We start from the raw sequence: 230,686 nt of genomic DNA, 5'->3' as shown, positions 1-230,686 counted from the left end.
AACCAAGGCATCGAGGTGAATACTGATCTTTGTGAGCACTTCGCTTATACCCGTCAGGAACTGTTTCATCTGATCCGGGTAGGCGGTATCAAAACCTTTGATGAGTTGCTGGAAAAACACGGTAAAGGCTTAGGGTGTGAGATCTGCAAGCCGACTGCGGGCTCCATTCTGGCCTCGGTCTGGAACGAGCATGTTCTGGAATCCCCCCACGTCAGTCTGCAGGACACCAACGACGCCTTTATGGCCAATATGCAGAAAGACGGTACTTATTCTGTGGTCCCCCGTATCGCCGGTGGTGAGATCACACCGGACAAGCTGATTGTGATTGGTGAAGTTGCCCGAGACTTTAATCTATACACCAAGATTACCGGTGGTCAGCGGGTAGACCTGTTTGGTGCCCGTCTGGAACAGCTGCCCCCGATCTGGAAACGTTTGGTGGACGCGGGCTTTGAAACCGGTCATGCCTACGGAAAGTCTCTGCGCACCGTAAAATCCTGTGTCGGTAGTACCTGGTGCCGTTATGGCGTGCAGGATAGTGTCGGTATGGCGATTTTACTGGAAGAGCGCTACAAGGGGCTTCGCGCGCCCCATAAAATCAAGTTAGCGGTCTCCGGCTGTACACGGGAGTGCGCAGAGGCTCAGAGTAAAGATTTTGGTGTTATCGCCACGGAAAATGGCTGGAATCTTTATACCTGCGGTAACGGTGGGATGAAGCCCCGCCATGGAGACCTGTTCGCCACCGATCTGAGCGATGATGAGCTGATTCGTATTATTGATCGCCTGATGATGTTCTATGTACACACAGCTGACCGTCTGCAGCGCACGGCACGCTGGATGGAAAATATGGAGGGTGGTCTGGACTATCTGCAGAGCGTGGTTCTGAAGGACAGTCTGGGTATTGCAGAGACTCTGGAGGCGGATATGCAGCGCGTGGTGGATCGCTATCAGTGTGAATGGAAGAGCACACTGGAGAATCCGGAAAAACTGAAACGTTTCCGCCCGTTTGTAAACAGTGGTGTGGCGGACCCCCCATATTCAGTTTGTTGAGGAGCGTCAGCAGATACGCCCCGCCCGCCCGGAAGAAAAAGTAACCCGGTTAATTCCCGTTGAGGAGGTTGCATCATGATTGAAGTTCATAACAGTGCTCTATGGCAAACGCTTTGTAAGACCGGTGACCTGGTGGCCAACTCCGGGGTGGCTGCTTTGCTGCCATCACCCTGCGGTACCAATGCGATACAGGTCGCCCTGTTTTGGTTGCCGGCGATGAACCGGGTTTATGCGGTGGAAAACTATGACCCCCTGAGCGATACCTTTCTCAACGCCAGAGGGTTAATTGGAGACCGCCATGGAGAGCCTTTTTTGGCGACACCCCTTTATAAGCATCATTACCGGTTAAGCGACGGCGTTTGTCTGGAGGATAGTAAGATCAGCCTTAAAACCTGGGCTGCAAAGATTGAGCACGGAGAGGTCCGGCTTAAGGTTTAGATGCGATAACATCTGTGAGTAACACAATAACCCGCAATAATCCGCAAGAGCCGGTATCGATCAGAGATCCGGCTTTTCTGATCATCTGTAACAAGATCAACCCTGTTCCATTGAGAGAGGCCCATCATGATCAGTATTTTGGCTCAACAGGGTATTCGCGATCTGCCGTATCGTTTCCATAACTTCGGCGCTCTCTTGGGTGTTCTGACGACGCTGGTGCTGCTTTTTAGCTCGCCAGCCCATGCTGCTGAGGTTCGGGTTGCGGTTGCGTCGAATTTTCTCAGTACGCTTCAGCAGCTGGCAGCGGTTTATCACAATCAACAGAGTGACCGTCTGATGATTATCAGTGGTTCCAGTGGTGGCCTTTATGCCCAGATCCGTCATGGTGCCCCTTACGACCTGTTTCTGTCAGCGGATCAGAATCGCCCCGAACGTCTGGAGAAGGAGGGGGTTATTCTCCCCGGTTCCCGCCGTACCTATGCCAGAGGGCTACTGGCGCTCTGGTCCGATGATCCTTTACAGGTGGATCGGGAGGGTGCCGTGCTGCACTCGGGGACGTTTCAGCACCTGTCGCTACCCAATCCGGTTAATGCTCCTTATGGTCTGGCGGCCCAGCAGCTGCTGAGCAAGAAGGGGCTCTGGCGGACGCTGGAGGCTCAAAAGCGGCTTATTCGCACCGGTAACGTCCGTCAGACCCTGTTTCAGGTGGTCTCAGGGGCTGCGCCTATGGGCTTTATTGCTCTCTCCCAGGCGCACCATCCGGTTATTGCGGGTAAGGGTTCCCTTTGGGTCCCTGACCCTTCACTTTACCCGCCGATTATTCAGCAGGGGGTGGTGCTGGCGCGCAGTCAGCAGCCTCAAGCGGCCCTCCGTTTTATGCACTGGCTACAAAGCCAGCAGGCCCGTGCGCTAATCGCGGCTTCAGGCTATCAGGTTGGTCTGAGAGACCTGTTGCTGGCGGGCGGTTTCCCTAAGGCCGCATGGTAATGCTGCTTTTTGCTGAAAAGCGCGGTGCCGGGAGGCGGTGTTTGTTATGGTTCTGAGTGCTACGGTGTTGAGCCCCCAGGATCTGAATGCGTTGTGGCTAACCATTAAGCTGGCGGTGATCAGTACCGGGCTGTTATTGATGTTATCGGCGCCTTTGGCCTGGTGGCTGGCCCATAGCCGCTCTGGGCTTAAGGTACTGATCGAAGCCCTGGTCACGCTGCCGATGGTTTTACCTCCGACGGTGATGGGCTTTTATCTTCTGATGTTGTTAGGGCCGGAGGGCTGGTTGGGGCGGGCTCTGGAGCAATGGGGAATCGGGCACCTGGCATTCAGCTTTAGCGGTATGGTGCTGGCGTCGATGATCTTCTCGCTACCCTTTGTGGTACCGCCGATGCAGAATGCTTTTGCCAGCGCCGGAGGTCGTATGCTTGAGCTGGCGGCGACCCTGGGAGCCAGCCGGATGGATGCTTTCCTGCATGTAGTGCTGCCTCTGTCGCGCCGCGGGGTTCTCAGCGCTGGCGTGCTCTCCTTTGCCCATACGCTGGGTGAGTTTGGCATGATTCTGATGATTGGCGGCAATATACCCGGCAGTACACAGGTTGCCTCTATTGCCATCTATGATCATGTGGAATCGATGAATTATGCCGCCGCCCACAGTCTGTCACTGGTGCTGATTCTGCTGTCGTTACTGTTGCTGGTGTTGGTGTTTGCACTGAATCGCCGTTTTACTCCTCAGATGGCAGGATAAAACTCTATGACGATATCCTGTCGGATCAACCTGCAACGAGCCGCATTCTGTCTGCAGGCAGACTTTGAACTGCCCGTGAATAGCGGTGTTACGGTTTTGTTTGGCCGTTCCGGCTGCGGTAAAACCAGCCTGCTCAGAGCCATAGCCGGACTTGAACCGGAGACGGTCGGAGAGATTCGTGTTAACGGACAGTCCTGGCTGAATGGCGGGCAGACGATGCCTGTGCAGCATCGCTCCCTGGGCTATGTGTTTCAGGAAGCGAGTCTTTTCCCCCATCTGAATGTGCGCAGAAACCTCCTGTTTGGTTTTCAACGGATACCAGATCAGAGGCGTCGGATTTCACCGGATGAGCTGATTGCGCTGTTGCAGCTTGAGTCTCTGCTTGATCGTTATCCGGCAGAGCTTTCCGGCGGTCAGCGCCAACGGATTGCCATTGCTGCTGCGCTGCTGACCAATCCTGACCTGCTGTTAATGGATGAACCCTTGGCGGCGTTGGATAACACCAGTAAAGGTGAGATCTTGCCCTATCTGAACCGACTGTGTAGTCGTTTTAGTCTGCCCATTATCTACGTGACTCACTCTCTTGAAGAAGCCGTTGTACTGGGAGACCAGATGTTGCTGATGGAGGCTGGGCAGATCATAGCGAGAGGGGCTATCTCAGAGCTTTTGCACCGCACTGAACTGCCGGGTATGCAGGGAGAGACGATACCCAATCTGTTAGATGCCGTTGTTGAACCGGCGGCAGAATCTGCACTACAACCTGATTCACAACAGGATCTGGAGGCTGGTTCGATGCCTCATGTCACGATGAGGCTGAAAGGCACTTCTCAGTTGCTCTGCGTTACCCCGGACAGGGATTGGCCGCTAGAAGAGGGTGAGATCAGGGAGGAAGTCCGGTTGCGGATCGAAGCCCGGGATCTGATTCTGTCGCACCATCGTCTTGAAGGCACCAGTTGTGAGAATCAGCTGGCGGTACGGATCGATAAAATAGCCGTTGAATCACCGCAGGATGATATGTTATTGCAGCAGGCGGGGGCTTGTTACCGCGTTACTCTGAGTCTTGCGTTCTCAGCTTCTGACTCTCTGCCTGATTCTGTAGGCTCTGTCACGGATGCTTTCGTGTACCCAGCCCAGAAACTGTTGCTGCGCTTAACGCAACAACAGATTCACAGGATGCAGCTCAGAGAGGGGCAGGACGCCTGGGTGCTGGTTAATAAAATCAGCCTGCTCTGATTTCAATGTCAGGCGGCGTCGGTTGTCTGCTCTGTTGATGTCGCCTTCTGCTCATTCACTAGCGCCTTAAGCTCGGGAATACAGGAACCGCAGTTGGTGCCGCATTTAAGCTGTTTGCCCAGTGATTCAGCACTGTCGCAGCCTTCCGTAATTGCCTGGCGGATCGCATTTTCGCCCACCTGAAAACAAGCACATACGGTTTTACCCTGAGCGTTACCTTCACTCTGGCGGCCTGAGAGCAGGGCCAGTCGTTCCTCCGGGTTAACCGGTTGCCCGATCAGGCTATTGATCCACTCCCGATCCGGCAGGTGGTTCATTTCACCGGCGCAGATCAGCACCTGTTGCAGAATATCGCCCTTAAAGCAGGCGGCACGGTAGATATCCTGAGCCGGGTCTTCGTAGTGCAGCCAGTCGCCCTCCGTCTGCAGGTGCTGCTGCCAGAGCGGGGTATTCTGTAACTCGGATGAGTGGGCTACTTCAAAGCAATCACCCTGATTCAGTGGGATTCTGCTCCAGTAATCCAGCTCATGGGGAAACTCGCCGGTCTTTAGCGATGGCGTAGCTGTACTCATACCTGTACCGGTCGCTGCAGTTTGATGCTGCAGAACCATAAAGCCAAAACTACGCATGCGGGTTGTCTCAACCTGAACCGGAGCATGTTTCGACTCAGGCTGGCCGGAAACCGGATCGGTTAAGGCGTTAACCAGACTGTCGATCTTGCCCGCCTTGGTATAGCGGTTATTCCAGTGGATCGGTGCAAACAGTGAACCCTGTTTCAGTTGATGGCTGATCTTTACCCGTCCCAGAAACTCTCCCTGACGCCCCTGCAGGCGGATCAGCTGGTTCTGCTCCAGCCCCAGGCGATGGGCGTCTCCCGTTTCAACTTCGACAAAGGGCTCGCTGATATGGGCCATCAATCGCGGGCTACGGGCGGTTCGGGTCATGGTATGCCACTGATCCCGCACCCGGCCGGTATTGAGAATAAAGGGGTAGTCTTTGTCGGGTGCTAAGGCCGGTTTTTGAGGGGTGATACGGATAAAGCGCGCTTTGCCCGAGGGGGTAAAAAACGCTGGTCGGTAAACAGCCGTGGTGTACCCAGCGGATGTGCGCTGTTTATCGGCCACTGCACCGGCTTCAACGCCCTGTATGCGTCATCATCAAGGGATGCCAGCAGGCTGATATCAAAATCCCGTGCCCCCGGTTGTCCGTGAAGATTCTCAAAACCGGATAAGGCGGCATGTTCCCGGAAAATATCCGCAGGGGAGGCATAGTTAAATGCATCTTGATATCCCATACGTTGAGCAACCTGAGAGATCAGCCACCAGTCCGGCTGAATATCCCCTTCAGGTTTTGTAAAAGCCCGCTGGCGGGAGATGCACCGTTCTGAATTGGTTACGGTGCCGTCTTTTTCACTCCAGCCTGCAGCGGGAAGTACGACATCGGCATAATCCAGCGTCTCGGCATCTTCAAAACACTCCGATACCACCACCAGTGGGCAGGCTTTTAGCGCCCGTTCAATCTGCTCGGTATCCGGCAGACTCACAACAGGGTTGGTGGCCATAATCCAGATCGCTTTAATCTGGCCGGATTCCACCGCTTTAAACAGGTCAACGGCTTTCATACCCGGTTGGGTTGCCATCCGACGACTGTTCCAGAAACGTCCCACCCGGTCGATGCTTTCCGGGGTGAAATCCATATGGGCTGCCAGCTGATTGGATAAACCACCAACCTCACGGCCACCCATGGCATTGGGCTGGCCGGTCATAGAGAAAGGCCCCATACCCGGTGCGCCGATACGCCCTGTTGCCAGATGGCAGTTGATTATACTGTTGCACTTATCCACGCCGGTGGTGGACTGATTGACCCCTTGAGAATAGAGGGTTACGGTGCGCTGATGCTGGGCGTACAGCTCAAAGAAACGGGCAATGTTCGCTTCGGCAACGCCGGTTGTCCGGGCGGTATCCTTAATAGGGTCGGGAAACTCAAGGCAGACCTGTGCCAATGTTTGTTCTGCGTTTTCGGTATGGTGACGGATAAAATCCTTGTCCAGACCGTTGTTTTGGGCAAGATAAGCCAGTAAGCCGTTAAACAGAAAGGCATCGGTTCCGGGGTCGATATCCAGATAAAGATCTGCTTCATCACAGGTGGCGGTCTGCCGCGGATCGATAACAACGGTCAAGAGGCCAGAACGCTGCTGTTTGGCGTGGCTCAGTCGCTGATAGGCAACGGGATGTGTCCAGGCGGCGTTGGAGCCGACCAGAATCACCAGGTCCGCCAGCTCAATATCTTCATAACTGCAGGGCACACTGTCACTGCCAAAGGCGCGTTTATAGGCTGCAACCGCAGAGGACATGCAGAGCCGGGAGTTGGTGTCGATATTGCCACTGCCGATAAAGCCCTTCATCAGCTTGTTGGCCACATAGTAGTCTTCGGTCAGTAACTGGCCGGAGACATAAAAGGCCACGGCGTCCGGGCCATGCTCATCTATCGTTTGTCTGAAGCCATCGGCAACCCGATCCAGTGCCTGACCCAGTGCCACGGGCTGCTGATCGATCAGCGCCCTTTGCAGACGACCCTCCATACCCAATGTTTCATGCAGGGCTGAGCCTTTAACACAGAGACGGCCCTGGTTGGCGGGATGGTCCTGTGTCCCCTTAACAGGGTTGATGCTTTCGTCTGTACCGGACAGGTCAACACCACAACCGACACCGCAGTATGGGCAGGTGGTACTGGTTTGCCACGGGCCGGCTCCGGTTTCCGCTATCGCTGAAGGGGTAATATCCACGGATGGGATCGATTTACGCATAGCCGTTCTCCATGTTTTTCCCGGATATCGTCAGGGTTCCGGTCATCAATAAGGTGAGCAATAAAAAGCCGGACAGACCCGTGATTACGGGGTGGCGGCCTGGTCTGTCAGGTGTAAAGGGTTTCCGTTCAAGCCGCCACCGAGGACGGCGGTAAGTGGTGATCCAGGGTGCCAAACAGGAGTTGCTGACGAATATCCGAGGTGTCGGTGTGGTTCTGCATCAGGTCGAACAGAGTGTTGCCCTCACGGATATCACCGTAAAGTAAAATCCCTGTGATGCGGTTGTCGCGCATGATCAGGCGGCGATAGTGTTGTTGAGCCGGGTCGTTCCAGCAGAGTACCTCCGCGCCTTTTGGCGGGGTGACGTCACCGGCAGAGAAAAGGTCAATACCGGATATTTTCAGGCGGGTGGCACTCCGGGTACCGGAATAAATGGATTTAGGCGTATCCGGACGATGATGCTGGTTCGCCAGATTCTGCCCCAGAATCTCAGCCTGCTCCCAAACCGGAGCAACCAGCCCGTAGCATTCGCCTCTGTGCTGACAACACTCTCCCAAAGCAAAAATATGCCGGTCTGTGGTTTGTAGCTGATCATTGACCAGAATGCCTCGTTCATAATCCAGACCTGCTGTTTTAGCCAGAGTGATCTCCGGCGTGATACCGGCTGCGGTGATCAGAAGATCGCAGGGTAGAAGGCTGCCATCATCCAGCAGCAACTGATGCACTCGCCCCTCTGACCCATAAACGTCTTTTATCTGACAGTTGAGGCGAAAGTGGATCTCCCGTTTTTCCAGCTCCCGCTGCAGATAACCGGCGGATACCTTGTCCAGCTGGCGATTGAGTATCCAGCCACTCCGGTGCAGCAAGGTGGTTTGCATCCCTTTTTTAGCCAGTCCCGCCGCAGCCTCAAGGCCCAGCAGGCCACCACCGACAATCACGGCATGATGGTAGGTTTTAGCGGTGTCTTGCATCCGGTGGACATCATCCAGCGTCCGAAAGCCCATAATGCCGTCAAGGCTCTCGTTGGGCAGACGTAATGATGCCGGTTTGGAGCCGGTGGCCAGAATCAGTTGATCGTATTCAACGTGCTGGCCGGAATAGCAGATCACCCTTTTTTGCTCCCGGTCGATGGCGATTGCCGGATCGGACAGATGCAGGTCTATGTTGTGCTCCCGGTACCACTTGAGGGGGTTAAGTACGATATCTTTGAAATGGGTTTCGTCCGCCAGCAAAGGTGACAGCATGATGCGGTTGTAGTTGGGATGGGCTTCTTCACCGATCACCGTGATATCAAAAAAGGCATCCCCCTGATGGGCCATCAGAGACTCCAGTGCTTTGATCCCTGCCATACCGTTGCCGACGACCACCAGTTTCTGCTTCATCTGTGCCACCCTTTCTTACCCTTCGGGTTTTTCTTCAGGCATAAAAAAAGGCGCTCATTAACCGGTTTTAAACCCGTAAATGAACGCCATTGCTCAAAATAATTTTTTGTAGATCGTGACCGTTAGGGATCACTTTTTGTTAATCATGTTTTGCATATGTTATGCCAGTTATAAAAAGTCTATTAATAACAGTGTGTTATTTTATTATGGCAGCACCTTACCTTAATGTTGACCTCCCGATGCTGACACTGGAGTTCCTTGCTGGTGCGTCCTGTACTGGCGTTGATTCAAAAAAGGGCAGTCTTGTCTACCGGCACAACGGATGCAGTAACAAGGCGGATGCGTAAAGACTAAGCGACTTCGACACCTTTCCGGCTGGATTTTTCGGTGTCGTTACTCTGTTTTTTCTGACCCATGGGCTCTATCTTGCGCTGTTTCTCATACAGGAAACTCAGTACCTGACTGCGGTAGTGGTTGTATTGCGCATCGTCTGCCAGCGTCAGGCGGTCACGGGGCCGTTCAAGCTCTACCTTAAGGATCTCACCGACGGTGGCGGCGGGGCCGTTGGTCATCATCACAATCCGGTCAGAGAGTAATACGGCTTCATCCACATCGTGGGTGATCATCATCACGGTATTGTTAAGGTCACTTTGAATCTCCATCAGGGAGTCCTGCAGATGGGCCCGGGTGAGGGCATCCAATGCGCCAAAGGGCTCATCCATCAGCAAAACCGTGGGCTCCATTGCCAGGGCTCGGGCGATGCCGACACGCTGTTTCATGCCCCCTGATATCTCATCCGGGCGCTTGTGCATGGCGTGGGTCATATGCACCAGCTCAAGGTTATGTTCGATCCAGGCTTTCATTTCTGCTTTGCTTTTCCGGCCTTTAAATACTTGCTTAACCGCCAGCTCAACATTCTGATAAGCGCTCAGCCAGGGTAGTAGCGAGTGGTTCTGGAACACCACAGCTCGCTCCGGCCCCGGTTCGTTCACTTCACGGCCATTGAGCAGTACGCCCCCTTCGGTGGCCTGATGCAGACCCGCGACAATATTCAGTACAGTGGACTTACCGCAGCCGGAATGCCCGATCAAAGAGACAAATTCACCCCGTTCTATTTTTAAATTAACCCCCTGCAGAGCTCTGAAACTACCTTTAGGGGTTGGAAACTCTATACCTACGCCGGTCAACTCAAGATGTGTGCGGTTCATAATGGTATTCTCCGTATTCTTACCTGTTTCTTATCGGTCGGTTCGGGTGGATCAGCGCATGACGGCTGTTTTGTCCCAGCTGGCCCAGCGTTGAATCAGCAGCATGGTGCGGTCCAGCAGGTAACCGATCAGGCCGATCACAATAACGGCCACCATAATGCGCCCCAATGAACTTGAGCTGCCGTTCTGGAACTCATCCCAGACGAATTTACCCAACCCCGGATTCTGAGCCAGCATTTCTGCCGCGATCAGCACCATCCAGGCGATGCCCAGAGATAGGCGAAGGCCGGTAAATACCATAGGGATGGAAGAGGGCAGTACGATTTTAATCACATGGGTCAGCCAGCTAAGACGCAGGACATGGCTGACATTTTTCAGGTCCTGCGGAATAGCGGCAACGCCAACGGCTGTGTTGATCAGTGTTGGCCAGAGACTGCACAGGGTCACGGTGATCATGGAGGTGAGGAAGGATTTGGAAACCAGAGGGTCATCACTGACATAAACTGCGCTTACCACCATGGTCACCAGAGGTAGCCATGCCAATGGCGATACGGGTTTAAAGAGCTGGATTAACGGATTGGCCGCTGTATATAACGGGCTGCTGAGGCCGATAATAATGCCCACCGGAACCGCGATTAATGTGGCAACGGCAAACCCCGCCAGAACCGTGATCAGACTGGTGATAATCTGATCGAAAAAAGTGGGCTTTCCTGTATAACTGCGGATTTTAGGCTCGTAAGTCGGGTCTTTCGCAACGCGATCAGCATTACGTTTCTCCTGACGTTCATAGAAGGCATCTTCTTTAATACGGGACGTCTGATGCTCTTCAACCAACCCCTCAAATTGGCTCCAGACCTGTGCGGGGCCGGGAAATTCTCCCAGTGATGTGATGACCCGGGGGGCTGATATCGACCAGATCATCAGAAAGACCAGCATACCAATGGTGGGCAGGATAATATCTTTGGCGCTCTGTCTGAGCAGGTCAGCCATTGAGCGATCCTGAGTGACTTTTCTAAGCCATCCGGTTGGTTTGTTGTGGTTTATCGATAGGGCCATCTTACTATCCTCCTGTCCGGGGGGAGGAAGCGCCCCCGGAAGCTATACTCGCTTTTAAGTGCTGAAACGGTTTATCGATTCTGTTACAGCTTGTCCTGACCTTTCAGGCCGATGCTGAATTTTTCCAGATAGGCGTTCGGTTGCTGGCCGTCATAGACGATATTGTCGATAAAGTGTTTCTGTGGTGCGCGGAAGCCGCTTTCCTGGCTCAGGTCCGGGAAGTCGGAGGCTTTCATCTGACCTTCGTCGATCAGGGCGGCTACCGCCTGCTTGTAGATATCCGGACGATAGACTTTTTTAGCGATATCTTTGTACCAGCTGTCCGGCTTGGCATCGGAAATCTGGCCCCAGCGACGCATCTGGGTCAGGTACCAGATCGCATCGGAGTAGTAGGGATAGGTGGCGTTGTAGCGGAAGAAAACGTTGAAATCCGGTACCTCCCGTTTATCACCCTTTTCATACTCAAAGGTGCCTGTCATGGAGTTGGCAATAACCTCATAGTCGGCACCGACGTAGGATGATTTTGCCAGGATTTTCACGGCTTCCTGTCGGTTGGCATTATTGTTGGTATCCAGCCAGTGCGCTGCCCGGATCATCGCTTTCACCACGCGGATATGAGTGTTCGGGTTCTCTTCTGCCCACTGACGGGAAACACCAAAGACTTTTTCCGGGTTGTTTTTCCAGATCTCGTAGTCGGTGACCACCGGGACACCAATTCCCTTGAATACAGCCTGCTGATTCCAGGGCTCGCCCACACAGTAGCCATAAATTGTTCCCGCTTCCATGGTGGCCGGCATTTGAGGCGGAGGGGTTACCGATAGGAGCGCTTCTGCATTCAGCTGGCCGGAAGTATCCCCTTTGTGGGGGGCGTAGTAGCCAGGGTGTATGCCACCGGCTGCCAGCCAGTAACGCAATTCATAGTTGTGGGTAGAGACCGGAAAGACCATACCCATATTAAATGCCTTACCCTCGTCGCGATATTGCTCAATAACAGGCTTGAGGGCATCGGCTTTTATGGGATGTACGGGCTTACCGTTTTCATGGGGAATATTCTTTTTCATATCGGCCCAGACATCGTTGGAAACCGTAATCGCATTGCCATTAAGATCCATACTGAAGGCGGTTATGATATCGGCTTTGGTGCCATAGCCAATGGTGGCCCCCAGAGGCTGACCAGCCAGCATATGAGCACCATCAAGCTGACCATCAATAACCCGGTCAAGTAGCACTTTCCAGTTAGCCTGAGCCTCCAGAGTGACGTACAGACCCTCATCTTCGAAGTAGCCTTTTTCATAGGCGATTGCCAAAGGAGCCATATCCGTTAGCTTGATAAAACCGAACTTCAGCTCTTCCTTTTCAGGGTAATCCAGAGTGCCGGCCTGGCTGGCGCTCAGACTCAGCAGGGAGCCAAGAACCGCGACAGCGGTTCGTACCCAGGGTTTCCTGTTAACGCTGGGGTGTTTCCTGACCGTACCGGATGAGCGCTCAGCGGTAGATAAAGGCTTATTCTTTCGGATCATCATCTGTTCTCCAATCGCTAAAATAAAAAAAGGCGCTTGTACACTCCGGCCTTTAAAAAAGGGGAGGTACAAGCGCCTTTGCTTGTCTCAATCGCACGCAAATAACCTGTATTTGCCTGAGCCAATATATCGTTACTTAAATATAAATAAGCACCAGCCATGCCACTATTGATAAATTCTTATAAATCATAGCGTTATAAGTGGTCTGTTTGCTTTGCTGCTGATGAGTAAGCTAATGACTGAGCTGCTATGGTGCAGTATTAGGCCTGGCTGACGGTCTTTGGTGCGAATTCTGGTGCGAAAGCGGATCGCCATAGGGAAGGAGCCGTATTTTGCCTATCCGGCGCGATGCAACACTCGGCGGGGGCTTGGCCGGTATAAGCCAGTGGAAAAGAGTGATGGCTATAGCCTTGGTCTGCTTCTTGCTGTCTACCTCTTACTGTTGGAAGACAACTCAGCAGAGCACTATAGCCATAAAAGAAAGCCGTTGTACTTCATTTGGTTATTTATGTTAATGGCTTCAGACCGGACTTCCCTATGACAACTGACACCCTGGCGATCGATTACTTTCTTGCGGCCCACCAAAGCGAACTTAAGCAGCTCAATGAGTTGAGTGAGAGCTGTCACCTGGTATCCGTTCTGACGGAGCTTATCCACCAGCTGCAGAAAGAGCGGGGGCTAAGCAATATCTATCTGGTGACAGAAGGGCAGCGTTTTGCACAGGAAAGAGCGCAGCAGCTTCGTGAGTCGGTTCAGGCTGAAGGGACGTTAAGACGTTTACTGAAGAACTTCTCCTTTGGCTTACATCATAAAGCTTCTTTTTACAGCCGGGTGGCATTTGCTTTGAATGGTCTTGACCAATTGCGATTGATCCGACCCGTTGTGACCCAGTATCGGATTAATGCTCCGGAGGCGTCCGGTCACTTTAGCCAGGTGATCTCTAAGTTGCTGCAAGTGGTTTTTGAGATTGCAGACCGCTCCACCTGTCCGGAGACGGCCCGGGCGTTAATCGCACTGTTTAATCTGCTGCAGGGGAAAGAGTATGCAGGACAGGAGCGTGCCTGCGGTGCCATAGGTTTTGCCGCAGGTGAATTTGACCCTGAGCGGTTGGAGCAACTGGATCTTTTAAGGGATGCCCAGGCAAGTTGCTTTGAGCTTTTTCTCAGTCACAGTGACCGCTCCCAGGTTGCCCGGTGGCGCGAGATTGAGGCTTTGGATTGCAGCCATGAGTTATTGAAACTGCGTCAGATCACCCAGACCGCAGGGAAGGCGAATATTCCTGGAGCTTTAACTGAAATTTGGTTTGACGTGGCCACGGCCCGTATCAACAAAATGCAGGAGCTGGAGCACGTGCTGTTATCGGATCTTATGGGTTTAACCCAGCAGCAGGTGCAGAAAGCTGAAGAGGAGTTTGCAGCTAATCATGGCAATCTTGAAGCGCTGATCCACTGTAAAGCTGAGCGCGAGCCTGAAGGTGGCCTGGCTTCAGATACGGAAACACGGGCTCTGAATGACCCCGGAGCCCTGGGAGGCTTGTTCGAGTTGATTCAGCAGCAGGCCAGCCGTTTACAGCAATTGAACAGTGAACTGAACGAGGTGCGCCAGTCGCTGAGTGACCGGAAAGTGATTGAACAGGCAAAAGGCCTGTTAATGCAGAAACATGGTGTGTCAGAGGATAAGGCTTATCAGAGCTTGAGACGGGTGGCGATGAATAAAAATACCAGCCTGATACAGATCGCTGAGCAAACCGTCGCATCGCTCTCTGATTGAGAGCGTGGCTTAAGGCTCTGTTAACCCTTATACGGAGAACAGGCTTTCCGAGATCAACTTCACACCGGTCACAAATAGCAAGCCATAGCACGCCATGTAGAACCAGAAATCATTGACCCTTTTGTGCAGGTACATACCAAAATAAACACCTATCGGTGCAAATATCAGCAGGGCCAGTGACGTCATCAGATTGGTACTGTCAAACAGCCCCAGCCAGAGATAAGGGATCAGTTTGGTGAAATTCACCACTGCAAAAAAGATAATGGTGGTGCCGACAAACAGGGTTTTATCCAGTTTTTGTGGCAGCATATAGATATTCATCGGCGGCCCGCCGGCGTGAACACTGAAGCTGGTAAACCCCGCCAAGGTTCCCCAGAAAGAGCCTTTAACGGTATCGGCCTGAGTGATCTTTTCGGGTTTGCGGTGTAGTTTCTGCCAGGCATAGTTCAGGGTAAACAGGGTGGCGATCAGGCCGATCATCAGCTTGATATGCTGTTCCGTCAGATAGCTGAAGCTCAGTGCCCCCAGCAGGATGCCCAGTACCGCAGCGGGCAGCAGAATTCTGAGGTTGTTCCTGTCGTACTGGCCCCGAAAGCCCCAAAGCCCGATCAGATCCATCACACAGAGAATCGGCAGCATGATCGCTGCTGCCTGAAAGGGAGGGATCGCCAGGGACATAATGGGTACAGCCACCATCCCAAGACCGCCTCCCATACCCCCTTTTGAGATGCCCACGATCAGCACCGCAGGAATAGCAACCAGATAAAACAGAGGGTCAACGATCATCAGCTTCCTCTCCGGGGAGATCTGCTTCTACTTTCAGTTCAGTATCGGTACGGAGCAGCTGCGCCTGATCTGCTGGAACATCCCAGCTGATCTCTGACCATTCCAGGTGCTCTTCCGGGATCATAAAGCTCCAGGCCAGAATGCGGCTGATCTTATTGCCGTGGGCCATCTCCAGTACCTTGGATTGGGCCACACCTGCATCGGCTAACATCTGTTGCAGCTCCGGCAGATTCTCTTTGCGGGATACCAGACTGGTAAACCAGAGGCACTGCCCGGCAAAATCTTTGCTCTCTTCGATCATGGTCTTCAGGAAGCCCACTTCGCCGCCGTTGCACCACAACTCCGGCTGCTGGCCACCAAAGTTCAGCGGGGCTTTACCGATTTCATTCAGCTCTGCATCATCCTTGGCCAGATTGTCGACTTTACGTTGGCTGGCGGCCTGAGCTTCTTCGGCAGAGGCGTGAAAAGGAGGGTTGCAGATGGTGAGGTCAAATACCTCTTTCTTTTTGATCACACCGTGAAAGATATGTGATTCATCCTGCTGTTTGCGGCAGCGCACACGGCCGGACAGATTGCGGTTCATTTTCACCAGTTGTTTCGAGGTGTTAAAGGCGATATCGCTGCTGTCGGATGCCACAAATGACCAGCCATAGGCCTGACTTCCGATGATCGGGTAGATACAGTTGGCTCCGGTACCAATATCCAGCACCGTAATTTTTTTACCTTTGGGCGGTTCATTGCGCTGGCCGGAGGCCATCAGAAGGTCGGCGACGTTGTGTATATAGTCGGCCCGGCCCGGTACGGCAGGACAGAGGTAGCCGGGGGGAATATCCCAGAACTGAATACCGTAAAACTGGTAGAGCAAACCCGCGTTAAGCATTTTGACCGCGTCGGGATCACTGAAATCGATAGACGTATCGCCACGGGGCGTTGTGGTCAGCTTTTCTTTCAGTCCCGGCATCAGCTGGCAGAGTTTATCAAAGTCATATTTGTCGCTTTTACCTTCTGTACCCCGGTGCGGGTTACGGGGGTGCAGACCATTAGCTTTGGCTTGGTGTTTTTTGATGGCTTTTTCTTTAGCGGCTTTAGCCTGCTGCCAGGGGTTTGCTTTTGATGGTGAGGTGTTCTTTTTGGATGCAGGCATAAGGTGTTCCGTTACAGCACTGAAAATGGATGGTGATTCTGTTGAAAGGTATTTTACCCCAGATGCTGTAAAGAAACTGCAGTTGTGTCCACGACCCGTTTCATTACAAAGCTTGAATGAACACCGGTTACACCAGGAATCTGGGTGATGGTGTTCAGAAGAAATGCCTGAAAGTACTCCATATCAGGTACAACGACTTTAACGGTGTAGTCGGCACTCTGACCGGTAACCAGGTAACACTCCACCACTTCTGGGCAGCGGCTGACCACTTTATCAAAGGCTTCAAAGCGATCTGGCGTGTGGCGATCCAGTGCGATCTGAATATAAGCGGTCAGCTTAAGATCCAGTTTTGATCGGTTCAGTCGAGCCACGTAACGATCAATAAAACCGGCTTCTTCCAGCTGTTTCACCCGCCGGGAGCAGGGAGACGGCGACAGGCCGACTTTTTCTGCCAGATCCTGATTACTGATCCGGCTGTCCTGCTGCAGGGCTTCCAGAATACGTCGGTCAGTACGGTCGAGTTTGATCATTCGGGTGTTCCCTCTTAAATGTTGCTACTTAAATGTCGTGTTACTAAATTGCCGGATTGCATCTAATATTAATGCTCAGGTTTGTTATAAAGTATTACATAAAAATAAAATTGCTCAAATTTATTGTTGGTTGGAATAATATTGCTAAATCTGGTTTTTTTAACGTATTTTAGCAATCCTGATGCAGTGCAAATTTTATATACTGGTTTCCGTTGGCAGCACTGGGCCTCGTTCTGTTATCGTTATGCATTTATTGCTCGGCGTATCAGGAACTTACCCCAAAAGGGAAGCCGTTTTGTGCAATGCAGCGCTTCACAAGAGCCAGCTGATTAAGGGCAGCGTATTGCACCTGCCAACGCTTTCTTTACCCGGAATAGCGATAAAAAAAGTGATTACAAATAAACAGCGTGATAACTGAATAAGACTGGCCTGACGCCTCAACCCATAAGCGTTCAGGGCAAACACATGTAAGGAGCTCACCGTGAGCGGTTTTGACCATAAGAAATATCGTCCTTTTCCAACCATCAATCTGCCTGATCGCCAGTGGCCAAATCAGGTGCTCGACAAAGCGCCGACCTGGTGCAGTGTTGATCTGCGTGATGGTAACCAGGCATTGATCGACCCGATGACCGTTGCCCAGAAAAAACGACTGTTTCAGCTACTGGTTAAACTCGGCTTTAAAGAGATCGAAGTAGGTTTTCCGGCAGCTTCTCAGCCAGACTTTGATTTTGTACGGGCTTTGATTGAAGAAAATATGATTCCCGATGACGTGACGGTTCAGGTTCTGACTCAAGCACGGGAAGCACTGATTGATCGCACCATTGAAGCACTGAAAGGCGCAAAGAAAGCGATTGTACATGTCTATAACTCTACCTCGACTGTACAACGCGAGCAGGTTTTCTGCCTGGAGCGTAACCAGATTATTGATATCGCTGTAAATGGCGTGCGTATGGTAAAAGAGCGTGTTGAGAAACACACCGATACCGAGTGGCGCTTAGAGTACTCACCTGAAAGCTTCACCGGCACCGAACTGGATTTCGCGGTAGAGATCTGTGATGCCGTTGTTGAAGAGTGGGGGCCGAATCCGGAGCAGAAGATCATTCTGAACCTGCCGGCAACGGTAGAGATGTCTACCCCCAATGTCTTTGCAGATCAGATCGAGTGGTTCTGCCGCAACATCAAACACCGCGAGTGTCTGGAAATCAGTATGCACACTCACAATGACCGGGGTTGTGCTGTTGCTGCCGCAGAGTTGGGCGTGATGGCGGGTGCAGACCGTGTTGAGGGCACTCTGATGGGGAATGGTGAACGTACCGGTAATATGGACGTGATCACTATGGCCATGAACCTGTACAGTCAGGGTGTTGATCCTGAGCTGGATCTGGCGGATGTAACCGAAATTATTCAGGTTTATGAAGCCTGTACCAATCTGGAAGTGCACCCGCGTCACCCATACATTGGTGAACTGGTTTATACCGCGTTTTCTGGTAGTCATCAGGATGCGATTAAGAAATGTCTGAGTAAGTATGATGCTTCCAAGCCATGGGAAGTGGCCTATCTGCCGATTGACCCTAAAGATCTGGGGCGTAGTTATGAAGCGGTCATCCGTATCAACAGTCAGTCCGGTAAAGGCGGTGTTGCCTATATTCTGGAGGCTGAACTGGGTCTTAAATTACCCCGCTGGTTGCAGATTGAGTTTGCCGGAAAAGTACAGAGGTACACCGAAGAGCAGGCACGCGAATTGAAACAACAGGAAATTATTGATCTGTTTCAGCAGCACTATCTGAATACCGAGCAGCAGTTTGAGCTGGTGACCTACAAACTGGAGCGCAGTGATAATGACTTTTTGAACGCGACCATTCGCTGTGGTGATCAGATTATTGAACTGAGCGGTGATGGCAACGGTGCGATTCACGCTCTGACCGAAGCGCTGTCTGCTTATATTGAGCAGCCCGTGCAGATTGCAGAATACTCTGAACATGCTCTGTCTGCCGGAAGTGATGCGAAAGCGGTAACCTATGTGCAGGTCAAGCTGGGGGATGCGGTCAATACCGGTGTTGCCATCAGTGAAGATACGGTAGCGGCGAACCTGAATGCAGTACTGGCTGCGGCAAGTGCCCTGATTCAGGAAAAGGATCTGATCGCAGCTTAGTCACGAACCTTCCCGTGGCCTGAAAAGCAAATACTTCAAAGCCCATTGCAGAAATCTGCGATGGGCTTTTTTGTATTATTGCCGACAGGAAAGGGTATTAATAAAAATAGCTTTGCTTTGTATGTTTTAATAAAATATCAGTATGGTTAAGCTGTACCTTATTCATAAGGGAGTCATATCTTGCTGAAGCATTTGCGTTGTCGTGTTTATGGGACTGTTTTATGCCTTGTGTGCCTGATATTGAGTGCCTTACCGGTAGCTGCAAATGAATCTCTGGCTTACGTGCAAAATCACGATCGCTTAACCCCAACCGCGAAAGACAGCCCTGTTATTCGCTTTGCTCCCTTGCCCATGGCAAGCCTTGAGCAGGTTACCCTGGAATATCTGCCTTTTATTGATTTTCTGGAAAAAGAAACCGGTTACGCTTTTGAGCTGGCCTGGCATGAGAATTATGAAGCCCTGATTGAATCCATCGCTTCGGGTCAGGTGGATATGGCTTATCTTGGGCCTTTGCCCTATGTTGCTGTTACTCAGAAAAGTCAGCATATTATCCCTGTTGTACAGCTGCTGGACAGTAAAGGTCAGTCAGACTATACCTGTGCTATTGTGCACTTTGCTGACAGCGGTGCTCCTCTTGATTCTAATCAGCATTATGATGTGGCGCTGACTCAGCCACTATCAACCTGTGGTTATCTGGCAACAGAAGATTACCTGCAACGGCAGGGAATGAGTCTGGAAGATAATACTTTCAGCTATGATTACACCGGAAGTCATGAGCGTGTCGCACTTGATGTGATTCTGGGTAAATATCAGTTTGGTGGTATGAAAACCCAGATTGCCAGACGCTACCATCACCTGGGGTTACGTATTATCGATGAAACCCAGCCCGTCCCGGGTTTTGTGCTGGTTGCCAATAGCGATACATTAGCACCAGAGTTAATTGAGCAGATTCGTGATGCCATGCTGAGTCTTGCACCGCAGGATAATAAAGCGCATCAGAAGATGATGCAGACCTGGAGCCGCAACCTGCGATATGGCGCAAAGCCCGTTGCCGACTCTGCATACGATGTGATTCGTCGGCAGTGGTATCAACTTAAGATCAATCTGATAGGGACGGCAAAGTGATTCAGAGTGTCTTTATAAGGGCTCTTTCAGGCTTTATTCTTCTGTCATTGGCTGGTGTACTGGGTCTGCAGTTCATTATCAGGTATGAAGCGGATGGTCAGATTCAGGCCCGTCTTATGCAGGAGCAGGTTGCCTACCGGTCTGTCGTTAATGGGCTATCTGAAGTTGCTCAGACACTGTTTGATGAAACGATCAACACCTCGGAAATTACCGCTCTGGTTTATGAAATCGGCGTAACAGAGGGTGATGCCCAGGACTTTGCAAGGGGCATGTTACTACGCAAACTATACCCCTCATATTTGCGCCTGAAAGAACGAGGCGTGCGTCAGTTACATTTTCATCATGCCAACGGGTTAAGCCTGCTGCGCTTTCACCGCCCCCTGAAATATGGCGACCCACTGTTTGATATCCGCCCTTCTGTCTATCGGGTCAATACAGAGCAGAAAGCTGTTAAAGGGTTTGAAACCGGGCGTTTATTCCATGGGTTTCGCTTTGTATTTCCTCTGTTTCATGATGGTCAGCATATTGGTAGTGTTGAGAGTAGCGTTTCTTTCGATACTGTTGAGCAGCAGTTAAAGACCTTGGTTCCCAATGAGCTTTTTGGTTTTGTTCTTAATAAAGAGCAGGTGTTTTCGCTGCTTTATCCCAGTGAGCGCTCTATCTATAAAGACTATGCCCTTAACGATAACTTTCTGGTCGAAGATGTGGGGGCCAAATTTGGCTCTCCCCGTGAAGTACCATCGCTGCAGAAAAGTATTGAATCGGTGATGCAGGAAGATAAGGTCCACATCCGAAAGATGATGAACGCCGGGAGTGCTTTTGGTCTCAGTCATAAGTTAGAGGGACAGCGTTATGCTGCGCTTTTTACTCCAGTCAATAATCTGGATGGTAAAACCGGGGCTTATATTATTAGCTTTACCCGGGCTGATGAACTGGAAGGAATTTACCGAACCGGTCTTATTATTCAGCTGATTTATCTGGCGTTCATTGCAAGTCTTGCTGCAGGCTATTATCGCCACAAAACAGCGAATATAGCCGTGGCTAAAGAGCGGGAAACCCTGAAAGCAATTACAGAGCGTATGGCGGAGGGGCTTTTTGTTCAGGATAAAGACGGCTATGTGACCTTTATCAATGAGGCCGCCGAGCGAATTTTGGGCATACGTTCTGAAGAGGCATTGGGGCAGCGGGCCCACGATCTTTTTCATGTCCATTACGATAGTGGTGGCAAACCAGTTGATATTGATCATTGCCCTATCCGGCTTGTGACGGCGACAGGAACAATTTATGAAAGCGAGGATGAGTTTTTTCGTCGTTTCTCCGATAACACCCTTGTGCCTGTACAGGTGACCAGCGCTCAGTTTCAGACCCAGGATGAGGTTTCAGGTTCAATTACCATTTTCCGGGATATTACCCAGCGCAAGAAACATGACCATGAACTGGAGTGCGCCCGTCAGGATGCACTGAAAAGTGCGCAGGCGAAATCTGAATTCCTTGCCAATATGAGCCATGAAATCCGTACCCCAATGAATGGTATTTTGGGAATGCTGGATCTGTTAGCTCAGACACGGGTCGATGATGAACAAAGAAATTTCCTTAGCATTGCGCAAAACTCCAGTAAAACATTGCTATCCCTACTGAACAGTATTCTTGATCTGGCGAAATACGAAGCGGGCAAAGTCGATTTGGAACAAATTGATTTTGACCTTCGGGAGAGTCTTGAAGATACCGCCAAACTGTTTGCACCTCAGGCGCAAAGCAAGGGACTGGAGATCTCAGCTATGATCAGTGATCAGCTGCCGGCTTCTGTTCAGGGTGATCCTACCCGGCTTCGGCAGGTGCTGGCTAATTTGCTGGGAAATGCGATTAAATTTACTGAACAGGGGGAAATTACCCTGCGTGCAGACCTTGAGGCTTTAGACGATGATGGGACGATAAAGCTGCATGTTACTGTAAAAGATACAGGGATTGGTGTTTCCGCTGCTGCTCAGGATAAATTTTTTGATAGCTTTAGTCAGGCAGATGGCTCCACGACACGTAACTATGGTGGAACCGGATTGGGTTTAACACTGAGCCGTGAAATTATTGCCAGTATGGGAGGGGAGATCTGGCTGCAGTCTGAACAGGGGGAGGGTAGTTGTTTTCATTTTACCATTCCGCTTAAACCTTCCTCTGTGGCGCTGGAAAGATTTACCGCCAACGAAGATCTTAGGGGCTTAAGAGCTCTCATTGTTGATGATAATGCCACAAACAGATTGATTCTGGAGCAGTACTGCGCCAGTTGGGGGATTTTTCACCTGAGTGCAGATGAGGGACAGGGCGCTCTGGATATTCTTCTGCAGCATGCAGATAAAGGGCGTCCTTTTGATATCGTGCTGACCGATATGATGATGCCCGGTATGGATGGAGTGCAGATGGCCAGGGCGATACGACGCCATCCGGTTCTGCGTGATACCCGGATGATTTTGCTGACCTCTTATACCGGGAGAGCCCTGAGTCAGCAGGCTGAAGATGTTGAGTTTGTTAGCCTGATTCCCAAGCCTTTCAGTCGCAATGAGCTGCACCGGGCCTTAGAAAAAGCTCTGCTGAAACCCGAATCTCCCTCTTTGGTTAAGGCGGTTCAGCCAGATAAAAAGCAACCACTGGATCTGTCGGATAAACATATCCTTCTGGTGGATGATAATGAGGTGAATCGTATTGTTGCAGTGGCGAATCTGGACCAGTTTAATTGTCAGTTGACCATAGCGACTAATGGGCAGGAAGCCCTGGAGCTGCTCAAAAAAGAGAACAACTTTGACCTCGTTTTTATGGACTGCCAGATGCCGGTAATGGATGGCCTGGCTGCAACTCAGCTTTTCCGTGCCCACGAGAAAAAAGGCGAGCTGGACCGCCTGCCGATTATTGCCATGACCGCCTACGTTACCAGGCCGGAAATAGATCGCTGCCTTGAGGCGGGAATGGATGCTCATCTGCCTAAACCATTTGAACCCGGACAGCTTGGCGCATTGTTGCGCAGGTACTTTGAACCGCTGACGGTGTCTTCAGGCGATGGAACGGCACAGGAACAGCAGAAGGCGCAGGGGATATCCGGTCAGCCTGGCCCTCTATTGCCGGAAATTGACTTCTCAGACTTTCCGGTGATTAACTCCGAGACTCTGGCTGCACTTAACGAATTGTTTGATGGTGATATTTCACCGATATCTGATCACTTATTTGAGCGAATTCCGAAGCTGATTAGCGAACTTCTTCAGGCGGTGCGCTCCGAGCAGTGGCAGGAACTGGCGATGGCGGTTCATGCATTAAAAGGCATTGTAGGTAACTTTGGTGCTGACCGCTTGGTTGCTTATGCCGGATGTATGGAACAGCATCTTGAGGCAGGCCAATATGATATGGCGAAGTCACTGGCCATTCCGTTGGCCCAGGAAAGTGAACGTATGGTTTCCGCTTTGAAAGAAATCCTTGCTAAATAGCTGGCATTAACACTGGCTGCGCTTCTCAGGCAGATTGCTTTTTTCAGGTTTCGGGGCGGTATGGTTCATCTGGTGGTAGCGGCGCAACACAGAGCTCATGACGACAAAACAAAGCAGAGAGTAACCGAACTGCTCCAGGGTAATTGTGACTGCGGCAACCAGTAACAGTGTGATATCAAACCACATCAGAGACTTTCCGGTATGTATCTGAAATTTATCTTCCAGCCAGAGTGAGAGAATATTAATTCCTCCCAGAGAGCTCTCTTCCCGAAAGACAACCAGCAGCCCTACACCTACAAGCCCGCCCGCAGCAAGAGCAGCGATTACCTTAGGAAGCGTTTCCAGCTGTATATGCAAAATCATCAGATCGGTGAGTGTTGATACCATCAGCATCGCAAGCAGGGTTCTGAAAGCAAATGTAAGAGGCTTGGTTTTAAGTGCCAGAGCAAAGAAAGGCAGGTTGATGATAAAGAACAGCGTGCCAAAGCTGAGTTCCGGTATCCAGCGCATGAGCAATAGGGATAACCCTGCGGTTCCGCTGACCAGAAGTCCTGCGGATTTCAGAAACCAAATACCGAGAGCGACCAGAAAGCAGCCCTCGAACAAACTGTAATAACGTTTTGCAACAGACAGAGTGTCTGTCCGTCGAATAGGGCGGATTAAAGCAGATAACATGATGACCTCACTTAGCAGGGATTACCCGCCTCGTAAAAAGCCCCACCACCGGGATCGCCGGGGTGGGTAATAAGGAGCAACGATAGTCACGTTGTGAGTAGTAAAATGCAAGAGTTATGCCTGTTTTTTTAGGGTTTTATGCTGAGTATATTGTTTTTTGTGGTCTATTTTGGTGTTTGCGGGGTTTTTTATGCGTTGTTTTGGTGCGATGTTGGCTGATGGCCGTGATGTCGGGACAGCGTAGAAACCGTGTGCAGGTTGCTGTGAAAAAAAAGCAGGACTTCTGCTATGGTGAGCCAAGACATTGTCGGTAACGTGATATTGACGGGTAGATTGATAAGAGGAGTTTAGGCATGCATTTAAGACTCGGCCAGTCTGTTTTTTCACTGTTGCTGCTGTTTTCGGTGAACAGCACTTTTGCAAATGAGATAACAGGCAGCAGTCGTAATGAGGTATATCAAACGACGTTAGTTCAGCAGGGGCTAAAGCTTCCCTGGGCATTTGAATTTATTGATCCAGAGACGATGATCTTTACTGAAAGGGCGGGGCGGATCGGGCTTTATTCCCGAAGCCGGAGTGATGTTCGTTATCTGACCGGTGTGCCTAAGGTATATTTTGACGGGCAAGGAGGCTTACTGGATATTAAACCCAGTCCGGAATTTAAACAGGAGCCCTGGGTTTATGTGACTTACAGTGCGCTTCCGTTACAGACAGTACAGCAAAATGATAACCAGCCAGTCACTGTATTAGCACGCTTTAAGCTAGCGGGTAACTCTTATGATCACTATCGTATTGAAGATTGGCAGGTACTGATTGAAACCCGGTCAGCAACCTCCAGGGATTACCACTTTGGCAGCAGGATCGCCTTTGATCCGGGTCGTTATGTGTACTTCTCTGTCGGAGATCGTGGTGAGCGGCCAAATGGCCAGAATCGCAAAACCCATGCCGGTAGCATTCTCAGGGTGACCTTTACCGGCAAACCTTCCCGTCATAACCCATTTTTTAATGCGGGTAATGATGCTTTGCCGGAGATTTGGAGTTTTGGCTACCGAAACCCTCAGGGTTTGGCCTACGACCCGGGCCGTAAGCGTCTTTGGGCGATTGAACATGGCCCCAGGGGCGGGGATGAGCTGAACGTGATTGAGCCGGGTAACAACTATGGCTGGCCGGAAGTATCCCAGGGTAAAGAGTACTGGGGGTCAATCCGCGTTGGTGAGGAGCATAAGGCAGGTATGGTTGATCCCGTGCGTGTCTATATCCCCTCTATTGCCCCTTCAAGTTTGCTGCTTTACAGCGGAGAGGCCTTTCCCCAGTGGCAGGGGGACCTGTTTGCCGGTGCTCTGGTAAAGCAGCATCTTAATCATATTCACCTGAATGAGAAGGGAGTGATTGTGGGAGAAACCCGAATGCTGGACTCTTTGAACGAGCGCATCCGGGATGTCAGCCAAAGTCCTGAAGGGCTGCTGTATCTGGCAACAGACAGTGGTAAATTGTACCGGATCTCTCCACTGCCGGGTTCATCTGACGAAGAGCCATAAGCTGCTCAGATAACGGTCAGAATCTCCTTCAGCGGGCGGCGGGCTTTTTGAGCCCAGTTGCCTTTCGCCGCCTTGCCGATGGTAATCAGCATGACGGGCAGATCGTCCTCATTAAGTGGGAAGTGCTGTTTTAGCTGCTCGCCATCAAATCCTCCCATTGCCCCTGTGGCCAGTCCCATCTCTTCGGCGGCGAGCATCAGGGTCATTGCAGCCAGTGACGCAGAGCGAATAGCTTCATCCCGCTGCAGCTGATCATTGCCCTCATGGCTCTGGCTGGCAGCACCAACCCAGCTGTCCGCAATGGATTGCGGGATAACTCCGGTATTTACAGACTTGCTGAGGCGCTGCTCCAATGCTTTATGAGCTGCCAGCTGACCGCAAACAATAAAAGTTGCTGAAGCAGCCTCAACTTGCGGCTGGCCGTAGGCAGCCACTCTTAACTGTGCTTTCGCCTCCGGTGTGGTTACGGCGATAAAGCGCCAGTTCTGCAGGTTATAGGCTGAGGGTGAATATCCCGCCAGACTAACCAGTTGCGCCAATGTCTCCTGATCTATCACATAATCCGGCTGGTACTTGCTGGTGGAGCGGCGTTGAAAAATTACATTCTGTACGGATGTCATGGTTGTTACCTTTTTGTGCTGAATAAATGTCATCAGATGTGGGTTTATTTGTTGTGCTTGGGGCCAGGCCCTAAGCGTTTGCAGGCTTCAGGTATCCAGGGAGCAAACTGAACCGCCAGAATACTGGCGATGACTAAAGTCAGTCCCGCCATCGCCCAACCTTCAAGCGCCTGATCCAGGAATATCCAACCCAGTGCTACGGCAGTAAGTGGGCTTAACAATCCTAGTGTGGAAATCATTACCGCAGGCAGCTTGCGGATGCCCTGAAACCAGAGCAAATAAGCGATCAGAGTGCCAAATAGTGACAGATAGCCATAACCCAGAAGGTTCTGCGTGGTCAGTGTTGGCAGGGCCGGTTCCAGAACCAGAGCCAGTGGCAGCAGCATCAGGCCACCTAAGGTCAGCTGCCAGCCGGTAAGGGTGATCAGCGGAAGTTCTGCACTTTTATTCCGGGCTGGCTTATCTTGCCCCGGCCCTGTTTTGTCCATCCGACCATAGCGGGATAGATAAACCCCCAGTGCCATACTTAAGGCCCCCAGGGTGGCGGCCCCGATACCGATCAGGTCCCAGCTGATTTTTTCACCACTTACTGCACCCTTTACCGGAGACAGAATCAGTAGCCCCATACCGATGATCGCCGTAATACAGGCGGTAAAAGCAGTTCTACCCGGTGGTTGTTTCTGTAGTGCCCAAACCATCAGTAGCAGAATCAGAGGCTGTACTGCGCCGATAACGGCTGCTAAACCACCTGGCAGACGGTAAGCCGCAACAAATAGCATCGCCTGAAAACAGCCGATATTCAGCGCAGATAGCAGCAGTAGTCCTGGCCATTGCTGCCTGGTTGGTAACGCCCTGTCTGAGAAGGACGACTTGCTGAGCATATGACTTAACACAATCAGCAAAACCCCTGCCGGTAAACAGCGGATTACAGCGGCGGTAAAGGGCATCCCCTCCGGCAGAAACTCGGATGTCACCAAATAGGTACTGCCCCAGCTGATAGGACCGAGAGCGCTGAGTAAGAGCTGTATGAATGGATTCATGGAATACCTCAATGTAAATCCCAGTATTTACCTGGTAAGTGTCGACATCCACGGAAAAACAATTTACCTTGATGTCGAGATATATTTAGATTGAACCTGATTTATCTTGAGGTCAAGATAAATTTAAAGCCAGTGAGCTGATCAATGAGTGAAAAAGTGAAAAACGAAACAGATGCGGTCGATGCCATCATGGCCCAGTGGCAGCGGGAAAAGCCTGAGTTTGATCTGACTGCGATGGAGGTTTTGGGACGACTTAAACGGGCTTCCGCTATGCTTTCACCCAAAATAGAGAAGGTATTTCTGGAGTTCGGTTTAAATCAGCCGGAGTTTGATGTACTGGCAACGTTGCGACGTTCCGGTGCGCCTTATTGCCTGGCACCAACGGAGCTTTTTTCTACCCTGATGGTGACATCCGGCACCATGACGAACCGCATGGCGCAGCTGGAAAAGAAAGGCCTTATTGAGCGGGTGCCCAATCCCGATGATGCCCGCAGTAAGCTGGTGAAACTGAGTGATAAAGGCTTTGAGCTGATCGAGGCGATTTTGCCCCATCATGTGCAGAACGGTCTGAGCCTGATTGCCGGAGTGGATGGGGGTTCTCTTTCTGATCTGAATCAGAGTCTGAAAGATCTGTTAACAGCCCTTGGGACATCGGAAGCTGAATAAACCTGCAAGCTGTGGAAAATAGGGTTTCTGACAGCTCAGCAGGATTAAGAGGCGGTGGCCTGAGAGATTTCCCTGCGTAAATACGGTATAAATATCAGACCCTTAGATAATTAAAATCAAACCAAATTGACCTGAATGCAGGTCAAAGACAGAGGCGGTGTACATATGCCCTCAATGCCCTTGGCAGAACTGAACAATATCACGGCCTTTCGTGGGGAGCGCAAAGTTCTCGAAAACTTTAATCTCACCCTGCATGATGGGGAGAGTGTTGCTATTCTGGGGCCTAATGGCTGCGGTAAGTCGACGCTGCTCAAGTTACTTACCCGTGAGATCTACCATGTCCAGAGACCCGACAGCAGCCTTCTGATAAAAGGTCAGGAGCATATTAACCTGATGCAACTGCGTGAGTGGCTGGGCGTTGTTTCTCAGGATCTGCAGGAACTCTATACGCCTTACACCCTGGGGCGTGATGTAGTGGCTTCCGGTCTTTTAGGGGCCATTGGTGTGCATACGCATCTGCAATTGACCGATGCTCAGCAGGAGCGGGTAGATGAGGTTATTGATAAGTTAGGGCTGGCTTACCTGAATGATACTATGTTTCAACGGCTTTCCACCGGCCAGCAGCGCCGCTTGTTGTTAGCCCGTGCTCTGATTCATAATCCTTCTACCGTGATTTTTGATGAACCCACGAACAGCCTGGATCTTCAGGCATCGTTTGAGCTGATCGCGACAATGCGTGAACTGGTTCAGGCCGGGACGAATCTGCTGATTGCCACCCACCATGTGCAGGAAGTTGTGCCTGAAATTGAACGTATTATCTTTATGAAGTCAGGTCAGATTGTTGCCGATGGTGATAAAGCGTCACTGTTAACTGCAAATAACCTGAGTGACCTGTACGGTGTAAACTTAAAGCTGATGGTTCAGGACGGTTTTTATCATGCTTATCCGGCGTGATAGCTCCCATGCTGCTTAGGGAAACACCATGAAAGCGTTAGAGTTAAAAATCCCACCGCCGATAGTTGCTCTGCTACTGGCGGCGGCTATCTATTACGCAGCGCCTGTTTTTCCGGCGTTACCGCTGAATGATGACTGGCGGCTGATTCTGGCCGGGCTCTTTGCGGGTATCGGGTTCAGTTGTGATCTGGCGGGGCTATATGGTTTTCATAAAGCTCATACCACTATCAACCCGTTAGCACCTAAAAAATCATCGGTACTGGTGACCCGGGGTATCTACCGGTTTACCCGCAATCCTATGTATCTTGGGTTGGCATTTTTGCTGCTGGCCTGGAGCTGTTATTGGGCGTCTTCTGCCGTACTGATCGATCTGCCTCTGTTTATCGTCTATATCACCTTGTTTCAGATTAAGCCCGAAGAGCGGGTTTTACTTGAGAAGTTTCCGGATCAGTTTCCGGCCTATTGTCAGCAGGTACGCCGTTGGTTCTGATTTGTGCTTTAGGCAGGCGGTGTTGTTATCAGGAAAAGAGTTTCTATCGAGAAAAGTGAAGGGTTTAAAGAATGAAATGGCTGGAACTGAAAATCCCACCGGTTGTTGTCACCTTTTTGTTTGGTTTTCTGATGTGGGCGGTCACTTATCCGGTAAAGGGTACGCTGCTTATTCTGCCCATCTCACCTAAGGCGGCGATGGCTCTGACTGGAGCCTGTTTGTTGCTGGGCGCTGCTTTTGCGCTGTCTGGTGTGGTGAGTTTTCGGTTAGCAAAGACCAGCTCAAACCCGTTGGACCCGCAAAAAGTCTCGTCACTGGTGCAAAGTGGCGTTTACCGTATTAGCCGTAACCCTATGTATTTGGGCTTTGCACTTTTGTTGCTGGCGTGGGCATTTTTCCTGCAGTCGGTTTTGGCTATTTTTCTGATGCCGGTTTTTGTGGCTTATCTGACGATGTTCCAGATTAAGCCTGAAGAGCTGGCGCTGTATGCACTTTTTCCTGAAATCTTTCCAGCCTACAGCCAGAAAGTTCGTCGCTGGATCTGATGCTAAATCTCTAACCAGGGAGGTTCCTTGGACGTTCTTATAATTACAGCGCCGATCTTTTTATTGATCGGGCTTGGTTTTTTCGCTGTCAGAAAAGGCTTTACGCCTCCTGAGGCCATCCCTGGTATGGCCTCCTTTGTACTTTATTTTGCTATTCCTGCGGTGATCTTCAGCAATGTTATCAGAATGGATTTTACAACTCTGTTTGATCCCCGCTTTATTGGTGTTTATGCCTCTGCCACTTTGGGAAGCCTTTTTCTGGGGTTTGGGCTGGCACATTGGGGAATGAAACGTAAAAGCTTACACAGCGCTGTGTTAGCGGTCGGTATTGCTACGCCCAACAGTTTGTTTATCGGTTTGCCGGTTTTGGTGCAGGTTTTTGGTGAGGTCCCTACGGTATTCACGATGGCGGTGATGGTAGAAAATCTGTTGGTGGTTCCAACCGCTTTAATTCTGATGGAGCGGGCTGCCAACGATGGAACGTCAGGCGTCAACTGGCGGGCTGTAGGGGGCCGGGTGCTTAAAAGTCCACTTATACTGTCAATTCTGGCCGGTGTTGTGGTTGCCTTATCAGGTGTGACGGTTCCGGTTATTTTAGACAAGATGCTTACCATGCTGGCACAAGCTGCAGGGGCATTGGCGCTGTTTGTTATCGGCGGGGCACTGGTGGGCATGACGGTAAGAGAGGTGGGCACTGATACACTGCTGGTTTCTGGAGGCAAACTTATTTTGCAACCAGCACTGGCCTTTCTTGTTCTCATGTGTGTACCGGGACTGGATGAGGTATCCCGTATTACGATTCTGTTGCTCTGTGCCGTACCTATGTTCAGTATCTATCCGATTATTGGTGGTAACTATGGTTTTCGCCGTCAGTGTGCCGCGACTCTGCTGATTACGACGCTAACTTCTTTCTTTACATTAACCCTCTTGTTGAGTTTTCTCCGGTGAAAGAGGGGTTCATCTAGCATAGCAGGCTAAAGATGCCTCCTTATGGCAATAAAAATGCCCAGTCTATAAACGTTATAGGCTGGGCATTTTTTGTATCACTCATTTTTCAGTCAGTGATTTTTAAATCAACCGCATCGAATGAGCCGGTTTGACTGGGTATTGATTAGCGCGCTACTTCGATGGTGCCGTTGTAGGTTTTGCTTACAAAGTCCTGGATCGCTTGTGACTGGAAAATCTCGACAACTTTTTTATAGGTTTCATTGTCTTTGTCTTCCGCGCGAGCCGCAATTTGCATAACGGCGAACTCAGCATCTTCTGACTCCAGGTAGATGCCCTGTTCAGCAGGGTTTAAGCCGGAAGACATCACGTAATTCATGGTGATAACCGATGCGTCAACGTCATCTAAAGTACGCGGTAGCTGTGCCGCTTCAACTTCTAGAAACTCAAACTGCTTTGGATTTTCAGCGATATCATAAGGTGTCGCTTTAGCCGCAGTATTTTCGTTGAGGGTAATCAACCCTGCATCAGCGAGTAGAATTAATGCTCGGCTACCATTGGTTGGATCATTCGGAATAGAGATACGAGCCTGATCAGGTAGGTCTGCAATAGACGAGTATTTAGATGAATAAATACCCATGCGCATTAGGATAGACTGACCCACTGATACCAGCTTCTGCTCGCTATTGGTATTGAAGTTATCGAGGAACGGCTGGTGCTGATAGCTGTTCATATCCAGACTGCCATCGGCTAATGCCGCATTGGGTGTGATGTAGTCAGAAAAGATAACAACTTCAACATTCAATCCCTGCTTTTCTGCTTCTACCGCAACAGCTTCCACTACTTCAGCATGGGGGCCAACGGTGGCACCAATTTTTATCGTTTTAGCTTCATCATTATTACATGCGGCTAACCCTAATAATAAGGGAAGTGCACATAATAGTTTTACAATTTTTTTACTTAGCATACCTGTTTCCTGGTCAATAGTGGCGCTATATGAATAAGGGCGATGTTGTCTGAATAAAACTATGTTTATTAGCCGGTCTGTTTATTACCAGCCTTTAACAACACCATCTTTGAACTCGTCCATCGCCACTTGGTACACTTCTTCAGACTGATATGCCTGAACGAATTTTTGTACATTTTCTGCATTAACATTGTCTTTGCGAGCGACAATCAAGTTCACATAAGGTGAATTTTTATCCTCTACAAAGACACCGTCTTTCTCTGGTGAAAGATTGATATTACTTGCATATGTTGTATTAATAATCGCAAGTGTCACATCATCTAAAGAGCGAACCAGCTGAGGTGCTTCAAGCTCAACAATTTCTAAGTTTTTAGGACTGCTGACAATATCCAATACTGTTGCTGTTAGACCAGCACCTTCCTTTAGCTGAATCAGACCTTGCTGCTCAAGTAACAATAGAGAGCGAGCTAGGTTTGTCGGGTCGTTAGGGACAGCGATCTGGTCACCGTCACTAAGCTCATCGATAGATGTCACCTTATTGGAATAACCTGCAATAGGGTAAACAAAGGAGTTTCCTGCGATGGCAAACTGATAGCCCCGGTCTTTTATTTGCTGGTCAAGATAAGGCTTATGCTGGAAGGCGTTAGCATCAATAGAACCTTCTTCCAATGCGGCATTGGGTGTTACGTAATCAGAAAAGATGATCAGTTCAACATCTAAATTGTATTTTTCCTTGGCAACTTTAGCCGCAGCTTCTGCTACTTGGGCTTCAGAGCCTGCTATTACGCCAACCTTAACCTTGCTCATGTCCACGTCAGTATCTTTGTCATTACAACCGGCAAGCAGTACAGTTAAGGTTAGACCCGTGACGGTAAGAAGACTTTTAATTTTACTCAGCATATTTACTCCTATATCAAAAATATCTACCAAACATCTGTTCAAAATATAGTTGCTGGCAGATACTCTCTGATTATTTAATTGTATTTAATGTTAGCGGTGATCAACACGTTTCACTAAATAATCACCTAATGATTGAATAGCTTGTACCAGTACAACCAAAATGACGATGGTGATCATCATAACGACAGCATCAAAACGCTGGTAGCCATAGCGAATCCCCACATCACCTAAACCGCCGCCGCCAACAGTACCTGCCATAGCGGAATAACCCACCAGGGTGACAAGTGTAATGGTTGCTGAGTTTATAATGCCGGGTAACGCTTCTGGCAGAAGCACTTTTAATATGATCTGTTTGGGTTTAGCACCCATCGCTTGGGCGGCCTCAACTAATCCTGCAGGAACTTCTAATAAAGCACCTTCAACAAGCCGGGCAATAAAAGGGATCGCTGCGATGGTCAGCGGCACAATAGCGGCTGCAGTCCCGATAGAGCTGCCTACAATGATGCGTGTAAAAGGGATTATAGCGACCAGTAAAATAATAAATGGGATCGAACGGCCAATATTAATGAAGGTCCCTAAAACTTTGTTGGTCGCTTTATTCGCTAATAACCCCGTTTCTTTTGTCAGATGGAGCAAGACACCTAAAGGGATACCAAAGATAAAGCCGATTAAACCTGCGATAGCAACCATCGCAAGCGTTTGTCCCAGTGCGGTTATCAGCAGGTCGATGAGACGGTCGTTGTTAACCCACCATTCAAGCATCATATCAAGCGACATAGCCGAGCACCTCTACTTCAATTTTGTTCTCTTTCAGAAAGCTGATCGCTTGCTCTGTGGACTCCGGCGTGCCAAAAAACTCTGCCAGCATTAGGCCAAACTTAATACCACCGACATAATCCATGTTGGAGCTAAGAATGCTGATATCGAGATTAAACTCTCTGGCAACCTGACTGATAATAGGAGCATCGACCGACGCACCCGTAAATTCCAAGCGTACCAGAGGGTAGCTGTTTTCAGTCTTGGTGTCTGACAAGCGGGCCGAATAATCTGCAGGAATCGAAAGGTCTAATGTGGAGCGAATAAACTGACGGGCAAGCTCTGTCTTAGGGTGGGCAAAAATATCGCCCACGGCACCTTGCTCAACCAGTTTGCCATCGCCAATGATCGCCACATGGGAGCAGATGCTTTTAACAACGGCCATCTCATGGGTGATAAGCAAAATTGTCAGATTGAACTCTTTATTGATCTTGCGTAACAACTCAAGAATAGATTGGGTCGTGGCTGGATCCAGGGCGCTTGTTGCTTCATCACACAGCAGAACTTTAGGGTCTGAGGCCAGGGCACGGGCAATCGCGACACGCTGCTTTTGCCCGCCACTTAAATTGGCAGGGTAGCTCTCTTTTTTATCGCTTAAACCGACGAGTTCCAGCAGGCTGTCCACTTTGGTTTTAATGGCTTGCTTATTGACACCGGCTAACTCTAGCGGCAAGCCGATGTTATCAAAGACATTGCGCGAGGCCAGCAGGTTAAAGTGCTGAAAGATCATGCCTATTTTGCGACGTGTTAAGGTCAGTTGGTTACTGGGAAGCGTGTTAAGATCAACGCCGTCAACCACAACGCTGCCTTCTGTAGGACGCTCCAATAGATTGACGCAACGAATAAGCGTACTTTTTCCTGCCCCCGAAGACCCAATGACACCGTAAATCGCCCCTTCAGAGACGCTAAGGTTGATATCATCAAGGGCTTTTATAGCGCGCTTTCCCTGATGAAATACCTTATTTAAACTTCTAATTTCAATCATTGAGATTCCTGAAAATAATATACTCTTAAGTGGCCTAGATTTGCTGAGATTGGCGAAAAAATGCACTGCTTTTCTTCGCAACAGAGGGATAAATATCTATGAATCAGGCTTGTTAAACTTGTTTGTCTCTGGCCCGCTACAAAAAAGAGCGTACATTAAGTTGTCTTGCCTGCTGAGTCAATACGGATAGGCGTTGGGAATGGTTCGCTAAATGGCAATATGCTCATGACAGGTGCGCATTCCCACGTGAAGAGACTGTGAAAGTATTCATGCTAAGCTTCTTCAACTGGCTATCGTGCCCTGTGTTAGTGGTTGAATCCCGCACAAACTCAGGAAAAAATCTGGTTCCCACGCTCTGCGTGGTAATCTAATGGACTCTCATTCGCCCCGAAAAGGATTTCACTATGGGTAGAAGCCGTTATCAGTTTTTATCTCCTGCTGAACCACATTTTCTTACCCTGACCGTTCTGCACTGGATTCCGGTTTTTACCCGGCCTGACACCGTTGAAATTCTCTTAGATGCTTTTCGGTTTCTTCAGCAAGAAGGCTTAAAAATCTACGCCTATGTGATTCTTGAGAATCACCTTCATCTTGTCGCTCAAAGTCCGCAGCTGGATAAAGATATTGCGCGTTTTAAATCATATACCGCTCGTCAGCTTATTAACTATTTGCAGGAGAGGCGGGTTAAAACGATTCTGGATCAGTTGGCGTTTTATAAGAAGGCCCATAAAGCAGACCGGGATTTTCAGTTCTGGCAGGAAGGAGTGCATCCTGAGCTGATTCAGGGTGAGGCGATGATGGTGCAGAAGATTCAGTATGTGCATCAGAATCCTGTTGAGCGCGGTTTTGTGGATTGTGCGGAACATTGGCGTTACTCCAGTGCGCGTGATTATCAGGGGGTGAACGGATTGTTGGACATTGAACGGCATTGGTAGGCCGGTATGCATTACCACGCAGAGCGTGGGAACGAGTAGAGTGGTAGCAATAAGCATGTAGAGTGAGCTTACTGCGATAAGCATGCATAAAAAAGCGAGCCATATCAGCTCGCTTTTTTCTAGATCCCACGCTCTGCGTGGTAGCTTGGCGTAGGTACGCATTCCCACGCGGAGCGTGGGGACGAGTCCCCTAAACCTCGCTCAGATGTTTAGTCTTCGTAGTTTTCAATACCCGGGCATGAGCAGATAAAGTTACGGTCACCGTAAACGTTATCGACGCGGTTTACCGCTGGCCAGAACTTGCTGGCACGGGTGTGTGCGCTTGGGAATACCGCTTCTTCACGGCTGTACGGGCGATCCCACTCTTCAATCAGGTCAACCTGAGAGTGAGGCGCGTTCACCAGTGGGTTGTTCTCCAGAGGCCATTCGCCGCTCTGTACCTTAGCCACTTCCGCTTTGATCTTAACCATCGCTTCGATAAAGCGATCCAGCTCAACCTGAGACTCAGATTCCGTCGGCTCGATCATCAGGGTACCGGCTACCGGGAAGGACATGGTCGGTGCGTGGAAACCGTAGTCCATCAGACGCTTGGCGATATCTTCTTCAGAGATACCGGACTCTGCTTTCAGGGGGCGGATATCGATAATGCACTCGTGGGCTACTTTGTCGTTGCGACCACGGAACAGAACCGGATAGTGCGCAGACAGCTTCTCTGCCACGTAGTTCGCATTCAGAATCGCGACTTCGGTGGAGCGTTTCAGGCCACCTTTACCCAGCATACGGTTGTACATCCAGGTGATCGGCAGAATCGCTGCAGAACCGTAAGGTGCCGCGGAAACCGCACCAATGCCTTTACCTTCGATGCCTTCAACACTACTTACGCTATGGTTGGACAGGAAAGGGGCCAGGTGCGCTTTAACACCGATAGGGCCCATACCCGGACCGCCACCACCGTGTGGAATAGCGAAGGTTTTATGCAGATTCAGGTGTGATACGTCAGAGCCGATATGGCCCGGCTTGGCGATACCAACCTGGGCGTTCATATTCGCGCCATCCATATAAACCTGACCGCCAAACTTATGGATAATGTCGCAGATCTCTACGATATCTTCCTCGTAAACACCATGTGTTGACGGATAGGTTACCATCAGGGCAGACAAGCGATCGGCGTGCTCTTCTGCTTTCGCTGCCAGATCTGCGATATCAACGTTACCGTTGTCATCACATTTGGTCACGATGATTTTCATACCCATCATCGCTGCTGTTGCCGGGTTAGTACCGTGGGCAGAAGAAGGGATCAGACAGATATCACGATGGCCTTCACCGATAGACTCCTGGTATTTGCGGATCGCAAGGATACCCGCATATTCACCGGATGCACCTGAGTTTGGCTGCATGGAGATTTTATCGTAGCCGGTGATCTCTTCCAGCTGCTCTTCCAGCTGACGGATCATTTCGAAGTAACCCGTTACCTGGTCCTTCGGCGCAAACGGGTGGATGTCAGCAAACTCCGGCCAGGTGATGGGAATCATCTCGGCGGTGGCGTTCAGTTTCATGGTGCAGGAGCCCAGTGGGATCATGCCATGAACCAGTGAGTAGTCTTTGTTTTCCAGAGACTTCATGTAACGCAGCATCTCAGTTTCTGAGTGGTGCGTGTTGAATACCGGGTGAGACAGGATCGCATCATCACGGCGCATCTCAGCGGTGATGCCGGTGGCGGCACCTTTGACAATGGCGGCATCCAGCTCAGCTACATCCAGACCGTGACCTTCACCCAGAATGATGTCGAATAGTTGAGCAACATCAGCAGGCGTCGTGGTTTCATCGAGACTGACACCCAGCTTGTCACCTTCGTCGCTCTGGATCAGGCGCAGGTTGCAGCCGCTATCCAGTGCACGCTGGTAAACCGTTTTACCTGCGTCAAAAGACGGGCTGTTGAAGGTCAGTGTGTCAAAGTAGGTGCTGTTGGTTTCAACGCCTTTCGCATTCAGGCCGTTGGCCAGAATTGCGGTCAGACGGTGGGTGCGCTCAGCAATGCGCTTCAGGCCTTCAGGGCCGTGATATACCGCGTAGAACGCCGCCATGTTAGCCAGCAGTGCCTGTGCGGTACAGATGTTAGAGGTCGCTTTCTCACGACGGATGTGCTGCTCACGGGTTTGCATCGCCATACGCAGGGCCTGATTGCCCTTAACGTCCACCGATACACCGATGATACGGCCCGGTACCGAGCGCTTCAGTTTTTCACTGGCGGCAAAGTAGGCGGCGTGTGGGCCACCAAAACCCATAGGGACACCAAAACGCTGGGTAGAACCCAGAACAACATCAGCACCCAGCTCGCCAGGGGATTTCAGAACCACCAGAGACAGCAGGTCAGCAGCAACCGCTACCATCGCTTGCTGTGCTTTAGCAGCATCAATCACTGCTTTGATATCCGTGATGTCGCCGTAGGTGCCCGGATACTGGATCAGAGCGCCAAATACATCGTAGTTGCTTAAATTTTCGGCGTCATCCACGACAACGTCAAAGCCGAAGTATTCCGCGCGGGTGTTGATCACATCCAGAGTCTGCGGGTGTACATCGGAAGCAACAAAGAACTGATCGCTCTTCTTGCGGTTAGAACGCTTGCACAGAGTCATCGCTTCTGCCGCAGCAGTGGCTTCATCCAGCAGAGAGGCGTTCGCCAGATCCATACCGGTCAGATCCATGACCATCTGCTGGTAGTTCAGCAGGGATTCCAGGCGACCCTGGGATATTTCAGGTTGATAAGGCGTATAGGCAGTGTACCAGCCCGGATTCTGCAGCACATTGCGCAGGATGACATTGGGTACGTGGGTTCCGTGGTAACCCATGCCAATATAAGACTTGTTGACTTGGTTCTGGTCGGCCAGTGTTTTCAGCTCAGCTAAAGCGGCTACTTCGCTGATGCCGGTATCCATTGCCAGCGCGTCTTTCTGCAGGATAGTACCCGGAACAGTATCTGTGATCAGGTTATCCAGGGAAGAGGAACCCAGCGCAGACAGCATAGCATTTTGCTCTGCTGCGTCAGGACCTACGTGACGATGAGTGAACTCATTATGTTGTTGAAGTTCGCTCAATGTGCGCGTATCAACTGCCATTTTTATCAACCTATAGTCAAAATAGTGAATCGGCTCAGAAGCGAGGCGATCAAAGGGACTCCGGTCAGCAGACCAGCGATATTCAAGGCCAATAAAACCGGCAAAGGCCGGCTTTATTGATCAGACGTAGAGTTAGTCGTCTTCTGCTACGCGCTCTGCGTATGCTTCTGCGTCTAACAGGCCTTCAAGATCAGAAACATCTGCCAGTTTGATTTTTGCGATCCAGCCATCTTCAAATGCGTGCTCGTTGATGGTTTCAGGAGCGCTTTCAAGCTCTTCATTCGCTTCAATAACTTCACCGCTTACCGGTGCATAGATATCCGATGCTGCTTTTACAGACTCAACCAGTGAGAACTCTTCACCGGCATCCACTGCGCGGCCAACTTCTGGCAGCTCAACAAATACCACATCACCCAGTTGGTCCTGTGCGTGATCGGTAATACCAACAGTAACCGTACCGTCACCATTATCCAGAACCCACTCGTGAGAGGCGGTGTACTTCAGGTTGCCCGGAATATTGCTCATGTTCGATTCCTCAGTCTTTATCTAATAGATCTAGTGAATAGGTAAATGGCAGCAGCCGGAATGGTCATCCGGTGCTGGCCGTGATTATCTTTAAATGCGCACGGGAAACAAAGCCCAGGAGGGATATTTCCCGTTTATTTTGTTCGTTTTCAGGATTCTTACGCTCTAAAGAAGGGTTAGCAGTTGACCACATTAACTGCAAGGCCGCCCCTTGAGGTTTCTTTGTACTTGTCCTGCATATCCAATCCGGTCTGGCGCATGGTTTCAATGACGCTATCCAGTGAAACCTGATGATAGCCATCACCTCGTATTGCCAGGCGTGCTGCGTTAATCGCTTTGACTGCCCCCATGGTATTGCGCTCGATGCAGGGCACCTGAACTAAGCCGCCAATGGGGTCGCAGGTTAAGCCTAAATTGTGCTCCATGCCGATCTCAGCGGCATTCTCAATCTGTTCGTTACTGCCGCCCATCACCGTGCATAGCGCACCGGCAGCCATGGAGCAGGCGACGCCGATCTCTCCCTGGCAGCCGACCTCGGCCGCAGAGATCGATGCATTCTCTTTATAGAGCATGCCGATGGCGCTGGCGGTGGCTAAAAACTCGATAATGCCCGCTTCATTCGCATTGGGCAGAAAGCGTACGTAATAGCTCAGAACTGCCGGTATAACGCCGGCCGCTCCATTGGTTGGAGCGGTAACGACACGGCCACCGGCAGCGTTCTCTTCATTAACAGCCATGGCAAACAGGTTCACCCAGTCCATCACGGTCAGTTGATCTTTCAGGGCATTTTCGGGTTTTGCCGTCAGCTCTTTATAAAGCTCTGGTGCCCGGCGCTTAATGTTAAGCCCCCCCGGCAACTCACCGGTTTCTTGACAGCCTTTGCGGACACAGTTATCCATTACTTGCCAGATATTCATCAGCTGCTGTCGTATCGCGGTTTCGCATTGGCGTTCATCGGCAGCTGCTGGTGCCCTCAGGGCGATCTCGTTGTCCAGCATCATCCGGGCGATGGTCTTGCCGGAGGCCTTACCTCTGGCCAATAACTCTTTACCACTTTTGAACGGGTAGGGGCGTAGTTCGGTCGTATCCTGTTGTACTTCTTTAGGCAGTTGCGATGCAGCGCTGAGTTCCGGTCTGGCTCTGATCTCGTCTTCGCTGAGAACAAATCCACCACCTATGGAGTAATAAATACCCTGGCAACAGATCATGCCCGCCTGATCGAAAGCACTGAAGCGCATGCCGTTGGGGTGCTCAGGGAGTGAATCCTGAAAATGGAACACCAGGTCCTGCGCTTCGTTAAACTCAATCCTGTGTTCGCCGCCCAGTAAAATCTGATGCCCATGGCGAATGGAGCTGATCATCTGATCGACGCGGGAGGTGTTTACTGTATCTGGCCGTTCACCCAATAACCCCAACAACACGGCCGTATCCGTCGCATGCCCTTTGCCGGTGAGTGCCAGAGAGCCAAAAAGCTCAGTTTTTACCCGACTGATTCGGTCCAGGCTGTTGTTATCTTTCATCTGGCTCTTCAGCTGATCGATAAAGCGGTTTGCGGCAATCATAGGGCCGACAGTATGAGAGCTTGAAGGACCTATACCTATTTTAAAAAGATCAAAGATGCTCAGTGACATAGCCTTCTCCTCGTCTTCCATCCAAATCAGGTCAATGTTTTGTATCTGAGCTGCTTAACCTGTGTGATATAAAAACAGCTTAGCCTGTTTGGTGGTCTTTTTTGTTGTTCTTGTTTTTGTTCAGAAGTCTGGTGCAGAAAATGACGTTCTGCACTCTTAGGTTAACCTTGGCCCGGCCTTATATGCCTTAAGTTAAGCCAACCTAGCCTAGCGGGCGTCAGATTATCAAATTGGCTTGAGGCAGTGCAATAAAAATTTCCAATTGGAAACAAGGGTTTCTTCAGGCGGGAATTGCCCCCTGCTTGCTTTAAAAGCGCAAAGCCCTTGTGTAACATGCGTTGTCTGTTGTGCTGTTATGGGTGGGGCTGTTGCTGCCGTTTGTGACTGCAGAAAAACCATATAGGGAATTACAATGCCAGAAGAACCGCATTTTCTGATCGAAGAAAAACAGCGTGAAGAAAAGATCCGTGTTACCCGCGCTGAAGTCAATGCGGAGTCTTATGTCGAGCCTTTAGAGCTGGGTAAGCGGGTGCGTGAGATTCGGTTGAGTCAGAGCCTGACCCTTGAGGAGGCCAGTAAACTGACCGGGTTGGCTCGTTCCACGTTATCAAAGATAGAAAATGACCAGATCTCGCCGACTTTTTCTGTGGTGACGAAGCTTGCCAAGGGGCTGGGGATCGATATGCCGCAGCTTTTTACCCGGCCTAAAGAGGCTGTGGCTGCGACAGGGCGTCGGGATATTACCCGTCTGGGTGAAGGTAAACCCCACCCAACACCGACCTATGAACATGAACTGCTCAGTACTCAGTTGACCAATAAGAAGATGATTCCGTACCGCACTGTGGTGCGCGCCAGATCCTTTGATGAGTACCCTGAATGGGTGCGTCATGAAGGTGAGGAACTGCTTTATGTGCTGTCCGGTTCCGTGCTGCTTTATACAGAGTTTTACGAGCCGATTGAGTTGATGGCAGGGGATTCTGCCTACTATGATTGTGCTATGGGGCACTCTTTGGTTTCCACCAGCGCTGATGATGCGGTTGTGCTTTGGGTGACAGCCTGATCGCCGTTTTGACGGGGCGGTGGCGTAATCTTTTCTTGCATCAGGTTTTCTATTTCGTTAGCTTTGTTTCCAATAGGAAACAATGACTAGGTTGGTTGCTACAACCGCCTGCCCACAACTTCCCTTTGAACTGCAGCTAGAAAATAGCTTGATCTGTTCAGAGGTTTTGTCTTTGAAACGAGGTTTACGATGACAGACGCGCAGGGTGCTCTGAAAAAAACGCCTTTATTTGCTCTTCATAATGAATTAGGTGCTCGTATGGTGCCTTTTGCAGGCTTCGAGATGCCGGTTCAGTATCCATTGGGTGTTAAGAAAGAGCATATTCATACCCGTGAGAAGGCGGGTCTTTTTGATGTGTCTCATATGGGTCAGGTGAAGCTTTTTGGTGCCAATGCAGCTAAGGCGCTGGAGGATCTGGTTCCTGTGGATATTATCGATCTGCCCGTGGGTAAGCAGCGTTATGCGTTGTTTACCAACGAGCAGGGCGGTGTTATGGATGACCTTATGGTGACCAATTATGGCGATTATATCTACGTTGTGGTTAATGCTGCTTGTAAAGAGCAGGATATTGCCCACCTGCGCGCCAACCTGAGTGCTGATGTTGAATTGGAAGTGATGGATGATGCGGCGCTGGTTGCCCTGCAAGGTCCTGAAGCGGCTGCTGTGATGGCCCGTTTCGCACCTGAAACAACGGACATGGTGTTTATGGATGCCCGTGCCGTTAAAGTCGATGGCGTTGAGTGCCTGGTGTCCCGCTCCGGTTACACCGGTGAGGATGGCTTCGAAATTTCCATTCCGTCTGCTGATGCTGAACGTATCTGCCGCCTGCTGCTGAATGAACCGGAAGTGGAGGCGATTGGCCTGGGTGCCCGCGATTCTCTGCGCCTGGAGGCAGGTCTCTGCTTGTACGGTCACGATATCGACACCACGACCACGCCTCTGGAGGCCAGCCTGATCTGGGCGATCTCTAAAGTTCGTCGGGCAGATGGTGAGCGTGCCGGTGGTTTCCCCGGTGCTGATGTTATTTTGGGTCAGATTGCGAACAAAGATTGGACCCGTAAGCGTGTGGGGCTGGTTGCTGAGGGGCGTGCGCCGATCCGTGAAGGTGCAGAGCTGTTTGATGCCGATGACAACAAGATAGGCGTTGTGACCAGTGGCACCTTTGGCCCGACCGCTGAGAAACCGGTGGCAATGGGATATGTGGCGACTGAATTCTCTGCACTGGAAACTCAGGTTTTTGCCAGTGTGCGTGGTAAAAAACTGCCCATGACGGTTGTGAAAATGCCATTGGTCGAACAGCGTTATTATAGAGGTTAGGGGTTAAGCGCCCAGATGAGAATCCGGGCGGTCTATAAAAAGTAAGGGAGCAAGTTCATCCTGGTTGATCATCATGTCGGCAAGGGTGAACTGCTTCATGCTGGCGATAAAGGCTTGCATGGCGTCTTTTAAGGCGTGGCGCAACTTGCAGCAAGGGGTTAGCTGGCAGGCTGGAGAGGCGCAGTCAACACCGTCTAAATGGTTCTCTAGCTGCTCTATCACGTCTCCAATATTGATCTCTTCCGGTGGCTTTGCCAGATGAATGCCGCCATTTTTCCCGCGTAATGCATGGATGTAGCCGAGCTTTCGTAGTTGGCCGACAACTTTTACCAAATGATTTTGTGATACATTATAAACCTTAGAGACTTCCTGCACGTTCGTTAGCGTCTCCGGCGGTAAACTGGCCAGGTAGATCAGTGTGCGTAAGCCGAAGTCGGTGAAGGTGGTAATGCGCATTAAGGATATCCTACGTCTCTATGTCGGGTCTTTGTACTTTATACGTTTCTTTATACTGTATAAGGTTGGCTATTTGTGAGCGTTCCAGTGCGTTCCAGTGCGTTTTATAAGTGCTTCAGTGCTTGGGTATGATGCTGTTCTAGCCATGGAAAAAGTGTTCGCTCTTCAAATCTTACATGCTGAATAAGCCGATCCGCAAAAGCAGTAATCCGCTGTGTGACTTCTTGCGCTGAGCCAGCGTCGATATTGATAAGTTGCGCGTCGGATTGCAAACAATGCAGAAGAAAAGCATGGTCTGACTCAAATTCTTGTTTTAGCTCGCCTTCAAGCAAAGTGCCAAAGCGCGCTTCCTCTTCCATAAAGTGCGGCAGCAGCTCCTGTAGAAAAATAAGTCGATTATTTTGCCAAAGAGTGAGAGCCGATTGATTGCTGGCTTGGGCGGCTGTTTTTAGCTTTTTACCGATCACTAAAGCGCTGTGATGTTCTTGGCTTAAGTTAATTAAAGCTGGGTGGCGTTTCATCGCATCGGCTCCGCTTGATATTTATAATTTGCATTTGATTTACCTATTATATGTGCTTTAATTTGCATATCAAATGCAAATTAAGACAGAGGTGTATCATGATTGTCTGGAGCCCGGGTGAAATAGCGGTGTTTTCTGTAGTGGGCTTAATGATCGTGTTAAAACTATGGACGGTATGGCATGTGTCGATTAAGGCTAAAGCAAACCGAGAGGGAAAAATGATTTTTCTGGGTTTAATCAGTGGGCTGGCGTTATTCGGTATCGGCGCTAAGGTTTATATCGGCAGTATGATGGCGCTTTAATGGTCTGTTTTTCAGGGAATGAAGGGCTATTTGCCGGTATTTGCTATTTTTTTGATAATAAACTTCGGTAACGGTTGAATTGTAGGTCGAAATTGAATCCAATAGCTCTCCTTGATCGGAGGCCTTAGCGTTAAAACATGCACAATATAGAAACAAAGTGGCTGGAAGACTTTCTGGCGTTGGCGAAAACCCAGAGTTTTTCCCAGGCTGCCCGTTTGCGCCATGTTACCCAGCCTGCCTTCAGTCGTCGTATTAAGACCTTGGAGCAATCTGTTGGGGCGCAGCTTTTCGAGCGAGATGTTCAGCCGGTTCGACTGAGTGATGCAGGGCAACAGTTCCTGCCTACGGCACGTAAAGTTCTGGCTCAGTTGCAGGCTGCTGTGCGCCAGTTATCCCCTTCCGGCGGTTATCTTCCCCGAATTAATTTCTGTGCGGCCCATGCGCTCACTTTTACTCTGATGCCGGAGCTGGTGCGATGGATTCGTCAGCAGGAAAGTGGCTTCATGGTGCGTACAGAAGCGGCCAATGTCGATGTCGGCCTGAATGCCCTGCGTAAAGGCGAGTGTGATTTTTTATTGGCTTTTCATGACCCTCAGTCCTGGATTCGGCTTGATGAAACACTTTTTCCTCATTGCCAGCTGGGATGGACGCGTTTAATGCCGGTATGTAAGGCGACGCGACATGGCCAGGCGATCTATCGGCTGGGTGTGGATCAGGATGTGCCTTATCTGGCTTATACTTCGGAAGCGATGCTGGGTCAGGCTGTCCGGGAGCGTCTGCGTTCTCAATTGGGCGACCTGAGTCTGAAAAAGGTATACGAAACGGCAATGGCTCAGGGGTTGAAACAGATGGTCCTGGCCGGAGAGGGGGTTGCCTGGCTACCGGAGGTGACCATACAGCAGGAGCTTGAGTCCGGTGCCATTGTGCCCTGTGGGGCTGAACAATGGGTCGTGCCTCTGGCGATCTGCCTGTACCGTTCTGTCAGTGATGAAAAACCCATGGTTGACCGTTTATGGCAGTTGATTGGTGAGCGTTACGGTGCCGTCTGATCCGCGTTAGGGGATGGTGCTCTGAGTGCAAGCCTCTGCTGATATTGTGCCCATGAATCAGCTATATTTCTGTTTTCACATACTTTTTCCTGTCAATTTAGCTTAATTGTTTCTGATGGGCGGTGGAGTTGGCGCGGGGTCGGGTATATAATACTTCGCCTTATATGGCCGACAGAAATTTATACTGGGCTGATAAAGAATTAAGTTAGCGCTGGCAGCATATATACGTGTTGCGGGCGCATTCGGCGTTCTGCCGCTAATGAATCATGGTTGCTGACTCGGCTTTTGCTCTGAGTTCGCAGCTATAAAAGAGTACAACCGGAAAACAGGACATAATTATGCGCAGCCATTATTGCGGCGAACTGAATGAATCCCATATCGGCGAAACAGTCACACTTTGTGGTTGGGTTCACCGTCGTCGTGACCACGGTGGGGTTATTTTCTTAGATCTGCGTGATCGTGATGGTTTGACTCAGGTGGTTGTTGACCCTGATACAGTAGATGCTTTTGCTGCTGCGGATAAAAGCCGCAGTGAGTATGTACTGAAAATTGAAGGTCTGGTGCGTGCACGTCCTGAAGGCACGACCAATGCGAATATGCCAACCGGTATGATCGAAGTACTGGGTAAAGATGTTGAAGTGCTTAACGCATCTGAAACCCCTCCATTCCCTCTGGATGAGCACGTTAAAGTGGGTGAGGACGTACGTCTGAAATACCGCTATGTTGACCTGCGTCGCCCGGAGATGCTGGAAAAACTGCGTTTCCGTTCCCGTATGACGCACACCATCCGTAACTACCTGGATGAGAAGGGCTTCCTGGATATCGAAACACCTATCCTGACCCGCGCTACCCCAGAAGGTGCCCGGGACTATCTGGTGCCAAGCCGTACTCATGCCGGTAGCTTCTTTGCACTACCTCAGTCACCTCAGCTGTTCAAGCAACTGCTGATGGTATCCGGCATGGATCGTTACTATCAGATCGCTAAATGTTTCCGTGATGAAGATCTGCGTGCTGACCGTCAGCCTGAATTTACTCAGATTGATATTGAAGCCTCTTTCGTAACCGATGAAGAGATCATGGGTCTGGCCGAAGGCATGACTCAGAAACTGTTCAAAGAAGTACTGGATGTTGAACTGGGTGAGTTCCCGCGTATGCCGTTTGCTGAAGCGATGCACCGCTTTGGTAGCGACAAGCCGGATCTGCGTATTCCACTGGAAATGGTGGATATGGGTGATCTGATGGCTCAGGTTGACTTCAAAGTCTTCTCTGGTCCTGCGACCGATCCTAAAGGCCGCGTGGCTGCTCTGCGTGTTCCCGGCGGTGCTTCTCTGTCCCGTAAGCAGATTGATGAATACACTAAGTTCGTGGGTATTTACGGTGCCCGTGGTCTGGCATGGATCAAAGTCAATGATCGTAAAGCAGGCCTGGAAGGTCTGCAGTCGCCGATTGTTAAGTTTATGGAAAATGTTATTGATGATGTGCTGGATCGTGTTGATGCACAGGATGGCGATATCATCTTCTTCGGCGCTGATACCGCTAAGGTAGTAAACGAGGCGATCGGCGCACTGCGTTGCAAGCTGGGTGAAGACCTTGACCTGTATACTTGCGAGTGGGCTCCGCTTTGGGTTGTCGACTTCCCGATGTTTGAAGAGAACAGTGATGGCTCTTTGTCTGCTCTGCACCACCCGTTTACCTCTCCGGCATGCTCCGCAGAAGAACTGGCAGCAAACCCGGCTGATGCCCTGTCTGTAGCCTATGATATGGTTCTGAACGGTACGGAGCTGGGTGGTGGTTCGATCCGTATCCATGATCAGAAAATGCAGGAAGCGGTATTTGATGTTCTGGGTATCAGTGAAGAAGAGCAGCAGGAGAAGTTTGGCTTCCTGCTGGATGCACTGAAATTTGGTGCGCCACCACATGGTGGTCTGGCCTTTGGTCTGGATCGCCTGGTGATGCTGATGACAGGAACTCAGTCGATCCGTGAAGTGATCGCCTTCCCTAAAACCCAAAGTGCGGGTTGTGTTATGACCGCGGCACCGGGTGAAGTGAGTGCTGAGCAACTGAAAGAACTGAACATCCGCCTGCGTCAGAAAATTGTACCTACGGAAGAGTAATATCTATCGTTTGCAGTAATTTTGAGTATCTGCACATTTAGTACAGAATTGCTCAATTTTGATGGGCATCAGATTTTCTCTGATGCCCATTTTAGTTTTAGTGTCTTTATTAAAGCGCGCTGCAACAGACGCTTAAATAAAGAAAGGGCTTTGAAATAACTCAGATACAAACGGGAGTTTGGAATGGCTGGCCACAGTAAATGGGCAAACATTAAACACCGGAAAGCTGCACAGGATGCGAAGCGCGGCAAAATTTTCACTAAATTGATCAGAGAGCTGACCGTTGCTGCTCGTCAGGGCGGCCCTCTGCCGGAAGATAATCCGCGCTTGCGCGCCGCAATGGATAAGGCATTGGGTGCCAATATGACCCGTGACACCATTGATCGTGCCGTTGCACGGGGTGCTGGTGATGCTGATAGTGATAATGTAGAAGAGATGACCTACGAAGGCTATGGTCCGGGTGGTGTTGCTCTTTTGGTTGAATGTATGTCCGATAATAAAAACCGGACGGTAGCTGAGGTGCGTCACGCATTTTCCAAGCGCGGCGGTAATCTGGGTACAGATGGTTCTGTCGCTTATTTGTTTGAGAAAAAAGGACAGATCTATTTTGAAGCTGATGCTGATGAGGACGCCATTATGGAAGCGGCTCTCGAAGCTGGGGCTGAAGATGTGGTAACCCATGAGGATGGTTCGATTGAGGTGACGACAGACTGGACCGAATTCAACGCCGTTAAAGAGGCGCTGGCTGAGGCTGGTCTTGAGGCTGCTGGTGGCGAAGTGACGATGGTACCTTCAACCACCGCTCCAATGGACAAGGACGGGGCTGAGAAAATTCTGGCGCTGATCGAGCATCTGGAAGATCTTGATGATGTTCAGAACGTTTACAGTAATGCAGATATTCCCGCTGATGTCATGGAACAGCTAAGCTAAGACCTATCGCCTGTTTTTGTTAGTGGTGTTTCCCCCGTCTGGATCTCATTCAGGCGGGTTTATTTTTAAGGACAGTTATGGCCATCATCCTGGGTATTGATCCCGGTAGTCGCAAGACCGGTTATGGGGTTATCCGTATGCAGGGGCATCGTATGCACTATATCGGCAGTGGTTTTATCAGAATTACAGGCGATACGCTGGCGGATAAACTTCAGCAGGTGTATGCCGGTGTATCAGAGGTTATTGCTCAGTATCAACCAACCCAGTTTGCCATTGAACAGGTGTTTATGGCAAAAAATGCTGACTCAGCACTCAAGTTGGGACAGGCACGTGGTGTTGCTATTGTCGCCGCTGCTAACGTTGGTCTGCCGGTGAGCGAATATGCGGCCCGTCTGGTGAAGCAGGCAGTGGCCGGAACCGGAGCGGCAACCAAAGAGCAGGTGCAACAGATGGTTGCGGCAATACTGAAACTTTCCGATCTTCCTCAATCCGATGCCGCTGACGCACTGGCTATCGCGATCTGTCACGCCAATTCAAATCTCGGTTTGGTTGCGGGTGCCGGAAAGCGCGGTGGTCGCCGTAGCAGTAGCTGGCGTCAGTTTCACGCGGAGTAATGCAGCATGATGCTGTTTAATATCCCTTTTATTTTTTATCTCGATATATTTGGCACGATTGTGTTTGCTATCACAGGTGTGCTGGCTGCCAGTGAAAAACGACTGGATCTTTTTGGTGTTGTTGTTGTGGGTATGGTTACAGCCATTGGTGGTGGGACTATCCGGGACCTGGTTCTTGGGCGTACTCCTGTATTCTGGGTGATTGAGACGCTTTATATTTGGATCATTGTAGGCACAACGGTTGCTACTTTTATCGCGGCGAGATTCCATCCTTTTCCCCATCGAACACTGCAGGTCTCGGATGCTATCGGTCTCGGTGTGTTCACGGTTATCGGAGCCCAGGTGGCGTTGAATATTGGCCATCCACCTGTTATCGCTGTGATGATGGGAGTGATGACCGGGGTTTTTGGTGGCGTTATCCGGGATGTGCTAACCGATGAAATCCCTATGATTTTTCAGAAAGAGATCTATGCTACTGCTGCTATGGTCGGGGCTGTTGTGTTTGTCAATATGCGCTGGTATCTGCCTTCGGGTATGGAATCGATCAGTGCGTTGATTGCAATGGCAATTGTTATTGGCCTGCGCCTTGCTGCAATTTACTGGAATCTGCAATTACCTGTATTTCTGCTGTCTTATAAAACTGCAGCTGAGAAGCGGCGGCAACGAGAGCAGCGTAAATCAAGAGCCTCCGGTGGGCATTAAGCTAATTTTTCAGGACTGAGTGATGATCGGACGATTAAAAGGGCTTCTGGCCGAAAAAAGACCGCCGCAGCTGTTGATCGATGTGAATGGTGTTGGCTATGAAGTGGAAGCACCTATGAGCACCTTCTATCGGCTGCCTGCTATAGGTGAATCCGTTACGTTGTTTACCCATTTTGTTGTCCGGGAGGATGCTCAGCTGCTCTATGGCTTTTCTGATCGCAATGAACGGCGCTTATTCCGGGATCTGATCAAAGTGAATGGCGTAGGGCCGAAACTTGCACTGACGATTCTATCCGGAATTGAAGCGTCTCAGTTTGTACGTTGCGTTAATGAGGGTGATACCAATGCACTGGTGAAGTTACCGGGTGTTGGTAAGAAAACCGCTGAACGTTTGCTGATTGAGATGAAAGACCGTCTTAAGGATTGGGCCGTTGATCCCGATGTGTTTGAGCTGACCGCCCCGGATTCCGGTGAATCATCAGCACAGCCTGAGGTGGTGGATGGTCGTGAGGAGGCAGAGCAAGCCTTGATTGCATTGGGCTATAAACCCGCCCAGGCCAGCAAGGCGATTAATGGTGTTTTTACACCAGGAATGGGTACTGAAGAGCTGATTCGGGCTGCTTTAAAAGGTATGATTTAATATACAGTACCTGATTATTTTTATTGAGCAGCAATAGGCGTCCTGATGATAGAAGCAGACCGGTTAGTTTCCGCCATAAACCGAGAACCTGAAGAGTACCATGATCGGGCTATGCGGCCGCAGTATCTGCAGGATTATGTTGGGCAGCCTGCTGTTCGGGAGCAGATGGAGATCTTTATCTCCGCTGCCCGAAACCGTGAAGATGCTCTGGATCACACTCTGGTCTTTGGCCCACCGGGTTTAGGCAAGACGACGCTGGCTAATATTATTGCCAGTGAGATGGGGGTGGCGATCAAGAGTACTTCCGGGCCGGTTTTAGAAAAGGCGGGTGATATTGCCGCATTACTGACCAACCTGGAAGAGGGTGATGTTCTCTTTATTGATGAGATCCACCGGCTCAGCCCTGCCGTAGAAGAAGTACTTTATCCGGCAATGGAAGACTATCAGCTGGATATTATGATTGGTGAGGGCCCCGCAGCCCGGTCCATTAAAATTGACCTGCCAGCGTTTACTCTGGTGGGGGCAACGACAAGAGCAGGGTTGTTAACTTCGCCTCTGCGGGATCGTTTTGGTATCGTTCAGCGGCTTGAGTTTTATAGTGTTGAGGATCTCAGCTCCATCGTCACACGCTCTGCGGAGTTGATGCAGATCGATATTGAGCCCCATGGTGCTTTGGAGGTTGCCAAAAGGTCGAGAGGTACGCCCCGTATCGCTAACCGTTTATTACGACGGGTTCGTGATTTTGCTCAGGTGAAGGCTGACGGTGTGATCAGCGGTGATATAGCGGATCAGGCCTTGAATATGCTGAATGTTGATACTCATGGTTTCGATCATATGGATCGCCGTTTGCTGTTGACTATGATTGAGAAGTTCGGAGGTGGGCCGGTAGGGGTGGATAATCTGTCAGCTGCCATTGGTGAGGAGCGAGACACAATTGAGGATGTTCTTGAGCCTTTTCTGATACAGCAGGGCTTTATGATGCGTACACCAAGAGGTCGCATGGTAACGCCGCAGGCATATCTTCACTTTGGCATCTCACGTCCTGAGAATTAATGTCGTAATGATTAGGTGTTAGGGTTACTTTAATGTCAGAAACACACCAAAGGAATGATTTTCCGTTCAATTGGCCAATCCGTATTTATTATGAAGATACTGATACGGGAGGTGTTGTCTATTATGCCAACTACCTGAAGTTTTATGAACGGGCACGAACAGAAGCTCTACGTTCTATCGGGTTCCAGCAGGAAACATTGAAAAATGATGAGAACCTGCTGTTTGTCGTTGCTGGTGTTCAGGTAGATTATAAGCGTCCGGCTGTGCTTGATGATGAGCTGACGGTACTGGTCAGAATTGACAAAATAGCCCGTAGCTATTTGGTTTTTGAACAAAAAATTGTTAAAAAGATGGATGAAAATGAAATTGTACTGAATACTGCAACCGTAAAAGTTGCTTGTGTTCAGGGGGATAGCTACCGGCCAAAAGCTTTACCTGAAGCCGTTCTGAGTCGTTTAGGATCTTTGACTGACTATAGATCTCAAGAATAAAGCAGGACGCTGTGAATGCTGATTGGAAATGACAGCTTTTCAGACAGGAACTTTTTCTGTCACACTTGTCTGAACAGATTGAAAAAAAAGCATTTTTTCATTTATAACAATATCTTGGCCATTTAGTATCCGATTCTTGATTTTATATTAAAAGGGGCGCATGTGGACGATAAGCTTTCTCTGCTGGGGTTAATCATTAATGCCAGTGTGGTTGTTCAGTTAGTAATGGCCAGTCTGGTTTTGGCTTCTGTTCTTTCCTGGATGTTTATCCTGCAGCGTGCGGCCGTCATAGGAAATGCTAAGAAAAGCATGGAGGAGTTCGAGGATCGTTTTTGGTCTGGTATGGATCTTTCCCAGCTGTATCTTGAAATCTCGCAGGAGTCAAATGGCTCTGGGGCTGAGAATATCTTTCGGGCTGGTTTTAAAGAGTTTTCCCGGCTAAGCCAGAAAGGGCCTGTTGACTCAGATGCGTTACTTGAAGGTGTCCAGCGCGCGATGCGTGTTGCTCTGGCCCGTGAAGAGGAGCGCCTTAATGAGAACTTACCCTTTCTTGCAACGGTAGGTTCAACCAGTCCTTATATCGGTCTGTTCGGAACTGTATGGGGGATTATGAACTCCTTCCGTGACCTGGCCCATGTTCAGCAGGCCACGCTTGCTGTTGTAGCGCCATCGATCTCTGAAGCTCTGATCGCAACGGCCATGGGGCTGTTCGCAGCGATTCCGGCTGTAATTGCATACAACCGTTATTCGACAAAAACTGAGCTGTTGATGGTGCGTTACGAAACTTTTGCTGATGAGTTCTCCAGTATTCTTCATCGTAATGTTCACAATCAGAATGCAGGCTGATTATGTCAGGATACCGCTACCGAAAACCTAAAAAGCTGGTTGCTGAAATCAACGTCGTCCCCTATATCGATGTGATGTTAGTGTTACTGGTGATATTTATGGTGACCGCTCCCGTTCTGACTCAGGGCGTAAAGGTGGAGCTGCCGGAAGCTGTTTCGGCACCCTTGGATGTCAGTGAAGATGATCTGCCCTTGATTGTTGCTGTAAAGAAGTCAGGTGAGTATGTCCTGGAACTTGGGCCGGATAAGGAACAGGCGATTAAGCCTGCAGATCTTTCACTTAAAGTCGGCAAAATCACGCGGCAAAACCCTGGTGTTCAGGTGTTGGTTCGTGGTGATAAAAATGTGGAATACGGGGCTGTTGTGCAGTTGATGAGCGTATTACAGCAGGCCGGTGCACGAAATATTGGTTTATTATCACAGCCGCCAGAGAAATGAGACCTGATACTAAAATACAAGGCGGTGGCCTGCTGTTTCCTTTTTTGATCGCTGTAGGCTGTCATCTTCTGGGGGGCTGGTTGTTGTGGTTTGGCTGGCATCAGGCCAGCATAATATCAGAGCAGCGAATGCCGAAGATTCAGCCGAATGCTGTTATTTCTGCAGTAGCTGTTCAGCAGGACCCTATTGAAGCTCTTCGCCAGAAGCAGAGAGCAGAAGCGGCGGCTAAAGCTCAGGCAAATCGTGAGCGTCAGAAACAGAAAGAGGCTCAGCGTAAGGCTGAAGCCCGGAAGCAGGCGTTAATTCGTCAACGCGAGAAAGAAGCTCAGCAAAAAGAGCGTGAACGTCAGAAGGCTGCAGCGAAGCGTGAAGCTGAACGTATCGCCACTGAAAAAGCGAAGCGGGAGGCTGAAATCAAGCGGCAGAAACTTCAGGCGGAGCAGGCCCGCAAAGCAGAAGAGGCTCGCAAAGCAGAAGAAATACGAAAGCAGAAGGCGCTTCGGGAGCGGGAGGCGCTACTTCGTGCGGCTCAGGCGCGTAAAGAGGCGTTGGCTGCGGCAGAAGCTGAGCGTAAGCGTCAGGAGTCAATTGAGGTAGAGAAGCAATCATTGCAGTCGGCCCTTGATCAGGAAGAAGCATTTCTTTCCCAGCTTGAGGATCAGGAGCAGCTGGCGTCTATGCAGATGCTGATTAAAAACTATGTTGAGCAGAGCTGGTCACGGCCGCCAACAGCGCGAAAGGGGATGCAGGCAACTCTTAAGATTGAGTTGCTGCCGACCGGTGAGGTGAAATCGGTTAATGTTATTGAATCAAGTCGTGACAGTGCTTTTGACCGGTCTGCTGAGCAAGCTGTCTACCGTGCTGGTCCGTTCAGAGAGTTACAAGACCTTAAACCGCATCAAAGAGATACATTCAGGTCGTTCAATCTGGTGTTTAAACCTGAGGATATTCAGTAATGCTTTTGAATAAATGGCTGAAAGCTGTTGCTTTTACTTTGCTATGTGTCACCCAGCAGGCAGTTGCTGACCTGACGATTGAGATTACACAGGGGAATGATAGAGCAACCCCCGTGGCCGTTGTGCCCTTCGCGTGGCTTGGGCAAAGCGCGCTGGCCGAAGATGTAGCCCAGATTGTTTCTGATGATCTCGAGCGCAGCGGTCTTATCAAGCCTTTGTCCCGATCAGATATGCTTAGTCTCCCCAGTCAGAAAAGTGACATCTACTTCCGTGACTGGTCTTTATTGAAGCAAGACTATTTATTGATTGGTCAGGTTAAACCTTCTGTATCCCCCGGAATGCTGACCATTCAGTTTGAGCTTTACGATGTTGTTCGCCAGACTCGGGTATTGGGTGAAGTGATTTCTGGTAAGCCCAGTGAGCTTCGCTCCCGTGCGCACTACATCAGTGATAAGGTTTTTGAACACCTTACGGGTATTGCCGGAGCGTTTTCTACACGACTGGCTTATGTCACTGTTCGCAAAGACGCAAGTGGACAGAACAAATATGAGCTTAAAGTTTCAGATGCTGATGGTCGGCGGGAAAAGTCTATTCTGACAACTTACAAACCTATTTTGTCGCCAGCCTGGTCACCGGATGCAGAGCATCTGGCTTATGTATCTTATGAAACCGGGCGTCCGGCTGTATTTATTCAAAATGTTTATTCTGGGAAGCGTCGCCAGCTAACGGCGTTTAAAGGATTGAATGGTGCTCCCACCTGGTCTCCTGATGGTAATAAGTTGGCAGTTGTTTTATCAAAAGATGGCAACCCTGAGCTTTATCAGATTGACCTGACTAACTATAAAATGAAACGTATTACAAACCACTACGCGATTGATACAGAGCCGGAATGGTCTCCTGATGGGAGTAAGCTTCTGTTTACGTCTTCCCGCAGTGGTGGGCCGCAAATTTACCAGCTTGATTTGGTATCGGGTGAGACTGAACGACTGACATTTGAAGGGAATTATAATGCCAGGGCGCGTTATGCACCGGATGGTACTGAAATCTACTTTGTGCACCAAAAGGAAGGTATATTTCATATTGCTGCACAAGAGTTGGCAAATAACCGTTTGAGAATATTAACTCAGACGCCATTAGATGAGTCTCCCAGTGTTTCTCCTAATGGAAGTATGTTAATTTATGCGACACAGGAAGGATCAAGGGGGTATCTGGGGGCTGTATCTGTGAATGGACAGATTCGTTATCGTCTTCCGTCCCAGCGAGCAGATGTTCGTGAGCCCACGTGGTCGCCTTTTTTAACGAATTAACTTTTCGATTTTTAACTATAAAATAAGTCCGATCTCTTCAGGAGCCTGATATGGAATTTAAAAAATACAGCAAGACTTTGTTTTTTGGTGCAACTCTGGCCGTGCTGGCTGGTTGTGGTGGTAACGCTGCAACTCAGGAGCAAGGTTCTGACTCTGCGTCCGATGGCCAGGTGCAACCGGTTGTTACCAGCGATGGCTCAAATACAGATTCTTCTGTAAATGGCGAGCAAATGGGTCAGGATGCTCAGAGCATGAAGGACCAGGCTGCGGATGCCATGGCAGCAATGCCTGAGGTTGAGACGGTTTACTTTGGTTTTGATACGTCAGCAATTCGTGATGATTCACGTGAAGTTCTGGATCTGCACGTAGCTTATCTGAATGCAAACCCTATGCAGAACGTTGTTCTGGAAGGCCATGCTGATGAGCGCGGCACTCGTGAGTATAATAATGCACTGGGCGAACGTCGTGGCAACGCTGTAAAAAGCTACTTCATGGTTCAGGGTGTTAGTGCTGACCGTATTGAAGTCATCAGCTACGGTGAAGAAAAGCCAGCGGTTATTGGTCATAACAACGCTGCCTGGTCTAAAAACCGTCGTGTAGAAATTAAATACTAAGCTAAGGCGGATTCTGGATGCATATTCCTTTCCGTAATGCTTTAAGGATGCTGCCAATCTTGGCAGCATCACACTCTCTTCAGGCAGCGACTTTGACTGATGCTTCAACACCTGTCCTCGGGGCTGAAGTTTCATCGGCAACATCGGGTCAGCATGCTGCTAATGCCCAGCTTTTACTTCAGATTCAGCAGTTGCAGCAAGAGATGCAGATGCTGAGAAATGTTGTTGAACGGCAGCAGAAAGCAATTGTTCAGCTGCAGAAAGATGGGCGTGACCGCTATCTTGATGCAGACCGTCGTTTGACTGACCTTTCGCAGCAGTTGTCTGATGTAAAAAACCAGAAAACACCTGCCAGTTCTTCTGATCAGAGTAGCGGGTTACCTGTTGTGAGTGGTACCGCAAAAGAAGCCTATCAGGCCGCTTATGCACTGGTTAAGCAGCAAAAATTTGATCAGGCTATTACAGCTTATCAGGGGTTTATCAAGAATTATCCCGATTCAAGTTTACAGCCTAACGCCTATTATTGGCTGGGTGAGCTTTATATGGTCAAAGATCTGACCCAGGAAGCTGAGCGGGTTTTCAGAACAGTTGTTGAAACTTACCCAAAAAGCCTCAAAGTGCCGGATGCCAGTTATAAGCTGGGGCTTGTTTTTGCCCGTTACGGGCAGATGGATAAAGCTAAGGCTCAAATGAATGAAGTAAAGAGTAAGTTTCCTAAGACGACGGCATCTAAGCTGGCTGACCAATTTCTGGATACTCAAAAGTAATGCTTTGATTTAGCGATAGTTTGAATACAGTCTGTACAGATAGGCGGCGCTTTGGGATACAATGCGCCGCTTATTTTTAGACGTGCTGTTTTATTAGGCTTGTCTAAGTCGGTGCATTCTTTGGGGGGATCGTCGTTACTTCCTTTGCTCAATCCTTTTCAGGCCGATATAAAGGGTATGAGTCAACTCTGCCTTGTGGAGCAGGGTAGTATTTAACGTGAGGTTGAGAATTTCTATGTTGTGTGAGTTTGGCTATAAAGCGCCTGAAAACCTGTTGAAAGATCGTATTATTTTAGTTACGGGTGCTAGTGATGGTATTGGTCGTGCAGCTGCTAAAAGTTATGCTGCCCACGGCGCTACGGTTATTCTTGTGGGGCGGACGATCAAAAAACTTGAAGAAGTCTATGATGAAATTGAAGAAGCGGGTGGTGCCCAACCTGCCATTTTTCCGCTGAACTTTGAGACTGCGACCTATAAAGATTATGGTGAAATGGCGGAGTTGCTGCAAAAAGAGTTTGGTCGGATTGATGGGGTTCTGCACAACGCGAGTATTCTCGGTTCGCTAACTCCAGTTGAGGCTTATAACCCCCAGATGTGGGAGCAGGTGATGCAGGTTAATTTTAACTCTGCGCTTCTGATGACTCAGTCTCTGCTTTCCCTGATGTATGAATCAGAAGATGCCAGCCTGATTTTCACGTCGTCAAGTGTTGGTCGTAAAGGGCGTGCATTTTGGGGTGCCTATGGCGTTTCCAAGTTCGCGACAGAGGGCCTGATGGAAACTCTGGCTGATGAGCTTGAGAATATATCCGGTATACGTGTTAACAGTCTTAATCCTGGTGCTACCCGTACAGGTATGCGCCAATTAGCATATCCAGGTGAGAATCCCGCAACGCTGCGGACACCCGAGGAGATTATGGGGACATATCTCTATCTTATGGGGCCGGATAGCAAAGGGGTTAATGGTCAGAAGTACGATGCTCAACCTCCAAAGGTCGATGCGGAAGCCTGATCTGTTAATATCTCTGAAAAAACGGCCTTTGGGCCGTTTTTTTGTTTGTGGCTCTTTCCATGATGCTCAAAGCTCAAATAGCCGGGTAATATCTGAACTTCTTTGGATAATATAGTCAGCCTGCCATTCGGAAACACGCTCCGGTTCCTCCAGGTAGCCATAAGCGGCTGCTATGGTTTTCATTCCGGCTGCCTTACCTGCCTCTATATCCCGAATATGGTCACCTACGTAAACGCACTGAGTAGGGCTGACACCTATTTTCTGACAAGCGTATAGCATGGGGCGAGGGTCTGGTTTAGCGATATTCAGGTCATCAGGGCATACAACAACATCAATAATAGCGTTGATCTGCATGGCATCCAGAAGAAGATCGGTATAAAGGCGAGGCTTGTTTGTGACAATTCCCCAGGGAACAGCTTTTGCCCGGAGTAAGGCCGTAAATTCCTCAAGTCCTTCAAACCAAGCTGTATGAGTGGCTATATTAGCTTCATAGAGCTTAAGAAGCCGCTCACGTAGCTGTTGTTTTTCAGCATCCGGGATTGAACCAAAGCCATAATCGAGCATGGCATTGGCACCGTTGGAGACATGAAGCCTTATAGCCTCTAAAGGAAGCGTTTGTTTTTTCTCTTCGCTAAGTAACAAGTTCAGACAATAGGCAAGGTCGTTCGCTGTATCGAGCAAGGTGCCGTCAAGGTCGAACAGTACCGCAGAGGGTGATCTTATCATAATAAAAACAGGCCGCTGATGCGGCCTGAATGTCCTTAAATCGCGTCTGAGGGTTTAAAGCACTGGAGCAGATAATTGACCGAAACATCATTTGAATCCAGCTTGTAGTGCTTGGTCAAGGGGTTGTAGACCATGCCGGTCAGGTCGCCATTTTTAAGGCCTGCAGCCCGGGTCCAGTTGCCGAGTTCAGACGGGCGAATAAACTTACTGAAGTCGTGGGTACCCTTGGGTAGCATACGGAGCAGATATTCAGCCCCAACAATGGCAAACAGATAGGCTTTAGGATTACGGTTGATCGTTGAGAAGAAAACCTGTCCACCTGGCTTAACCAGACGTGCACATGCGGCAATCACTTTTGCCGGTTCAGGCACATGTTCCAGCATCTCCAGGCAGGTTACTACGTCATACTGCTCCGGTTCCTGTTCTGCCAGCTCTTCAGCGGTGATGCGACGATAATTGATTTTCAGGCCGCTCTCCAGCTGGTGTAGCTTGGCAACTGAGAGCGGTGCCTCACCCATATCGATCCCTGAAACATCTGCGCCGCGCTGGGCCATGCTTTCGCTGAGAATGCCGCCGCCGCAGCCAACATCCAGTACCTTTTTACCGGCGAGATCTGCGCGTTCATCAATGAAATTCAGGCGTAATGGATTAATGTCATGCAGAGGTTTAAACTCACTTTCACGATCCCACCAACGTGAGGCCAAAGCCTCAAACTTTGCGACTTCACTGTAGTCAACGTTTTGAGTAGTATTTGACTCAGTCATGGCTGTCTCCTGCACGAATTTTTTCTCCCCACTGACGGGCTTTTTGTTTCAGCTTTTCAATATCTATCTGGGTGAGTATACCATCCCGTACCAACATTTTGCCGTTAACCCATACGTGTTTTACCTTATCTGCCATGCGGGTATAGACAAGCTGTGAGGTGGGGTTATAAACGGGCTGCGTTTCTGGCTGGCTCATATCAATCGCAATGATATCTGCGGCTTTGCCGATCTCCAGACTGCCGGTGATCTTCTCCAGACCCAGGGCTTCAGCGCCTTTCAGGCTCGCCATTTTAAGAGCTTCATAAGCCGGAACGGATGAGGCATCACCGGAAACTGCTTTGGCAAGCTGGGCTGCAGTTTGCATTTCGCCGAACATATCCAAATCATTGTTACTGGCTGCTCCGTCAGTACCTAGCGCGACAGTGACCCCGGATTTGATAAGTTTATCAACGGGGCAGAAGCCGCTGGCAAGCTTCAGGTTTGATTCCGGACAGTGAATGACTTTGACATTGTGTCGGACAAGCAGGGAAAGGTCTTCCTCATTTAGTTGAGTGGTATGCACGGCCTGGAAATTAGGGCCCAGAAGCCCCAGCTGAGATAGGCGGGAGATGGGGCGTTGGCCGTTTTTTTCGGCTTCAGCTACTTCAAATGCGGTCTCATGGACATGCATTTGAACCGGTATTTGCAGCTCTTCCTGTATTGACGCAATCTTCCTTAATGGCTCATCAGAAACTGTATAGGGTGCGTGGGGACCAAAGGCGATGGATATCAGCGCATTATGCCGCTGAGCTGCATGGACTTCGATCGCTTTGTGGATGCCTTCGTCAGCATCTTTTGCCCAGGGCGTTGGGAAATCAAGAATCGGACAACAAATTTGAGCCCGCATGCCCAAGTCACTGGCAGTCTCTGCAGCAATATCGGGATAAAAATACATATCGCTAAAGCAGGTGGTGCCGGATTTAAGCATTTCGGCAATCGCCAGTTGGGTACCGTCGCGCACGAATTCAGGACTGACAAACGCAGCTTCAGCCGGCCAGATGTGCTCCTGTAACCAGGTCATGAGTGCCAGGTCATCTGCTAGACCGCGAAAGAGACTCATGGCGGCATGACCATGGGCATTAATTAAGCCCGGCATCAGGAGCTGGTCGTCAAGCGTCTGCTCATGTTTTGCCGAATATCTCTCTCTGGCTTGATCCGTGGGTAGGATATCCAGAATTTTACCCTGATCGATGGCGATACTGTGGTACTCCAGGACGGACTGGGCTTCGTCAACCGGTACGATCCAGCGAGCATGTAACAGAGAATCAACTTGGCTCGTCATAAGAGAAAATCCTGATAGATAACAAAAACTTCCGCACAGTATATGCACTTTTTAATGCGCTGACACTGTCGATTTTTGTGCTCATCGTTATAATAGCCGCCTTGCTTTTATTGCGTTGCCAAACTTTTGCGAAAAGCTTTCGCCATGGGCGGCACTGACACCGGAGTTTTGAATGAGTAGTACCGAAGAGAAGGGTGTAGAGGCGATTATTTGGCGGGATGACCACTTACTGTTATTGGATCAGAGGGCTCTCCCTGAGGAGGAAGTGTATCTTTCCTATCATGATTCAGGTGCTGTGGCTTCAGCAATTACTGATATGGTTGTCCGTGGCGCCCCTGCTATTGGTGTAGCTGCAGCTTATGGTGTCGTGTTAGCGGCCAGAGAGTCTTTTAAGGTAACCCCGGGGACCTGGAAGACTACCCTGGCAAACCAGATTCAGGTTTTGGCAGACGCCAGACCAACGGCAGTGAACCTGTTTTGGGCTCTGGACAAAATGAAAGGTGTTATTGATAAGCTTGACCCGGAGACACCGCCTCAGGACGCATTGCTGAAAATTGCTATTGAGATTCATGAGTCAGATGTGGCCGCTAACCGCACAATGGGGGAGTTTGGTGCTGACCTGATTGCAGAGACTCAGGATGCAGGACGTTCTGTGATGACGCACTGTAATACCGGGGCGCTTGCAACGGGTGGTTTTGGAACGGCATTAGGTGTTATCCGTACTGCTTTTGAGAAAGGTTTGATCGATCATGTGCATGCGGATGAAACCCGACCTTGGTTTCAGGGTGCCCGTTTAACAGCATGGGAGCTAATGCGGGAAGGAATTCCTGTATCCCTTAATGTTGAAGGTGCTGCCGCTCATATTATGAAAACTCAGGATGTATCCTGGGTCGTCGTTGGTGCGGATCGTATTACAGCTAACGGTGATGTTGCTAATAAGATAGGAACATACAACCTTGCAGTATTAGCGTTGCATCATGGTGTTCGCTTTATGGTTGTAGCACCGACAAGCACTATCGATATGAGTCTGGAGCATGGTGATGATATCCCTATCGAAGAGCGTGGGCGGGAAGAGATTGTAAATGTGAAGGGGCATCAGATTGCACCTGAAAAGGTAGAAGTGTTTAATCCTGTCTTTGATGTAACGCCTGCTGATCTTATTGATGTAATTGTAACGGAGAGGGGGGTCGTTGAGAGACCTACCGTTGAAAAAATGAAGTTACTTATGAGTAATGATCGCCTGCACTAATGTTGGTGCTGCCCTTGGTGAAGGTAAAAAAAACCTGCTCAGATGAACAGGTTTTTTTGATGGCCTGAAAATTTTAATCAGGCAGCGCTGGATGGCTTCAGGCGCTCCAGCACGGCATTGGCCAACTCATTGGCATCAAATTTAGCAATAAAATCATCAGCACCAACTTTTTCCACCATGGCTTTATTGAAAACACCGCTGAGGGAGGTGTGCAGAAGTGTATAGAGATCCTTCATGTCAGGATTCTCTTTAACCCGGCGGGTCAGTGTATAGCCATCCATTTCGGGCATCTCGATATCGGAAATCATCATCAGATATTCATCATTAGGATGCTTGCCTGAAACGGTGATTTCTTCGAGGTGCTGATATGCCTCCAGGCCATTTTTCAGGAGTGTGCAGGTAAAGCCTACAGCTTCCAGGCAGCGCTTTATCTGATTGCGGGCAACGACAGAGTCATCAACAACCAAAACATTTTTGTTTGGTGCTGAGCCTTCTTCATTCTGCTTCTCATAAGCTGAATCCAGTGCTTCCGTTAAGGGGTTATTCACTGTTTCATTGAAAGGCATGATCTCAGCGATAATCTTCTCAACATCAATGATCTCGATAATCTCATCACCATATTTGGAGATGGCTGTCAGGTAATGCTCTTTGCCAACACTTCTTGGTGGCGGATGAATCTCGCTCCACTCAATATTGATGATGTGCTCAACCTTGTGCACCAGGAAACCCTGCATCTTACGATTGTATTCGGCAACAATAACGCTATTCCCGCGAACTTTTTCGGACGCACCATGGCCTATCGCCAGTTTGAGATCCAGAATAGGCAGTGGGCCATCCATTGTATTGGCAACGCCGAGTGCTATGGGATGGCGATGAGGCATCTCATTTAATGCGGGGCAGGTGATGATTTTTTTCACCTTGAACACATTGATGCCGTAAAGTTGTTTATCTTCCAGGCGGAACAGCAGAAGTTCCAGACGGTTCTCTCCGGCCAGCTGGGTCCGCTGATTTACCGTATTCAGAAGTTTGCTCATGGTCCAAAAACTCCTATGACTCTGCTGTAGAGGTGAGTCCCTCCTGCAGAGTGGTTGCTCATCGGCTTGCTTCCAGGTAGGCCGAATGTGCGAGATCCTTATCGAACTGGCTATCCTCGATTTTTTGCCAGTCCACATGTTCATAATAGATGGCACACTGCAGGGCTGCACCTGTTCTTCCTTCAAACTTCAGCACGGCATCTTTAATGGCAGCGCTGAGAGGAAGTTCCGGCAGAATAGTATCCATCGGAATATCCAGCAGAACATCCAGTAGGGAAATAAGTCCTGCATTGAAAAAGATCGATTCATTGGGCCAGCCATGTGACTTAGCCAGAAGTTCACACATTCTGGCCCGGGTCAGGGCCAGATAAAAGAGATCCGGTGAACGGGTTGTTGATTCTGACAGCGCGATAACCAGACTGATACTACGTAGAGAGTTGAGCCCCAGGTAGATAAGAGCCTCTTTAATATTACTGATTTTACGATTAAAGTTATAATACGCAGAATTAATGAATCTTAACAGTTTATAATAAAGCTGTAAGTCCTGAACAATGAGATTTTCAAGGTCTTCCAGTGAAACATTGACATCACCCAGGAGATTCAGGATTTCCAGTGCGATAAGTTTGTTACTTGGGAACTGCTTGATATCCGTGGTTTCCGGTTTCGGCAGATAGCGCCCCTGGATGCTGTTGATTCCCTGCTCCCTTAATTGGGTATAAAGCTTCTCGCTATCTACTTCAGAGGCTATACAGCGCCAGCTTCCGTCAACCTGGAGATTCAGGTTGCGTCTCAGGTAGTGTTCGCTGGGCGCCCGGATAAAGCTGATACTACTGAGTAATTCATCCGAAAGATCCGGCAGATCGCCATGATTAATGGATAACCCAAAGTGCGCACCTCTTTTTTTCAGGCCCTTGATCAGGAACGGGTCAACGCGTATTGCCTGACGAGACTCAAGCATCAGCCAGAACTGATTCATGGGAAAGCGAAGCTCACTGTATATAAGTCTTACTGCTTCGGCATCCGCAAGTAGTAGTGCAGGCCGATGATTCAGTAGGTCGTGAATTCTAGGGTCTGTGAGCGTGGCTGAGATGATTTCTGGTAAGGCAGGTTGATATTGTCCTGTGCCCCCAACCATAAGCTCATATGCGATAACATTGAATTCTGAGTCGCATACAGGAATACGTGCGAAGGGAGTTTCTGATCTTATTTTCACGCTAAAATCTGCCATTAAGTCCACTTTGGTATCATCTTACTAGGATTGCGATCTATTACTACGGTAGCTGTGTAAACAATATGATCTGAGTACAAAAAAAATCAAGAAATACTGTTGACTGAGGAGATATAGCGTCTATAATACGCGCCATCTCTTCGAGAGATCCCTGATAGCTCAGTTGGTAGAGCAGTAGACTGTTAATCTATTGGTCGCAGGTTCGAGTCCTGCTCGGGGAGCTAAATTTGAAAAACCCGCTTTTACGAAAGCGGGTTTTTTTATGCCTGCACTTTTTTCTCTGCATTTTCCCTGTACCTGACTTTACCCTGCACTCTATGGTGTCGATTGTGATAGGCGGTCTATAAAGTCTTTATTCTGGTATAAAAAAATACCTCCCTCTGCAAGGTGCCTGCAGGTCAGGAGGTATTTTCTGGCTAAGGTAAGGTTTAGCCTACTGTAGCCTTTGAGCTTGTTTATAGCTGAATGGGCTCGAAATCGACCAGAGGATTGACATCAGCTTCATAATCTACACCGTCAACACCAAAGCCAAACAGCTTCAGGAATTCGTCTTTGTAAAGCTGATAGTCTGTCACTTCAAACAGATTTTCCGTGGTTACCTGAGGCCAAAGTTCACGACAAGCCTGTTGAACCTCTTCTTTCAGCTCCCAGTCATCCAGACGTAGGCGGTTGGTGTCGTCAGTTGCCGGTGCTGAGCTGCCTTCTTTGAACAGCTGGGTGCTGAACATGCGGTGAATCTGTTGCATGCAGCCTTCGTGCAGGCCTTGTTCACGCATAATGCGGAACACCATGGCGAGATAAAGAGGCATAACAGGGATTGCTGAAGAAGCCTGAGTTACAACAGATTTGAGAACAGCAACGTTCGCACTACCGCCTTTCTCACCCAGTTTGCTGTTCAGCTCTGTCGCAGCACGATCCAGATCTTCTTTTGCTTTGCCCAGAGCGCCGTGCCAGTAGATCGGCCAGGTAATATCTGTGCCGATGTAGGAGTAGGCGACGGTTTTACAGCCTTCAGCAAGAACACCTGCATCGTTCAGAGCGTTGATCCATAGCTCCCAGTCCTCTCCACCCATCACTGTTACGGTATCAGCAACTTCTTGCTCGGTTGCTGGGCCGATCTCTGTTTCGGTGATCATATCTTTGTTGGTGTCGATCGCCGTTGAGCGGTATGGCTGGCCAATTGGCTTCAGACTGGAGCGGATCACTTCACCGGTATCCGGCAGTTTACGAACCGGAGATGCCAGTGAGTAAACAACCATATCGATATCACCCAGATCTTCTTTGATCAGCTCGATAACTTTAGCTCGCGCTTCGTGGGAAAACGCATCACCATTAATACTTTTTGCGTACAGGCCTGCTTCGTGAGCGGCTTTATCGAAAGCAGCTGCGTTGTACCAGCCCGCTGTGCCGGGTTTCTTCTCAGTAGCCGGCTTTTCAAAGAAAACACCGATGGTGGATGCACCGGAGCCAAAAGCAGCTGCAATTCGGGAAGAAAGACCGTAACCACTTGAAGAACCGATCACCAGTACGCGCTTAGGTCCGTTTTTGATTGGGCCCTGTGCTTTAGTGAACTCGATCTGTTCACGCACATTAGCCTCACATCCTGTTGGGTGGGTTGTTGTACAAATAAAACCGCGAATTTTTGGCTTAATAATCATAATTCGTCTGCGTTGTTAATCTCTTCGGGTGGAGCAGGCGACGGCAAGTACACCGGGCCCAGTTGAGGCAATGATACCTTACTCTTATTCGAAGGTCTTGCGCTGCGGAGGTGAATTAACTGTTTGATTAGGCTGCTTTTGCAACGTTTCTTTTCTTTTGCAGGATTTGTGAACAGGAACGGCAGAAGTCCAGATAGCGTGCTTCAAGTGGCAGGTAATATTCGGAACGGGGAAGCCGTCTGAAGCAGCTGCCACAGGTGAAACCTGAAAAGTAGCCGCCATAATATGACTGTTGTTTCATCGCTTGCCTCCTGAGGGGATCTCTTAAAAGCTCTCCCGGCATATAGCGGCAGCGCGACTGCTGATAATTTGCCGGTGTGTTTAAAACGCATCTGAGCTTGATTTTCTTTGCACTATTTGGGGTGATCGTCATGCTTGCGACGCTGTGTCAGTATCACGTCGTTTTATGACTTTTCTGTGAAGAGTGTTTTACTTTTGGTCTATTTCATTTGATGTATAGGCGGGGCATGATGCTGAAGTTTTTTCAAACAGGTGTATGGACGTTATGCTATTTGGCTTTTTAATTTTGTTGTTGTGCCAGTTTTTTGGTGAACTGATCGTCCGCTATCTGGATTGGCCTTTCCCCGGACCTGTAGTGGGTATGGTGCTGCTGTTGGTGGGATTGATTATTAACGGTGGCGTCCCTTCCGGCGTGCGTCAGGCCAGTGAAGGTCTGCTGACTTATCTGGCATTGCTGTTTGTGCCGGCGGGTGTCGGCCTGATGGTTCACTATAATCTGATTGCCGCCGATGGGTTGGTGATTGCAACGGCGTTAGTACTGAGTACCGCCGTCACGTTGTTAGTGACCGGGGTTTTGTTAAACAAACTGGCAGCGAAGCATATCGATAAGGAGTCGGAGAGTGGAAAACAAAATGGATGATCTGAGTACATTATGGGTTTACCTCTCTGCCAGTCCCATTATGAGCATTATGGTAACGCTGGCCGCATTTTTGGTTGCCAGTCAGATTAATCGCTTAGCAGGCGGCAGCGCTTTTTTGCACCCTGTGATTGTTGCCATTGCGATTATTGTGGCCTTTCTCACACTGATTGATATGAACTATCAACAGTATTTTGAGGGGGCCCAGTTTATCCATTTCCTGCTTGGGCCTGCGACAGTTGCTCTGGCTGTGCCGCTTTATGATCATCTTGAGCGGGTAAAACAGATGTTCTGGCCACTGATGATTGCCTGTGTATCCGGCATTATGACCGCGGCACTCTCGACCATTGTGATTGTTGTCGGTATGGGAGGGAGCCGGGAGACTGTGCTGTCTTTGACACCGAAATCGGTGACGTCACCTATCGCGATGGGGATTGCTGAAAAGATTGGCGGCTATCCCTCTTTAACAGCCGGACTTGTGCTGGTAACTGGTGCTATCGGCTGCGTGATAGGTCCTTTGTTATTTAAAGCCCTGAAGATTAATGATCACAGTGTACAGGGCTTTACCATGGGGCTTGCAGCCCATGGTTTTGGCACGGCTCAAAGCTTTGCCGTCAGCTCTGTTGCCGGTGCTTTTGCCGGACTCGCCATGGGACTGACCGGCATGTTGAGTGCCTTTATCCTGCCTCTGGTGGTACGCTTTCTTGGGGTTTAAGTTCCTCAGCTGAAACACCGCCGTCTGTACGGCTCTCTGTATCGAGAGCCATCTCTTTTTCTCTCCTGTCCGGCATCTGGCTGAGGGCCAAGCCTGCGATGACCAAAAAGCTTGCAATGATCTGCCCCTGAGTAAAACGCTCATCCAGAATCAGAAACGCCATGATAACGGTAAATACGGGAATCAGGTTGGTATAAGCGCTGGCATGGGTTGCCTGTATCTGTTGAACTGACCAGTTATAGAGCCCGTATGCACCGAGAGTAATTAGAGCGCCCAGATAAAGAATAGAAAGGATACCTTCCTGATGAAACGCCAGTGGACCATCTGCTGATAATGCCAGGGGCAGAAAGAACACCGTGCCAAAAAATGACTGGAATGCGGTAATAAACCAGGCGTTATAGCGATCAGAGAGTTTCTTAAGGATGAGCGTATAGACCGCCGCACAGATCATCGCCATTAACTCCATCAGATTACCGAAGACAGGGCGTGGTGCACTGACGTCTGCCTGGCTGCTGGTACTTAAAAGAATTGCCCCTGCAATGGCGAGAGCAAATCCCAGCATCATCCAGCGATTAACGTTTTCCTTCAGCCAGAAAGCCGCTCCAATGGCCACAAGCATAGGCAGGAGAGCTGTAATCATACCCGCCTGAGATGCACTGGTATTTTCAAGGGCAAGGCTCTCAAAAATGAAATACAGACCGGGCTCTGCGAAAGCCAATGCCAGCAACCAAAGTTTGTCTTTATGGGGAATATGTTTAGGCTTCAGTAGCTTCCAGAAGGGCAAAAAGCAGACTGCGGCGACCAGCATACGGCCAAAGATTACCCACTCTGGTGGATACCACTGAAAGGCGTATTTAAGAGCAATAAAAGAGCTGGCCCAGAGTAGCATTGCTAACAGGAGGGCGAGGGTTGCCATATAGCGTGGAGCCATTATTTTTCTCGCTGCAAACAGAAAGTAAAGAAAGATAGGATAGGCGGTAAGGTTAGGCTTGGTTGATATTACTGTCCAGTGAGAAAATGATCAGCTGAATAGAATGGCCGGAAATTGAAATTCTGAACGTAAGAAGCCTCTGCAACTGCAGAGGCTTCCGATATTGTGCAGGTCTAAGCATCAAGTATTCATTTAGTCTTCAATTTTACCTGTTTCAAGACGCTTTTTATGAATTGCCTGCAGTTTATAGAGGTCCTGTTGCAGCTCAAAGAAGCCGTGCCAGTGAGCATAATCAGGTGCCCCCATCATAGCGCCATGACGTGCACGACGACCCTCGTGGTGCCACAGATGGTAGAAAGTGATCTGGAATTCGTCCGTCCATTGATTTTCTTTCAATAAACCCTTGGCCTTCAGCTCATCAAGCATCTTTTTAGCAGGGGCATAGTATTCCACATTGTAAAGCTTGACCGCTTTATCGCCCTGTTTAAAGAAGCCTTCAGTATGACGTGAGCTGTGACACGAGCTACAGACCTGCTCCATCTTTTTACGGCCTTCAACGCCGTTACCCAATAAAGGACTCAGCACATCATCAGAGTTACGAACCTTGGACTCTTTGGCCCATAGATTCCAGTACAGTCTTTCTGTGATGTTATGAGTGGTACTGAGCTCACCGATACCACTCATATGGCAGGTTGCGCAGGTTGGTGCACGATAGTCCCCTGGCTCCCATCCATCAGGTGGCGAGTCCCATTTCCAGTTGTTGCCATCAGCATTGAAGATATGGCCATGTTTGCTGTTATTGAAAACTTCAATATCCGGATGGTCAGGGCCAAGGTGGCATGAAGCACAGGCTGCGGGTTTACGGGCTTCGGCAATGGAGAATTTATGACGGGTATGACAGGCCGCACAGTTACCCGTGGCGCCATCAGGATAGATATTACCCATGCCGGCGTTTGGCCAGGTTGTTGGGTCAGGGTGGCCATCCTTATCCAGTTTGATTTCGGTTCCGTGGCATTGGATGCAGCCTGTTTCATTCGGCGCGTTACCCAGCTCTTTGTTACTCCGTCCCTCGTGAACCCTTACCAGTGCATGCAGGCTGTCTTTTGGGATGATCTGGTGGTGGGCGCGGAAGTGGCCGCTTTGATTAAACTGCTCCTGCTCTTTCGGGTGGCAGCGACCACAGGTAGCGGGGGAAACTAAAGGGGTAATGTAGACGTTTTTCAGTTCACCTTTATTGTGTAATTGGGCATCAGGTTGCCCCTCTCTGGCGGCGTGGCAATCATAACAGCCGACACTGACATGGCTATGACGGCTGTCTTTCCAGTCGGCAACAATACCGGGCTGTTTTTTTTGGTGACAACTGACGCAGCTTTTATCAATTTCGCTCAGGCCACGCTTAAAGCTGATGGTTTGCACCTGGCTCATATCGATACTTTTGTTTGACTCAGCCGCTATACCCCCATGACTGAATGTCAGCAGGCATAGCGCCAGCAGCAACAGTATTGGGCGATAGATCTCTCGTATGCTCATGGTAAACCTCATCATCCTTTGGGTCTGCTTATCGTAAGACGGTTATTAGTGGTGTTATTTATTATTTTTTTATGGCTGCTTCATATGGGCCAAAATGGGCTTTAAGCTTGTGTTCCAGGTTTTTATGACCGACAGAATGACAATCGATACAGCTTTTTTCGGTGGTGCCCAGAAAATAAGGTTTATGGGCAACAAACTGTTTATTCATGCGTTCAGAGCCGTTTTTTAGATTGTTGTGGCACTTCAGGCAGCCGGAGTCATAGACATATTCATTCGCTCGGTTCCGCTTGGTATACCAGTCCACATCATCAGCACCCAATACAAACTCTTTCCAGACATCCCATGCACCACTTTTGGCTTTTACATAAAGATAGGAGATGTAGTTGTCCTGAGGTAGGTGGCAATCGGAACAAAGTGCCTGAATACCTTTTGTGGATGCCCCGCCGTGAACGTCATCAAGAAAGGAGGCTTGCATAGGCTTCATACTGTGGCAGCTACCGCAGAAAGCCTGATCTGATGTTGCGTGCAGCGCGTAGTCGGTGCCTATCCAGCTGATAACTGAAAAAAGCCCCAAGGCTGAACCAATTAAAATGACAGTGAGCAATCCTTTTTTTATTCTTGATTTCCGTTGTATCAATTCTCTACTCCCTGTGTGGGTATTTATGACAAGGGTAGCCTAACTGCTTATTTATGCACACTATAAGTGTGGATTAATTCATGCTTTTTTTGTTAGTAAATAGTAACACCTAATATAGCGGCTGGTGTTTTGTACAGAAACAACAAACGCACATTTTTAATGTGAGCTTGTTGCTTCAGGAAAGGGTTTTATATAAGAAAGAGTTAACAATAGTAGGAGAGTGGTAATAAAATATATTAACGACTAAGTAGAGCGATGCCCTGTTTGTAGCCCAGTCCACCGTTACCATGGACCAGTGCATCCTGCTTGTTACTCTGAAGTGACTCGCAGACAGCAATCAGGCCATTCAGAGCAGGGTTGTTCCATGGTGCCCGCGCCAGATTCATACCCCCCGTGCAGGTTAGTGGTTTTTGGCTCAGCCATTGCATGAGTGTATCTTCAGATTGGATGGAACCTGCGATCATCAGCAGAGCCAGAGGTACAACCGGGTAGCAGGTATAGGCTTCCGTTAACGCTTCTGGTTTTTTTAGCAGTTCGGCTACATTCATGCCGGACTGAATTTCCGCATAATGTACTGCTTTTTCAAGAGCATGATAATGGGCCAGTTCACGGACATACTCCGGGCCATCATGTTCAGCAATACCGATACCAACCCCCTTAATAGCAACAGGTTCCATTTGAGGAGGCAAGCCTGAATCCTGATGGCTGACAACCAGTAGTCCTTCGAAGTCGACCACGGGATTGGCACAATCAACACCCCGAAATAATTCTGTCAGAGGCTGATACCAGGACTCGGCAGGAAGCTTTAGTTTCAGTTGCTCCCCTGTTTGCTTCAGGTTCTCAAAAATAGCATTTCTGAGCCGGATAAACGCTGCCTGCGTGAGCCCCTGTTGTTCGCAAAAGTGTCGGGCAAGTAAGGTGTAGGCTTCCGGCATTGAAAGCTCAGGATAGATCGACATTTTTTCATGGCGGTCTGCCTGGGAATAATCACTTTTAATAAAGTCTTTACCGTGAATAGCGACCAGGTCTGCATCCCCATCCTGAATCAGTCGGTTGGCAACAGACAAGGCTTCAATAGGGCCGCAGCCACTTCGGAAGTGATACCGCTCAACAGGACTATTCCAAGGTGTTTTGAGGCTATCAATGGTAAGCGTGATGCAGCGTTTGCCTAAAGACTCGGCATCCTGAATTAATCGGGTTACGGCTTGCAGATCCCCTTGCTGACTCAGTGAGCGGGCTGCTGCAATAATAATACTGTCGGCCATAGTGACTCCGTTTTTTTTGTTATAAATAGCTACTGGCAGACAGTCTATTCTGCTTTGCCTGAGAATACCTGTGCCGTGGCTTAGTATTGTGAGAAAAATTTAGACGCTGACTTCTTTGTCTGACTCCGATTGGCCGTTATCTGCCTGATAGTGTTCAGGCCAAAGGCGTTGCGTTACCGGGCTGTTCTGTGCCAAAGCGTGACAGGTATTTATGATGGCCGGTGGTTGATTTTTTTGCTGTTCCTGTTTTTTCAGCTCTTCATAGAGTGCCTGAAATGCGGTTGTGGCCATGGGGCCCAATAGCTCCGTGTGATGGGTACAGCCTCCGGCTTTACCCAATAGCGCCCTGACTTTTTTAGTCCAGCCGGGGCCGATATTCAGGCCTTTCAGTGCTTTATACGCTCCGGTTATATTGGGGCAGATTAAAAAAGGGGCGTGTTCCGTGCTGGCTTCAGCATTATGGATGGTGAGTTGAGTATCCAGGGTCAGGCGAAGCCACATCTCATGCAGGGGTTCTCCCGGAGGGATGCTGCCACCCCGGTCTTCGTTAGGGATCGGCAGCGTTTTGATATCTGTCATATGGCCTTCGATATCCCAGAGACCATCATCACGCTTAAAAGCATTACAGGTTACGGTTCGGGTATGGATCAGTTGGCGGCGAGCGGCGGTTGAAAGAGGCATGAAAAGTAACCTGATGAATGTGAAATTATTTTATATTATCCGGCTGCAATGCCTGCAGCCTGTCATGCGTAATTATAAGTTGCTTAAAACAAGAGGTTGTTTTAAAGATGAGCAGATCCTCCGGCCAGAATGACGATGTATTGAAGGCCATACTGGCTACAAAAGTGAGGCTGCCCCTCTTTAGATCCAGACTGGATAATAAGCCGGTCTAGCAGACAAGATTAACCATGTCGGCGGTTGAGATGAATTTCTCGCGTGGCTTTTTACCCTGGGCTGCTGACTGCTCTGCATTGTCGATCATTTTCCAGTCAGCATAACTCAGTACCTGAAGCTTATGATCCTTAATAAATTGATCCATCGCTTTTCGCCCTGGCTTGCCTGACGGAATACGCCCATCATTCAGGTCATTAAGAATGCGCTTGCTGATCTCAAGGGCGTCAGCACGATTTGTCGGAATAACACCTGTTGGGCCTCGTCGGCACCAGCCCGTGGCATAAACACCTTTTTCAACCAGGCCTGCCTCATGAATAAGGCGGCCGCTGCTGTCATCAAAAGGAACACCTGTGATCGGATCACTGCAATAACCGATGGCGCTGATCAAAGTGTTGACTGGAACAGACAGGTTTTTCTCCGACTCACCTGAGGACGTCTGTTTTAGATTGAGACAAGATACCCTGCCGTCTGCACCCTGAATGCTTAATGGGCTGAGATTAAACAGAAAGTGAATTCTGGTTTTTTCCGATAAGTCTGGTGTTACATTTTCGGTAAACTCCCTGAACAGGTCAAGATTCATCTGTTTGGCACGGGCCTCCCTTGGTTCCAGGTCAGCCGAAGGTGATTCAGGTAGGTCACAATTTTCGATCAGAGGGATTGCATTTGACAGGTCTTTAAGTTCAGCAAGCTCCGGTGGCGTGAACTTTGCCTGTTCAGGGGAACCCCTGCCAATTAGGTAGATATCCCGAATCTTACTTTGGTTTATGGCTTCCATTGCAGACTGGCAGATATCTGTACTTTCTTTCTCTTCCGGGGTTTTTGCTAAAAGCCTTGCGATATCAAGTGCTACATTTCCGTGGCCGATAATTGCAACAGATGGCCCTGATAGTTCCGGGGGGGGCTGGTGACTCTCTGGATGGCCGTTGTACCAGCCCACGAAATGGTTGGAGCCATAGACTCCTGTCAACGCTTCTCCGGCAATGTTCAGCGCTCTGTCCCTGGATGCGCCGGTCGCAAAAATAACCAGATCGTAGAACTGTTTAAGTGTTTCGTAGCTTATATCCTCACCAACGGTAAGGTTTGCCATAACGCGGATATTTTGCTTCTCCAGAGTGCGCTCAAACTGGCGGATGACATTTTTTGTACCCTGATGGTCAGGTGCAACACCGGCGCGAACAAGGCCGAATAGTGACGGAAGGCGTTCGATGATGTCGATTTGGCAGTCATCTATTTTGCGACTGAGCAGCTCAGCCATGAAGCAGCCTGCGGGTCCGCTACCAACAATAGCAATCTGTAATGACATAAAAATCCTTGGACTGAGAGTTCAGATACTCAGGCCACCAAAGCGTTTATAGAAAGCAGGGGAGGCATCAGGCAGCGGGCCTTCTGCGGTCTCCAGTATCTGGCTTAGGTGGTACTCGGTTTTTTCAGCAACCAAACGATAGAGATTGCGACAGAGAAGGCGAGCGGCGGTTCCCTCCCAATCGTTTGGCAGAAGCTCTTCCGGAAGTTGGGGGTCCCGCAGCAGAACCCGGCGGTACTCATGGATAAGCAGTGTGCGGATAAGGAAGCAGTCCTCGGGATCAAGCTTGTCCTCATTTTTTAACTCATTCCAGATCGGGCGGAATTTATTCAGAAACTGTCGGTAGCTTTCAGACAGCTCGTCAAGATTCCAGCAATCACGCACGAGCAGGCGAAGAGGACGGCCATTGATCACATCCTGCTTATGAGTCTGGAAAATAATGGCATCATCCAGAGCCCCCAGATCTTTAAGACTTGACTGCAGCTCGGACATATCCGCCATAGGGTGTGCCATAACGCCCGGTGCAATTGGGCCAAAACCAAGCCAGCCCAATTCCTCTTTGACATTTTTTCGTAAATCCTGATCAAGCTGACTGGTAATAACCAGACACCACTGGCCATCCCAGTCCGGTAAAACCGGCGCATAAACACGTTTGAAGGCTTTTTCGAAGCGGCGGCGACCTGATGCCGTCAGACTATAGTAGCTTCGGCGGCCAATCTGTTCAGCGGTAAGCCACTCCTCTTTGGCCAGGCGGAATACGGAGGTTCTGACCAGGCGCTGATTCAGCCCAAGAGGCTCAAGGCTGTTAATCAGACTGCCAAGCCAGACGGTGCCTCCCCTTGGCGCTATAGAGTCACCATAAACGGTAATGATCAGGGAGCCTGCGCGGATCGGGCGCTGTTGGCAGAACTCTTCGACAAGCTGACTGACTGCACGGTTTTTGGACATGATGTTCTGTTTTATATCGCTTTTAAGTTAAGAGGTGCCCAGATTGTACGGAGGCGAATGCAGCCAGGCAAGGCATGAGCCTTTATCTCTGATCGAACCCGTCAGGTTTATTGATTAACTGTAATGACTGTGGTGTTTCTCTTCAACCATAGCATCAAGCAGAGACATAACTTCATCACTGGCACTTTCAGCACGATTAACTGCGGCAACAATTTCATCGCGAATATCCGGATTACTCAGCCAGTTATTGGATGCGAGTTCGACCGCAAATCGGGCGCACTTATGAACCGCTTCATGGGGTTCCTGAAGCTTTTTGAAGCTGTTCAGGTGCCGGAACTGTTCGTAACCTATGCCCTCATCATACCATTTGCCGAGACGGCAGTTATGATGATCAACGCTAACCGCATTGATTGCTTCTGTATGCTCCTGAGTATCCTGGATTCCAAGATAGGTGCGCTGCTTGTAAACGATATGATCTACTTTTGCCAGAATGGTAAAGTTTTTATCACTGGCGTGGGCTAGGCGTTTGTTAGTATCTATGGCTGAAGTCGCCAGTCGGGTGAAGGTTTCATGAAAACCACCAATGTCCCGGTTCAGAGCTTCTGCTTCTCCACCCGCTTGCTCTGATGCGATACGCATCTGTTTAGAGCGCTCTGAGAACGTATCGATAATGCGGCTGATATTTTCTGCAGCGTCCTTCGAGCGACCTGCAAGGGTTCGCACTTCATCGGCAACAACAGCAAAGCCTCTGCCGTGTTCCCCTGCCCGGGCCGCTTCAATGGATGCGTTCAGTGCCAACAGATTGGTCTGTTCAGAGATATCGGAGATCAATGTCAGAGCTTCAACCACGCGGCTACCATCCTGGTCCAGCTGAATGACTAAATCCTGAATATTGCTCAGTACACCTGTGATATTTGAAAGCTGTTGAAGCATGGTCTCAATCACACGTTCAGAGGCTTCAACATCCTGGCGGTTTTCAGTGGAGGTGTTGAGTGCAGAGCGAATCTCCTCAATAACGGCTGACAGGTCGGTTTGGATCGTTGTCAGGTTGGGTACCAGGCATCCCACATTGACTTCATTAAGTTTTGACATCAGTTCATTACGGGAGCGTATTGTGCGCACCTGACGGATGGCGTCGAGGCCGGTATTTAACTGTTCAAGTGATCGGTATGGTGCACCGGAAACAGCTGTGCTGATAGCATACCTGTGCTCCTGACCTTCGGAGACATCCTGAAAAGCACTGTCCGCTTCAAGATAGAAGCTCTGCATCTGATCCAGAAGCTCATTCATCTCCCAGGCAACCTGTCCGACCTCACCAAGCCCGGAAATATCATTAACCCTATGGTGAAATTCGCCCATTTTGCTGCGTTTAATTGTGTGGTGTACCCTATGCAGAACTTTAAGTGCCCGATGCACAATACGGCGAATGTATACGATTACAGCGAATACGATCAGAGGATAAAGAAGAAACCATGGGCTGGCAGAGTAGAAATACTGACCGGCAGCCGTAACCAGGGTCGCCAGTCCAAGGTGAACTCCCTGAGCAATGTTGATCTGTGTATTGAGAAAAGGCCAGGCCGCGCTGTTGCTTGATGTTTGCCGGGCGTAGGTTGGCTGGTAACCTGGCCTTCCGGAAGGCTCCGTAGGAGCTTCTTTATAGTGTGCTTCAAGCAGGTAATCGCTGTAACTGTCATGGCCAGCATCCTTTAAAAGCTGTTCAAGGCAATCAAGCCCGCTATTAAAGTCTCTGCTTTCAGCTTCAAGAACCTTGGCATAAATAGGTTCAATAAGTCGTATCATGGATTCGGATGCGGGGTAGTGAACTGCGCAATAGCCAACTTTTTTCCCCTGAGCATCATAGTTCGGATACAGGGCGGAAAAACTCCAGTATTCTGTGCCGGTAGCGCTGGAATTTTTGACCAGAATAAAGGCTTCATCATTTTTTTCGAGACGCTTCCAGACACGATGCCACACGCAGCGCGGCATTGTATGATGGCGTACAAGGTTATGGTTGAAGCCAATAAGTTGCTTTTCATGGTATCCGGATACCCGCATAAATACCCGGTTTACATAGGTGATTTTCCCTTCCAGATTGGTGATGGATACCATGGTGTCACCGGTATCCGGTGTGTTAATCGGACCCGAATCAAACTCAGACATAACGCCTCCTGGCTAAACAAATACTGGCCTGATAAATAAGCCATTTGTACGTTCAGACAGATCATATCCTCTCGACCTTAAGGAAGGCAATTTATTAAGTTATGCTTATACAGATTATTTATAATTAATAGGATTATTGATTAGCAGATTCATTAATGACAGGCGTAAAAAAAGGAAGTCTTCACTTCCTTTTAATGAAGATGTGTGAAGTAGGTGCTCTACGCACTGACATCAACTTTATTGCCAAGATGAGGCTCTACAGATGCTGCAGGCTGAACAGTACCGATAGAACTCAGTAGTGTGTCCATGATGACCTTACCCTGATCTTTAGCCATGCCTGCAAGTGAAACCTGTGCACCTAAAAGAGCATCCTGCTGTGCTGCGTTACTTGCATAGGCTGCTGTACTGCTGCTTGAAATATCCATCTAAATAATCCCTCTGGATTCGTATGTATGTCTTTATAGTAGCGGCCGTTCAGGGAAAAACTGAAGCGATCTTCAGTTTTTGTTTGTAACTTTGCGTATAGGGTAAAGCACAGTGCCCTGAACTGGCCTGCCACACCTTAGCCCAGCTTAACGTAAAGTGTCAGACTACGAAACGACTGGACTCTTTTTTCAGGTCGGACGCCAGGCTTGATAGCTCTTTTACTTGCCGCTCACTTTCATCGGCATCCAGTGCCAGGTCATCTGCCACACTTCGAATGACATCCGTATTGCTGTGAATCTCTTCACTGAGCGCTGCTTGCTGCTCTGTTGCGCTGCTGATATGGGAAGCCACGTGACTGATCTCCTCAACGGCCTCAAGTATCCTGGTGAGCATCTCCTTGGCCAGGCCTGCGTCATCTACGCTTTTCTTAGCCAGAACGCTGCTATCCTGCATCAGCTGGGTGGCTTCTACAGCGGATTGTTGAACAGACTCCATAACCTGCTGGATTTCACTGGTTGAGCTGCTGGTTCTCTGGGACAGGTTGCGGACTTCATCGGCAACAACAGCAAACCCTCTGCCAGCTTCACCGGCACGGGCCGCTTCAATAGCCGCATTAAGGGCGAGAAGATTGGTTTGCTCGGCAATTTCTTCAATGGTATTCAGGATACCGGTGATACCTTGGGCGTGTTGGTTAAGCTTGGTGACAACATCGCCTGCGCTATCGAGTTTTGATGCCAGGTCGTCAACCGAATCCTGGCTTTTAAGCACCTGACGGATACCATCCTGACCCAGGGTGAGTGTTTGGCTGACCTGGGTGTTAGCGTTATGAACGTGTTGAATAATATCCTGTGTTGACTGAGCCAGCTGATTGATGGCCTCAGCGACAGCGCTGGTTTCTGTGCGTTGCTGGTAGATTTTCTGGCCATTCTGCCTGGTTTTTTCTGCAATAATATCGGATTGATTGGTAAGGTCGCAGGCTGTCTCTTCCAGTTTGCCCACTGTTATATGCAGGCTTTTAACAAAATGATTGAAATCATGAGCAAGCTTTCCTACTTCATCATGACTATGGCTACGAATGCGCTGTGTTAAGTCTCCTTCGCCTTTGGCAATATTGCCAAGGGCCTCGCCAACACGGTGGAGGTCTTTTAGCAGTATTTTCACCATGACGGCAACGGATAACATTACCAATAGAAAAATTGACAGACTGATGATGATTTGAATACTCAGCGTTTCAGTGAAGGGGCGCATTTCTGTGGCATGATCAACTTCAACACCCAATAGCCATGATGAGTCGGGAATACCTACAATCCGTACCAGCTTTTTACCGTCTTCAGTTTCCACTTCTGTCAGTGGCTGGTTACTGGTCGGGCTCTGATTGGTCTGTGCACTGAGGTTAGGGTAGAGGCGGGAAATAGGTTGCAGCTGAAGGGCCTGATTCTGATGTGCAATAATGAGTCCTTCAGTGTTTAGAAGGAACAACTGGCTGTTATCACCTGATTCGAATGATGTGATTTCTGCAAAGAGCTGTTTGAGCTGCAGATCAGCACCTATAACTCCGGTTATCTGTCCATTCTGAACGAGAGGGCGTGCGATTGTGAATGTCATCTCTTTGGTGGTTCTGTCTTCGTAGGGGCCTATCAGCACCATCTTTTTTTCTTGCATCGCTTGCTTATACCAAGGGCGAGTACGTGGGTCATAACCATTAACAAAGAAAGTACGACCATTGCTGCCTATGCGTGTGCCATCGGTCAGCCCTGCGAAAATTGCAATAAATTCACCGGACTCCTGGGTCAGATTCAGCTGACCAATAAAAGCATCCTGATCGGCAGGGCGCTCGGCAAGGGTGTTCAAAAGCTGGTACTTGGCTGTAAGCCAATGCTCGATACCTTTACCTACAGCATTAGAGACACCATCAACCCGCTGAGAAACATTGGACCGTGTCATATCTGATAACCGAAAAGCAGAGAATCCGGTCAGCGCCAGTGACGTGATAAAGACAGCCAGAGTAGCCATCACAATAATCTTCATCCGAAGAGAGAGCTCTTTCATTAGAGAGTCCTTTTTATAATTCTCCTGGAGATACGAAGCATCAGGGCAGGGTGCAGCACAAGAGTCTGTTCATCCTCGGACCTGGCAGGATATTTATCAATGATATTTTTATAGAGATTAATACTGTCGGTACAAACCAATGTATAGAGAATGACAAAGAAGGGAATAGATCCAGGGCAATAAGAAGGTAAAAAAATCCCCGGTTTTATCCGGGGATGGGGATTGTACAGTGGCAGAGAAGTTATCTCAGGTCAGTAACCCGTTTTGCTTTACCCTCTGAGCGGGTCAGTGTACCGGCAGGCGCTATATCAATTTTGGTGCTTATGCCTACAACCGACTTGATATGGTGTTGCAGCTCTTTAGTGATAATATCATGATCCGCATTAAGAGCTTCCGGGGTCAACTCAACCCTGACGTTAACGATGTCCAGGTTGCCCTGCTTAGCCACAACGATCTCATAGTGAGGAGCCAGCTCCGGAAGCTTCAGGATCTGCTCTTCAATCTGAGTCGGGAATACATTCACACCCCGAATAATCAGCATGTCATCTGAACGGCCGGTAATCTTGTCGATGCGACGCATCGGACGTGCTGTACCCGGTAATAGTCGGGTCAGATCGCGGGTACGGTAACGGATAACCGGTAGGGCTTCCTTGGTCAGTGAGGTAAAGACCAGTTCACCATATTCACCATCCGGCAGAACCTCGCCCGTATTCGGGTCGATAATTTCCGGATAGAAGTGATCTTCCCAGATGGTGGGGCCATCTTTAGTATCAACGCACTCCATCGCGACGCCAGGCCCCATTACCTCTGACAATCCATAAATATCAACGGCATCAATACCCAGGCGGTTCTCAATGTTGTTACGCATCTCGTCGGTCCAGGGTTCAGCACCAAAGATACCAATGCGCAGAGCCATCTCCTGAGGGTCTACCCCCTGGCGCTCCATCTCATCGATCAGGTTCAGCATGTAAGACGGGGTGACCATAATAATATCCGGATCGAAATCCCGCATCAGCTGCACCTGCTTTTCGGTCTGTCCGCCGGACATCGGAATAACAGCACAGCCCAGGCGCTCAGCACCATAGTGTGCACCCAGACCACCCGTGAACAGTCCGTAGCCATAGGAAACATGTACTTTATCTGTGCTGCGGCCACCTGCAGCCCGGATCGAGCGGGCAACGACATCAGACCATACATTGATATCGTGCTGGGTATAGCCGACAACCGTTGGCTGACCTGTTGTACCTGAGGACGCATGGACCCGAACCACTTCACTCATGGGAACAGCGAATGAGTTAAAAGGGTAGGCGTCACGCAGATATTGTTTGGTGGTAAAAGGGAAAAGTTTCAGATCGTCCAGGGTTTTCAGATCTGAAGGATGTACGCCTTTCTCATCACAGAGTTTGCGATATGCCAGAACGTTGTTATAAGCATGCTTGATGCTGAATTTCATTCGGCTGAGCTGAAGGGCACGGATCTCATCAATACTTGCAGTTTCAATTGGATCGAGGGCGTTAGGATCGACTTTAACGTTCATCATAATTATTGTCCTGTTAAAAACTCTTGTTGTTCTTGTTCTGCAGCTTGGTGTTACGCCTCTATGGGCATTTGTGTATGCAGAGTCGCCATGGAGACGACTCTGCAGGGTAGCTGAGACTCAGACACGCTCAATGATCAGCGCGATACCCTGGCCGACACCAATACACATGGTGCATAAGGCATAGCGGCCACCGGTACGGTGTAGCTGATACATGGCTGTGGTTACCAGGCGGGCACCGGAAGCACCCAGAGGGTGTCCCAGAGAAATAGCGCCACCGTTTGGATTGACGTGCTCGGCATCATCCGGCAGGCCCAGGTCACGCATTACCGCTAAGCCCTGGGAGGCAAAGGCTTCGTTCAGCTCAATCACGTCCATCTGGTCCAGGGTCAGACCCGCTTTTTCCAGCACCTTGCGGGATGCTGGCGCAGGGCCAAAACCCATAATGCGTGGTTCCAGGCCTGCAGTGGCCATGGCTACAACGCGGGCTTTAGGTGTCAGTCCGTGTTTTTCAGCAGCCTCTTTAGAGGCGATCAGCAAAGCACAGGCTCCATCGTTAACGCCGGAAGCGTTACCCGCAGTTACAGAGCCACCTTCGCGGAAAGGTGCTTTCAGCTTGTTCAGAGCCTCAAGGGTTGTTCCGGCACGGGGATGCTCATCCGTATCCACGACCAGAGGATCGCCTTTACGCTGTGGAATGGTTACCGGGCAGATCTCTTCTTTGAACAGGCCTTTTTCCATCGCTTCAGCAGTTTTTTGCTGGCTACGGAAAGCAAACAGGTCCTGATCTTCACGGGAGATATTGAACTCCTCTGCCACGTTCTCAGCGGTTTCCGGCATGGAGTCCACACCGTACTCAGCTTTCATCTGCTTGTTGATAAAGCGCCAGCCGATAGTGGTGTCATAGAGACCATTCGGATTTCGGCTGAAGGCGGACTCGGCTTTGCCCATAACAAAAGGAGCCCGGGACATGGATTCACAGCCGCCAGCAACCATCAGGTCGGTTTCGCCCGCTTTGATGGCACGGGCTGCCATGCCGATGGCATCCATACCTGAGCCACACAGACGGTTAATTGTGGTGCCGGGAACGCTGGTTGGCATGCCTGCCAGCAGAGAAGACATACGCGCAACGTTGCGGTTATCTTCCCCGGCCTGGTTGGCATTACCGTAAATCACATCTTCAACGACAGACCAGTCAACCTGAGGATTACGCTCCATCAGGGCTTTGATAGGGATTGCACCCAGGTCATCAGCGCGAACCGAGGACAGGCTACCGGCATAGCGGCCAAAAGGGGTGCGAATTGCATCGCAAATATAAGCGTCTTTCATGCTTAAGTTTCCTCTTATTGCTCTGATGTTGTACGTGTGTCGGAGTCTGTTTCAGTGGTAATAATCTCGCCTTTAATCTGGCGGGATTTTCCACGGAAATGAGCGATTGCCTGACCACTTGAATCGCTGATGGTGACATCATAGATACCACTGCGCCCGGTCAGGCTTACTTTTTTCGCTTCAGCAATCAGGGTGTCACCCAGTTTTCCCGGTGCCACAAACTCGATGTTGCAGCCTGCGGCGACAGTGACTTTGTTATAGCTGTTGCAGCTGTAGGCAAAAGCGGTATCTGCCAGAGTGAAAATCATACCTCCGTGGCAGATCGCATGGCCGTTAGACATATCTTTGCGCACCAGCATGCTGAGTCTGGCATAGCCTTCGCGGACTTCCAGAATGTTCATACCCAGAGCCTGAGCGGCCCAGTCGCTTTCGTACATAGTTTCAGCACAGAGACTGGCCAGTTCGTCCGGTGTCAGGTTTTCTAGTGTCATGTTCTCGTTAGCCATGGAATGTCTGTGCTCCAAATACTTTGCGACGTAGCAGTGGAGAAGGACGATAACGGTCTTCTCCATAGCTATTGACCAGGTGGGTCAGGACGGTGTGGATCTGTTCAAGGCCAACGCTGTCGGCCCAGGCCAGAGGGCCCTGTGGGTAGTTGACACCGCTTTGCATGGCGATATCGACATCTTTAGCGGAACAAACCTGCTGGTTGACGGCATCCGCCCCCTCATTGGCCAGCATGGCAACGGTACGCATCAGAACCATACCGGCAATATCATCGATCACAGAAACCTGCATACCGATTGCCTGGAACAGGCCTGCAGCCTGGTTCAGGCTTTCTTCTGAGGTCTGGTCTGCTTTAGTCAGCGCAATACGGGTGGCTTGGCTGTAGTCCAGTGCCAGATCGAACAGCACCAGTTGGCGGCGTTGTGCAACAGAAGCTCTTTCGGTCGCCATACGGCCGTCCGTCAGGGCGATAACCAGGTCTCCAATAGAGATACGGCCATTGTGATCGTGTTCCGTGGAGCGATGCACTTTGATGCCTGCCGCTTCAATACGTGCGATCAGGGGTTCAGCACACCCCATCTCACCTTCAACGGTGATACTGGTTGGTGCATTCTGTATTGCCCGTGTTTTAGCTTCAGGCTTTTCGGCATGGTCAGAGTAATCGTAGAAGCCACGACCGGTTTTTCGGCCATGGAATCCCGCTTCTACAAGGTCTTTCTGGATCAGAGATGGCAGGAAACGCTGATCGCCATAGTAGGCATCAAATACAGAGGAGGTTACGGCATAGTTTACGTCGTGGCCGATCAGGTCCATCAGCTCGAATGGCCCCATACGGAACTGACCTGCTTCGCGGGCGATGGCATCGATTGTCGCTTCGTCTGCGCCTCCCTCCTGAAGCACGCGCATGCCTTCAGCATAGAAAGGACGGGCAACACGGTTAACGATAAAGCCTGGTGTTGATTTGGCCATTACCGCATGTTTGCCCCAGGCAACGGACAGGTCGTAAACCTGCTGAGCCACAGACTCAGAGGTTGCCAGGCCCTTGATCACTTCCACCAGCTTCATAATGGGAGCCGGATTGAAGAAGTGCATACCCACCAGATTTTCCGGGCGCTTCAGTGCTGAGCCGATAGCGGTCACTGAAATTGAGGAGGTGTTGGTCGCCAGAATAGTATCGGCAGAGCATAGCGCTTCCAGTTCGGAGAAAACGGACTGTTTAACCGCCAGGTTTTCAATAATCGCTTCAACAACCAGTTTTGCCGGGGCCAGATCGCTCAGGTTTTCCGTGGCCTGAATGCGGTTTACCAGCGCATCTTTGTCGGCAGCGGTCATTTTGCCGCGGCTAACCAGCTTCTCAAGACCTTTGGCGGTACGATCAAGACCTGCCTGGGCAGCACCTTCCATTTTGTCATAAAGAAGAACCGTGTGACCGAACTTGGCAGCGACCTGAGCGATACCGGCTCCCATGGTACCGGCTCCGATCACGGCAACGATATCATTAGCGGTTATGGGGTTAAGAGTGTTTGCAGTCATAACAAGCCCTTACTGACCTTTGAATGATGGCTGACGTTTTGCCATAAAGGCTGCAACGCCTTCACGGTAATCATCGGTGCGGCCAGCGATGGTTTGCAGGTCGCGTTCAAGGTCCAGTTGCTGATCCAGTGTATTGATGGCTGATGCCTGAATGGCACGTTTGATCAGCGCCAGCCCTTTAGTTGGTTGGGTCGCCAGTTCTTTAGCCGTTGCGATAGCAGTGTCTTTAACTGTTTCATCCTCAACCGCTTTCCAGATCATACCCATCTTCTCTGCATCTTCTGCAGAAACGCGATCACCCAGCATCGAAAGAGCCATAGCGCGGGCCTGGCCAACGGAATGGGGCAGTGTCCAGGTGCCACCGGAATCCGGGATCAGGCCAATTTTGCAGAACGCCTGAATGAACTTGGCTGATTTAGCGGCAAAGACAATATCGCAAGCCAAAGCGATGTTGGCACCTGCACCAGCAGCTACGCCGTTAACTGCACAAATTACCGGCATTTCCAGCGCCCGGATGCTGCGGATCATCGGGTTGTAGTTTTTCTCAATGGACTCACCCAGGTTAGGAGCTTCTGTACCCGGTGCAACGTTACGGTCACTCAGATCCTGACCAGCACAGAAGCCACGGCCATTACCTGTGATAACCAGCGCACGAACGTCCGGGTTTTTCTTTACTTCTTTCAGTGCTGCGCGGACTTCTGCGTGCATCTCTGCATTAAAACTATTCAGGCTGTCCGGGCGATTAAACGTCAGAATGGCTGTGCCATCCTCCAGCACAAATTCGATGTTGTTATAGGTTGTGTTGAATGACATGACTCAGCGTCCTTTAAATTCAGGTTTACGTTTTTCCATGAAGGCAGCAATGCCTTCACGGCGATCCTCAGTGGCAGCCAGCATGGTGAACGACTTGCGCTCAATATTCAGGCCGGATTCAAGATCGGTTTCAAATGCTTTCAACAGGGCTTCTTTCGCGAGGCGAACGGCAATAGGTGGCTTTTTCGCGATGGTATTGGCTAATTGGTGAGCACGATCGATGGTTCTTTCAGGAATAACGACTTCAGCGACCAGGTTGGCTTGCAGCGCTGTTTGGGCATCGATCATCTCACCGCTCAGAACCATTTTCATGGCCAGAGGTTTGCCAACGGTACGGATAAGACGCTGAGTGCCGCCGGCACCGGGAATAATGCCCAGGTTAATTTCCGGCTGACCGAAGAGTGCGTTGTCTCCGGCGATAACGATGTCGCAGTGCATAACCAGCTCGCAACCGCCACCTAAGGCGTAGCCATTAACTGCGCCGATAAGGGGTTTGCTGAACTGGTAGATGCGTTTCCAGTGCTTTGGGCGAGGGTCGTTCATTACACCAACAGCATCCAGAGCCGCCATCTCTTTGATGTCTGCACCGGCGGCGAAGACCTTAGGGCCTCCGGTAATAACGGCGACGCGAATGGATTCATCCTGGTCGGCCAGATCAAGCACATCTGCCACTTCGCTGAGTAGCTGTGTATTCAGTGCATTGTAAGCCTCAGGTCGGTTAAGAGTGATCGTCAGAACACCCTCAAGAGATTGAGTGGTAATAGTCTGATATGTCATTCAGGCAGTATCCGGTTGCAGTGTTGCTTAGAAAAAGCTTGTTATTGGAATTCCGGCTGATTTCTTCTCTGCATCTGAAGTCTATACTTCACGCCCGGGCTCACAGCTCTTTGACTGTTGTGTATCAGGCGGAATATATCCGCAGACAGCATGGCACGGATGCCATTATTTGCCCGTTATTGCAGAGATAAACGGACAGAATTCTTTTTGTTCTGTACTAAAGACTACCGTAAAGACATAAAGGGATACAAGAGTTAAATTATATAGCAGGGTTTCGGTATCGCAAATTATGGTGTATCTTGAGGTTATTGTTTCATCAGAGTGAAACCTGTCTGTTTTGAGCGGTACTGCAGCAACTTAATGTAACTGCCATGGATAGTCAGTCTACAGGGCTGTTGCAGGCTTCAGATGCATTTTACTCTACCGTTAAAATTTGTGATCCTTTTTCCTGTGCTATGGTAAGAAAAAGCTACAGTGTATGCATAGGTATACCGTTAGCGAGTATCATAAATGATTAAAGCTGCAGGTGCGCTGGCACCACATACGTATTGCAGGGTTTATACAATAATAATGTGATACGAAATAACTTGGAGAGATCGATAAAATGAGTCAAGAACATTTTTTTCAGCGTCATCAGGACACATTGGGCCAGGCTCTGAATGCCATCAATACACGGAGCTACTGGGCCGCTTACCCGGAAAACCCAAGCCCACGTGCCTACGGTGAAACAGCCGCTGCTGATGGTGAGGCTGCTTTTAATGCTCATTTGGGTAAAGCATTTCAGCTGGAAATGCCAGGTATCACAGGTGAGATTGCCGGTGAGGTTTCTCCATACGGTATCGAAATGGGTGTGAGCTACCCAAAAGTTGATTTTGACCAATTAATCCCTGCGATGAAGCAGGAAGTAAAAGCCTGGCGTGATGCGGGTCCTGACGTTCGTGCCGGTATCTGTCTTGAAATTCTGGAGCGCCTGAACAAACGCAGTTTTGAGGTGGCTCATGCGGTGATGCATACCTCAGGCCAGGGCTTTATGATGGCGTTTCAGGCTGGTGGCCCCCACGCTCAGGATCGTGGTCTGGAAGCGGTTGCATACGGTTATCGTGCGATGAAAGAGGTGCCGGAGAATGCTACCTGGACCAAGCCCCAGGGCAAGCATGACCCGCTGGTAATGAACAAAAACTTCCACATTGTACCTCGCGGTGTTGCCGTTGTGGTTGGCTGTTCAACCTTCCCGACCTGGAACACTTATCCGGGACTGTTCGCCTCCCTGGTAACCGGTAATCCTGTTATCGTTAAACCACACCCTGCCTCTGTTCTGCCTGCGGCCATTTCAGTGCAGGTTGCTCAGGAAGTACTGAAAGAAGCTGGCTTTGCACCGCATATCGTGTCTATGGTTGCCGATACTCTGGATGCCCCGGTTACCAAAGAGCTGGCGACCCATAAAGATGTGAAAGTGATCGATTTCACCGGTTCCAGCTTCTTTGGTAACTGGTTGGAACGGAATGCGACGCAAGCTCAGGTTTTCACCGAGAAAGCGGGCGTTAACACTGTGATTATCGATAGCGTTCATGATATCAAAGCCGTTGCCCGCAATCTGGCCTTCACCCTGAGTCTCTACTCCGGCCAGATGTGTACCACCACCCAGGCGATCTATATTCCCCGTGATGGCATTAAAACAGCGGATGGTCAGATGAGCTTTGACGACGTTGCACAGGCCCTGTCTGTCGCGACGTCTAAATTCCTGGGTGATAATGATCGTGCTTGTATGGTACTGGGCGCTATTCAGGCTCCTGCAACGGTGGCACGCATTAAAGAGTGTGAGTCGCTGGGTGAAGTGGTTCTGGCCAGCGAGAAACGTGAGCATGCTCAGTTCCCGAATGCTGAAGTTCATACACCACTGATACTGAAAGTCGATGCTTCTGATATTGAAACCTATAGTGAAGAGCGTTTCGGCCCGGTCTCTTTCCTGATCGCCACCGACAGTACCGCCCACAGTATGGAACTGGCAAACCAGGTGATCTCTGAGAAAGGTGCGATTACTCTGGGTGTTTACTCCACCGATGAAGAGGTACTGGATCAGGCTGAAGAGCTGGCAATGGATGCTAAGGTTGCCCTGTCTGTAAATCTGGACGGTGGTGTATTCGTTAACCAATCGGCTGCTTATAGTGACTTTCATGCTACAGGTGGTAACCCGGCTGCCAATGCATCTTTAACGGATACCGCGTTTGTTGCCCGCCGTTTTGTTGTGGTACAGAGTCGTCGCCACGCATAAGTGATCTCACGGATAGCAGAACGCCCTCTTCTGAGGGCGTTTTTCTGTCTGGAGGTTATCTTTTATTGTTATTCTGATACTGCTTTTGTGCAAGCTGGCTTGCATCCGATCTGTCAGCCTGCTGTTTGTCCGCTAACAATAAAAGCCTCACATAAGAAGGGTAATAACCATGCAGAAGAAAAATTTTGAAGGTCAGGTATACAGTATTGACGGCATTGTGCCGGTTGTTGACCCCTCCGCTTTTGTTCACCCCACGGCTGTACTTATCGGTGATGTCATTACTGGCCCTAACTGTTATATCGGCCCCGGTGCCTGCCTGCGGGGAGATTTTGGCCGCTTGGTGATAAAAAAAGGCGCTAACGTCCAGGATACCTGTGTGATGCACGGTTTTCCCGGCACCGATACGATTATCGAAGAAGATGGTCATATAGGTCATGGTGCGGTATTGCACGGCTGCCATATTGGCAAAAATGCCCTGATAGGAATGAATGCTGTGATTATGGACAACGCCCGGATCGGGGAGTCTGCCATTGTTGCCGCCTGTGCATTTGTGAAAGCTGACTTTGAATGTCCGCCCCGGTCACTGATGGCGGGGACTCCGGCAAAAGTGATTCGTGAGTTGTCCGATAAAGAGATCGCCTGGAAAGGCAAAGGTACAGCGGAGTATCAGAATCTGACCCAGCGATGCCTGCAAACCATGGAGCGGGTAGCGCCACTGACGGCTCCGGAAGCGGATCGCAAGCGGGTTGATATTCCCGATGTCAAACCGCTTTACGAGGTTAAGCAGTCTGAAGGCTAAGCCATTTCAGCTATCGGACAGCCTAAATTGAGAGCGTTCGCGAAACCTGAGCGGGCGTTAAAAAAGATTGAGAAGCTAAGGAAGATCAAGTGTCCTATCAAAATATTCTTGTGGAAGCCCGTGGTGCGGTTGGTTGGATTCAGTTGAATCGGCCCCAGGCGATGAACGCACTGTCAATGGCACTGATTACTGAAGTGGGTCAGGCAATTGAAGCATTTCAGACTGATGATGAGATCGGAGCCATGGTGATTACCGGCAATGAAAAAGCTTTTGCTGCCGGTGCTGATATTAAAGATATGGAGGATCAGTCCTTTATTGACCTGTTCCTGAGTGACTTTCCATACAATCGTCGTGATGGTTGGGATAGCCTGAACACGGCCCGTAAGCCGATTATTGCTGCCGTATCCGGTTTTGCTTTGGGTGGTGGTTGTGAAATGGCGATGGCCTGCGATTTTATTCTGGCCTCTGACACGGCTAAATTTGGTCAGCCTGAAATCAATATTGGTACCATCCCGGGTGCCGGTGGCACCCAGCGCCTGACCCGGGCGGTCGGTAAGGCGAAGGCGATGGAGATGTGCCTGACGGGGCGTATGATGGATGCTGAAGAGGCTGAGCGGGCAGGGCTGGTCAGCCGCATTTTGCCGGTTTCAGAGCTGGAAGCAGAGGCGTTGAAAGTAGCCGGAAAAATTGCCCGCTTATCCCGCCCTGTTGTGTATATGGCGAAAGAAGCGGTTAATGTCGCTTTTGAAAGCACACTGCAGGAGGGGTTGCGTTTTGAACGTCGTGCTTTTGCTTCAACTTTTGCGACGGAAGATCAGAAAGAAGGCATGTCAGCCTTTGTCGAGAAACGTAAACCTGAATTTAAAAACCGATAAGTTTTTTTCTGTTTAATAACGGCCTCTGGCAGTCAGGACTGATACCCGTCCGCTAGAGGCTTATCGTCTATTACCTCATTTATCCCATGATCAAATTTATTCCTGTCTGATTGCGCCTGAGCAATCTATCTTTAACAAAAGCCTTTGGTTTTTTCTTTTTACTTTATGATGCATCTCATAAAGGCGCATTGTACTCATAAAGTTGGCTTGAATATAAATAAGGGGTATTTAAAATGCAAAATTCTAAATATTCTCTTTATCTACCGGTGATCCATAGTCGGACTTTTCCTCAGCTGGCTAAAAAATGATGCAGAGTCGGGTAGACTGGACGTTGATTGCATTTCCCTTAAATGGAGTAGTGCCAAAAGTGAGAGTGGTCTCTGTCTGGCTTTTAAGTATTTTGGCTTTTGTCCTTATGACACCGGTTCACGCTGAACCCTCAATAGCACCGGGCTTAACCTTGGAGGCGTTTGGTAAGCAGGTTTTCTCAGATCGCCGCTTTTCGGCTTCCGGCCAGACGTCATGTCGCTCTTGTCATAAGCCTGAATTTGGCTTCTCTGATCATCGGGCTGTATCGATAAAGGATGATGGTACGGCGACGGCGCTTTCCACACCGGCTCTTTTTAATATGAAACAAAAGATAGGCTTCTTTTCTCTGCACCCCGTTTTTTCTCTTAAAGCTGCCGTCGAGCGCTGCTTTAAGCGCAATCAGAACATAGATGAGACAGATATCTATGGGGTACTGGAACGTGATGCCGGCTTAAGTCGTTTTGCTATTCACAATTTTGGCCGGGCCAGTGCAGATGTGGTCTACCAGTCCGTTGCCGCTTATCTGAAGACGATTCAAACATCGAATAGCCGATATGACCGCTATAGACAGGGGGAGTTAAGTGCTCTGACCTATTCGGAGCAGTCTGGAATGGTGCTGTTTGAGCAAAAGGGGTGTATTTATTGCCACAGCGGCAGGGAGATGGGGGGAATGGCCTATTCAAATAGTATTGATACCCATGTTAATCGGGATGTTCAGGTGCTCCGGTTGCGTAACCTCTCTCTGACAGCACCTTACTTTAGTGATGGCTCAGCCCAGACGCTTTCGGAGGCAATTTATCGTATGAGCAAGCGTTATAGCGCGACTCCTGTTTCCCAAAGCGATCTGGAGAAAATTCGTTTGTTTCTGTTGAGTAATGAAAGTTCGATCAGTGACTTTGAGGGGCCGGTACGCTATGAAAATGAACGCTAAGTTCCGGCAAAAATTTTCGATCGCTTTTCTCTGGTACAGCATTGCGGGTCTGGTACTCCTTTTTCCGGTTATGGTGTTTCTTCTGCAACCTGCTTCAGATGTGGAGCAAAGTAATCTGAGGGAACAGATCCATCAACAGAAAAATATTCTGTCCCAGCTCCGGGCGGAGACTGCATTACTGACCTCCGGGCACAGAGCTAAGCCCCGTGATGAAATTCTCTATCTGCTTGATCAGCTCTATAGCAGCGTTTGGGCGGTGGACCAGAGCCTTAATCAGATTGATGGGGATATAGAGAATATCCGTCGTAGCTGGGAGCGCTATGCCAGAAGATTGGATGAACTTCAGGAGATTATTCTTAATATTTCTTCTGCATCGGCTCTTTATGGATTGTCTGTTACTCAACTGGAAAGTGTGTTTTCAAGAGCTGAACAGATACTGTACCAATCAGATCTTCCTGAGGCGATGATACAGGACTATAACCTGAAGATGGTTAAGCTAATGTTGATGGCATTGGGTTATGCTTCTCTCCCTTCAGATACGGCGGCTATAAAGCTTGAGTCTGAGCTGGAATCCATTCGTATTGATGCGAACTCGATACCCTCCGTAGAGGCTCAGCAAGCATTTGGTCAGGTTGTGCGTTATGTCGATAATCTGGCGTACTCGACGCAGCAGATCAGAGATAATGCTGTTCGGTTATCTGTACTGCCCAGTTATTACCACCTGGACAGTTTCGACACCCGTTTTGAGGCATGGGTGAGCCGTGAACAGAAGCAGCAGCGACAAAGCCGATGGGCGCTGCTGATCACGGTTGTTCTGCTGGTCAGTGTTGTTGCAATCGTTCTGTTCCGGTTAAAGCGTACTCAGGAGCGTTTACTGAAAACACATAGCCGCTTATCAGCTTATAAAAAGGCGATGGATGAGCATGCTATTGTCAGTATTACAGATGCCCATGGAAAGATAGAGTATGTCAACGCTAAGTTTATTGAGGTTTCCGGGTTCAGTGAAAGTGAGTTGATTGGAAGCAGCCACAAATTGATTAACTCTGGTGTACACCCTAAAGGTTTTTTTAAATCGCTTTGGGATAAGGTGTACGGAGGGGAGAGTTGGCACCACGAGGTCTGTAACCGTAGAAAAGATGGTCGCCTCTACTGGGTTAATGCCACTGTGGTTCCTATGATGGATGAAGAGGGGTGTGTGACCTCTATGATCTCTGTCAGAACGGATATTACCGGTATTAAAAAAGCAGAACGCGCACTTACCGCTGAAAAAGAACGTGCCGAAGTTGCTAATCAGGCGAAAAGTGATTTCCTTGCCAATATGAGTCATGAGATCCGAACGCCTATGAATGCCGTGATTGGCATGAGCCACCTTGCCCGGCAAGCTTCTCAGGACGAACAGGTTATCGGCTATATTGATAAAATTCAGCACTCTGCTCAAAACCTTTTGTCGATTATCAATGATATTCTTGACTTCTCCAAAATTGAGGCCGGGCGTCTGGATGTTGAGAAAATCCCATTTCGTCTGGACAATGTCATTAATCATCTGGCGGATATCGCTTCTGTAAAAGCAGATGAAAAGCACCTGCCCCTTTTGTTCGATGTTGATGACGCTATTCCCGAAAACCTTCAGGGTGACCCCCTCCGTTTAGGCCAGGTGTTGCTGAACCTGGTGAATAATGCCATTAAGTTCACAGATCATGGTGAAGTGGCGGTTTCAGCTCGCATGCTTGATAAAGATGAAGAAACTGTTCAGATTCGCTTTTCGGTGCGGGATACAGGTATTGGGCTGTCGCAGCTGCAGATAGACCGGTTGTTCCAGTCTTTTTCCCAGGCGGATACCTCCATCACCCGCCAATATGGTGGTACGGGCCTGGGGCTTGCGATCAGCAAGCAGCTGGTGGAGCTTATGCAGGGTGAGATAGGGGTGCACTCTGTTGAAGGCGAGGGCAGTGAGTTCTTTTTTACCATCACGTTTAAACACCTGAAAAATGATAATCAGCCTGTTGAGGTTGATCTGGCCAGAACTCGTGTATTGGCCGTGGACGACAATACAACAACCCTGCAGAGTGTTCGTGAGTTGCTTGAGTCTCAGGGCATACCCGTGGAAACAGAGTCTGACGCCCCTGCGGCACTGAATCGGCTGGTGAATGCTTCTGCGGTTGGTGAAGCACCTTTCAGTGTGCTCCTGATAGACTGGCTAATGCCTGTTATGGATGGTTTTGAAATCGCAAAAGCAGTGCGCAACAACTCGGCTTTGCCACTCCAGCCGGCCATCATTATGCTCACGGCTCATGGAGGAGAAGACCTGCAGCGCCGTATTAATCATAACCTTATTGATGGGGTTTTGCTTAAGCCTGTGACGGATTCGCATCTGCTGGATACTATCCGGCAGGCTGTGACGAAACGCTCAGGTGTTCATCAGGGGCCCAGTATCCGCACTCTGTTCAGAGAAGGGGATGAAATTAATGCTCTGTTGGGGGCTAAGGTATTAATTGCAGAAGATAATCTGATAAATCAGGAGGTGATTTCCGGTTTATTAGAACCTTTTGGTCTTGAGTTGACGCTTGTTGGAAACGGCAGAGAGGCGGTCAACGCCATAAACCAGGGTGAGTTTGACCTGGTCTTTATGGATATCCAGATGCCGGAAGTTGATGGCTTCCAGGCTGCAGCTCAGATTTTGCAGCTGAAGCTGCATAAGACGCCACCGATTATTGCTATGACAGCCCACGCACAGAGTGACGATGTTGAGCGCTGCCTGGCTGCCGGTATGGTGGATCATATTGCGAAACCCCTTGACCCCGAAATTCTCAGGGAAAAGCTTGTTCAGTGGATTGAACCGCGTGTGATATCCGGCTTCTCTCCTGATGTATTAAAGGGGGAGGATAGTATAGATATTCCATGCTATCTGCCGGGTGTAAATATTAATAAAGCGCTCTACTCATTAGGTGGTAACATAAAGTTACTGATGAAGCTGATGGAGCAGTTCTGCAGTGACTACCAAGAGGGTAGCTCACCGGCGACACAGATGGTGGCGTCTGGTGACTGGGATACACTCAACAGATGGGTTCATACCTTAAAAGGCACATCTGCCACTTTGGGTATGGAGGATGTCGCGCAAGAGGCAGAAAACCTTGAGCAAAAAGGGCTTGATCATCTACGCCTTGATGACGGCGGGCTGCAGCCACTGCATGAAGCTCTGATGCGTGTGATCTCTTCTGTCTCTGAATGCCTCAGAAGTAAAGCTGTGATCAGTAAATTCCCATCTGCTGGCCATGATGCTGACCAGCTGTTTGCCGCCAGCTTACAGCCCTCAACGGTTCAGTTTAATGGCCATGATCGACTTAAAGAACTGATACCTTCTGTCCTTAAGAAGCTGGAGGAGGGTGATCCTGATGTTCTCGATCAGCTACCGGAGTTACTTGAGGCGGCCCAGATTGACCCCGAGTACATGGCACAGATTGTCCGGGTTATGGAGCATGCAGAAATTTATGAGTTTGAAGAAGCTAGAAGTCTTCTGGGCAAGCTGGAACTCTGAATTAGCATTATGCCCGTAGAAGGAATATTAAGAAGGGTGTTTTATGGCAATGTGCCATCAATAGCTGATGGCCTGTTTTCAGGCAGATGCAGAACTTAGGAATGCACACTTGATGCAAGATATGCTTAACGACCATGATCAACGTCCACGTATTCTGATTGTCGATGACTCACACCTCAACATCAGTGTGTTACTGGGTTTATTAAAGTCGGATTATAAAACGCTGATTGCAAAAGATGGGCAGCAGGCGTTCTACCGGGTTTTTGGTGAACAGCCGCCTGATCTGATTTTGCTGGATATTATGATGCCTGGGATTGATGGTTATGAGGTTTGCCGTCAACTTAAGCAGGATCCGCGTTCGAAACACATTCCTGTCATCTTTGTCAGCGCTATGAGTCAGGTAGCCGATGAGGAAAAAGGCTTGTCGTTGGGTGCTGTAGATTATATTAGCAAACCTTTCAGTCCCCCTCTTATTCTGGCCCGCATTAAGACTCATCTTGCTTTAGCATCGCAAAATCGTGAGCTTGAAAGACAAGTCCTGCGTCGAACTGAGGAGTTGGACCGGTCACGCAAGGACCTGATAAGGCGGCTTGGGTTGGCTGCGGAGTATAAAGACAATGAAACAGGTCTTCATGTTCAGCGGATGGCTGAGTATACCCGTTTGATAGCCCTTGAAATGGGGGTGTCGGAAACAGATGCAGATACTCTGGCAGCGGCAGCACCTATGCATGATATTGGAAAACTGGGTATTCCTGATGCCATTCTCTGCAAGCCTGGTCGTCTGACTGAAGAAGAGTTTGAAACGATTAAAGATCATCCGGGTATTGGTGCCCGGATTCTGGATAATCCTGACTCTGAGCTATTGCGAGTTGCACGTGAAATAGCTCTTTATCATCATGAAAAGTGGGATGGCACAGGCTATCCTGCAGGCCTTACCGGGGAAGATATTCCACTTTCAGCACGGATTGCGTCTCTGGCCGATGTCTTTGATGCCTTGGTATCTGAGCGACCTTACAAGCAAGCCTGGACGGTTCCTGAAGCGATATCCCTGTTTGAAGAGCAAAAATCCAAACACTTTGATCCTAATGTTGTAAATGCGTTTAAACGTGTATTGCCTAAGGTGCTTGAGGTAAAGGAACGGATGAAGGAATACTGATATTCGCTCAATAGAGTGATGAGCGGGATATAAAAAAACCACCCCAGAGGGGTGGTTGAAAAAACAGCACCAGAGAGCAATCAGAGGCGGTGTTGTTTGAATTTGGTTTTCAGGCTGGTTCGCAATAGTTATTTCAGCTCTGCAGTTGTGGCAGATCTTTATAGAGCTCAAGAGCCTCCGGGTTCGCCAGTGCATCGGTATTTTTAACGGGGCGATGGTGAACAACGTGGCGCACAGCCAGCTCCACAATTTTGCCGCTGATGGTCCGGGGAATATCACTGACTTCGATGATTTTTGCCGGTACATGGCGCGGCGTGGTATTGGCCCGGATGGTGCTTTTAATCTCTTTTTCGATATCTGCGTTCAGGCTGAAGCCTTCCTTCATGCGAACAAAGAGTACAACACGGACATCATCTTCCCAGTCCTGACCAATGCAGAGGCTTTCCATTACCTGGTCTACTTTTTCCACCTGACGGTAGATCTCTGCAGTACCAATACGAACACCGCCCGGGTTAAGAACCGCATCCGAGCGTCCGTGAATGATCAGACCGTCATGTTCAGTAATCTCGGCATAGTCACCGTGGGCCCAGACATTATCAAATGAGGCGAAATAAGCGTCATGATATTTCTCACCTTTCGGGTCATTCCAAAAGCCGATGGGCATGGATGGAAATGGCTTGGTGCAAACCAGTTCACCTTTATCACGGCGAATAGCTTTGCCGCTATCATCAAAAATATCAACGGCCATACCGAGCCCCCGGCATTGTAGTTCACCAGCGTAAACCGGGCGGGTCGGACAACCCAGGGCGAAACAGGAAACAATATCGGTTCCACCGGAGATGGAAGAGAGACAGAGATCCGCTTTGATATCACGGTATACATAATCAAAGCTTTCGTGGGCCAGAGGTGAGCCGGTTGAGAGTACTGCTTTTAGTTTCTCAAGATTATGAGTTTCCCTTGGTTTTTCACCCACTTTTTCCAGTGCTGCGATATATTTGGCTGAGGTACCAAAGATGCTGATACCTTCTTCTTCCGCAATATTCCACAGTACATTGGGACGTGGGTGGAAGGGAGAGCCATCGTAGAGCAGCACGGTACAGCCGGTTGCCAGGCCGGACACCAGCCAGTTCCACATCATCCAGCCGCAGGTGGTGTAGTAAAACAGCACATCATCACGCTTCACATCGGTATGCAGCAGATGCTCTTTCAGGTGCTGAATCAGAGTGCCGCCAACTGAGTGGACGATACACTTGGGAACACCTGTGGTGCCGGAGGAGTACATAATGTAGAGCGGATGATCGAAAGCGACAGGTTCAAAGTCGATGGTCGTCGCGGAACTGTCGGCAAAATCAGACAGCAGTGTTGCTTTACTTTTTGCCGGTTCTGCCAAAGCAGAAAGGTCGGGATTTTCGTCCACAAACGGGATAACAACCACCTGTTCGATCTCAGGCAGACGTTCCAGAATGCCGGAGACTTTCTCAAGAGAATCCAGGGTTTTTTTGGCGTAGAAATAACCGTCAGTAGTAAAGAGTACTTTGGGCTTAATCTGGCCGAAACGGTCATATACACCGTTGATACCAAAGTCAGGTGAACATGAGGACCAGACCGCACCGATGGACGTGGTGGCGAGCATGGCAATCAGGGTCTCAGCACAGTTAGGAACAAAACCTGCGACACGATCACCTTTTACAACGCCCATTTTTTTCAGGCCGGCAGCATACTGGGCAACCTGCTGATAAAGCTCATGATAGGTTAGCGCTTTGCGCTGCCCTTTCTCACCACGAAAGACAATGGCAGTACGATCATCACGGTATTTAAGCAGGTTTTCCGCAAAGTTCAGCTGACTATCCGGAAACCAGCGTGCACCGGGCATCTTATCCGGGTTTTCCAGTACGATCTCACTTTTCTTGTCGGCGATAACGCCAGCAAAGTCCCACAGCTCAGACCAGAACGCCTCTGTCTGATCAATACTCCACTCAAACAGGTCAGAGTAATCATTCAGAGAGAGTTTATGGGCATCATTGACCTGCCGGATAAACTGGTGCAGATTGCTGCTTTCGATACGGTGAGAATCGGGTTGCCATAGGGGCGCACTCATGGGTGTTTGCTCCTTACTTTGTCTGATTCTGAGACGCTTCGGGTATCTGGAGCACTCAGGAATAAGAGACTGATCTGTATTGTTGTTATACTTGAAGCCACAGGCAGGTCGCCGTGGATATTTTGATAGTCATAATGTACTTTAAGTTTACGTTAACGTAAAGGTCATAATTTCACCTCAATTAAAGGGGATGCTGGGCATGAAATTTTTTGCTCACAGGGGAGCTTTGAGGGATGGGCCGGAAAATACTCTGATGACCATTGATATGGCTCTGGCTGCAGGCGCTGATGCGATAGAAATTGATGTTATTGCCCATCAGGGGCGGCTGCTTGTGCATCACGACTTAAGCCTGGAGCGAACGACAAATGGTGAAGGGTTGCTGGCAGCGCATAGCATCAGAGAGTTACGCCAGCTGGATGCGGGGTTGGGGCAACGAATTCCCTTTCTCGAAGAGGTACTGCTGTTGGTCGGGCACCGGGCAACAATTAATATAGAGCTTAAAAGCAAGGGAGCAGCTGGACTACTGGCTGTTTTGTTGCAGCAAAAAGCTTACCAGCCGCTGAAAAGCGGGCTTTTGGTCTCATCATTTGACCATGTTGAACTGCTGAGATTTCAGCAAAGCTGCCCCGATGTAGCGCTTGGCCTCTTGCTTTATGGCACGGTGCTGTCGTTATCAGCCATTATAGGGCCGTTAAAGCTGTCGTCTTTACACCTGAGCGATGAGTTTATTGATTACGGCCTGATTGCTGAGGCTAAACAGCAGGGACTGGAGGTTTATATCTATACGATTAATCAGGTTTCTCAGCTGAAAACGCTTCAGGAAATTGGGGTTGATGGTGTTTTTACTGACTGTTCAGCTTTATGGCAGGACTGGCGCGAGATAAACTGCTTGCCTATGGCATGATTTTCCGTAATAGTTAATCTTCAAATTTAAAGGATCTGGTCATGAGTTTTTTCCGTCTTCGAGTCAGTCTGGTCGCTATGATGTGGCAAGTGAAATGCAGCGCGCGTTCTGCATTTTGTTCTGTGCTTGCCCGTCGCCCCATGACGGCGCCTGCTCTTCGACGATATTGACCCTGGTTTCATTTCGAAAAAGGTCGCTTCGTCAGCGGCCTTTTTTTATGTCTGCTATTTATCTTTAAGCCTGATTCACAGGTATTGAATCAGCTGCCCATAAAAGGAAATTTGTTATGTCGATACCTGTCGCATATGGTCTTGCGGTCTTAATCTGGTCAACAACACCTTTAGCCATTGTCACCAGCGGAGATTCTTTACCTCCGATGGCTGCGGCGGCTTCCCGGATGGCCCTGGCGGCGATGGTGGGTCTGCCCGTGTTGAAACTGCTGGGTTTAAATCTGCCCTTAAGCCGACGGGCCTTTAAGTCTTATCTGACCGCTGTGATCGGGATTTTTGGAGCGATGGGGGTGACCTATGTGGCGGCCCAATGGATTCCATCGGGGCTGATTTCAGTGCTCTTTGGTTTTACCACCATTATGACCGGTGTATTGAGCCACTTTATTTTTCCGGATAGTCCGATGTCCCGTAAACAGTGGATCGCCTGTGGCATGGGGATTGTCGGTCTTGCTGTTGTTTTTAGCGATAATCTGGTGGTTACCGGACAGGGGGTTGTTGGGGTTTTGCTGGCGCTGCTGGCGGTGTTTTTTTTCAGCAGCAGCAATGTGCTTATGAAGCGTAACGGTGCTGGTTTGCATCCGTTGCAGCAAACTGTTGGTGCTCTCTGGTGCTCCTTGCCTTTCTATGCCCTTGCCTGGTTTGCTAGCGGAACGGAAGTTATCTGGGGAGAGGTCAGCTTGTTGAGTATCTTCTCTGTTGTTTATCTGGCAACGCTGGGCTCCCTGGTTGGCTTTATGGCGTATTTTCATCTGATCGCGAATTTGCCACCTGCTTATGTGGCGCTGATTACGCTGATCACTCCTGTGATTGCTTTATTTCTGGGCAGTCAGTTACATAACGAACCGGTAACACCTGAAATGCTGTTGGGGGCGGGAGTGATCTTGTTGAGTCTGTTGCTGTTTCTCAGTGATAATTTTATTCGCCTTTGGCAGGAGCGGCGGGTAAGGGCAGACTAGGTGCGTTTCATGGGGATTTGTGGGTAAGGAGAAGCCAGGCTTTAAGCTCAGGCCTGGCTCTCAAAAGCTATTGATCTTACGCGGGTGATGACTCATGGCTTATGAGGTAGTGCTCCGCGAACTCTGCTAATGGCAGAGGCCGGCTGAAGAAGAAGCCCTGAAATTCATCAACACCAAGCTCCCGGAGCATTCTGATCTGAACTTCATTTTCAACACCTTCAGCATTGACCCACAATCCAAGGCCGTGACCCAATTCAATAATGGTACGGATAATAGCTCTGTCCTGTGGGTCCTGATGCATATCCATCACAAAGCTGCGGTCGATCTTAAGCTTGTCAACGGGCAGTTCTTTCAGATAGCTCAGGGAGGAATAGCCCGTCCCGAAATCATCCAGGGCAACTTTGACGCCGTATTGACGGAGTAAATTGAGTGTATTACGTACATTTTCCAGATTAGTAATCATATTTTCTTCGGTGATCTCAATGCACAGGGTCTGCGGTGGTATCCCGGTTTGTCTGATCACCTTATGTACGTATTCGGCAAAGTCTCTCTGGTTAAGTCGGTGAGCTGAGATATTAACCGAGAGGGAAGGTATGCTGATGCCCATGTCTAACCAGCTGCGAAGCTGCTGAGCAGCCTGGAGCAATACCCAGTCATCCACCCGGCTGATTAACCCTGTTTTTTCAGCAATAGGGATAAACTCAAAAGGCGGGACAAGTCCACGTTCAGGGTGCTGCCAACGAATCAGAACTTCAGCGCCAATAAGCGCTTTTGTATCTGATTTAAGTAATGGCTGATAGTAAAGACAAAGCTCATTGTTAAGCAAAGCTGTATTGAGCTCTTTTTCAACTTTCTGCTCTTTGAGAACTTCCAGTTGCATCTCAATGGCAAAGAAGGTGTAACAGTCCCTGCCTGCTCCTTTGGAGCGGTATAAAGCCAGGTCAGCATAACGGAACAGTTGCTGCTGAACATCACCTTCCTGAATAACATCTTTGGCTTCAGGGTAGAGCGCTATACCGGCACTGACGGTACAGCGTATTTCACTGTTGCCAAATTCAACGGGCTCCGACAGTAAAGCGATGAGCTCCCTTAGCTGTGACCCGATCAGTCCACGGTCAGCTACATTGCTGAGTGTGATAGCAAACTCATCGCCACCGAGTCGGAATATCTGTGCTCTGTGGCCAAAAAAGTCCTGAAGCCGATGGGCTGTTTTAATCAACAGCATATCACCGGTAATATGTCCCTGGGTGTCGTTAATATCTTTGAAATTATCAAGATCCAGTACGATCAGTGCAATAGAGCTAAGATCACCTTCATCGACATCGGCGACCAGGTTTCCCAGTTCATTATGAAAGCTTACCCGGTTAGGGAGGGTCGTCAGGTTGTCGAAATGCGCCAGATGCTGGATACGTTCCTGTGAACGTTTTTGATCTGTGACATCCACCACTGAGCCTTCGATATGCTCTGGCATAGTATCTGTGGCAGGGACAAGGTGATCGCTGACGGCTACCCAGCGTTTTATCCCTGTTCGTGTATAAATCTCGACCTCATTGAGCGTAAAAAAGCCTTCTTTACGCAGCCGCTTCATCGCCTTCAGCCACTCATGGGGGCGTACATAAACCTGCTTACCAATATGCTGAATTAATTCAATACACTCTTCCGGCGAATTGTAGCCGAGAATACGTGCCAATGCCGGGTTCACATTCATATAGCGGCCATCCAAAGTACTTTGGTGCAGGCCGGTCGTGGAGTTTTCAAAAATACCACGGTATTTGTCTTCCGCAGTTATCAGGGCTGACTCTGCGGATTTATGTGCGGTTATATCGTGAACGGTGCCAACGATAAATTCTGTAAGATTTCGTTCATTCTTCAGAGCCCGGCCATTAAGACGTATCCAGATCAGAGAGCCGTCAATACGTCTCATTTGAAGCTCCATACCACGAACTTCACCTGATTGATCCAGCCGGTGAAGAAACTCGTTTCTGTCAGCGTCGCTGGTATACATATCCCGGGCCAGGTACTGAATCGCATCCATCATATGAGAGGCATTACTGTAGCCAAAGGTATCGGCCAGGGCCTGATTGGCATACATCAGCTGGCCATCACGGCTTGTCTTGTAAACCCCGTCAACCGAGTTCTCAAGGATGGCGCGATATTGCTCCCGGTCCGTCTGATTAAAGCCCTGTACCAGATAACAATCAGGCTCGGTGGCGATCACTTGCCAGCGATAGCTTTCAGCATTGGAATAAAGGATATCTTCATAGGCACCTGTTTCTATCGGATGATTCTCCAGAAGCCTCTGTAGCAAGTCACCGGGAAGCAGGTGGCTGCAGTCCTCCAGGCCAAGCTTATGCATCAGATCCTTTGATGCCTGATTGGAGGTAAGGCATTCCCCTGTTTTTGCGATCAGAGCGACGGGCGTCGGAAGATCAGATAGGTTGTTTATCAGGGAAATTGAGTCCATTAAAAAGCTCTGGCAGAATAAAATGAGAAAACGGTGATGGATAGGCTTCAGATACGACAGAGTGTACCATCTTAAAAAGATTGTGTAACTTTAGGTAAGAAAAGTTTGTCACCATTTATGTATCTCATGAAGCATATCAGACCGGTTATTCATCCGGGATAAAAAAAGGGAGGCTAAGCCTCCCCAATGGCACTCAGAAAACAAGCCCGTTGGCGTGCAGGTGCCACGGGCTTATCGTTAGGATGACATCGCTAAACCCACCCTGGAACGATTCGTGCTGCCAATCGCATCGGTAATAAAGTTACCCGTAGCCACCAGCTGGTTCAGATCGATACCGGTTTCGATACCCAACCCCTGTAGCATGTAAACCACATCTTCTGTGGCCACATTACCGGATGCCCCCTTAGCGTATGGGCATCCCCCCAAACCACCGACGGAGCTATCGATAACCGCAACACCTTCTTCCAGTACGGCATAGAGATTGGCCAGTGCCTGGCCGTAAGTGTCATGGAAGTGAGCGGCGAGTTTCTCAATCGGTACCACGTTTGCCACGGCCCGAATCATCGCTTTGGCTTTCAGTGGTGTGCCGACGCCTATGGTGTCGCCGAGAGAGATCTCATAGCAGCCCATGTCATAGAGCGCTTTGGCAACTTCTGCGACTTTTTCCGGTGGGATCTCACCATCGTAAGGGCAGCCCAGTACGCAAGAGACATAGCCGCGAACCTTAATGTTGTTGGCTTTCGCCAGCTCCATAACTGGTGCAAAGCGTTCCAGACTCTCTGCGATAGAGCAGTTGATATTTTTCCGGGAGAAAGCTTCAGAGGCTGCGCCGAATACGGCAACCTCTTCCACACCGGCCTCAATGGCGCTTTCCAGCCCTTTCAGATTGGGTGTTAACGCGGCGTAGGTGATGCCGGGTCTGCGTTGCAACCCGGTCATGACGGCCTTGGCATCCCCCATTTGAGGAACCCATTTAGGGGAAACAAAGCTGGCAGATTCGATATAGCGCACACCGGCGTCTGCCAGTTTGTCGATCAGCTGCAGTTTGATCTCGGTGCTGATGACGCCTTTCTCGTTCTGCAGGCCATCACGGGGGCCTACTTCAACAATACGCACGGATTTGGGTAGAGTCGGATAGGACATATCAGGCCTCCTCAGCCTCAAAGGCCACCAGGTCAGCGCCGCCTTCCACCAGATCCCCCGGCTGGAAGAAGATCTCAGTAACCGTGCCATCAACGGATGCGGTAATGGTGTGTTCCATTTTCATCGCTTCCATAATGACCATGGCAGTGCCCTTGGTTACCTGCTGACCGGGCTCAACCAGTACGGCAACAATACTGCCGTTCATCGGTGCGGTCAGGCTTGGGCTATCATCTTCAAAATCATGGCTATCCAGATCAGGGCGTTGCCACTGGTATTCAAAGGCACCCTGATCCGTAAATACCGTGATATGACCGTTGAGCTCTGCGACAAAGGCGTTACGACTATGGCCATTCAGGCTCGCTTGCAGGCGATCATCGGACAGCGTGCCATCAGCGATCACTATATGGCCGTCCAGTGTCAGGCGGTAACCTCGTTTCAGCCAGTTGACGGTAATCTCATGCTCGATCTGTTCGTCGTCGCCCTCTTTTTGTGCCAAGGTCTGAGTAAAACGTACCACATGGGTCGGGTCCTCATTCAGACGCCAGCCAGAGAACTGATGCCATGGTGAGGTTTCATCATGGCTGTGAATCGCTTCCTGTTTACGGTTTTGCTGCTGTTTCAGCAGGGTGTACAGTGTCGCCATCGCCAGCGGGTTGGCACTTTGGCTGCCGCTTTGCTGATATGTCGCTGATGACTCAAACAGGTCAGTCTCGTGCTTTTCAATAAAGCCGGTATCTAATTCTGCATTTCTGAACGCTGGGTTATCGATCAGGCGTTTCAGGAAGTGGGTGTTCGTCTTCATACCGGCGATACGGTATTCCGTCAGTGCCTGACTCATGCGTTGCATGGCGCGCTCACGGTTTTCGTCCCAGACAATCAGTTTGGCGATCATAGGGTCATAGTAGATACTGACTTCGTCGCCTTCACGTACACCGGTGTCAACACGTACGTAACGGTTTTCTTCCGGGGTACGCAGATATTCAAGCTTACCTGTGGCGGGTAGGAAGTCATTATCGGGATCTTCTGCGTAGATACGTACTTCAACCGCATGACCGTTGATCTGTACGTCGTCCTGGCTGATGGGCAGGGTTTGACCGGAGGCTACCGCCAACTGCCATTCCACCAGATCCTGACCGGTAATCAGTTCGGTCACCGGGTGCTCAACCTGCAGGCGGGTATTCATCTCCATAAAGTAGAAGGAGCCGTCTTCATCCAGCAGGAACTCAACGGTGCCGGCACCTACGTAGCCGATCGCTTCAGCGGCTCGAACAGCGGCCTCACCCATAGCGGTACGCAGCTCGTCGGACATACCCGGTGCGGGAGCTTCCTCAACCACTTTCTGGTGTCGGCGCTGAACGGAGCAATCACGCTCTGCCAGATACACGCTGTTGCCATGCTGATCACAGAATACCTGAATTTCAACATGACGGGGTTTGGTCAGATATTTCTCAACCAGCATGGTGTCATCAGCAAAGCCGTTCATCGCTTCGCGTTTTGCCGCATCCAGTGCACCGGTAAATTCATCGGCAGACCAGACGACGCGCATCCCTTTGCCACCACCACCGGCGGTGGCTTTCAACAGTACCGGATAGCCCATCTCATCCGAGTGTTTTTTCAGCAGGGCCGGGTCCTGATCGTCACCATGATAGCCCGGAACCAGAGGCACCTTAGCGTCTTCCATAATACGCTTAGCGGCACTCTTGGACCCCATCGCTTTAATCGCATCCGCCGGAGGGCCGATAAATACCACGCCGGCTTCCTGACATTTCTGTACAAACGGGGCGTTCTCAGAGAGGAAACCGTAACCTGGGTGGATCGCCTGAGCACCGGTGTCCTTCGCGACCTGAAGAATGGTGTCCATTTTCAGATAGCTGTCTTTACTGGCGGCAGGGCCTACGCAAACGGCTTCATCGGCCATCGCCACATGCATAGCGTCGGCATCGGCTTCGGAATAGACAGCGACACAGCGAATCCCCATTTGGTGTGCGGTACGAATTACGCGGCATGCGATCTCGCCACGGTTTGCAATCAGAATCTTGTTAAACATCGGTTATCTCCCACATTTATCCCGTTGGAGCAGTCTGATATCAGGACTGCTGCCAACCCGGAGCACGTTTTTCAAAGAACGCACTCAGACCTTCCTGACCTTCCTCAGAGACTCGGATTTCAGCGATCAGGCGTTGGGTGTATTCGATCATCTCCTGATCGATCGGGCCTTTAGCGACCCGGGCGATCAGTTCTTTGGTACGACGGACGCTCTGCGGGCTGTTAGCCAGTAGTTTCTGCGTCATACTCTCAAGAGCTGTTTCCATCTCATCCTGAGGCACGTTCAGATGGGCCAGACCCATCTCAACGGCCTGCTCACCGTTAAACACTTCAGCGGTCAGGAAATAACGACGGGCAGCACGTTCACCCATAGCGGCAACCACAAAAGGGCTGATGACCGCAGGGGAGAGGCCGATTTTGACCTCGCTCAGACAGAAACGGGCTTTTTCCGTAGCGATGCAGATATCGCAGCAGGCTGCTAAGCCCACGGCACCGCCATAGGCCGCGCCCTGTACCAGAGCGATGGTGGGTTTGTTCAGATTGTTCAGGGTGTGCATCAGACGCGCCAGCTCACCGGCATCGTTGAAATTATCCTCAAAGCTGTACTGCGCCATGCGCTTCATCCAGCCCAAGTCAGCGCCAGCAGAGAAGGACTTTCCGTTAGAGCGCAGTATCACCACGCGAACTGCTTCGTTAGCGTTCAGATCATCCAGTATCGCCAGAATGTCAGCGATCAGCTTGTCGTCAAAGGCGTTGTGCACTTCAGGGCGGTTCAGAATAACCGAGGCCACACCCTGATCTGAGATTTGGCACAGCACCTGTTTTTGATCAGGAACCTGATTTTCAGTCGTCATGTCAGATTCTCCGGTCACATACGGAACACGCCAAAGCGTGTCTCGCGGATAGGTGCATTCAGAGCTGCAGAGATAGCAAGTCCCAGTATGTCGCGGGTTTGTGCGGGATCTATCACACCGTCATCCCAGAGGCGGGCGCTGGCGTAGTAGGGGTGCCCCTGATGCTCATACTGGTCAACAATCGGTTTTTTGAATGCAGCTTCATCATCGGCGGCCCATGTTTCGCCCTTACGCTCCATATTGTCGCGTTTCACCTGGGACAGTACACCGGCGGCCTGTTCACCACCCATAACGGAGATTCTTGAATTTGGCCACATCCACATCAGGTTCGGATCATAAGCACGGCCACACATACCATAGTTACCGGCACCGAAACTGCCGCCGATCAGCATGGTGAACTTAGGTACTTTAGCGCAGGCCACAGCGGTAACCATCTTAGCGCCATTTTTGGCGATACCTTCGGATTCGTACTTGCCACCGACCATAAAGCCGGTGATGTTCTGCAGGAATACCAGAGGAATATTGCGCTGAGCACATAGCTCAATAAAGTGAGCGCCTTTCAGGGCGGCTTCGGAGAAAAGTACGCCGTTATTCGCCACGATACCCACCGGATAACCGTGGATACGGGCAAAACCTGTGACCAGTGTGGTGCCGTACATCTGTTTAAACTCGTCAAACTCAGAACCATCAACGGTACGGGCAATCACTTCACGTACATCATAGGGCTTGCGCAGGTCTTCTGAGACGATGCCGTAGATCTCTTCCGGGTCATAGAGCGGCGGTCGTGAAGGCTGAATATCCAGCTCTGTTTTCTTACTGGGGTTCAGGCGGGAGATACATTGACGGGCGATCTGCAGTGCGTGCTGATCATTCATCGCGTAGTGATCTGCTACACCGGATGTTTTACAGTGCACATCGGCACCGCCCAGATCTTCCGCAGAGATCACTTCACCCGTTGCGGCTTTAACCAGCGGAGGGCCAGCCAGAAAGATGGTGCCCTGTTGACGCACAATAATGGATTCATCCGCCATGGCCGGTACATAAGCGCCACCTGCTGTACAGGAGCCCATGACCACCGCGATCTGCGGAATCCCTTTGGCAGACATATTTGCCTGGTTGTAGAAAATACGGCCAAAGTGATCGCGATCCGGGAATACTTCATCCTGGTTTGGCAGGTTAGCACCGCCGGAATCTACCAGATATACGCAAGGCAGGTGATTTTTCTCAGCGATCTCCTGGGCCCGCAGATGCTTCTTCACGGTCAGAGGGTAGTAGGTTCCGCCCTTGGTGGTGGCATCATTGGCGATGATCATACATTCCTGACCACTGACGCGACCAATACCCGTGATGATACCGGCTGAAGGCACATAGTCTTTATAAACGTTCAGACCTGCCAGCTGGGAAAGCTCCATAAAAGGTGCGCCCTCATCCAGCAGGCCGTTGATACGGTCTCGGGGGAGTAGCTTGCCCCGGTCAAGGTGCTTCTTCTGGGCTGCTTCACCGCCGCCTTTCTTGATCTCTGCCAGTTGCTCGCGCAGATCCTGTACCAGACGCTTCATGTTGCCCATGTTGGTCTGGAACTCTTCAGAGCGGGTATTGATTTTGCTTTTGATAACCGCCATTGCTAGCTCCTGATAACTAAGTTGGTAAGACAGGCCGGCTGTCGTCGTGCAGGGGGGGAGGCCAGCCTGCCTTACCAGACCTGAGTTCATTCCTGCTGTTGTCACACCTGTAGCGTGAAACTGATTTCAGCAGGAATAAAAAAAGGGATTGGATATTCGGGTTTGAAGGAGTCGTTAAGGGGCGTTGTCTCCCTTAACAACTCGCCGGACAGATAGTGTAAGACCTATCTCTGCCAGGCTTTTATTTTGACTCGGAGAAAATTTCGCGGCCGATCAGCATACGGCGTACTTCCGATGTACCGGCACCGATCTCATACAGTTTGGCATCACGCAGCAGACGACCGGTAGGGAACTCGTTGATATAGCCGTTGCCGCCCAGCAGCTGGATAGAGTCCAGGGCTACCTGAGTCGCTTTCTCTGCACAGTACAGAATCACGCCGGCGGCATCTTTACGGCTGGTTTCGCCGCGATCACAGGCACGGGCAACCGCATAGAGATAAGACTTACAGGCGTTCATGGTGGTGTACATGTCGGCTACTTTACCCTGAACCAACTGGAACTCGCCGATGGATTGACCAAATTGCTGGCGGTCATGCAGGTAAGGCACAACAATATCCATTGCTGCCTGCATAATGCCGGTTGGGCCGCCGGTCAGAACGGTGCGCTCGTAGTCCAGACCGCTCATCAGAACGCGAACCCCTTTACCGACTTCACCCAGTACATTTTCTTCCGGTACTTCACAATCCTGGAATACCAGTTCACAGGTGTTAGAACCACGCATACCCAGCTTGTCCAGTTTCTGGTGACGAGTGAATCCCGGATAGTCGCGCTCAACGATAAAGGCAGTAATACCTTTGGAGCCCGCGGAAGTGTCGGTTTTGGCGTAGATCACGTAGGTGTTGGCATCAGGGCCGTTAGTGATCCACATTTTGTTACCGTTCAGGATGTAACGATCACCTTTTTTCTCGGCACGGAGCTTCATGCTGACCACATCAGAACCTGCATCTGGCTCGGACATCGCCAGTGCACCAATATGTTCACCGGAAACCAGTTTAGGCAGATACTTTTCTTTCTGCGCCTGATTACCGTTCAACTTGATCTGGTTAACACAAAGATTGGAGTGTGCGCCGTAGGAAAGACCAACAGAAGCAGAGGCACGGGAGATCTCTTCCATGGCGATAACGTGGGCCAGATAGCCCATGTCCGAGCCGCCGAACTCTTCAGGAACGGTAATACCCAACAGACCCATATCACCAAATTTACGCCACAGATCAGCGGGGAACTCATTGTCCTGATCGATCTGTTCCGCCCGTGGAGCAATCTCTTCCGTGGCGAAACGATTAACCTGCTCCCGCAGCATGTCGTAAGTATCGCCCAGATCGAAGTTAAACTCTTTATAGATGGATTTCATGGCGTTGCCTCTTTCTAGCTTTATTTGTTGTTGTCTCTCGGCCTGTGCTGACCCTTTGTGGATGGTCTGATGCATCGGCACTAATAATCTGATGCAGTAAATTTAATCGAAGTTGACGTTAACGTAAAGGGAAATTTTATCCGGTTTTCGAAGAGCAGGCTATCGCAGGAGTATTGCAGGCGTTTTGACGTTATAAGCGTTTGCTGAATTCACTTGTATTGTCCCAGATCTGGTTACCGTTACTCTTCTTTCGAATCTGAACGGTCAAACCAGCACAGCGCTGTATTAGGGATGCATCTTGTTGGATAATGGCGCTAATTCTTGCTTCAGGCTTTTGATTTCAAGGGGTATTCAGAGTGCTACAGGGGATGTTTAAGTCATTGGCCGCGCTGGGATTGGCGGCATTAGCGGCGGGTTGTTCAACCACGACGACCATTCAGGCGTTGAAGCCTGCCCCGGTGGATAGAGCGGCGTCTCTTAAACAGGTGGCTATCGTTGACTTTGATAATGACAGTGGCCGCTACGGTGTTAACTTTGCGGCTAAGCTGGAAGCACTGATGACCAACTACCAGATCGCTGGCAAGAACTACTTTACCGTGGTGAGCCGCAATGATCTGGATCGTATCCTTGATGAGCAGAAACGCCAGAATTCCGGTCTTTTCAGCGCCAATAAAATGGCGGAGTTTGGCAAACTGACTGGTGCGCAGGCGATGATTTCAGGCTCGGTCAGTTCGGCATCTTCCAACGACTCCCATTACCGTGAAAACCGCAGCCGAAACAAGTGCGATTCCAATGGTAAGAACTGCCAGACAATTGAATACACCGTAGGCTGCACTCTGCGCGTTGTCAGTCTGGGTGTGCAGGTGCGCATGGTGGATGTGGAGCGCGGTGACCTGGTCACCGCAGAATCCTTGGAAGAAGCCTACGAATGGTCTGCCTGCAGTGACCGTAAAGAGGTGCTGCCAAGCCGCGCCCAAGGTCTTGAGAAACTCTCAAATGCGCTGGCGCAGCAGTTTGTTGCCAAAATCACTCCACGTTATGTCAGTTTCGAAGTGACCCTGTTGGAAGATCCGGATGTGGTGTTGTCCGGCAATCAGGACGATCGTTTTGAGGCCGCCATCGAGTTTGTTGAGATCGGCCGCATCGACCGGGCGGATGATCTGCTGAGCCAACTGCATCAGGAGGTTCAGCAGCAAAGTTACGCCATCGCCTACAACCTGGGTGTGATCAAAGAGTCCAGGGCGGACTACGATCAGGCCAAAGCGCTTTATCAGATCGCGGACCGCCTGGCACTGGAGCCGGTTGATGCGATCAATGCCGCTGTAGAGCGAATCGGCCGGATTCAGGCCGACAACAAAAAAGCCCTCAGCCAGCTGAACCGCAGCTGATTAAAGAACCAAGCCAACCGGGACATCGGATGCGACCACTGACTAAATTCGGACTCTGTATTCTGATCAGCAGCGTGCTGTTGGGATGCAGCTCCAAACGTGATATTACTCTGCAACCTACGACCGAGCTGCCGGAGTGGTATACAAGCCCGCCCGCGAATGATGGGCAGTGGCTGAAAGGCGTGGGTAGTGGCAAGAGTGTGCAGGCCGCGACTCAGGAGGCTTTGAATGACCTGCTGGCCAGGCTGAGCGTACGGGTTGAGTCTCAGTTCAGCTCGGCAATGAGTTACAGCAGCCACGGCTTTAAAGAGACGACCAAAAGTCAGATACGCAGCGAAGTGGCTAATATCCGCATCAGCAACTATGACGTCGTCGCGACGCATCAGCTGCGATTTGACCAGTACGTGGTGCTGATTCGTTCGGATCGAAAGCAATTTATCCGAAGCCTTGCGGATGAGATCAGCTCGGGCTTTAAGTCGATTGGTCATGCTCTGACCGAAGCGAAAGCCGATAACCCGGTCAAACGCTATCGCGTGACACAGCAGGCGCTGTTAGATGCGAAAGCCCTGATGCCGTCAATCTGGATGGTATCCGGCATCGCCCGCGGTTTTGATGCCGAAGGTTATCGTAAGTATGTCCTTTCTTTGCATTCTGAGCAGGAGAATCAGCGCCGTAATCTGGTGTTTTATCTCTCCAGCAATTTTGATGATCAGCCTTTGCTGCAACCGATCCGTAATGCCCTGACCGATGAGGGCTTTGTGGTGGCTAAGACACGGTTGGTTAATTTTGGTGATCTGGTCAGCATTGAGCTGAAGCGGGAGAGTCTCTATTCCGAGTATTCCGGCATTCAGATTGCAACGGTCAATATCACGCTGGACACCAGAGACCGTCAGGGCAACGTCATCGGCAGCCAGTATCTCTCCCTTAAAGGGCATGCCACTCAGGGCTATGCGTTGGCAGAATCCGATGCCCTTAATAAGTTCGCCGCCCTGATTGAGCAGGAAGGTATTGAGAAGATTCTGGGTATCGGGCTTTGATCGATGCGACTTGATAAGTTTGTTTGCAAAAGCACCGCATTAACCCGCGCAGAGGCGATCTCGCAGATTCAGCAGGGAAGGGTATCGGTTAACGGTGCGGTTGAAGTTAGTGAACGCACACAGGTGCACGAGAATAACCGCATCACGCTTGTCGGTGCGCAGCTGACGCCCCGGCCTTTTCGCTATATGTTGCTGCATAAACCAGCCAATACCGTCTGCTCTAACGTGGATGAAGCTTACCCGTCACTTTTTAACGGCAGTGGGATTCCCGATACTGAGGCGTTGCATGTGGCGGGTCGTCTCGATGCCGACACCACAGGTCTGGTACTGATTACCGATGATGGTCGCTGGTCGTTTGAGATTATCCGCCCGGACCGGCTATGTGAAAAAGTCTACCGCGTAGGCTTGTCGAGACCGATACATGCCGGTGTGGCAGAACGCTTTGCTACGGGTCTTCTCCTGCAGGGGGAGGCAAAGCCAACCCAGCCCGCAAAGCTTGAGATTGTTAATCCCAGGGAGGTTCTTCTGACGATTACTGAGGGGCGTTACCATCAGGTAAAGCGCATGTTTGCAGCGGTAGGTAACCGGGTGCGATCTTTGCACCGGGCGCAGATCGGAGCTGTCCGCCTGGATGTCAGCGAGGGGCAGTGGCGTTACCTGACCCCCGATGAGGTGCGCTCATTCGGAGATCAGGACACTGCTACAGGCGCTGCGGCTGTTACGCCCGCTTAACGAATTTAGCGGTGACCATCATGTCGCCCGCGCCGTCCAGACGGCAATCCAGCTCATGGTCTTTACCATCGACGATGCGCTTAATCAGACCCTTGGTTCCGATCTTCAGCACCATAGAACTGCCTTTCACTTTAAGGTCTTTGATCAGGGTGATTTTGTCACCCGCATTCAGTTGAGTTCCGTTGGCGTCTTTTGCTGTTGGAGAATCATCTTCCGGCTGTTCTGAGGGATTCCACTCATGGGCGCATTCCGGGCAGATCAGAAGTTCCTGATCCTGATAGACAAATTCAGAGTTACATTTCGGGCATGGAGGCAGGGACATAAGCGACTTCTTCTTCCGGATAACGAATTAAATAACAAGGCGGGGCATATTAATAAGGCGACAGAGGCTTGGCAAGGGGAGGTCTGCTGCCGTAGGTTGTGCCGCTGACAGATGAAGCTGCATGGCCTTATCAGGTAAACTGCCCTGATGAATCTTTGCCCGGTATCTGATTTGTTATGAGATTACACCCTGCCCGCCAGCGTTTAACTGATTTTGCTTCTGTGGTGCACACCCATCATCATCTGATGGTTTATATGGAAAAGCCTCATCAGGTATTAAGTTCAGCGGTATTGAATGGAGGCTTGCAGTGGGTTAACGGAGTTCTGAATCTGCGTGTACCCAAGCATACAGATCAGTATGAACCCGCTGAATTAACCCTTACCCGATATGGGGAAGCGCACGGTATAACGGGGACTCTGGTCGGTATGATGACAGCGGCCTCAATGGACTCTTACCGCCTGGCCCGGCGATCTGCCGATGGCATTGAGATTGTCGTTCTAACCACGGCAGGGCTGGCGAATGCCCGGTGTGCGGGGGACAGAGCTGAGTATCGTCGCATGGTTTCTGAACCGGAAGAAATAGGCACCATCAATATTATCCTGCTGACCAATGCCTGCCTGACTCAGGCGGCTCTGGTGGAGGCGGTTATGATGGTGACCGAAGCCAAGGCCACCGCCTTGCAGAGTGCAGCGGTGCTAAGCCCTGTTTCAGGAAAGATCGCAACCGGCACAGGTACAGATTCCGTCGCGCTGGTGAATGGTTTTGGCCCCGAGGTTAAGTTTTGCGGTAAGCATGTACTCTTTGGCGAGCTTTTAGCCGAAGCGGTGGTTGAAGCCGTCTCCGGTGCGATTAGCTGGGAAAGAGCCACCTATGGCGGCCAGTTATAAAGGCTGAATACCCGCTTTTTATCATAACTGTATATAAATACAGTGCATTTTGATTTAAGCTTCAGATCGAAATTTTAACGGTTATCAGGCTGACTCATATCAGGGCAAATAATGCGGCAAGTGCTAAGACGTAAGATTATTCAGGTGTGTGATAAGAAGATGCAACAGAAAGGTGAGGCGGTGGGGGTTTCCTTCTACGCGTTCTTCGCCAACAAAAATGACGACCCGGAAGCCCTGATGGAAGCGGCAACCTGGTGGATTCAGACCCACCGGCTGGATCATTTCGAAAAAGCCGTGAAGATCCGGCAGATGGTGCTGGATGGGGTTTAAGGCCGAAACCGGAAAGCGGTTCGATCTATTAAGCGCTATACCGGTGCAGCTTATTTAGATAAGCTGCAAATTCAATATGTTATTGAAGTTTGGTGCCGGTCACGGAAAGGAATGGACATCATATGCTCTTAAGGTAAAGAGCAGAATTTTAAGAAACGCGTATGCGTTTGGCAGTGAGGCCGGAAGATCAGAAAATGGATTTCTCTTTTAATCAAACACCTTGCTTCATTTTTTTTCGATATATTGAATCGGAAAAAACTTATGCCTAATATTGATATGTCATGAGAATAGGAGTTGGCTTGCATGCCGTTCGGAAAATCAATTCGTATATTTTTGCCTGAAGCAACGGTTACTGGTATTCGGCATGCGGAAATCATCAATCGAACTGGACAGGCAATCGCATGCCCAAGAAGTCGTCTCGATGAATTAAAAGAATGGCCAGAGACGGCTAAGCCTGGTGTGTATTTCTTATTCGAGGCAAGATTGGGTGATTCAAAGCCTATGGCATATATTGGAGAATCCGAGAGTGTTGCCGAACGGCTGCTCTCGCATGATCGCAAGAAGGACTTTTGGAATGAAGCTGTCATTTTTTCAAATAAAGATGATAACTTGAGCAAATCGCATATTAAATATTTAGAATCAAGGCTTGAGTCGCTGGCTAAAGAATCTGACCGGTATGAGCTGGAGAATGGAAACACTCCTACACAATCGAGTTTGTCACGTTCTGAACGTGAAGCTATGGAAGAGTTGCTTGAAGACATTCGATTATTTCTTGGAACCTTGGGTTATCCCATTTTGGAACCTCTAATTCAGTCCTCGTCTACCCAGCCGAAAATTGTTCCAACTGCTACCGCTGAAAACCTCGCATACGGTGAACTAAAGTTTTCTGTACGTAATGTTAGTGCCTTGGGACTTCAAACTGATGAGGGTTTTGTTCTGAAAAAGAACTCGACAGCTTCTAAGACAAACACGGATAGTCTTAGTACCAGGCTCGTGAAGCTAAAGGAGCAGTTAATTGCTGATGGGCGGTTAGTAATTGAGGGTGACCATCTACGTTTAACTAAAGACATTCTTATGAGTTCATCAAGCTATGCTGCTGCGCTTATAGCGGGAACCTCAAGGAGTGGACCGCAAAGCTGGTATTCTGAAGATGGACGATCTCTCAAGGAGTTGGAAGATAAGGCTGTAGAAAGCTCACAATAGCTATTTAGTAAATCTTGTAGCAAATACAGAGGCCCCTTTCGATACCAATAATAATGTTTGGTTGATTCGCCTAGCTAATAACCCTTCAACAGAAAGCCCGGTAAACAAACCTGTTTACCGGGCTTTTGTCATTACAAAGAAGAGTGCTTAGATCGCTCTTGCGATCTGCTCCATCTGTTGGCCTGCACTGGCCATAGAGGCGCTTTGCTGGCTGATCTGCTGGGTTTCATCCCGGAGTATGACAACGGCTTCCGCAAGATGCCCCATGTTGTCGTTAACTTCGACCATGGTTGCTTGCTGCTGCTCCGTTGCACTGGCGATCTGCAGGTTCATCTGCTCCAGCTGAGATACGGCCTGCTGGATGTCTGTTAGCGCTTGTTCAGCCTCTTTTGAGCGTTCTACAGTTTCTACCGCTTCTTTGGCTCCGGCATCCATGGTGCCGATGGCATGAACAATCAGTTCACGCAGTTCCTGAATCACGCTTTGAGTTTTCTCTGTCGATTTGCGGGTCTGCTCAGATAGCGTACGGACTTCATCGGCAACGACAGCAAAGCCCCGTCCGTGCTCTCCTGCACGGGCAGCTTCAATGGCGGCATTCAGGGCCAGCAGGTTGGTCTGCTCGGCGATACCGGTAATGCTATCCAGCACCTCTCCAATCTGCTCACTGGAATGGTGGAGCTGCTGCAACTCCTGTGCAGCGGCACTAATGCGGTCAGAAAGAGACGCGATCTGTTTCTGGTTATGCATCAGGGCATTGTGGCCTTTGCTCGCTTGCTCTTTTACCCGGATACTTTCGTCGGATGCCTGTTGAGCGCTTTGTGCTACCCCTTCAAAGGTATTGGTCAGTTGGTTAGCCGCTGAAGCCACCTGATCCATCTCCTGGGCCTGGGCTGCAACTTGCTGGTTCAGTGTTGACCCTGTGTTTTCCAGTGCATGGGATGCTTGGGTCAGGTCTCCGGCAATGCCGATAATCCGGTCTACCGATTGCCCGAGTTTTTCCATAAATCGGTTAAAACTAACCGTAACCGCCTGAATTTCGCGGGGGCCAGATGCTTTAAGACGGGCATTAATACCGCTGTCATCACTGGTGACGATCTCCATGGCGTTAACTAGGCGCTGAATGGGCTTAGCAAGAGAAAGGCTTGCCATAACAACCAGGCCAATAATAATGACCAAAACAGCCAGCATGATAATCACAAGCAGGGTTGAAAGACGGTTTGCTGTGGCATATAACTCCGCCGTAGGAACCGATACACCAAAGGTCCATCCCGGCGTATTTTTGATAGGGGAGAAGATCATCGTTACGGGTTCACCCTGAATATTAAGGATGTCACCGGTGCCTTTTTCACCTGCAATCATGCGCTTGCCATGCTGATCAAGGCCTGTGAAGCCTTCTTTGTCCGCATTGGTTACATTGATGTTCATGCGAGCTTTTTCTGAAGGGTGAGCAACAAGTAAGCCTGTTCCATCAACAATCCAGGCATAGCTGCCGTCTGTGAGGTCAATATTCTCGGTGATCTGGCTCAGCATCTCTAAGGTGACAGTGATTGCCAGAAGCCCTGCGATCTTGCCATTTTCGTCTCTGACGGATTTTGCAATGACAGAGACAGGTTTTTTCGTGGCCTTGGAAACAATCGGGTTGGTCAGAATAAGTTCTTCTTTGCCGCTCAGCAGATCTTGTACATATTGTCGTTCATTCAGGTTGGCTTGCCCGGTTTTACCATTTTTGGCCAGATAAGTTGCCTGAGCCTGGGTATCAACGAAAAAAATCATTTCTGCCAGTTTGATCTCTTTCAGGTTGCCGGAGAACCACTTCTGTATCGCCTGTTCCCGCCGCTCAGATGAGAGCATAGGGGTTGATGCCAGCATAGAAACTTCTTCCTGTAAGCCAGCCAGGATAGCACTGACCTCTGCGGCATGCCCTTCAACGACCTGTTCGCCGGAATGTAGCATAATATCTGATGTCTCAGACTTGATTTCGCTATAGATCCAGAATGTGAGGCCGCACATCAATATAATGATTGGCAACATAACGGTCAGTAACATTTGCGTCAGTAAAGGGGTTCCTGAGGCGGTGGGTATTCCTTGAGCGCTCATAGCGGCTATCTCCTTGGCTGTTGCTTGGAATTATTATTTTGGTGCAGTTCCTTTATTGCGTACAAACGACCTCTTTTATACGCAGGCAAAGTGCTTAATGATCCTTTGTAACATTAAGTAATAGTATTGGAATAGAGGTCTTAAAACCAGGGTTTTGTTAGGGGTTCTCGCTGCGAACAAAGACGGCTTCTACAACGGAGACCTTGTTGTCTGCAAGATTGGCCATTACGTTTTTGCCCATGGTTAAAAAACGCTCGCCAAAAATAATGCCGGGGTTCAAAGGGGAGGCCGCCTGGGTTGAACCTTGCTGATTATTACCGGCCTCCCGTTGAGTATGTTTCTTGCGCCATGTCAGCGCTGTTTCGGTGACATCCGTAAAACGCTCAAGTCTAAAACCGGCGCTGGCAAAGAGTGCGATTAACTCATCTTTATCCGGAAGGTGACTATGGCTAATGTCAGATGCCCAGGGAACGGGCAGCTTTATGGGCTCTTTGTTGCTACCGGCAATAACTTCATGCAGCAGGAAGCTGCCGCCGGGTTTCAGACTATCGGCAAGGGTTTTCAGAAGCGTCGTCTTATCGGGAATATTGATTAGGGTGTGTTGGCTGATGATAACGTCCTGGCTGCCTGTCTGAACCTGGGCATCACAGGCGTCGGCACAGATTACCTGAATATTATTAAGGGACATCCGTTGGTTGATCGCCTGATGAGCTTCACAAAAATCAGGGGTTATATCGATGGCGGTTATATGGCAGGGGAGTGTTTCTGTGATAAGTCGTGCGGTTCCTCCCAGTCCGGAGCCGATCTCCAGTATGTGGCAGCCGGCTTTCAGGTCAACCTGGTGGAGCAAGGCCTGGGTGGCCTGGCGCCCCCCGATATGCAGTTGATCAATAGGGGCCAGCAGGTTGCTGTTAAGCTGAGTGTCAGGGTCTATATCTGATTGAGTCAGAGTGTCTTCAATCTTCTGCCAGAGCGTTTCGTTGGGTTGGTAATGTTGCGTAATACTGCTCATGGGGTGCTCCTGTAACGATCTGAACAGGTTTATTTCTGGATAAGTAAAAGAAAAGCGGCTCTTTTATTCAAGAGCCGCTTTTGAGCCGAAAAGCTCCAATTACAAGCTTCTCTGTTAGCAGGGATCTCCCTGTCGGGCAGAAAACAGATTAGTCTTCCAGGCCCAGCTCTTCTGTACTGATTTCACGCATTTTGAACTTCTGGATCTTACCGGTCACTGTCATCGGGAAGTCCCGTGTGATTTTGAAATAGCGAGGTACTTTAAAGTGAGCGATTTTACCTTTACAGAACTCACGGATCTCTTCTTCAGACAGGTCTTTACCCTCATGAAGAGAAACCCAGGCCATCACCTCTTCACCGTACTTCTGATCCGGTACACCGATCACCTGAACATCACTGACATCCGGGTGAGTGTAGAGAAACTCTTCAATCTCGCGAGGGTAGATGTTCTCGCCGCCGCGGATGATCATGTCTTTGATCCGCCCTGTGATAGCGACATAGCCTTCTTCATCCATCTCCGCCAGATCACCTGTGTGCATCCAGCCGTTTTCGATGGACTTAGCGGTGGCATCGTCATTGTTCCAGTAGCCCAGCATAACACTGTAGCCGCGGGTGCAAAGCTCACCTTTTTCGCCACGCTCAACCACGTTACCGGTTTCCGGGTCCACCAGTTTTACTTCAAGATGAGGGTGAATGGTGCCCACGGTGGAGACGCGTTTTTCAATGGGAGCATCCATCTTCGTCTGGAAGCTCACCGGGCTGGTTTCAGTCATGCCGTAGCAGATGGTCACATCTTTCATGTGCATCTTGGCGATCACTTTCTTCATTACTCCGATGGGGCAGATGGAGCCCGCCATAATACCGGTGCGCAGAGTACTGAGATCAAATGAGTCAAACTCAGGGTGCTCAAGCTCGGCGATAAACATGGTGGGCACGCCGTACAGGGCTGTTGCTTTCTCTTCAGCAACGGCCTGCAGTGTTGTTACCGGGTCAAAACCTTCTGCCGGATAGATCATGGTTGCACCATGAGTAATGCAGCCCAGATTACCCATCACCATGCCAAAGCAGTGATAAAGAGGAACCGGAATAACCATGCGATCCTGATCGGTCAGATCCATGCCGCGGGCCACAAAGTAGCCGTTATTCAGAATATTGTGATGACTTAGGGTAGCTCCCTTGGGCGCGCCTGTAGTACCGGACGTGTACTGAATGTTGATGGGATCGTCGAACTGCAGTGTGGCCTGTAGCTCCCGAAGTTCAGCATCGGTGGTTTTGTCGTGCATGGACATCAGGTCAGACCATGTCCACATACCTTCGGTAGCCAGATCTTCGTCCAGGCAAACAACACGCTTAAGTTGAGGCAGTTTTTCTGATCTGAATTGAGACGCCACACTGTCACGCAGCTCAGGGGCCAGCTCACAGATCATGTTAACGTAATGGGACACTTTAAATTCACCCTGAAGAATCAGAGTGCTGGCACCGGATTGTTTCAGTGCGTACTCCAGTTCGTGGGTGCGATAGCTGGGGTTGATATTCACTAGAATGGCACCGATCTTAGCGGTGGCAAACTGCGTAATACACCATTCAGCACAGTTGGGTGCCCAGATACCGACCCGTTCACCTTTTTCAACACCCATATGCAGCAGTGCTTTGGCGCAGCGATCAACTTCAGTCTGAAGTTCTGTGTAGCTGTAGCGTAGTCCCTGATGACGGGAGATCAGGGCATCATTGTTTGGGTGCTTGGCAACGGTTTCATCAAAAAGGTCACCAATGGTTTTTCCAATCAGAGGCATATCGCTGATGCCGCTAACGTAGCTCATTGCTTTTGTAGTCATAACCCACCTTTTAGGTTGATTTTATTGTTGTTTTAACGGGAGCATTTCTGTTCCGAAGTCTTAAGTACCTGCCGGATATTTATTCTTATTAACCGGCAGTCACTGAAAAAATGTATAAGGCTGACTGACTTAATGTTTACCGATCACAGTACGGTATTACCAGGCACCGACTTGCTTAGGTGAACCTGTTCCTGAGCATATAGGCTTTACTCAGCGCAGATCGTCAGGATTGCGTTTTCTTGCTTAATACCTCATCCAGTGCTTTCTGGCAGCGATCCTGAACCAGGTTTAGCTCAGTCTGGACGCGCTGAATATCCTGTAATTGCTGATCAAGCTCCGCTTTCTTTTCACCGAGAATGCCCAGTATCAGGTTAAGCTGCTTCTCATCGCCTTCCAGAGTGGTGTCATACAGGTCAAATAGCTCTTTGGTTTCAGCAAGGCTGAAACCAAGACGTTTACCCCTGAGTGTCAGCATCAGGCGTACCCGGTCTTTTTCACTGTAAATTCGGGTCTGACCATTACGGGTAGGCGAGATCAATCCCTGCTGTTCGTAAAAACGAATGGTGCGGGTGGTGATATCGAACTCTTTTGACAGCTCGCTAATGCCGTATGTTTTTTTAGTAATTCTGCTTTGTAAGGTCATATCTATGGGCCGTCAGTGTGTCTGCCTGTCTCTCAGGCTAACTCTATCCAAAGTTTACGTTTACGTAAAGGTGAAAACAAGCGGTCATCGCAGAAATTGATTTTAACGCTGCCAGGCGGAGTAAGGTACGCTGTTTCGCGGACAAAGCATTGCGATGAACCTTTCAAATTAACTATCTGAAATTGTGGGTTATTTTAACAAAAAAGCCACTGGCACAATATGTGACCCTGTACCGGCGCAATATATGACTCTGTACCGGCACGGCATGTGGCATCTATTAAGATGCATGTGCTTTTGTGGGTGGCGCTGCGCTTCTTAACGTTTTGCTGGATTTTAATAAATCAGTGGCGCTGTTTGCGCCGGTATTGAGTTGGTGCGATACCCATCACCTTCTTAAACAGGCGGGAAAAATAATAACTATCTTCATAACCAAGGCTGTAGCTGATCTCTGAAATGCTTTGCTGGGTGATATCCAGCAAATAACAGGCCCGCTCTATTTTCAGGTGCAGAAAATGCTGAATCGGTGTCATTCCGGTCAGCTCTTTGTACTTATTCACAAAATGGAATTTTGACAGATTGACCGCCTTGGCGATGGTGTCGAGGTCAAGCCGGGTATGCAGGTTTTCCTGCATCAGGGCATGCACGGTGTCCAGGTTAAGTTGGCTGCTGCGAGCACTGGCTGTTGCCGGCTGTAGAAGCGCAATATAAGACAGGATCTGTCGGATTAGATTGGCGGCATAGACGGATGTGTTGACGTTGTAGCCGCCGGTTCGACAATCAATAAGATGGTCAAAGTCCTGGATAAGTTTGGGGTGTGTGCCAAATTTCTGCAGGTAATTGTCTTTTATAAAACCTGCATGTTCTGCAGCAAGATGGCAATCTTCCCCCTTAAGGTGTAACCAGTAAATACTCCAGGGGTCGTCATCTTTTGTTTTGTATTCATGGTCTGTACCGGGCGGAAGAAGCAATATATCTCCGGCAGAGACCTCATAATCCTGATCTTTGAGCCGGAGGTCGGCGCTGCCTTTGATGCAGTAGATAAGCAGGAAATCATCATGATCCTGCCGCTGCATCTGGTGCCCCAGTGCCTCTTTATAGTTGCCGAAGGAAATGGGGTATAGCCCACAGCTCAGTGGATGTTTGCGCAACTTATCACGAAGAAATTGAGGAACGAGATAGCGAATGCTACCCGAGGGGAGTGGCCAGTCTGAGGTTTGCGACATTAGTCGGACTCCGGGTGCATAAGGGGTTGTAAACAGCAATATAGTCCATTAAGTGGGCAATTTAGTCAATCCTTGGCCGCTAAGGCCTGTGCTAGTTTAGTTATATCCAAGCAACCGCTAGGTTTGTCCTGAGACTTAAAAGCTCTGATAAGGCTGAACAGAAGTGGGCAAAATGCTAATAACAGCCAGGGTGCGATCATCGTGATCTGGTACCTGACAACAATAAAACCGGTTAACCGGACAGAAAGGTGACATATATGAGTTCAACAAAAAGAGTCCCGTTGTTTATTGATGGTGAGTTTGTTCAGAGTCAGTCTGACAACTTTATGCCCGTAACCAACCCTGCGACCCAGGAAGTGCTTTGCGAAGTACCTTTTGCCACGCAAAGTGAAATGGAAGCTGCGTACGAAAGTGCACGAGCTGCCTTCGAAACCTGGAAAGAAACACCGATTTCTGAACGTGCCCGTGTCATGATGCGCTATCAGGCGCTGCTGAAAGAACATCACGATGAGATTGCTGAGATCCTGAGCTCTGAGACTGGTAAAACCTTTGAAGATGCTAAGGGTGATCTGTGGCGTGGTATTGAAGTTGTTGAGCATGCGGCAAACATCCCCAGTCTGATGATGGGTGAAACCGTAGAAAACGTTGCCCGTGAAATCGACACTTACAGCTATATTCAGCCTCTGGGCGTGTGCGCCGGTATTACGCCGTTTAACTTCCCGGCGATGATTCCGCTGTGGATGTACCCGATGGCGATCGCTTCCGGTAATACCTTTATTCTGAAGCCGTCTGAACAGGATCCGCTAACACCGACCCGCCTGGCAGAGTTGTTTGTAGAAGCTGGTGCGCCTAAAGGTGTTCTGCAGGTGATTCATGGCGGTAAAGAGCAGGTGGACTTCCTGCTGCATCACCCGGATATTCGTGCGATCTCCTTTGTAGGTTCTGTGCCGGTTGGTCAGTACATCTACAAAACCGGTACCGATAACATGAAGCGTGTACAAAGTTTCGCCGGTGCTAAAAACCATATGGTTGTGATGCCGGATGCGGCTAAGCAGCGCGTCATTAACAATATTGCGGGTGCTTCTGTAGGTGCTGCGGGTCAACGCTGCATGGCGATCTCGGTAACGGTTCTGGTGGGCGAAGCCCGTGAATGGAAGCATGAGATTAAAGAAGCGCTGATGCAGGCCCGTCCGGGTGCCTGGGATGATCCGGCTGCCAGCTATGGCCCGGTAATCAGCCCTCAGGCTAAAGAACGTATCAACGGCCTGATCCAGAAGGGTGTTGATGAAGGTGCAGAACTGTTGCTGGACGGCCGTGATGTGACGGTTGAAGGTTATCCGGATGGTAACTGGGTTGGCCCAACTCTGTTTGCTGGTGTTAAGCCTGAAATGACGATCTACCAGGATGAGATCTTCGGCCCGGTATTATGTCTGGTGGAGGTTGATACTCTGGATGAAGCGATTGAGCTGATCAATAACTCGCCATACGGTAACGGTACTTCAATGTTTACTGCTTCCGGTGCTGCTGCACGTAAATTCCAGCATGAAATCGAAGTGGGTCAGGTGGGTATTAACATTCCTATCCCTGTGCCACTGCCATTCTTCTCCTTCACCGGTTGGAAAGGTTCTTTCTACGGGGATCAGCATGCTTATGGTAAGCAGGCAGTACGTTTCTATACCGAAACCAAGACAGTGACTGCACGCTGGTTTAACGAAGATATTGAATCCGGCCCTAACTTCTCGATTAATCTGAAGTAACCGGTATCAGGAAACAGAGGGAACTGCCCTTTCCTCTGTTTTCTGCTTCTGTCCATGCCTTGATGCCGGGTTTTAATCCTGTTGCATTACAGGGTGGATTCTCTATATTGTTGTGAAGTTGACGTTAACGTCACTTTTTTAAAGACTGATTATGTCACAGGTGTTTCTTGAGATGTGTTTCCACGAAAACCGTTGAGATATAAGCAGGTTTTAGAAAAATGATACAGGCTCTCCAGTCAGAACAAGCAAAGACAGTTTAATAAAACAACAAAGACAGCCAATGGTATGAATTATGGATTTTAATCTTTCAGAAGATCAGATCGCCTTTCGGGATGCTGCGCGATCTTTTGCTCAGAATGAGATGGCCCCCCATGCAGCCCAATGGGATGCGGAGCATATCTTCCCCGTTGATGTGATTAAAAAAGCCGGTGAAATGGGCTTTTGCGGTATCTATGTACCGGAAGAAGCGGGTGGTATGGGCTTAAGTCGCCTGGATGCCAGCGTGATTGTCGAAGAGTTGGCCATGGGCTGCACGTCAACCACGGCGTATATCACCATTCATAATATGGCTACCTGGATGATCGCAAGTTTTGCGGCGGATGATCTGCGTGATGAGTTTGCCCCGGCCATGGCGATGGGTGAAAAACTGGGTTCATACTGCCTGACGGAGCCCGGTGCCGGCTCTGACGCGGGTGCACTACGTACATCAGCCCGCCGCGATGGTGATGACTATATTCTGAATGGCAGCAAGATGTTTATCTCCGGCGCAGGCAGTACCGATGTTTTGGTGGTGATGGCCCGCACCGGTACCCAGGAAGATGGCCCAAAAGGTATTTCGGCGTTTGTTGTGCCTGCGGATGCCGATGGGGTTCATTATGGTAAAGCGGAAGAGAAAATGGGCTGGAACAGTCAGCCAACCCGCCTGATCACCTTTGAAGATGTACGCGTTCCTGCCCGTAATATTCTGGGCAAAGAAGGTGATGGTTTTAAAATCGCTATGAAAGGATTGGATGGAGGCCGTATCAATATCGCCACCTGTTCATTGGGTGCTGCACAGGCTGCTGTCAATGACACCCAGCGCTATATGCAGGAACGTGAACAGTTCGGTAAGCCTCTGGCAAGTTTTCAGGCACTGCAGTTTAAGCTGGCGGATATGGTGACTCAGCTGGTGGCATCCCGTCAGATGGTACGTCTGGCGGCGTCCAAGCTGGATGAAAAAGACGGAGAGGCGACACTCTACTGCGCCATGGCAAAACGCTTTGCCACCGATGCCTGTTTTGATGTGACCAATGATGCGATTCAGCTGCACGGTGGTTACGGCTATATCAAGGAATACCCTCTGGAGCGCTATATGCGCGATGCACGCGTGCATCAGATTCTGGAAGGGACTAATGAAATTATGCGCTTAATTATTTCACGCCGCGTCATGATGGACGGCGTGCTGGAGGTCATTCGATGAGCAATTCAAACGTTAAATCGACAACTGAAAAACTGCTGCTGGACGTTCAGGGTAATACAGCGATCCTGACCATCAATAACCCTCCGGCGAACACCTGGGATGATGAGTCGCTGCCGGCGCTGAAAAAACTGATTGAAGACCTGAATGCAGATCTTGATATCTATGCTCTGGTGGTGACGGGTCAGGGTGACAAGTTTTTCTCCGCCGGTGCAGACCTGAACAAGTTCGCCGATGGCGATAAAGCCGTTGCCCGCCATATGGCTCGCATCTTCGGTGAAGCCTTTGAGACGCTGCAGGCATTCCGTGGTGTGTCTATTGCCGCAATCAACGGCTATGCCATGGGCGGCGGTCTGGAATGTGCCCTGGCCTGTGATATCCGTATTGCAGAAGCGCAGGCGCAGATGGCGTTGCCGGAAGCAGCTGTGGGGCTGCTGCCTTGTGCTGGTGGTACTCAGAATCTGTCCTGGTTGGTAGGCGAGGGCTGGGCGAAGCGCATGATTTTGTGCGGCGAGCGTGTCACCGCTGAAAAAGCTGAGAAAATCGGTCTGGTTGAAGAGGTGGTTGGCAAGGGTGAGGCTCTGGCAACGGCTATTGCGCTGGCCGAGAAGGTTGCCAAACAAAGCCCGGTTGCGGTGAGTGCCTGTAAAACACTGGTGCATAACGCCCGTGGCAATAACTCGCTGGCGGTGGGTTGTATGCAGGAACGGGAGCTGTTTGTTGATCTGTTCCACACTCAGGATCAGAAAGAGGGTGTTAACGCTTTTCTGGAAAAGCGTAAGCCGGAATGGAAGAACGCATAATGTTCCCGAAAGGAGCTTGTAATGTCTGATAACACGTTGAATTCAGCAAGCCCGGTTATCTTTGAAGAGCTGGCTACCCAGGATGGGCATCTGATTGGCGTTGCCACTCTGAATGCACCTAAAGCCCTGAATGCACTGAGCCTTGAGATGATCGAGGCGATGTATCCGCAGTTTCTTGCCTGGCAGGATAACGAACAGATTAAGGCGGTCTGGCTGCAGGGTGCCGGTGATAAGGCATTTTGTGCCGGTGGCGATATTGTTCAGCTGTACAACTCCATGGTTGAGCACCCCGGTGGCCCGAACCCTTATGCGGAAAAATTTTTCACCGATGAGTACCGACTGGATCATCTGATTCACACCTACAGCAAGCCCTTTATCCTGTGGGGGAACGGTATTGTGATGGGTGGCGGTTTAGGGTTGATGGCGGGTGCCCGTCATCGTGTGGTGACCGAATCGGCTCGTATTGCGATGCCGGAGATCACCATCGGCCTCTATCCTGATGTGGGTGGCAGCTACTTTCTGAATCGTATGCCGGGTCGTACCGGTCTGTTTCTGGGTCTTACCGGGGCTAATATTAATGCAGCTGATGCCTTGTTTGTCGGCCTGGGTGATCGTTTTGTCACCCATGATCGTCGCGAAGCAACCTTTGATGCGCTAAAAGCGGCAGACTGGTCAGTTGATGCGGAAACGGTTGTTAATCAGATATTGCGTCAGCAGGAATCACAAAGTCTTGAATCCCTGCCAGCGTCGCCGGTGCGTGAGCACTTCGATCTGATTCAGCAGTTGACCGATGCCGATGATGTGGCAACGCTGGTTGCGCAGATTACAGAGGTGAAGACCGGTGATAAATGGCTGTCCCGTGCGGCTTCAACTCTGGCGGCGGGCTCGCCAACGGCGATGCACCTGATCGTTCGTCAATTGCAGGCGACCCGACAGATGTCTCTGGCCGAGGTGTTTCGTTGCGAACTGAATCTGTCGGTACAGGCGGCCTGCAAAGGTGAGTTTGCTGAAGGGATTCGTGCCTTGCTGATCGATAAAGATCGTGAGCCGAAATGGCACAGTTCTGATGTGGCTGAGGTAGAGGCGGAGTGGTTGGATAGCTTCTTTGAACCCCTGTGGCCAGAGGGGCAGCACCCGCTGAATGATCTTTAATCAGCACCCGTTATACGTTTTGTTGGCGGGGCAGTGCTGATGCGCTGTTCTGCCTGTAATACCGAGCTAACAGATTAAGAAATCTAACAATCAAAACAAGAACAAATGGAGATTAACAGATGGCTAAGATCGCATTTATCGGTTTAGGCAATATGGGTGGCCCTATGGCTGTGAATCTGGTTAAAGCCGGTCATGATGTGACGGTTTTTGATCTGGTTCCTGCTGCAGTTCAGGCTGCGGTTGCTGAAGGCGCTCAGTCTGCTGATTCCGCTGAGGCAGCGGCAACAAGTAAGGACTTTGTCATCTCTATGCTGCCGGCACAACAGCATGTTGAAGGTCTTTATATCGATCAGGCTGGCTTGCTGGATATTGTTGATAAAAATACAGTTATTATCGATTCAAGCACCATTGCCGCAGAATCTGCCCAACGTGTTGCTGCAGAGGCTGACAAGCGCGGTATTAAAATGGTAGATGCCCCGGTTTCCGGCGGTGTAGGTGGGGCTAAGGCCGGTACTCTGTCCTTTATCGTGGGTGGTTCAGCAGAGGCGTTTGAGCAGGTTAAGCCGATTCTGGAAGCGATGGGTAAGAATATCTTCCATGCAGGTGATTCCGGTGCCGGTCAGGTGGCTAAAGTCTGTAATAATATGCTGCTGGCGATTCTGATGGCGGGCACGACTGAAGCGATCGGCATGGGGGTTAAGAACGGCCTGGACCCTGCTGTACTGTCTGACATTATGTCAAAAAGCTCTGGTAATAACTGGGCTCTGCAGGTTTACAACCCTTATCCGGGTGTCATGGATACGGCTCCGGCATCCAATGACTACCAGGGTGGTTTTATGGTGGATCTGATGGCAAAAGATCTGGGCCTGGCATTTGATTCTGCAGTTAAATCCCGCTGTAGTATCCCTATGGGTTCCATGGCACGAAATCTGTTTGCGATGCATGCTGCAAATGGTAATGGTTCCCTGGACTTCTCAAGTATCCAGAAGATGTTTGCGGATCTGGACTGATACCCGCATATCCATAGCCTGCCTGTTTGAGAAACAGCAGGCTGTGAGTCGTTTTAATCAAGTAAGTAACAAAACCCCTTCAGTAAATAAAAATAAAGAAACTGCTGAGAACAGATCCAGAATCTGAGGTTTTAGACAATACTGATAACATCGGATCCTGTGATTCAGATTTCAGCCATGTTTGCCGTGAAACGTTAGCGAAGCACTCCGGTGCCCACGCAAAACAATAACAAAATGGATGGCCGATATGAGTTATGCAAGTGAATATCAGCGTTCGCTGAAAGAACCGGAATCTTTCTGGAAAGAACAGGCTGACAATATCGCCTGGTTCAAAAAGCCGGAAAATATTCTGGAATCCCTCGACGACGGAACCCACCGTTGGTTTGCTGATGGCGAGCTGAATAGCAGCTATTTGGCACTTGATTACCAGATAGAGCAGGGGCGGGGTGAGCAAACTGCGCTTATCTATGACTCTCCTGCAACAAATTCCAAAAAGCAATTTACCTATAATGAACTCAGAGATCAGGTGGCTCAGTTTGCCGGTGCCCTGACCAGTCTGGGTGTGGGTAAAGGTGATGGCGTTATTATCTATATGCCGATGGTGCCGGAGGCGGGTATTGCGATGCTGGCCTGCGCCCGTATCGGGGCGGTGCACTCTGTGGTGTTTGGCGGTTTTGCGCCCCATGAGTTGGCCATTCGTATCAATGATGCTAAGCCAAAAGTCGTTCTGACCGCTTCCTGCGGTATCGAATTCACCAAAGTGATTGAGTATAAGCCTCTGGTTGATGCGGCTATGGATCAGGCAGAGCATAAGCCGGAGCGGGTTGTGGTCCTGCAGCGGCCACAGGCCGAAGCAGAGATGCAGTCGGGCCGTGACCTTGACTGGTATGACCTGTTTGAGCAGTCTTCACCGGTGGGCTGTACGCCGATGAAAAGCAACGATCCTCTGTATATTATGTACACCTCCGGCACCACGGGTAAGCCAAAGGGCATTGTTCGTGACAACGGTGGCCACGCCGTCGCGCTCTATTATGCATTACGCAATATCTACAATATGCAGGCTGGTGATGTCTGGATGGGCTGTTCCGATGTAGGCTGGGTTGTCGGTCACTCCTTTATTATGTATGGCCCGCTTATGGGTGGCTGTACCACGGTGTTCTTTGAAGGTAAGCCTGTGAGAACGCCGGATGCCGGTACTTTCTGGCGTGTTGTGGAAGAGTACAAGGTGAACGGCATGTTTGCTGCTCCGACGGCTTTCAGGGCGATACGTAAAGAAGACCCGGATGGTCATCTTTTCCGTCAATATGATGTTTCCTCTCTTAAGCACATTTTTGTTGCGGGTGAGAAGTTGGATTCCCCGACCTATCACTGGCTACATGAGATCTCGCAAAAACCGATTTACGATCACTGGTGGCAGACAGAAACCGGCTGGCCGGTTACCGCCCCGGCAACGGCCCTGGGCTCCACTGACATCCGTGTTGGCTCAACGAACAAGCCTGTGGCGGGTTATGACGTTCAGGTACTTGACCCTATGGGGTATCAGCTGGGTGCCAATGAAAACGGTGGCATTGCAATTAAACTGCCACTTCCACCGGGTTGTGCGCAAACACTTTGGAATGATCATGATCGTTATTTAAGTTCTTATCTGGCGGATTACCCCGGTTACTACCATACCGGTGATGGTGGTTATATTGACGAGAATGGCTTTGTTTACATCATGGGGCGTACTGATGATGTGATTAATGTCTCTGGCCATCGCCTTTCGACCGGTGAAATGGAAGAGCTGGTTGCCAAGCACCCTGCTGTCGCGGAATGTGCTGTGATCGGTGTTCAGGAGTCCCTGAAAGGTCAGGTACCCGTAGGGCTTATTTTGCTGAAGGATGGGGTTGATATTGAAGAAGCAGAGCTGGAAAAAGAGTTGGTGGCGATGATTCGTGAACAGATCGGCGCCATCGCCTGTTTCCAGCGTGCGCTTGTGGTAGACCGCCTGCCTAAGACCCGTTCAGGTAAGATTCTGCGGGCTGTACTACGGAAAATAGCCAATGGTGAGTCCTATGCGATGCCTTCAACCATTGATGATGAATCAATTTTACCTGAGATTACTGAGAAAATGGTAACCGAAGGTCTGGCACCGGAATCGGTATAGCAGGATATTCAAACGAAAACAGGATGCAGGCGCTTTCAGAGTATGAAAGTGCCTGCTGCTCTTGCCTTTAGATATGTGTTTTTAATAACTGCTTGTTTTTAAACGATATTTTCAGATATTTTTGAATGACTGATTGGTCTTTTTTTCGCAACGAATGGCTTTGAATAGTCACGTTTTTCAAACAGTCTTAATCATTGGTCTAATAGTTTAAAAAAGGGATTGTACGGGCTTTTCAAACCCTATATGTTACGTTTACGTAAAGGTTACTTATTAGGCCTTCAGTTGACCTGACCGGCAGATGGGAATGAAAAATCCCGGCCAACAAAAATAAAAGTGTCGGTAAGCGCTCAGGTCAGCATAAAACAAGAACAATACAATTTACGGAGTGTGTCTGATCCTGCTGTTAAATAGCAGCAGGTTTGTCCCGCTTCGGCTACGAGGACTTTGGAATGAGCCAAGATTTTGTACTGGAAACCCAGGGCTTGATCAAAGAGTTTAAAGGTTTTACCGCTGTTGATGATGTTAATCTACAGGTGCAACGCGGTCATATTCATGCTCTGATCGGACCTAATGGTGCAGGTAAGACCACCTGCTTTAACCTGTTGACGAAGTTTCTGACGCCAACCCATGGCAAGATTCTTTTTAACGGTACGGATATCACCCGTCAGTCCCCAACTGATATCGCTAAAATGGGTATGGTGCGCTCGTTTCAGATCTCTGCTGTATTTCCACATCTGTCTGTGCTGGATAATGTCCGTATCGCGCTTCAGCGTAAATTAGGTACGTCATTTCATTTCTGGAAATCTGAACGCTCCCTTGATGTGCTGAATGACCGTGCTATGGCGCTGCTTGAAGAGGTTGATCTGGCTAAATGGGCTGACACTGTTACGGTCGAAATGCCCTATGGCCGTAAACGTGCCCTGGAGCTGGCAACAACCCTGGCACTGGAGCCGGAGCTTATGTTGCTGGATGAGCCGACGCAGGGGATGGGTCATGAAGATGTTGAACGTGTCATGGCTTTGATCAAGAAAGTATCTGTCGGCCGTACCATTCTGATGGTCGAACACAACCTGCATGTTGTATCGAGCCTGTCTGATCGTATTACTGTGTTGCAGCGCGGTGCCGTGCTGACAGAAGGCCCTTATGAAGAGGTTTCCCGAAACCCTCAGGTGCGTGAAGCTTATATGGGGAGTGAAGCCGCATGAGTTCAGACATGAAGAAAGATATTGAGCAGCTGCGTATTGCTGACCTGCATGCTTTTTATGGTGAGTCTCATATCCTTCACGGTATCGATATGAAGGTGAACCGTGGCGAGTTGGTGACCTTGCTGGGACGTAACGGTTCCGGTCGCTCCACCACGCTGAAATCTATTATGAATATGGTCGGTAAGCGTACCGGTTCTATTATGGTCAACGGTAATGAGACCGTTGGTATGCCAGCGCATCAGATCCCACACTTAGGGGTTGGTTTCTGCCCTGAGGAGCGCGGTATTTTTGCGAGCCTTAATGTTGAAGAGAACCTGATGTTGCCGCCGACGGTACGTAGTGGCGGAATGACCCTGGATGAGATCTATGAGATGTTCCCTAATCTCTATGAGCGCCGTATGAGTCCGGGAACACGCCTCTCTGGTGGTGAACAGCAGATGCTGGCCATGGCACGTATTCTGCGTACCGGTGCTAATTTACTGTTATTGGATGAAATAACTGAAGGTCTGGCACCTGTTATTGTTCAGACCCTGGGTGAAGTACTGCTTAAACTGAAAGACAAGGGATTAACGATTGTATTGGTTGAGCAAAACTTCCGTTTTGCAGCACCCCTGGCGGATCGTCACTATCTGATGGAACATGGCTCCATCGTTGAAGAGATCGCCAGTAACGAATTAGAAGAGAAGATGGATTTGCTGAACACCTATTTGGGTGTTTAACAACTGATCCGGGTATAAATACCGGTCAGCTGGCAAATAAGAATAACAAGTGCCTAACCAGGTTTTGCAGAAAAAAGCGCAATAACCGACCCTAAAACCACAACAAAAATAACAACGCGAAAGCGATGGAGTGGACTATGAAAATGCTGAAAAAACTGATGTGCAGCGCAATTGTATCGGCAATGGCAGCTTCTACAGCAGCCCATGCAGATATCTCCGATAACGAAGTCCGTATCGGTTACCTGGCTGATATGTCCGGTACCTATTCGGCGCTTGCGGGCCCGGGTGGTCTGGAAGCGGCGAAAATGGCGATCGAGGATTTTGGCGGTAAAGTAAACGGTAAAAAGATTACTATCGTCAGTGCCGATGATCAGAATAAGCCTGATATTGGCGCTAACAAAGTTCGCCAGTGGATCGATGTCAATAATGTCGATATGGTCGCGGGTATGGTGTCATCTGCGGTAACCATCGCAGTGAACAAAGTTGTAGAAGCGAAAGATAAGGTATCTCTGGTATCCGGTTCTGCTTCATCTTCCATCACCAATCAATTCTGTACTCCGAACTCTGTCCACTATGTCTATGACACCTATGCACTGGCTCACGGTACCGGTGAAGCGGTTGTAAAAGAAGGTGGTGATAGCTGGTTCTTCCTGACGGCTGACTATGCATTTGGTCATGCGATGGAAGCTGATGTGACAGAGGTGGTTAAAGAGAGCGGTGGTAAGATTGTTGGTGGTGTTCGTCACCCCCTTGCAACGAATGATTTCTCTTCCTTTATTCTTCAGGCACAGGCTTCCGGGGCCAAAATTGTTGGTCTTGCAAACGCTGGGGCAGATACAACGAACTCTCTGAAGACAGCTAAAGAGTTTGGTGTGGTTCAGGCAGGTCAGAAAATCGCAGGTTTGCTGATCTTCCTTAATGATGTTCACAGTCTGGGCCTGGAAACAACACAAGGGCTGCAGCTGACCACAGGTTATTACTGGGACCGTACGGCGGAAACCCGGGCCTGGTCTAAGCGCTACTTTGACCGTACCGGTAAAATGCCGACGATGGTTCAGGCGGGTATTTACTCATCTGTAACGCATTACCTTGATGCGATCAAAGCTAAGAATAGCGATAAGGCCAGCGATGTGATGGCTCAGATGCGCGAAACTCCGATCAATGATTTCTTCGCCCAGAATGGCCGTATTCGTGAAGATGGCCGCATGGTGCATGATATGTATCTGGCTGAGGTGAAAAAACCTTCCGAGTCTACCGGTGAATGGGATCTGTATAAAATTCTTCGGACTATCCCTGCTGACAAGGCTTTCCGTCCACTGTCAGAATCTAAATGTAAACTGGTTGCAGGCCGTTAATTCTGTCTGACATCCGGATACCGGGCTGATTCAGCCCGGTATGCTCAAACGTTCATCTGTTTGAGTATTAAAAGCTTCACCGGGTTATCTGTTTTCCGGTTTTATTGAACAATAAGAATAACGACACCTGTGTTTTAAGGTGGCGCCTTTTCAAGAGCGTTAAAGGGTTTTGTTATGGCAGAGTTACTGGGTTTTCCGCCACAGGTTTTATTTGGACAGTTACTGATCGGTCTGATTAACGGGTCGTTTTATGCGCTGCTGAGCCTGGGTTTGGCTATTATTTTCGGTTTGTTAAATATCATTAACTTCGCACATGGCGCACAGTATATGCTGGGTGCATTTGTCGCGTGGTTAGGTCTTAAGTTTCTGGGTGTTAACTATTGGGTTTCACTGATTCTCGCGCCTGTGGTGGTTGCTGCCATCGGTATTGCGATTGAAAAAACCATGTTGCGCCGCCTCTATAAAGAGGATCATCTGTACGGTTTACTGCTCACCTTTGGCCTTGCATTGATTATTGAAGGTTCATTTATTCATTTCTTCGGAGTATCCGGCCAGCCGTTCTCAGCACCGGAACTTTTGCAGGGTGGTAACAATCTGGGCTTTATGTTCCTGCCAACGTACCGGGCCTGGATTATTGTCGCATCCCTTATTATCTGCTTTGGCACCTGGTACATGATCGAGCGTACTAAGCTGGGTGCATATCTTCGGGCTGGTACTGAGAACCCTCAGTTACTGCAGGCCTTTGGTATCAACGTGCCACTGCTGATTACACTGACTTATGGCTATGGTGTAGCCTTGGCGGCTTTTGCTGGTGTGCTGGCCGCGCCTATTTACTCTGTTAGCCCGGTTATGGGTTCAAACCTTCTGATCGTCGTATTTGCTGTGGTCGTGATTGGGGGCATGGGCTCTATCTTTGGTGCCATTGTGACAGGCCTCCTGATGGGGTTAATTGAAGGTCTGACTAAAGTTTTCTATCCGGAAGCATCAACGACTGTGATTTTCCTGGTCATGATCATAGTGCTGCTTATTCGTCCTGCGGGACTGTTTGGTAAGGAGGCATAAATTATGACGACTCAGGTACTGAACAGCAGGGTGAACAAAACCATGAATAAAACTAAACTGTCATTTCTGATTCTTTTGTTGGTGGGCCTGGTAGCACCTTTTGCGATTTACCCGGTTTTCCTGATGAAGCTGCTATGCTTTGCACTTTTTGCCTGCGCCTTCAATCTGATGCTGGGGTACGGGGGGTTACTTTCGTTTGGTCATGCGGCCTTCCTGGCAACCGGTGGCTATATTACCGGCCATACCATTATGCAGTGGGGGCTAACGCCTGAGTTAGGCGTTCTGGCGGGCACGCTCTGCTCTGCAGGAATGGGTTTTATCTTTGGTAAGCTGGCGATCCGTCGTCAGGGTATCTACTTTGCGATGATTACGTTGGCTTTGTCCCAGTTGGTCTTTTTCCTTTACGTTCAGACTCCTTTTACCGGTGGCGAAAACGGTTTGCAGGGTATCCCGCGTGGTGAGTTATTTGGCCTGTTTAGTCTGGAAGGCAACTTGCCTATGTACTACTTCGTACTGGCGGTCTTTGTGATTGGTTTTGCCGTGATCTATCGGACAATTCACTCACCGTTTGGTCAGATTCTGAAAGCGATTCGTGAGAATGAGCCCCGTGCTGTTTCCTTGGGCTACGATGTCGACAAATTCAAACTGGTCGCTTTTGTGATCTCAGCAGCCCTGGCTGGCCTGGCGGGTTCTACTAAGAGTCTGGTTTTCCAGTTGGCCTCTTTGACTGATGCACACTGGCATATGTCTGGTGAAGTGATTCTGATGACCTTGCTGGGTGGTGTGGGTACTATCTTTGGTCCAATCGTAGGTGCTGCGACAGTTGTAACGCTGCAGAACTATCTGTCTCAAGGTCCTTTGGCATCCTGGGTGCCGGTTATCCTGGGTCTTATTTTTGTGATCTGTGTACTCTTGTTCCGTAGCGGTATCGTCGGTGAGATTCAGAAATTTATGAAAAAGAATTTTAACTAAGTCCCATTGCTTTTCGTATTGCACAATAATTAATGTGCCTGTGAGCCTGTACCCTTTGTACAGGCTTTTTTTTGTTGGCACTGTCGGCTGTTTTGCCATTTGAGGAGTGTTGTTTATGAGTGAAGTTCTGCTATACAAACAAGAGGGTGCCATTGTTACCCTGACCATGAACCAGGATACAACGAGAAATGCTATTTCATCCGATGAAATGATTGATGCCTTTGAGCAGGCAGCTCTTAAAATTAATCGTGATGACAGCGTTTCTGTGGTGATACTAACGGGGGCCGGTAAAGCTTTTTCCTCTGGTGGTAATGTTAAGGATATGCATGAGAAACAAGGTATGTTCGGCGGCAGTCCTGTGGAGTTGCGCGAAGGGTATCGCCGTGGAATTCAGCGCATTCCGCTGGCGATGTACAATTTAGAAGTGCCGTTAATCGCTGCGGTAAATGGCCCTGCCATCGGTGCCGGTTGCGATCTGGCAATGATGTGCGATATGCGTATTGCTTCAACGAAAGCAAAGTTTGCCGAGAGCTTTGCAAAAATTGGTATTATTCCGGGCGATGGTGGTGCCTGGTTTCTTCCCCGTGCCATCGGCATGTCCCGTGCCTGTGAAATGGCGTTTACGGGGGAGGCTGTTGATGCGGAAACGGCTCTGAGTTGGGGGATGGTCTCTGAAGTAACTGAGCCAGAGGCATTGATTCCGGCAGCAGAGGCGTTGGCCGCCCGAATTGCTGCTAATCCACCGAGATCTCTGCGCATGACCAAGAAACTGCTTAAAGAGGGGCAAAAAGTATCTCTTGAAACCTTACTTGAGCTGTCGGCATCGATGCAGTCACTTGCGCATCATACATCTGATCACGGTGAGGCTGTGGCCGCTATGCTGGAGAAGCGTGCGCCAAGCTTCAGCGGCCAATAGATTTGGGATGAGTTGGCATTTTTGAGTATTTAATTTGGTTTTGTGGAGACAAAAACAAAATAGAGATTCTTTTTATAGCGTGGATTTGTGATAATTCACGCTTTTTGATCGAGTCCCGATCCTTCGGGTGATTGACACCTGTCACTGGTCGTTGAATGAAAGATACTGTTACCCGTAACTGGGCTCTATTGGTTTTGACGTTGGGTCTGATGCTCTCTTTAGGTGCCGCATGGCTACTGCACTTTTCTGAACAGGAGCAGCTGCGGAACCGGTTTGTGAAAGATGTTTCTGACCGGAGTGCGGTTTTTAGCCGAGAGCTGAATACGTCCCTTGAAACACTTTATACCCTGCAAACACTCTTTATTGGCCAGGCAATTCCTCGTCTTGAAGACTTTGAGTTTGTTGCCAGTAACACCCGTGCCCGACATAAAGATATTGTGGCTATTTATTGGGTACCTGAAATCAGTGCGGGCTTGCGGGATGTTTTCGAACGCGATATCGCAACAACCAATGGCTTCCGCACATTTAAAGTGCTCAGACAGCAGCCTGATGGCCAGGTTGTGCCATCCGATAAGGCGTCAGGCTTACACCGTCCTGTTGTGTATTTTCAGGGCGAGCTTTCACAAAAAATACCGTTGGGAATTGACTTAACAGATAATTACCCCGTTAACAGTCTTCTAATGCAGGCAAAACTGAGTGGTGGACTGACGCTTTCATCTGGTCGTATCGCTCTTAAAGATTCCTTGCTTAAGCAAGGAGATTATCACTCATCTATGATGAAGGTTGCCTTGTCGATTCCCCTGCGCGGTTATCCGGGGAAAGTGGCTGGATATATAGTGACGGTTATCGATTTAAGAGAATCTTTTGCTAAAGCCCTGAGTCAGATCCGTGTCGCAGGGATCGATATGAAACTATGGGACCAAACCGGTGTACAGGAACCTATGCTGTTGCACCACCATGTCAGTCGCACCAGGCTTGAGATTGATGAACGACGGTCAACCTTGGTTCCTATGCATGTTAATGGCAATCGCCAATGGTTTATGGAGGCTTTACCGACTTTTTATTATTTCAATAATAAAGCGACCTGGTTACCTCATCTGGTTTTTGTTCTGGGTATGAGCCTGACAGGGCTGATTTGTTTCAGTTTTGTACGCATTGCCAGAAGAAATGCCAAAATTCGGCATGAAACCCATCAACTGCTGACATCGAATCAGGAGCTTGCGGAAATCTCCCGTACAGACGCTCTGACTGCGGTGGCGAATCGACGTTATTTTGATGAAGTGCTGGATAAAGAGTGGAAACGTTCTTTACGTAACAAAACGCCCTTAACGCTTATTATGGTCGATATCGACTGTTTTAAACTCTACAACGACTACTATGGTCACCTTGAGGGTGACGAGTGTATCCATGCCGTAGCGCAGACATTGAGAGATATGATGTCCCGGCCAATGGATCTGGTGGCCCGGTATGGCGGTGAAGAGTTTGCGATTCTACTACCGGACACCAATGAAAACGCAGTTATTCTGGCTGAGCAGTGCCGTAAAATGATTGAGCAGCAACGTATTGCTCATGCGGCTTCCAAGGTTTCACCCTATGTTACGGTGAGTATGGGAGTCGCCACTGTGAATGCTGCCCAGACCCTGGATGTGTCTGAGCTGATTCGCCATGCTGATCGTGCTTTATATAGTGCTAAAGCCAATGGCCGGAATCAGGTTGTCAGGGCTGAAATTGAGGTAGGGCATGGAGGGGCTCCCCAGCTTCTGGAGCAAAATCCTTTGATTCAACAAGGCTCTGAAAAACGTGAGCGTTAAACCAAGTCTTGTTAGTGATCCTATCGCACCTCTGCTTTTCAGAATGACCTTCCCTGTCATGGGGGGGATCATTTCGTTAATGCTGTTTAATCTGGTTGACGCCTATTTTATCGGTATGTTGGGAACGGACGCATTAGCGGCGGTTACTTTTACTTTCCCCGTCACTTTTACGCTGATTTCTTTGTCCATTGGTTTGGGGATAGGTACATCTGCTGTGGTGGGTCGGCTTCTGGGGGCGAACTCTCTGGATCTGGTTAAGCGTCGGACCACTGATGCCGCACTTTTAGCGATCGTCTTGTCACTGTTACTGACATTGGTTGGCTGGTTGACGCTGGAGCCTCTTTTTTTACTCCTGGGTGTGACGCCCGAACTTATGCCTTACATCAGAGACTATATGCAAATATGGTATCTGGGTACTTTATTTGTGGTTTTACCCCGGGCGATCAGTAGTGCATTGAGAGCGTCAGGAAACACCTTGATTCCGGGCCTTGTTATGATTGGCTCGGCACTGCTTAACGGCATATTGGATCCTTTGCTGATTTTTGGCTGGGGGCCGATACCGGCTATGGGGGTTAAGGGTGCGGCTCTGGCAACGTTGATTTCATGGATGGTTCTGACGGTATGTATCTTTCTTTTACCTCAGGTGCGAAAGCAGTTGCTCAGTTTTGAGCGGCCTTCAACAGCTCAGGTTATTGAAAGTTGGTCTGTGATTGGAAAAATTGCTTTACCTGCAATTGTTTCCAGTATTCTGACGCCTGTCAGTACTGCAATCCTTATCCGGATTGTGGCCCAGTACGGAAATGATGCCGTTGCCAGTTTTGGTGTGGGTAGTCGTATTGAGGCGATCTCTCTGATTGTTGTTTTTGCCTTGTCAATGACACTCCCTCCTTTTGTTAGCCAGAACCTGGGGGCAGAGAAAATAGAGCGTGTTTACCGTGGTGTGATGGGCTGCTTTATTTTTGCCATAGTCTGGCAGGCTTTCATTTGGGGTGTTCTTTTGATGGCACAAAACCCGCTGGTATCAGCATTTGCTGAACCAGAAAGTGATCTAGCCCGGAATTTGCATTGGTTTATCTGGCTGGTGCCCATGGGGCTTGGGTTTCAGGGGATAATTATTTTAGCGAACTCAACCATGAATGCTTTACACCGGCCGATGATAGCCCTTCGACTCAGTATTTTAAGGCTGTTTATATTTTATATTCCTATCTGTGCATTGGGTGCCTGGGTTTTTGGTCTGCTGGGGATTTTCGGTGGGGCTGTTGTGGCTAATGCCTTAATGGCCTTTGTATCCTGGTGGACTGTTCGTGGGGCAATCCGGTCAATATCCTGAACTGGATCAATAAAATATGGATCTGTGCAACAAAGTGCCCAGCAGTATTGAGATTTCAAAATCAGTGATGGATAGTAAGGACAGAGCCTAAGCAGTAGTTTAGATGCGTTTTAGCCAAATCAGGAGGGAATCATGGCTGAAGAAAAGATCGGCAATACTAAAAAACTGGATAAAAAGTTCTACGAGAAAGAGCTGGAACGGTTGCAGATTGAACTGGTTAAGTTGCAGGAATGGGTTCGGCACACCGGAATGAAGGTGGTGGTTATTTTCGAAGGCCGTGACGCAGCAGGGAAGGGGGGCAGTATTAAACGTATTACTGAAGCGCTGAACCCCCGTGTTTGTCGGGTTGCAGCACTTCCGGCCCCAACAGAGCGTGAAAAAACACAGTGGTATTTCCAGCGCTATGTTGAGCATTTACCCAGTGCCGGTGAGATTGTGTTGTTTGACCGGAGCTGGTACAACCGTGCCGGTGTTGAGCGGGTTATGGGTTTTTGCTCTGATGAGGAGTATCAGGAGTTTCTGCGCTCCTGCCCTGAATTTGAGCGCATGTTGGTTCGTTCAGGGATTACTTTGATTAAGTATTGGTTTTCTGTTTCCGACGATGAACAGGAGCGACGCTTTAAAGATCGTATTAACCGTCCCCATAAACGTTGGAAGCTTAGCCCTATGGACCTGCAGTCCCGCACACGCTGGGTTGAATATTCAAAAGCGAAAGATGCAATGTTCGTTCATACGGATATTCCCGAGGCTCCCTGGTATGTCGTTGATGGTGAAGTTAAAAAAAGGGCTCGCCTGAATGTGATCAGCCACCTGTTGAGCCTGGTTGAATATGAAGATTTAACGCCAGAGCCCATTGAGCTTCCTGAGCGTCAGGCTGATACCGGCTATGTACGGCCTCCATTGGATTCTATTAATTTTGTCCCGGATAAATACTAGACTCCGGGCATCACCATTTAATAAAACAACCAAGGCAGCAACGGGCCGCTGTTGTCTGATATCCTGTGCCTGATTGCAGCCTTTTATTTGAGAGATGCTATGTTAGATGTAAATTCGTATTTTGATGATCAGGTTAAGTCTATCGCTCTGGTGAATCTGCAGGGGCAATTGACAGTGGGTGTGATGGATATCGGCGATTATACCTTTAGTACAGGACAGCATGAGACCATGACGGTTGTTTCCGGAGCTTTGACGGTTAAGCTACCGGGAAGCAACGAGTGGATCACATATGCTTCTGGTGAGCGTTTTGAGGTTGCGGCGAATAACAGTTTTGACGTTAAGGTTGCAGAGCAGACGGCCTATCTCTGCCAATACCGTTAATCAGTTTTGCTGTATATCCAGGCAACAACACTGAAGCCCGCATTTTGCGGGCTTTTTCTTGTCTGGTATTCAACGGGCAATTTTTTATTAGAGCGCGATAGAGGGGGGGATTATGTTACGTCGTCGATTTATTCAGGGTTGTCTGTCTGTGGGGGTGGGCGGTTTTATGGCGGTTCCCACCGTTTACGCACTTACATTTGAGTCATACAAAAAACAGCAGGCTGCAGCTTTTGATGATTATCAGGCCCGGTTCAGGGCGGCTCAACAGGTTTTTCAGCAAAGGGTTCTTCAGCGTTGGCAGCAGGCAAAGCTGACGCATCAGAACCGCTTTGTACATTATTCCAAGGATCTTAGTGTACGGTCTGAAATTGATTACCGGGCTGGCACCGTTACGCTTGAAGCTCAGGCTCCGACACCTGCAGCGGCGGGTAAAAAAATTAAAGAAGAATTAACTCAGTTATTACAGATGGATAGCCGGAAGGCTTACCGGGATGATGTGATTTTGCAGTTGGTGGATCAGGAGCAGGTTAACCGGAATGCAGATAGTCTGGTTTCTGAACCTTTACTGGGTGATCTTTATGAAGGTCAGCAGGTTGAGGAGATTCTTCAGCCCGCTGAGAAAAGTATGGTTGAGGATCGGCAGCCGGTTGCTAAGGTGGTTATTCAGTTGCCGGAGGGAGCAACAGCCAGTAAAGCCAAACGTTATCAGCCCCTTGCAGAGAAGTATGCCGCCGAGCAGAGAGTGTCAGCAGCGCTGGTGATGGCGGTAATGCATACAGAGAGCTATTTCAATCCTATGGCCCGAAGCCATATTCCGGCGTTTGGCCTGATGCAGATTGTGCCTGAAAGCGCAGGTCTGGATATTACCGAGTACCTGACAGGCAAGCAGCGCATGATGACCGCCGCTGAGCTGTATCAGCCTGCCACCAATATTCAGTCAGGCTCTGCTTACCTGCACCTGCTTTATTTCCGGTATCTTAAGCAGATTGAGGACCCTGTCAGTCGTCTGTATTGCACGATAGCCGCATACAATACCGGAGCCGGTAACCTGGCCAGAAGTTTTGGCGGCTCAACGAAGGTGAGTCAGGCTGCTGCCAGTATCAATAACCTGCAGCCAGAACAGGTGTACCAGCACCTGATACATAATCTCCCCTACAGCGAAACCCGTGATTATCTGGAAAAAGTCACGTCAAAAATGGCCCTTTACCGAGCCTGACCGATATATTGAGAGATTTTCCATCTGCCGGAAGCACTTATTTGGGGGCCGCCCGACGTTCGATGCCGGCTTCATCCATCATACGTGTGGAGATCTCTTCTACTGAGAAGTGAGTGGAATTGATGTAGGGGATACCAAAACGCTGATAGAGCAGCTCCGCTTCATCAACTTCCATCTCACACTGGCGAAGTGATGCATATCGGCTATCTGGCTTACGCTCATTGCGGATATTCGCCAGACGAACCGGGTCAATGGTCAGGCCAAACAGCTTGTGTTTGTAGTGACGAACCGCTTTGGGTAGCTCTCCGTATTCAAAATCATCATCAGTGAGAGGGTGGTTTGCCGCTCGGATTCCAAACTGTAACGCCATATACAGACAGGTTGGTGTTTTGCCGCAGCGGGATGGGCCCAAAAGAATAATATCGGCTTTATCGTAGTGTCGGGTGCGGCCGCCATCATCGTTATCGATGGCAAAATGCACTGAGTCGATGCGATCCTTATACACTTTATCATCTTCGCGGATAGAGTGAGATTTACCTACACTGTAGGAGGATGCTGAGCCCAACTCCTGTTCGAGAGGTGCAAGAAACGTTGAAAAAATGTCCAGTGTAAAGGCTTCAGCGGTTTCCAGTACAGACCGAACATCATCATTAACAATGGTATCGACGACTACAGGGCGGATACCCTCTTCTTTATGGACATTATTGATAAATTCCACTAAGCGGGCTGCTTTGTCTGTGGAGTCAATAAAGGGCTTAATCACATAGGTAAATTCTGTATGCTCAAACTGAGCCAGTAAACTTCTGCCCAGAGCCTCAACGGTAATCCCGGTGCCATCGGAAACAAAAAAGGCGGTGCGTTTCATAATTATTCGCCTGCAACTTCATGGTATCATTAGAAAACTATCGTTCCATTGTCGAAGAATTCATCTGAAAAGCAAGCTCAGGGGGAGATTTAAGTTGGACGCATACATCGCGTGGTTTGATCAGCTTGGCATGAATGATGTTGAGCATGTAGGTGGTAAAAACGCATCTCTGGGTGAGATGATCAGCAATCTGGCCGGAGCCGGTGTATCTGTACCTGGCGGCTTTGCAACAACGGCACAGGCCTATCGTGAATTTCTGAATTATGAAGGTCTGGCTGACCGTATCAATGCAGAGCTGGATAAGCTGGATGTTGATGATGTCAGTGCGCTCACCAAAACCGGTGCTGAGATCCGTAACTGGATTATAGAAACACCCTTCCCACCAGCCCTTGAGGCGTCTCTGGAAGATGCTTACTCCAAGCTGCAAAATGGCAATGAAAATCTGAAAGTTGCTGTGCGCTCTTCTGCAACAGCTGAAGATTTGCCGGATGCATCCTTTGCCGGTCAGCAGGAAACCTTTCTAAATATTCAGGGCCTTGAGCACATTAAGACTGCTGTGAAAGAGGTTTTTGCCTCCCTGTTTAATGACCGTGCTATCTCTTACCGGGTGCATCAGGGTTTTGACCACTCATTGGTCGCCCTGTCTGCCGGTATCCAGAAAATGGTACGTAGCGAAACCGGAGCCAGTGGTGTGATGTTTACACTGGATACAGAGTCGGGTTTCCGTGATGCGGCCTTTATTACCGCCTCATACGGTCTGGGCGAGACAGTGGTTCAGGGTGCCGTTAACCCCGATGAGTTTTATGTTCATAAACCAACCCTTGAAGCGGGTCGTTTTGCCGTGTTGCGCCGTAATCTTGGCAGCAAAATGCTCAAAATGGTTTACGGTGAAGCGGCAGAAACCGGCAAGTCTGTTGAAACCGTTGAGGTCAGCCCGGAAGAGCGGCGTCAATTCTGCATCAGTGATGAAGAGGTTATGGCGTTAGCACGTCAGGCGGTCATCATTGAAGAACACTACGGTCGCCCGATGGATATCGAGTGGGCAAAAGATGGCGATGATGGTCAGCTTTATATTGTTCAGGCGCGCCCGGAAACCGTTAAGAGCCGCTCCGATGCCAATGTAATGGAACGTTACCTGCTGAAAGAGCGTGGTGAAGTTCTGGTGGAAGGCCGCTCAATCGGTCAGCGGATCGGCTCCGGTGCGGTGCGCATTATTATGAGCCCGGATGAGATGGACAAAGTCCAGCCCGGCGATATTCTGGTGACAGATATGACAGACCCGGACTGGGAGCCTGTCATGAAACGCGCATCTGCGATTGTAACGAATCGTGGTGGCCGTACCTGTCATGCAGCGATTATCGCCCGTGAGCTGGGTATTCCTGCTGTTGTTGGTTGTGGGGATGCCACTGAGCAGCTTAAAGAGGGGCAGTCGGTCACGGTATCCTGTGCTGAAGGTGATACCGGGTTTATCTATGAAGGTGAGCTGGACTTCGAGCGGATGACCAACAATGTTGATTCTATGCCGGATATTCCGTTCAAAATCATGATGAATGTCGGCAACCCGGATCGTGCGTTCAGTTTTGCCTCTCTGCCGAATGAAGGCATAGGTCTGGCACGGCTTGAGTTTATTATCAACCGTATGATTGGCGTGCACCCGAAAGCGCTGATGGATTTTGATACTCTGTCCCCGGAACTGCAGCGCAGTATATCCAAGCGCATCGCAGGTTATGCCTCTCCGGTGGATTTTTATGTTGATAAGCTGGTTGAGGGGATTTCCACACTGGCCGCCGCTTTCTATCCTAAGAAAGTTATCGTGCGTCTGTCGGACTTTAAGTCCAATGAATACGGCAATCTGATTGGCGGTAAGCTGTATGAACCTGCCGAAGAAAACCCGATGCTGGGTTTTCGTGGCGCATCCCGCTACATCTCTGAGTCCTTCCGCAGCTGTTTCGAGCTTGAGTGCCGGGCGCTGAAAAAAGTGCGTGATGAGATGGGATTGACCAATGTTGAGATCATGGTGCCTTTTGTCCGCACCCTGGGTGAAGCCCGTGAGGTGATTGATCTGTTGGCTGAAAATGGCCTGAAACGTGGTGAGAACGATCTGCGTGTGATCATGATGTGCGAGCTACCGGCTAATGCCATTCTGGCGGATCAGTTCCTGGACTACTTCGATGGCTTCTCCATCGGCTCCAACGACCTGACCCAGTTAACGCTGGGGCTGGATCGAGATTCAGGGATTGTTGCTCACTTGTTTGATGAGCGTAACCCAGCGGTGAAAGCTCTATTGCACATGGCGATCAGCGCCTGCCGAAAAGCGGGGAAATATGTTGGTATCTGTGGACAGGGCCCATCGGATCACCCGGATCTGGCCAAGTGGCTGATGGAAGAGGGGATCGACAGTGTTTCTCTGAACCCGGATGCTGTGCTGGAAACCTGGTTTATGCTGGCAGATAAAGAGAGTTAAACTGCAACCGTAAATCGAGTGTATATTACCCGGCATAGGACTTTGTGCTTATGTCGGGTTATATATATCTGTAAGTCATCTATTTTCACTATAGTTATCAGAAAGATAGAGTGAAACTCCAGCAGCAATAACCGCTTTATTTTCTGGACAATATCCACCGAAAAAAGTAATTTATACCTGCTCAGTCAAATATTGGCTGCTGGAATTTATTTTAACGTACAACAAAGATACAAGGACTTGTCCATGAAAAAGCTTATTGCAGGCGCAATTCTTCTGACTTCTTCCTCTATGGCATTTGCAGCCGGTAACCACGGACCTGCCGGTTGTGGTTTGGGCTCTGAGGTTCTTTTCCCTGATGCTTCTAAGTGGCATGAGCATGTACTGGCCGCGACTACGAACGGTACTTCCGGTAACCAGACATTTGGTATGACATCCGGTACATTGGGTTGTGAAGATGCTAATGGCCCTCTTACAGATGGCCTGACTTTTATTGATAACAATATGGACCAATTGGCCGTTGATGCTGCTAAGGGTCAGGGCGAGTCTCTGGCTGCTCTGGCTGAGGTTATGGGTATTCAGGCTCAGGACACTGTAGCGTTTAATAGTGCTGTACAGTCCAACTTTGACAGTATCTTTACTACTGAGGGTACTTCTGGTTCTGCTTTCGAAGCAATGAAAGCGGCCATGGCAAAAGATGCTTCTCTGCAGAAGTATCTGGGCTAATTGACTGTTCTCAGTTGATCTATATAAAGCGCGCTTAGGCGCGCTTTTTTATTGTCTGAATATTATTATGATTGGGTAAGGAGCGTTGTTTTTTATGCGTCGGTCAGGTTTTTTTAGCCTTCTGGCATTTGTCATCCTGCCACTGAGCTTTCAGGTCAAGGCTGCAGATATGCCAGATAACAAGACATTGGACGCAATTGCTGAAAAAAAGCAATGGGCGCACCTTCTGCACTATCGCCGTCATCCCTATACCTTTCGTCATCTTAGCCAAAATGACACGGATGCTTTTTTTCTGGCCAAAAATGGAAAGAAGACTCTTAAGGCTGAGTTAAAAGCCGATGTTGCTGCATTTCTGAAAGATAATATGCCGGATAACATGTCTGCCCAGTGTCGTTTCCCCGCCAGATATGCCTGGGTTAAGCAGCAGTTGCCTGATGTTGAGTTCAAGGAGCAGTCGTGTTCTGAGTTTGAACTATGGATGAATAAAATTGATGCCCATAAGCTTACACTGATATTTCCGGCTTCCCATATTAACTCTCCTTCATCGATGTACGGGCACACTCTGATCAGGATGGACAGAGAGGATGAATCCCGCAGTAAATTACTCTCCTATAGCGTCAACTTTGCGGCGAATGCAGATCCTACCGATAATGAGCTGGTTTTCAGCTATAAAGGTTTGACCGGCGGCTATCCCGGTGTTGTATCTGTCATGCCATATTATGAAAAAACCAATGAATATCAGCACATGGAGTACCGCGATATCTGGGAGTACCGGCTGAATCTGACGAAGTCCGAAGTGGATCAGTTTGTTCGGCACGTATGGGAAACGAAAGATACCTACTTTGATTACTATTTTTTTGATGAAAATTGCTCTTATCGCCTTCTGGCTCTTTTGGATGCCAGTTCAGAGCGGATCGATTTAACACAATATTTCACGTTCACCGCTATCCCGGTGGATACGATCCGTGTTTTACAGGAAGCAAACCTGGTGCAAGAGACTCACTATCGTGCATCTGCGGCTTCCGGGCTGGAGTATAAGAGCAAGCAAACCGGCGACAGGGTTCTTAAGGTTGCCCGGGATCTTGTTGATACAGATACCGATGTCGAGCTTTTATTGGCAGGTCTTAATCAGCAGGAGCAGGTTAGGGCGCTGGAACTTGCCCATGCGTACGCCCGCTATCTGGCGATTAAAAAGAAAAAAGACAATCCTGAACTTCGCAAACGAACAATTAAGCTGTTATCTGCCCGAGCTAAAAGACCGGTTAATGCCGGCTATGCAGAACCTCCGGCACCTGCGATTCGTGATGATGAAGGGCACCTCAGTTCAAGGCTTGCTTTATGGGGAGGGAACACATCAGGGGATCAGGGGGATGCTGAGTTTATTGATCTTCGCCTTAGGCTGGCCTATCACAATATTATGGATCTTCCCGACGGTTATGTTCCTGGCTCGCAGATACAAATGGGTTTGCTCAATGTGCGGGCACAGGATGATGGCGATATTAAATTAAACCAGCTTATTTTGATCGATGTTCTGTCTCTCAGTCATCAGACCTATTTTCAGAGCCCGGTTGCCTGGGCTGTAACGACCGGATTTGAAAGACCTAATGGAGGGTAGGGCGACCTTTATGGCTACCTGAAAGTCGCTTTTGGTCGGGCTTATCTTACTGATATCGGCCGCTTTTACGCTTTGGCTGAGGTTCAGTTGCTGACAGATAACCAGTTTGAAAAGGACCATCAGCTGAGTATTGGCCCAAGAGTCGGTTGGCTTTTGCAGTAAGGTAAATATCAGGCGCAGATTGAAGCTAATTTTCAGGAGCTTAGCTTAGGTGATCAAACCAGACGGCGCTCTTTGACTGCGGATCTGGGTTATAAGGTTGCGCCTAATTGGCAGCTTAGAATAAGTGCAAAGGGCGCTCAATCTGAGCATAACAGTATTCGTATTGATCAGTCTGAGGCCTCAGTCGGTATCAACTGGTACTATTAGACAGGTGTCTGGTGTTCAAGCTGAGGAGTCTGCAGTGGTCCCCGTTAATAAAACGCTTCCGGAAGTATTAAAGAGGCGCCAATGGGGTCCTTTATTTAGGCGGTTTTTACTGTCTACCGTTCTGATGATACTGATGGCAGGGTGTTCAGGAACCACTGCATATTTTTTTTACCCGCAAAGTATTTGGCTCTCTACTCCGGAAGATGTAGGGCTACCGTATAAAAATATTATTCTTACGGCCGCCGATGGCACGCGCTTACACAGTTGGTGGCTACCGGCTCAAGGCTCATCAGGCAATACCGTTGTCCTGTATCTGCATGGCAATGCACAAAACATCAGCACTCACAGTCACAGCATCTACTGGCTTACTCAGGAAGGTGTAGACGTGCTGGCGCTGGACTATCGTGGTTTTGGTGCATCACAGGGTGAGACTTCTTTGCCGGATGTTTTTCAGGACATTGAAGCCGCAACACGTTGGGTTAAGTATCACTACCCTGAAAAACGCTTTTTTATCCTCGGGCAGAGTATTGGTGCCAGTCTGGCGGTTAACTTTGTTGCCAAAGCGGAAGGTTTTTATGAGATTGACGGGCTGGTACTTGATGCGCCGTTTGAAGGCTTTGGAACGATTGCGCGGGAGGTTACCCGTAAGAACTTTATGGCCTGGCTTATCTACCCCTTTACCATCTTTGTGCCCGGAAGGTGGGATCCGGTCGATTTGGCTGAATCTATCTCAGTTCCAACTCTTGTAATGCATAGTAAAGATGATCAGGTTATCCCTTATTCCCATGGTCGTTCAGTATTTAAAGCTTTAGCTGCCGGAAAAAAGAGGACTGTCTGCTGGCTTGAAAGCCGGGGAGGGCATATTGCATCTTTTAATTACGACGCTATTCGCTCAGCAACCCTGAGATTTATGATTGAGGGTAAATGCACTGAATAGGATTGATCCTGCAGTGCTTATTTCTTTAGAAGAGCAACTTTTAAATAAATTATTGCCACCTCTTCTGTTAAAATATTCAGATTCACTTTCGAACTGTATTTATGAGGTTTTCAATGACGATTGAACGTCTGGAAGTAGGTCAGCGTATGAGCCGTATCGTTAAGCATAACGGTACTGTCTATCTGTGTGGTCAGGTTGCTGCTGATGCAAATACCGATATCAAAGAACAAACCCGCACAACACTGGAAAAAATTGAAAAGCTGCTGATTCAGGCTGGTTCTGATAAACAGCACATGCTATCCGTGACTATCTATGTGCGTGATATGAAAGATTTCGCCGCGATGAATGACGTTTGGGATGCTTGGGTTCCTGAAGGAGCTGCTCCGGCACGTGCATGTGTTGAGGCACGTATGGCTCGCCCTGAGTTGTTGGTGGAAATGTCGGTTGTTGCAGCTGAAATTACAGGCTAAGGGAAGCGTTGCTGATCCTTGATCAATGAGTTTTGATCTGTTGTAAGCGGCAATATCAGAAAGCCCGGTGTCGGATGACACCGGGCTTTTTTATCTCAACCAGGCTTTTTATCTCATTGGTGCCGCTTGTTTAACGGTTCCAGGGATTCGGCGCCACAGGTTTCTCTTCCATATCAGGTGCAGCGGATTCTGATTCTTCAGCGACATCATGTTTAACATCTGATACTGCCGCACTCTTATGGACAAGAGGGTTACTTAAATAGGCAAAAGCCGTAGTAAAGGCTGGTTCCTGAAACTGCTTCAAGCCGGTTTCGCGGAAATCCACCGGCATTGGCGTTTTCTTTAACTGTTCTTTGATCTGGCTTGGGGTCATAATCTCAACATCAACCTGAGTTAATGCCTGAAGCGCACCCTCGATCTTAAAGCCAACAGCGCCACCGGCAAATTTGCCTTTGTGGGGACGTTGACGGATAACAACACGCTCAATTTTATAATCTTCCAGCAATTTGGCAAAAGACTGCTGGAAATAACGTATTTGTTGCTGATCATCACTGTCTTTCAGCGTAAAACGAATTTGGCGGCAGTCAGGAATATCAAACAAGTCACCGGATTTAGAGAGCAGACAAATAAGTGCTTCGCTGCCCTTTAGTTCAACACCACAAACTTTCATAATGCACCTATAAACGAAATGTCGCGGCATTATAAACCCATTGTTACCATAAACCCATGGCTTAAAGTCAGATAAGCTATTCCTCTCTTAAACCGGAGTCTTTATGCAAGCAGAACGCTTTTGTAACACCCTGGAACTACCTGCGGAGAGTTATCTGATTCTCTTTACCGGCAATGATCTGGTTACGGATGCCGCTGCAGAGCCATTGCATCGTATTGCATCGTTACTCCCTTTTTGGCAGCGCGAAAGCCTGTTGCCGGATATCCAGTGGCGTTATATCGCACACCGGCATGGTCTGCCTGTTTATTGTGCCCGCAGTTCTGAGTGGCAGTTCTGGCCGGAGCAATTTAATGGAGAGTTCAAGCGATTCAGCTTTCGTGCGTTACTGCCTCAATTGGATCAGAGCGACTTTGAGCTGATCGCTTCAGGTAGCCAGTTGCTGACCTGGGAGCAGGATCATAACTATTGCAGCCGCTGTGGCTCTAAAGCTCGTATGCATCCATCTGAAAATGCTATGTGTTGCGACAGCTGCGGTTATCGGCAATATCCGCGTATTAACCCTTGTATTATTGCGTTAATCACCCGGGGTGATGAGGTGCTGCTGGCTCGGAACGCTAGCTTTAAGGCGGATTATTTCAGCTGTATCGCTGGTTTTATTGAGCCCGGTGAGAGTGTTGAGCAGGCTGTATCCCGTGAAATTTTTGAGGAGGTGGGTGTTACGGTAAAAAATATTCGTTATCACTCAAGTCAAAGTTGGCCTTTTCCCCATTCACTGATGTTGGGCTTTATCTGTGATTATGATAGTGGTGATATCAAAGTAGATGGCCATGAGATTGTTGAAGCCAGATGGGGCAAACTTGATGAATTTCCATTGAAACCGGGTGGTTTTGCCATATCCGGTCAGTTGATGCAGGCTTTTGACGATGGTTTGCAGAGCTCATAATCTTATTTTTTTGCTTCCCGGGATTCGCTGGTGGTGGCGGTCTGCCCGCAGACCCTGAATTGGCCGGGAAGAGGGCAGGTGAATCCTGAATCTGATGGGGTGCGTATAGGTTATTAGCGACGAGCTTAAGTTTCCGTCTGATAACAAAAAGGAACCCCTGATGGATAATCCATTAATCGCCATTGTTTTAATTGTTGCGCTGTTTTCTGTTCTTTTATCCCCTAAAACCAAAACGGTGGAGGGCTTTTTTCAGGGGCACTCCGCTGACGGTCGTGCTCCGGGACTGATGACGTTAATCTTTTCTCAGGTTACCACCTGGATTTTTGCACGCTCTCTTATGAACGCTGCCATTCTCGGATTCTATTATGGGGTTTGGGGAACCTTGGCTTATGGAGCCTATTACCTTTCCTTCTTTACCGGTGGCAGAATTATCGATCACCTGAGATTTGAGCGCGGCTATCCTAGTGTTCAGGATTTTTTAGCGGATCGTTTTGGCAAGACAGGTACCCGCTGTTACAACACTGTCATTGGGGTGCGTCTGGTCAGTGAGGTTTTTGCCAACTTACTGGTGATTGGCCTGTTGTTTGGTGTTGCCGGAAGTCAGGCCTATACCTTAGGCATTATTGCCATCGCCTTGCTGACGCTGACTTACTCCATGATGGGTGGGCTACACGCTTCACTGAAGACAGATTTGCTGCAGATGCTTATTTTTCTGGTGGTATTAGCCCTGTTAATGGTCAGTGCTTTCAGTAGCGGTAGCCTGAACGCTGAGCTTTTTACTTTTAAACCGTTTGAACTATCGGAGCCGGGACCTGTTCTGCTTTTGGTGGCTTTACTGCAGGTCTGGAGTTACCCGATGCATGATCCGGTGATGATGGATCGTGGATTTTTGGCCGATCGTGACACCACCCGTCGCAGTTTTTTTTATGCTGGCTGGATCAGTATTATCTGCATTTTGCTGTTTGGCTTACTGGGAGTGATGGCCGGAGCCCACGCCCTCTCCGGTGAGACTATGCAGCAGGCCCTGAATCGGATTCTGGGGGAGTTGCCGATGTTACTCTTCAGTGCTTCCTTGATTATCTCTGCGATGTCTACCCTAGATAGTGCCCTGTCAAGTTCTGCGAAGCTTGCTATTGTAGATATGAAGTTAACCGATGCCAGTTTAAAGAATGGACGGTCTGCCATGGCGATTTTTATGTTACTGGGTGTTGCTTTGGTTTTTCTCGGTAATAAAGATCTGTTCAGTGCTGTGGCGGTTAGCGGTACGGCATCTATGTATCTTGCCCCGGTTATTTTCTTTAGTTTGTGGGGGAACCGGCAGTCGATACCCGTGGCCAGCTATCTGGGGAGTTTTGTTCTGGCGTTAGTGGGGGCGGGACTCTACTTTACGGAATCCTCTGGCTACACTAACCTGCTGGGTGAGTTCCATAAGTATACCAAGTTGCTGTGGATCTCCTTAACAGTACTCATTGGTGGTTGTGGGTTCTTTTGGTTAGGCGATAAATTGTCTGCCTCCACACTGCCAGAACATAACCTGCACACAACGGAAGAGGTAGGATAATGACAATAAAAAACTTCTTGGGGGCGGTAAACTCTTTAGATCTGGGCTGCCTGGATAAGATGGCATCGGAGGCTTCTCCGATACTGATTTTTGGTGGGCCGTACAGCAACCTTGCGGCCACCGAGGCGATAGAGCGGGCGGCACAACAGCGGAATATTCCGCCGCAACAGATCATATGTACCGGTGATATCATCGCATACTGCGCTGATGCGGCAGAAACGACAAGCCGGATTCAGCGTTGGGGGATTCCGGTGGTCATGGGAAACTGTGAAGAATCCATAGCAGAAGGAGCAATGGATTGTGGTTGCGGTTTTGATGAGGGTAGCGCCTGTTCGTTGCTTTCTATTAGCTGGTATAACTATGCGCTAAAGCAGGTTAGTGATGATGCTCGCCAGTGGATGGGGCAACTGCCCCGGAATATCCGTTTTACACTGCAGGGCCGAAACTTTCATGTGATACATGGCGGCGTTGAGCAGATTAACCGTTTTATCTTTGCTGACAGTGATGCCTCGTTACTGGAAGAGGAGATGGCCATGACCGATGCGGATGTGGTGATTGGAGGTCATTGTGGAATTCCTTTTGCCCGACGTATCGGTGAGCGGCATTGGTTAAATGCTGGTGTGATCGGTATGCCAGCTAATGATGGTACGGCTGATAGCTGGTATATGTTGATAACACCGGGGCCGGATGCCATCAAGGTTAGCTGGCACCGGCTTTCATATCCTGCAGAGGCCAGCCAGCAGGCTATGACAGATGCGGGATTGAATACACCCTATCGGGAGGCATTGGCCAGTGGACTCTGGCCCAGCGTAGATCTCCTGCCGGAAAGCCAGAAGGCGGTCACCGGGCAGCGTCTGGAGCTGGCAGACTATCTGATCTGACGGCCCATAAGCAAAATTTAGCTTATCTCCGGTAATGGTGCTGCTTTAGCTGTCTTCCGCTATTTTCTGCATAGGTTCCTTGTTGCAGATTTTAGCGGCAAGGGCCTGTACCCGCTTACCCATGATAAAAATGATACTGAAGGCAACGGGCCAGGCAACAACAAACGCCTGGCCCCAGCGTGATGGGAAGCCTTGGTCTATACCGGTGTTAAAGGCCGTAATCACAGCTGTCATGATAAAAACCATCAGGATAGACATCATAAAAGGTGCAACAAAGGGTAAGTATTTTTTTGGCAACATAATCAGTTCTCTTTTATGACTTAGTTGGATATCTATAATATTAGATTTTATTGATATTTAAGATGAAGGTCAATTCTGAGTATTGTACTTGGTTATTGAAGGTTTGTTGACGAAATAAAAGGCTTAGCTGTTGGTTTGGGTGTTACTAAGTGGTTTGGGTGTTACTAAGCGCTTCGGGTGGCGCTGAAGCTGGTCTGCAGAAGACCTGATATGACCAGGTCCTCTGCCGTGCCAGTGCCCTAATGGTGCAATCAGTCTTTTGGCTTTGTGGTTTCTTCCTGGATTGGCCTGGCGATCAGGCTACGCCGTTCCTCATCCACTTTAATTAACTGAACCTTAACCTGGTCACCTAAGCGGTATCGGGTTACACCTTCGATAATCACTTGCCCCGAATTGTTATCCATTGTCATCGCTTTGCGATCTTTATGGATCATGCTGCCCGGTATAAAAGGTGCGGCGCCATTTTCCAGCAGGCGGACACGCATTCCGCCTCGGCTGATATCAAAGATCTCACCGTCAAAGACGGTTGCTTCTTCCACGGCAGGTTTCAGGAACCGGGTGTATAACCAGTGACAGGTATCGCGCTCCGCCAGACGGCTGGATTGACGCTGCTGGTCCATCAGTTCTCCGATAGCTTCATCCGGTTGTTGTGGTGCTTCTCCAGACAGAATCTGTTTGATCAATCGGTGGTTAACCATATCACTGTATTTACGGATGGGAGAGGTCCAGGTGGCGTAACCTTCCAGCCCCATTCCATAATGTGGGGCTGGCTGAGTACGAGTGTGCACATAGCCCTGGAAGCGCCGCAGACGAGCATCAAGCCAGTCATTGCCTGCACTGATCAAGGTGCGGCGAAATGCAGCATAACCACTGAGTGAACCCAGGGTTTCGGCATCAGTCTTATACCCCTGCTCATTGGCAATAGTGACCACGTCTGCAATTTTCTCAGGCTCAAAGCCTATATGGGTGTTGTAGATGCCCGTGTTATGGCTGGAGAGAAAACGTGCAGCACTGATATTGGCCAGTATCATGGTTTCTTCAACCAATTTGTGGGCGCTGCGACGTTGCTCAGCAAAAATAGCGGTTACCTGGCCATCGCTATCAAGCTTAAAGCGATAATCGGGCCGGTCTTTAAAGACAACTGCATTTTCAGTTCGCCATTTCAGACTGGCTTGTGCAATGTCACCCAGGGCTTTCAGTGGTGCTTCAATCAGGGCGCTGGTTTCTGCAGTTTGTTGCAACGGCTCATCAAGCTCAAGCCAGTTCGAAACCTCATCGTAACTTAATTTTGCTTTTGAACTGATCCAGGCGGTGAAGAATTCTGGCTCACCTTCAGGTGTGCCCGCCTGATTGATCTGAATCTGGCAGCAAAGTGCCGGACGCTTTTCATTCGGTTGCAGAGAACAAAGTTCGTCACTGAGAGTCCTGGGTAGCATCGGAATGTTGCGACCCGGAAGATAGGTCGTATAACCGCGCTCTTTCGCGATCTGGTCAACATCTGAGTCGGCTGCAACATAGGCTGAAGGATCCGCAATGGCAACAGTCAGCCGCCAGCCATTAGCGTTGGCTTCGGCATGAATGGCATCATCCATATCCCGGGTGCTTGGGCTGTCGATGGTTACCAGGGGTAAGTCTGTCAGGTCAAGGCGCGCCAGAGATTCGGGCTGAAGTTCAAAGGGGGTTTCCGTAACAGGAGCATCTGCTGACAGTTTGTGCCGTGCAAGACTGATCAGCCAGGGTAGGTTTTTATCGTCAGAAGATGCGATGCGTTGAATAATTTCAGTCTGGAATTTACCATCCCGAAGGGCATGCTTTTCCAGTAAAGCGACAACCCAATCACCTTCGTTGAACTGGTCTTTTGTCAGTGGTGCCTGGATGCTGGCATTGAGTGCGCGGTTCAGTAAGTGATGCTCAGGCATAACCTGAAGTTTGTTCTTAAAGAAGCAAACCCGGCCAATAAAGCGAATCAGGGCGCTTTCTGAAAGGCTTTCCAGTTCGGCGGATTCCTTGCCGTCGTTGCTGACCAAGCGGGCCTGTACGCGGTCGCCGTGCAGTACTTTACGCATTTCTGGTGGCGGAACAAAGTAACTCTTGCCCTTATCTGTCTCCAAAAAGCCATAGCTCTTTTCTGTGGCTTTAATCTGTCCCTCAATGCGGGGAGCAGACTCCTGAAGATCGTTTTTAAGTTGTTTCAGCAGTTCTAGGTTCTGTAGCATGGAATCATATCTGGGCTGGTAAATAAGCTACGAATGATAGTGCCGTTGGATGACAAAACCAATATGTTTAGCAAAATAAGCTTGGCAGGGCCCTCCTGTTGCTGGTTAATAACTTCTTGATTCACTGGTAAAAATTGCAGTTGTTCTGCTAGAACTTTTTGCTCAGTGATCTTGTATTCACCCTGTGTGACAATAGTGGGGCGGGGCTTGCCCCTGAAAATAACCTCTGCTTTCTGAAAGTGGATAGGTTCCCGGCACAGGAATCGATCGCCTCAGCAATGAATAGGCAGTTATATCAAGACAGTATGATGGCACTCATGGTTTGACTGCATCCAATGGCGAACCAACTATCATATCCAGAATGGAGTATAAAAAATGAATTGGGTTACCCCTGATCTGTGTGATGAAAACCCGGAACTTGTACAGGCTGTTGAGCCGGGCTTTGCTAATTACGGTGGTGTAGCGTCTTTTTTTGGTCAGATTGTGACCGTTAAATGCTTTGAAGATAATTCAAAAGTGAAAGAACTGGTGGATCAACCCGGTGAAGGTAAGGTCATGGTGGTTGATGCTGGCGGCTCATTTCGTTGCGCTATGCTGGGCGATATGTTGGCTGAGAAAGCTGTCAAAAATGGTTGGGCGGGTATCATCATGTATGGCTGTGTCCGCGATGTGGATGTTCTGGCTGAGTTGGAACTGGGTGTTCAGGCGCTGGGTTCTCACCCGATGAAGAGCCTGAAAAAAGGCATCGGCGAAGAAGGTCTTGACGTTACATTTGGCGGCGTTACTTTCCGCCCGGGTGAATACGTTTACGCTGATAACAACGGCATTATTGTTTCCCCTGAAGCGCTTAAGATGCCGTAAATCCAGTGATACCCTCAAATCCGGCGATACTTTGAGCACCAAAGGTGCGCTGAATCTGAGGGCTCGAAATTAGCTGAGTCAGGCAAGCCAACTCCTGAGGGGTTGTAGGGCAGGAGTGATATTTCGTAGACCGGACGATCATCACGGGTGTTGATTGTTGCGCTGGCTCAGCTTACTGCTTTAGGAGGTATACTCCGAACTCTTTTCCCTCTTTTATGCCCACACTTTACATAACTTTAAACCATTTCAGTGCCTTAGGCGTATCCAGAAAAAGCGTATTGATTTAATCTTGATGAACTTATTAAGTTATCCGGCTGTCTATGCTGGCTGACATACGTCATACAAACAGAACGGTTTAAAAAGAGCATTGTGGTGTCCGATTCCAACGTAAATATTAACGATACACAGAATACAGCAAGCGCTACCCCAAGTTTTAGTATAAAAACCTCTGCTTTTGTTTTTCTGTTGGCCCTGGCCGGGTGTAGTGCTTATGAAGAGCGGAGCACCCCTGACCCTAAGGCATTAGGCCTTCCTGCTCAGTGGCAGTCAGCGGCTTCATCAGATGGCCTGTATCCTGCCGATAAAGAAGCAGGAAATCAGTTCTACTCGCCGTTGCTGGCGACAACCGCTCAAACGCGCTGGGTCAAAAGTTTTAACGATCCCTCCCTGGCTTTGCTGGTTGAGCGTGTGCTTTCTAATAACCCCTCCCTTGCAGCGGAAGCGGCTAAGGTAGTGAGTGCCGGAGCAGGACAGATTCAGTCTGAATCTGCTCTATACCCAACTCTGGATCTGACAGGCAGTATCAGTGAGAGCCAGACCGGTGACAGCCGTTCCGGCAGTGAAAGTGTCAAACTGAATGCAGGCTTTGAACTGGATATATGGGGTAAGCTCAGTGCCCGCGAGCAGGAGGCCAGTCTTAACTATTCGGCGGCAAGGGCCAGCTTCTCAGGCGCAGCCCTTGACCTGAGTGCTGATGTTGCGGAAGGTTGGTACAACCTAATTACTCAGAAGAAGTTGCTTAAACTCTATAAGCGTCGGGAAGATACGCTCATTAATGCTCTTAAAGTTATTGAGCAGGGTTATAAAAACGGACTGAAAGAGATTGATGAGCTTTATGATGCTAAGCAAAGCCTGCAGAGTGAAAGGGATAATATTTCATCTCAGGAACAGATTATTGCTGAGCAGGTTCGGGCGCTTCAGGTTTTTCTTGGTCGCTACCCCGATGGCCGTTTATTGAACGAAGAAGGGTTAGAGTTACCTGATTTGCCCGCATTAAAGACTGAAATTCTGCCCTCAGAACTCATTACCCGTTCACCGGTTTTACAGTCCCATTGGCTGACATTGCTGGCTGCTGATGCCGGACTTGCCGCTGCAAACCGTGAGCGTTTTCCCAGTCTCTCGCTATCCGCTTCCGTCGATCAGAGCATTGACTGGAACCTGATGGCCAGTCTGACACAACCACTTTTTAATGCCGGTAAACTTGCTGCCGCAGAGGATCAGGCTGCTGCGAATGTTGAACAGCAGGAAAAGCTATACCTGCAGACTGTTTTTTCGACATTCGCCGATGTTGAAAATGTATTGATGCAGGAGGCAACTCTGGCCCATCGTTATCAGCTGGCGTCAGAGGATCTGGTGACCGCCCGTAATACCACAACACTGGCTCTGAGCCAGTATCAGCTGGGATTAACAGACCTGGACAGCCTGCTTTCGGTGCAAAAAAGTATGCTTGACTCTGAAGCTCAGTTATTGGCCCTGCATAATCAGAGATTGTCCAATCGTATCCGGTTGTACCAGCTTTTAGGTGGTGATACTCGGTCTGAGCAAGCATTTTTAGCTGATAAGGTTCAGCCTTCAGATGCACTTTAGGGCTGTATGTCACAAAAAAGTCAGGGCATAACGCCTTTATAACACATACCGTATTTCAAAAAAGACGCTCCGGCACAGGTTAATCCGATGCTTAGAAAACTACTACCTCTCGTTGTTATATCCGCCATGATAGGTGCCGCTTGGTTTATTTTCTCTAACCCACCGGCAGTGGATCGTTCACCAAGGGCGCGGGCTGCCGCAATGACCGTTCAGGTTGAGACAATTAAACCCCAGAACTATCAATTGATTGTTAAGCGTTATGGGCGGGTTCTGGCTCGCCAGCGCACCAGTTTGGTTGCAGAGGCTGCGGGTAAGGTGACCTACATAGCGCCTGAGTTAAGATCTGGTGGACAGCTGAGCAAAGGGCAATTGCTGCTCAAACTTGATGATTCCCGTTATCAGGCAGAGCTTGCAATCGCAGAAGCTTCCCTGACAGAAAGTCTGCAGAATTTGGCGGATGAAGAGGCTCAGGCGATACAGGCTAAACAAGCCTGGAGCTTATCCGGACAGCCTGGTGAACCCAGTGAACGGGTTTTACGGGTACCTCAGCTTAAAGCAGCCCGGGCACAGGTTGCCAGTGCCCGCAGTTCTGTTCGATTAGCTAAAATCGCTTTACAGGACACGCGCCTTACAGCCCCTTTCGCCGCTAAGGTGGCAAGTGTTGCTGTTGAAGTGGGGCAGGCCATTAGCTCCGGCAGTGAAATTGCAACTCTGATAGCGGACAGAGCACCGGAAATTGAAGTGGCTTTGCACCAGCGTGATCTTGATTATCTGTCACCAGAAACTGAGCCACCGGCTTTAGTTCAGGATGAGGTCAAGCAATATCAGGGTTCACTTCTGCGTACTGCTGCTGAGCTGGATAGTGCCAGTCAGCAGTTGATGGCAACGGTGACTCTGGACGGCCCTGTATCCTCTGACGGCAATAACGAATCTCCCCAGAGCTGGCCACAGGTGGGGCGTCTGGTTGAGGTTGCTATTGATGGGACAGAGCTTAAAGATGTGATTGTGATTCCTAATGGGTCTGTCTATCAAAGCCGCTATGTCTATGTGGTTGAAAAAAGACGCCTGAAAAGGCGCGAAGTTACCATTAGCTGGCATGATGATCTTTATTCAGTTGTCAGCAGTGGCCTGCAACCCGGAGAGCAACTTGTGCTAACGCCACTTGGTCAGGTGACCAGTGGTATACGTGTTGCCGTTACTGAAAAAAGTGAGGGCCAGCAGCCATGATAGCCTGGTTTGCCCGCAACCATGTTGCCGCTAATCTGATGATGATCTCGATCTTATTGGCGGGTATTTTCTTTCTGGTTAAGAAAGTTCCTTTGGAAGTTTTTCCATCGGTTGAGTTTGACCAGGTTAACGTATCAGTCAGCTTACGTGGTGCCAGCCCGGAGGATATGGAGCAAGGTGTTGCGATTCTGATTGAGCAAAGTATTCAGGGCCTGGAAGGTATCGAGCAGATTGTCAGTCGCTCGGCGGAGGGCAGTACTCAGGTTAGTATCGAGGTTGCCGATGGCTATGACCCTAAGGAATTGTTAACTGATATTAAGTCACGGGTTGATGCGATCAATAATCTTCCGTCTGACGCTGATCGTCCGACAGTCGCCTTGGCAGAACGTATTCGTGAAGTGATCTCTATTGCAATATCCGGTGATCTGTCAGAGCGTGAAATTCGCCAATCAGCGGAGCAGGTTCGTGATGATCTTATTCGTGCCCCCGGGGTGACCCAGGTGGAATTGGCCGGTGTGCGTGACTATGAAGTTTCAATCGAAGTGTCACCACGAAACCTTAAAGAACATGGTTTGACCCTGGGGGATATTGAGCAGAGCATCGAGTTAGAATCAACGGATCTATCTGCCGGTAATATGAAAACTCTTGGTAATGAGGTGCTGATCAGTTCAAAAGGCCAGCGCTATACTCAGCGGGAGTTTGAAAATATCGTTGTCAAAGCGGATGAGAATGGCGGTTTGGTTCGGCTTGGTGATATTGCGACCGTTCGTGATGGCTTCGAAGAATCCCCACTGAGAACCCGTTTTAATGGTAAGCCCGCAGCCATGGTCGATGTTTATCGGACCGGGCAGGAAAGTGCTATTGCAGTTGCGGATGCGGTGAAGGAATATATTGCTTCCCGCCAAGATGGGCTGCCGGCAGGTCTCGAAATCACCTATTGGGATGATGATTCAGAGGTTGTTAAGAAGCGCCTGAACACTCTGCTGAGTAATGCGATGCAAGGGGGGCTTCTGGTACTGGCTCTGCTGACACTTTTTCTGAGACCTGCCATCGCATTCTGGGTTTTCATCGGCATTCCAATCAGCTTTATGGGTGCTTTTATTCTGCTTCCCCTGCTGGGTGTCAGTTTGAATATCGCCAGTTTATTCGGCTTTATTCTTGTACTGGGCATTGTGGTTGATGATGCTATTGTTACCGGTGAAAATGTCTACAGCCACCTGAGAAAGTCGGATAGTGGGCTTGACGCAGCGATTGCGGGCACCAAAGAAGTCGCAGTCCCTGTTACTTTTGGTGTATTAACGACGGTAGCCGCTTTTTTACCTCTGGCTTTTATTGGAGGCCACAGAGGGGCGATTTTTTCCCAGATACCCGCTGTTGTCATTCCTGTACTGCTGTTCTCACTGATTGAATCTAAATTTGTACTACCGGCTCACCTCAAGTATATCCGGCTACGTCAGGGGAGTGAAAAACAGTCACGACTTGAACGTTGGCAGCAGGGTTTTGCTGATGGCTTTGAACGCTTTATTCTGCGTTATTACCGGCCCGCCCTTAAGCGTGTGCTGCGCTATCGCTACACCGCTCTGGCGCTTTCTGTTGGTGCGCTGATTCTGTTATTTGCAACGGTAAGCTCCGGGTGGATGCGCTTTACCTTTTTCCCTAAAGTGCCCAGTGAGACCGCAAGGGTAACTCTGACGATGCCAACAGGGACAGCGTTTGATGTTACAGACCGCTTTGTTGTTAATATGACCGACCAGGCACGGGTACTGCAGGAAAAACATCGCGATCCTGTGTCTGGTGTTAGTGTTATTCAGAACATATTCTCAACGACGGGCTCAAAGGGCGAGGCTCATGTGGGACAGGTGCGATTTGAGATTACTCCGGCAGAAGAGCGGGATTCCAATATTACCAGTCTGGAGCTAGTCAATGAGTGGCGTGATCTTATCGGCCCAATACCTGGTGCAGAGTCTATTGCTTTCAGAGCGGAGCTTGGCCGGGTCGGTGACCCAGTAGACATCGAACTTTCCGGTTCAGATCTTAGCGTGCTCTCTGAGGTTGCTGAGCAGGTCAAAGAACGTCTTGCGACCTATCCAAGTTTGTTCGATATAACGGACTCACTGGCGGATGGTAAGCAAGAGCTGCAAATTGAACTCAAGCCCCAGGCATATATGCTGGGACTGGACCGCTCAACGATTATGCAGCAGATTCAGAAAGCCTACCTGGGTGCTGAAGTTCAGAGTATTCAGCGGGGCAGGGAAGAAGTGGTTGTTATGCTGCGCCTCCCACAGCAAGCTCGTAACTCCATATCTGACCTGTTGGACCTGGAAATTGCTAATGGCTCCGGAACCCTTATTCCTCTATCGCATCTGGTAGAGCTTGAGCCAGGTAAGAGTCCTTCTGCTATCTATCGTATTGATGGCTATCGAACAATCAATGTCACTGCGGATATGGACAAAAAGACGGCCAATACGACCGTAATGAATCAGGATCTTAAGCAGTATCTCGATCAGTTAACGCAGCAGTATCCGTCAGTTGCTTATACGCTTCGTGGTGAAGCAGAGGAGCAGGCTGAGTCATTCGGATCGCTTCAAATTGGTTTGCTGTTAGTTCTTTTTGTGATTTATGCCCTGCTTGCAATCCCTTTTGGCAGCTACAGCCAGCCATTGATCGTGATGTCAGTGATCCCTTTTGGTGCTATTGGTGCGGTATTAGGGCATGCCATCATGGGTATGCCTCTGACCATTATGAGCCTGATGGGCTTACTGGCACTGGTGGGTGTTGTCGTAAATGACAGTTTGGTATTGGTGGACTTTGTCAATCAGAAGCGACAGGCCGGCGATAAACTATATAAAGCGATTATGAGTGCGGCACCTAAGCGGTTCAGACCGGTAATGCTGACCTCTATGACAACCTTTATTGGCTTATTTCCGCTTCTGTTTGAGAAGTCAACGCAAGCTCAGTTTTTGATTCCTATGGCGGTTTCTTTAGGTTTTGGGATTTTGTTTGCTACACTGATTACACTGTTCCTGATCCCTGTTAACTATATGATTCTTGAAGATATTAAGTCTTTTGTTCATCGGGATAAGAAAAATACTCATGATCATTAATCACCGGTTGTCACAGGCAGATCAATAAGCAGGAAACAGCTTCTTTTTCAGGGGTATGGGAAGCCTGGAAGACATACTTCATGCAGCAGCCGAAACGGATACCGGCTGCTGAATCTGCAGGGTTAGCAATATGTTGCTGTACCTGCTAAGGATTTACGATGCGTATCCTATTGTCATCCCCGCTGACAGATCAGGGCTTCTATCTGGATGCTATGCACAAATTTTGTCCCTACGCTGATATCCGCTTATGGGAAGATATAAAAAAGAGTGACTGGCAGGCAGAGTATGCTCTCGTCTGGAAACCTGAAAACGAGCTATTTCTTCATCAGACTCAGTTGCGTGCGATCTTCAATCTTGGTGCTGGTATTGACGCATTGGAGAAACTGCCTGACCTGCCGCAGGATATCCCACTTTATAAATTACGGGATGCCGGGATGGGGCAGTGGATGCTGGAATATGTGCTTTACGGCATGATTCACTTTGGCAGACACCTTGATCACTATCGTAATCATCAGAAACGTCAACTTTGGCAACCAGAGCTGACGCACTGCTTGCAGACCCGTAAAGCCGGCATTCTCGGACTGGGCCCTTTGGGTGTGTTTGTCGGTCAGCAATTAACCCAACTGGGTTATAGCGTTTTAGGTTGGAGCCGGAGCCCGAAACCCGATCTTGGTTTTGAGCAGATTAATGGCTATGACGACCTGGATACTTTTCTTTCCCGTTGTCAGTTTCTGGTTAATCTTTTACCTGCAAAGGATGAAACCTACCATTTGTTGAATGAGCATCGCCTGATGCAACTGCCTCGTGGTGCCGTTGTCATTAGTGTTGGTCGGGGCTGTGTGATTGATGAGCACGCTCTGCTGGTTCAGTTGCAAACTCAGCACCTGCGAGGAGCTCTATTGGACGTCTTTGAGCATGAGCCTCTGGCGAAAGAGCATCCTTTCTGGCAACAGGAAAACCTCGTGATTACACCGCATATGGCGGCTCCTACTCAGCATGAGGAAGCCATTAAGCAGATATTGGCCGATATTCTGGATATTGAGCTGGGTAACGGGCATAACCTGATCTGATAGCTGGCTTTCTGCGGATGTAGCGTATCCTGACCCCCTTTATAAGACTTATTTTTCCTGGCAGGTTACAAATCTTTACCATGTTTGCTGGGTTTTCTGAGTTTTATCACTGATCTGTAAGGCATCTTCCACTAGAATTCCGGCCCAATCCCACAGCGATGCAGTGGATATTTCGTTTTCTGGTTTGAGGATGCTTCTTTATGTTTGACCCTGTTTTGATGGGGTGTTTAATTCTGCTGGTGATCGCTGCATTGTGGGTGACCGAATGGATTCATGTCAGCATGACAGCCCTATTGGTTCCGGTGCTGGCGGTGGTCTCCGGGATTTTTGATGTGAAAGAGGCTTTCAGCGCTTTTGCTAACCCGATTATTTTTATTTTTCTGGGTGGTTTTGCTCTGTCTGCTGCCTTGCATAAGCAAAAGCTGGATCAAAGAATTGCTCAGGCCATTCTGAGTATTGCTGCAGGTAAACTGAGCAAAGCAGCAAATCTGATCTTTATGGCCACTGCAGTTCTGTCGATGTGGATTTCAAACACGGCTACGGCAGCTATGATGCTGCCTTTGACTCTCGGTGTGTTATCTGCACTGGATTCGTCAAAACATCGTCGTACTTATCTTTTTTTCCTGTTGGGCATCGCTTTTTCAGCCAACATTGGTGGTATCGGAACCCTGGTGGGCAGCCCGCCCAATGCCATTGCCGCTGCGGCGGTTGGCTTGAGTTTTACGGGCTGGATGATGGTTGCCCTGCCGGTGGTGGTTGTCCTGATGCCGTTGATGATCTTTACATTAAAGTTCACCTGTAAGCCGGAATTGAGTCAGCCTGTAGCTTTTGAAACGGAAAAATTACCACCTCTCAATCATGCTCAGCTTATGACCCTGCTTGTGTTTGGTCTGACGGTTGCTGGTTGGGTTTTCAGTAAGCCTCTTGCGGCATTTCTGGGTATTGCCAGCGGTATTGATGCCGTTGTTGCGGTTAGTGCCATTCTGTTACTGACGGCATTACGGTTACTGGATTTTAATGAGTTAAATGAACAAACCGATTGGGGCATTTTGCTGCTGTTTGGTGGCGGCTTAACGCTGAGTGCTCTGCTATCCGCATCGGGGGCCAGTGCATTTATCGCGAATCATATTATTGTGATGATTGAACACACACCTCTGATGGTCTTCATTATCTGTCTGATTATTTTTGTTATGGTGTTAACGGCAGTGGCCAGCAATACAGCCAGTGCTGCACTGCTGCTACCTATCTTTCTGCCGCTGGCAGAAGGCGTGGGCCTGGGGCAAACAGCTCTTGCAGTGTTAATTGCTATTGGTGCCTCCTGTGCCTTTACTCTGCCTGTGGCAACACCACCAAATGCTATTGTATTTGGCAGTGGCTTTGTACCTCAAAAAGAGATGCTCAGGGTAGGTTCGTTACTCAGTCTTGTGGTACTACCTATTCTGGTGGGGGTTGGCCTGAGCTAGTACTTTCTTATTTGGCAAGCCTTGCAACTGTTACGGCATCATTTGGTAAAAGCCTTAGGGCTTTTATGGGGGGCATTTGTTAGAATGCGCGCCCTATTTGATACTCGGTTTTACGACTAAGGCAGGCTATGACCGTTCTTCTGATGACTCCACCGATGACACAGCTGAATACACCGTATCCGGCAACAGCTTACCTGACTGGCTTTTTACGCTCCAGGGGCTATGACGCGGTGCAAAGAGATCCGGCCATTGAGCTTTTCCTTGAGATGATGACCGTCCAGGGACTGGATATTATTCGTCAGCATGTCGAAGAAAATTTTGAGCTGTTTGATGAGGAGCAGTTACCACCTGTTGTTCGTTGTTTTCTCAGAAAATTTGACCGTTACCGGCTTTGCGTAGAGCCCGCGATCCGCTTTCTGCAAGGTAAAGATCCAAGTCTTGCCCTACGAATTATCTCGCGCACCTTTCTGCCTGAAGGCCCTGCTTTTGACGCTATTGCTCAAATGGAAACCGTTTCCGGTGATGTACTAAAATCGGCTTTTGGTGATTTGGGGGTACAGGATAAAGCTAAGTATCTGGCAACCCTGTTTATCAACGACCTTTCCGCTGTCATTACCCAGGGTGTAGATCCTTATTTTGAGGTTAGTCGCTATGGAGAGCGCCTTGCGGCTGCTAATCCCAGCTTTGATGCCCTCTATGATACGTTAATGGCCGAACCCAGTTTCAGCTCGGAGATTCTGGAGCAACTGGTGGAACTCTATGTGGAGGAAACCCAGCCCAGTGTTGTTGCGCTAACGGTGCCTTTCCCCGGTAACATGCTGGGCGCGTTGCGGATTGCACAGACCTGTAAGGAGATCAACCCTGACCTGCCTGTCATCATGGGTGGGGGCTTTGTTAATACTGAGCTGAGGGCTTTGAAAGATCCGCGAATTTTTGAGTTTGTCGATTTCATCTGCCTGGATGATGGTGAGCGGCCTTTATTGACCTTGCTGGAATATTTTTCCGGACAGCGTCAGGCCGATGATCTGGTGCGTACCTACTTTCTGGCAGAAGATGAGTCAGGGCGGCAATACGTGCATTTAAATGAAAACCCTATGCTGCATGATATTCCACAGACCGATGTGGGCACACCGGTTTATGATGGCCTGCCTCTGAATGATTATCTCTCTTTATGCGAGATGCTGAACCCCATGCATCGCATCTGGAGTGATGGCCGCTGGAACAAGCTGACGATTGCCCACGGTTGTTACTGGAGAAAGTGCAGTTTCTGTGATGTTACTCTCGACTACATTGATCGCTATGATGAAGCTGGTGCCGATATACTAGTTGATCGCATTGAACAGCTGATCGAAGAAACCGGTCAGACGGGCTTTCACTTTGTTGATGAGGCGGCACCACCAAAGGCGCTTTTTGCCATGGCTCGTCGCTTGATCGAGCGAGGTGTTGTGATAAGTTGGTGGGGTAATATTCGTTTTGAGAAGACGTTTACGCCTGAGCGTTGCCAACTGTTAGCTGATTCCGGTTGTATCGCCGTCAGTGGTGGTCTGGAAGTTGCGTCCGACCGGCTACTTAAGCTGATGAAAAAAGGTGTCAGTGTTGAGCAGGTTGCCAGAGTAACGAAAGCTTTTAGTGACAGTGGCATTTTAGTTCATGCTTATCTGATGTATGGCTTTCCGACGCAAACTGAGCAGGAAACCCTGGATGCCCTTGAAATGGTTCGGCAGATGATGCAAGAAGGGTGCTTTCAGTCAGCTTACTGGCACCGGTTTGCAGCCACCATACATAGCCCCATTGGCGTCAACCCGGATGAATATGGTATTCGTCTTGAGCCGCGACCTGAAACCCTGTTTGCTGAGAATGATGTCGAGTTTACCGATCCCACAGGGACAGATCACAACATGCTCGGAACAGGGCTGCGCAAAGCCTTATACAATTATATGCACGGTATTGGTTTTGATCAGCCGATCGCATTCTGGTTTGAGCAACCGGTTGCGACTACGACGGTAAAGAATGACCTCATCTCTAAGGCCATCAATGATTTGATTATCAGCCGCTAAGTTGGCGGTTCAGGTACAGCGTTCCAGTTCTGTCAGTAAAATAAGTGCCTGTTCCCGGGAGTCGCCGCAGACATAGTCCGCCGGCTGGAAGTCACCACAGACTTTAGGTCGTTCAGGCCGTCCAAAAAGCTCGCACTTCAGATCCGATAACAGGTGGGCACAAGGTACGCCCGCCGGTTTGCCCGTGGGCATTTTGGGTAGTGGGCTGCTGATACTGGGGGCGGTATAGCAAGCTGCACAGCCCATACGGCATGTTAGCGCCATGTATACTCCAAATATGCGAAATTCAGGGAACCTGAATACTTTTTTATGATCTTAGTCTATTAATTAATTCCAGAGGAGTTGGCAATATAAGCCTGTATTCCTGATTTTCCAGTATTATGCCTTACTTTGGCGACTTTTTGTTAGCCTGCTATACCCACATCACTATTAAATGAGTTGCTAAAGTCAACTCTACAGAGGAGACGGATTATGCCCGTTGCAAGCGCACGTCACATTTTGGTGGCCGATGAACAGCAATGTCTGAACCTGAAAGCCGAAATTGAGTCCGGTAAAGATTTTGCTGCTGTAGCTCAGGAGCACTCACTTTGTCCATCCGGTGCGGAAGGCGGTGATCTTGGCAGTTTCCGCCCCGGTGAGATGGTACCGGAGTTTGATAAAGCTGTTTTTTCCGGTGATTTGAATACCGTTCTAGGACCGGTTCAGACTCAATTTGGCTACCATCTGCTGGAAGTAACCAGCCGTAACTAACCAGACGTAGCATATATCTCTTAATTTGGTATTATCTGTTATAGGGTGTTCGAAAGCCTGCTGATGAGTTCATCGCCAGGCTTTAATTCTATCTGGATGATAGAAAATAATAACAAGACATCCTGATAAGCAAACGCTTATAAAAATGGACTACTTGATTGATGAGGTATGCTTATGAAAAAGCAACTGAAGCCCCGTATTGCCAGCTTAGTACTTGCCCTAAGTTGTGGTGGTGCATCCGGGTTGGCATTAGCTGATGCTGACCCGATAAAAGGACAGCAAACATCGGCGATGTGCATCGCCTGCCATCAGGCAGACGGTAATGGTAAAAGTAACGCTGGCGCTGAGTCATGGCCACGACTCGCAGGTCTGAATGCGGAATATATTGAAAAACAACTGCGGGATTTCCGTGGAGGGCTCAGGCAGAGTGCCACCATGATGCCTTTCGCGAATATGCTGACGGAACAGCAAATTAAGAATGTTTCAGCCTATTATGCGCAGCTCACACCTACGCATACTGAAGCGGTCTCTCTGACTGATGAGCAGCAGGCTCTGGGCAAGCGCCTTGCTGTAAGGGGCGATTGGGACCGGTATATACCGGCCTGTAACAGTTGTCATGGGCCCGATGCAGCTGGAGTTGGAAAAAGCTTTCCGGAGCTGGCAGGGCAACACTCTGATTATATTCGCCAGCAACTGCATGCCTGGAAAAACGGAAGCCGCAGTAATGACCCAAATAACCTGATGCTGGCAGTGGCCAAACGGATGACAGAGCAGGATATTGATGCCGTCGCTTTATGGCTTGCTAAACAGCCGATCAAATAAGGGAGATTGATCATGGATATTGCAAACAAACGGGGCGTTCTATTGCTGTTTGGGATAATGGCCTGTGGCATAACCGTCGCTGATACTTCTGTAAAACTGCCGGAACCGAAAGAAGGGCAGTATGTCCATCAGGCGCCGACGCTTGAAGACCTGGAAAAGGATGAAAGTTTAAAGCCGCAGTTAAAGGCCGTTATTCGGAAAGGCTACGATCTGTTTATGAATACGCAACAGCTACGTGGTGAGAATGTTTTTAACGATATGAACTGCCGAACCTGTCATATGGGTGAGGGGCGTAAAATGTGGGCAGCCCCAGTCTGGCCTGCCAGTACGACATTGCCTGATTTTCGGGGCAAAAACCAACATGTTAACTCAGTTGAAGAGCGGATCGCAGGCTGTTTTGCATTCTCGATGAACGGAAAGCCCCCCGCCTACGGTAGTGATACCATGCTTGCTCTTGTGGCCTATCAGCAATGGATGGCAAAGGGTGCTCCTGTTTATGAGACTAATATTGCAGGTCGAGGTTTTGGCAAATTAGAGAAGCCAAAACTTGAGCCGGATTATGGTCGTGGTGAAGCGGTCTTCTCCGAGAACTGTTCTGTTTGCCATGGTGATAAAGGGCAGGGTCAGAAAAATGCTGAAGGAACAGTTGTTTTTCCGCCCTTATGGGGGGATGGAGCATATAACTGGGGCGCTGGTATGACCCGTATTTTTACCGCAGCAGCATTTATTAAACACAATATGCCATTAGGGCAGCCAGGTAAGTTAAGTGATCAGGATGCCTGGGATGTGGCCTACTTTATTAATGCTCAGGAGCGCCCTCAGGACCCTCGTTTTGTTGGTAGCGCTGAGGCTACCCGTGAGAAATTCCTGAACTTCCATAAGCATACGCTATACGGAACTAAGGTTAATGGCCGGGTATTAGGTGCGCATACTAACACCGGTGAAAAGCCTTTTCTTAAACCCGACAATCTGAAGCCCCGTACCTTTGAGCAGGGCTCCGACAGCTGGTAGCAATAACGCCGTCAGATATGCAAAAAGCCTGGTGCCATCAGCACCAGGCTTTTTTCGGTTTAGCGCAAAAGATGATCCCAGTCTATTTGGGTGTCAGAGCCTGAGACTCAAAGTGGATACCGTCCCAGCCATGGTGCATAAAATTACGGATATTTCCATGGTCTGTACCCTCAGGTGTGTTGAGCACATCCTGATAAAAGCGCCCGAAGCAGCGAAGGGTGCTCTCTTCACTCAGCTGCTGATCTTTTGCAAATGCAAATATTTTACAGCTGCCTTCGTTCTGGCCTGCTTCATTTCTTATGTCGCCATTACTGAAGGCGGCTGGGGTGTAGTGGTAGAGGTCGGTAATGACCTGTTGGGTTTCTTCAAACTCAGGGCCAGTAGCTGTCGCAAGCTTATTTAAAAAGTTACTTAAAGTCATCCGGTTGCCTTATGCATGGGTGGAAGAATAGTGGCAAATATTCCAGTGGATACTGACTGATTTTCCCATAAAAAGACAGTTTGTACGGCTTCTGGCCTATAGATAAAAAATAATTCTGCTCTTTTGGTTTTTACTGGGGTGAAGGCAGACTTTATTCTATGGACTCAGGGCCGGCAATATTCTTTACCTTAAACAAGAGTTTTGAGCCATTGATTAAGGTCCTGTTGTGACGTTGTTGTAGTTTTTTTGTAACAAAAAACAGATCAATACTTATTATATATATGTTATTGAATCCCACAATGTAGCCTAATACCCTGATTTTTCGTGGTGTTTTGAGGTATATCAAGCCTTGCTACCAATTTCTTTGACTGGCGTCAGGTCAAAATCAAACTTTACATACACTTTAAACATCTTTTCATCTGCTGGATGAGGTGCTAAATTGCCGCGCCTTCAACTTAATATAAGTAATTATTTATTTATTCTGCCTGATCTCATGGAGTTTTATTTTGAACCGTCTCGTAATGTCTGCTGATGTGTCGCATCTACTGGAAGGTGTTTCACAAGGTATGGAACTGATTGATACGGCATTTGCTCATATCAGTTTAGATCAGCAGTTGACGGTTCTTTCGTCTAATACTCAGTTTAAACAGATGGCAAGGCAGTATCACTTACCGGAGGAGGTTTTAGCCAGTTGGTTGAAAGGAACTCTATTTCAGAGCCGGGAAGAATTAGTATCAGAACTGAGTAAAACATCTGCACTTACGGCGGAGGGCAGAGGTCATGCAAGTGATGGCAAAAGCTTTCACTTCCAATGGTCTCTGAAACAGCTCTCAGATTCGACAGCACTTTGTTTTGTGCGTGATATTCGCTGGCGACAGAAGTATCAGGACCAATGGACACTCTTTGAGCGTATTTTTAACTCCAGTCGCGCATCGGTTGTTGTAACCGATGCCAGTAACAGGATTGTATTAGCGAATAAGCGGTTTGAAGAGATCTCTGGTTACCCTTCTGCTGAAGTACTGGGGTTTGACCCTGGTTTCTTCAGCTCAGGTCGTCAGGACAAAGCATTTTACCGAAACCTCTGGCAAAGCCTGATCAGTGAAGGGTACTGGTCTGGCCTTATCTGGAATCGTCGAAAAGATGGTCAGGAATACCCGGAGCAAAAAACGATCTATACCGTGTTGAATGAAGCAGGGCAGATTACGCATTATTTTTCATCAGGAGAAGTTGTATTGCACAACGATGCTCCGGCCCTGGTCAGCTCATTAGCACCGGGCCAGAGTAACAGTATTATGGGGCAACAGGGACTGATCGAAACACTTGCCCGTAAGCTACAAAATCATCAGCAGCCGATTACTATTTTTTATATCGGGATTGACAATATGGGCCGCCTGAACCACCATGGTGGTATGGCATTAGGTGATCATATTATCAGAACAACCCTGCAGCGTTTGTCAGAGACCTTTCTGCCGGACGGCTATGTGGCTCGCTCCGTTGGTGATGAATTTATTATTGCGGCGCCTTTTATAACGTCACCTTCCCAGGCCGAATCTGTTGCTCAGGGGTTGTTGGAAGCATTACAAAGTAGCATTGAATATCAGTCGATCGAATGGCGTTCTACGGTCAGTATTGGCATTAGTTTACTGGAACAGAACCAACGCCCCCGGGAGGCAGTTGAGCAGTCTCATATCGCTATGCACCATGCGAAAGAGCAAGGGGGCAACAGCAGTCATTTCTTTAATAGTGAGCTGCAGAAAATCGCAAAAGAGGGCGTACTTCTGGAACAGGCCCTCCATCTGGCATTGGCACGTAACGAGTTCGCGCTTCATTATCAGCCAATTGTTGATACCGAAACCGGTCAGCTGGTTGGTGCTGAGGCTTTGTTGCGCTGGCATTCTGAGCAATTTGGTTTTGTGCCACCGGATCGCTTTATACCCATTGCTGAGCATTCCGGGCTGATCCATGAGCTGGGGCACTGGGTAATTGAAGAAGTATGCCATCAGCTGAACCGCTGGGGTGAAAGCTTTACGGGAAGTATCGCTGTCAATTTATCCGCGCATCAATTGCAGTATGCCGGGTTAGCGGAACAGTTAATGTCGGTTTTGAATAAGCACCGGATTCCTGTTGAGAGAATTTCTCTTGAGATTACAGAAACGGCGATGATTCAGGATGCCAACTCGGCAGTTTCTGTCGTAACGGATCTTAAAGAAGCAGGCTTTATGCTTTCCATTGATGACTTCGGTACTGGCTACTCCAGTTTGAGTTACCTGACCCGTTTTCAACTTGATAAGTTAAAAGTTGATCGTTGCTTCGTGCAGAAAATGACAGAGCAACCCCAGGAACGCCTGGTAACTAAGGCTATTGTTCAGTTGGCAAAGAGTCTCGGCATGCAGATCGTTGCTGAAGGTGTTGAAACTCTGGAGCAGAAATCTGCGCTGGAAGCTCTTGAGTGTGATTACCTCCAGGGGTATCTGATCAGTAAACCTTTGCCTGCTAATGAATTTGAATTGTTTGCTAAAAACCTGACCCGAGCCAGCCTGGATGAGTGCATTGCACGCCTTCCAGAGGCAGATGAAAGTATCATTTAAGGACCCCTATTCGATGTCACAAGTTTCTGTTACTCAAAGGGCGATAAAGGTCGACCCTGATCGGTGCATTATTTCGACAACCGATAAAAAGGGAATTATTCAGGACTGTAACGACTATTTTGTTACTTTGTCCGGTTATGGGCATAACCAGCTCATCGGAGCCCCTCATAACATCATTCGGCATCCTGATATGCCGAAAGAAGCTTTTTCTGACCTTTGGAAACGGGTATCCAAAGGGGAAAACTGGATCGGCTTGGTTAAAAACCGTACCGCTGATGGTGATCACTACTGGGTTGATGCTTTTGTGACGCCGATTTTTGAAGGTTCGGAAATTACAGGGTATCAATCCGTTCGTCACAGCCCTGACCAGCCGGATGTTGATCGTGCTGATGAACTTTATAAGGCTATCAGAGGTGGGAAGGGGCTTCTGTCCCACTGGTTTAAAAGCAGGAGTCGCACTTTTATCACGTTTGCACAGGGCGTCTTGTTTACTTTACCCCTGTTGGTGTTGGCCCTCTGGATGGCTGATATCGCCCTGGATAAAAGCAGCCTGATTGTTATCTTTTCTCTTCTTGGCCTAGGCTTTGCTGCTTTTCAGCAGTCGAAACAGTATCGCAGGCTGGCGGCTAAGTGTCGTAAGATCTACAGCGATCCACTGGGGCAGAAAGTCTACAGTAACTATCATGATGAAGTGGGTGAAGTTGATATCGCCCTGCATTATCTGGATCGCACAATGAAAACGGTTGTGAACCGTCTTGATAATGCATCAGTCCATTTTCATCGCCATATTGAAGGGGTTTCTGAGCAGGTTGCTCAAGTGAGTTCTCAGACAGAGACTCAGCTTGATGAGCTGGCACAGACCGCTACTGCTATGGAGCAAATCAGTGTTGTGACTGAAGAGGTCGCCCGTAACTGTGATGCGGCTGCCAGCGTTTCCCGAAAAACGGATGAAGTGAGCTACTCGGGTCAGGAAATTGTGCGAAGAAGCGAGCAGGCGATACAGTCCTTATGCGATTCAGTGCGTAGTTCAACGGCTCAATTAGAAGCGTTACAGGAACAGAGTGAGAATATTAATCAGATTCTGGATGTGATTGGTGGCATAGCTGAACAGACAAACCTTCTGGCGCTAAATGCCGCTATTGAGGCAGCCCGTGCAGGTGAAGCAGGGCGAGGGTTTGCTGTTGTTGCGGATGAGGTCCGGGGGTTGGCCCATCGCTCTCAACAGTCAACGCTGGATATTCAGACTATTTTATCTCAGTTTCGTGATCAGACCCGTGAAGTGGTTAGCCGAATGCAAACTTCCGAATCACTGGCTGTTTCTACGGTTGACGAGATTAAACAGGCTGAGCAGGTATTGGCTGAACTTCAGGCGATTATCAGTCAGCTGGGTCAGATGAATATCCAGATCGCATCTGCCGCTGAAGAGCAATCTGCTGCAGCTAACGAGATGAAAGAGCGTATTTCATTGATACATCAGTCAGCGCGGGCAACAGCTGATGCCAGTCGTGCGACCCGGCAGTCCAGCCTTCACCTGGTGGATGAAGCTAATGACCTGTCCAGCCTGATTCAGCGTTTCGGTCGGGCCTGAAACCATCTGTTCTGATGTTCTGCCTGGCCGGAAGGAATATCTTTCCGTTCTCAGGCCTTTCTAATTGGCCCGGTCAGCTATGCTTGCTCTATAGCAATGCTTGTTAGCACCAAATGCACTATGTTTCAGATAGCAGGTAAAAAAGCGCTCTACCAGATTTAAGATGAGAAAGCCTTGTAGCGCTGAGAGCTAAATCGAAAAGGAGTAGCCCATGGCTGATGCCAGATTGTCACCTTGCCTGATAGAGTTTAGCCGGAAGATCGTTATGGCATTGCTTTTGCCAGCATCACTGTTGATGACAGGGTGTTTCTATAATGATGATACGCCATCAGGCAGTGCTACAGGTAAGCAGATGTATACGGAGTATTGCGCAAGTTGCCATAAGGCCAACGGTCTTGGAAAATTTCTGATGGGTATTCCTGCCAACGCTACCCACAAGCTGAGTCGGGCTGAAGTCGTAAAGCTGATCCGGGAAGGTGATCCCCGCTATCCCAGAATGCCCACTTTCCCGCAGATTAAGTTCAGCCAGGCTGATAAGATTGCACATTATTTAGCTGAACTTAAACAGCAGCGTTAGTCACTACCATCCTGGCTCCAAAAGTTGCTGATGTTCATCGGCCAGCTCTGAAACAGAAATTAGAAACTGATATAATGCTTATATTAGCCTGGTGTTACTGTGTTCACGTCACCGGGCTTCCGCATCTTAGAGGTTTTTGAATTTTAATGAGTTATATTGATTTAGACACTTACTCAAAGCGCTGGATTTTTCGCCATAAAGACCTGCCCATTACCGCTGAGGATCTGACTGCTATTAAGCCAATGACAGCAGAGCGCTCGGCACAGCTGTGGCAGTCGCAGATTAGCCAGAAAAGCTCAGACCATAGCTTTTTTCAAAAAGATGACTGGGCAGGTAATAGTAAAACCTGGTTAGAAAATGGACCCTGGCAACAGGCCTGGGACTGCAGTCGCAATGATCTCCCTGAATTAATGCAGCAGCACTTTGACTGGGAAGACAATACAACGGTTTATGTTTGTTATGACAGCGAGCATATTATCGAAACCACATGGGCTGTTTTCTGCCGGGCGTGGAAAAACTTCCTCTTCCTGGATGATGGGACGCTACTCATTGGCCGGAAGCGTAAGCAGGTTGCACAATTCTTTGACAATGGTGATATGCGCATTGGCCTTCGGCCATAACTGATGTGTTCGCTTGACTGTCTGCTTTCCGTTTCAGGGATGTTATATGAGAATTCTGCACACCTCCGACTGGCATTTAGGTCAGTTGTTTTATGGTAAAAGCCGGGAGCAGGAACAAGGCGCCTTTCTGGATTGGCTTTTAGATCAGGTAAAGCAAAAATCCATTGATGCCGTGATTGTCGCTGGTGACCTGTTTGATACCGGAACGCCTCCCAGTTATGCCCGAGCACTCTATAATCGCTTTATTGTTCGCTTGCATCAGGAAAGCCCGGACTGTCAGCTAATCTTACTGGCGGGTAATCATGATTCTGTCGCGGTACTTAATGAATCGAAAGCGCTTCTCCAGGCGCTGAACACCCGAGTGATCGCCGGCGCTGACCCTGAAGGTATCGCCATGGATACCTGTCAAACTTATGATGATGTCCTGATCCCTTTAACGAATAAACTCGGTGAGACAGACGCTATACTCTGTGCGGTCCCTTTTCTTCGTCCCAGTGATCTAATACGCTCAAAGGCCGGCTTGTCTGCGGATGAAAGAAAGCAGCAGCTGCAGCAACAGATCAGTGATTATTACCAACAGCTGTACCAGATGGCTAAACAACACTACCCGCAGCAACCTGTCGTTATGACGGGACACCTCACCACTGTTGGAGCATCCACATCTGAATCGGTTCAGGATATCTATATCGGTACACTGGATGCTTTTCCGGCGTCTGCGTTTCCTCCGGCGGATTATATTGCCCTTGGTCATATTCATCGGCCTCAGAAAGTTGCAAAAACCGAACATATTCGCTATTGCGGCTCACCTCTGGCGTTAAGCTTTGATGAGAAAGTTAAAGAAAAGCAGGTCTTAATTGCTGAACTGGATTCTGACAACGGGTTTATGGGTACAGAGAGTGTCTCTGTTCCGGTTTTCCAACCGATGCAGCGCATCACTGGTAGCTTGTCTGAAATTGAAGCTGAGATAGAGCAACTGCCTGCTCAGTTTGAGTCATGGGACGATGGCCAGCGTCTATGGCTTGAAATTAATGTTAAGACAGATGATTACTTGTCAGATCTGCAGCCCCGTATTGAGGCCATGATCGGTGACCTGCCTGTGGATCTGCTTCGTTTGCGCCGAGACAGCCGACGTCAATCCAGCTTAGCGGATTATCACCATGGGGCTCAGCTCGATGAGCTGACACCTGAAGATGTGTTTCTGAAACGCCTGGAACAGGAGCCGTTGGAAGAAGAGCGTAAGCATGCGCTTATAGATTGCTTCCGGCAGATTCAGGGAGAGATCAAAGCGTGAAAATTCTGACCGTCCGGTTAAAAAATCTGAATGCCCTGAAAGGGGAGTGGAAAATTGATTTTACACAGGAGCCCTTCGACAGTAGTGCTATTTTTGCCATTGTAGGGGCGACCGGAGCCGGCAAAACAACCCTATTGGATGCTATCTGTCTGGCGCTTTACCATGAAACTCCTCGCTTGCAGGTTTCCGGCTCCGACAATCAGTTAATGACCCACCATACTCAGGACTGTTTGGCAGAAGTTGAATTTGCCATCAATGGTGAGCGGTATCGGGCATTTTGGGCTCAACGCAAAGCCGCCAGAACGCAACGCCTGCAGGCACCGACAGTGGAGCTTGCTGATGGCGAGGGCCGTATCCTAGCCAGTAAAACCACCGATAAAAAACGCCTTATCGAAACACTGACCGGCCTTGATTTCAATCGCTTCACTAAGTCTATGCTGTTATCACAGGGGCAGTTTGCGGCCTTTCTTAATGCCAGTGGAAGCGAACGCGCCGGATTGCTGGAAAAGCTGACCGGTACCGAAGTCTATGGACAGATATCCGAGCGGGTCTTTCAGCGCCACAGAGAAGAGCAGGATGTGGTTACGCAACTCAAATATCGGCTGGAAGGTGTTGAGCTACTCACCCCAGATCAGATCAGCGAATGTGAAGCTGTTCTGGCTGCTAAGGAAGCGGCCCTTCAGGATGCTTTACCAGCCCGGAAACGTCTTAATGAAGAGCTGAGCGCCTTTAAACAGCTGGAAACCCTCTGGCATAAAAGCGAACAAGCGGAATCCGAGCTGAAAGTCGCTCAGTCTGCTTTTAAAACTCACAAAGAAGTTCTTAGTGCCCTTGATAAAGCTGGCCCTGCACAAAAAATTCTGGCTCAGTATCAGAAGGTCCAGGAGCTGGATCAGGTCAGAGCAGAGGCTGAACAACGCAAGACAGAGCTTTACGCGGCCCATCAGCGTCAGGATGCTGAGCGTCAAAAAGCTGAACATCGTTTCAATACTGCGAATACGGCCCTCAAAGCAGATAAAGTTAACAAAGCGGAAGCAGAAAAGCGCCTGAATGAAGAACTCGCGCCACTGGATGAAAAGATTCGTCAGTTTGAATCTCAGATAGCAGAGCAGCAACGCTTGCTTGAGCCTGAAGAGAAACAGCTTCTGTCCTATAAGGACAAGAAACAGCAGCTGGCTTCAGATCTTAATCAGCAGCAACACTATTTACTGCAAAACCAGCAGTGGCTGCAGAATAATGCCCATTGCGGCATACTGTCTGAGAACTTGCCGACAATAACAGAGCAGTTTAAACGCCGGTTGGAACATCATCAGGAGATCCTGCGTCTCGCTGATCAGGAAAAAAATGCGGACCAGCAGCTGCAGGAGATTGGTGAACACCTCCAGCCTCTGGAGCAGCAAACCAAGGGCTTTGAAGCCGAACGAACTACCCTTACTCAACAATTATCTCCCCTTGAGCAGCAGCTTCAGCAACACCCTCTGCAAAATGATGAGCTGGCCCGTTCACTTCTGAATGAGCTTTACCAGCTCCCGGAGCCTGTCCAGCAGCTGGCCTATTATCAGCAGGAATATCTGAAACTCGCCGAACAGTTACATCAGCAAGGGCAGGAGATCAATCGTTACGAAGAGCAAGCCGACTCTTTAGATAAAGAGCGCACGCCACTTCGGGATGAATACAAAAAGCTGAATGCCCATCTTCAGGATCTTGAAAAATTGCTCGAGCGTGAGCGTCAGATTGCTGCCCTGGAGGATGCCCGCAATCGTTTGCAACCCGATGAGGCCTGCCCGTTGTGTGGTTCTCATGATCATCCCGGAATTAATGAATATCGGGCCATTGAGTTAAGTCAGACCGAGACACGGCTGCATAGCATGCGGGATCAGCTGGAGCAGACCCGAAAAAAAGGGGAGCAGCTGAGCAACCAGATTGACCAGCTCAAGGTACGGATTGAATCGTTGCAGCAAGACCAGCGACAGAAGCAGCAAAGTCTGCAGCAAACCGAAACGGAGTGGCAACAGACCTGTCAGAGTGTTTGTAACCGGGTATCTGGTATAGAAAAATCACTTTTAAATCAATCGACGGGAAATCTGAATGAGCTTCTTGATAAGCTGATTCAGTATTTCAGGCAGCCCGTAGCGCTACCGGGACTCCCGACTGAATTCGCAGCTCAGGGCGTTCATATCCTCAAGGCCGCAAGTCAATCTGTTCAGACCTGTATCGATGAACGTGAGTTTCTGAAACAGAAGATCTGGCAGATTCAGCAAAAGCTTCATGAGCGGGAAACCGGCAATCAGGATGCTCAGAAACAGATCCATCAGCTACAACGCCAGCTTGAGCGTTTTCTTGCCCAAAAAGAGCAGTGCAAAGCTGATCGTATCAAACTTGAACAGCAGGTTATCAGCCTCGAACAGATGTTGGTTCAAAGCTTGCGTCAGATAGGCTTAAATGAGGCGCTGCCGGAACTGGAACAGCAGCATACCTTGCTGGATCAGCTTCGTATGCAGATGAACGAATGGCAGCAGGCGACGGAAAACCAGCGACAAGCGGATCAGAAGCAGCGTGAATTACAGTTGCAACTTAATAATCTGCAGGTGCAGGCTGAAGAGCAGGAAAAACGTTGCCAGTTGATAAAAGAACAGCTTGGAGCGTTGCAAAAGAGCTGGCAATCTCTGAAAGAGGAGCGTCATCTGTCATTCGGCAGTGCGAGCCTTGATGAGGAGCGTATGCGTTTGAGAGCGCAGTTGGAGCATTCTGAAAGGCACCTTGAACAGATGCGGATTCAGTTTACCCAGCAAAAAGAGAAGTCCGATGAACTGAAGGCCCGGCTGAGTCAGCAAACGTCTTACTGTCAGGAGGCAGGCGATAAGCTAAAAGCGGCGGATGAAAGCTGGCAGAACACTTTAGCAGCCAGCCCCTTCAAAACACAAAAGGCCTTTGAACAGGCTGTGCCGGATTCCGCGGAGTATGAAGGCTGGCAAGTTCTGAAAACAGAGCTGGATGAAGCACTTCGCGATGCGGAAGTGACCCTGAAAGTTAACAGAGAATCGCTGGAGCAATTTGTCGCCTCGGTCGCTTCAGAGTTTCAGGATGCGGGATGTGTGCCATCTGATGATTCCGTCTGGTTGAGCCTTCAGGAGACCTTATCGTCTAAGTCCGTCAATATGGCACTCAGAAAGATCCCGGCTTTAGAGCGCAGTCTTACGGAGCATGAACAGGAGATCGAAGCACTTAAGACTGAAATCACGGAGCAGAAGCAGGTTCTAAAGCAGGATCAGCAGCGACGGGAAGGGGTGAAATCTCTCGCTGAGGAGATCGACAGGCAACAGCAGCAAGCTGACCTGTGGGCCCAGATGAATCAGATGCTTGGTTCCGCCAATGGCGATAAGTTCCGCCGCTTTGCTCAAGGGTTAACACTTGAGTATCTGGTTGAACTGGCGAATCGACAGCTATTACAACTGCATGACCGCTACCAGCTAAGACGCAAAGTCAATTCTGAGCTTGAAATAGAAATTCTCGACACCTGGCAGGCTGATGCGGTGCGTGACACTCGCACACTTTCCGGCGGAGAGAGTTTTCTGGTGAGCCTGGCTCTTGCCTTGGCTTTGTCAGATCTTGTCAGTCATAAAGTGCGTATTGATTCACTTTTTCTTGATGAAGGCTTTGGTACACTCGACAGCGATACCCTGGAGATGGCACTGAATGCGCTGGATAATTTAAACGCCAGCGGAAAGATGATTGGTGTGATCAGTCATATTAGTGCGATGAAGGAGCGTATTCCGGTTCAGATTCGAGTTAATAAAAAAGCCGGTCTTGGTATTAGTGTGTTGGATGAGTGTTTCCGCTCTGGCGCTTGATTAGATCACTCTGAGTACACCGAAAATGCTGGCCTTAAAGAGATCTGTTTTGGTTTTTATATATGCGATAAAACAGTCGTCTTGCGGGCGCGGTTTGCAATGGCTGTGCTCCTGACGGTCATATCCATGACGCTTAATAAAGAATCTTTGTTATGTTCATTCCAGCTGTAACATCATTAGTTACTTTTCTGTTAAAACGGCCCAGTCTGGCCACCAGAGGTTTGCTTGTTCTTCTGGTGGCTATTGCAGGTTGCAGTCAGCCTAAAATCATTAGCAATGAAGCGCACAGCATCAGGGATATTGACAGGGACGCCACTGCTGATCAGAGACTTCCACTTCCTCTGACACGCCAGGCCGAGCTAAAGGGCGTTCAGGTTTCCCACCAGGATCAACACACCTGTGGGTTCGCGGCATTAGCTGCAATGATTCATGATAAGAGCTATTTTGTTCAGCCATCAGATCTGCCGGGACTGGACTGCTATTCATCAGGACAGAAGGGGACATCCTCTGTTGCTGTAGTCAATGCCGGTCGTGGCCTCGGGCTGTTAGCCTACAAACTTAAGCCTGATCTGGCCCATCTTCTGCTTCAGGTTGAAGCAGGGTTTCCTGTTCTTGTATTAAGCCATCCAATGGCAAGCTCAGAATCCCGGGATTATTTTTCTGTCCTTACGGGTTATAATCTTGACCGGCAGGAGCTGACGTTAAGCTCTGAGATAGCAGGGACTGAGTCTATCGACATGCAAACCTTTGCAACCTCCTGGGGGCGCTCCGGTGGTTGGGCTTATCTCTTTCTGGAGCCGGGTCAGACTCCGGTTGCAGCAGCCCCGAAAGACTACCTCGCCGCCAGTCTCGACCTTGCAGATATTGGATTAAGTGTTTCAGCACAAAAGGCGCTGGAGCAGGGTATAGCACTGTGGCCGGAATCAGATGCTATGCGTCAGGCACTCTCCAATGCTTATTTTCAGTCTGGCTTGCTTGATTCAGCTTCGGATATTTTACTCGATAGCCCATCTCTGAGCCGGTCAGGTGAACTGTGGAACAGAATTGCTTATATTCAGCAGGCGAGACAATGCTATAGCAGCGCTTTTCAGGCGGTTCAGTGCGCGGTTACATTATCACCGGATGATCTCAGTATTCAGCAGAGTCTGCAGGATATTCTGGCTAAAACAGATCGCCCGGATGGTGACACGTTATGCCCTCAGCTCACATGTCCTCAGCTGGTTGAAGGTTTCTGATATACCCTCTGATAAACCGGCGCTCATAAAAGGGCTTCCATATACAGTTGGAGGCCTTTTTTCATATTACTGCTCCATATTCTGACCAGAAGGATTTCCCTCTTTAGTTTTTGGGTTGTAACGGCTTGTTTTCCGGTTTTTTATCGCCACGGGCAGGCTGTTAATCAGTTGTTTTAATTTGATGAATAATTAACATGTCATACCAGACATATTTACTCTAGTATTCTCAGCCCAATATTTATCCTGTGGATGCATGTTAAGACTCTTGTTCTGCATCTGTCAGGCGGATAGATAACTGTCTATAAACTGACCTAACTTTTTTTGACCCCAAACCCGAGGAATTAAACTGATGCCTGCTCAATCACGTTTATTTGTGATCGCTTGTGCACTCACATCAACCCTATTGCTTACAGGCTGTCAGGAGGAGGAGATTAACACGGCGGCTCAGGATGTTATCCGGCCTGTTAAGCTGGCTTCGATAGGCCATCAAAGTGTTTCGGTTCGTTATTTCCCGGCAGAGTTTGTAGCCAGTCAGGAAACTGATCTGGCTTTTCGCGTCTCCGGAGAACTGGAACAGCTTCCGGTGACCGAAGGGGAAACTGTTGTTAAGGGCCAGGTACTGGCTGCACTGGATGATCAGGATTTTCTGCTCAACGTCAAGCAGCGTCAGACTGCTTATGATCTGGCCAGATTACAGTATGAACGGATACGTGCCATGGTGGTGCAAAAGGCTGCAACTCAATCCCAGCTCGATGAGGTAAAGACCTCTATGGATCAGGCTGAGACTGCCCTGGAACAGGCGCAGAATCAGCTGGCATACAGTAAAATTAAGGCACCTTACGATGGTGTGATTGCCAGGGTTTATGCTGATAACTACGAGTTTGTCAGTGCAACAGCTCCTATTGTCAAACTGGAAAATGCAGAAACGATTGATGTGCGCTTTCAGGTACCGGAAGACCTTGTGGCCCGCATCCGGAAAGACAATACCAGCTATCTGCCTAAGGTAGTGGTTGAAAGTGTTCCGGGCAAAGTGTTTGAAGCACGTTATAAAGAACATAGCACGAACCCTGACCCCAGCACTAAGGGGTATGATGTCATTCTGACCATGCCGCGCCCGGACCCTGAGTCTGTGACCCTTCTGCCCGGTATGACTGCTGAGGTTCAGGTGAATGTTAATGAGATGCTGGGGGACCCTGCTTTCTGGCTTGTTCCCGTAGAGGCTGTTTTTATGGATGAGTCGAAGCCGGCAGACAGTGAAGAGCGCTCTGTTTGGGTCTATAACCCGGAAAATCATCTGATCAGCAAACGCGCTGTCACTATCGGTGAATTACAAGGCAATATGATTCAGGTAACGACAGGGCTGAAAGAAGGTGAGCAAATTGTCGCTGCTGGTGCTCATGCTATTAAAGAGGGCATGGAAGTGCGCCCCTGGGTTAAAGAGCGGGGGCTGTAAATTGTGAGTATCGCCAAATATTTTATCGAGAAAAAAGTTTCAAGCTGGATGATCACTCTGATACTTCTGATTGGAGGTGTCATCTCTTTTGCCAAGCTGGGCCAGCTGGAAGACCCTGAATTCACCATTAAGGATGCTCTTATCATCACCTATTACCCCGGAGCGACACCGGAGCAGGTGGAAGAGGAGGTGACATATCCTATCGAACAGGCGATTCAGAATCTTCCCTATGTTGACAAGCTGGTATCAACCAGTAAAGCCGGTTATTCCAAAGTTCAGCTAACCGTTAAGGACACCTATCGCGGTAAAGAACTGAATCAGATTTGGGATGAACTGCGCAAGAAAATGCGGGATCTTTCTCCATCTCTGCCCAAGGGAACTTCTGGGCCTAATGTCGTGGATGATTTTGGGGATGTATATGGTGTTTTATTGGCGGTTACCGGAGAGGGCTACCGATACAATGACCTGAAGTCCTATGTTGACTTTCTTCGCCGTGACCTGGTGTTAGTTGATGGTGTCAGTAAAGTTGCCATCGCCGGCCAGCAGCAGGAGCAGATCTTTATCGAGATATCCAGGGCCCGCTTATCGGCACTGGGTATTACGGTTACTCAGCTTGACCAGCTGCTGAGCAGCCAGAATACGGTTTCTAATGCGGGGCGGGTGAAAGTAGGTAGTGAGTATATCCGGATCAGTACGACCGGTGAGTTTGAAGATATTTCTGCCCTGGAAAACCTGCTGCTACCTTCAGCGACCGGCGACACAGTCTACCTGAGTGATGTGGCAGACGTTCGCCGTGGCTATAAAGATCCAGCCAGTCATAAAGTTGATTTTAATGGTCAGCGGGCTCTCCTGTTGGGCGTATCTTTTGCCTCCGGTGTCAACGTGGTTGATATTGGTAAAAGCCTTGAAGCACGGATTGAAGAGCTAAAATATCAGCAGCCTGCTGGTATTGAGCTGAATACTATCTATTTCCAGTCCCATGAGGTGGATAAGTCGGTCAGTTCTTTCCTGCTCAATCTGTTTGAAGCCGTCGGGATTGTGATCCTGGTGTTACTGGTCTTTATGGGGGTTCGCTCAGGTATTCTGATTGGTTTGATTCTTTTACTGACCATTCTGGGAACCTTCATCGTGATGCAGTATTTGGGGATTAATCTCCAGCGTATCTCACTGGGCGGGCTTATTATCGCTTTGGGTATGCTGGTTGATAATGCCATTGTTGTCACCGAGGGCGTTCTGATTGGCCTGAAACGCGGGCATAGCAAACTCAAGGCTGCAGAGGATGTTGTTAAGCAAACTAAGTGGCCTCTTCTCGGTGCTACGATTATTGCTATTGTAGCTTTTGCTCCTATTGGTTTATCGCCGGATTCAGTCGGTGAATTTGTTGGTTCTCTGTTCCAGGTCTTACTGATTTCATTGTTCCTGAGCTGGATTACGGCGATTACTTTAACGCCGTTCTTCTGCGATCTGTTCTTCAAAGAAGAAGTAAAAGAGGATCATGAGCTGGAAGACCCATACAAGGGTATTTTGTTTACAGGTTATAAATGGCTGCTGTCCCGGGCACTTCACTACCGTAAAACAACGGTTCTGGTTCTCGTGGCTTCGCTGATGACTGCTGGTTGGGCATTCCAGTTCGTTAAGCAGGCGTTTTTCCCTCCATCAACGACACCCTTGTTCTTCGTCACGATGGAGATGCCGGAAGGAAGCCATATCAGTGATACCTATGATCGGGTTCAGGATGTGCAGAACTTTATCCTGAAAGACGACCGCGTTCTCTACGCGTCCTCTACAACAGGGCAAGGCATGTTGCGCTTTATGCTAACGTATTCCGTGGCGCAAGCGAATACCAGTTATAGTCAGATTGTGGTCCGTGCAAAGAATGGCGGGGATATTCCCGATATGATTGCCAGCGTACACGAGTACCTGAAAGCCAACCACAGTGATCTGGATTTCAAGCTGGAGCGGCTAATGTTAGGCCCCGCAAGTGGCTCTAAACTGGAAGCGCGCTTTATTGGACCAGATCCGGAAGTCCTTCGCCAACTTTCTGTAAAAGCAAAAACGATTTTTGCTGAAGATGGTGGCATTGAGGGTATAAAAGATAACTGGCGTCAGCGAGTCAAAGTACTGCGCCCGGTATTTGATGAGTCCCATGCCCGACGTTTAGGGATTACCAAGAAAGATATTGACCGTGTTCTGTTGATGAACTTCTCAGGAGCGCAGGTCGGTGTTTATCGTGAAGGGACACGCCAGATCCCGATTATTATGCAGCCTCCGGCCCAGGAGCGTCTGACGATTGATCAGATGCATGATCTTCAGGTTTATAGTCAGGCAACTAAAAACTATGTACCGTTGAGCAGCCTGGTTTCCGACTTTAAAGTCGTTTGGGAAGACCCTATTATTGAGCGCAGGAACCGTAAGCGTTCCATCACCGTGATGGGTGATCCGCTGATTATGGGGACCGAGACTACAGACTCTGTCTTCCGGCGTATTCGGCCTCAGGTTGAAGCGATTGAGTTGCCGCGGGGATATAGTCTGGAATGGGGAGGAGAGTATGAGAACTCCCGTGATGCACAGCAAAACATTTTCAGCTCTTTACCTATGGGCTACCTGTTTATGTTCATTATCACTGTGCTGTTATTTAACTCGTTTAAAGCCTCCATTGTCATTTGGCTTTGTGTTCCACTGGCACTGATCGGTGTATCGCAGGGTCTTTTAATCATGGATGCCGCCTTTAGTTTCATGGCGCTTTTAGGTTTCCTGAGTCTTTCCGGTATGATCGTTAAGAACGGTATTGTACTGCTCGATCAGATCAACTATGAGCTTTCCAAAGGTGTTGACCCCTATGAAGCGGTCTTTCATTCGGCGGTTAGCCGTGTACGACCGGTCTGTATGGCTGCCATTACGACTATTCTTGGGATGGTACCTCTGCTGTTTGATGCCTTTTTTGAAGGTATGGCGGTGGTGATCTCCTTTGGACTTGGCTTTGCTACCTTGCTGACATTGATTGCAGTACCTGTGTTTTACGCCATGTTCTTCCGTATACCGTATAAGCCACATCCTAAAATGAATGTGGTGTGATCAAACAACAGCGTTAAAAAAGCCGCTTCAGATGAAGCGGCTTTTTTTATTGGAAATAAATAAAAAGTGGATGAGTCTTAATAGCGAGGGCCGGCCCGCTTGATAAAGAAAGCCTTGCAGTTCCCGTTCACAATGGAAAACATGGTGTAATACTGCTTACCGGCTTTGATGTAACTGGCAACCTCTTTCTGTCGGCTGGGGTGGTGACGTTTAAGAACAACAGCAGGCTGAAAAACAGAGCTATTCTTTCCCAGGAAAACTTTTGAAAGCTTATCCGCTGCGCTCTTGGCCTCGTAATCCGGGCATTCAGCGAAAGCATTGGCGCTGAATGCCAAAGAAAGCAGAGTTGCAACCAGGGCTGATCCCAAGCGCTTCGGCCGATGGAGTGATGGAGTAAGTTGGCTGTATCGGCAGATCATGGCTAAAACCTATTAGGGGGCAATACGGTTAAGAATAATGGCTTGAATACAAGGTCTCAAGTTAAGTATTGTGGAGCCTTGTCACAGAAAGTGATTTGTCGACCTTTGTCACAAAACGCGATGGTTGACGTTTGCGGAAAAGTGCAGAAAAACAAAGCCAAATAAAATAAGAGAGTGCTCTGTGAAATTTCTGATTGCCCCCGATTCATTTAAAGAAAGTATGACCGCAGGTGAAGCCTGTTGTTCCATTGCACAGGCGATAAAACACTGTCTGCCCGACGCTGATATTACCGCGTTACCCTTAGCTGATGGAGGCGAGGGTACGCTGGATGTGCTTATTTCTGCCCTTGATGGTCAGTCAGAGCTTTTTACTGTAACCGGGCCACTCTTTCATCCGGTTCAGGCCAAAGCCGGTATCGTGAAGGGTGATACCGCGATTATTGAAATAGCTGAGGCTGCTGGCCTCCATCTTGTGCCTTCAGATCGTCGGAACCCTGATAAAACCACTACTCTGGGGGTAGGCCAGCTGATATTGGCGATGTTGGACAAAGGGATACGTCGCTTTTTGATCGCTCTGGGTGGTAGTGCCACTAATGATGGCGGCATCGGCATGCTAATGGCGTTAGGGGCTCAGCCTTTAAGCCCTGAAGGTCAGGAGGTATTACCTACGGGGGAGATGCTTAATCAGGTCAGTTCTCTTAGCCTGGATCAGCTGGACCCGAGGTTGGGCGAGAGTGAATTCTTGCTGGCCTGTGATGTGAGTAACCCTTTGACGGGGGAGAAGGGGGCCAGTACAGTTTTCGGGCCGCAGAAAGGTGCAACGGTGGATCAGGTTCTTTCCCTGGATCATGGGCTGATAAACTGGTCAGAGGTATTATATAAAACCTTTGGCCGTTCAGTGGCGGATATTCCCGGCTCAGGTGCAGCCGGCGGTCTTGCAGCCGCTTTTCTTGCAGCCTTTAATACCAGCCTGAAACCGGGTATTGAACAAGTATTGGACATTGTCGCTTTTGATCGTTATTGCGCGGAGGCCGACTGGGTCATAACCGGAGAAGGATGCCTGGACGGCCAGTCTCTTGCGGGTAAAACACCTGTAGGAGTCGCCCGAAGAGCTCAGCGGCTGGCCACACCTGTTGTCGCATTAACAGGAAAACTGGGTGATGGTTACGAGGCTGTTTATAAAGAGGGGATCAGTCTTGCACTTTCGATTACACCGGAAAACCAATCATTAGAGCAGGCTTTGGGGTTGGCTCAACAAAACCTCTTCAATGCGACACAGGTACTGTTACAACTTCTTTTTTCTGAGGACTCTGAGCCGTTAAAGTAGCGCAGTTTTTTTTGTATTTCAGGGAGTATCATGAAATCGATCCTGGTATTACTGGTAGGGTTAATCCCGCTTTTTTCATTTCTGTCATCTGAAGCCAGTGATGTAAACCGCACCGCTAAGGACAGTGCAATATTACAAAGCAGTCGTATTGCCGATGATGAGAGTACCATCATCGCTTTTTTTTCTTATCCACCCCTGGCCCATATTGCACCATCGGGTCGTCTGTCAGGGATTGTTATCGAAACCGTCAGAGAGATCTGCTCTGAAGCCGGGCTAAACTGTGAGTTTAAAATATTACCGGTTGCCCGCGTTTACCGCAGTGTTTCTGACCACACGGCTTCGGCTATTATTACCGGGAGACATCCAAGTTTCGGTGACTGCTGTACGACCAGTGACTGGCAATTTCCGTGGTCAGCAGGCATCTACTCTCGCTTTCCACCAGAGCACATGACCATAAGTGCAAGTGAGTTGAAAGGGCACCGCATGATCGTCATTCGAGGTTGGGAGTCCCCTTATCGCTATTTCAAAGATTTGGCAGCACTATCTCAATCCGGGGCGATCAAGCTTGCGCTGGCTAAAGATAATCATAGTGCTGTTCGGATGCTGCAACATGGCAGGGCAGAATACCTCTGGGGAGGCAAACATTTCAGTTGGTATTTTGAGAAAAAGGGTTTAGGGGATGCGTTTCACTACACACCCCTGATCCAGGCTCCTTTAGCGATCTGGGTTGATAAGCGTCGGCCTGATATTCGACAGGCCCTTGATAAGGGGTATCAGAGCCTGAAGGCCAGGGGCGCATTGAGTTCAGATGGCAGTCAGCTTAAAGCAGATTTGATGAAGGCGCGTTATGAGGAACCTGCCCGCTATTAAGCTGCATTGTGTTTGGCTAAGGCGGGGCATACCGTCAAAAACGGGAACCATCAGCGCGCTTTTTCCTCTGATACTTAGTTGCTATGCCACTGGCAACCAGGGGGGACGCTGAGGGTTTCAGTGATTTGGACGGGATACGTATGCTGAAAATTGTCCCCGTGTCATCTGAGTCAATTTCAAGTTTCGCCTTTAACTGTGCTGTAAGATTTTTTATCAGTTTGAGCCCCAGGCTTTTACTCTGATTTAGCGCAGGTATATCTTTAATTCCGGAGCCGTTATCTGCCACACGCAGAATATACTGACCGGCAGTATCATCAGGTAAAAAGCTAATTGTGATGGCAGATGAGGATTTTTCATTCTGATTTTTAAAGGCATGCTTCATGGCATTTGAGATTAGCTCGTTAAGAATCAGCCCAATAGGAACGATAACCTCTGGCTCAAATTCACCATCACAGGCTTCAATGTCAATTTTGAGGGGCATAGTGCCGAGATAGCTCTGCCGCAGAGTATCTGTAAGGCTGTCAATGTAAGAGCGGATGCTGGCCTGCGAAAGGTTGTCGGACTGATACAGCTTCTCGTGAACCAGTGCCAATGCAGAGATACGCAAAGAGGCTTCGTTCAGACTGTTTTTGGTTTGCTGATGTTCTGCGACCCGTGACTGCATTTTCAGCAAGCTGGCGATCACCTGCATGTTGTTTTTTACGCGGTGATAAACCTCTTTTAGCAGAACGACTTTCTCTTCAAGATCCCGTTGTATACGTTTCCTTTCAGCAATTTTATCCGAAATATCGCGGATAATTGCCATGATGACCGTTTGCTCACCATACTCAATCGGGCTGAGTACAATATCAACGGGGAAAGTATGTCCATTGGCATGTAACGCTTTAAGTGACAAATTTTGCCCCATTTCACGTTTAACAGGTTTTTTGATATAGCGTGTTCTATGTCCTTTATGCGCCTCCCTCAGGGCTTCAGGAAGTAGGGTTTCAAGGGGCTCTCCCTCAAGCTGCTGTGGCTTGAAACCAAAGATCTCAAAACTTCTGTAGTTTGAATAAATAATTGATCCCGCTTCATTTACCAGAATGACAGCTTCCGGCGCCATTTCCAGCACCTTACTATTGCGTTCTTCAAGTTTAGCAAGCTGTTCATTAGCCTCGGCAATCTGTAGGTAATGCTTTCGTGACTTCAGTAGCATGCGTATTGCCATAGCGGCGATAAGGCCAAAAATTACGGAAAGAATAATAATAAATGCCCTGGAATCCTGGCCAAACATTGTAAGTGTGCTCTGGGTCGGCCTCAGATGAATAACAAACTGGCGACCACCAATGGTCACTGACCCGTTATCGATATTCCCTTCTGCTATCGTTGGCAGTGTATCGGAGGCGGGTGTGAACCGGGTGTGGAATTTCAGACTGGGGGTTATCCGTAGGACTTTAAGAAAGTAGTCTTCATTGAATAGCCCATGTATACAGAGGTCTTTTCCGGGGTTTGAAATTGCCGCTTTAACCGTTATCAGCAGATGCTTATCAATCCAGCGAAGCTTATAAGGGTGTGTTGCGCAGTCCGGCAATGGCACCTGAATAGGTGTCCCGTACTGCTCAAATTGTTTACCCTGTTTCTCAAAGACCAGGCCAATTAAGCTCGGTTTATGCTCTTTCTCCAGCGCGCCGGGCTGAATTAAAGGGTCTCCCTTGTACCAGGACAGTTCTGTCAGATCAATAACCGCATCATCCAAAGAAGAAAAAACCATCTGCCTTACTAAAGCGAGGTGGCTTGCTTTTTCCATCTCGAAATAGTGTTTTTTATTGTCATGGGTGTTATTGGCAATGACCAATCCAATAGCCAGAAAGGCGATAAAAACAGAGTGTGGCAGCCAATAAATACGTATTTCGAATGGTTTATACAGCACTAAGTGAAGAATAAGTGACAGGCAGACAATAAGAAATATGATAGATGTTAACAGGGACTGCCCGGATGATAATCTTCCAAAAATAGTACCCTGACTGCCGGTTATCCAAACAATAGCGGCTATAGAAACAGTACTGGCTGTCGCCATAATAAGAGAAGAATAAGCTGCCAGGGCTATCTGGAGATGACGGCGGTTAAAAAGAGCCTGATCAGACAAGGTTACATGTGAATAACGGATGATATTCCGAATCATTAGTGAGGTTGCCAGAGCAATAAAGCAAAGTAAGGTTGCAGGAGATGGTCTTCCCGGATAACGGCCTTGCTCTGCTGGCATTCTGTCCATCATAAAGTACTCGTCAATCCCAAAGGAATGGCCGGAAATGTACTGATAGAAGGTTACTCCGGAGAAAATCAATAACATTAAAGGTGCGAGCCAGATAAGGCCTTTCTGCCAGGGCGTTATTGCGGGAAAGCTGATCAGGGATAAAGCCAGGAGTATAAACATCAGTCCGGTATTAAACCGGCTTACCCCGGACTCAAAAGGACTGACCAGAAAATACAGCTCAAAGTACCAGCCGATTAAAATCATCAGACTGAGTAACAGTGTTATGCCACCTCCTGCTACCAGGGTCCATTTGCTCTGGTTAATCTCACGAATATTTGAAAGCATGCCGATTTCCTTTTCGCCAATAAGATGCTTATGACGTATTGCCTGGGCTATCGCAGATATCCGATGCTCAGCGCCTGGTCGGTATCATCAATGGTATAGGATGCCAACTCTGAGACTTCTTCGGGAGTTTTGCTGTTTTGGCGTGCATTCAAAATAACCGGAATATTCAGTGCTTTTGTCATGCTCAGAATAGCAGCCTGATAGCGGGTATCGGTCTGACCGTCCGGGGCAATGGAGAATTCACAGTATTCCGGGGCCGTGGCGTGGAGCAAATCAACCGATGCAGATTTCCCTGTAAACAGATTAAGGCAGAGCTTAAATCCATTTTCTTTAACATCATTAATTTTTTGGCTCGCGGTTTTACTTTCTTTAAGAACCTTACTGGACAGCCCAAAAACAAACTGTTCTGGTTTAAGATTGTTATTTCTGCTTTTCTCAGCAAAAGCTGAAACTAAAGCTTTTGAAGGCAGAACTGAGGGATAAAATGGCACGATAACCGTTGGATGGAGGTTCTGGGCTGCTTTTTGTTTAAAGTGGGTGATGAGTTGATCAAGCACTGAGTTAAGAAGCCGCTCGGATAATCCACTGACATTTGCAATATCAATAAAGCTCTCGGGAGTTAGGTAACAGTCCGCTTCTTGCCAGAAAATCCGGATTTTATAGAACGCAGTATCTGACGGGCCCTTCATTGATGTAATCGGAAACAGCAAGCACTCCAGACCTTTATTATCCAGAGCGTTAAGTATTCTGGTTTCGTTCAGAATACGACTTTTGACGTGATTGGAAATTTGTTCATTATAGAAATGAATCTGATTTGTACCATTTACTTTGGCGATTTGAAGAGCCTCTGCACTGGCAGCCAGCAGAGTATCAGGGGAGGTTCCGTCAGTGGGGCTGATCGCTATGCCAGCGCAAGCGGTCAGCAAGATCTCATCACTTTCGATAAAACATGGTTCCCTGAGCTCATCCAGGGCGTGATGGGTGATAAACATCGCCTGATTCACACTTTCAAGCGAGTGAAGTATCAGTATAAAGCGATCACCGCCAGGTCTGCCGATCAAAAGATTATAGCGATCTATATCCCTTAGTCGCATGGCCAGTTCAGCCAGAATTCTGTCCCCCATATTCAGGCTGAAGGTATCATTTACAATATTGAAATCATCAATATCGATGGTGACAACAGCCACGAAAGTCCGTTCAAACTGGTTAAGCTCAACGAGATTCTCTATTTCAAGCCTGACCTGGGGATAGTTCAGCAAGCCTGTCAAGGCATCATAACTGGCTAGGTGGTGTAGCTTCAGTTCCGCTTTTTTACGGTCTGTTAAATCATAGACCTGATAGAAATAGTAACTTGGATGACCATCATGGTCGTGCAACAGTGATATATTCAGCATGAGCCAATGCAGGTGGCCCTCTTCATCCTGCTGCTGTATTTCGTATTGAAAGTTAGCTTGCTGCCCGGAAAGTAATGCCAGCAGCCCCTCCTGAATGTTGACCTTATTGGTATAGGAGAGTGGCAGGTCTTCCAGGGTGTTGATTTTAGTCGTATGAGATAGCTTGAACAGTTTCGCAAATGCGGCGTTGTAATCAATTAAGCCGCCATCAAGAGCAACCAGAACAACGCCGACAGATGAGTTGTCAAAAGCGGTTTCAAAGCGGCCATCACTTTTCCGGATTTCTGTTTCGATACGAAGCCTCTGTGAGGCGTCCCGCAGAGCCAACAGCCCGCCAATCACAACGTTAGACTGGCCACGAACCGGCGCTGCAGAATAGTCGATAAACGTTCGTTTACCTGTATGCTGATTTCTTACAGAGCCATTGAAGACAATAGGCATCACTGCATTTCTCTGCATCGCACTGGCAACAGGGGAGGAGAGAACCCGGTCTCCATTATGATCATAGAGTTTAATCAGCTCTGAAATATCTTTGCCCATCAACTCATCAACACCGGATACCTCCAGGATACGACACGCTTCGCTATTGGCAAAATGAATCAGACCATCGATGCCCACGGCAATAATCGCATCGTGTACTGCGTGCAGAATATTGGAGAACCAGCGCTCTTTATAAATCAGCTTATGTTCCAGTTGCTGCTTGGTTAACGCCACATTGATGCTGGCGCAGAGAGACTGAGTGTTATAAGGCTTAGTGATATAGCCGTAGGGGGCTGTTTTGGCCGCACGGGCTACAGTGTCTGTATCACTGAATGCCGTCAGGAAAATAATGGGGATAGAGCGTGTTTTAAGAATCTGTTCAGCGGTTTGAATGCCATCCATGCCATTGCCCAGCACGATATCCATCAAAATCAGATTCGGATCGAGATCCTGTAATTGCTCCAGCGCCGATTCACCATCGTAGGCCACACCAACCACTTCAAAGCCAGCCCCTTCAAGCTCTTCGGCTAAGTCCATGGCGATAATGGCCTCATCCTCCACGATAAATAATCGTTTCATGCAGTACTCCCTCACAGATCGGTGGTAAATCTCACCAAAAGTCTAACCCTCTACAGGGTTTAACGTAGCAAACGATTTAGTGTAGAGCTAATTATTCCATTCATATCCATGGTTAAATTTGACGGATTTATCGGCTTAATCGAGGCCAGCGGTTAAACTTAAAAGTCCGAGTCGAATACTCGGATATTGAGGAGATATGCGGTATTATGCGTTATCAAAAATGGTTATCAGGTTGGTTTTGTTAATCACCGGCACCATTATCAGTAATAAATCTTATTCTTCAGAGGTGTAACTATGTCCATTCAGGTAGGCGAAAAAGTACCTAACGTTGAGCTTAAAGTGATGGGTGACCAAGGGCCTGAATCCGTTCAGACAGATGAGCTTCTGACCGGCAAGAAAGTGGTTCTTTTGCTGTCCCTGGAGCTTTCACCCCAGGTTGTTCCGTCACTCATTTGCCAGGATTTGTGGTTCAGGCTGACGCGATTAAAGCCAAGGGCGTTGACTCTATTATCTGCACCTCCGTTAATGATGCCTTCGTAATGGATGCTTGGGGTAAAAACCAAAATGCTGATGAGATCATCATGCTGGCAGATGGTATTGGCAATCTTGCTGAGGCCGTTGGTCTGGAAAAAGACCTGACAGGGGCTCAGTTTGGTGTTCGTTCTCAGCGCTACGCCATGATCCTCAATGACGGCGTGGTTGAGTATCTGGGGGTCGATGATAAAGGCGTTGAAAAAAGCAGTGCAGAGGCGATTCTGGCTCAGCTATAAAATTTTCGGATAATTGTTTAAAAAAGTCTTGCTTAACAAAACGTTATCCGTATAATACGCCTCATCAAAGACGTGTAGCTCAGTTGGTTAGAGCACCACCTTGACATGGTGGGGGTCGTTGGTTCGAATCCGATCACGTCTACCAAATTTAAAAGCCCGTAACTCCCAGAGTTACGGGCTTTTTTCGTTGGGGATATGTTGGGGCCAACTTCTGTTGGAACCAGGGGCTGTTTTGTGACACAAATATCCTATTAAAGATAGAATGGATCTGAGTTGCCAGGAGTTGGGTTATGAATCAGAAGCATACGCTTAATGCACTAAAAAAACTGGCTGAGTCAGATGCCAGCATCGAAGTTGTATGGCTATACGGCTCACGAGCTAAAGGCACCGCAGATGCTGATAGTGACTTTGATCTGGCCATTGCCTTCCAGTCATTACCCGAAAATCGAGCGTCCTATTTCACAGAGGATCTTGCATTTCAATGGATGGAACAAGTCAACGTAAAAATCTCCATTGTAGACATTAACCAGATCCCGATCCCCTTAGCTTACAACATCATTGAAGAAGGTGAGATTATCATGTCTGCTAATCCACTTCGTATACACTCTGAGCAGTCGAGAGTTTGGTCGCTATGGGAAGAGTACCGATATGAATACCTCAAAAATCGAGCTTAATTTTGAACCTTATGTTATGGCTCTGACCGAGCAGGTTGAGCAATACCTAAGTGGCCTGGATGAGCTCAGCACCTTGCTGAAGCAACGGCCACTGAGCTTCAATGAACGCAGTGCCGTCGAGCGGAGTTTACAGGTTATTGTTGAATCCGCTATTGGTTGCTCCAAGCACTACCTGAAAGCTCATGGGAAACCCGTCCCATCGGAAGCCCGAGCCAGTATTGAGCGGGTTTATGAGCATCTGGCTCTTATAGAACCCGATATTAACGATATTCGTGGAGCTGTGGGTATGCGTAATGCAATTATCCATGATTACCTGAACTTAGACTGGAAGAAATTAGAGCCCGTTGTTCGGGAAAAAAAATACCATTATGTATACCGGTACATCGAAAAGGTTACGCAGGCACTTCTTAATATCCCCCATATAAAACACACTTAAAGACTGCTTAACCTCTACTTTTATCACTTGCTAAAATAAGGTAGTTACGAACCACCTAGATGTGGAAATTGCTGCTTCTGAAGATGAAAAAAGACAGCGCCGCCCGCGCAAGCCTGGGGAAGAACTGGCGTTACTTTATGGGCCGCCGCAAGATCATTGCCGCCCGTAAAGCCACCGTCATCTTCCGCTTAGTGCTGGAAGAACTGCTGTTCAGGGGCTTAGTCACCCTGCCCAAAGGCGCAACCCGAGACTTTTACCAAGCCACCAACGCCTGGCCCCGTTGCCGCTGGATCGGCTCAGGCCGGTTAGCCATTGATGGTCTTAAAGAGACCAAAGAAGCCATCCTGCGGATTGAAGCAGGCCCCAGCACCTATGAGGATGAACTGGCCCTGATGGGCAAGGATTATCAGGAAGTGTTCTACCAACAAGCGCGGGAGATTAGAGAGCGTGAGGCATTGGGATTACCGACGGATCTGCCAACGCTGAATGCCATGAAGGTGTTGGGGCAGAGGGAGGAGGCAAATTGCCCGCTTGAATCTTACAAATCTTTTGCAACTAAATTATAGTTGCATATGGTTCGGTAATGACATGAATGGGTAATGGAGAAATTTCGTGGCAGGAATGATGAAGCATAAGGGTTATTTAGGATCTGTAGAGTTTGATCTCAACCAACAACTTCTACATGGCAAGATTGAGGCAGTGAACGATCTGGTCACTTATGAGGCCAAGGATATTGCGGGGTTAAAAACTGCATTCGAAGAAGCTGTCGATGATTATCTTGCAACCTGTGAAGAACAGGGCAAAGTCCCGGATAAGCCAATGAATGGCAGCTTCAATATCCGTATAGGAGAAGAGTTGCATAAGAAGGTATATCTGATGTCTTTGGAAAAGGGCTGCTCAATCAATGATGTGATTAAACAGTCCGTGGCTAACTACTTAGAAGGAAAGGGGAGGTCAGCTCAATTGAGGATCAAGGATGATATTTATTTAAACATGGAAAATATCGTATCAATTAAGTGGGATGATGAGTGTTTGCTCATTGGTTTAAACGGTGGTCATCCTTTTTACAGGGTTTTTGTTGGTGAGCACGATGTAGAACTTGAAGCCCATGCTGGTGTTGAAGTTAATGAGTTCCATCGAATTAAACGTCAGATTACTGAATATCGGGGTCAATAATAGGCTTAAGCTAACCAATTTTCATATTAGACAGAATATCTAAAACCGCCATCCGGCGGTTTTTTTTCGCCTGTAACTTACTGGAGGAACCATGACCATCGCATTCTACAAAGACACAGGGATTCAGTTTGAAAAGATCGAAGGCGGCCAATGGGCGTCAGCCAAAAGCATCGGTGATGCCTTGGGTTACAGCCTGGGCGCTGATGAAGTGCTAAACCTGTATCGGCGTCACAAAGATGAGTTTGATGCGGATATGTCGCAGGTTTTGCCGGTTAAGACTTCACACGGTTTGCAGCACAAACGGATGTTTTCATTTCGTGGGGTGAATCTGATTGTGATGCTCGCCAAGCAGCCCAAGGCCAGTGCGATCCGGTGCAAGATGTTGGAGTTTTTGCATGGTGAAATAGGCTTAGCAGGTTAATCAATGCCCGGTGGTTACACCGGGCGTTAACAATTAATTAACGGAGCTGGCTGCAATGGACGACACAATTTTTTCAAACTGGTCGCGAATGCGGCTTTCGTTTTCAGCGGGCATATCAGATCTGGTTTTAATCATTCGATCCAAACCTGCGTTGAGAGTCGCCGTAAGGTGGGCTGGATCGTGCCCATTGTTGGCCAGATATGCGCCAAGAGTCATTGCGTAGGCTTCCAATGCAAACATTCGATCGAATAATTCAGCTTCTTGCTGGGGAGACATAGTCCACTCCTTGTCGTGATAGATAGCGTCAGTTTTGACCCTGAAACACTATCAATTTAGATGAAGAGAGGACTACAGACTTTAGTCTTGGAGAGGACAATGAATAAACCATACATTCCAACCCTGATGAAAAATGAAAATGTGCTTGGTCCCGCATTGGGTGGCAAACAGGCTGAGGGCAGCCGAACGGCTGGAAGAGGGACGCAACCGGGCAAGCAGCTGCGGTGCAGGTTTGAACAGCCGGAAACGGGCAAAGCCGGTGCTGGAAGGTGATCTGGAGCAGAAACAGCTGCAGTTTGAGCTTTTGTTGGTGATGAAGTACTAAATTAGGATGTTAGGTTTGATCTGTGTTTGTTAGTCTTGAAAAGCATTTGTCATCTCTAATGAATAAAGGATAGCTGGCTATGGAGCTGGAAAAAATCTTCAAAGATTTTCTAGAAAAAATGATACAACTGACATTGTTGCAAAGGTCAGCAGATAACGTTTTTAAGAAAGAGATTAGGGCTCTAGAATTATATAAGAATGAGAGAGAAAAGCAGCCGGATATAGATAATAAATATTTTGATCTTCATAATATGTTTTTCAGAATGGCTGATACGGGAGAATATTATTTCTATGGCCATGTTGACCGAAGCATTGAAGAAAAAGAACTCTCAACATACGTTCACAAAAACCGTCAGTATCAATGGATATTAGCGGAGGCGTATGAGGAATTTGAAGATTTCCTAGAAGGTATCTACGCATGTGCTGCCTATCATGATCACAATTTATGGCCTTTAGGAGACTTCGGGAATATAAGGTTCCAAGAAATTGAAGGGAAAAATTTCAAATGGTTTTTGGAACAGGCTGAAAGAAAAAAAGGTGGTCCAAAAGCAATAATTAAAGATTTAAAGAAAATTTTTCCAATTATTAGTGATGCTGAGAGGAATAATAGTCTTAATATTGATCTTGGATTCGCCATTGCTATGATTGAAATGTTTAGGCATATCATTGTCCATAATGGCGGTCGGGTCAAAAACAAGGATGATTTCTCAAATAAAATATTTGATAAATGCGGGTTATCAAAAAAGGGTCAGACAGCAGATGAATATAGGAATTATATTTTGTATTTTTTTGGTAGAGACCACTTTGAAGATAAAATACTGCTTTTGGAAAGACCCATTAAAGGATCTAGTCTGCATGGACATCATAAAAATATTGTAGAAGATCTTAACCGCTACCTTATGGCTTATGCCCACATGGTTTATATAGCTTTAGACAAACATATAAATACATTGAAAAATAATATGTAGACCAATTCTTGCTACTCCTCAATTCTGAGGACTGCATTCAACAAGGAGCCTCCATGGTGGAGGTTCCTGAATTACCAAAGCAGAAATTCCTGCTTAGCCAAGCTGCCGGAATTCCGGTAATTACACTCTGCAAAATTACAGAGTGCGGTAAAAGATTTTCAGATGCGTCCATCATGGACGCACCTTTTCTTGACACTCGCCCTGTCTCAGCCCTATCCTCAGGGCCGAGGCGTCGAAACCTCTTGATCTAACCCGGACTCCACCCAACCCCGTAAGCGTTGGTTTTTTGTACCTGAAATTTGGCACACTCCCTAGCCTAGTTGCGCCAGAATTATGCGTTTAGGCCGGAAGGGCAGTGAATAAAATACCCGTAAGGGGAATAAGCTCGCGGTGACTGTTGACCGTTTCGAACCTCCCGGTACTCACGTCGAAATGGGGCGATATCTTCGAAAAACAACAGGAGGCCGCTATGGCTACTCAATTGATGATCCCGCAAGATGCCATCATCTTTCATGGCAATGAATTACGCACTACTTCCCTCAAAGTCGCAGAAGTGTTTGGCAAGCTGCACACCTTCCGCAAATTCCAAAGGATCCCTTCTGGTGAATAGGCAGTTGGTGAATAGAGTAAAAAGCCTGTGCTGAAGCTAGGCATTTTCTATTAGTGTTTTTTCTTGGCGTCGTAAAAATAAATTCCAAGCTGATATAAACCAGCTATCGCGATAACAACGAATGTCGTTTGATAAACGGACAGATTTGATAGAAACTCGATGCTGCTTGTGATAAAACCCATTTCAAATCTCCTTGAACGAGTTGTGTCTCTGATTAAGCCCGCAAGACGGGCTAAGCAGATGCAGGCTTTTCTTTAACTCATATAAGTATTTTTCAGAAAATACCTTTCTCGTCTAGCTTAACTAAGTAAAGCAAGCCCGAGACGAATCGGGATCTCGTTCATTGGGCCACTTCTTGCCTGCGAGATCCAGATCGCTCTATTTTAACACCCTAAGAGTTTTCTTCATATAAAACACATCTTAGCAGCCAATTCTGTGTGCGCCGTAAAGAAGTCCTTATACACATCAACCCAGCTTTCAGATCAATCTGGTTGTTTTTTCTGGCAAAAATAAAGTCAAAGCCTGATGAGGTTGTAGCACCGGGGCAGAGTGGGTTTATAGCGCCTGTTAGCTATTTAATCGTCATCAGAAGGTCATTCTCAATCGCATACCGAATCAACTCAACGGTGTTATTAAAACCCAGTTTTCGTTTGATATTCGCTCTGTGGTTATCAACGGTGCGTTTGCTGAGGTCAAGTCTTGAGGCTATGGCATCACTACCATGACCTTCTGCAACAAGTGTCAGAACTTCCTGCTCACGCATTGAAATCGGTGATTCCTGCTCAAGCCGCGAGTTTTGCCAAGCCATCTCATGGGCAATGGCAGGGCTGACAAACCTCTGGCCTTGTTGTGCTCCGATAATGGCATTAACGAGATCTTCTGAGGCATCGAGCTTGAGAACATAGCCATCAATTTTGGTGATTGCAGATGCGCGCTTAAAAATCTTCAGCTCTGTGTGCATGGTGAGCATCACAATAGAGCCACGATAGCCCCGCATCCGTAATCGTTCGGCTAATTCAATACCATTACCATCGGCTAGCGAGATATCCAACACACAAACATCCGGCTGCTTGCCTATAATGATCCTCTCGGCATCCGGTGCATTGGTTGCCATATCGATCACTTTTATCCGATTGGGCTCTTCAAGCAGGGCTTTAACACCCTGTTGGAAAATAACGTGATCGTCGACGATGACCGCTTTAATCATTGTAGGGAACCTCTAAACAGACAAGGGTGCCTTGCTCTGCATGGTTGCGGATACTTATTTCTGCTCCGATAATCATGCTTCGCTCCTGCATGGAATTCATGCCATAGCTGTCATGCTGAGACTGGCCCAGACCAACACCTTTTCCATTATCCATAATAGTCACAACAAAGTGGTGGGTATCCGCTTCCAGACTCAGAGTGATACAGCTGGCTTCACTGTGTTTAATGGCATTATTAAGAGCTTCCTGCGCAATCCGGTAAACCTGGTAGGCAGACTCCTTTGATAACCTGACATTGTCCTGCTTGTTGACCTTCAATCTGATATTGGCCAGATCACAGTTATGTGTCGCTAAACTGATGATGGATTGTGTTGGCGAGCCGGAAGCCACCTCAATTGGCTTCAAATTACGAATTACAGATTTGAGTGTATTCGATGTGATCGCTACTTCGGTCTGAAGTGTTTCGCTCAGCTCTGGTTCCAGTTTTTTTGCGTTCAGGTTGATCAGTAACTTCAGCGTAGACAAGCCTTGACCAACACCATCATGTATATCCCGGGTCAGGCGGGCTCGTTCAATCTCACGAATCGATACCAGGCGATTTGACAGGGTTAACAGAGACTTGGCCATCTGCCTGAAACGAAGAGCAACATTAAACAGCAGGTTAAAGGCAACAAAAAAAAGAGATAGCGCTAAAGAGTTAACAGGGCTGTAATCCAGTGCCCAAAACAGATCTGATGCAGCACCAACAAGAACCAGCAGTACTCCCATATTTTCCAGTTTCAGTAAGCGTTTGTGCCATATTTTCTGCCAGTAAACTTCGGCCAATACCCCAATATAAGAAAGAAGACAAAGCGCTTTCAGAGCCTCTGTTTCAGGGCTGATCGGTGTCCCAAGTATAAGCAGGATGAGTATCAGTAAGTTAAATAGCAGTAGTCCTTTGGCCCGCTGAGAAAGCTTTTGTTGTTCGGAGTAGAGACCGGCAAGGGTAAAAACAGAGAGTGACGCAAGCATCCAGGGCAAAGCAGAATGAGCCAGTTTATAGCCCAACTCATCCGGTAAAAGTAGCGAATTTGATAAGATCATCAGAGCAACGCTTGTTACAAACAGGCCAAATAGAGTGTTATCGCGCTCCTTAAAGCCCACCGCCCGTAAAAACAGAGAAAAAAGCCCAAATGAGACTAAAAGACCGATCATCGCCCCCTGAGCAATTTTCAGAAGGGTGTCAGAATCTTTTGCTTTAAGCGCCAGAAAGTCATAGTTGTTGATAATGACAGTATCGGGGTTGATCGTGAGAGGCTCTTTATCACTTCGTAAGTGAATCAGCAGCTCATTGTCTTTTTGAAAATCTAAAAAACTGTACCATAATCTTTGGCTGGGCAGAGGATGGATCTGAGTCTGAGAGCGACGAAAATGCTTTAGCTTTCCATCAGAGAATGAATTGATACGAACCCCGTTAACAAAGACTTCCGCAGAAGAAAACAAAGGCCCAAGAGTAATCGCCAGTGATGTTGTTTTATGGTGCCATCCGACCTGGAAATGGGCCTTAAACCAACGACTTTTCAGATTTGGAATCTGCCAGATGGGGGGATGCCAATTCTGGAGTGATTGCCATTCAGATTCTGGCAAAGGCTCAGCAGAATCCAACACCTGCCACTGAGAGAGGTGGATGCCGAGCTGAGAAGCGTTATTTTCTTTCGCATTAACCAGCGCACAAAAAAAGGTTAGCAGAGAGATAGCCAGGGATCTGAACATTAATTTCATAGTGATTTCATAAGCTCTCTTTGCCAGGCCTCCAGCATTCTCGCGATGCTGGGAACCGTCCGATGTGCAAGGCTGTTTTGCCACAAATCCGGCAGATCGGATAACTGCAATGTGTTCCATTGTGTTTTTGAATAGCGTTCGGATGCTGTTCGGTAGGGGGAGAGATTGCAGGTAGGCCCGTTATATGAAAGATGGAATGCCGCCTTTTCAGATGCAATATAATCTACCCATTGAAGGCTAAGCGCTTCATAGGGCTGGTGTTTTATCGCTCCGGCACCCTCAGTCCATACGATACACTGAAGCATACCATTTTTGATGTCGGGAATCATAGTTTTGATCTGTTTTAGCCCAGCCCGTCGCATGGCTGAGGTCAGGTAGGTGCCTGTTCCGATTAATGAATGGACACTGCCATCCAGTAGCGCTTTCTGCCCTAATGCAACGTTTGAAATAAATACCGGCTGGTTTTTAAACAGTGCACGAAATGCATCCTGTAGTTGTCGGATTGCATGGTCATCCAGGGGTTCATAGGGGTTTATACCCAGATACAAGGCGATGGGCAGCATTGGCCAATCGCCCCAATCCATAATCCCAATTCTACCGCGATTCTCAGAGCTGAAACACGGAGCGTAGCTGCGATAGTTTTCTTCTTTGACAAACCGGGTATTGATTGTTGGACCGATCCAGCCCCATTGAGTGGGTAGCCAGTTTACTTTTTCATTCCCTTCATCAAAAAGAAGTTCTGATAATTCTGGGTAATAGGGCTGGAAGGAGTTGGCAAAAGAGCTTTTCGGCAGTTTGGCAAGAACATCATCCTGATCAAGCCGTTCTAACCAGGGACTATCAATAGAGACGATATCATATTGGCGGTGCCCTCCCTGGTTAAGTCTGGCAAATGCCGCCGGGCTATCACTGATGATTTCAGGCTGTATAACACAAGGATGCAGGCTTTCAAACGGCCTAAGCAAGCTGGGCTGGTCATAACCATCCCAACACAAGTAGCGTAGTTCAGCCATAGGGGAGGCGCCAAATGACAGATTTGAAGTCGTCATAAGCCCTGAAAAGTAGATCAGAAATTCGCGTCTTGATATCACTTGCAGACCTTTTTCTGCTAGTTTGACCCCAGAGTGCACCCCATGCAATAGGTATAACTACTCATTCTGTTTGCAGAAAATCCTCATTTATTTATGTCGTGTTAATAGCCAACAATAAAAGACCAATGGCTAACTTAACGATTGGATTATGAAAATAACAATTTCTCAGATCGATATAATTGATCATAGCTATGATGAGAACTCAGAAAAAATAATAAAGATAATTAAAGAAAATAATGATTCAGATATTATTTTATTTCCTGAGCTATCTCTTACGGGTTTTCCAACAAAAGAACAGGTTGAGCCTGCTTTTTTAAAATCAAAAAATGCATTAAAGCGTATCGCCTCAGCTTCTGAAGGATTATCTAATAAAATAATTCTGGGCCATATTGAGCAGCACGATGCCGGTTATTACAACAGTGCATTTTTGTTTAGTAATGGCGAGCAGCAGATTTTACACCGTAAATCCCATCTTTGGTTGGACGATATTGGTGTGTTTACAAAAGGTCACGAATCTTCGTTGGTGACCCATAACGATTCTCAGGTCGGGGCACAAATCTGCTTTGATCTCGAATTCCCCGAAGGGAGCCGTAAGCTTGCTCAGTCGGGTGCGGATCTCATCGTTATGCCTAATGGCAACATGCACCCTTATTCCAATATCCATTTCGTACTGACCCAGGCAAGGGCGATCGAAAACCAGGTCTTTGCCGTTACCTGTAATCGGGTTGGCTCAGGCCATGGCGGCCACTTTGCTGGCGAGAGCCTTGTAGTTTCACCTTTTGGTGAAGTGCTTTTACGCATGGGCGATCAGGAAACAGTTCAAACAATAGAGCTTGATTTAACGCAGGTTCAAAAATCCCGTCGCGACTATTTATATATTAATAATTTATAACAACAAGAGGTTGTCATGAGAAATAAAATTGAATTAAAGAAAACACTAGGGCTTGGTGGTTTAATACTATTTGGTTTGGCTTATATGACGCCCATGATTGTATTTGGTACATATGGGGTTATTTATGAAGAATCAGGTGGTCAGGTGGCTACTTCTTATATCTTTGCGATGATCGCAATGCTATTTACCGCTGTTTCTTATGCTGTGATGGCAAAGAAAATTCCTGAATCCGGCTCATCTTATGGTTATGTCTCCAAAGTATTTGGTGAAAAACTGGGTTTTCTCGTTGGTTGGATCATCTTGCTGGATTACCTGTTTCTCCCTATGGTGATCTGGTTAATTGGGGGCGTATATTTGGAGGCTTATGCGCCAAACGTTCCCGGATGGTTTTGGTTGGTTGCCTTTATCGTATTGACCACAGGGCTTAATATCATTGGCTTTGGTGTTGCAAAAAAGATCAATCTAGTACTGATGATTCTGCAACTGGCCGTGATCATCGCTTTTTGCGCTCTTGCCATCACCATTATTGGTGATCAGCCAGCGGTAACTCCAGCAGCACCAGATTTTAATCTGACGTTTATAGGCGCTGCGATAGCTTGTTACTCGTTTCTTGGTTTTGACGCTGTATCAACCATGGCAGAGGATACAAAAGAACCTCAAAAGAACGTCCCAAAAGCGATTATCTGGGTCACCCTGCTAGGTGGTACCATCTTTGCGGGAGCATCCTTTATTCTTGGTGCAGCCTTTCCTGATATCTCATTGTTTGCTTCAGACTCAGCCGCAGCAGATATGGCTACCCAAATTGGCGGTGTCGCCTTCTCATCAGTTTTTGTGGCGACGTTAGTGGTTGCGCAGTTCACTTCCGGTGTTAGTGCGCAGGCTGGTGCCTCACGGTTACTGTTTGCGATGGGACGTGATGGCGTTCTGCCAGGCAAAATGTTCGGCGCGCTACATAGTAAGTTTCATACTCCCTGGATCAGCATCATTTTGGTGGGTATCGTAGGCCTGCTAGCCTTGAAAATGGATATCACTACATCAACCTCATTTATTAACTTTGGTGCTTTCCTTGCTTTTATCTTTGTGAATCTGTGTGCGGTTGTTACTTACCTTAGAATGGAGCCTGCCCAGCGCACAATTTCAAACGCATTGACTCACCTGGTAGCGCCTGTACTTGGTGTACTCTGTATCACAAAGCTACTGATTAGTCTGGATAGCCATGCGATTACACTGGGTCTTTGTTGGCTGGTTGCTGGTGCAGCGCTTCTGGTATTTTTAACCCAAAAGGGCGCGAAACTAGAGCTGGACATGGAATAAACAGTTACCCATAAACAACGAAGACCGCATTAAATGCGGTCTTCGTCATGGTTAACGCTTTGTTATTAAGGTGTATGCCAAAAAAGATAATAAAAATTAGCACTCTTTCCTGTAGCCATTAAGCCAACAGACCTTGAGATCTCTCCATGCCAACAGGGTTGGTATGGGTTAAAAAAATGCTTTTACTGTCGCCATCCAGAATGGCGACTAAATCCCAGCTGTTGCTTATGCAGTCAAGCAAAACCATTTCAATTGACTTGGTTTTGATTTCAAGATGATAAGTGCCTGTATCAGCGTCGCAGACTGTGTTGATACCTAATATGGTTTTGAACTCTTGCAGCAACTCTATGCTTACATCAGTCCGAATCAAAGTGCCCATTACCTGAACTCCCATCAATATTAAGCTAGTGGCATTCAAACGATGCTATGCGCATTACACAAAATTACAGCTTGTTGCGTATGGCGGGCTGTAGTCTCTGTTTGAAGCAAAAGTTAACAAACTTCAATATGCCAGAGCATAATATAAAAGCAGGCACTAAAATCTTACAAAAACGCACTTTCTGGCTGCATTTATTGATCGAGGTTAGTTTTATGGCAGGTTTTTACTCCAGTGGCGGGTTTGGCGCAAAATAGCTTAGGGTTCGCAGGCATTGGAGTGTGGCGAAATACTTTCGATCTCAATCATCATCGCATCGGGTCGCCAGTATTCATATTCACAATCCATTACCACGCCTTGCTGGTTGTAATTCACCCGACAGATCTTAAGCACCTGCTGCCCTTCCGCTAGATTCAGCGCTTTCGCTACCTGTTCCGGTGCTGCGGTTGGAATCACATCAAAGCGGGAGCGGGCTGTTTCAAACCCGTAGTGTTTTTTATAGAGTGCCGTCAACGACTGGGACAGGTCATGGTGTAAAAGATCGGGAAATAGCGCGCTTATCAGGCAGTTCTCAACAAATAAAACAACACGATTATCCACGGAGCGCAGACGCTGAATACGATGGATGGGCTGCAGAGTCTTGAGCTGGAGTACCTTGCTGATTTCGCTGCTGGCCAGCTCTGTTTTAACCGTTAGCACCTGCGTGCTGGCCTGACGTTGCTGTTCCTCCACCATACGGTGGAAGTGGCTGCGGGAAAGTGGGTTATAGCGCAGCCGGGGAGGGGAAACAAACCAGCCACGACGCTCCTCCCGATAGATCAGTCCTTCGGTCTCAAGGGCGATCAGCGCTTCTTTCAGTGTAATACGCGTGGTCTTGAACAACTCGCTTAGCTCCCGTTCTGAGGGCAGCTTTCTTTGGCTGGTGTAAATGCCTCCCGCGATCTGTTCCTTAAGTATACCTTTGATCGTTCTGAGCTGTGTTTTCATAGGTTTAATGTCGCATCTCAGCTGGATTAGTCCAGAAAATAATGCGCAGCATCCTATCAGGTCATATTTTTATTGCAAACAACCAAAAAAATTACCTGAATTACGGCATAAAAGCGTCATAAAGCCTTAATCTGGCTGTCACAAAGCTGCTCTAGCATCCATATCATCAAAACTGACCTAGTCCAGAAAGGATGTTGATGATGAAATTTATGCTTAAAGTGGCTTCATGTGCCCTGGCGGTAACCCTGTCGTGGAGTGCGTCTGCTGCAGAAAATACCGATATTGATACACTTGTCAGCGCTGCAAAAAAAGAAGGTGTGGTTTATAGCGTGGGGATGCCTGACAGTTGGGCCAACTGGAAGGATACCTGGCGGGACTTAAACAAGCTGTATGGCCTGGAACACCAGGATACTGATATGAGTTCTGCCCAGGAGATCGCTAAGTTTGAAGCTGAGGGTCACAACGCCACAGCGGATATCGGCGACGTAGGCTTTGCTTTTGCACGGGTTGCCGTTCGTAAAGGTGTTACCCAGCCGTATAAACCGACTACCTGGAATGAGATTCCTGACTGGGCTAAGGACGATAAAGGACACTGGGCACTGGCTTACACCGGCTCTATTGCCTTTATCTCCAACAACAACCTGGTAAAAAAAGCGCCTAAGTCGTGGGCTGATCTGCTGGAAGGGGATTATAAAGTGACCGTAGGTGATGTGGGCGTGGCTTCCCAGGCCAATAACGCCGTACTTGCGGCGGCTTTTGCCAACGGTGGCGATGAGGGTAACCTGAAACCTGCCATTGAGTATTATGCCAAGCTGGCGAAACAGAACCGCCTGTCTTTCAATAACCCCAGCATTGCCAACCTGGAAAAAGGTGAAGTAGAGGTGGCGATTCTGTGGGACTTTAATGCCCTGAGCTACCGCGACAGAATTGACCGCGATCGCTTTACGGTATCGATCCCTCAGGATGGCTCGGTGATCTCCGGCTACACCACCATCATCAATAAGTTTGCTAAAAACCCTGACGCGGCCAAATTAGCCCGTGAATATATCTTTAGTGACCAGGGACAGATCAATCTGGCCAAGGGTTATGCACGTCCGATCCGTAGCAGCATTACAATGCCGGATGATGTTCAGGCTAAGCTGCTACCCAACAGCCAATACACCAATGTTCAGCCGATCAAAGATTTTAAGGCCTGGGAAAAGTCCGCTCGTAAACTGCCGCGTCAATGGCAGGAAAACGTACTGATCCACCAGCAGTAAGAGGTCTATGATGAACAATAAGGTGATTCTTGTTGTTCTCGATGGCCTGAATTACAGCGTAGCCCGTGACTGCATGGGCTACGTTGACGGCCTGATCGAAGAGCAAAAAGCCTCAGTCTACAAGCTCCGAAGTGAGCTGCCATCCCTGTCCCGACCACTCTATGAGTGCATTCTGACCGGTGTTAAGCCTGTTAACAGTGGTATTACACATAATCAGGTGTGCCGGTTGTCGAAAGAGGATTCTATCTTCAGTCTTGCCCGAAAAGCGGGGCTAAGCACCGCCGCCGCGGCTTATCACTGGGTTAGCGAACTCTATAATCGGGCTCCCTACGAACCCCGGCGGGACAGGTTCACTGCTGATACCGATCTGAACATTCAATACGGCGTGTTTTATCAGTGGGACCACTACCCGGATGAAGCGCTGTTTCAGGATGGGGATCATCTGCTTAAACGCCATAACCCGGATTTTCTGTTGATTCACCCGATGAATATTGATGATAGCGGGCATAAATTTGGCCTGGATTCCCGTCAGTACCGCAACAGTGCCCGTCGGGCGGATGTGATCCTGTCAGAGTTTCTGCCGGACTGGTTGAATGAAGGGTATCAGGTTCTTATCACCAGTGATCACGGCATGAACAATGACCTTTCCCATGGTGGAACACTTCCTGAAGAGAGAGAGGTTCCCTTATTTGTTCTTGGTGAGCGTTTTAGTCACGCTCCGGTGGCTATTGAGCAGACCGATATCTGCGGCCTTGTCTGCCATCTGCTAAATATTTCCCATGGGAAACCTTTTCCGATGGAGTGTCTGCGATGAGTTATCAGATGCCTGTCCGCCTTAAAGCAGCCCTCCCGGTACAGCGAATGTCCACGTTGAAACGTCTCAAACTCAGGTTAAAGCAGGGAAAAGTCAAAGCGATTGCGGTGGTCATCCCGTTTGTGATCTTTTTCTATCTGTTTCAGCTAACCCCGCTGATCTGGGTGGCCATCAATAGCTTTAAATATGACGGCGAATGGTCCCTGGAGCACTATGCGGAGCTATTGGACTCTGCCTTTATTCGACAAGGGTTCAGTAACAGCCTTTGGTTAGCCTTCTGGTCCAGCCTGGTGGGTTTGATCGTGGCCGCGTTACTGGTGGCATCACTGCGTCATCTTAATAGCCGCCTGCGGGACGTTTTTATCGCTTTTACCAATATGAGCAGTAATTTTGCCGGTGTTCCCTTAGCTTTTGCTTTTATTATTATTCTGGGCACCAATGGCGCCGTTACCTTGCTGCTAAAACAGTGGGGGGGTGATTGACGATTTTAACCTCTATGGCAGCCATGGCCTGTTGGCACTCTATATCTATTTTCAGATTCCCCTGGCCGCACTCTTGCTGTATCCCGCATTCGATGCCTTAAAACCGGAGTGGCAGGAAGCGGCTGTTCTGCTGGGTGCCTCGCAACGGGTTTACTGGTGGCGGGTAGGGCTGCCGGTTCTATCTCCGGCTTTACTGGGCACCTTTATCATTCTGTTTGCCAATGCCATTGGGGCTTATGCCAGTGTTTACGCCTTAACGGCGGGCAACTTCAATGTGGTCACGGTGCGCATTGCCAGCCTGGTGTCCGGTGATCTGTTTCTGGAGCCTAATCTGGCAGCCGCTATCTCAGTGGTTCTTATCACTCTTTTAGGCGTGATTACGGTGATGAATCAGTGGCTGGTGAGCAGGAGTTACCATGCAAAACGCTAATCTGCTTTATCATAAAACCGTTGTTTACAGCATCATCAGTCTGTTAGCTCTGCCTATTGCGGCAACCCTGATCTACTCTTTTTCCAGCCGTTGGGGGGCCACCATACTACCGGATGGTTTTACGCTGAAGTGGTATGGGCAACTGTTTTCTGATATCCGCTTTCTGGAAGCCTTTGGCCGATCATTATTGGTTTGTATTACGGCGCTGTTGCTGGCATTGGTGTTGGTGATTCCCCTGGCCTTTGTGGTGTTTTACTACTACCCCGGTTATGACCGCCTGATGAATGTTCTGATTCTGCTGCCTTTTGCGGTGCCACCGGTGGTGTCATCCGTGGGTTTGCTGCAGTTCTATGCCGATGCGCCTTTTCCGATGTTGGGTACACCCTGGATTCTGATCGGTACCTATTTCACCATCGCATTGCCGTTTATCTATCGGGCCATTGCGAATAACTTTATGGCGATCAACCTGAAGGATCTGGTGGATGCCGCGCACCTGCTGGGAGCCTCCACACCAAAAGCCTTTTTTCACATCATTCTGCCGAATTTGAAGAAAGGGGTGTTGGCCTCAATGTTTCTCTCCTTCTCTTTCCTGCTGGGGGAGTTTGTTTTTGCCAATATTCTGGTGGGAACCCGCTATGAAACTCTGCAGGTTTATCTCTACAACATGCGCCAGACCAGCGGACATTTTACTTCAGCGCTGGTGATGACCTATTTCTTCTTTATTTTTATCTGTACCTGGTTGGGCAGTCGTATCAGCAAGAGTAATGCACTATGAGTTATGTCAGCGTAGAAGGCCTTAGCAAAGCATTTGGTCAGAATCAGGTTTTTTCCGATATCGGGTTCACCATTGAACAGGGGGAGTTTATTACCCTGTTAGGCCCCAGTGGCTGCGGTAAATCAACCCTGTTACGCAGTATCGCCGGACTTAACCCGGTGGACAGCAGCTCCCTGACGGTTGCGGGTCAGGAGATCACGCATCTGGCGCCGCAAAAACGGGAGATCGGCATGGTCTTTCAATCCTATGCCCTGTTTCCCAATATGAGTGTGTCAGACAATATCGCCTTTGGCCTGAAGATGAAATCTGTTCCAGCCGAGGAGATGGCCCGTAAAGTCAGCCGGATCATCGAGCTGGTGGAACTGAAGGGCAAAGAAGATTGCTACCCCCATCAGCTATCCGGGGGCCAGTGTCAGCGGGTCGCACTGGCCCGGGCTCTAGTGGTGGAGCCGCGTATTCTGCTGTTGGATGAACCCCTGTCAGCACTGGATGCCAAGATTCGCAAAAACCTGCGGATTCAGATCAGAGCGATCCAAAAAGAGTTAAATCTGACCACCATCTTTGTCACCCATGACCAGGAGGAGGCGATGCTGATGTCTGATCGTATTTTCCTGATGCATGGTGGACGAATCGTGCAGAGTGGCACGCCGGAGTCTATTTATACCCAGCCTGCCAATGCTTTTGTGGCTGGTTTTATGGGGCATTACAATATTCTGGATAAAGATTCGGCGGCAGAGCTTTTTGGCCTTAATGGTACCCAGTCGATCGCCATACGCCCCGAGGCTATCTATATTCAGGAACCCGGCAGAGCGTACAGCGAGCATATGACACAACCCACCCCTGCTATCATCAAAGACCATCAGTTATTGGGCAATGTGATTCGCTATAAGGCGATGATAGGGCAGCAGGAGATCACCCTGGATGCTCTGAATCGTTCTGCCGGTCATTTAATACCTGTTGGCAGCTCTGTTGGACTGTTATTTGACCGACAGGAGTTTCAACCTGTGAGTCTATCTGTGAGTACTCCGGCATGAGCAATGAACTTTTTATTTTTGATATGGATGACACCCTGATCGATGGTGACAGTTCCACTATCTGGAATCACTTTCTGGTCGAGAGAGGCATTGTAACCGACCCTTCCTTTCTCAGGCAGGATGATGCCCTGATGCAGCTTTACCGTCAGGGAAAAATGAGTATGGAGGACTATCTGTCCTTTACACTGCAGCCTCTGGAAAAAATTCCTTTGCCACAACTGGAGCAGTGGGTGGGTGAGTGTATATCAGAGAAAATCATGCCCCGGATCTATCCTCAGGCCAAAGCATTGCTTAAACAGCTGCAAAGCCAACAACAGGAGATTCTGGTGATCTCTGCAACGGCCAGCCTGATCGTCCAGCCGTTGGCCAGAGCGATGGGGATCCAGCAGGCATTGGGCATTGATCTGAGAGAAAAGTCCGGCAGACTAACAGCTCAGGTTGAAGGTACGGCCAGCTACCGTGAAGGCAAGGTCACACGTCTCAAACAATGGCTGGAACAATTGAATCTTAATCGCAGCCACCTGAATATACACTTTTATACCGACTCTATTAACGACCTGCCGTTATGTCTTTATGCAGACCAGGTTCATCTGGTGAATCCCTGCCCTCTGTTGACTGAGGCTGCAGAGGCGCACTGGCATGCCCACCACTGGGCACATTAAGATGACACTACTGCCCAGAAACGACAGCCTGCAGAGTATCAGGCGGTTATAAAATCAATACCGGCCATGTCGCCCGGATCAGTCCTTCTCCTGGTGCGGGTAACAGGCTTAATCATATTTTTTTATTATATTTCAACAACCTTCCTGTGGCCTCTAAAGCATCATTCCGGCAAACTTAGCGCTATGTTCATAGCGCAATGACTCAGGTTCGCAGCAGCCTGGTGTTTGTTTTCTGCTGAGTATGCTTAGAAAGGATCAATATGGCTGATGTTAACTGGCCCACTGGAATGATGGTGATTCAGGGTAACCATCTGGAAGAACTCAGGGATGTGATGACCGGCTGGATTCAGCGTTACCCACTGTCCCCCTTAGAAGATGAGCAAATCCTTGTTCAGAGTAATGGCATCGCCCAGTGGCTAAAAATGGCACTGGCAGAAAATGAAGATAAAGGGGGATGCGGAATTGCCGCCGCCATGAAGGTTCAGCTTCCCGGACGCTTTATCTGGCAGGCCTACCGTTGTTTTGAACCCGATATTCCCAGTGCATCTCCTTTTGATAAAGGCCCTCTGACATGGACGCTTTATCAGCTGCTATCGGATCAAACGACCCTGCAGGCGAGTATTCCCAACCCGGATTGTTTAAGTCCTTTACTGGGCTTTCTGCAAAAAGATGCCGACCCGAGACGGGTCTATCAGCTGGCCGCTAAATTGTCAGATATCTATGATCAGTATCAGATCTATCGCGCAGACTGGCTGGAAGCCTGGGAGGCATCCCGTGACGTACTGATTCGGGCCGGGCAGGAATCTGAAGTACCACTTTCCGAAGAACAGCTTTGGCAGCCAGCCCTATGGCGTTTAATCTGCGAGACTATCCGCCAGCAGCCCCTGAAGACAACACTGAGTGAGCGGGAAGGCTTCTGGGCTAAGAAAAGCCGGTCTGAGATCCATCGTATTATCGTCGAACAGGCCCGGCAACAGAGATCGGCACCTGATGATCTGCCAAAACGCGTTATCGTATTTGGCATCTCAGCACTGCCCCAGCAGAACCTTGAACTGTTGCAAAGTTTGTCACACGTCTGCCAGGTATTGCTTTTCGTTCATAATCCAAGCCCTCACTATTGGGGTGACCTGATCGAAGGTCGCGCCTTGTTAAAGCAATATACCCGCACCAGAGAGCGTAAAATCCCTGAAGGTATCCCGCTGGAGAACCTGCATCTGCAAGGCAATCCTCTACTGGCATCCTGGGGTAAACAGGGGCGGGATTATCTGCATCTGCTGGATGAAAACGACCAGCCGGAATCCTACCGGAACCACTTCAATCGTATCGATCTTTTTGAACCACCGCATCCGGATGATCAGGGCAAAATGTCTCTGCTTCGTCAGGTTCAGGACGACATTTACCAGCTTCGCAGTCTGGATGAGCGCAAGGAACGCAGCCGATCTGCCGAGCACCAGGTTGATCCCGACAGTGATAATAGCCTGCAGTTTATTGTGGCCCACAGCCCACAGCGTGAAGTTGAAATTCTCCATGACCAGCTTTTAGACGCTTTTGAGCAGGCTCAGAAGCAAGGGGCGTCGCTGCAACCCAGGGATATTCTGGTTATGGTGCCTGATGTCTCAGTTTATGCACCCCATGTTCAGGCTGTTTTTGGGCGCTACCAGCAAACGAAAGAGGCGGGGGGCATCGGTGAGTACCTTGTCCGTGATAGCCGTTTTATTCCTTATTATATTTCTGATCAGGGACAAAGGGGCGTCAATAGCTTACTGACAGCTTTTGAAAGCCTTCTGCAGCTCAGAGATGCTCGCTTTGCGGTGAGTGAACTTCTGGATCTGCTGGATACCCCAGCGTTACAGAACCGTTTCGGTTTCTCAGAAGAGTATTTGCCAAGACTGCACCAATGGATCAAAGGTGCCAACATTCGCTGGGGATTGGATCAGCAACATCGATCTGAACTCGACTTGCCGGAAGCTGGTGAGCAGAACAGCTGGCTTTTCGGTCTCAAGCGTATGTTGCTGGGTTACGCCGTGGGTCAGGGGGAGCGCTGGCAGGAGATTGAGCCCTATGATGAAATTGCGGGCCTTGAAGCTGCCCTGATTGGCCCTCTGGTACTCCTGATCGATGCGCTCCAGCTAACTCGCCAAGAGATGATGACACCCTGGGAACCCCGTGAATGGGAACGCATGATCAACGGGCTCTGCCATCGCTTCTTTACCACAGACTCCCCATCAGATGAGCGGGCTATCAGCACCATCAGTAAGGGCATGGAAAGCTGGTGTCAGGAGTGTGAGTTGGGACAGTTACTGCACGAACCTCTGCCCCTGGAGGTTGTACGGGAGGAGCTGCTCAGTCGCATTGATCAACCGACACTGACTCAGAAATTTCTCGGTGGCTCCGTTAATTTCGCAACGCTGATGCCGATGCGGGCGATTCCGTTTAAACAGGTATGGCTGTTGGGCATGAACGATGCGGATTACCCAAGAAGCCAACAGGCCGCCGACTTTGACCTGATGACAAATGATTATCGCCCCGGTGATCGCTCCCGCCGTGAAGATGATCGCTACCTCTTTCTTGAGGCTCTGCTATCGGCCCGGGAGCGCCTTGTTATATCCTGGGTAGGTCGGAATATCCGGGACAACAGTGAGAAACCACCTTCGGTGCTTGTTGGTCAGTTAAGAGATTACCTCGACGCGGGCTGGTTTCTTGCCAGCCAAGCCGGAGGGGCAGAGTCCCGCACTTTGCTTGAGGCCATAACCACAGAGCATCCCCTGCAACCTTTCAGCAAGCAGTACTTTCAGCCCAACGCGGAAAGTAAAGCACTGTTTACCTATGCAAAAGAGTGGCGTGATGTTCACGGAGAGATGGCCCAGGGCCATGACCAGATCCCTGACGCAAGCCAGGCGCTGGTTAGTGGCGAGCGAACATTGCCCGCTCTGAAGCTGGACGCTCCGTTAACATTGACAGATCTGGCGGGCTTCTTACGGCATCCGGTGAAAACCTTTTTCAGCCGACGGCTTGGGGTCAACTGGTTTGATGGGGGAGAAGTGGCCGAGGATGAAGAGCGCTTTGCCCTTGATGGTCTGGAGCGCTGGGCACTGCAAAAAACACTGATCGACCGGGTTATACAGCAGCAGGCTAAGTTTCCGGATAGTCCGGCAGATCGGTTACTGGAGCAGTCGCTGAATAGCTTACGGGCTGCCGGTGAACTGCCCATGGCGGCCTTTGCCGATGCTGAGCAGGTTCGCTTAAAAGAGGCGCTGTATGAACCCCTGAGTCTCTACCAGACACTGCAACAGCAATATCAGGATTCTTACAGTAGCGCGGTCAGGGTTTTTGACCTGACAACAGGTGATCGGTTGGAAGCTCAGCTCAATGATCTGAGACGTAACGCCAGTGGCGAAACGATACGGCTGGTTCTGCAGCCAAGCCGTTTATTCCGGGGAGATGACCTTAAATATGAGCATCTGATCCGTCACTGGCCATACCATTTATTTGCTCAATTGGAGCAGCCTGTTATTACCCATCTGCTGGGAGCCGATAGCCAGCAGACAATTCAGATGCAACCCATGGCTTCAGCGCAGGCCGAGGCTATCTTATTGGATCTGGCACAAGCCTGGCTGGAAAATATCAATCAACTCTGGCCCTTAGCCTGTAAAACAGGTTTCTCTCATCTTACGGATGGTGATCCGGAAGGACAGTACATGGGAGGCTTCAGGCATACAGGGGAGTGTGGAGAGCATCCTGCTTATTCCCGTTTTTGGCCTGATTTTCAGTCTCTGGCCGCGGATGGTCGTTTTGAGGCTCTGGCAGAACGTCTTTACGCCCCCATGCTGGCCAGTCTTAAACCGATTGCAGGAGATCAGGTATGAGTCAGGATTTTGATTTTCTGAGCTTTCCTCTCACCGGCAGTCAGCTGATTGAAGCCAGCGCCGGCACCGGGAAAACCTTTAGTTTAGCACTGCTTTATACACGTCTGATTCTGGGGCATGGTGCTGAGGGACAAGGTTTCTCACGGCCTTTAACGCCCCGTGAGATTCTGGTGGTGACCTTCACCGATGCTGCCGCTGAAGAACTAAAAGACCGTATCAGAGCCCGGCTGGTTGAAGCCGCTGCATTTTTTCAGGCGGGGAGCCGGGATAAAAGTGATGCCGATAACCCACTTTACCGGCTTCGCAATAGTTTCCCGGAAGCGCAATGGCCAGGGTGTGCCTGGCGGCTGAAACTGGCGGCTGAATCAATGGATGAGGCCTGCATTTCCACAATTCATAGCTGGTGTAACCGGGTGTTGGTTGAGCATGCCTTTGACACCAAGGGGTTATTTAACCGGGAGCTGGTCACAGATCATAGTGAACTCCTGGCTGAAGTCGTCAGGGATTACTGGCGTAAACACTTTTATCCTTTGCCAGCCGGGCAGGTTTCACTGGTGCTGGATTGTTTCTCCTCACCGGAAGCGTTGCAACAGCGGCTAAAAGGCCTGTTGAGTCAACATCAGGCGGGACTCAGTTATCAGGGATATCCATTACCTGTACCTGATCTGCATACCTGTCTTAAGGCTCATGCGGATTACCAACAGTCAGCGGCGGAAGAACAGGCCAGAAAAGCGGAGCAGGAACAAATAGCCCGCCAGCAATGGGTGGATCAGCAGGATGCTATTGAGGCTCACCTTTGGCAGCTACAACCTGCATTATCCGGCACCCAGCATGACAGTGCTAAGCCTGAGAAGTTTACATTACTGCTGGAAAGTATCGCCCGCTGGGCCCATGAGGGGGCAAAAGCACCGGCTAAACTGAAATATTTTGCCGAAGGCGCGTTCAGCTTTAAAAAAGGCAAAGAGCAGCCTGTAGAGAACTTTCCGGCATTTACCGCACTGAAAATCCTCTTTAGCCCCACAGAAATACAGGCTGACGTGGCTACCAAGCTAAATGAGCCGGATACTGATCTGTGTTCAGCCCTTACCGCCCACGCTCTGAACTGGGTGGCACAGACCTTCAACCGTCGCATGCAGCAGCGGGCAGAGATGGGATTCGATGACCTGTTAACACAGTTAGCGGAAGCCCTTGAAGACCCGAGTCATGGCCCGCACCTGGCGGGGGCATTAGCAAACACATTTCCTGCAGCGATGATTGATGAATTTCAGGATACAGACCCCGTTCAGTACCAGATTTTTAATCGTATTTACCCGCTGGAGAGTAATAACCCTGACCAGCTTTTAGTCATGATCGGAGATCCTAAACAGGCGATTTACAGCTTCCGGGGGGCCGATATCTATACATACCTGCAGGCCCGGCAGGCCACAGAAGGTCGGCATTACACGCTGAAGCGAAACTTTCGCTCCACTAAAGGGGTTGTTGCGGCCTGTAATCATCTGTTCAGCCATGCAGAGCAACATGACCGAGGAGCATTTCGCTTTGCCAGCGAAGGCAAAAATCAGGTGCCCTATGTGATGGTTGACGCGAACGGACGTAGCGAGCAGCTCTGTTTTGCCGGACAGCCTGTTCCGGCCATGACCCTCTGGCCATTTGAGCATGCAGAAGGGGAAGCGCTGGGAATGAGTGCATACCGCCAACAGGCAGCCGAGGTGGCCGCCAGTCAGATCACTCTGTGGCTTAATATGGCTCAGCAACAGCAGGCTGGCTTTGTATCTGCCGGAGATAGCCGGATTCGGGCGCGCCTTAAACCGAAAGATATCGCTATTCTGGTACGTACAGGAAGTGAAGCCCGGTTAGTCCGGGAACAACTGGCCAAGCGCAATGTTTCCAGTGTCTACCTTTCTGACCGTGAATCTGTCTTTGCCAGCCGTGAGGCTCAGGATCTTCTGCACTGGTTAAGGGCTGTTGCTGAACCCACGAATGAAAGCCTGATACGGGCGGCTCTTGGCAGTAACACCCTTGAGCTGCCTCTGGAGCAGCTGGCGGCCTGGCGTGAAGATGAGCTGGCCTGGGAGGATCAGATGCTTTTCTTTACCCGTTTGCATCGTATCTGGCAGCAGCAAGGTGTTCTGGCCATGGTACGCCAACTTATGGAACAGTATCGTTTACCGGCCCGGGCTCTCAGTAAAGCGAAAGGGGAGCGCTGCCTGACAAACCTGCTGCACCTGGCGGAATGGCTCCAGCAGGCCGCGGTAGAGATAAAAGGTGAACAGGCGCTGATACGTCACTTGTCAGAACAGATAGCGTCCGGTGACGAACAAAATATTCTTCGCCTTGAAAGTGATGCCGACCTGGTTCAGGTCATTACGATTCATAAATCCAAAGGTCTTGAGTACCCACTGGTACTACTGCCTTTTGTTGGTAGCTGGAAAGAGATTGATGGCAAAGTGCCACAGGTTAACTGGCGTATCGGCGCGGGTGCAAGCCAGCGAACCTACGCTGAAATCGCCGGAAAATCACGTTTTGGTGAAGCCTGGGAGCGTGCCAACGATGATCGTATCAGTGAAGATATGCGTTTGCTTTATGTTGCACTGACCCGGGCCAGTCATGCGCTTTGGCTCGGTATCGGCCCCCTGAAATCCGGTAATGCAAAAAAGCCACAGACGGAACGTTCCGCCATGGGGTATTTGCTGGCGGGTGATGATCCGGCTCAGATAAAAACACCGGAGTTGGTGATGGACGCATATCAGAAACTGGCATCCGGCTGTGACAGTATTCGCTTGCTGCCTCAGGCACCGGATATTCTGCAGAATACTCTTAAACCGTCTGAACAGGTGAGCCTAAACCCGGCCCGGCAGGCACCAAAGCTCAAAGCACTGAAAAGCTGGTGGATTGCCAGCTATTCAGCCATAGGCTATGGCAGTACTCCCGGATATACAGATACCAGCACCGTTGCCGACCCGGAACTTGCTGTCGAAGCCACCGCCTCCGAAACCCGCGACGAGCCCTATCAACGGGCACCTCTGCCCGATGAACTGGAGGCAGAGCTTAGTATGCATCAGTTTCCCGCCGGTGCCAGCTGGGGTACTTTTCTGCATAGTCTGTTTGAATGGGCCGCAGAACACCGGCAGCGAAATCAGGACAACATCCTGATAAAAGGTTTTCAGGCAGCGGCATCGGACGATGAAGGCCGTCTTGAATATCTCAGCCGTCAATGTGAATTCCGGGATATCGCACACCTGGCAGCCCCCCTCAGTCAGTGGTTTAAGGCCTTTTTAGAGACACCCTGGTCTGTGTTACAGCGCGCTGGCCTATCCAAGGACTTTTCACTGGTGACCCTGGCGCCAAAAAGCTGCTCAACGGAACTTGAATTTATGCTGGCAAGTGATTCTGTCAACACATTGCAGCTCGATCAGCTGGTCAGCCGCTACACCTTAAATCAGCAACCCAGGCCTACGGCCTTACCTAATCAGTTGAACGGTATGCTGAAAGGGTTTATCGACCTGGTTGTGGAGCATAATGGCCGGTATTTCGTTGTGGACTGGAAGTCCAATAAGCTCGGGGATGATGATAGCGCCTATACACAAAAAGCGATGGCTGAAGCGATTCTTAAAAAACGTTATGACCTGCAGTACAGTCTCTACCTGCTGGCGTTGCACCGGCAGCTGAAAACCCGGCTCCCGGATTACGATTATGATCGCCATATCGGAGGAGCCATCTATGTATTCCTCAGGGGATGGCAATCAGAGTCTTCAGGCCTCTTTTTTGAACGTCCACCTAAAGCATTGATTGAATCACTGGATCAGCTGTTCCGGGGGCAAGCTCCTGCCATCGGCTTTAACAGTAATGAATCCGGGGAACAGGGTGTATTGTTATGAATAAGCCAATACTGACAAAACAGCCTGATGATATTGCGTTCCTGCAACAGCTGGAGCTTTGGCAGGAATCAGGGGCTATTCGGGCTCTGGATCTGGCACTTGCCCGCTTTATCGCCCGGCAAATACCGGAAGCAGAGTGCACTGATGCCGTACTTTTAGCGATCACTTTGGTCAGTGAGCGTACCGCCCATGGCAATGTTTGCCTTGATCTGGCTCAGGCCCGGCAGGACCCTTCCGGCCTGTTATCCCCCATAGGGGATGAGCGCCTGCGTGATCTCGTGGGTCAACAGCTACGCTCACAATTGAGTGCGTGCTCTGTTACCCAGTGGCAGGCTGAACTCCGGCAGTGCTCTGCGGTGGATGACCTCAGTCAGCAAAGTGCTGAGAGCCATCAGCTGCAAGATGTTGAGAGCCATCAGCCACAAGATATTAAGAGCCCTCAGCTGCATGGTATAGATAGCCATCAGCCACAAGATATTAAGAGCCCTCAGCTGCATGGTATAGATAGCCATCAGCCACAGGATATTGGCCGCCATCAGCGACCACTTGTTCTTACGGGCAGCCCGGAGAAACCGCTTTTATATCTGCGACGTTACTGGCAATACGAGCAAGATGTTCGACGAGGTATAGAGCAGCGCCTGAAGCCTTTGCCGGTTTCCGAAAAACTACGCGCTATTCTGGACATTGTATTTGGCCCTGAACGTGATCAGATACAACCTAATTGGCAGAAGGTGGCCTGTGGTCTGTCGGCCCGCAGTGGATTCAGTATTATCACAGGGGGGCCAGGGACCGGTAAAACTACTACTGTAGTCCGTCTTCTGGCCCTGCTGCAGGGGCTTGAGCTGGCTGAAGGACATTCAGCCAAGGTCATTCGGCTTGCGGCACCAACGGGTAAGGCCGCCGCCAGGCTGAACGAGTCTATAGCAGGCAGTGTCCACCGTCTGAATATAACCACCGACCAGCTATCACAGGAGCAACAGGCCCTTTTTCCGGGTAAGGATGCGTTGAACCAATGGCAGGCCTCTATACCCACTGAGGTCAGTACGCTGCACCGCCTGTTGGGCAGTCAACCCAACACCCGACATTTCAGACACAATCAGGCGAACCCGTTACCGGCAGATATTGTTGTTATCGATGAAGCATCCATGGTGGATATTGAGATGATGGCAAAACTTATGTCTGCCCTCAGACCCGATGCCCGTCTGATATTGCTGGGAGACAAGGATCAGTTGGCTTCGGTGGAAGCCGGCTCCATCCTGGGGGATCTTTGTGATCAGGCGGAGGATGGGCACTATAGCCAAAAGAGCTGCACTTATGTCCGTGACACTACCGGGCAACTGATCAGCCATGACTATCAGGCTTCACCGTCCACTCTCAAGCTACCCAGGCTTGCCCGTATGATTAGCCAGACGACAACCATGCTGCGTCACTGCTATCGCTCAGAAGGGCAGAACCTTCTGGATTTCGCCGCCTGGGTTAACCAACAGGGGATTCTCAACTTTGGTATGCAGGGTTTACAGCGCTATTTTGAACCTGCTTCAAAGGAGTTAAGTTACCTGGATCTGCCGATACGCTCTGAAGGGCAGAGGGAGTGGAGTGATTTTAACCAGCTGATAGTGGCAGGCTATCAACCTTATCTGAAAAAGCTGTCCGAACTGGAAAAGCTGGAAAACAGTACAACACAAGTACTCGAACAGCAGGTTTTTGAGATCTTCCGTTTACATAAGCAGTTCCAATTGCTCTGCGCTGTGCGGCAGGGTGATTTTGGTGTTGAAGGGCTCAACCATAGAATTCGTCAGCTTCTGGCCAGCCGTCGGCTTATCCCCGGAGGTGAGCAGCAGTGGTATCCGGGACGCCCGGTACTGATTACCCAAAACGATTACAGCCTGAAGCTGATGAACGGTGATATAGGCATCTGTATGCAGCTGCCTGAAGAGGGTCAGGCACAGACCGATACCCGACATTTCCGGGTCGCTTTTCCAGATGGACAGGGAGGTATCCGCTGGGTATTGCCCAGCCGTCTGCAAGGGGTTGAAACTGTTTTTGCCATGACCGTTCACAAATCTCAAGGTTCTGAGTTTGACCATACGGCTCTTATTTTGCCTGACAAGGTGAACGCGGTACTGACCAAAGAGCTGCTTTATACGGGCATTACCCGTTCTAAAACACGCTTTACCCTGATTGTGCCGGAACAGAAAGTACTGGAGGCCGCCCTACAACAAAAAATCAGTCGTATAAGCGGCTTACTGAGTGAGTAGTACTGAGTGAGCAGATAGGCCAGCAACGGATGAACTGCAGATAAAAGGCGTATTGTTAATCGCCCATCACAGCCCCCTCCCGTCGGGGGTCTGCCGCGCCAATCAGCTTACCCTCTTTAAACAGGACCCCGTGCAAACCGGAGTTGAGATCTCTGACCGAGACCTTGAACCCCATCGCTTGCAGAGGTGCCTTAAGCGCCTCTGCGGCAGTGCCGGCTTCCAGGTCGTAGGTTCCAAAGCGATTGATCAGATGGGGTTTACTGATCGCCTGTTGCAGTGACATCCCCCAATCTAGGTGGGCGATCAGCGCCGAAGCCACATAACCGATAATCCGGGAACCACCGGGAGAGCCAATGGCCAGATAGGGCTTACCCGCTTTCATCACCAGGGTGGGTGCCATGGAAGAGCGGGGACGCTTGCCCGGTTCCAGCCGATTGGCAATGGGGTAGCCATCTTTATGGCTGGCAAAGGAGAAGTCCGTCAGTTCGTTATTGAGCAGAAAACCGCCGGTCATCACCCGTGAACCGAAACCGTTTTCAATGGTGGTGGTCATAGAGACGATATTGCCTTCACGATCCACAATCACCAGATGACTGGTGGAGGGCAGTTCAACCGAAATATCATCGGCAAGGGCAACCGGTTGATGCCATTGGGGCGCTCCGGCCTCGGCTTTCACCAGGGCTGTACCCGGTTGAATCATAGCCGCCCGCTGTTTCAGGTAATCACGATCCAGTAACCCTTCCGGCATAGGTACAAAATCGGTATCCGCCATATAACGGCCCCGGTCCGCAAAGGCCAGACGGGATGCATCACCGATAATCTGCCAGCTTTTAGGGTTATCTGCCCCCAGTGACTTAAGGTCGAAGGATTCCACGATACCGAGTATCTGCCCGACCGTCAGCGCACCGGAGCTGGGTGGCCCCATGCCGCACACTTCGTAACCGCGATAAGGGGCGCAAACCGCTGGACGCTCTTTAATCTTGTAGATCTGCAGATCCGTTTCCGTCAGTAAACCGGGGTTATCCTGAAGGTCCTGAACTTTTCTCACCAGCGCCTTGCCGATTTTCCCATGGTAAAATGCATCTGCCCCTTTCTCCGCTAATAGCCCCAGGGTTTCCCCATAGGCCTTATTGGTCAGGCGATAGCCCGCAGGTAGCGGCTGACCGTCCTGAGTAAAGAAATAGTTGCGGGTATCCGGATAGCGGCTTAAACGGGCCTGATCATTGGCGATGGCACCGGCAAGGCGAGGGGAGACAGTGAACCCCTTCTCCGCCAATTGTTTCGCCGGTTGCAGCAAGCGGGACCAGTCCAACTTGCCAAAGCGTTGATGGGTCTCTGCCATTAGCTTAACGGTACCGGGTGTACCCACCGATCGACCACCCACCACGGCATCAAAAAATGTCAGCGGCTTGCCCTGATCATCCTGAAACAGCTCTGGTGTGGCGGCCAGCGGAGCGGTTTCCCGACCATCAAAGGTGGTTAACTGCTGTTTCCTGGCGTTGTAGTAGAGCATAAATGCACCGCCACCCAGCCCGGAGGATTGCGGTTCCGTCAGGCCGAGAACGGTTTGCACCGTTACCATGGCATCAATGGCACTACCACCCTCTTTCAGCACCTGGTAACCGGCTTCAACCGCATAGGGGTTGGCGGCGGCAACGATAAACTGATTGGCGGTAACCGCCTGATTTTCTGTACGTTGGCTGGCCGCTTCCGGGGCGACCTTGTCCGCCTGTTGTTGCGCCTGTAATTCACTACTGGCCAGGAGCATTAATCCAACAATACCAAAACAGGACGTCACTTTTTTCATTGGGGGCAGGCCCGTTTTTCCCGTCAAATACCGATGAGAACGCTTCATTGATGCTTTCCTTATCTGGTTAATACCACGATTGACTCAACTATCAGCCCTTATACCAGCGACCATCCGGTTCCGGCAGCATCCACTGGCGGGAAAACCAGAACCAACGGGGCTCAGAGATATGCGGCGCGGTGCAGTTATAGCGATGACGCCCCGCAGGTAGTGTTCTTTCGGTCGCCATCTGCAGTTTAACCGTACCATCGGCCTGATATTCGTGCGTTAACTGCAGCACCTCGCCAACAGGACCATAACAGCGTAGCTGATCCAGGCGATAATCGCCCTTATCCAGTGTCAGGGTCAGAACCGGGCTGCGCTCATCGGCCGCTAACACACCGGAGCGGGGTTCTTCCGCTTTTATCGGAAAGGGCAGCGCCAACAGCTTGGTTTTAAGGCTTTGGGGATCGGAGTAAACCCCGTTGGCCGCATAGCGGGGAGCACCCTGTAAAGAGGTAAAGCGACTCACCGCACCGGATTGCTGACCAAAGGCGATATAGCCCAGATCCGCCAGCAGACTTTCCAGTGCCGGATTAAACTCACCGTAAGGGTAGGCGAATAGCTTCGTTTCCGATAAAACGCCCAGATGCTTCTCCAGCTGTTGCTGGTTGCCGGTAATCTCAGCGCGCATACGATCCAGCCACTGAGCTTCGCTTTCGCCCCTCTGGTGACGGATCATATGTTTATGGTGCAGGGAGTGATTGCCGATGGTTGCACCCTTTGCTTTCGCCTCACGCAGCTGCTCCCAGGTCATATACTGCCGATTACCCTGATCGATTGGTGCGGCGTTGACAAAAATGGTGAAGGGCAGCTTGCGGGCCGACATAATCGGCATCGCTGTGTCATAGACACTGAGATAGGCATCATCAAAGGTCAGTACCGCCACTTTATCCGGTAGCGGTTTATTGGCCTTCAGGTATGCAGTGACCTGTGGCAGCGACCAGACCTGAAAACCCAACTGATCCAGCAGATCCAGGTGCTGGGTAAAGGCCCCGGCATCGGTACTGGTGGAAGGGGGCGTTTCCGCACTGATATGGTGATACATCAGAACCGAAGCATGGTGCTGCTCAGCAATCTCCTTTGCCTGAACCTGACTACCGATTAAGGACAAACCCAGAACCGTCGAACCTAACAGTGATAAACGCATAACCCTCTCTTTCGTTTTTTAGTCGTTCGTTGTTATAACAAACGTAGTGTGTTTCAACACAGGCAGCAATGACCGGAAATTATGAGGGAATCTGTAACAGGATCAAAGACAGCGCTGTGGTCTTTGAGTAAGCGGTGCTATTCGCACGGTCAAAAACGTAATTTTATGGCGGCTTCGGTTGTAAATGTGCGATTAGCCCGCAGTTAAAGAGAAGGTTGAGCCCGTTTTACGGCATATGATGCAGGCCGCCCCCCTGTACAGGCAAGCGGTAGGTTAAGGAGTCCTTCTGTGGTTAAACGCTATCTGAAAAGCGCCGGAAAACAGCTCGGCAGTAAAATCGGCAAACAGCTGGGTAAAAAGGTCGGCCAAAAACTGATCCGGCAGGCTGAAAACCTGAACCTGCAAAAGCGCCACCGCATGGGCGTGACCGGTTTTTCCCGTGCCGGTAAAACCGTGCTGATCACCCAAATGACCCACAGTCTGCTTCGGGTGGATGAGCCTCTGCCGGAAGGTGTCAGCCGACACCCACTGTCCGGTTTAGATCTGTTTGATGCCGGGCTGCTTAAACCGGCACGGTTAAAAGAGGATCAGCTGGCCCGACGCAGCCAGTTTGATTTCTTTCGCCACCGGGACAGTCTGATGGGGCAGGGCCGTTGGCCGGAACCCACCCGGGACCTGACCTGGCTGGAGCTTGAGATTAAGCGTCCGCAAAAGCCACAAGCCCTTCAACAGCTTGTCTCTGCCGATAACCTGCAACTGGAGATTATGGATTACCCCGGAGAGTGGCTGGCCGATCTGGCGCTACCGGAGCAATCCTTCCGTCAGTGGTCGGAATCCGCCTGGGAACTGGCCCAACAGCCTCACCGGCGCAAACTCAGTGAGCCCTTCTGCCAGCTGATATCGGAAGCCGCTGAACAGCAACAGGTGAGCGACGCCCTGGAACGCAAACTGGCGGACGCCTGGAAAGACTACCTGACGGCCGCCCGTGCCGAGGGCTATGTGCTCAATCAGCCCAGTCGCGTACTGGTGCCGGGGCAGATGCAAAACTACGCCATGCTCGGTTTTTTTCCGGTCCCGGATCATCTGCAGCTGCCCAAACTACAGAACAGCATGGCACGCCTGTTCGACGCCTACAAACAGGAGATCGAAAGCTATCTTGGGCGTCATTTCCGCCATCTCGACAGCCAGATCATTCTGGTGGATCTGCTAACGGCGCTGGAACAAGGGGAAGCCGCCCTGAACGAACTTCAGCAGGCGATGCAGGCCGCTTTGCGCTTTTTCCGTTACGGCAACCAAAAGGGCATGTTCCAGTGGCTGAATCGCAAAATAGGCCGGGTTGTCTTTGCCGCCACCAAAGCGGATCAGCTGGTTTTATCTGAACGTATCCGGCTGGAGAAACTGCTCGGTGCGCTGCTGAATGAGATCGATCCCGGCAACGATGTCCGGGCACGGGCGGATGTTCGCTATCGGGCCATCGCCGCCCTGGAGACCACGCGCAGTCTGGTGGATGACCACGGGCAGGAGTACCTGCTGGGTCGTGAGACCGATGGCCGCCAGCAGCCTTATTACTCCGGTCGTGTACCGGAAGCCCTGCCCATCGACTGGCAGACCCTGCCGGAACAGCTACAGCTTAAACGCTGGTCACCCCCTGTTCGCATCGCCAATGTTAATCAGTTACTGCCCGCCTATCAGCTGGGGCGTGTGCTGAATGATCTGCTGAAGGATGATCTGTCATGAGTCAGAAACCCGGATATATCGAACCTGCCACCTCCGCAAAAAACACTGAGGCCGCCGACGGAACGGCTGGCGAAGCAGACCGTAACGGGGCAATCCAAACCGGGCAGGAAACCGCCCGTAACCCCGGTTACGCACCGGAAGCTGCCACAGAGAGCCTGAAAGATCAGCCTGCGGATGCGATCAACAGCCATAAAGAGGGGCTTCAGCCAGAAAGGGGCGTAGGCCCAGAGATACAAGCTGGCAACTCTCTGATTCAAGGGGGCGGTGGCATCGGTAAAAGTGTGATCGCCGTTGTGGCTGTTCTGCTTCTGCTGATACTGACCAACGAGCTGGTCGCCCTCTGGCAGAGCCATTGGCTGCTGGGGGCGTTTGGGAGTGGCGTGCTGGCGGTTGTGGTGCTGGGCGTGGTCAACGTCTGGCGGCAGGAGCGCCGCTCCACAGCAGAGATTAAACGGTTGAAATGTGAACAGGATGAGGTTCAGCAAGCCATTAAACGCCAGGATCTTACCGCTTTAAAAGCCGCCTTAACCCCCTGGCTGGAACGACAGAGCAAAGCGGCACCCCAGCTGATTCAGCGATTTAAAGACGCCGCAGCAGAACGCACCACCGCCCAAGAGTACTGGCAGCTGTATCAGCTGATGGTTTTGAGAGAGCTGGATCAGCAAGCCCAAAAGATCATCCGCCATTACACCCTGACCACAGGCACCGCCGTAATGGTGATTCCCCATGCGGGGCTCGACACCTTAGTGGTGCTCTGGCGCTCCCGTACCATGACCCGGGAGATAGCCGCCGTTTACGGCCTGGCAACCACCAGCCTAAGCGCCATCCGCTTATTCCGGCAGGCGCTGGTCACCGTGATGGTGGTTGCCGGAGTGGAGGCACTGGCTCAGGAAAAACTCCTCAGCGAAGGCAGCGACGAACTAATGAACCGCATCCTCGGCGGCGTCTCCCAATCCCTGATCACCGCCCGCAGAACCTACAAACTGGGCCGCATGATACAATTGGCCTGCAGGCTGTATGGCATAGACCGTTAACGCCGGATTGAATACAAAACGTAGGCGCCTTCCGACATTGGCCTTCCGACATTGGCCGCCCGACATTTGCCTCCGATGTTCGAACCCGGTGTTTTCGTGTCGGAAGGCGCGCTCACGGCGCTTTTCCGACCTGCGTTCATTTCGCATTCTTTTGATGACGTAACCATCGATGATAGCTGGAATACGGCCAGTCTTTAAGATCAGTCACAAGGCCATGCTTAATCGGATTCAGATGAACGTAGTCAATGTGGCGATTAAAATCATCAGCATCACGAATAGTGTGCTCCCAAAAACGACGTTGCCAGATACCTCGCTCACCCTTACGCAAGCGCACGTCAGAGCGGGGTTCCTGATTCGACAGGCTTTTTGAAAAACGTTTCTTTATCTCGCACCAACGGGAAGAGTAATCGGAATCACCCTCAGGTAGCGTCCAAACCGCATGCATGTGATCCGGCATCACCACCCAGGCATCAATCTGAAAGGGGTACCTCTTCTTAACCCAGCGCACCGATGACCGCAGCAGATCGATATGATCCACCAGCAGAGTTTTGTCCCGTTGCAGAAGATTAACCGTGAAAAAATAACAGCCGCCTTCAACATAATAACGCCGATATTGCATAACACCTCCTTGTTGCAAAATACATAATCAAAACGCCGGAACATACCGGATTATGGGGATAAGCGATGGTGACAATGTCGGAAGGCGCCTCCGGCTTTTCCGACCTTGTATCTCTCCTGGAACTGAGGTTAGCTACCTCTGTTCCGATGAGTCTGGTGATGTTGATTCCGACCTTAGCACTTGATGCTGTCTTGTAGATGAACGCCCAGACTCTTTTATTCTCATAC

The 230,686-nt window shown here is 49.3% G+C and carries 195 protein-coding genes, 2 tRNA genes and 3 pseudogenes (1 of these 200 cut by a window edge); 123 read left to right on the top strand and 77 right to left on the bottom strand.

Annotated elements, in window-relative coordinates; all coding sequences use genetic code 11:
* The 5 genes from nirB to modC all read left to right on the top strand — a co-directional run.
* A protein-coding gene (gene nirB, locus BTA35_RS06160) for a nitrite reductase large subunit NirB (RefSeq protein WP_338013004.1) crosses the window boundary here: on the top strand, positions 1–1,047 show its 3' end. 1,497 nt of this gene lie to the left of the window's left edge; the window shows 1,047 of its 2,544 coding nt (coding positions 1,498–2,544); its start codon lies off the left edge, out of view; its stop codon occupies positions 1,045–1,047.
* 75 nt (positions 1,048–1,122) lie between these two features.
* Positions 1,123–1,485, top strand: a complete 363-nt coding sequence (gene nirD, locus BTA35_RS06155) for a nitrite reductase small subunit NirD (protein ID WP_078318949.1) — start codon at positions 1,123–1,125, stop codon at positions 1,483–1,485.
* A gap of 126 nt (positions 1,486–1,611) precedes the next feature.
* A complete protein-coding gene (gene modA / locus BTA35_RS06150; protein WP_078318948.1) occupies positions 1,612–2,472 on the top strand; it encodes a molybdate ABC transporter substrate-binding protein in 861 nt (286 codons plus the stop codon).
* 46 nt (positions 2,473–2,518) lie between these two features.
* Positions 2,519–3,220: a molybdate ABC transporter permease subunit gene (gene modB / locus BTA35_RS06145; RefSeq protein ID WP_078318947.1), complete on the top strand. Its 702-nt coding sequence runs from the start codon at positions 2,519–2,521 to the stop codon at positions 3,218–3,220.
* A gap of 6 nt (positions 3,221–3,226) precedes the next feature.
* Positions 3,227–4,453 carry a molybdenum ABC transporter ATP-binding protein gene (gene modC / locus BTA35_RS06140; RefSeq protein WP_078318946.1) on the top strand — a complete coding sequence of 409 codons (1,227 nt, stop codon included), beginning with the start codon at positions 3,227–3,229 and terminating at the stop codon, positions 4,451–4,453.
* 8 nt (positions 4,454–4,461) lie between these two features.
* Here modC and BTA35_RS18795 read toward each other — a convergent pair whose 3' ends face one another.
* From BTA35_RS18795 to BTA35_RS06115, 6 genes are all read right to left on the bottom strand, one after another.
* Positions 4,462–5,397, bottom strand: a complete 936-nt coding sequence (locus BTA35_RS18795; RefSeq protein ID WP_338013003.1) for a molybdopterin dinucleotide binding domain-containing protein — start codon at positions 5,395–5,397, stop codon at positions 4,462–4,464.
* A 62-nt stretch (positions 5,398–5,459) separates the two neighbouring features.
* Entirely contained in the window at positions 5,460–7,259 is a 1,800-nt protein-coding gene (locus BTA35_RS18790) for a molybdopterin-dependent oxidoreductase (RefSeq protein ID WP_338013002.1), read from the bottom strand.
* 128 nt (positions 7,260–7,387) lie between these two features.
* Positions 7,388–8,641, bottom strand: a complete 1,254-nt coding sequence (locus BTA35_RS06130) for an NAD(P)/FAD-dependent oxidoreductase (protein WP_078318945.1) — start codon at positions 8,639–8,641, stop codon at positions 7,388–7,390.
* 350 nt (positions 8,642–8,991) lie between these two features.
* Positions 8,992–9,849 carry an ABC transporter ATP-binding protein gene (locus tag BTA35_RS06125; protein WP_202931192.1) on the bottom strand — a complete coding sequence of 286 codons (858 nt, stop codon included), beginning with the start codon at positions 9,847–9,849 and terminating at the stop codon, positions 8,992–8,994.
* Positions 9,850–9,900: 51 nt separating this feature from the next.
* Entirely contained in the window at positions 9,901–10,839 is a 939-nt protein-coding gene (locus BTA35_RS06120) for an ABC transporter permease (RefSeq protein WP_078318943.1), read from the bottom strand.
* A 149-nt stretch (positions 10,840–10,988) separates the two neighbouring features.
* Complete coding sequence (locus BTA35_RS06115; protein ID WP_078319290.1) at positions 10,989–12,428, bottom strand: CmpA/NrtA family ABC transporter substrate-binding protein; 1,440 nt, start codon at positions 12,426–12,428, stop codon at positions 10,989–10,991.
* 534 nt (positions 12,429–12,962) lie between these two features.
* Here BTA35_RS06115 and BTA35_RS06110 point away from each other — a divergent pair.
* Entirely contained in the window at positions 12,963–14,195 is a 1,233-nt protein-coding gene (locus BTA35_RS06110) for a nitrate regulatory protein (RefSeq protein WP_078318942.1), read from the top strand.
* A 27-nt stretch (positions 14,196–14,222) separates the two neighbouring features.
* Here the strand turns inward: BTA35_RS06110 and BTA35_RS06105 are convergent, their stop codons facing one another.
* The 3 genes from BTA35_RS06105 to BTA35_RS06095 are packed head-to-tail and all read right to left on the bottom strand — an operon-like array spanning position 14,223 to position 16,655.
* On the bottom strand, positions 14,223–14,981 hold the full coding sequence (locus BTA35_RS06105) for a sulfite exporter TauE/SafE family protein (RefSeq protein WP_078318941.1): 759 nt from the start codon (positions 14,979–14,981) through the stop codon (positions 14,223–14,225).
* Entirely contained in the window at positions 14,971–16,125 is a 1,155-nt protein-coding gene (gene rlmF, locus BTA35_RS06100) for a 23S rRNA (adenine(1618)-N(6))-methyltransferase RlmF (protein WP_078318940.1), read from the bottom strand. The genes BTA35_RS06105 and rlmF overlap by 11 nt, the downstream gene beginning before the upstream one ends.
* A 53-nt stretch (positions 16,126–16,178) precedes the next feature.
* Positions 16,179–16,655 carry an Lrp/AsnC family transcriptional regulator gene (locus tag BTA35_RS06095; RefSeq protein ID WP_078318939.1) on the bottom strand — a complete coding sequence of 159 codons (477 nt, stop codon included), beginning with the start codon at positions 16,653–16,655 and terminating at the stop codon, positions 16,179–16,181.
* Between the two features lie 481 nt (positions 16,656–17,136).
* Between BTA35_RS06095 and leuA the strand changes: the two genes are divergently transcribed.
* The 3 genes from leuA (at position 17,137) to BTA35_RS06080 (ending at position 23,399) form a co-directional block, all read left to right on the top strand.
* On the top strand, positions 17,137–18,807 hold the full coding sequence (leuA, locus tag BTA35_RS06090; protein ID WP_078318938.1) for a 2-isopropylmalate synthase: 1,671 nt from the start codon (positions 17,137–17,139) through the stop codon (positions 18,805–18,807).
* Positions 18,808–18,987: 180 nt separating this feature from the next.
* Entirely contained in the window at positions 18,988–19,932 is a 945-nt protein-coding gene (locus tag BTA35_RS06085) for a PhnD/SsuA/transferrin family substrate-binding protein (RefSeq protein ID WP_078318937.1), read from the top strand.
* Positions 19,929–23,399: a response regulator gene (locus BTA35_RS06080; RefSeq protein ID WP_078318936.1), complete on the top strand. Its 3,471-nt coding sequence runs from the start codon at positions 19,929–19,931 to the stop codon at positions 23,397–23,399. The genes BTA35_RS06085 and BTA35_RS06080 overlap by 4 nt, the downstream gene beginning before the upstream one ends.
* A 6-nt stretch (positions 23,400–23,405) precedes the next feature.
* Here BTA35_RS06080 and BTA35_RS06075 read toward each other — a convergent pair whose 3' ends face one another.
* Positions 23,406–24,074 (bottom strand): DUF6198 family protein, encoded by a 669-nt coding sequence (locus tag BTA35_RS06075; RefSeq protein ID WP_078318935.1) that lies wholly within the window; start codon positions 24,072–24,074, stop codon positions 23,406–23,408.
* A 353-nt stretch (positions 24,075–24,427) separates the two neighbouring features.
* On the opposite strand from BTA35_RS06075, the gene BTA35_RS06070 reads away from it, so the two are divergent.
* Positions 24,428–25,612 (top strand): PQQ-dependent sugar dehydrogenase, encoded by a 1,185-nt coding sequence (locus BTA35_RS06070; RefSeq protein WP_078318934.1) that lies wholly within the window; start codon positions 24,428–24,430, stop codon positions 25,610–25,612.
* Positions 25,613–25,617: 5 nt separating this feature from the next.
* Here the strand turns inward: BTA35_RS06070 and BTA35_RS06065 are convergent, their stop codons facing one another.
* Entirely contained in the window at positions 25,618–26,232 is a 615-nt protein-coding gene (locus BTA35_RS06065) for a nitroreductase family protein (protein ID WP_078318933.1), read from the bottom strand.
* Between the two features lie 44 nt (positions 26,233–26,276).
* The gene (locus tag BTA35_RS06060) at positions 26,277–27,272 is read right to left on the bottom strand and encodes an EamA family transporter (protein ID WP_078318932.1); all 996 of its coding nucleotides are present in this window, start codon (positions 27,270–27,272) and stop codon (positions 26,277–26,279) included.
* A gap of 156 nt (positions 27,273–27,428) precedes the next feature.
* Here BTA35_RS06060 and BTA35_RS06055 point away from each other — a divergent pair, with 156 nt between their 5' ends.
* The 5 genes from BTA35_RS06055 (at position 27,429) to BTA35_RS06035 (ending at position 30,875) form a co-directional block, all read left to right on the top strand.
* Positions 27,429–27,938: a MarR family winged helix-turn-helix transcriptional regulator gene (locus tag BTA35_RS06055; RefSeq protein WP_238377510.1), complete on the top strand. Its 510-nt coding sequence runs from the start codon at positions 27,429–27,431 to the stop codon at positions 27,936–27,938.
* Positions 27,939–28,103: 165 nt separating this feature from the next.
* Positions 28,104–28,892: an ABC transporter ATP-binding protein gene (locus tag BTA35_RS06050; protein ID WP_238377509.1), complete on the top strand. Its 789-nt coding sequence runs from the start codon at positions 28,104–28,106 to the stop codon at positions 28,890–28,892.
* Positions 28,893–28,920: 28 nt separating this feature from the next.
* Positions 28,921–29,382, top strand: coding sequence for a methyltransferase family protein (locus BTA35_RS06045; protein WP_078318930.1), 462 nt, complete (start codon positions 28,921–28,923; stop codon positions 29,380–29,382).
* Positions 29,383–29,453: 71 nt separating this feature from the next.
* Positions 29,454–29,927, top strand: coding sequence for a methyltransferase family protein (locus BTA35_RS06040; protein ID WP_078318929.1), 474 nt, complete (start codon positions 29,454–29,456; stop codon positions 29,925–29,927).
* 27 nt (positions 29,928–29,954) lie between these two features.
* Entirely contained in the window at positions 29,955–30,875 is a 921-nt protein-coding gene (locus tag BTA35_RS06035; RefSeq protein WP_078318928.1) for an AEC family transporter, read from the top strand.
* Positions 30,876–31,038: 163 nt separating this feature from the next.
* Here the strand turns inward: BTA35_RS06035 and BTA35_RS06030 are convergent, their stop codons facing one another.
* The 4 genes from BTA35_RS06030 to metN form a co-directional block, all read right to left on the bottom strand.
* Positions 31,039–31,839 (bottom strand): MetQ/NlpA family ABC transporter substrate-binding protein, encoded by an 801-nt coding sequence (locus BTA35_RS06030; RefSeq protein WP_078318927.1) that lies wholly within the window; start codon positions 31,837–31,839, stop codon positions 31,039–31,041.
* Between the two features lie 84 nt (positions 31,840–31,923).
* A complete protein-coding gene (gene metQ / locus BTA35_RS06025) occupies positions 31,924–32,739 on the bottom strand; it encodes a methionine ABC transporter substrate-binding lipoprotein MetQ (RefSeq protein WP_078318926.1) in 816 nt (271 codons plus the stop codon).
* Positions 32,740–32,829: 90 nt separating this feature from the next.
* Positions 32,830–33,516 (bottom strand): methionine ABC transporter permease, encoded by a 687-nt coding sequence (locus tag BTA35_RS06020; protein WP_078318925.1) that lies wholly within the window; start codon positions 33,514–33,516, stop codon positions 32,830–32,832.
* Positions 33,506–34,540: a methionine ABC transporter ATP-binding protein MetN gene (gene metN, locus BTA35_RS06015; protein WP_078318924.1), complete on the bottom strand. Its 1,035-nt coding sequence runs from the start codon at positions 34,538–34,540 to the stop codon at positions 33,506–33,508. The genes BTA35_RS06020 and metN overlap by 11 nt, the downstream gene beginning before the upstream one ends.
* Before the next feature lie 404 nt (positions 34,541–34,944).
* Here metN and BTA35_RS06010 point away from each other — a divergent pair, with 404 nt between their 5' ends.
* Positions 34,945–35,475 (top strand): REP-associated tyrosine transposase, encoded by a 531-nt coding sequence (locus BTA35_RS06010; RefSeq protein WP_078318923.1) that lies wholly within the window; start codon positions 34,945–34,947, stop codon positions 35,473–35,475.
* Positions 35,476–35,684: 209 nt separating this feature from the next.
* On the opposite strand, the gene gcvP is transcribed toward BTA35_RS06010, so the two are convergent.
* The 3 genes from gcvP to BTA35_RS05995 all read right to left on the bottom strand — a co-directional run bounded on the left by gcvP (position 35,685) and on the right by BTA35_RS05995 (position 40,747).
* Positions 35,685–38,591, bottom strand: a complete 2,907-nt coding sequence (gene gcvP, locus BTA35_RS06005; protein WP_078318922.1) for an aminomethyl-transferring glycine dehydrogenase — start codon at positions 38,589–38,591, stop codon at positions 35,685–35,687.
* A 132-nt stretch (positions 38,592–38,723) separates the two neighbouring features.
* Complete coding sequence (gcvH, locus tag BTA35_RS06000; protein ID WP_078318921.1) at positions 38,724–39,116, bottom strand: glycine cleavage system protein GcvH; 393 nt, start codon at positions 39,114–39,116, stop codon at positions 38,724–38,726.
* A 176-nt stretch (positions 39,117–39,292) separates the two neighbouring features.
* Positions 39,293–40,747: an L-serine ammonia-lyase gene (locus BTA35_RS05995; protein ID WP_078319288.1), complete on the bottom strand. Its 1,455-nt coding sequence runs from the start codon at positions 40,745–40,747 to the stop codon at positions 39,293–39,295.
* Between the two features lie 412 nt (positions 40,748–41,159).
* Between BTA35_RS05995 and BTA35_RS05990 the strand changes: the two genes are divergently transcribed.
* Together BTA35_RS05990 and gcvT are read left to right on the top strand one after the other, a co-directional pair.
* A complete protein-coding gene (locus BTA35_RS05990; protein WP_078318920.1) occupies positions 41,160–41,807 on the top strand; it encodes a helix-turn-helix domain-containing protein in 648 nt (215 codons plus the stop codon).
* Positions 41,808–41,996: 189 nt separating this feature from the next.
* A complete protein-coding gene (gcvT, locus tag BTA35_RS05985; protein ID WP_078318919.1) occupies positions 41,997–43,124 on the top strand; it encodes a glycine cleavage system aminomethyltransferase GcvT in 1,128 nt (375 codons plus the stop codon).
* Between the two features lie 3 nt (positions 43,125–43,127).
* On the opposite strand, the gene BTA35_RS05980 is transcribed toward gcvT, so the two are convergent.
* Positions 43,128–43,580: an Rrf2 family transcriptional regulator gene (locus tag BTA35_RS05980; protein ID WP_078318918.1), complete on the bottom strand. Its 453-nt coding sequence runs from the start codon at positions 43,578–43,580 to the stop codon at positions 43,128–43,130.
* A gap of 104 nt (positions 43,581–43,684) precedes the next feature.
* Positions 43,685–44,101, bottom strand: a complete 417-nt coding sequence (locus BTA35_RS05975) for a hemerythrin domain-containing protein (RefSeq protein WP_078318917.1) — start codon at positions 44,099–44,101, stop codon at positions 43,685–43,687.
* A 98-nt stretch (positions 44,102–44,199) separates the two neighbouring features.
* On the opposite strand from BTA35_RS05975, the gene BTA35_RS05970 reads away from it, so the two are divergent.
* From BTA35_RS05970 to BTA35_RS05895, 16 genes are all read left to right on the top strand, one after another.
* A complete protein-coding gene (locus BTA35_RS05970; protein ID WP_078318916.1) occupies positions 44,200–44,403 on the top strand; it encodes a hypothetical protein in 204 nt (67 codons plus the stop codon).
* Between the two features lie 137 nt (positions 44,404–44,540).
* Positions 44,541–45,452, top strand: coding sequence for a LysR family transcriptional regulator (locus BTA35_RS05965; RefSeq protein ID WP_078318915.1), 912 nt, complete (start codon positions 44,541–44,543; stop codon positions 45,450–45,452).
* A gap of 338 nt (positions 45,453–45,790) precedes the next feature.
* Positions 45,791–47,566 carry an aspartate--tRNA ligase gene (gene aspS, locus BTA35_RS05960; RefSeq protein WP_078318914.1) on the top strand — a complete coding sequence of 592 codons (1,776 nt, stop codon included), beginning with the start codon at positions 45,791–45,793 and terminating at the stop codon, positions 47,564–47,566.
* A gap of 183 nt (positions 47,567–47,749) precedes the next feature.
* Positions 47,750–48,496, top strand: a complete 747-nt coding sequence (locus tag BTA35_RS05955; RefSeq protein ID WP_078318913.1) for a YebC/PmpR family DNA-binding transcriptional regulator — start codon at positions 47,750–47,752, stop codon at positions 48,494–48,496.
* Positions 48,497–48,573: 77 nt separating this feature from the next.
* Positions 48,574–49,110: a crossover junction endodeoxyribonuclease RuvC gene (gene ruvC, locus BTA35_RS05950; RefSeq protein ID WP_078318912.1), complete on the top strand. Its 537-nt coding sequence runs from the start codon at positions 48,574–48,576 to the stop codon at positions 49,108–49,110.
* Positions 49,111–49,116: 6 nt separating this feature from the next.
* Positions 49,117–49,812 carry a trimeric intracellular cation channel family protein gene (locus BTA35_RS05945; protein WP_103989689.1) on the top strand — a complete coding sequence of 232 codons (696 nt, stop codon included), beginning with the start codon at positions 49,117–49,119 and terminating at the stop codon, positions 49,810–49,812.
* 22 nt (positions 49,813–49,834) lie between these two features.
* Positions 49,835–50,452: a Holliday junction branch migration protein RuvA gene (gene ruvA / locus BTA35_RS05940; protein ID WP_078318911.1), complete on the top strand. Its 618-nt coding sequence runs from the start codon at positions 49,835–49,837 to the stop codon at positions 50,450–50,452.
* A 45-nt stretch (positions 50,453–50,497) separates the two neighbouring features.
* Positions 50,498–51,505, top strand: a complete 1,008-nt coding sequence (gene ruvB, locus BTA35_RS05935; RefSeq protein WP_078318910.1) for a Holliday junction branch migration DNA helicase RuvB — start codon at positions 50,498–50,500, stop codon at positions 51,503–51,505.
* 32 nt (positions 51,506–51,537) lie between these two features.
* Positions 51,538–51,996, top strand: coding sequence for a tol-pal system-associated acyl-CoA thioesterase (gene ybgC, locus BTA35_RS05930; RefSeq protein ID WP_078318909.1), 459 nt, complete (start codon positions 51,538–51,540; stop codon positions 51,994–51,996).
* A gap of 162 nt (positions 51,997–52,158) precedes the next feature.
* Entirely contained in the window at positions 52,159–52,842 is a 684-nt protein-coding gene (tolQ, locus tag BTA35_RS05925; protein ID WP_078318908.1) for a protein TolQ, read from the top strand.
* Positions 52,843–52,844: 2 nt separating this feature from the next.
* On the top strand, positions 52,845–53,279 hold the full coding sequence (tolR, locus tag BTA35_RS05920; protein WP_078318907.1) for a protein TolR: 435 nt from the start codon (positions 52,845–52,847) through the stop codon (positions 53,277–53,279).
* Positions 53,276–54,235 (top strand): cell envelope integrity protein TolA, encoded by a 960-nt coding sequence (gene tolA, locus BTA35_RS05915; protein ID WP_078318906.1) that lies wholly within the window; start codon positions 53,276–53,278, stop codon positions 54,233–54,235. Before tolR ends, tolA begins: the two co-directional genes overlap by 4 nt.
* Positions 54,235–55,542: a Tol-Pal system beta propeller repeat protein TolB gene (gene tolB / locus BTA35_RS05910; RefSeq protein WP_078318905.1), complete on the top strand. Its 1,308-nt coding sequence runs from the start codon at positions 54,235–54,237 to the stop codon at positions 55,540–55,542. The genes tolA and tolB overlap by 1 nt, the downstream gene beginning before the upstream one ends.
* A gap of 50 nt (positions 55,543–55,592) precedes the next feature.
* Positions 55,593–56,156 carry a peptidoglycan-associated lipoprotein Pal gene (gene pal, locus BTA35_RS05905; RefSeq protein ID WP_078318904.1) on the top strand — a complete coding sequence of 188 codons (564 nt, stop codon included), beginning with the start codon at positions 55,593–55,595 and terminating at the stop codon, positions 56,154–56,156.
* Positions 56,157–56,215: 59 nt separating this feature from the next.
* Complete coding sequence (gene ybgF / locus BTA35_RS05900) at positions 56,216–56,923, top strand: tol-pal system protein YbgF (RefSeq protein WP_160055042.1); 708 nt, start codon at positions 56,216–56,218, stop codon at positions 56,921–56,923.
* Positions 56,924–57,158: 235 nt separating this feature from the next.
* Positions 57,159–57,932 (top strand): YciK family oxidoreductase, encoded by a 774-nt coding sequence (locus BTA35_RS05895; RefSeq protein ID WP_078318902.1) that lies wholly within the window; start codon positions 57,159–57,161, stop codon positions 57,930–57,932.
* 66 nt (positions 57,933–57,998) lie between these two features.
* Here the strand turns inward: BTA35_RS05895 and BTA35_RS05890 are convergent, their stop codons facing one another.
* From BTA35_RS05890 to BTA35_RS05880, 3 genes are read right to left on the bottom strand one after another with little or no spacing between them, the layout of a single operon-like run.
* Positions 57,999–58,658, bottom strand: a complete 660-nt coding sequence (locus BTA35_RS05890; RefSeq protein WP_078318901.1) for an HAD family hydrolase — start codon at positions 58,656–58,658, stop codon at positions 57,999–58,001.
* Between the two features lie 35 nt (positions 58,659–58,693).
* Positions 58,694–59,422 carry a bifunctional 2-polyprenyl-6-hydroxyphenol methylase/3-demethylubiquinol 3-O-methyltransferase UbiG gene (gene ubiG / locus BTA35_RS05885; RefSeq protein ID WP_078318900.1) on the bottom strand — a complete coding sequence of 243 codons (729 nt, stop codon included), beginning with the start codon at positions 59,420–59,422 and terminating at the stop codon, positions 58,694–58,696.
* Positions 59,415–60,743, bottom strand: a complete 1,329-nt coding sequence (locus BTA35_RS05880) for a TRZ/ATZ family hydrolase (protein WP_078318899.1) — start codon at positions 60,741–60,743, stop codon at positions 59,415–59,417. Before BTA35_RS05880 ends, ubiG begins: the two co-directional genes overlap by 8 nt.
* Positions 60,744–60,915: 172 nt before the next feature.
* On the opposite strand from BTA35_RS05880, the gene mtnA reads away from it, so the two are divergent.
* Positions 60,916–61,992, top strand: coding sequence for an S-methyl-5-thioribose-1-phosphate isomerase (gene mtnA / locus BTA35_RS05875; RefSeq protein WP_078318898.1), 1,077 nt, complete (start codon positions 60,916–60,918; stop codon positions 61,990–61,992).
* A 77-nt stretch (positions 61,993–62,069) separates the two neighbouring features.
* Here mtnA and BTA35_RS05870 read toward each other — a convergent pair whose 3' ends face one another.
* Complete coding sequence (locus BTA35_RS05870) at positions 62,070–63,026, bottom strand: chemotaxis protein CheV (protein WP_078318897.1); 957 nt, start codon at positions 63,024–63,026, stop codon at positions 62,070–62,072.
* A 58-nt stretch (positions 63,027–63,084) separates the two neighbouring features.
* Positions 63,085–64,002 carry an EAL and HDOD domain-containing protein gene (locus BTA35_RS05865; RefSeq protein WP_160055039.1) on the bottom strand — a complete coding sequence of 306 codons (918 nt, stop codon included), beginning with the start codon at positions 64,000–64,002 and terminating at the stop codon, positions 63,085–63,087.
* A 400-nt stretch (positions 64,003–64,402) separates the two neighbouring features.
* Between BTA35_RS05865 and BTA35_RS05860 the strand changes: the two genes are divergently transcribed.
* Positions 64,403–64,475: transfer RNA gene (locus tag BTA35_RS05860), tRNA-Asn, on the top strand.
* A 234-nt stretch (positions 64,476–64,709) separates the two neighbouring features.
* Here BTA35_RS05860 and fabV read toward each other — a convergent pair.
* Positions 64,710–65,912, bottom strand: coding sequence for an enoyl-ACP reductase FabV (fabV, locus tag BTA35_RS05855; RefSeq protein ID WP_078318895.1), 1,203 nt, complete (start codon positions 65,910–65,912; stop codon positions 64,710–64,712).
* A 127-nt stretch (positions 65,913–66,039) separates the two neighbouring features.
* Entirely contained in the window at positions 66,040–66,345 is a 306-nt protein-coding gene (locus BTA35_RS17730) for a hypothetical protein (protein ID WP_139363628.1), read from the bottom strand.
* Between the two features lie 132 nt (positions 66,346–66,477).
* Between BTA35_RS17730 and BTA35_RS05850 the strand changes: the two genes are divergently transcribed.
* Both BTA35_RS05850 and BTA35_RS05845 read left to right on the top strand, forming a co-directional pair.
* Entirely contained in the window at positions 66,478–66,852 is a 375-nt protein-coding gene (locus tag BTA35_RS05850) for a CidA/LrgA family protein (RefSeq protein ID WP_078318894.1), read from the top strand.
* Complete coding sequence (locus BTA35_RS05845) at positions 66,833–67,564, top strand: LrgB family protein (protein ID WP_338013001.1); 732 nt, start codon at positions 66,833–66,835, stop codon at positions 67,562–67,564. Before BTA35_RS05850 ends, BTA35_RS05845 begins: the two co-directional genes overlap by 20 nt.
* On the opposite strand, the gene BTA35_RS05840 is transcribed toward BTA35_RS05845, so the two are convergent.
* The 18 genes and pseudogenes from BTA35_RS05840 to paaF form a co-directional block, all read right to left on the bottom strand.
* A complete protein-coding gene (locus BTA35_RS05840; protein ID WP_078318892.1) occupies positions 67,527–68,495 on the bottom strand; it encodes a DMT family transporter in 969 nt (322 codons plus the stop codon). The two genes, BTA35_RS05845 and BTA35_RS05840, sit on opposite strands and share 38 nt — an antisense overlap.
* A 192-nt stretch (positions 68,496–68,687) precedes the next feature.
* Positions 68,688–70,025: a multiheme c-type cytochrome gene (locus tag BTA35_RS05835; RefSeq protein WP_078318891.1), complete on the bottom strand. Its 1,338-nt coding sequence runs from the start codon at positions 70,023–70,025 to the stop codon at positions 68,688–68,690.
* Between the two features lie 61 nt (positions 70,026–70,086).
* Positions 70,087–70,629 (bottom strand): cytochrome c3 family protein, encoded by a 543-nt coding sequence (locus tag BTA35_RS05830; protein ID WP_103989688.1) that lies wholly within the window; start codon positions 70,627–70,629, stop codon positions 70,087–70,089.
* Positions 70,630–70,898: 269 nt separating this feature from the next.
* Positions 70,899–71,927 carry a hypothetical protein gene (locus tag BTA35_RS05825; protein ID WP_078318890.1) on the bottom strand — a complete coding sequence of 343 codons (1,029 nt, stop codon included), beginning with the start codon at positions 71,925–71,927 and terminating at the stop codon, positions 70,899–70,901.
* A gap of 99 nt (positions 71,928–72,026) precedes the next feature.
* The gene (locus BTA35_RS05820; protein ID WP_078318889.1) at positions 72,027–72,608 is read right to left on the bottom strand and encodes a DUF2889 domain-containing protein; all 582 of its coding nucleotides are present in this window, start codon (positions 72,606–72,608) and stop codon (positions 72,027–72,029) included.
* A 208-nt stretch (positions 72,609–72,816) separates the two neighbouring features.
* On the bottom strand, positions 72,817–74,124 hold the full coding sequence (locus BTA35_RS05815) for an FAD-dependent oxidoreductase (RefSeq protein ID WP_078318888.1): 1,308 nt from the start codon (positions 74,122–74,124) through the stop codon (positions 72,817–72,819).
* A gap of 21 nt (positions 74,125–74,145) precedes the next feature.
* Positions 74,146–75,072 (bottom strand): phenylacetic acid degradation operon negative regulatory protein PaaX, encoded by a 927-nt coding sequence (gene paaX, locus BTA35_RS05810; RefSeq protein WP_078318887.1) that lies wholly within the window; start codon positions 75,070–75,072, stop codon positions 74,146–74,148.
* 114 nt (positions 75,073–75,186) lie between these two features.
* Positions 75,187–75,543 (bottom strand): CZB domain-containing protein, encoded by a 357-nt coding sequence (locus BTA35_RS18910; RefSeq protein ID WP_439098064.1) that lies wholly within the window; start codon positions 75,541–75,543, stop codon positions 75,187–75,189.
* A gap of 138 nt (positions 75,544–75,681) precedes the next feature.
* Positions 75,682–76,005 (bottom strand): annotated as a pseudogene (locus tag BTA35_RS18905) (methyl-accepting chemotaxis protein); the annotation flags it as partial.
* A 900-nt stretch (positions 76,006–76,905) separates the two neighbouring features.
* Positions 76,906–77,181: pseudogene (locus BTA35_RS18900) on the bottom strand (PAS domain S-box protein); the annotation flags it as partial.
* A gap of 269 nt (positions 77,182–77,450) precedes the next feature.
* Entirely contained in the window at positions 77,451–77,657 is a 207-nt protein-coding gene (locus BTA35_RS05800) for a putative motility protein (RefSeq protein ID WP_078318885.1), read from the bottom strand.
* 160 nt (positions 77,658–77,817) lie between these two features.
* Complete coding sequence (locus BTA35_RS05795) at positions 77,818–79,707, bottom strand: methyl-accepting chemotaxis protein (RefSeq protein ID WP_078318884.1); 1,890 nt, start codon at positions 79,705–79,707, stop codon at positions 77,818–77,820.
* A 241-nt stretch (positions 79,708–79,948) separates the two neighbouring features.
* Complete coding sequence (gene paaK / locus BTA35_RS05790; protein WP_430522261.1) at positions 79,949–81,247, bottom strand: phenylacetate--CoA ligase PaaK; 1,299 nt, start codon at positions 81,245–81,247, stop codon at positions 79,949–79,951.
* Positions 81,248–81,364: 117 nt separating this feature from the next.
* On the bottom strand, positions 81,365–82,573 hold the full coding sequence (gene pcaF / locus BTA35_RS05785; protein ID WP_078318883.1) for a 3-oxoadipyl-CoA thiolase: 1,209 nt from the start codon (positions 82,571–82,573) through the stop codon (positions 81,365–81,367).
* A 14-nt stretch (positions 82,574–82,587) separates the two neighbouring features.
* On the bottom strand, positions 82,588–83,079 hold the full coding sequence (paaI, locus tag BTA35_RS05780) for a hydroxyphenylacetyl-CoA thioesterase PaaI (RefSeq protein WP_238377507.1): 492 nt from the start codon (positions 83,077–83,079) through the stop codon (positions 82,588–82,590).
* Complete coding sequence (gene paaH / locus BTA35_RS05775; protein ID WP_078318882.1) at positions 83,072–84,613, bottom strand: 3-hydroxyacyl-CoA dehydrogenase PaaH; 1,542 nt, start codon at positions 84,611–84,613, stop codon at positions 83,072–83,074. The genes paaI and paaH overlap by 8 nt, the downstream gene beginning before the upstream one ends.
* 9 nt (positions 84,614–84,622) lie before the next feature.
* A complete protein-coding gene (gene paaG, locus BTA35_RS05770) occupies positions 84,623–85,426 on the bottom strand; it encodes a 2-(1,2-epoxy-1,2-dihydrophenyl)acetyl-CoA isomerase PaaG (RefSeq protein WP_078318881.1) in 804 nt (267 codons plus the stop codon).
* Between the two features lie 3 nt (positions 85,427–85,429).
* Complete coding sequence (gene paaF, locus BTA35_RS05765) at positions 85,430–86,203, bottom strand: 2,3-dehydroadipyl-CoA hydratase PaaF (RefSeq protein WP_078318880.1); 774 nt, start codon at positions 86,201–86,203, stop codon at positions 85,430–85,432.
* 604 nt (positions 86,204–86,807) lie between these two features.
* Between paaF and paaN the strand changes: the two genes are divergently transcribed.
* The 6 genes from paaN to BTA35_RS05730 all read left to right on the top strand — a co-directional run bounded on the left by paaN (position 86,808) and on the right by BTA35_RS05730 (position 96,080).
* The gene (paaN, locus tag BTA35_RS05755) at positions 86,808–88,475 is read left to right on the top strand and encodes a phenylacetic acid degradation protein PaaN (protein ID WP_078318878.1); all 1,668 of its coding nucleotides are present in this window, start codon (positions 86,808–86,810) and stop codon (positions 88,473–88,475) included.
* Between the two features lie 169 nt (positions 88,476–88,644).
* Positions 88,645–89,274 (top strand): phenylacetic acid degradation protein PaaY, encoded by a 630-nt coding sequence (gene paaY, locus BTA35_RS05750; RefSeq protein WP_078318877.1) that lies wholly within the window; start codon positions 88,645–88,647, stop codon positions 89,272–89,274.
* 89 nt (positions 89,275–89,363) lie between these two features.
* Positions 89,364–90,149: an enoyl-CoA hydratase gene (locus BTA35_RS05745; protein WP_078318876.1), complete on the top strand. Its 786-nt coding sequence runs from the start codon at positions 89,364–89,366 to the stop codon at positions 90,147–90,149.
* A gap of 304 nt (positions 90,150–90,453) precedes the next feature.
* The gene (locus BTA35_RS05740; protein WP_078318875.1) at positions 90,454–91,389 is read left to right on the top strand and encodes a cytochrome-c peroxidase; all 936 of its coding nucleotides are present in this window, start codon (positions 90,454–90,456) and stop codon (positions 91,387–91,389) included.
* Positions 91,373–94,924: a response regulator gene (locus BTA35_RS05735; RefSeq protein ID WP_160055036.1), complete on the top strand. Its 3,552-nt coding sequence runs from the start codon at positions 91,373–91,375 to the stop codon at positions 94,922–94,924. The genes BTA35_RS05740 and BTA35_RS05735 overlap by 17 nt, the downstream gene beginning before the upstream one ends.
* 112 nt (positions 94,925–95,036) lie before the next feature.
* The gene (locus BTA35_RS05730) at positions 95,037–96,080 is read left to right on the top strand and encodes an HD domain-containing phosphohydrolase (RefSeq protein ID WP_238377506.1); all 1,044 of its coding nucleotides are present in this window, start codon (positions 95,037–95,039) and stop codon (positions 96,078–96,080) included.
* A 133-nt stretch (positions 96,081–96,213) separates the two neighbouring features.
* Here BTA35_RS05730 and BTA35_RS05725 read toward each other — a convergent pair whose 3' ends face one another.
* A complete protein-coding gene (locus BTA35_RS05725; protein ID WP_078318873.1) occupies positions 96,214–98,178 on the bottom strand; it encodes an acetoacetate--CoA ligase in 1,965 nt (654 codons plus the stop codon).
* Positions 98,179–98,377: 199 nt separating this feature from the next.
* Between BTA35_RS05725 and BTA35_RS05720 the strand changes: the two genes are divergently transcribed.
* Together BTA35_RS05720 and BTA35_RS05715 are read left to right on the top strand one after the other, a co-directional pair.
* A complete protein-coding gene (locus BTA35_RS05720; protein ID WP_160055033.1) occupies positions 98,378–99,082 on the top strand; it encodes a glycerophosphodiester phosphodiesterase in 705 nt (234 codons plus the stop codon).
* A gap of 286 nt (positions 99,083–99,368) precedes the next feature.
* Positions 99,369–100,268, top strand: coding sequence for a DMT family transporter (locus BTA35_RS05715; protein ID WP_078318871.1), 900 nt, complete (start codon positions 99,369–99,371; stop codon positions 100,266–100,268).
* A 76-nt stretch (positions 100,269–100,344) separates the two neighbouring features.
* Here BTA35_RS05715 and BTA35_RS05710 read toward each other — a convergent pair whose 3' ends face one another.
* The 6 genes from BTA35_RS05710 to BTA35_RS05685 form a co-directional block, all read right to left on the bottom strand.
* The gene (locus tag BTA35_RS05710; protein ID WP_078318870.1) at positions 100,345–102,732 is read right to left on the bottom strand and encodes a putative bifunctional diguanylate cyclase/phosphodiesterase; all 2,388 of its coding nucleotides are present in this window, start codon (positions 102,730–102,732) and stop codon (positions 100,345–100,347) included.
* A gap of 237 nt (positions 102,733–102,969) precedes the next feature.
* Positions 102,970–103,875: a hydroxymethylglutaryl-CoA lyase gene (locus tag BTA35_RS05705; RefSeq protein ID WP_078318869.1), complete on the bottom strand. Its 906-nt coding sequence runs from the start codon at positions 103,873–103,875 to the stop codon at positions 102,970–102,972.
* A 1-nt stretch (position 103,876) separates the two neighbouring features.
* The gene (gene accC / locus BTA35_RS05700; RefSeq protein WP_078318868.1) at positions 103,877–105,922 is read right to left on the bottom strand and encodes an acetyl-CoA carboxylase biotin carboxylase subunit; all 2,046 of its coding nucleotides are present in this window, start codon (positions 105,920–105,922) and stop codon (positions 103,877–103,879) included.
* A gap of 40 nt (positions 105,923–105,962) precedes the next feature.
* A complete protein-coding gene (locus tag BTA35_RS05695; RefSeq protein WP_078318867.1) occupies positions 105,963–106,775 on the bottom strand; it encodes an enoyl-CoA hydratase/isomerase family protein in 813 nt (270 codons plus the stop codon).
* Between the two features lie 14 nt (positions 106,776–106,789).
* Positions 106,790–108,397, bottom strand: coding sequence for a carboxyl transferase domain-containing protein (locus BTA35_RS05690; RefSeq protein ID WP_078318866.1), 1,608 nt, complete (start codon positions 108,395–108,397; stop codon positions 106,790–106,792).
* Positions 108,398–108,638: 241 nt separating this feature from the next.
* Complete coding sequence (locus BTA35_RS05685) at positions 108,639–109,808, bottom strand: isovaleryl-CoA dehydrogenase (RefSeq protein WP_078318865.1); 1,170 nt, start codon at positions 109,806–109,808, stop codon at positions 108,639–108,641.
* 368 nt (positions 109,809–110,176) lie between these two features.
* On the opposite strand from BTA35_RS05685, the gene BTA35_RS05680 reads away from it, so the two are divergent.
* The 3 genes from BTA35_RS05680 to BTA35_RS05670 are packed head-to-tail and all read left to right on the top strand — an operon-like array spanning position 110,177 to position 112,965.
* Positions 110,177–111,196: a CsgG/HfaB family protein gene (locus BTA35_RS05680; RefSeq protein WP_078318864.1), complete on the top strand. Its 1,020-nt coding sequence runs from the start codon at positions 110,177–110,179 to the stop codon at positions 111,194–111,196.
* Positions 111,197–111,225: 29 nt separating this feature from the next.
* The gene (locus BTA35_RS05675; RefSeq protein ID WP_078318863.1) at positions 111,226–112,233 is read left to right on the top strand and encodes an LPP20 family lipoprotein; all 1,008 of its coding nucleotides are present in this window, start codon (positions 111,226–111,228) and stop codon (positions 112,231–112,233) included.
* 3 nt (positions 112,234–112,236) lie between these two features.
* Positions 112,237–112,965 carry a pseudouridine synthase gene (locus BTA35_RS05670; RefSeq protein ID WP_078318862.1) on the top strand — a complete coding sequence of 243 codons (729 nt, stop codon included), beginning with the start codon at positions 112,237–112,239 and terminating at the stop codon, positions 112,963–112,965.
* Here BTA35_RS05670 and BTA35_RS05665 read toward each other — a convergent pair.
* Positions 112,952–113,287, bottom strand: a complete 336-nt coding sequence (locus tag BTA35_RS05665; protein ID WP_078318861.1) for a zinc ribbon domain-containing protein YjdM — start codon at positions 113,285–113,287, stop codon at positions 112,952–112,954. The genes BTA35_RS05670 and BTA35_RS05665 overlap by 14 nt on opposite strands.
* A gap of 176 nt (positions 113,288–113,463) precedes the next feature.
* Between BTA35_RS05665 and BTA35_RS05660 the strand changes: the two genes are divergently transcribed.
* From BTA35_RS05660 to BTA35_RS05650, 3 genes are all read left to right on the top strand, one after another.
* The gene (locus BTA35_RS05660; RefSeq protein WP_078318860.1) at positions 113,464–114,174 is read left to right on the top strand and encodes an adenosylcobinamide amidohydrolase; all 711 of its coding nucleotides are present in this window, start codon (positions 113,464–113,466) and stop codon (positions 114,172–114,174) included.
* Positions 114,175–114,333: 159 nt separating this feature from the next.
* Positions 114,334–114,504 (top strand): DUF6500 family protein, encoded by a 171-nt coding sequence (locus BTA35_RS05655; RefSeq protein WP_338013000.1) that lies wholly within the window; start codon positions 114,334–114,336, stop codon positions 114,502–114,504.
* Between the two features lie 303 nt (positions 114,505–114,807).
* Complete coding sequence (locus BTA35_RS05650; protein ID WP_078318858.1) at positions 114,808–115,707, top strand: GIY-YIG nuclease family protein; 900 nt, start codon at positions 114,808–114,810, stop codon at positions 115,705–115,707.
* A 147-nt stretch (positions 115,708–115,854) separates the two neighbouring features.
* Here BTA35_RS05650 and BTA35_RS05645 read toward each other — a convergent pair whose 3' ends face one another.
* From BTA35_RS05645 to BTA35_RS05625, 5 genes are all read right to left on the bottom strand, one after another.
* The gene (locus tag BTA35_RS05645; RefSeq protein ID WP_078318857.1) at positions 115,855–117,804 is read right to left on the bottom strand and encodes a methyl-accepting chemotaxis protein; all 1,950 of its coding nucleotides are present in this window, start codon (positions 117,802–117,804) and stop codon (positions 115,855–115,857) included.
* 157 nt (positions 117,805–117,961) lie between these two features.
* Complete coding sequence (locus BTA35_RS05640; RefSeq protein WP_078318856.1) at positions 117,962–118,816, bottom strand: class I SAM-dependent methyltransferase; 855 nt, start codon at positions 118,814–118,816, stop codon at positions 117,962–117,964.
* A 148-nt stretch (positions 118,817–118,964) separates the two neighbouring features.
* Positions 118,965–120,650 (bottom strand): AMP-binding protein, encoded by a 1,686-nt coding sequence (locus tag BTA35_RS05635; RefSeq protein WP_078318855.1) that lies wholly within the window; start codon positions 120,648–120,650, stop codon positions 118,965–118,967.
* Between the two features lie 223 nt (positions 120,651–120,873).
* The gene (locus tag BTA35_RS05630) at positions 120,874–121,293 is read right to left on the bottom strand and encodes a MerR family transcriptional regulator (protein WP_078318854.1); all 420 of its coding nucleotides are present in this window, start codon (positions 121,291–121,293) and stop codon (positions 120,874–120,876) included.
* Positions 121,294–121,634: 341 nt separating this feature from the next.
* Entirely contained in the window at positions 121,635–122,516 is an 882-nt protein-coding gene (locus BTA35_RS05625) for an AraC family transcriptional regulator (RefSeq protein ID WP_078318853.1), read from the bottom strand.
* 257 nt (positions 122,517–122,773) lie between these two features.
* On the opposite strand from BTA35_RS05625, the gene BTA35_RS05620 reads away from it, so the two are divergent.
* The 17 genes from BTA35_RS05620 (at position 122,774) to BTA35_RS05540 (ending at position 142,743) form a co-directional block, all read left to right on the top strand.
* Positions 122,774–124,273, top strand: coding sequence for a CoA-acylating methylmalonate-semialdehyde dehydrogenase (locus BTA35_RS05620; protein WP_078318852.1), 1,500 nt, complete (start codon positions 122,774–122,776; stop codon positions 124,271–124,273).
* A 292-nt stretch (positions 124,274–124,565) separates the two neighbouring features.
* Complete coding sequence (locus BTA35_RS05615; RefSeq protein WP_078318851.1) at positions 124,566–125,732, top strand: acyl-CoA dehydrogenase family protein; 1,167 nt, start codon at positions 124,566–124,568, stop codon at positions 125,730–125,732.
* Entirely contained in the window at positions 125,729–126,532 is an 804-nt protein-coding gene (locus tag BTA35_RS05610; RefSeq protein WP_078318850.1) for an enoyl-CoA hydratase, read from the top strand. The genes BTA35_RS05615 and BTA35_RS05610 overlap by 4 nt, the downstream gene beginning before the upstream one ends.
* A 21-nt stretch (positions 126,533–126,553) precedes the next feature.
* Positions 126,554–127,684, top strand: a complete 1,131-nt coding sequence (locus BTA35_RS05605) for an enoyl-CoA hydratase/isomerase family protein (RefSeq protein WP_078318849.1) — start codon at positions 126,554–126,556, stop codon at positions 127,682–127,684.
* A 119-nt stretch (positions 127,685–127,803) separates the two neighbouring features.
* Positions 127,804–128,694 (top strand): 3-hydroxyisobutyrate dehydrogenase, encoded by an 891-nt coding sequence (gene mmsB, locus BTA35_RS05600; protein WP_078318848.1) that lies wholly within the window; start codon positions 127,804–127,806, stop codon positions 128,692–128,694.
* Between the two features lie 247 nt (positions 128,695–128,941).
* Positions 128,942–130,840, top strand: a complete 1,899-nt coding sequence (locus BTA35_RS05595; RefSeq protein WP_078318847.1) for a propionyl-CoA synthetase — start codon at positions 128,942–128,944, stop codon at positions 130,838–130,840.
* Between the two features lie 449 nt (positions 130,841–131,289).
* Positions 131,290–132,045 (top strand): ABC transporter ATP-binding protein, encoded by a 756-nt coding sequence (locus BTA35_RS05590; RefSeq protein ID WP_078318846.1) that lies wholly within the window; start codon positions 131,290–131,292, stop codon positions 132,043–132,045.
* Positions 132,042–132,764: an ABC transporter ATP-binding protein gene (locus BTA35_RS05585; RefSeq protein ID WP_078318845.1), complete on the top strand. Its 723-nt coding sequence runs from the start codon at positions 132,042–132,044 to the stop codon at positions 132,762–132,764. Before BTA35_RS05590 ends, BTA35_RS05585 begins: the two co-directional genes overlap by 4 nt.
* A 137-nt stretch (positions 132,765–132,901) precedes the next feature.
* The gene (locus tag BTA35_RS05580) at positions 132,902–134,119 is read left to right on the top strand and encodes an ABC transporter substrate-binding protein (protein ID WP_078318844.1); all 1,218 of its coding nucleotides are present in this window, start codon (positions 132,902–132,904) and stop codon (positions 134,117–134,119) included.
* Between the two features lie 174 nt (positions 134,120–134,293).
* The gene (locus tag BTA35_RS05575; protein WP_078318843.1) at positions 134,294–135,181 is read left to right on the top strand and encodes a branched-chain amino acid ABC transporter permease; all 888 of its coding nucleotides are present in this window, start codon (positions 134,294–134,296) and stop codon (positions 135,179–135,181) included.
* 3 nt (positions 135,182–135,184) lie between these two features.
* The gene (locus BTA35_RS05570) at positions 135,185–136,153 is read left to right on the top strand and encodes a branched-chain amino acid ABC transporter permease (RefSeq protein WP_078318842.1); all 969 of its coding nucleotides are present in this window, start codon (positions 135,185–135,187) and stop codon (positions 136,151–136,153) included.
* Positions 136,154–136,268: 115 nt separating this feature from the next.
* Positions 136,269–137,069: a crotonase/enoyl-CoA hydratase family protein gene (locus BTA35_RS05565; protein WP_078318841.1), complete on the top strand. Its 801-nt coding sequence runs from the start codon at positions 136,269–136,271 to the stop codon at positions 137,067–137,069.
* A 155-nt stretch (positions 137,070–137,224) separates the two neighbouring features.
* A complete protein-coding gene (locus tag BTA35_RS05560) occupies positions 137,225–138,880 on the top strand; it encodes a diguanylate cyclase domain-containing protein (RefSeq protein ID WP_078318840.1) in 1,656 nt (551 codons plus the stop codon).
* On the top strand, positions 138,870–140,210 hold the full coding sequence (locus BTA35_RS05555) for an MATE family efflux transporter (protein WP_103989687.1): 1,341 nt from the start codon (positions 138,870–138,872) through the stop codon (positions 140,208–140,210). The genes BTA35_RS05560 and BTA35_RS05555 overlap by 11 nt, the downstream gene beginning before the upstream one ends.
* Before the next feature lie 132 nt (positions 140,211–140,342).
* The gene (gene ppk2 / locus BTA35_RS05550; RefSeq protein ID WP_078318839.1) at positions 140,343–141,146 is read left to right on the top strand and encodes a polyphosphate kinase 2; all 804 of its coding nucleotides are present in this window, start codon (positions 140,343–140,345) and stop codon (positions 141,144–141,146) included.
* Between the two features lie 99 nt (positions 141,147–141,245).
* On the top strand, positions 141,246–141,527 hold the full coding sequence (ppnP, locus tag BTA35_RS05545) for a pyrimidine/purine nucleoside phosphorylase (RefSeq protein ID WP_078319281.1): 282 nt from the start codon (positions 141,246–141,248) through the stop codon (positions 141,525–141,527).
* Between the two features lie 112 nt (positions 141,528–141,639).
* Positions 141,640–142,743 (top strand): transglycosylase SLT domain-containing protein, encoded by a 1,104-nt coding sequence (locus tag BTA35_RS05540; RefSeq protein WP_078318838.1) that lies wholly within the window; start codon positions 141,640–141,642, stop codon positions 142,741–142,743.
* A gap of 37 nt (positions 142,744–142,780) precedes the next feature.
* On the opposite strand, the gene ppsR is transcribed toward BTA35_RS05540, so the two are convergent.
* Positions 142,781–143,608 carry a posphoenolpyruvate synthetase regulatory kinase/phosphorylase PpsR gene (gene ppsR, locus BTA35_RS05535; RefSeq protein WP_078318837.1) on the bottom strand — a complete coding sequence of 276 codons (828 nt, stop codon included), beginning with the start codon at positions 143,606–143,608 and terminating at the stop codon, positions 142,781–142,783.
* A gap of 94 nt (positions 143,609–143,702) precedes the next feature.
* On the opposite strand from ppsR, the gene ppsA reads away from it, so the two are divergent.
* The 5 genes and pseudogenes from ppsA to BTA35_RS05510 all read left to right on the top strand — a co-directional run bounded on the left by ppsA (position 143,703) and on the right by BTA35_RS05510 (position 150,186).
* On the top strand, positions 143,703–146,072 hold the full coding sequence (gene ppsA, locus BTA35_RS05530) for a phosphoenolpyruvate synthase (protein ID WP_078318836.1): 2,370 nt from the start codon (positions 143,703–143,705) through the stop codon (positions 146,070–146,072).
* A gap of 243 nt (positions 146,073–146,315) precedes the next feature.
* Positions 146,316–146,795, top strand: a complete 480-nt coding sequence (locus tag BTA35_RS05525; RefSeq protein WP_078318835.1) for a DUF3015 family protein — start codon at positions 146,316–146,318, stop codon at positions 146,793–146,795.
* Between the two features lie 94 nt (positions 146,796–146,889).
* Positions 146,890–148,572: pseudogene (locus BTA35_RS05520) on the top strand (Lnb N-terminal periplasmic domain-containing protein).
* A gap of 340 nt (positions 148,573–148,912) precedes the next feature.
* Complete coding sequence (locus BTA35_RS05515; protein WP_160055028.1) at positions 148,913–149,716, top strand: alpha/beta hydrolase; 804 nt, start codon at positions 148,913–148,915, stop codon at positions 149,714–149,716.
* Positions 149,717–149,829: 113 nt separating this feature from the next.
* A complete protein-coding gene (locus tag BTA35_RS05510; RefSeq protein WP_078318832.1) occupies positions 149,830–150,186 on the top strand; it encodes a RidA family protein in 357 nt (118 codons plus the stop codon).
* 130 nt (positions 150,187–150,316) lie between these two features.
* Here the strand turns inward: BTA35_RS05510 and BTA35_RS05505 are convergent, their stop codons facing one another.
* A complete protein-coding gene (locus BTA35_RS05505; protein ID WP_078318831.1) occupies positions 150,317–150,856 on the bottom strand; it encodes a DUF3010 family protein in 540 nt (179 codons plus the stop codon).
* Between the two features lie 103 nt (positions 150,857–150,959).
* Here BTA35_RS05505 and nudC point away from each other — a divergent pair, with 103 nt between their 5' ends.
* The 3 genes from nudC (at position 150,960) to BTA35_RS05490 (ending at position 154,241) form a co-directional block, all read left to right on the top strand.
* Positions 150,960–151,799 (top strand): NAD(+) diphosphatase, encoded by an 840-nt coding sequence (nudC, locus tag BTA35_RS05500; RefSeq protein ID WP_078318830.1) that lies wholly within the window; start codon positions 150,960–150,962, stop codon positions 151,797–151,799.
* Positions 151,800–151,959: 160 nt separating this feature from the next.
* Positions 151,960–153,360, top strand: coding sequence for a sodium:solute symporter family transporter (locus tag BTA35_RS05495; protein WP_078318829.1), 1,401 nt, complete (start codon positions 151,960–151,962; stop codon positions 153,358–153,360).
* Positions 153,360–154,241 carry a metallophosphoesterase family protein gene (locus BTA35_RS05490; protein WP_078318828.1) on the top strand — a complete coding sequence of 294 codons (882 nt, stop codon included), beginning with the start codon at positions 153,360–153,362 and terminating at the stop codon, positions 154,239–154,241. Before BTA35_RS05495 ends, BTA35_RS05490 begins: the two co-directional genes overlap by 1 nt.
* A gap of 45 nt (positions 154,242–154,286) precedes the next feature.
* On the opposite strand, the gene BTA35_RS05485 is transcribed toward BTA35_RS05490, so the two are convergent.
* Both BTA35_RS05485 and BTA35_RS05480 read right to left on the bottom strand, forming a co-directional pair.
* Positions 154,287–154,541, bottom strand: coding sequence for a DUF2798 domain-containing protein (locus BTA35_RS05485; RefSeq protein WP_078318827.1), 255 nt, complete (start codon positions 154,539–154,541; stop codon positions 154,287–154,289).
* Positions 154,542–154,792: 251 nt separating this feature from the next.
* Positions 154,793–156,757 (bottom strand): exoribonuclease II, encoded by a 1,965-nt coding sequence (locus BTA35_RS05480; protein ID WP_078318826.1) that lies wholly within the window; start codon positions 156,755–156,757, stop codon positions 154,793–154,795.
* 375 nt (positions 156,758–157,132) lie between these two features.
* Here BTA35_RS05480 and rraA point away from each other — a divergent pair, with 375 nt between their 5' ends.
* From rraA to BTA35_RS05445, 7 genes are all read left to right on the top strand, one after another.
* Complete coding sequence (gene rraA, locus BTA35_RS05475) at positions 157,133–157,618, top strand: ribonuclease E activity regulator RraA (protein ID WP_078318825.1); 486 nt, start codon at positions 157,133–157,135, stop codon at positions 157,616–157,618.
* Between the two features lie 372 nt (positions 157,619–157,990).
* Entirely contained in the window at positions 157,991–159,484 is a 1,494-nt protein-coding gene (locus BTA35_RS05470; protein WP_139363626.1) for a TolC family protein, read from the top strand.
* 87 nt (positions 159,485–159,571) lie between these two features.
* Positions 159,572–160,711 carry an efflux RND transporter periplasmic adaptor subunit gene (locus BTA35_RS05465; RefSeq protein ID WP_078318823.1) on the top strand — a complete coding sequence of 380 codons (1,140 nt, stop codon included), beginning with the start codon at positions 159,572–159,574 and terminating at the stop codon, positions 160,709–160,711.
* Positions 160,708–163,815, top strand: a complete 3,108-nt coding sequence (locus tag BTA35_RS05460) for an efflux RND transporter permease subunit (RefSeq protein ID WP_078318822.1) — start codon at positions 160,708–160,710, stop codon at positions 163,813–163,815. The genes BTA35_RS05465 and BTA35_RS05460 overlap by 4 nt, the downstream gene beginning before the upstream one ends.
* 158 nt (positions 163,816–163,973) lie before the next feature.
* Complete coding sequence (locus tag BTA35_RS05455; protein ID WP_078318821.1) at positions 163,974–164,885, top strand: NAD(P)-dependent oxidoreductase; 912 nt, start codon at positions 163,974–163,976, stop codon at positions 164,883–164,885.
* Positions 164,886–165,085: 200 nt separating this feature from the next.
* A complete protein-coding gene (locus tag BTA35_RS05450; RefSeq protein WP_078318820.1) occupies positions 165,086–166,348 on the top strand; it encodes an SLC13 family permease in 1,263 nt (420 codons plus the stop codon).
* Between the two features lie 128 nt (positions 166,349–166,476).
* Positions 166,477–168,405 carry a B12-binding domain-containing radical SAM protein gene (locus BTA35_RS05445; RefSeq protein WP_078318819.1) on the top strand — a complete coding sequence of 643 codons (1,929 nt, stop codon included), beginning with the start codon at positions 166,477–166,479 and terminating at the stop codon, positions 168,403–168,405.
* A gap of 9 nt (positions 168,406–168,414) precedes the next feature.
* Here BTA35_RS05445 and BTA35_RS05440 read toward each other — a convergent pair whose 3' ends face one another.
* Complete coding sequence (locus BTA35_RS05440; protein ID WP_078318818.1) at positions 168,415–168,669, bottom strand: hypothetical protein; 255 nt, start codon at positions 168,667–168,669, stop codon at positions 168,415–168,417.
* Positions 168,670–168,876: 207 nt separating this feature from the next.
* Here BTA35_RS05440 and BTA35_RS05435 point away from each other — a divergent pair, with 207 nt between their 5' ends.
* The 3 genes from BTA35_RS05435 (at position 168,877) to BTA35_RS05425 (ending at position 170,988) form a co-directional block, all read left to right on the top strand.
* Positions 168,877–169,155 carry a peptidylprolyl isomerase gene (locus tag BTA35_RS05435; RefSeq protein ID WP_078318817.1) on the top strand — a complete coding sequence of 93 codons (279 nt, stop codon included), beginning with the start codon at positions 168,877–168,879 and terminating at the stop codon, positions 169,153–169,155.
* A gap of 174 nt (positions 169,156–169,329) precedes the next feature.
* Positions 169,330–169,977, top strand: a complete 648-nt coding sequence (locus BTA35_RS05430) for a c-type cytochrome (protein WP_078318816.1) — start codon at positions 169,330–169,332, stop codon at positions 169,975–169,977.
* Between the two features lie 12 nt (positions 169,978–169,989).
* The gene (locus BTA35_RS05425; protein ID WP_078318815.1) at positions 169,990–170,988 is read left to right on the top strand and encodes a c-type cytochrome; all 999 of its coding nucleotides are present in this window, start codon (positions 169,990–169,992) and stop codon (positions 170,986–170,988) included.
* Between the two features lie 82 nt (positions 170,989–171,070).
* On the opposite strand, the gene BTA35_RS05420 is transcribed toward BTA35_RS05425, so the two are convergent.
* Complete coding sequence (locus BTA35_RS05420; protein WP_078318814.1) at positions 171,071–171,409, bottom strand: HopJ type III effector protein; 339 nt, start codon at positions 171,407–171,409, stop codon at positions 171,071–171,073.
* Between the two features lie 506 nt (positions 171,410–171,915).
* Here BTA35_RS05420 and BTA35_RS05415 point away from each other — a divergent pair.
* The 9 genes from BTA35_RS05415 (at position 171,916) to BTA35_RS05375 (ending at position 187,687) form a co-directional block, all read left to right on the top strand.
* Positions 171,916–173,997 carry a sensor domain-containing protein gene (locus BTA35_RS05415; protein ID WP_139363625.1) on the top strand — a complete coding sequence of 694 codons (2,082 nt, stop codon included), beginning with the start codon at positions 171,916–171,918 and terminating at the stop codon, positions 173,995–173,997.
* Between the two features lie 13 nt (positions 173,998–174,010).
* Positions 174,011–175,585 carry a methyl-accepting chemotaxis protein gene (locus tag BTA35_RS05410; RefSeq protein ID WP_160055025.1) on the top strand — a complete coding sequence of 525 codons (1,575 nt, stop codon included), beginning with the start codon at positions 174,011–174,013 and terminating at the stop codon, positions 175,583–175,585.
* A 211-nt stretch (positions 175,586–175,796) separates the two neighbouring features.
* Complete coding sequence (locus BTA35_RS05405; protein ID WP_078318811.1) at positions 175,797–176,162, top strand: c-type cytochrome; 366 nt, start codon at positions 175,797–175,799, stop codon at positions 176,160–176,162.
* A 146-nt stretch (positions 176,163–176,308) separates the two neighbouring features.
* Positions 176,309–176,782: a DUF2947 domain-containing protein gene (locus BTA35_RS05400; RefSeq protein WP_078318810.1), complete on the top strand. Its 474-nt coding sequence runs from the start codon at positions 176,309–176,311 to the stop codon at positions 176,780–176,782.
* A gap of 46 nt (positions 176,783–176,828) precedes the next feature.
* The gene (gene sbcD, locus BTA35_RS05395) at positions 176,829–178,073 is read left to right on the top strand and encodes an exonuclease subunit SbcD (protein WP_078318809.1); all 1,245 of its coding nucleotides are present in this window, start codon (positions 176,829–176,831) and stop codon (positions 178,071–178,073) included.
* A complete protein-coding gene (locus BTA35_RS05390; RefSeq protein ID WP_160055022.1) occupies positions 178,070–181,924 on the top strand; it encodes an SbcC/MukB-like Walker B domain-containing protein in 3,855 nt (1,284 codons plus the stop codon). Before sbcD ends, BTA35_RS05390 begins: the two co-directional genes overlap by 4 nt.
* Before the next feature lie 152 nt (positions 181,925–182,076).
* A complete protein-coding gene (locus BTA35_RS05385; protein ID WP_078318807.1) occupies positions 182,077–183,159 on the top strand; it encodes a PA2778 family cysteine peptidase in 1,083 nt (360 codons plus the stop codon).
* Between the two features lie 349 nt (positions 183,160–183,508).
* Positions 183,509–184,612, top strand: coding sequence for an efflux RND transporter periplasmic adaptor subunit (locus BTA35_RS05380; RefSeq protein WP_078318806.1), 1,104 nt, complete (start codon positions 183,509–183,511; stop codon positions 184,610–184,612).
* A gap of 3 nt (positions 184,613–184,615) precedes the next feature.
* Entirely contained in the window at positions 184,616–187,687 is a 3,072-nt protein-coding gene (locus BTA35_RS05375; protein ID WP_078318805.1) for an efflux RND transporter permease subunit, read from the top strand.
* Between the two features lie 77 nt (positions 187,688–187,764).
* Here BTA35_RS05375 and BTA35_RS05370 read toward each other — a convergent pair whose 3' ends face one another.
* Positions 187,765–188,106, bottom strand: a complete 342-nt coding sequence (locus BTA35_RS05370) for a hypothetical protein (RefSeq protein WP_238377505.1) — start codon at positions 188,104–188,106, stop codon at positions 187,765–187,767.
* Positions 188,107–188,287: 181 nt separating this feature from the next.
* On the opposite strand from BTA35_RS05370, the gene BTA35_RS05365 reads away from it, so the two are divergent.
* A complete protein-coding gene (locus BTA35_RS05365) occupies positions 188,288–189,433 on the top strand; it encodes a glycerate kinase family protein (RefSeq protein WP_078318804.1) in 1,146 nt (381 codons plus the stop codon).
* 30 nt (positions 189,434–189,463) lie between these two features.
* Positions 189,464–190,303 (top strand): substrate-binding periplasmic protein, encoded by an 840-nt coding sequence (locus BTA35_RS05360; protein WP_078318803.1) that lies wholly within the window; start codon positions 189,464–189,466, stop codon positions 190,301–190,303.
* A 34-nt stretch (positions 190,304–190,337) separates the two neighbouring features.
* Here the strand turns inward: BTA35_RS05360 and BTA35_RS05355 are convergent, their stop codons facing one another.
* Both BTA35_RS05355 and BTA35_RS05350 read right to left on the bottom strand, forming a co-directional pair.
* On the bottom strand, positions 190,338–192,881 hold the full coding sequence (locus BTA35_RS05355; RefSeq protein WP_078318802.1) for a sensor histidine kinase: 2,544 nt from the start codon (positions 192,879–192,881) through the stop codon (positions 190,338–190,340).
* A gap of 47 nt (positions 192,882–192,928) precedes the next feature.
* Positions 192,929–195,334 carry a GGDEF domain-containing response regulator gene (locus BTA35_RS05350; RefSeq protein ID WP_078318801.1) on the bottom strand — a complete coding sequence of 802 codons (2,406 nt, stop codon included), beginning with the start codon at positions 195,332–195,334 and terminating at the stop codon, positions 192,929–192,931.
* Positions 195,335–195,628: 294 nt separating this feature from the next.
* Between BTA35_RS05350 and BTA35_RS18785 the strand changes: the two genes are divergently transcribed.
* The 8 genes from BTA35_RS18785 (at position 195,629) to BTA35_RS05315 (ending at position 198,811) form a co-directional block, all read left to right on the top strand.
* The gene (locus BTA35_RS18785) at positions 195,629–195,874 is read left to right on the top strand and encodes a thioredoxin domain-containing protein (RefSeq protein WP_338012999.1); all 246 of its coding nucleotides are present in this window, start codon (positions 195,629–195,631) and stop codon (positions 195,872–195,874) included.
* Positions 195,799–196,104 (top strand): redoxin family protein, encoded by a 306-nt coding sequence (locus tag BTA35_RS18780; protein ID WP_338012998.1) that lies wholly within the window; start codon positions 195,799–195,801, stop codon positions 196,102–196,104. The genes BTA35_RS18785 and BTA35_RS18780 overlap by 76 nt, the downstream gene beginning before the upstream one ends.
* Before the next feature lie 68 nt (positions 196,105–196,172).
* Positions 196,173–196,249: transfer RNA gene (locus tag BTA35_RS05340), tRNA-Val, on the top strand.
* Positions 196,250–196,394: 145 nt separating this feature from the next.
* Complete coding sequence (gene mntA / locus BTA35_RS05335; protein ID WP_078318800.1) at positions 196,395–196,778, top strand: type VII toxin-antitoxin system MntA family adenylyltransferase antitoxin; 384 nt, start codon at positions 196,395–196,397, stop codon at positions 196,776–196,778.
* Positions 196,753–197,214, top strand: a complete 462-nt coding sequence (gene hepT, locus BTA35_RS05330; protein WP_078318799.1) for a type VII toxin-antitoxin system HepT family RNase toxin — start codon at positions 196,753–196,755, stop codon at positions 197,212–197,214. Before mntA ends, hepT begins: the two co-directional genes overlap by 26 nt.
* A 59-nt stretch (positions 197,215–197,273) precedes the next feature.
* Positions 197,274–197,780 (top strand): phage portal protein, encoded by a 507-nt coding sequence (locus BTA35_RS05325; RefSeq protein ID WP_078318798.1) that lies wholly within the window; start codon positions 197,274–197,276, stop codon positions 197,778–197,780.
* Between the two features lie 55 nt (positions 197,781–197,835).
* Complete coding sequence (locus tag BTA35_RS05320) at positions 197,836–198,390, top strand: type II toxin-antitoxin system HicB family antitoxin (RefSeq protein WP_078318797.1); 555 nt, start codon at positions 197,836–197,838, stop codon at positions 198,388–198,390.
* Between the two features lie 91 nt (positions 198,391–198,481).
* Positions 198,482–198,811: a hypothetical protein gene (locus BTA35_RS05315; RefSeq protein WP_078318796.1), complete on the top strand. Its 330-nt coding sequence runs from the start codon at positions 198,482–198,484 to the stop codon at positions 198,809–198,811.
* A gap of 33 nt (positions 198,812–198,844) precedes the next feature.
* Here BTA35_RS05315 and BTA35_RS05310 read toward each other — a convergent pair whose 3' ends face one another.
* Positions 198,845–199,087, bottom strand: coding sequence for a hypothetical protein (locus BTA35_RS05310; RefSeq protein WP_078318795.1), 243 nt, complete (start codon positions 199,085–199,087; stop codon positions 198,845–198,847).
* 133 nt (positions 199,088–199,220) lie between these two features.
* Here BTA35_RS05310 and BTA35_RS19010 point away from each other — a divergent pair, with 133 nt between their 5' ends.
* The 3 genes from BTA35_RS19010 to BTA35_RS17890 all read left to right on the top strand — a co-directional run bounded on the left by BTA35_RS19010 (position 199,221) and on the right by BTA35_RS17890 (position 200,989).
* Positions 199,221–199,412: a hypothetical protein gene (locus tag BTA35_RS19010; protein ID WP_500690214.1), complete on the top strand. Its 192-nt coding sequence runs from the start codon at positions 199,221–199,223 to the stop codon at positions 199,410–199,412.
* Positions 199,413–199,491: 79 nt separating this feature from the next.
* Positions 199,492–200,379, top strand: a complete 888-nt coding sequence (locus BTA35_RS05300; protein WP_078318793.1) for a hypothetical protein — start codon at positions 199,492–199,494, stop codon at positions 200,377–200,379.
* A gap of 469 nt (positions 200,380–200,848) precedes the next feature.
* Positions 200,849–200,989: a hypothetical protein gene (locus BTA35_RS17890; protein WP_160055019.1), complete on the top strand. Its 141-nt coding sequence runs from the start codon at positions 200,849–200,851 to the stop codon at positions 200,987–200,989.
* 571 nt (positions 200,990–201,560) lie between these two features.
* On the opposite strand, the gene BTA35_RS05295 is transcribed toward BTA35_RS17890, so the two are convergent.
* The 3 genes from BTA35_RS05295 to BTA35_RS05285 are packed head-to-tail and all read right to left on the bottom strand — an operon-like array spanning position 201,561 to position 205,004.
* Positions 201,561–202,196 carry a response regulator gene (locus BTA35_RS05295; RefSeq protein WP_078318792.1) on the bottom strand — a complete coding sequence of 212 codons (636 nt, stop codon included), beginning with the start codon at positions 202,194–202,196 and terminating at the stop codon, positions 201,561–201,563.
* Complete coding sequence (locus tag BTA35_RS05290; RefSeq protein ID WP_160055016.1) at positions 202,189–203,955, bottom strand: sensor histidine kinase; 1,767 nt, start codon at positions 203,953–203,955, stop codon at positions 202,189–202,191. The genes BTA35_RS05295 and BTA35_RS05290 overlap by 8 nt, the downstream gene beginning before the upstream one ends.
* The gene (locus BTA35_RS05285) at positions 203,952–205,004 is read right to left on the bottom strand and encodes an ABC transporter substrate-binding protein (RefSeq protein WP_078319279.1); all 1,053 of its coding nucleotides are present in this window, start codon (positions 205,002–205,004) and stop codon (positions 203,952–203,954) included. The genes BTA35_RS05290 and BTA35_RS05285 overlap by 4 nt, the downstream gene beginning before the upstream one ends.
* A gap of 190 nt (positions 205,005–205,194) precedes the next feature.
* On the opposite strand from BTA35_RS05285, the gene BTA35_RS05280 reads away from it, so the two are divergent.
* Together BTA35_RS05280 and BTA35_RS05275 are read left to right on the top strand one after the other, a co-directional pair.
* A complete protein-coding gene (locus tag BTA35_RS05280) occupies positions 205,195–205,938 on the top strand; it encodes a nitrilase-related carbon-nitrogen hydrolase (RefSeq protein WP_078318790.1) in 744 nt (247 codons plus the stop codon).
* Between the two features lie 15 nt (positions 205,939–205,953).
* Entirely contained in the window at positions 205,954–207,252 is a 1,299-nt protein-coding gene (locus BTA35_RS05275; protein WP_078318789.1) for an APC family permease, read from the top strand.
* 118 nt (positions 207,253–207,370) lie between these two features.
* On the opposite strand, the gene BTA35_RS05270 is transcribed toward BTA35_RS05275, so the two are convergent.
* A complete protein-coding gene (locus tag BTA35_RS05270; protein WP_078318788.1) occupies positions 207,371–207,631 on the bottom strand; it encodes a hypothetical protein in 261 nt (86 codons plus the stop codon).
* A 255-nt stretch (positions 207,632–207,886) separates the two neighbouring features.
* Positions 207,887–208,615 carry a UTRA domain-containing protein gene (locus BTA35_RS05265; protein ID WP_078318787.1) on the bottom strand — a complete coding sequence of 243 codons (729 nt, stop codon included), beginning with the start codon at positions 208,613–208,615 and terminating at the stop codon, positions 207,887–207,889.
* Between the two features lie 197 nt (positions 208,616–208,812).
* Here BTA35_RS05265 and BTA35_RS05260 point away from each other — a divergent pair, with 197 nt between their 5' ends.
* From BTA35_RS05260 to recD, 10 genes are all read left to right on the top strand, one after another.
* A complete protein-coding gene (locus tag BTA35_RS05260) occupies positions 208,813–209,874 on the top strand; it encodes an ABC transporter substrate-binding protein (protein WP_238377504.1) in 1,062 nt (353 codons plus the stop codon).
* Positions 209,875–209,881: 7 nt separating this feature from the next.
* Positions 209,882–210,688 carry an alkaline phosphatase family protein gene (locus tag BTA35_RS05255; protein WP_238377503.1) on the top strand — a complete coding sequence of 269 codons (807 nt, stop codon included), beginning with the start codon at positions 209,882–209,884 and terminating at the stop codon, positions 210,686–210,688.
* Positions 210,685–211,170, top strand: a complete 486-nt coding sequence (locus tag BTA35_RS18430) for a hypothetical protein (RefSeq protein ID WP_238377502.1) — start codon at positions 210,685–210,687, stop codon at positions 211,168–211,170. The genes BTA35_RS05255 and BTA35_RS18430 overlap by 4 nt, the downstream gene beginning before the upstream one ends.
* Complete coding sequence (locus BTA35_RS18425; RefSeq protein ID WP_238377501.1) at positions 211,163–211,600, top strand: ABC transporter permease; 438 nt, start codon at positions 211,163–211,165, stop codon at positions 211,598–211,600. The genes BTA35_RS18430 and BTA35_RS18425 overlap by 8 nt, the downstream gene beginning before the upstream one ends.
* Positions 211,587–212,375: an ABC transporter permease gene (locus BTA35_RS05245; protein WP_078318785.1), complete on the top strand. Its 789-nt coding sequence runs from the start codon at positions 211,587–211,589 to the stop codon at positions 212,373–212,375. The genes BTA35_RS18425 and BTA35_RS05245 overlap by 14 nt, the downstream gene beginning before the upstream one ends.
* The gene (locus BTA35_RS05240) at positions 212,372–213,409 is read left to right on the top strand and encodes an ABC transporter ATP-binding protein (RefSeq protein WP_078318784.1); all 1,038 of its coding nucleotides are present in this window, start codon (positions 212,372–212,374) and stop codon (positions 213,407–213,409) included. Before BTA35_RS05245 ends, BTA35_RS05240 begins: the two co-directional genes overlap by 4 nt.
* Positions 213,406–214,071: an HAD family hydrolase gene (locus BTA35_RS05235; RefSeq protein WP_078318783.1), complete on the top strand. Its 666-nt coding sequence runs from the start codon at positions 213,406–213,408 to the stop codon at positions 214,069–214,071. The genes BTA35_RS05240 and BTA35_RS05235 overlap by 4 nt, the downstream gene beginning before the upstream one ends.
* Positions 214,072–214,331: 260 nt before the next feature.
* Positions 214,332–217,937 (top strand): exodeoxyribonuclease V subunit gamma, encoded by a 3,606-nt coding sequence (recC, locus tag BTA35_RS05230; RefSeq protein ID WP_078318782.1) that lies wholly within the window; start codon positions 214,332–214,334, stop codon positions 217,935–217,937.
* Entirely contained in the window at positions 217,934–221,815 is a 3,882-nt protein-coding gene (recB, locus tag BTA35_RS05225) for an exodeoxyribonuclease V subunit beta (RefSeq protein WP_078318781.1), read from the top strand. Before recC ends, recB begins: the two co-directional genes overlap by 4 nt.
* Positions 221,812–224,073 (top strand): exodeoxyribonuclease V subunit alpha, encoded by a 2,262-nt coding sequence (recD, locus tag BTA35_RS05220; RefSeq protein WP_078318780.1) that lies wholly within the window; start codon positions 221,812–221,814, stop codon positions 224,071–224,073. Before recB ends, recD begins: the two co-directional genes overlap by 4 nt.
* A 55-nt stretch (positions 224,074–224,128) precedes the next feature.
* On the opposite strand, the gene ggt is transcribed toward recD, so the two are convergent.
* Positions 224,129–225,928, bottom strand: a complete 1,800-nt coding sequence (ggt, locus tag BTA35_RS05215; protein ID WP_238377500.1) for a gamma-glutamyltransferase — start codon at positions 225,926–225,928, stop codon at positions 224,129–224,131.
* 43 nt (positions 225,929–225,971) lie between these two features.
* A complete protein-coding gene (locus BTA35_RS05210) occupies positions 225,972–227,069 on the bottom strand; it encodes a polysaccharide deacetylase family protein (RefSeq protein WP_078318779.1) in 1,098 nt (365 codons plus the stop codon).
* A gap of 288 nt (positions 227,070–227,357) precedes the next feature.
* Between BTA35_RS05210 and BTA35_RS05205 the strand changes: the two genes are divergently transcribed.
* Together BTA35_RS05205 and BTA35_RS05200 are read left to right on the top strand one after the other, a co-directional pair.
* Positions 227,358–228,806, top strand: a complete 1,449-nt coding sequence (locus BTA35_RS05205; protein WP_078318778.1) for a YcjX family protein — start codon at positions 227,358–227,360, stop codon at positions 228,804–228,806.
* Positions 228,803–229,840, top strand: a complete 1,038-nt coding sequence (locus BTA35_RS05200; protein ID WP_078318777.1) for a YcjF family protein — start codon at positions 228,803–228,805, stop codon at positions 229,838–229,840. The genes BTA35_RS05205 and BTA35_RS05200 overlap by 4 nt, the downstream gene beginning before the upstream one ends.
* A gap of 136 nt (positions 229,841–229,976) precedes the next feature.
* Here BTA35_RS05200 and BTA35_RS05195 read toward each other — a convergent pair whose 3' ends face one another.
* On the bottom strand, positions 229,977–230,459 hold the full coding sequence (locus BTA35_RS05195) for an REP-associated tyrosine transposase (RefSeq protein ID WP_078318776.1): 483 nt from the start codon (positions 230,457–230,459) through the stop codon (positions 229,977–229,979).
* Positions 230,460–230,686: the final 227 nt, after the last annotated feature.

The sequence above is a fragment of the Oceanospirillum linum genome (assembly GCF_001995095.2).
Classification (GTDB): Bacteria; Pseudomonadota; Gammaproteobacteria; order Pseudomonadales; family Halomonadaceae; genus Oceanospirillum; species Oceanospirillum linum.
This window is presented reverse-complemented; position numbering and strand designations above follow the sequence as displayed.

Bases quoted from the DNA above. Each gene is read 5' to 3' on its own strand.
- nirD (WP_078318949.1), top strand. From the start codon at position 1,123: ATGATTGAAGTTCATAACAGTGCTCTATGGCAAACGCTTTGTAAGACC.
- modA (WP_078318948.1), top strand. From the start codon at position 1,612: ATGATCAGTATTTTGGCTCAACAGGGTATTCGCGATCTGCCGTATCGT.
- modB (WP_078318947.1), top strand. From the start codon at position 2,519: ATGGTTCTGAGTGCTACGGTGTTGAGCCCCCAGGATCTGAATGCGTTG.
- modC (WP_078318946.1), top strand. From the start codon at position 3,227: ATGACGATATCCTGTCGGATCAACCTGCAACGAGCCGCATTCTGTCTG.
- BTA35_RS18795 (WP_338013003.1), bottom strand. From the start codon at position 5,397: ATGACCCGAACCGCCCGTAGCCCGCGATTGATGGCCCATATCAGCGAG.
- BTA35_RS18790 (WP_338013002.1), bottom strand. From the start codon at position 7,259: ATGCGTAAATCGATCCCATCCGTGGATATTACCCCTTCAGCGATAGCG.
- BTA35_RS06130 (WP_078318945.1), bottom strand. From the start codon at position 8,641: ATGAAGCAGAAACTGGTGGTCGTCGGCAACGGTATGGCAGGGATCAAA.
- BTA35_RS06125 (WP_202931192.1), bottom strand. From the start codon at position 9,849: ATGAACCGCACACATCTTGAGTTGACCGGCGTAGGTATAGAGTTTCCA.
- BTA35_RS06120 (WP_078318943.1), bottom strand. From the start codon at position 10,839: ATGGCTGACCTGCTCAGACAGAGCGCCAAAGATATTATCCTGCCCACC.
- BTA35_RS06115 (WP_078319290.1), bottom strand. From the start codon at position 12,428: ATGATGATCCGAAAGAATAAGCCTTTATCTACCGCTGAGCGCTCATCC.
- BTA35_RS06110 (WP_078318942.1), top strand. From the start codon at position 12,963: ATGACAACTGACACCCTGGCGATCGATTACTTTCTTGCGGCCCACCAA.
- BTA35_RS06105 (WP_078318941.1), bottom strand. From the start codon at position 14,981: ATGATCGTTGACCCTCTGTTTTATCTGGTTGCTATTCCTGCGGTGCTG.
- rlmF (WP_078318940.1), bottom strand. From the start codon at position 16,125: ATGCCTGCATCCAAAAAGAACACCTCACCATCAAAAGCAAACCCCTGG.
- BTA35_RS06095 (WP_078318939.1), bottom strand. From the start codon at position 16,655: ATGATCAAACTCGACCGTACTGACCGACGTATTCTGGAAGCCCTGCAG.
- BTA35_RS06075 (WP_078318935.1), bottom strand. From the start codon at position 24,074: ATGTTATCTGCTTTAATCCGCCCTATTCGACGGACAGACACTCTGTCT.
- BTA35_RS06070 (WP_078318934.1), top strand. From the start codon at position 24,428: ATGCATTTAAGACTCGGCCAGTCTGTTTTTTCACTGTTGCTGCTGTTT.
- BTA35_RS06065 (WP_078318933.1), bottom strand. From the start codon at position 26,232: ATGACATCCGTACAGAATGTAATTTTTCAACGCCGCTCCACCAGCAAG.
- BTA35_RS06060 (WP_078318932.1), bottom strand. From the start codon at position 27,272: ATGAATCCATTCATACAGCTCTTACTCAGCGCTCTCGGTCCTATCAGC.
- BTA35_RS06050 (WP_238377509.1), top strand. From the start codon at position 28,104: ATGCCCTCAATGCCCTTGGCAGAACTGAACAATATCACGGCCTTTCGT.
- BTA35_RS06045 (WP_078318930.1), top strand. From the start codon at position 28,921: ATGAAAGCGTTAGAGTTAAAAATCCCACCGCCGATAGTTGCTCTGCTA.
- BTA35_RS06040 (WP_078318929.1), top strand. From the start codon at position 29,454: ATGAAATGGCTGGAACTGAAAATCCCACCGGTTGTTGTCACCTTTTTG.
- BTA35_RS06030 (WP_078318927.1), bottom strand. From the start codon at position 31,839: ATGCTAAGTAAAAAAATTGTAAAACTATTATGTGCACTTCCCTTATTA.
- metQ (WP_078318926.1), bottom strand. From the start codon at position 32,739: ATGCTGAGTAAAATTAAAAGTCTTCTTACCGTCACGGGTCTAACCTTA.
- BTA35_RS06020 (WP_078318925.1), bottom strand. From the start codon at position 33,516: ATGTCGCTTGATATGATGCTTGAATGGTGGGTTAACAACGACCGTCTC.
- metN (WP_078318924.1), bottom strand. From the start codon at position 34,540: ATGATTGAAATTAGAAGTTTAAATAAGGTATTTCATCAGGGAAAGCGC.
- BTA35_RS06010 (WP_078318923.1), top strand. From the start codon at position 34,945: ATGGGTAGAAGCCGTTATCAGTTTTTATCTCCTGCTGAACCACATTTT.
- gcvP (WP_078318922.1), bottom strand. From the start codon at position 38,591: ATGGCAGTTGATACGCGCACATTGAGCGAACTTCAACAACATAATGAG.
- gcvH (WP_078318921.1), bottom strand. From the start codon at position 39,116: ATGAGCAATATTCCGGGCAACCTGAAGTACACCGCCTCTCACGAGTGG.
- BTA35_RS05995 (WP_078319288.1), bottom strand. From the start codon at position 40,747: ATGTCACTGAGCATCTTTGATCTTTTTAAAATAGGTATAGGTCCTTCA.
- BTA35_RS05990 (WP_078318920.1), top strand. From the start codon at position 41,160: ATGCCAGAAGAACCGCATTTTCTGATCGAAGAAAAACAGCGTGAAGAA.
- gcvT (WP_078318919.1), top strand. From the start codon at position 41,997: ATGACAGACGCGCAGGGTGCTCTGAAAAAAACGCCTTTATTTGCTCTT.
- BTA35_RS05980 (WP_078318918.1), bottom strand. From the start codon at position 43,580: ATGCGCATTACCACCTTCACCGACTTCGGCTTACGCACACTGATCTAC.
- BTA35_RS05975 (WP_078318917.1), bottom strand. From the start codon at position 44,101: ATGAAACGCCACCCAGCTTTAATTAACTTAAGCCAAGAACATCACAGC.
- BTA35_RS05970 (WP_078318916.1), top strand. From the start codon at position 44,200: ATGATTGTCTGGAGCCCGGGTGAAATAGCGGTGTTTTCTGTAGTGGGC.
- BTA35_RS05965 (WP_078318915.1), top strand. From the start codon at position 44,541: ATGCACAATATAGAAACAAAGTGGCTGGAAGACTTTCTGGCGTTGGCG.
- aspS (WP_078318914.1), top strand. From the start codon at position 45,791: ATGCGCAGCCATTATTGCGGCGAACTGAATGAATCCCATATCGGCGAA.
- BTA35_RS05955 (WP_078318913.1), top strand. From the start codon at position 47,750: ATGGCTGGCCACAGTAAATGGGCAAACATTAAACACCGGAAAGCTGCA.
- ruvC (WP_078318912.1), top strand. From the start codon at position 48,574: ATGGCCATCATCCTGGGTATTGATCCCGGTAGTCGCAAGACCGGTTAT.
- BTA35_RS05945 (WP_103989689.1), top strand. From the start codon at position 49,117: ATGATGCTGTTTAATATCCCTTTTATTTTTTATCTCGATATATTTGGC.
- ruvA (WP_078318911.1), top strand. From the start codon at position 49,835: ATGATCGGACGATTAAAAGGGCTTCTGGCCGAAAAAAGACCGCCGCAG.
- ruvB (WP_078318910.1), top strand. From the start codon at position 50,498: ATGATAGAAGCAGACCGGTTAGTTTCCGCCATAAACCGAGAACCTGAA.
- ybgC (WP_078318909.1), top strand. From the start codon at position 51,538: ATGTCAGAAACACACCAAAGGAATGATTTTCCGTTCAATTGGCCAATC.
- tolR (WP_078318907.1), top strand. From the start codon at position 52,845: ATGTCAGGATACCGCTACCGAAAACCTAAAAAGCTGGTTGCTGAAATC.
- tolA (WP_078318906.1), top strand. From the start codon at position 53,276: ATGAGACCTGATACTAAAATACAAGGCGGTGGCCTGCTGTTTCCTTTT.
- tolB (WP_078318905.1), top strand. From the start codon at position 54,235: ATGCTTTTGAATAAATGGCTGAAAGCTGTTGCTTTTACTTTGCTATGT.
- pal (WP_078318904.1), top strand. From the start codon at position 55,593: ATGGAATTTAAAAAATACAGCAAGACTTTGTTTTTTGGTGCAACTCTG.
- BTA35_RS05895 (WP_078318902.1), top strand. From the start codon at position 57,159: ATGTTGTGTGAGTTTGGCTATAAAGCGCCTGAAAACCTGTTGAAAGAT.
- BTA35_RS05890 (WP_078318901.1), bottom strand. From the start codon at position 58,658: ATGATAAGATCACCCTCTGCGGTACTGTTCGACCTTGACGGCACCTTG.
- ubiG (WP_078318900.1), bottom strand. From the start codon at position 59,422: ATGACTGAGTCAAATACTACTCAAAACGTTGACTACAGTGAAGTCGCA.
- BTA35_RS05880 (WP_078318899.1), bottom strand. From the start codon at position 60,743: ATGACGAGCCAAGTTGATTCTCTGTTACATGCTCGCTGGATCGTACCG.
- mtnA (WP_078318898.1), top strand. From the start codon at position 60,916: ATGAGTAGTACCGAAGAGAAGGGTGTAGAGGCGATTATTTGGCGGGAT.
- BTA35_RS05870 (WP_078318897.1), bottom strand. From the start codon at position 63,026: ATGAGCAAACTTCTGAATACGGTAAATCAGCGGACCCAGCTGGCCGGA.
- BTA35_RS05865 (WP_160055039.1), bottom strand. From the start codon at position 64,002: ATGAATCAGTTCTGGCTGATGCTTGAGTCTCGTCAGGCAATACGCGTT.
- fabV (WP_078318895.1), bottom strand. From the start codon at position 65,912: ATGATTATTAAGCCAAAAATTCGCGGTTTTATTTGTACAACAACCCAC.
- BTA35_RS17730 (WP_139363628.1), bottom strand. From the start codon at position 66,345: ATGACGATCACCCCAAATAGTGCAAAGAAAATCAAGCTCAGATGCGTT.
- BTA35_RS05850 (WP_078318894.1), top strand. From the start codon at position 66,478: ATGCTATTTGGCTTTTTAATTTTGTTGTTGTGCCAGTTTTTTGGTGAA.
- BTA35_RS05840 (WP_078318892.1), bottom strand. From the start codon at position 68,495: ATGGCTCCACGCTATATGGCAACCCTCGCCCTCCTGTTAGCAATGCTA.
- BTA35_RS05835 (WP_078318891.1), bottom strand. From the start codon at position 70,025: ATGAGCATACGAGAGATCTATCGCCCAATACTGTTGCTGCTGGCGCTA.
- BTA35_RS05825 (WP_078318890.1), bottom strand. From the start codon at position 71,927: ATGGCCGACAGTATTATTATTGCAGCAGCCCGCTCACTGAGTCAGCAA.
- BTA35_RS05820 (WP_078318889.1), bottom strand. From the start codon at position 72,608: ATGCCTCTTTCAACCGCCGCTCGCCGCCAACTGATCCATACCCGAACC.
- BTA35_RS05815 (WP_078318888.1), bottom strand. From the start codon at position 74,124: ATGTCATTACAGATTGCTATTGTTGGTAGCGGACCCGCAGGCTGCTTC.
- paaX (WP_078318887.1), bottom strand. From the start codon at position 75,072: ATGTCCAAAAACCGTGCAGTCAGTCAGCTTGTCGAAGAGTTCTGCCAA.
- BTA35_RS05800 (WP_078318885.1), bottom strand. From the start codon at position 77,657: ATGGATATTTCAAGCAGCAGTACAGCAGCCTATGCAAGTAACGCAGCA.
- BTA35_RS05795 (WP_078318884.1), bottom strand. From the start codon at position 79,707: ATGAAAGAGCTCTCTCTTCGGATGAAGATTATTGTGATGGCTACTCTG.
- paaK (WP_430522261.1), bottom strand. From the start codon at position 81,247: ATGATGAACGTTAAAGTCGATCCTAACGCCCTCGATCCAATTGAAACT.
- pcaF (WP_078318883.1), bottom strand. From the start codon at position 82,573: ATGAAAGACGCTTATATTTGCGATGCAATTCGCACCCCTTTTGGCCGC.
- paaI (WP_238377507.1), bottom strand. From the start codon at position 83,079: ATGGCTAACGAGAACATGACACTAGAAAACCTGACACCGGACGAACTG.
- paaH (WP_078318882.1), bottom strand. From the start codon at position 84,613: ATGACTGCAAACACTCTTAACCCCATAACCGCTAATGATATCGTTGCC.
- paaG (WP_078318881.1), bottom strand. From the start codon at position 85,426: ATGTCATTCAACACAACCTATAACAACATCGAATTTGTGCTGGAGGAT.
- paaF (WP_078318880.1), bottom strand. From the start codon at position 86,203: ATGACATATCAGACTATTACCACTCAATCTCTTGAGGGTGTTCTGACG.
- paaN (WP_078318878.1), top strand. From the start codon at position 86,808: ATGAGTCAAGAACATTTTTTTCAGCGTCATCAGGACACATTGGGCCAG.
- paaY (WP_078318877.1), top strand. From the start codon at position 88,645: ATGCAGAAGAAAAATTTTGAAGGTCAGGTATACAGTATTGACGGCATT.
- BTA35_RS05740 (WP_078318875.1), top strand. From the start codon at position 90,454: ATGATGCAGAGTCGGGTAGACTGGACGTTGATTGCATTTCCCTTAAAT.
- BTA35_RS05735 (WP_160055036.1), top strand. From the start codon at position 91,373: ATGAAAATGAACGCTAAGTTCCGGCAAAAATTTTCGATCGCTTTTCTC.
- BTA35_RS05730 (WP_238377506.1), top strand. From the start codon at position 95,037: ATGCAAGATATGCTTAACGACCATGATCAACGTCCACGTATTCTGATT.
- BTA35_RS05725 (WP_078318873.1), bottom strand. From the start codon at position 98,178: ATGAGTGCGCCCCTATGGCAACCCGATTCTCACCGTATCGAAAGCAGC.
- BTA35_RS05720 (WP_160055033.1), top strand. From the start codon at position 98,378: ATGAAATTTTTTGCTCACAGGGGAGCTTTGAGGGATGGGCCGGAAAAT.
- BTA35_RS05715 (WP_078318871.1), top strand. From the start codon at position 99,369: ATGTCGATACCTGTCGCATATGGTCTTGCGGTCTTAATCTGGTCAACA.
- BTA35_RS05710 (WP_078318870.1), bottom strand. From the start codon at position 102,732: ATGGACTCAATTTCCCTGATAAACAACCTATCTGATCTTCCGACGCCC.
- BTA35_RS05705 (WP_078318869.1), bottom strand. From the start codon at position 103,875: ATGTCCTATCCGACTCTACCCAAATCCGTGCGTATTGTTGAAGTAGGC.
- accC (WP_078318868.1), bottom strand. From the start codon at position 105,922: ATGTTTAACAAGATTCTGATTGCAAACCGTGGCGAGATCGCATGCCGC.
- BTA35_RS05695 (WP_078318867.1), bottom strand. From the start codon at position 106,775: ATGACGACTGAAAATCAGGTTCCTGATCAAAAACAGGTGCTGTGCCAA.
- BTA35_RS05690 (WP_078318866.1), bottom strand. From the start codon at position 108,397: ATGGCGGTTATCAAAAGCAAAATCAATACCCGCTCTGAAGAGTTCCAG.
- BTA35_RS05685 (WP_078318865.1), bottom strand. From the start codon at position 109,808: ATGAAATCCATCTATAAAGAGTTTAACTTCGATCTGGGCGATACTTAC.
- BTA35_RS05680 (WP_078318864.1), top strand. From the start codon at position 110,177: ATGTTTAAGTCATTGGCCGCGCTGGGATTGGCGGCATTAGCGGCGGGT.
- BTA35_RS05675 (WP_078318863.1), top strand. From the start codon at position 111,226: ATGCGACCACTGACTAAATTCGGACTCTGTATTCTGATCAGCAGCGTG.
- BTA35_RS05670 (WP_078318862.1), top strand. From the start codon at position 112,237: ATGCGACTTGATAAGTTTGTTTGCAAAAGCACCGCATTAACCCGCGCA.
- BTA35_RS05665 (WP_078318861.1), bottom strand. From the start codon at position 113,287: ATGTCCCTGCCTCCATGCCCGAAATGTAACTCTGAATTTGTCTATCAG.
- BTA35_RS05660 (WP_078318860.1), top strand. From the start codon at position 113,464: ATGAGATTACACCCTGCCCGCCAGCGTTTAACTGATTTTGCTTCTGTG.
- BTA35_RS05655 (WP_338013000.1), top strand. From the start codon at position 114,334: ATGCAACAGAAAGGTGAGGCGGTGGGGGTTTCCTTCTACGCGTTCTTC.
- BTA35_RS05650 (WP_078318858.1), top strand. From the start codon at position 114,808: ATGCCGTTCGGAAAATCAATTCGTATATTTTTGCCTGAAGCAACGGTT.
- BTA35_RS05645 (WP_078318857.1), bottom strand. From the start codon at position 117,804: ATGAGCGCTCAAGGAATACCCACCGCCTCAGGAACCCCTTTACTGACG.
- BTA35_RS05640 (WP_078318856.1), bottom strand. From the start codon at position 118,816: ATGAGCAGTATTACGCAACATTACCAACCCAACGAAACGCTCTGGCAG.
- BTA35_RS05635 (WP_078318855.1), bottom strand. From the start codon at position 120,650: ATGACTACAAAAGCAATGAGCTACGTTAGCGGCATCAGCGATATGCCT.
- BTA35_RS05630 (WP_078318854.1), bottom strand. From the start codon at position 121,293: ATGACCTTACAAAGCAGAATTACTAAAAAAACATACGGCATTAGCGAG.
- BTA35_RS05625 (WP_078318853.1), bottom strand. From the start codon at position 122,516: ATGTCGCAAACCTCAGACTGGCCACTCCCCTCGGGTAGCATTCGCTAT.
- BTA35_RS05620 (WP_078318852.1), top strand. From the start codon at position 122,774: ATGAGTTCAACAAAAAGAGTCCCGTTGTTTATTGATGGTGAGTTTGTT.
- BTA35_RS05615 (WP_078318851.1), top strand. From the start codon at position 124,566: ATGGATTTTAATCTTTCAGAAGATCAGATCGCCTTTCGGGATGCTGCG.
- BTA35_RS05610 (WP_078318850.1), top strand. From the start codon at position 125,729: ATGAGCAATTCAAACGTTAAATCGACAACTGAAAAACTGCTGCTGGAC.
- BTA35_RS05605 (WP_078318849.1), top strand. From the start codon at position 126,554: ATGTCTGATAACACGTTGAATTCAGCAAGCCCGGTTATCTTTGAAGAG.
- mmsB (WP_078318848.1), top strand. From the start codon at position 127,804: ATGGCTAAGATCGCATTTATCGGTTTAGGCAATATGGGTGGCCCTATG.
- BTA35_RS05595 (WP_078318847.1), top strand. From the start codon at position 128,942: ATGAGTTATGCAAGTGAATATCAGCGTTCGCTGAAAGAACCGGAATCT.
- BTA35_RS05590 (WP_078318846.1), top strand. From the start codon at position 131,290: ATGAGCCAAGATTTTGTACTGGAAACCCAGGGCTTGATCAAAGAGTTT.
- BTA35_RS05585 (WP_078318845.1), top strand. From the start codon at position 132,042: ATGAGTTCAGACATGAAGAAAGATATTGAGCAGCTGCGTATTGCTGAC.
- BTA35_RS05580 (WP_078318844.1), top strand. From the start codon at position 132,902: ATGAAAATGCTGAAAAAACTGATGTGCAGCGCAATTGTATCGGCAATG.
- BTA35_RS05575 (WP_078318843.1), top strand. From the start codon at position 134,294: ATGGCAGAGTTACTGGGTTTTCCGCCACAGGTTTTATTTGGACAGTTA.
- BTA35_RS05570 (WP_078318842.1), top strand. From the start codon at position 135,185: ATGACGACTCAGGTACTGAACAGCAGGGTGAACAAAACCATGAATAAA.
- BTA35_RS05565 (WP_078318841.1), top strand. From the start codon at position 136,269: ATGAGTGAAGTTCTGCTATACAAACAAGAGGGTGCCATTGTTACCCTG.
- BTA35_RS05560 (WP_078318840.1), top strand. From the start codon at position 137,225: ATGAAAGATACTGTTACCCGTAACTGGGCTCTATTGGTTTTGACGTTG.
- ppk2 (WP_078318839.1), top strand. From the start codon at position 140,343: ATGGCTGAAGAAAAGATCGGCAATACTAAAAAACTGGATAAAAAGTTC.
- ppnP (WP_078319281.1), top strand. From the start codon at position 141,246: ATGTTAGATGTAAATTCGTATTTTGATGATCAGGTTAAGTCTATCGCT.
- BTA35_RS05540 (WP_078318838.1), top strand. From the start codon at position 141,640: ATGTTACGTCGTCGATTTATTCAGGGTTGTCTGTCTGTGGGGGTGGGC.
- ppsR (WP_078318837.1), bottom strand. From the start codon at position 143,608: ATGAAACGCACCGCCTTTTTTGTTTCCGATGGCACCGGGATTACCGTT.
- BTA35_RS05525 (WP_078318835.1), top strand. From the start codon at position 146,316: ATGAAAAAGCTTATTGCAGGCGCAATTCTTCTGACTTCTTCCTCTATG.
- BTA35_RS05515 (WP_160055028.1), top strand. From the start codon at position 148,913: ATGGCAGGGTGTTCAGGAACCACTGCATATTTTTTTTACCCGCAAAGT.
- BTA35_RS05510 (WP_078318832.1), top strand. From the start codon at position 149,830: ATGACGATTGAACGTCTGGAAGTAGGTCAGCGTATGAGCCGTATCGTT.
- BTA35_RS05505 (WP_078318831.1), bottom strand. From the start codon at position 150,856: ATGAAAGTTTGTGGTGTTGAACTAAAGGGCAGCGAAGCACTTATTTGT.
- nudC (WP_078318830.1), top strand. From the start codon at position 150,960: ATGCAAGCAGAACGCTTTTGTAACACCCTGGAACTACCTGCGGAGAGT.
- BTA35_RS05495 (WP_078318829.1), top strand. From the start codon at position 151,960: ATGGATAATCCATTAATCGCCATTGTTTTAATTGTTGCGCTGTTTTCT.
- BTA35_RS05490 (WP_078318828.1), top strand. From the start codon at position 153,360: ATGACAATAAAAAACTTCTTGGGGGCGGTAAACTCTTTAGATCTGGGC.
- BTA35_RS05485 (WP_078318827.1), bottom strand. From the start codon at position 154,541: ATGTTGCCAAAAAAATACTTACCCTTTGTTGCACCTTTTATGATGTCT.
- BTA35_RS05480 (WP_078318826.1), bottom strand. From the start codon at position 156,757: ATGCTACAGAACCTAGAACTGCTGAAACAACTTAAAAACGATCTTCAG.
- rraA (WP_078318825.1), top strand. From the start codon at position 157,133: ATGAATTGGGTTACCCCTGATCTGTGTGATGAAAACCCGGAACTTGTA.
- BTA35_RS05465 (WP_078318823.1), top strand. From the start codon at position 159,572: ATGCTTAGAAAACTACTACCTCTCGTTGTTATATCCGCCATGATAGGT.
- BTA35_RS05460 (WP_078318822.1), top strand. From the start codon at position 160,708: ATGATAGCCTGGTTTGCCCGCAACCATGTTGCCGCTAATCTGATGATG.
- BTA35_RS05455 (WP_078318821.1), top strand. From the start codon at position 163,974: ATGCGTATCCTATTGTCATCCCCGCTGACAGATCAGGGCTTCTATCTG.
- BTA35_RS05450 (WP_078318820.1), top strand. From the start codon at position 165,086: ATGTTTGACCCTGTTTTGATGGGGTGTTTAATTCTGCTGGTGATCGCT.
- BTA35_RS05445 (WP_078318819.1), top strand. From the start codon at position 166,477: ATGACCGTTCTTCTGATGACTCCACCGATGACACAGCTGAATACACCG.
- BTA35_RS05440 (WP_078318818.1), bottom strand. From the start codon at position 168,669: ATGGCGCTAACATGCCGTATGGGCTGTGCAGCTTGCTATACCGCCCCC.
- BTA35_RS05435 (WP_078318817.1), top strand. From the start codon at position 168,877: ATGCCCGTTGCAAGCGCACGTCACATTTTGGTGGCCGATGAACAGCAA.
- BTA35_RS05430 (WP_078318816.1), top strand. From the start codon at position 169,330: ATGAAAAAGCAACTGAAGCCCCGTATTGCCAGCTTAGTACTTGCCCTA.
- BTA35_RS05425 (WP_078318815.1), top strand. From the start codon at position 169,990: ATGGATATTGCAAACAAACGGGGCGTTCTATTGCTGTTTGGGATAATG.
- BTA35_RS05420 (WP_078318814.1), bottom strand. From the start codon at position 171,409: ATGACTTTAAGTAACTTTTTAAATAAGCTTGCGACAGCTACTGGCCCT.
- BTA35_RS05410 (WP_160055025.1), top strand. From the start codon at position 174,011: ATGTCACAAGTTTCTGTTACTCAAAGGGCGATAAAGGTCGACCCTGAT.
- BTA35_RS05405 (WP_078318811.1), top strand. From the start codon at position 175,797: ATGGCTGATGCCAGATTGTCACCTTGCCTGATAGAGTTTAGCCGGAAG.
- BTA35_RS05400 (WP_078318810.1), top strand. From the start codon at position 176,309: ATGAGTTATATTGATTTAGACACTTACTCAAAGCGCTGGATTTTTCGC.
- sbcD (WP_078318809.1), top strand. From the start codon at position 176,829: ATGAGAATTCTGCACACCTCCGACTGGCATTTAGGTCAGTTGTTTTAT.
- BTA35_RS05385 (WP_078318807.1), top strand. From the start codon at position 182,077: ATGTTCATTCCAGCTGTAACATCATTAGTTACTTTTCTGTTAAAACGG.
- BTA35_RS05380 (WP_078318806.1), top strand. From the start codon at position 183,509: ATGCCTGCTCAATCACGTTTATTTGTGATCGCTTGTGCACTCACATCA.
- BTA35_RS05370 (WP_238377505.1), bottom strand. From the start codon at position 188,106: ATGATCTGCCGATACAGCCAACTTACTCCATCACTCCATCGGCCGAAG.
- BTA35_RS05360 (WP_078318803.1), top strand. From the start codon at position 189,464: ATGAAATCGATCCTGGTATTACTGGTAGGGTTAATCCCGCTTTTTTCA.
- BTA35_RS05355 (WP_078318802.1), bottom strand. From the start codon at position 192,881: ATGCTTTCAAATATTCGTGAGATTAACCAGAGCAAATGGACCCTGGTA.
- BTA35_RS05350 (WP_078318801.1), bottom strand. From the start codon at position 195,334: ATGAAACGATTATTTATCGTGGAGGATGAGGCCATTATCGCCATGGAC.
- BTA35_RS18785 (WP_338012999.1), top strand. From the start codon at position 195,629: ATGTCCATTCAGGTAGGCGAAAAAGTACCTAACGTTGAGCTTAAAGTG.
- mntA (WP_078318800.1), top strand. From the start codon at position 196,395: ATGAATCAGAAGCATACGCTTAATGCACTAAAAAAACTGGCTGAGTCA.
- hepT (WP_078318799.1), top strand. From the start codon at position 196,753: ATGAATACCTCAAAAATCGAGCTTAATTTTGAACCTTATGTTATGGCT.
- BTA35_RS05325 (WP_078318798.1), top strand. From the start codon at position 197,274: ATGTGGAAATTGCTGCTTCTGAAGATGAAAAAAGACAGCGCCGCCCGC.
- BTA35_RS05320 (WP_078318797.1), top strand. From the start codon at position 197,836: ATGATGAAGCATAAGGGTTATTTAGGATCTGTAGAGTTTGATCTCAAC.
- BTA35_RS05315 (WP_078318796.1), top strand. From the start codon at position 198,482: ATGACCATCGCATTCTACAAAGACACAGGGATTCAGTTTGAAAAGATC.
- BTA35_RS05310 (WP_078318795.1), bottom strand. From the start codon at position 199,087: ATGTCTCCCCAGCAAGAAGCTGAATTATTCGATCGAATGTTTGCATTG.
- BTA35_RS19010 (WP_500690214.1), top strand. From the start codon at position 199,221: ATGAAAATGTGCTTGGTCCCGCATTGGGTGGCAAACAGGCTGAGGGCA.
- BTA35_RS05300 (WP_078318793.1), top strand. From the start codon at position 199,492: ATGGAGCTGGAAAAAATCTTCAAAGATTTTCTAGAAAAAATGATACAA.
- BTA35_RS17890 (WP_160055019.1), top strand. From the start codon at position 200,849: ATGGCTACTCAATTGATGATCCCGCAAGATGCCATCATCTTTCATGGC.
- BTA35_RS05295 (WP_078318792.1), bottom strand. From the start codon at position 202,196: ATGATTAAAGCGGTCATCGTCGACGATCACGTTATTTTCCAACAGGGT.
- BTA35_RS05290 (WP_160055016.1), bottom strand. From the start codon at position 203,955: ATGAAATTAATGTTCAGATCCCTGGCTATCTCTCTGCTAACCTTTTTT.
- BTA35_RS05285 (WP_078319279.1), bottom strand. From the start codon at position 205,004: ATGACGACTTCAAATCTGTCATTTGGCGCCTCCCCTATGGCTGAACTA.
- BTA35_RS05280 (WP_078318790.1), top strand. From the start codon at position 205,195: ATGAAAATAACAATTTCTCAGATCGATATAATTGATCATAGCTATGAT.
- BTA35_RS05275 (WP_078318789.1), top strand. From the start codon at position 205,954: ATGAGAAATAAAATTGAATTAAAGAAAACACTAGGGCTTGGTGGTTTA.
- BTA35_RS05270 (WP_078318788.1), bottom strand. From the start codon at position 207,631: ATGGGCACTTTGATTCGGACTGATGTAAGCATAGAGTTGCTGCAAGAG.
- BTA35_RS05265 (WP_078318787.1), bottom strand. From the start codon at position 208,615: ATGAAAACACAGCTCAGAACGATCAAAGGTATACTTAAGGAACAGATC.
- BTA35_RS05260 (WP_238377504.1), top strand. From the start codon at position 208,813: ATGATGAAATTTATGCTTAAAGTGGCTTCATGTGCCCTGGCGGTAACC.
- BTA35_RS05255 (WP_238377503.1), top strand. From the start codon at position 209,882: ATGATGAACAATAAGGTGATTCTTGTTGTTCTCGATGGCCTGAATTAC.
- BTA35_RS18430 (WP_238377502.1), top strand. From the start codon at position 210,685: ATGAGTTATCAGATGCCTGTCCGCCTTAAAGCAGCCCTCCCGGTACAG.
- BTA35_RS05245 (WP_078318785.1), top strand. From the start codon at position 211,587: ATGCAAAACGCTAATCTGCTTTATCATAAAACCGTTGTTTACAGCATC.
- BTA35_RS05240 (WP_078318784.1), top strand. From the start codon at position 212,372: ATGAGTTATGTCAGCGTAGAAGGCCTTAGCAAAGCATTTGGTCAGAAT.
- BTA35_RS05235 (WP_078318783.1), top strand. From the start codon at position 213,406: ATGAGCAATGAACTTTTTATTTTTGATATGGATGACACCCTGATCGAT.
- recC (WP_078318782.1), top strand. From the start codon at position 214,332: ATGGCTGATGTTAACTGGCCCACTGGAATGATGGTGATTCAGGGTAAC.
- recB (WP_078318781.1), top strand. From the start codon at position 217,934: ATGAGTCAGGATTTTGATTTTCTGAGCTTTCCTCTCACCGGCAGTCAG.
- recD (WP_078318780.1), top strand. From the start codon at position 221,812: ATGAATAAGCCAATACTGACAAAACAGCCTGATGATATTGCGTTCCTG.
- ggt (WP_238377500.1), bottom strand. From the start codon at position 225,928: ATGAAGCGTTCTCATCGGTATTTGACGGGAAAAACGGGCCTGCCCCCA.
- BTA35_RS05210 (WP_078318779.1), bottom strand. From the start codon at position 227,069: ATGCGTTTATCACTGTTAGGTTCGACGGTTCTGGGTTTGTCCTTAATC.
- BTA35_RS05200 (WP_078318777.1), top strand. From the start codon at position 228,803: ATGAGTCAGAAACCCGGATATATCGAACCTGCCACCTCCGCAAAAAAC.
- BTA35_RS05195 (WP_078318776.1), bottom strand. From the start codon at position 230,459: ATGCAATATCGGCGTTATTATGTTGAAGGCGGCTGTTATTTTTTCACG.